Origin of the sequence: Pseudorhizobium tarimense (assembly GCF_022968135.1) — a bacterium.
GTDB classification, from domain to species: Bacteria; Pseudomonadota; Alphaproteobacteria; order Rhizobiales; family Rhizobiaceae; genus Neorhizobium; species Neorhizobium tarimense.
Genome location: NZ_JALJRA010000010.1, coordinates 1 through 216870 on the forward strand (window position 1 = coordinate 1; position 216870 = coordinate 216870).

The 216870-nt window shown below is 61.9% G+C and carries 190 protein-coding genes, 1 tRNA gene, 6 pseudogenes and 2 riboswitches; of the genes and pseudogenes, 104 read left to right on the forward strand and 93 right to left on the reverse strand.

Annotation, left to right across the window (positions count from 1 at the left end; genetic code table 11):
• Positions 1 to 221: 221 nt before the first annotated feature.
• From lhpI to MUU54_RS13215, 4 genes are all read left to right on the forward strand, one after another.
• A complete protein-coding gene (lhpI, locus tag MUU54_RS13200) occupies positions 222 to 1175 on the forward strand; it encodes a bifunctional Delta(1)-pyrroline-2-carboxylate/Delta(1)-piperideine-2-carboxylate reductase (RefSeq protein ID WP_247244490.1) in 954 nt (317 codons plus the stop codon).
• Positions 1176 to 1197: 22 nt separating this feature from the next.
• On the forward strand, positions 1198 to 3654 hold the full coding sequence (gene hrpB, locus MUU54_RS13205) for an ATP-dependent helicase HrpB (protein WP_247244654.1): 2457 nt from the start codon (positions 1198 to 1200) through the stop codon (positions 3652 to 3654).
• Between the two features lie 48 nt (positions 3655 to 3702).
• Entirely contained in the window at positions 3703 to 5046 is a 1344-nt protein-coding gene (locus tag MUU54_RS13210) for an ActS/PrrB/RegB family redox-sensitive histidine kinase (RefSeq protein ID WP_247244491.1), read from the forward strand.
• A 75-nt stretch (positions 5047 to 5121) separates the two neighbouring features.
• Complete coding sequence (locus MUU54_RS13215) at positions 5122 to 5697, forward strand: ActR/PrrA/RegA family redox response regulator transcription factor (RefSeq protein ID WP_247244492.1); 576 nt, start codon at positions 5122 to 5124, stop codon at positions 5695 to 5697.
• A gap of 6 nt (positions 5698 to 5703) precedes the next feature.
• Here the strand turns inward: MUU54_RS13215 and MUU54_RS13220 are convergent.
• A pseudogene (locus MUU54_RS13220) lies at positions 5704 to 6190 on the reverse strand (MmcB family DNA repair protein).
• 179 nt (positions 6191 to 6369) lie between these two features.
• On the opposite strand from MUU54_RS13220, the gene MUU54_RS13225 reads away from it, so the two are divergent.
• Positions 6370 to 7029 carry a L,D-transpeptidase gene (locus MUU54_RS13225; RefSeq protein WP_247244493.1) on the forward strand — a complete coding sequence of 220 codons (660 nt, stop codon included), beginning with the start codon at positions 6370 to 6372 and terminating at the stop codon, positions 7027 to 7029.
• 210 nt (positions 7030 to 7239) lie between these two features.
• Here the strand turns inward: MUU54_RS13225 and MUU54_RS13230 are convergent, their stop codons facing one another.
• From MUU54_RS13230 to hslV, 6 genes are all read right to left on the reverse strand, one after another.
• The gene (locus MUU54_RS13230) at positions 7240 to 9411 is read right to left on the reverse strand and encodes a malate synthase G (protein WP_247244494.1); all 2172 of its coding nucleotides are present in this window, start codon (positions 9409 to 9411) and stop codon (positions 7240 to 7242) included.
• A 90-nt stretch (positions 9412 to 9501) separates the two neighbouring features.
• Positions 9502 to 11502 carry a hydantoinase/oxoprolinase family protein gene (locus tag MUU54_RS13235; protein ID WP_247244495.1) on the reverse strand — a complete coding sequence of 667 codons (2001 nt, stop codon included), beginning with the start codon at positions 11500 to 11502 and terminating at the stop codon, positions 9502 to 9504.
• A 52-nt stretch (positions 11503 to 11554) separates the two neighbouring features.
• Positions 11555 to 12973: a cytochrome P450 gene (locus MUU54_RS13240; RefSeq protein ID WP_247244496.1), complete on the reverse strand. Its 1419-nt coding sequence runs from the start codon at positions 12971 to 12973 to the stop codon at positions 11555 to 11557.
• A 46-nt stretch (positions 12974 to 13019) separates the two neighbouring features.
• Positions 13020 to 13949 (reverse strand): DUF1402 family protein, encoded by a 930-nt coding sequence (locus MUU54_RS13245; protein ID WP_247244497.1) that lies wholly within the window; start codon positions 13947 to 13949, stop codon positions 13020 to 13022.
• A 179-nt stretch (positions 13950 to 14128) separates the two neighbouring features.
• Positions 14129 to 15436, reverse strand: coding sequence for an ATP-dependent protease ATPase subunit HslU (hslU, locus tag MUU54_RS13250; protein WP_247244498.1), 1308 nt, complete (start codon positions 15434 to 15436; stop codon positions 14129 to 14131).
• Positions 15437 to 15506: 70 nt separating this feature from the next.
• Complete coding sequence (gene hslV, locus MUU54_RS13255) at positions 15507 to 16031, reverse strand: ATP-dependent protease subunit HslV (RefSeq protein WP_239998194.1); 525 nt, start codon at positions 16029 to 16031, stop codon at positions 15507 to 15509.
• 186 nt (positions 16032 to 16217) lie between these two features.
• On the opposite strand from hslV, the gene hisB reads away from it, so the two are divergent.
• Genes hisB through coaA form a run of 7 tightly spaced genes read left to right on the forward strand, consistent with a single transcriptional unit; the run spans position 16218 to position 20803 of the window.
• A complete protein-coding gene (hisB, locus tag MUU54_RS13260; RefSeq protein ID WP_247244499.1) occupies positions 16218 to 16826 on the forward strand; it encodes an imidazoleglycerol-phosphate dehydratase HisB in 609 nt (202 codons plus the stop codon).
• A 9-nt stretch (positions 16827 to 16835) separates the two neighbouring features.
• Positions 16836 to 17315 carry a DUF2628 domain-containing protein gene (locus MUU54_RS13265; RefSeq protein WP_247244500.1) on the forward strand — a complete coding sequence of 160 codons (480 nt, stop codon included), beginning with the start codon at positions 16836 to 16838 and terminating at the stop codon, positions 17313 to 17315.
• Positions 17315 to 17965: an imidazole glycerol phosphate synthase subunit HisH gene (gene hisH / locus MUU54_RS13270; RefSeq protein WP_247244501.1), complete on the forward strand. Its 651-nt coding sequence runs from the start codon at positions 17315 to 17317 to the stop codon at positions 17963 to 17965. The genes MUU54_RS13265 and hisH overlap by 1 nt, the downstream gene beginning before the upstream one ends.
• Before the next feature lie 2 nt (positions 17966 to 17967).
• Positions 17968 to 18711 (forward strand): 1-(5-phosphoribosyl)-5-[(5-phosphoribosylamino)methylideneamino]imidazole-4-carboxamide isomerase, encoded by a 744-nt coding sequence (gene hisA, locus MUU54_RS13275; RefSeq protein ID WP_247244502.1) that lies wholly within the window; start codon positions 17968 to 17970, stop codon positions 18709 to 18711.
• The gene (gene hisF, locus MUU54_RS13280; RefSeq protein WP_247244503.1) at positions 18708 to 19484 is read left to right on the forward strand and encodes an imidazole glycerol phosphate synthase subunit HisF; all 777 of its coding nucleotides are present in this window, start codon (positions 18708 to 18710) and stop codon (positions 19482 to 19484) included. Before hisA ends, hisF begins: the two co-directional genes overlap by 4 nt.
• 18 nt (positions 19485 to 19502) lie before the next feature.
• Complete coding sequence (locus MUU54_RS13285; protein ID WP_247244504.1) at positions 19503 to 19823, forward strand: phosphoribosyl-ATP diphosphatase; 321 nt, start codon at positions 19503 to 19505, stop codon at positions 19821 to 19823.
• Positions 19820 to 20803 carry a type I pantothenate kinase gene (gene coaA / locus MUU54_RS13290; protein WP_247244505.1) on the forward strand — a complete coding sequence of 328 codons (984 nt, stop codon included), beginning with the start codon at positions 19820 to 19822 and terminating at the stop codon, positions 20801 to 20803. The genes MUU54_RS13285 and coaA overlap by 4 nt, the downstream gene beginning before the upstream one ends.
• 246 nt (positions 20804 to 21049) lie before the next feature.
• On the opposite strand, the pseudogene MUU54_RS25005 reads toward coaA, so the two are convergent.
• The 5 genes and pseudogenes from MUU54_RS25005 to MUU54_RS13310 form a co-directional block, all read right to left on the reverse strand.
• Positions 21050 to 21702: pseudogene (locus tag MUU54_RS25005) on the reverse strand (glycosyltransferase family 87 protein); the annotation flags it as partial.
• 9 nt (positions 21703 to 21711) lie between these two features.
• The gene (locus MUU54_RS13295) at positions 21712 to 21888 is read right to left on the reverse strand and encodes a hypothetical protein (protein ID WP_247244506.1); all 177 of its coding nucleotides are present in this window, start codon (positions 21886 to 21888) and stop codon (positions 21712 to 21714) included.
• Positions 21889 to 22009: 121 nt separating this feature from the next.
• A complete protein-coding gene (locus MUU54_RS13300) occupies positions 22010 to 22630 on the reverse strand; it encodes an alpha-ketoglutarate-dependent dioxygenase AlkB (protein WP_281433329.1) in 621 nt (206 codons plus the stop codon).
• Positions 22627 to 23061 (reverse strand): alternative ribosome rescue aminoacyl-tRNA hydrolase ArfB, encoded by a 435-nt coding sequence (gene arfB, locus MUU54_RS13305; RefSeq protein ID WP_247244508.1) that lies wholly within the window; start codon positions 23059 to 23061, stop codon positions 22627 to 22629. Before arfB ends, MUU54_RS13300 begins: the two co-directional genes overlap by 4 nt.
• A 95-nt stretch (positions 23062 to 23156) precedes the next feature.
• Positions 23157 to 24767, reverse strand: a complete 1611-nt coding sequence (locus MUU54_RS13310) for a phosphoenolpyruvate carboxykinase (protein ID WP_247244509.1) — start codon at positions 24765 to 24767, stop codon at positions 23157 to 23159.
• 330 nt (positions 24768 to 25097) lie between these two features.
• On the opposite strand from MUU54_RS13310, the gene chvI reads away from it, so the two are divergent.
• The 12 genes from chvI to trxA (MUU54_RS13370) all read left to right on the forward strand — a co-directional run bounded on the left by chvI (position 25098) and on the right by trxA (MUU54_RS13370) (position 42619).
• A complete protein-coding gene (gene chvI / locus MUU54_RS13315) occupies positions 25098 to 25823 on the forward strand; it encodes a two-component system response regulator ChvI (protein WP_247244655.1) in 726 nt (241 codons plus the stop codon).
• 88 nt (positions 25824 to 25911) lie between these two features.
• Positions 25912 to 27675 (forward strand): sensor histidine kinase, encoded by a 1764-nt coding sequence (locus MUU54_RS13320; protein WP_247244656.1) that lies wholly within the window; start codon positions 25912 to 25914, stop codon positions 27673 to 27675.
• A complete protein-coding gene (locus tag MUU54_RS13325; protein ID WP_247244510.1) occupies positions 27675 to 28133 on the forward strand; it encodes an HPr kinase/phosphorylase in 459 nt (152 codons plus the stop codon). Before MUU54_RS13320 ends, MUU54_RS13325 begins: the two co-directional genes overlap by 1 nt.
• A 120-nt stretch (positions 28134 to 28253) precedes the next feature.
• Positions 28254 to 28655, forward strand: coding sequence for a PTS sugar transporter subunit IIA (locus MUU54_RS13330; RefSeq protein ID WP_247244511.1), 402 nt, complete (start codon positions 28254 to 28256; stop codon positions 28653 to 28655).
• A 14-nt stretch (positions 28656 to 28669) separates the two neighbouring features.
• Positions 28670 to 28945 carry an HPr family phosphocarrier protein gene (locus MUU54_RS13335; RefSeq protein ID WP_247244512.1) on the forward strand — a complete coding sequence of 92 codons (276 nt, stop codon included), beginning with the start codon at positions 28670 to 28672 and terminating at the stop codon, positions 28943 to 28945.
• 134 nt (positions 28946 to 29079) lie between these two features.
• Complete coding sequence (gene ahcY, locus MUU54_RS13340; RefSeq protein ID WP_247244513.1) at positions 29080 to 30480, forward strand: adenosylhomocysteinase; 1401 nt, start codon at positions 29080 to 29082, stop codon at positions 30478 to 30480.
• Positions 30481 to 30670: 190 nt separating this feature from the next.
• The gene (locus MUU54_RS13345) at positions 30671 to 33244 is read left to right on the forward strand and encodes a PAS domain-containing sensor histidine kinase (protein ID WP_247244514.1); all 2574 of its coding nucleotides are present in this window, start codon (positions 30671 to 30673) and stop codon (positions 33242 to 33244) included.
• Positions 33241 to 34764, forward strand: a complete 1524-nt coding sequence (tsaE, locus tag MUU54_RS13350; RefSeq protein ID WP_247244515.1) for a tRNA (adenosine(37)-N6)-threonylcarbamoyltransferase complex ATPase subunit type 1 TsaE — start codon at positions 33241 to 33243, stop codon at positions 34762 to 34764. The genes MUU54_RS13345 and tsaE overlap by 4 nt, the downstream gene beginning before the upstream one ends.
• Before the next feature lie 10 nt (positions 34765 to 34774).
• Positions 34775 to 35503 (forward strand): nucleotidyltransferase family protein, encoded by a 729-nt coding sequence (locus MUU54_RS13355; protein WP_247244516.1) that lies wholly within the window; start codon positions 34775 to 34777, stop codon positions 35501 to 35503.
• A 2-nt stretch (positions 35504 to 35505) separates the two neighbouring features.
• Entirely contained in the window at positions 35506 to 38691 is a 3186-nt protein-coding gene (addB, locus tag MUU54_RS13360) for a double-strand break repair protein AddB (RefSeq protein WP_247244517.1), read from the forward strand.
• Positions 38684 to 42226 carry a double-strand break repair helicase AddA gene (gene addA, locus MUU54_RS13365; RefSeq protein ID WP_247244518.1) on the forward strand — a complete coding sequence of 1181 codons (3543 nt, stop codon included), beginning with the start codon at positions 38684 to 38686 and terminating at the stop codon, positions 42224 to 42226. Before addB ends, addA begins: the two co-directional genes overlap by 8 nt.
• Before the next feature lie 72 nt (positions 42227 to 42298).
• Positions 42299 to 42619, forward strand: coding sequence for a thioredoxin (trxA, locus tag MUU54_RS13370; RefSeq protein ID WP_239998175.1), 321 nt, complete (start codon positions 42299 to 42301; stop codon positions 42617 to 42619).
• 55 nt (positions 42620 to 42674) lie between these two features.
• Here trxA (MUU54_RS13370) and MUU54_RS13375 read toward each other — a convergent pair whose 3' ends face one another.
• From MUU54_RS13375 to MUU54_RS13415, 9 genes are all read right to left on the reverse strand, one after another.
• Complete coding sequence (locus MUU54_RS13375) at positions 42675 to 44027, reverse strand: bifunctional folylpolyglutamate synthase/dihydrofolate synthase (RefSeq protein WP_247244519.1); 1353 nt, start codon at positions 44025 to 44027, stop codon at positions 42675 to 42677.
• Positions 44028 to 44053: 26 nt separating this feature from the next.
• Positions 44054 to 44962 (reverse strand): acetyl-CoA carboxylase, carboxyltransferase subunit beta, encoded by a 909-nt coding sequence (gene accD / locus MUU54_RS13380; RefSeq protein ID WP_247244520.1) that lies wholly within the window; start codon positions 44960 to 44962, stop codon positions 44054 to 44056.
• A gap of 39 nt (positions 44963 to 45001) precedes the next feature.
• Complete coding sequence (gene trpA / locus MUU54_RS13385; protein WP_247244521.1) at positions 45002 to 45841, reverse strand: tryptophan synthase subunit alpha; 840 nt, start codon at positions 45839 to 45841, stop codon at positions 45002 to 45004.
• Position 45842: 1 nt separating this feature from the next.
• Complete coding sequence (gene trpB / locus MUU54_RS13390; protein WP_247244522.1) at positions 45843 to 47063, reverse strand: tryptophan synthase subunit beta; 1221 nt, start codon at positions 47061 to 47063, stop codon at positions 45843 to 45845.
• Positions 47064 to 47073: 10 nt separating this feature from the next.
• On the reverse strand, positions 47074 to 47730 hold the full coding sequence (locus tag MUU54_RS13395) for a phosphoribosylanthranilate isomerase (RefSeq protein ID WP_247244523.1): 657 nt from the start codon (positions 47728 to 47730) through the stop codon (positions 47074 to 47076).
• A 58-nt stretch (positions 47731 to 47788) separates the two neighbouring features.
• Positions 47789 to 48553: a M48 family metallopeptidase gene (locus MUU54_RS13400; RefSeq protein ID WP_247244524.1), complete on the reverse strand. Its 765-nt coding sequence runs from the start codon at positions 48551 to 48553 to the stop codon at positions 47789 to 47791.
• 86 nt (positions 48554 to 48639) lie between these two features.
• Positions 48640 to 49062: a DUF2852 domain-containing protein gene (locus MUU54_RS13405; protein ID WP_247244525.1), complete on the reverse strand. Its 423-nt coding sequence runs from the start codon at positions 49060 to 49062 to the stop codon at positions 48640 to 48642.
• Positions 49063 to 49199: 137 nt separating this feature from the next.
• Complete coding sequence (locus MUU54_RS13410; protein WP_247244526.1) at positions 49200 to 50486, reverse strand: polyhydroxyalkanoate depolymerase; 1287 nt, start codon at positions 50484 to 50486, stop codon at positions 49200 to 49202.
• A 203-nt stretch (positions 50487 to 50689) separates the two neighbouring features.
• Positions 50690 to 51532, reverse strand: a complete 843-nt coding sequence (locus tag MUU54_RS13415) for a fumarylacetoacetate hydrolase family protein (RefSeq protein ID WP_247244527.1) — start codon at positions 51530 to 51532, stop codon at positions 50690 to 50692.
• A gap of 141 nt (positions 51533 to 51673) precedes the next feature.
• Here MUU54_RS13415 and MUU54_RS13420 point away from each other — a divergent pair, with 141 nt between their 5' ends.
• A complete protein-coding gene (locus tag MUU54_RS13420; protein ID WP_247244528.1) occupies positions 51674 to 52273 on the forward strand; it encodes a nitroreductase family protein in 600 nt (199 codons plus the stop codon).
• Positions 52274 to 52321: 48 nt separating this feature from the next.
• On the opposite strand, the gene gyrB is transcribed toward MUU54_RS13420, so the two are convergent.
• From gyrB to MUU54_RS13445, 5 genes are all read right to left on the reverse strand, one after another.
• Entirely contained in the window at positions 52322 to 54757 is a 2436-nt protein-coding gene (gyrB, locus tag MUU54_RS13425; protein ID WP_247244529.1) for a DNA topoisomerase (ATP-hydrolyzing) subunit B, read from the reverse strand.
• Between the two features lie 145 nt (positions 54758 to 54902).
• On the reverse strand, positions 54903 to 55268 hold the full coding sequence (locus MUU54_RS13430) for a helix-turn-helix domain-containing protein (RefSeq protein ID WP_247244530.1): 366 nt from the start codon (positions 55266 to 55268) through the stop codon (positions 54903 to 54905).
• Positions 55265 to 55831, reverse strand: coding sequence for a Smr/MutS family protein (locus MUU54_RS13435; protein ID WP_247244531.1), 567 nt, complete (start codon positions 55829 to 55831; stop codon positions 55265 to 55267). The genes MUU54_RS13430 and MUU54_RS13435 overlap by 4 nt, the downstream gene beginning before the upstream one ends.
• Positions 55828 to 56949 carry a murein transglycosylase A gene (mltA, locus tag MUU54_RS13440; RefSeq protein ID WP_376742092.1) on the reverse strand — a complete coding sequence of 374 codons (1122 nt, stop codon included), beginning with the start codon at positions 56947 to 56949 and terminating at the stop codon, positions 55828 to 55830. The genes MUU54_RS13435 and mltA overlap by 4 nt, the downstream gene beginning before the upstream one ends.
• On the reverse strand, positions 56946 to 57641 hold the full coding sequence (locus tag MUU54_RS13445; protein WP_247244532.1) for a Tim44/TimA family putative adaptor protein: 696 nt from the start codon (positions 57639 to 57641) through the stop codon (positions 56946 to 56948). Before MUU54_RS13445 ends, mltA begins: the two co-directional genes overlap by 4 nt.
• A 108-nt stretch (positions 57642 to 57749) precedes the next feature.
• Between MUU54_RS13445 and MUU54_RS13450 the strand changes: the two genes are divergently transcribed.
• Complete coding sequence (locus tag MUU54_RS13450; RefSeq protein WP_247244533.1) at positions 57750 to 58262, forward strand: FxsA family protein; 513 nt, start codon at positions 57750 to 57752, stop codon at positions 58260 to 58262.
• Between the two features lie 85 nt (positions 58263 to 58347).
• Positions 58348 to 58827 carry a protein-export chaperone SecB gene (secB, locus tag MUU54_RS13455; protein WP_247244534.1) on the forward strand — a complete coding sequence of 160 codons (480 nt, stop codon included), beginning with the start codon at positions 58348 to 58350 and terminating at the stop codon, positions 58825 to 58827.
• 21 nt (positions 58828 to 58848) lie between these two features.
• Here the strand turns inward: secB and dnaQ are convergent, their stop codons facing one another.
• The 5 genes and pseudogenes from dnaQ to MUU54_RS13480 all read right to left on the reverse strand — a co-directional run bounded on the left by dnaQ (position 58849) and on the right by MUU54_RS13480 (position 62477).
• On the reverse strand, positions 58849 to 59577 hold the full coding sequence (gene dnaQ, locus MUU54_RS13460; RefSeq protein ID WP_247244535.1) for a DNA polymerase III subunit epsilon: 729 nt from the start codon (positions 59575 to 59577) through the stop codon (positions 58849 to 58851).
• Positions 59570 to 60178: a dephospho-CoA kinase gene (gene coaE / locus MUU54_RS13465; RefSeq protein ID WP_247244536.1), complete on the reverse strand. Its 609-nt coding sequence runs from the start codon at positions 60176 to 60178 to the stop codon at positions 59570 to 59572. The genes dnaQ and coaE overlap by 8 nt, the downstream gene beginning before the upstream one ends.
• The gene (locus MUU54_RS13470) at positions 60175 to 61032 is read right to left on the reverse strand and encodes a shikimate dehydrogenase (RefSeq protein WP_247244537.1); all 858 of its coding nucleotides are present in this window, start codon (positions 61030 to 61032) and stop codon (positions 60175 to 60177) included. Before MUU54_RS13470 ends, coaE begins: the two co-directional genes overlap by 4 nt.
• Positions 61025 to 61624, reverse strand: coding sequence for a Maf-like protein (locus MUU54_RS13475; RefSeq protein WP_247244538.1), 600 nt, complete (start codon positions 61622 to 61624; stop codon positions 61025 to 61027). Before MUU54_RS13475 ends, MUU54_RS13470 begins: the two co-directional genes overlap by 8 nt.
• A 30-nt stretch (positions 61625 to 61654) precedes the next feature.
• A pseudogene (locus MUU54_RS13480) lies at positions 61655 to 62477 on the reverse strand (pyruvate, water dikinase regulatory protein).
• Between the two features lie 399 nt (positions 62478 to 62876).
• On the opposite strand from MUU54_RS13480, the gene hemE reads away from it, so the two are divergent.
• From hemE to MUU54_RS13520, 8 genes are all read left to right on the forward strand, one after another.
• Positions 62877 to 63908, forward strand: coding sequence for a uroporphyrinogen decarboxylase (gene hemE / locus MUU54_RS13485; protein WP_247244539.1), 1032 nt, complete (start codon positions 62877 to 62879; stop codon positions 63906 to 63908).
• On the forward strand, positions 63908 to 64453 hold the full coding sequence (gene hemJ / locus MUU54_RS13490; RefSeq protein WP_247244540.1) for a protoporphyrinogen oxidase HemJ: 546 nt from the start codon (positions 63908 to 63910) through the stop codon (positions 64451 to 64453). The genes hemE and hemJ overlap by 1 nt, the downstream gene beginning before the upstream one ends.
• A 186-nt stretch (positions 64454 to 64639) precedes the next feature.
• Entirely contained in the window at positions 64640 to 65905 is a 1266-nt protein-coding gene (gene rho / locus MUU54_RS13495) for a transcription termination factor Rho (RefSeq protein ID WP_247244541.1), read from the forward strand.
• A gap of 78 nt (positions 65906 to 65983) precedes the next feature.
• Positions 65984 to 67291 carry a tRNA uridine-5-carboxymethylaminomethyl(34) synthesis GTPase MnmE gene (mnmE, locus tag MUU54_RS13500; protein WP_247244542.1) on the forward strand — a complete coding sequence of 436 codons (1308 nt, stop codon included), beginning with the start codon at positions 65984 to 65986 and terminating at the stop codon, positions 67289 to 67291.
• 34 nt (positions 67292 to 67325) lie between these two features.
• Positions 67326 to 69203 (forward strand): tRNA uridine-5-carboxymethylaminomethyl(34) synthesis enzyme MnmG, encoded by a 1878-nt coding sequence (gene mnmG / locus MUU54_RS13505; protein ID WP_247244543.1) that lies wholly within the window; start codon positions 67326 to 67328, stop codon positions 69201 to 69203.
• Positions 69203 to 69817: a 16S rRNA (guanine(527)-N(7))-methyltransferase RsmG gene (gene rsmG / locus MUU54_RS13510; protein WP_247244658.1), complete on the forward strand. Its 615-nt coding sequence runs from the start codon at positions 69203 to 69205 to the stop codon at positions 69815 to 69817. The genes mnmG and rsmG overlap by 1 nt, the downstream gene beginning before the upstream one ends.
• Before the next feature lie 19 nt (positions 69818 to 69836).
• Complete coding sequence (locus MUU54_RS13515; protein ID WP_247244544.1) at positions 69837 to 70628, forward strand: ParA family protein; 792 nt, start codon at positions 69837 to 69839, stop codon at positions 70626 to 70628.
• Between the two features lie 18 nt (positions 70629 to 70646).
• Positions 70647 to 71525, forward strand: coding sequence for a ParB/RepB/Spo0J family partition protein (locus tag MUU54_RS13520; protein WP_247244545.1), 879 nt, complete (start codon positions 70647 to 70649; stop codon positions 71523 to 71525).
• On the opposite strand, the gene holA is transcribed toward MUU54_RS13520, so the two are convergent.
• The 3 genes from holA to leuS are packed head-to-tail and all read right to left on the reverse strand — an operon-like array spanning position 71522 to position 75730.
• The gene (gene holA / locus MUU54_RS13525; protein ID WP_247244546.1) at positions 71522 to 72571 is read right to left on the reverse strand and encodes a DNA polymerase III subunit delta; all 1050 of its coding nucleotides are present in this window, start codon (positions 72569 to 72571) and stop codon (positions 71522 to 71524) included. The genes MUU54_RS13520 and holA overlap by 4 nt on opposite strands.
• Complete coding sequence (locus MUU54_RS13530; protein ID WP_247244659.1) at positions 72559 to 73062, reverse strand: hypothetical protein; 504 nt, start codon at positions 73060 to 73062, stop codon at positions 72559 to 72561. Before MUU54_RS13530 ends, holA begins: the two co-directional genes overlap by 13 nt.
• Before the next feature lie 37 nt (positions 73063 to 73099).
• The gene (gene leuS, locus MUU54_RS13535; RefSeq protein WP_247244547.1) at positions 73100 to 75730 is read right to left on the reverse strand and encodes a leucine--tRNA ligase; all 2631 of its coding nucleotides are present in this window, start codon (positions 75728 to 75730) and stop codon (positions 73100 to 73102) included.
• 175 nt (positions 75731 to 75905) lie between these two features.
• Here leuS and MUU54_RS13540 point away from each other — a divergent pair, with 175 nt between their 5' ends.
• Positions 75906 to 76565, forward strand: a complete 660-nt coding sequence (locus tag MUU54_RS13540) for a YggS family pyridoxal phosphate-dependent enzyme (RefSeq protein WP_247244548.1) — start codon at positions 75906 to 75908, stop codon at positions 76563 to 76565.
• An 88-nt stretch (positions 76566 to 76653) separates the two neighbouring features.
• Entirely contained in the window at positions 76654 to 78591 is a 1938-nt protein-coding gene (locus MUU54_RS13545; RefSeq protein WP_247244549.1) for a propionyl-CoA synthetase, read from the forward strand.
• Positions 78592 to 78641: 50 nt separating this feature from the next.
• On the opposite strand, the gene MUU54_RS13550 is transcribed toward MUU54_RS13545, so the two are convergent.
• Entirely contained in the window at positions 78642 to 79352 is a 711-nt protein-coding gene (locus MUU54_RS13550) for a DUF1013 domain-containing protein (RefSeq protein ID WP_247244550.1), read from the reverse strand.
• Between the two features lie 218 nt (positions 79353 to 79570).
• On the opposite strand from MUU54_RS13550, the gene acs reads away from it, so the two are divergent.
• The gene (gene acs, locus MUU54_RS13555; protein ID WP_247244551.1) at positions 79571 to 81523 is read left to right on the forward strand and encodes an acetate--CoA ligase; all 1953 of its coding nucleotides are present in this window, start codon (positions 79571 to 79573) and stop codon (positions 81521 to 81523) included.
• Positions 81524 to 81572: 49 nt separating this feature from the next.
• Here acs and MUU54_RS13560 read toward each other — a convergent pair whose 3' ends face one another.
• A complete protein-coding gene (locus tag MUU54_RS13560) occupies positions 81573 to 82055 on the reverse strand; it encodes a thermonuclease family protein (protein WP_247244552.1) in 483 nt (160 codons plus the stop codon).
• A 15-nt stretch (positions 82056 to 82070) separates the two neighbouring features.
• Positions 82071 to 82289 carry a DUF1674 domain-containing protein gene (locus MUU54_RS13565; protein WP_247244660.1) on the reverse strand — a complete coding sequence of 73 codons (219 nt, stop codon included), beginning with the start codon at positions 82287 to 82289 and terminating at the stop codon, positions 82071 to 82073.
• A gap of 95 nt (positions 82290 to 82384) precedes the next feature.
• Between MUU54_RS13565 and htpX the strand changes: the two genes are divergently transcribed.
• From htpX to purH, 4 genes are all read left to right on the forward strand, one after another.
• A complete protein-coding gene (gene htpX / locus MUU54_RS13570; RefSeq protein ID WP_247244661.1) occupies positions 82385 to 83344 on the forward strand; it encodes a zinc metalloprotease HtpX in 960 nt (319 codons plus the stop codon).
• The gene (locus tag MUU54_RS13575) at positions 83335 to 84741 is read left to right on the forward strand and encodes an RsmB/NOP family class I SAM-dependent RNA methyltransferase (protein WP_247244662.1); all 1407 of its coding nucleotides are present in this window, start codon (positions 83335 to 83337) and stop codon (positions 84739 to 84741) included. Before htpX ends, MUU54_RS13575 begins: the two co-directional genes overlap by 10 nt.
• Before the next feature lie 100 nt (positions 84742 to 84841).
• Positions 84842 to 86521, forward strand: a complete 1680-nt coding sequence (locus MUU54_RS13580; protein ID WP_247244663.1) for a heparinase II/III family protein — start codon at positions 84842 to 84844, stop codon at positions 86519 to 86521.
• Between the two features lie 72 nt (positions 86522 to 86593).
• A complete protein-coding gene (gene purH / locus MUU54_RS13585; RefSeq protein WP_247244553.1) occupies positions 86594 to 88210 on the forward strand; it encodes a bifunctional phosphoribosylaminoimidazolecarboxamide formyltransferase/IMP cyclohydrolase in 1617 nt (538 codons plus the stop codon).
• Here the strand turns inward: purH and MUU54_RS13590 are convergent.
• Positions 88207 to 89604 carry an MFS transporter gene (locus tag MUU54_RS13590; RefSeq protein ID WP_247244554.1) on the reverse strand — a complete coding sequence of 466 codons (1398 nt, stop codon included), beginning with the start codon at positions 89602 to 89604 and terminating at the stop codon, positions 88207 to 88209. The two genes, purH and MUU54_RS13590, sit on opposite strands and share 4 nt — an antisense overlap.
• Positions 89605 to 89623: 19 nt before the next feature.
• Positions 89624 to 94408 carry an NAD-glutamate dehydrogenase gene (locus MUU54_RS13595; RefSeq protein ID WP_446676982.1) on the reverse strand — a complete coding sequence of 1595 codons (4785 nt, stop codon included), beginning with the start codon at positions 94406 to 94408 and terminating at the stop codon, positions 89624 to 89626.
• Positions 94409 to 94578: 170 nt separating this feature from the next.
• Here MUU54_RS13595 and pdxY point away from each other — a divergent pair, with 170 nt between their 5' ends.
• Both pdxY and MUU54_RS13605 read left to right on the forward strand, forming a co-directional pair.
• Positions 94579 to 95448: a pyridoxal kinase PdxY gene (gene pdxY, locus MUU54_RS13600; RefSeq protein ID WP_247244556.1), complete on the forward strand. Its 870-nt coding sequence runs from the start codon at positions 94579 to 94581 to the stop codon at positions 95446 to 95448.
• 47 nt (positions 95449 to 95495) lie between these two features.
• Complete coding sequence (locus MUU54_RS13605; RefSeq protein ID WP_247244557.1) at positions 95496 to 96173, forward strand: carbonic anhydrase; 678 nt, start codon at positions 95496 to 95498, stop codon at positions 96171 to 96173.
• 12 nt (positions 96174 to 96185) lie between these two features.
• On the opposite strand, the gene MUU54_RS13610 is transcribed toward MUU54_RS13605, so the two are convergent.
• The 7 genes from MUU54_RS13610 to MUU54_RS13640 all read right to left on the reverse strand — a co-directional run bounded on the left by MUU54_RS13610 (position 96186) and on the right by MUU54_RS13640 (position 101143).
• Positions 96186 to 96998, reverse strand: coding sequence for a lytic murein transglycosylase (locus MUU54_RS13610; protein WP_376742093.1), 813 nt, complete (start codon positions 96996 to 96998; stop codon positions 96186 to 96188).
• Positions 96999 to 97160: 162 nt separating this feature from the next.
• The gene (locus MUU54_RS13615; protein WP_247244558.1) at positions 97161 to 98195 is read right to left on the reverse strand and encodes an aspartate-semialdehyde dehydrogenase; all 1035 of its coding nucleotides are present in this window, start codon (positions 98193 to 98195) and stop codon (positions 97161 to 97163) included.
• A 113-nt stretch (positions 98196 to 98308) separates the two neighbouring features.
• Positions 98309 to 98497 carry a hypothetical protein gene (locus MUU54_RS13620; protein ID WP_247244559.1) on the reverse strand — a complete coding sequence of 63 codons (189 nt, stop codon included), beginning with the start codon at positions 98495 to 98497 and terminating at the stop codon, positions 98309 to 98311.
• Positions 98498 to 98569: 72 nt separating this feature from the next.
• Positions 98570 to 99682 (reverse strand): 3-isopropylmalate dehydrogenase, encoded by a 1113-nt coding sequence (gene leuB, locus MUU54_RS13625; protein ID WP_247244560.1) that lies wholly within the window; start codon positions 99680 to 99682, stop codon positions 98570 to 98572.
• A gap of 99 nt (positions 99683 to 99781) precedes the next feature.
• Positions 99782 to 100171 (reverse strand): RidA family protein, encoded by a 390-nt coding sequence (locus MUU54_RS13630; protein WP_247244561.1) that lies wholly within the window; start codon positions 100169 to 100171, stop codon positions 99782 to 99784.
• A 15-nt stretch (positions 100172 to 100186) separates the two neighbouring features.
• On the reverse strand, positions 100187 to 100792 hold the full coding sequence (leuD, locus tag MUU54_RS13635; RefSeq protein ID WP_247244562.1) for a 3-isopropylmalate dehydratase small subunit: 606 nt from the start codon (positions 100790 to 100792) through the stop codon (positions 100187 to 100189).
• Positions 100793 to 100915: 123 nt separating this feature from the next.
• A complete protein-coding gene (locus MUU54_RS13640; protein ID WP_247244563.1) occupies positions 100916 to 101143 on the reverse strand; it encodes a hypothetical protein in 228 nt (75 codons plus the stop codon).
• 109 nt (positions 101144 to 101252) lie between these two features.
• Between MUU54_RS13640 and MUU54_RS13645 the strand changes: the two genes are divergently transcribed.
• Entirely contained in the window at positions 101253 to 102146 is an 894-nt protein-coding gene (locus MUU54_RS13645; protein WP_247244564.1) for an HpcH/HpaI aldolase/citrate lyase family protein, read from the forward strand.
• Complete coding sequence (locus MUU54_RS13650; protein ID WP_247244565.1) at positions 102143 to 102349, forward strand: DUF1737 domain-containing protein; 207 nt, start codon at positions 102143 to 102145, stop codon at positions 102347 to 102349. The genes MUU54_RS13645 and MUU54_RS13650 overlap by 4 nt, the downstream gene beginning before the upstream one ends.
• Before the next feature lie 15 nt (positions 102350 to 102364).
• Here the strand turns inward: MUU54_RS13650 and MUU54_RS13655 are convergent, their stop codons facing one another.
• Positions 102365 to 102802 (reverse strand): metallopeptidase family protein, encoded by a 438-nt coding sequence (locus tag MUU54_RS13655; protein WP_239998124.1) that lies wholly within the window; start codon positions 102800 to 102802, stop codon positions 102365 to 102367.
• A gap of 168 nt (positions 102803 to 102970) precedes the next feature.
• Here MUU54_RS13655 and MUU54_RS13660 point away from each other — a divergent pair, with 168 nt between their 5' ends.
• The 5 genes from MUU54_RS13660 to bfr all read left to right on the forward strand — a co-directional run bounded on the left by MUU54_RS13660 (position 102971) and on the right by bfr (position 109659).
• Positions 102971 to 103894, forward strand: coding sequence for an ImuA family protein (locus tag MUU54_RS13660; RefSeq protein ID WP_247244566.1), 924 nt, complete (start codon positions 102971 to 102973; stop codon positions 103892 to 103894).
• A gap of 40 nt (positions 103895 to 103934) precedes the next feature.
• Positions 103935 to 105350 carry a Y-family DNA polymerase gene (locus tag MUU54_RS13665; RefSeq protein WP_247244665.1) on the forward strand — a complete coding sequence of 472 codons (1416 nt, stop codon included), beginning with the start codon at positions 103935 to 103937 and terminating at the stop codon, positions 105348 to 105350.
• Positions 105350 to 108772 (forward strand): error-prone DNA polymerase, encoded by a 3423-nt coding sequence (locus MUU54_RS13670; protein ID WP_247244567.1) that lies wholly within the window; start codon positions 105350 to 105352, stop codon positions 108770 to 108772. The genes MUU54_RS13665 and MUU54_RS13670 overlap by 1 nt, the downstream gene beginning before the upstream one ends.
• A gap of 124 nt (positions 108773 to 108896) precedes the next feature.
• Complete coding sequence (locus tag MUU54_RS13675) at positions 108897 to 109208, forward strand: (2Fe-2S)-binding protein (protein ID WP_239998121.1); 312 nt, start codon at positions 108897 to 108899, stop codon at positions 109206 to 109208.
• Positions 109174 to 109659, forward strand: a complete 486-nt coding sequence (gene bfr / locus MUU54_RS13680) for a bacterioferritin (RefSeq protein WP_247244568.1) — start codon at positions 109174 to 109176, stop codon at positions 109657 to 109659. The genes MUU54_RS13675 and bfr overlap by 35 nt, the downstream gene beginning before the upstream one ends.
• Positions 109660 to 109754: 95 nt before the next feature.
• Here bfr and MUU54_RS13685 read toward each other — a convergent pair whose 3' ends face one another.
• The gene (locus tag MUU54_RS13685) at positions 109755 to 110222 is read right to left on the reverse strand and encodes an Lrp/AsnC family transcriptional regulator (protein ID WP_247244569.1); all 468 of its coding nucleotides are present in this window, start codon (positions 110220 to 110222) and stop codon (positions 109755 to 109757) included.
• Between the two features lie 123 nt (positions 110223 to 110345).
• Here MUU54_RS13685 and putA point away from each other — a divergent pair, with 123 nt between their 5' ends.
• Both putA and MUU54_RS13695 read left to right on the forward strand, forming a co-directional pair.
• Entirely contained in the window at positions 110346 to 114044 is a 3699-nt protein-coding gene (putA, locus tag MUU54_RS13690) for a trifunctional transcriptional regulator/proline dehydrogenase/L-glutamate gamma-semialdehyde dehydrogenase (RefSeq protein WP_247244570.1), read from the forward strand.
• Positions 114045 to 114133: 89 nt separating this feature from the next.
• Positions 114134 to 115294 carry an iron-containing alcohol dehydrogenase gene (locus MUU54_RS13695; RefSeq protein WP_247244571.1) on the forward strand — a complete coding sequence of 387 codons (1161 nt, stop codon included), beginning with the start codon at positions 114134 to 114136 and terminating at the stop codon, positions 115292 to 115294.
• 9 nt (positions 115295 to 115303) lie between these two features.
• Here MUU54_RS13695 and MUU54_RS13700 read toward each other — a convergent pair whose 3' ends face one another.
• From MUU54_RS13700 to MUU54_RS13710, 3 genes are all read right to left on the reverse strand, one after another.
• Positions 115304 to 115741, reverse strand: coding sequence for a YqaA family protein (locus MUU54_RS13700; RefSeq protein WP_247244572.1), 438 nt, complete (start codon positions 115739 to 115741; stop codon positions 115304 to 115306).
• A 76-nt stretch (positions 115742 to 115817) separates the two neighbouring features.
• Positions 115818 to 118358 carry a protein translocase subunit SecD gene (gene secD / locus MUU54_RS13705; protein WP_247244573.1) on the reverse strand — a complete coding sequence of 847 codons (2541 nt, stop codon included), beginning with the start codon at positions 118356 to 118358 and terminating at the stop codon, positions 115818 to 115820.
• 84 nt (positions 118359 to 118442) lie between these two features.
• A complete protein-coding gene (locus tag MUU54_RS13710; RefSeq protein ID WP_247244574.1) occupies positions 118443 to 118796 on the reverse strand; it encodes a hypothetical protein in 354 nt (117 codons plus the stop codon).
• A 251-nt stretch (positions 118797 to 119047) separates the two neighbouring features.
• Between MUU54_RS13710 and MUU54_RS13715 the strand changes: the two genes are divergently transcribed.
• Complete coding sequence (locus MUU54_RS13715; RefSeq protein WP_247244575.1) at positions 119048 to 120640, forward strand: gamma-glutamyltransferase family protein; 1593 nt, start codon at positions 119048 to 119050, stop codon at positions 120638 to 120640.
• A gap of 67 nt (positions 120641 to 120707) precedes the next feature.
• Here MUU54_RS13715 and MUU54_RS13720 read toward each other — a convergent pair whose 3' ends face one another.
• The 5 genes from MUU54_RS13720 to MUU54_RS13740 all read right to left on the reverse strand — a co-directional run bounded on the left by MUU54_RS13720 (position 120708) and on the right by MUU54_RS13740 (position 126104).
• Entirely contained in the window at positions 120708 to 121562 is an 855-nt protein-coding gene (locus tag MUU54_RS13720; RefSeq protein ID WP_247244576.1) for a dipeptide ABC transporter ATP-binding protein, read from the reverse strand.
• Entirely contained in the window at positions 121559 to 122413 is an 855-nt protein-coding gene (locus MUU54_RS13725) for an ABC transporter ATP-binding protein (protein WP_247244577.1), read from the reverse strand. The genes MUU54_RS13720 and MUU54_RS13725 overlap by 4 nt, the downstream gene beginning before the upstream one ends.
• A gap of 2 nt (positions 122414 to 122415) precedes the next feature.
• On the reverse strand, positions 122416 to 123339 hold the full coding sequence (locus MUU54_RS13730) for an ABC transporter permease subunit (protein ID WP_281433330.1): 924 nt from the start codon (positions 123337 to 123339) through the stop codon (positions 122416 to 122418).
• A 12-nt stretch (positions 123340 to 123351) separates the two neighbouring features.
• Positions 123352 to 124356 (reverse strand): ABC transporter permease subunit, encoded by a 1005-nt coding sequence (locus MUU54_RS13735; RefSeq protein WP_247244578.1) that lies wholly within the window; start codon positions 124354 to 124356, stop codon positions 123352 to 123354.
• A 152-nt stretch (positions 124357 to 124508) separates the two neighbouring features.
• On the reverse strand, positions 124509 to 126104 hold the full coding sequence (locus tag MUU54_RS13740; RefSeq protein ID WP_376742094.1) for an ABC transporter substrate-binding protein: 1596 nt from the start codon (positions 126102 to 126104) through the stop codon (positions 124509 to 124511).
• A gap of 496 nt (positions 126105 to 126600) precedes the next feature.
• Here MUU54_RS13740 and MUU54_RS13745 point away from each other — a divergent pair, with 496 nt between their 5' ends.
• The 7 genes from MUU54_RS13745 (at position 126601) to MUU54_RS13775 (ending at position 134707) form a co-directional block, all read left to right on the forward strand.
• Positions 126601 to 128034, forward strand: a complete 1434-nt coding sequence (locus MUU54_RS13745; RefSeq protein ID WP_247244579.1) for a M20 family metallopeptidase — start codon at positions 126601 to 126603, stop codon at positions 128032 to 128034.
• Positions 128035 to 128123: 89 nt separating this feature from the next.
• Positions 128124 to 129482, forward strand: coding sequence for an aspartate aminotransferase family protein (locus MUU54_RS13750; protein WP_247244580.1), 1359 nt, complete (start codon positions 128124 to 128126; stop codon positions 129480 to 129482).
• 73 nt (positions 129483 to 129555) lie between these two features.
• The gene (cls, locus tag MUU54_RS13755) at positions 129556 to 131013 is read left to right on the forward strand and encodes a cardiolipin synthase (RefSeq protein WP_247244668.1); all 1458 of its coding nucleotides are present in this window, start codon (positions 129556 to 129558) and stop codon (positions 131011 to 131013) included.
• 53 nt (positions 131014 to 131066) lie between these two features.
• Positions 131067 to 131906, forward strand: a complete 840-nt coding sequence (locus tag MUU54_RS13760; RefSeq protein ID WP_247244581.1) for an endonuclease/exonuclease/phosphatase family protein — start codon at positions 131067 to 131069, stop codon at positions 131904 to 131906.
• 69 nt (positions 131907 to 131975) lie between these two features.
• Positions 131976 to 133409 (forward strand): aldehyde dehydrogenase family protein, encoded by a 1434-nt coding sequence (locus MUU54_RS13765; protein WP_247244582.1) that lies wholly within the window; start codon positions 131976 to 131978, stop codon positions 133407 to 133409.
• Between the two features lie 41 nt (positions 133410 to 133450).
• A complete protein-coding gene (locus tag MUU54_RS13770; protein WP_247244583.1) occupies positions 133451 to 134422 on the forward strand; it encodes a threonine ammonia-lyase in 972 nt (323 codons plus the stop codon).
• Positions 134423 to 134566: 144 nt separating this feature from the next.
• Positions 134567 to 134707: a hypothetical protein gene (locus MUU54_RS13775; protein ID WP_247244584.1), complete on the forward strand. Its 141-nt coding sequence runs from the start codon at positions 134567 to 134569 to the stop codon at positions 134705 to 134707.
• A gap of 32 nt (positions 134708 to 134739) precedes the next feature.
• Here the strand turns inward: MUU54_RS13775 and MUU54_RS13780 are convergent, their stop codons facing one another.
• Positions 134740 to 135876, reverse strand: a complete 1137-nt coding sequence (locus MUU54_RS13780; RefSeq protein WP_247244669.1) for a M20 aminoacylase family protein — start codon at positions 135874 to 135876, stop codon at positions 134740 to 134742.
• Between the two features lie 349 nt (positions 135877 to 136225).
• Between MUU54_RS13780 and MUU54_RS13785 the strand changes: the two genes are divergently transcribed.
• Positions 136226 to 144748, forward strand: a complete 8523-nt coding sequence (locus MUU54_RS13785; protein WP_247244585.1) for a glycoside hydrolase family 94 protein — start codon at positions 136226 to 136228, stop codon at positions 144746 to 144748.
• A gap of 53 nt (positions 144749 to 144801) precedes the next feature.
• Here the strand turns inward: MUU54_RS13785 and MUU54_RS13790 are convergent, their stop codons facing one another.
• Positions 144802 to 146571, reverse strand: a complete 1770-nt coding sequence (locus MUU54_RS13790) for a glucan ABC transporter ATP-binding protein/ permease (RefSeq protein WP_247244586.1) — start codon at positions 146569 to 146571, stop codon at positions 144802 to 144804.
• 298 nt (positions 146572 to 146869) lie between these two features.
• On the opposite strand from MUU54_RS13790, the pseudogene MUU54_RS24800 reads away from it, so the two are divergent.
• From MUU54_RS24800 to MUU54_RS13815, 5 genes and pseudogenes are all read left to right on the forward strand, one after another.
• Positions 146870 to 147561, forward strand: a pseudogene (locus MUU54_RS24800) (helix-turn-helix transcriptional regulator).
• Positions 147562 to 147632: 71 nt separating this feature from the next.
• A complete protein-coding gene (gene pyc, locus MUU54_RS13800) occupies positions 147633 to 151094 on the forward strand; it encodes a pyruvate carboxylase (RefSeq protein ID WP_247244587.1) in 3462 nt (1153 codons plus the stop codon).
• A 114-nt stretch (positions 151095 to 151208) separates the two neighbouring features.
• A complete protein-coding gene (locus tag MUU54_RS13805; protein WP_247244588.1) occupies positions 151209 to 152396 on the forward strand; it encodes an MFS transporter in 1188 nt (395 codons plus the stop codon).
• 91 nt (positions 152397 to 152487) lie between these two features.
• A complete protein-coding gene (gene ispG / locus MUU54_RS13810) occupies positions 152488 to 153738 on the forward strand; it encodes a flavodoxin-dependent (E)-4-hydroxy-3-methylbut-2-enyl-diphosphate synthase (RefSeq protein WP_247244589.1) in 1251 nt (416 codons plus the stop codon).
• Positions 153739 to 153813: 75 nt separating this feature from the next.
• Positions 153814 to 154470: a YiaD family glycine zipper/OmpA-like lipoprotein gene (locus MUU54_RS13815; protein WP_247244590.1), complete on the forward strand. Its 657-nt coding sequence runs from the start codon at positions 153814 to 153816 to the stop codon at positions 154468 to 154470.
• A 21-nt stretch (positions 154471 to 154491) separates the two neighbouring features.
• On the opposite strand, the gene MUU54_RS13820 is transcribed toward MUU54_RS13815, so the two are convergent.
• The gene (locus MUU54_RS13820; protein WP_247244591.1) at positions 154492 to 155133 is read right to left on the reverse strand and encodes a LysE family translocator; all 642 of its coding nucleotides are present in this window, start codon (positions 155131 to 155133) and stop codon (positions 154492 to 154494) included.
• A 12-nt stretch (positions 155134 to 155145) separates the two neighbouring features.
• Positions 155146 to 156060 carry a polyprenyl synthetase family protein gene (locus MUU54_RS13825; protein ID WP_247244592.1) on the reverse strand — a complete coding sequence of 305 codons (915 nt, stop codon included), beginning with the start codon at positions 156058 to 156060 and terminating at the stop codon, positions 155146 to 155148.
• Positions 156061 to 156275: 215 nt separating this feature from the next.
• Here MUU54_RS13825 and mtgA point away from each other — a divergent pair, with 215 nt between their 5' ends.
• The 3 genes from mtgA to rpmF all read left to right on the forward strand — a co-directional run bounded on the left by mtgA (position 156276) and on the right by rpmF (position 157977).
• Positions 156276 to 156929, forward strand: a complete 654-nt coding sequence (gene mtgA / locus MUU54_RS13830; protein ID WP_247244670.1) for a monofunctional biosynthetic peptidoglycan transglycosylase — start codon at positions 156276 to 156278, stop codon at positions 156927 to 156929.
• Positions 156930 to 157001: 72 nt separating this feature from the next.
• Complete coding sequence (locus MUU54_RS13835) at positions 157002 to 157649, forward strand: glutathione S-transferase family protein (RefSeq protein ID WP_247244593.1); 648 nt, start codon at positions 157002 to 157004, stop codon at positions 157647 to 157649.
• 142 nt (positions 157650 to 157791) lie between these two features.
• Positions 157792 to 157977, forward strand: coding sequence for a 50S ribosomal protein L32 (rpmF, locus tag MUU54_RS13840; protein ID WP_027487079.1), 186 nt, complete (start codon positions 157792 to 157794; stop codon positions 157975 to 157977).
• 71 nt (positions 157978 to 158048) lie between these two features.
• Here the strand turns inward: rpmF and phaR are convergent, their stop codons facing one another.
• Positions 158049 to 158624, reverse strand: coding sequence for a polyhydroxyalkanoate synthesis repressor PhaR (gene phaR, locus MUU54_RS13845; RefSeq protein ID WP_247244594.1), 576 nt, complete (start codon positions 158622 to 158624; stop codon positions 158049 to 158051).
• 235 nt (positions 158625 to 158859) lie between these two features.
• On the opposite strand from phaR, the gene MUU54_RS13850 reads away from it, so the two are divergent.
• Together MUU54_RS13850 and MUU54_RS13855 are read left to right on the forward strand one after the other, a co-directional pair.
• Positions 158860 to 160041 (forward strand): acetyl-CoA C-acetyltransferase, encoded by a 1182-nt coding sequence (locus tag MUU54_RS13850; protein WP_247244595.1) that lies wholly within the window; start codon positions 158860 to 158862, stop codon positions 160039 to 160041.
• Positions 160042 to 160116: 75 nt separating this feature from the next.
• Positions 160117 to 160842, forward strand: coding sequence for a beta-ketoacyl-ACP reductase (locus MUU54_RS13855; protein WP_247244596.1), 726 nt, complete (start codon positions 160117 to 160119; stop codon positions 160840 to 160842).
• A 76-nt stretch (positions 160843 to 160918) separates the two neighbouring features.
• Here the strand turns inward: MUU54_RS13855 and MUU54_RS13860 are convergent, their stop codons facing one another.
• Both MUU54_RS13860 and MUU54_RS13865 read right to left on the reverse strand, forming a co-directional pair.
• Complete coding sequence (locus MUU54_RS13860) at positions 160919 to 161176, reverse strand: YMGG-like glycine zipper-containing protein (RefSeq protein WP_247244671.1); 258 nt, start codon at positions 161174 to 161176, stop codon at positions 160919 to 160921.
• Positions 161177 to 161208: 32 nt separating this feature from the next.
• Positions 161209 to 161364 carry a DUF3309 family protein gene (locus MUU54_RS13865; RefSeq protein ID WP_247244672.1) on the reverse strand — a complete coding sequence of 52 codons (156 nt, stop codon included), beginning with the start codon at positions 161362 to 161364 and terminating at the stop codon, positions 161209 to 161211.
• 367 nt (positions 161365 to 161731) lie between these two features.
• Here MUU54_RS13865 and MUU54_RS13870 point away from each other — a divergent pair, with 367 nt between their 5' ends.
• The 5 genes from MUU54_RS13870 (at position 161732) to MUU54_RS13890 (ending at position 167765) form a co-directional block, all read left to right on the forward strand.
• Positions 161732 to 164740 (forward strand): helicase-related protein, encoded by a 3009-nt coding sequence (locus tag MUU54_RS13870; protein ID WP_247244597.1) that lies wholly within the window; start codon positions 161732 to 161734, stop codon positions 164738 to 164740.
• 4 nt (positions 164741 to 164744) lie between these two features.
• Positions 164745 to 165086, forward strand: a complete 342-nt coding sequence (locus MUU54_RS13875) for an RNA-binding S4 domain-containing protein (protein ID WP_247244598.1) — start codon at positions 164745 to 164747, stop codon at positions 165084 to 165086.
• Positions 165087 to 165327: 241 nt separating this feature from the next.
• Positions 165328 to 165666 (forward strand): ferredoxin FdxA, encoded by a 339-nt coding sequence (gene fdxA, locus MUU54_RS13880; protein WP_247244599.1) that lies wholly within the window; start codon positions 165328 to 165330, stop codon positions 165664 to 165666.
• 376 nt (positions 165667 to 166042) lie between these two features.
• The gene (locus MUU54_RS13885) at positions 166043 to 166612 is read left to right on the forward strand and encodes a CarD family transcriptional regulator (RefSeq protein WP_247244600.1); all 570 of its coding nucleotides are present in this window, start codon (positions 166043 to 166045) and stop codon (positions 166610 to 166612) included.
• Positions 166613 to 166901: 289 nt separating this feature from the next.
• Entirely contained in the window at positions 166902 to 167765 is an 864-nt protein-coding gene (locus tag MUU54_RS13890; RefSeq protein WP_247244601.1) for an RNA polymerase factor sigma-32, read from the forward strand.
• 3 nt (positions 167766 to 167768) lie between these two features.
• On the opposite strand, the gene MUU54_RS13895 is transcribed toward MUU54_RS13890, so the two are convergent.
• The 7 genes from MUU54_RS13895 to MUU54_RS13925 form a co-directional block, all read right to left on the reverse strand.
• The gene (locus MUU54_RS13895; protein ID WP_247244602.1) at positions 167769 to 169307 is read right to left on the reverse strand and encodes a M48 family metalloprotease; all 1539 of its coding nucleotides are present in this window, start codon (positions 169305 to 169307) and stop codon (positions 167769 to 167771) included.
• Positions 169308 to 169495: 188 nt separating this feature from the next.
• Positions 169496 to 170218: a thiamine ABC transporter ATP-binding protein gene (locus tag MUU54_RS13900; RefSeq protein ID WP_247244603.1), complete on the reverse strand. Its 723-nt coding sequence runs from the start codon at positions 170216 to 170218 to the stop codon at positions 169496 to 169498.
• Positions 170205 to 171836: a thiamine/thiamine pyrophosphate ABC transporter permease ThiP gene (locus MUU54_RS13905; protein ID WP_247244604.1), complete on the reverse strand. Its 1632-nt coding sequence runs from the start codon at positions 171834 to 171836 to the stop codon at positions 170205 to 170207. Before MUU54_RS13905 ends, MUU54_RS13900 begins: the two co-directional genes overlap by 14 nt.
• 10 nt (positions 171837 to 171846) lie before the next feature.
• Complete coding sequence (thiB, locus tag MUU54_RS13910) at positions 171847 to 172848, reverse strand: thiamine ABC transporter substrate binding subunit (protein WP_247244605.1); 1002 nt, start codon at positions 172846 to 172848, stop codon at positions 171847 to 171849.
• A 38-nt stretch (positions 172849 to 172886) separates the two neighbouring features.
• Positions 172887 to 172987: riboswitch (TPP riboswitch) on the reverse strand.
• 50 nt (positions 172988 to 173037) lie between these two features.
• A complete protein-coding gene (locus MUU54_RS13915) occupies positions 173038 to 173487 on the reverse strand; it encodes a response regulator (RefSeq protein ID WP_247244606.1) in 450 nt (149 codons plus the stop codon).
• A 156-nt stretch (positions 173488 to 173643) separates the two neighbouring features.
• Positions 173644 to 175467 (reverse strand): ABC-F family ATP-binding cassette domain-containing protein, encoded by a 1824-nt coding sequence (locus tag MUU54_RS13920; protein ID WP_247244607.1) that lies wholly within the window; start codon positions 175465 to 175467, stop codon positions 173644 to 173646.
• 4 nt (positions 175468 to 175471) lie between these two features.
• Positions 175472 to 176125: a thiamine diphosphokinase gene (locus MUU54_RS13925; protein ID WP_247244608.1), complete on the reverse strand. Its 654-nt coding sequence runs from the start codon at positions 176123 to 176125 to the stop codon at positions 175472 to 175474.
• 97 nt (positions 176126 to 176222) lie between these two features.
• Positions 176223 to 176300: riboswitch (SAM riboswitch) on the forward strand.
• Between the two features lie 54 nt (positions 176301 to 176354).
• Here MUU54_RS13925 and metA point away from each other — a divergent pair.
• Both metA and MUU54_RS13935 read left to right on the forward strand, forming a co-directional pair.
• On the forward strand, positions 176355 to 177284 hold the full coding sequence (gene metA / locus MUU54_RS13930) for a homoserine O-acetyltransferase MetA (RefSeq protein WP_247244609.1): 930 nt from the start codon (positions 176355 to 176357) through the stop codon (positions 177282 to 177284).
• An 82-nt stretch (positions 177285 to 177366) separates the two neighbouring features.
• Entirely contained in the window at positions 177367 to 178380 is a 1014-nt protein-coding gene (locus MUU54_RS13935; protein ID WP_247244610.1) for an aldose epimerase family protein, read from the forward strand.
• 107 nt (positions 178381 to 178487) lie between these two features.
• Here the strand turns inward: MUU54_RS13935 and MUU54_RS13940 are convergent.
• Positions 178488 to 178562: transfer RNA gene (locus MUU54_RS13940), tRNA-Gly, on the reverse strand.
• Positions 178563 to 178843: 281 nt separating this feature from the next.
• On the opposite strand from MUU54_RS13940, the gene MUU54_RS13945 reads away from it, so the two are divergent.
• The 4 genes from MUU54_RS13945 (at position 178844) to MUU54_RS13960 (ending at position 181365) form a co-directional block, all read left to right on the forward strand.
• Complete coding sequence (locus tag MUU54_RS13945; protein ID WP_247244611.1) at positions 178844 to 179359, forward strand: prolyl-tRNA synthetase associated domain-containing protein; 516 nt, start codon at positions 178844 to 178846, stop codon at positions 179357 to 179359.
• A gap of 55 nt (positions 179360 to 179414) precedes the next feature.
• On the forward strand, positions 179415 to 180392 hold the full coding sequence (gene trxA, locus MUU54_RS13950) for a thioredoxin (RefSeq protein ID WP_247244612.1): 978 nt from the start codon (positions 179415 to 179417) through the stop codon (positions 180390 to 180392).
• A 100-nt stretch (positions 180393 to 180492) separates the two neighbouring features.
• Positions 180493 to 181170, forward strand: a complete 678-nt coding sequence (locus MUU54_RS13955) for an LON peptidase substrate-binding domain-containing protein (protein WP_247244613.1) — start codon at positions 180493 to 180495, stop codon at positions 181168 to 181170.
• 6 nt (positions 181171 to 181176) lie between these two features.
• On the forward strand, positions 181177 to 181365 hold the full coding sequence (locus MUU54_RS13960) for a Trm112 family protein (RefSeq protein ID WP_247244614.1): 189 nt from the start codon (positions 181177 to 181179) through the stop codon (positions 181363 to 181365).
• Between the two features lie 4 nt (positions 181366 to 181369).
• Here the strand turns inward: MUU54_RS13960 and MUU54_RS13965 are convergent, their stop codons facing one another.
• On the reverse strand, positions 181370 to 182605 hold the full coding sequence (locus MUU54_RS13965; RefSeq protein ID WP_376742095.1) for a ubiquinone biosynthesis hydroxylase: 1236 nt from the start codon (positions 182603 to 182605) through the stop codon (positions 181370 to 181372).
• A 66-nt stretch (positions 182606 to 182671) separates the two neighbouring features.
• Here MUU54_RS13965 and tesB point away from each other — a divergent pair, with 66 nt between their 5' ends.
• The 6 genes from tesB (at position 182672) to MUU54_RS13995 (ending at position 190024) form a co-directional block, all read left to right on the forward strand.
• Positions 182672 to 183556 carry an acyl-CoA thioesterase II gene (tesB, locus tag MUU54_RS13970; protein WP_247244616.1) on the forward strand — a complete coding sequence of 295 codons (885 nt, stop codon included), beginning with the start codon at positions 182672 to 182674 and terminating at the stop codon, positions 183554 to 183556.
• A 209-nt stretch (positions 183557 to 183765) separates the two neighbouring features.
• A complete protein-coding gene (locus MUU54_RS13975; RefSeq protein ID WP_281433332.1) occupies positions 183766 to 184116 on the forward strand; it encodes a P-II family nitrogen regulator in 351 nt (116 codons plus the stop codon).
• A gap of 25 nt (positions 184117 to 184141) precedes the next feature.
• Positions 184142 to 185503, forward strand: a complete 1362-nt coding sequence (locus tag MUU54_RS13980) for an ammonium transporter (RefSeq protein ID WP_247244617.1) — start codon at positions 184142 to 184144, stop codon at positions 185501 to 185503.
• Between the two features lie 239 nt (positions 185504 to 185742).
• Entirely contained in the window at positions 185743 to 188400 is a 2658-nt protein-coding gene (locus MUU54_RS13985) for an FtsK/SpoIIIE family DNA translocase (protein ID WP_247244618.1), read from the forward strand.
• Positions 188401 to 188471: 71 nt separating this feature from the next.
• Positions 188472 to 189125 (forward strand): outer membrane lipoprotein carrier protein LolA, encoded by a 654-nt coding sequence (locus tag MUU54_RS13990; protein ID WP_247244619.1) that lies wholly within the window; start codon positions 188472 to 188474, stop codon positions 189123 to 189125.
• A 95-nt stretch (positions 189126 to 189220) separates the two neighbouring features.
• A complete protein-coding gene (locus MUU54_RS13995; protein WP_247244620.1) occupies positions 189221 to 190024 on the forward strand; it encodes an exodeoxyribonuclease III in 804 nt (267 codons plus the stop codon).
• A 12-nt stretch (positions 190025 to 190036) separates the two neighbouring features.
• Here MUU54_RS13995 and MUU54_RS14000 read toward each other — a convergent pair whose 3' ends face one another.
• Together MUU54_RS14000 and MUU54_RS14005 are read right to left on the reverse strand one after the other, a co-directional pair.
• Positions 190037 to 190492 carry a cyclic nucleotide-binding domain-containing protein gene (locus tag MUU54_RS14000; protein ID WP_247244621.1) on the reverse strand — a complete coding sequence of 152 codons (456 nt, stop codon included), beginning with the start codon at positions 190490 to 190492 and terminating at the stop codon, positions 190037 to 190039.
• A 9-nt stretch (positions 190493 to 190501) separates the two neighbouring features.
• Positions 190502 to 191185: a response regulator transcription factor gene (locus MUU54_RS14005; RefSeq protein WP_247244622.1), complete on the reverse strand. Its 684-nt coding sequence runs from the start codon at positions 191183 to 191185 to the stop codon at positions 190502 to 190504.
• A 137-nt stretch (positions 191186 to 191322) separates the two neighbouring features.
• Between MUU54_RS14005 and MUU54_RS14010 the strand changes: the two genes are divergently transcribed.
• Positions 191323 to 191871, forward strand: a complete 549-nt coding sequence (locus MUU54_RS14010; RefSeq protein ID WP_247244623.1) for a L,D-transpeptidase family protein — start codon at positions 191323 to 191325, stop codon at positions 191869 to 191871.
• An 82-nt stretch (positions 191872 to 191953) separates the two neighbouring features.
• Positions 191954 to 193942 carry a PhoX family protein gene (locus MUU54_RS14015; protein WP_247244624.1) on the forward strand — a complete coding sequence of 663 codons (1989 nt, stop codon included), beginning with the start codon at positions 191954 to 191956 and terminating at the stop codon, positions 193940 to 193942.
• A gap of 48 nt (positions 193943 to 193990) precedes the next feature.
• On the opposite strand, the gene MUU54_RS14020 is transcribed toward MUU54_RS14015, so the two are convergent.
• Both MUU54_RS14020 and leuC read right to left on the reverse strand, forming a co-directional pair.
• The gene (locus MUU54_RS14020) at positions 193991 to 194539 is read right to left on the reverse strand and encodes a SixA phosphatase family protein (RefSeq protein WP_247244625.1); all 549 of its coding nucleotides are present in this window, start codon (positions 194537 to 194539) and stop codon (positions 193991 to 193993) included.
• A 151-nt stretch (positions 194540 to 194690) separates the two neighbouring features.
• Positions 194691 to 196100 carry a 3-isopropylmalate dehydratase large subunit gene (gene leuC, locus MUU54_RS14025; protein ID WP_247244626.1) on the reverse strand — a complete coding sequence of 470 codons (1410 nt, stop codon included), beginning with the start codon at positions 196098 to 196100 and terminating at the stop codon, positions 194691 to 194693.
• On the opposite strand from leuC, the gene MUU54_RS14030 reads away from it, so the two are divergent.
• Positions 196099 to 196332, forward strand: a complete 234-nt coding sequence (locus MUU54_RS14030) for a hypothetical protein (protein WP_247244673.1) — start codon at positions 196099 to 196101, stop codon at positions 196330 to 196332. The genes leuC and MUU54_RS14030 overlap by 2 nt on opposite strands.
• Before the next feature lie 17 nt (positions 196333 to 196349).
• On the opposite strand, the gene MUU54_RS14035 is transcribed toward MUU54_RS14030, so the two are convergent.
• The 5 genes and pseudogenes from MUU54_RS14035 to bufA1 all read right to left on the reverse strand — a co-directional run.
• Positions 196350 to 196820, reverse strand: coding sequence for a DoxX family protein (locus tag MUU54_RS14035; RefSeq protein ID WP_247244627.1), 471 nt, complete (start codon positions 196818 to 196820; stop codon positions 196350 to 196352).
• Positions 196817 to 197068, reverse strand: coding sequence for a hypothetical protein (locus MUU54_RS14040; RefSeq protein WP_247244628.1), 252 nt, complete (start codon positions 197066 to 197068; stop codon positions 196817 to 196819). Before MUU54_RS14040 ends, MUU54_RS14035 begins: the two co-directional genes overlap by 4 nt.
• Before the next feature lie 32 nt (positions 197069 to 197100).
• A complete protein-coding gene (locus MUU54_RS14045; RefSeq protein ID WP_247244629.1) occupies positions 197101 to 197586 on the reverse strand; it encodes an HvfC/BufC N-terminal domain-containing protein in 486 nt (161 codons plus the stop codon).
• Positions 197550 to 198236: pseudogene (locus tag MUU54_RS14050) on the reverse strand (MbnB/TglH/ChrH family RiPP precursor modification enzyme); the annotation flags it as partial. The gene MUU54_RS14045 and the pseudogene MUU54_RS14050, both read right to left, overlap by 37 nt.
• A gap of 23 nt (positions 198237 to 198259) precedes the next feature.
• A pseudogene (bufA1, locus tag MUU54_RS14055) lies at positions 198260 to 198457 on the reverse strand (BufA1 family periplasmic bufferin-type metallophore); the annotation flags it as partial.
• A gap of 204 nt (positions 198458 to 198661) precedes the next feature.
• On the opposite strand from bufA1, the gene MUU54_RS14060 reads away from it, so the two are divergent.
• Together MUU54_RS14060 and MUU54_RS14065 are read left to right on the forward strand one after the other, a co-directional pair.
• The gene (locus tag MUU54_RS14060) at positions 198662 to 199213 is read left to right on the forward strand and encodes a sigma-70 family RNA polymerase sigma factor (protein ID WP_247244630.1); all 552 of its coding nucleotides are present in this window, start codon (positions 198662 to 198664) and stop codon (positions 199211 to 199213) included.
• A 2-nt stretch (positions 199214 to 199215) separates the two neighbouring features.
• On the forward strand, positions 199216 to 199851 hold the full coding sequence (locus MUU54_RS14065) for an NrsF family protein (RefSeq protein WP_247244631.1): 636 nt from the start codon (positions 199216 to 199218) through the stop codon (positions 199849 to 199851).
• Between the two features lie 78 nt (positions 199852 to 199929).
• On the opposite strand, the gene rplS is transcribed toward MUU54_RS14065, so the two are convergent.
• A complete protein-coding gene (rplS, locus tag MUU54_RS14070; protein WP_247244632.1) occupies positions 199930 to 200463 on the reverse strand; it encodes a 50S ribosomal protein L19 in 534 nt (177 codons plus the stop codon).
• A 289-nt stretch (positions 200464 to 200752) separates the two neighbouring features.
• Here rplS and MUU54_RS14075 point away from each other — a divergent pair, with 289 nt between their 5' ends.
• Positions 200753 to 201496, forward strand: coding sequence for a sulfite exporter TauE/SafE family protein (locus MUU54_RS14075; protein WP_247244633.1), 744 nt, complete (start codon positions 200753 to 200755; stop codon positions 201494 to 201496).
• On the opposite strand, the gene MUU54_RS14080 is transcribed toward MUU54_RS14075, so the two are convergent.
• The 6 genes from MUU54_RS14080 to ffh all read right to left on the reverse strand — a co-directional run bounded on the left by MUU54_RS14080 (position 201486) and on the right by ffh (position 205557).
• Complete coding sequence (locus MUU54_RS14080; protein WP_247244634.1) at positions 201486 to 201848, reverse strand: DUF4260 domain-containing protein; 363 nt, start codon at positions 201846 to 201848, stop codon at positions 201486 to 201488. The genes MUU54_RS14075 and MUU54_RS14080 overlap by 11 nt on opposite strands.
• The gene (gene trmD, locus MUU54_RS14085) at positions 201845 to 202543 is read right to left on the reverse strand and encodes a tRNA (guanosine(37)-N1)-methyltransferase TrmD (protein WP_247244635.1); all 699 of its coding nucleotides are present in this window, start codon (positions 202541 to 202543) and stop codon (positions 201845 to 201847) included. Before trmD ends, MUU54_RS14080 begins: the two co-directional genes overlap by 4 nt.
• 6 nt (positions 202544 to 202549) lie before the next feature.
• Entirely contained in the window at positions 202550 to 203116 is a 567-nt protein-coding gene (gene rimM / locus MUU54_RS14090) for a ribosome maturation factor RimM (RefSeq protein WP_247244636.1), read from the reverse strand.
• A 119-nt stretch (positions 203117 to 203235) separates the two neighbouring features.
• Positions 203236 to 203610 carry a 30S ribosomal protein S16 gene (gene rpsP / locus MUU54_RS14095; protein ID WP_247244637.1) on the reverse strand — a complete coding sequence of 125 codons (375 nt, stop codon included), beginning with the start codon at positions 203608 to 203610 and terminating at the stop codon, positions 203236 to 203238.
• 51 nt (positions 203611 to 203661) lie between these two features.
• Positions 203662 to 203976: a chorismate mutase gene (locus MUU54_RS14100; RefSeq protein ID WP_247244638.1), complete on the reverse strand. Its 315-nt coding sequence runs from the start codon at positions 203974 to 203976 to the stop codon at positions 203662 to 203664.
• A gap of 12 nt (positions 203977 to 203988) precedes the next feature.
• Positions 203989 to 205557, reverse strand: coding sequence for a signal recognition particle protein (gene ffh / locus MUU54_RS14105; RefSeq protein ID WP_247244639.1), 1569 nt, complete (start codon positions 205555 to 205557; stop codon positions 203989 to 203991).
• 306 nt (positions 205558 to 205863) lie between these two features.
• Between ffh and MUU54_RS14110 the strand changes: the two genes are divergently transcribed.
• The 8 genes from MUU54_RS14110 (at position 205864) to MUU54_RS14145 (ending at position 213091) form a co-directional block, all read left to right on the forward strand.
• Positions 205864 to 206106: a type II toxin-antitoxin system VapB family antitoxin gene (locus MUU54_RS14110; protein WP_247244640.1), complete on the forward strand. Its 243-nt coding sequence runs from the start codon at positions 205864 to 205866 to the stop codon at positions 206104 to 206106.
• Positions 206106 to 206543, forward strand: a complete 438-nt coding sequence (locus tag MUU54_RS14115) for a type II toxin-antitoxin system VapC family toxin (RefSeq protein WP_247244641.1) — start codon at positions 206106 to 206108, stop codon at positions 206541 to 206543. The genes MUU54_RS14110 and MUU54_RS14115 overlap by 1 nt, the downstream gene beginning before the upstream one ends.
• 51 nt (positions 206544 to 206594) lie before the next feature.
• Positions 206595 to 207677, forward strand: a complete 1083-nt coding sequence (locus MUU54_RS14120; protein ID WP_247244642.1) for an MBL fold metallo-hydrolase — start codon at positions 206595 to 206597, stop codon at positions 207675 to 207677.
• Between the two features lie 549 nt (positions 207678 to 208226).
• A complete protein-coding gene (gene dapF / locus MUU54_RS14125) occupies positions 208227 to 209141 on the forward strand; it encodes a diaminopimelate epimerase (RefSeq protein ID WP_247244643.1) in 915 nt (304 codons plus the stop codon).
• Positions 209138 to 210412 carry a tRNA (N(6)-L-threonylcarbamoyladenosine(37)-C(2))-methylthiotransferase MtaB gene (gene mtaB / locus MUU54_RS14130; protein WP_247244644.1) on the forward strand — a complete coding sequence of 425 codons (1275 nt, stop codon included), beginning with the start codon at positions 209138 to 209140 and terminating at the stop codon, positions 210410 to 210412. The genes dapF and mtaB overlap by 4 nt, the downstream gene beginning before the upstream one ends.
• 9 nt (positions 210413 to 210421) lie before the next feature.
• On the forward strand, positions 210422 to 211804 hold the full coding sequence (ftsY, locus tag MUU54_RS14135) for a signal recognition particle-docking protein FtsY (protein WP_247244645.1): 1383 nt from the start codon (positions 210422 to 210424) through the stop codon (positions 211802 to 211804).
• 55 nt (positions 211805 to 211859) lie between these two features.
• Positions 211860 to 212507, forward strand: coding sequence for a septation protein A (locus MUU54_RS14140; protein WP_247244646.1), 648 nt, complete (start codon positions 211860 to 211862; stop codon positions 212505 to 212507).
• A complete protein-coding gene (locus tag MUU54_RS14145) occupies positions 212504 to 213091 on the forward strand; it encodes a DUF2585 domain-containing protein (protein WP_247244647.1) in 588 nt (195 codons plus the stop codon). The genes MUU54_RS14140 and MUU54_RS14145 overlap by 4 nt, the downstream gene beginning before the upstream one ends.
• A gap of 4 nt (positions 213092 to 213095) precedes the next feature.
• Here MUU54_RS14145 and MUU54_RS14150 read toward each other — a convergent pair whose 3' ends face one another.
• The 5 genes from MUU54_RS14150 to ccmA are packed head-to-tail and all read right to left on the reverse strand — an operon-like array spanning position 213096 to position 215967.
• Complete coding sequence (locus MUU54_RS14150; protein ID WP_247244648.1) at positions 213096 to 213695, reverse strand: DsbE family thiol:disulfide interchange protein; 600 nt, start codon at positions 213693 to 213695, stop codon at positions 213096 to 213098.
• Positions 213692 to 213865, reverse strand: coding sequence for a heme exporter protein CcmD (gene ccmD / locus MUU54_RS14155; protein WP_247244649.1), 174 nt, complete (start codon positions 213863 to 213865; stop codon positions 213692 to 213694). Before ccmD ends, MUU54_RS14150 begins: the two co-directional genes overlap by 4 nt.
• A 1-nt stretch (position 213866) precedes the next feature.
• Positions 213867 to 214625, reverse strand: coding sequence for a heme ABC transporter permease (locus MUU54_RS14160; RefSeq protein ID WP_247244650.1), 759 nt, complete (start codon positions 214623 to 214625; stop codon positions 213867 to 213869).
• Positions 214626 to 214669: 44 nt separating this feature from the next.
• Entirely contained in the window at positions 214670 to 215329 is a 660-nt protein-coding gene (gene ccmB, locus MUU54_RS14165) for a heme exporter protein CcmB (protein WP_247244651.1), read from the reverse strand.
• Positions 215326 to 215967, reverse strand: coding sequence for a heme ABC exporter ATP-binding protein CcmA (gene ccmA / locus MUU54_RS14170; RefSeq protein ID WP_247244652.1), 642 nt, complete (start codon positions 215965 to 215967; stop codon positions 215326 to 215328). Before ccmA ends, ccmB begins: the two co-directional genes overlap by 4 nt.
• A 262-nt stretch (positions 215968 to 216229) precedes the next feature.
• Here ccmA and MUU54_RS14175 point away from each other — a divergent pair.
• Positions 216230 to 216870: aconitase family protein (locus MUU54_RS14175; RefSeq protein ID WP_247244653.1), on the forward strand; the 641-nt coding region annotated here is incomplete at its 3' end.

Consider the following 216870-nt stretch of genomic DNA (forward strand, 5'->3'; position numbering starts at 1 on the left):
CGTCGCCAGCAGCGCCGCCGCCCTCGTTGGTGAGCGGTTTATAGATCCAACACACAAAACAAGTCAACACGGTTTTTTAAAAAACTGTCATTTTTCTCCAATGCCCCGCAGCGGCCGTGCTTCGCCCGTCGATCAGCCCTCCCTCGCCCCGAGGAAAAGCCGCTTTGAGCGGCGGCGGGCGGTTGATAGTGTGCCGCCCGATCTGACGACTGGAGCAGGACATGCTGGTACTGGACGAAAACCAAACGCGCGCAGCCCTTCCCTGGGAGCCGCTGATTGCGGCAATCGAGACGATGTTTACGGCCGAGTGCGTGACGCCGGTGCGGCATCACCACGAGGTGGAGGTCCCGGGCGAAGCAGCTGCAACCATGCTTCTGATGCCCGCCTGGGTGCCGGGGGAGCATATGGGGGTCAAGATCCTCAACCTCTTTCCGGACAACCACCGCCGCGCCCTGCCGACGATCATCGGGCGCTACCTGCTGTCTTCTGCGAGAACTGGGGAGATGCTGGCCATGGTGGAAGGCGGTGAGCTCACCGCCCGTCGAACGGCGGCGACCTCGGCGCTTGCGAGCCGCTATCTGTCCCGCCCGGGTGCCGAACACATGCTGATGGTCGGCGCCGGCCGGTTGGCGCTCAATCTGATGCAGGCGCATGCCTGCGTGCGGCCGCTGAAGCGCTTCACTGTCTGGGCCCGCAATGCGGACAAGGCGCAGGCCTGTGCGGCGGAGGCGCGTGCGGCGAGGCTGAGCGCCGTGGCGACCGCCGATCTCGCCGCGGCGGCCGGTGATGCCGACATCATATCCTGTGCCACGCTTTCCAGCGAGCCGCTGATTCGCGGCACTCGGTTGAAGCCTGGCACCCATCTCGATCTCGTGGGCGCCTTCAAGCCTGATACGCGCGAGAGCGATGACGCCTGCATCGAGCGCTCCTCCGTCTTCGTCGACACCCGCGCCGGTGCGTTAAAGGAAGGCGGTGACATCGTGCAGCCGATCCGAATCGGGCTCCTGAAGGAGGCGGGCGTATTGGCCGAGCTTGCGGAACTGGTCAGCGGCCAGCCTGCGGGCCGAGCGAACGAGAGCGAGATCACACTGTTCAAGTCCGTCGGTGCGGCGCTGGAGGATCTTGCCGGCGCGGTGCTGGCCTGCCGCCAGAGCAAGGCCGGAGCGACAGGCTGAGCCCGGAAGCCGTTCGTTGAAAATTCCCGTCTTGCCGGAGCTCCCCGTCTCCGCCGCCTTGCCGGAGATTTCCGCAGCGTTGTGCAACGGCACCCGTGCCGTTCTTTCCGCGCCTCCCGGTGCCGGCAAGACAACGCTCGTGCCACTCTCGCTTCTCCGCGAACCCTGGTGCAGCGGTAAGATCATCCTGCTCGAGCCGCGGCGGCTCGCGGCGAGAGCCGCGGCACGCCGAATGGCGGCGCTGCTCAGAGAGGCCGTCGGAGAAACGGTCGGGTACCGGATGCGGCTCGACAGCCGCATCTCGACGCGCACGCGGATCGAAGTCGTCACGGAGGGCGTCTTTGCCCGCATGGTGCTGGACGAGCCGGAGCTTGCGGGCGTGTCGGCGGTGCTGTTCGACGAATTCCACGAGCGCTCGCTCGACGCGGATTTCAGCCTGACGCTGGCGCTTGACGTGCAGGACGGGCTTCGGGATGATCTGAGGATCATGGTGATGTCGGCAACGCTCGACGTGGAGCGGGTTGCGACGCTCCTCGACCATCCGCCCGTGATCGTCAGCGAGGGACGAAGCTTTCCCGTCGACATCCGCCACCGGGACCGCCCGGCGGGGGAGCGGATCGAGGACAGCGTCGCGCAGGCCGTTATCGCCGCCCATGCTGCCGAAACGGGTTCGATTCTCGCCTTCCTGCCAGGACAGGGGGAGATCCTGCGCACGGCGGAGCGGCTGGCAGGCCGATTCGGCTCCGACACCGTCGTCGTGCCGCTCTACGGGAATCTCGGCCAGGCCGAGCAGGACCTGGCGATCCGCCCAAGCCTGGCCGGACAGCGCAAGATCGTGCTCTCGACCTCCATCGCCGAGACCTCGATCACCATCGACGGCGTGCGAATCGTGATCGACAGCGGGCTGCAGCGGCTGCCGGTATTCGAGCCGGCGACGGGTACGACGCGGCTGGAAACCGTCCGGGTTTCGCGCGCCTCCGCCGACCAGCGCGCCGGCCGCGCGGGTCGCACCGAGCCAGGTACGGCCATCCGGCTCTGGCACCCCGGCCAGACCGCTGCCCTTGCCGCCTTCACACCGCCGCAGATCCTGGCGACCGATCTTTCGCAGCTCGCCCTTGATCTTGCCCACTGGGGGGTCAAGGATCCGGCGAGCCTTCGTTTTCTCGATCCGCCGCCGGCACCAGCCCTTGCCGAGGCGCGCAGCCTGTTGATTGCGCTCGGGGCGCTCGACGAGAATTTCGCACTGGTGGACAAAGGCCGCCTGATGCGCCGGCTTTCGCTGCCGCCGCGGCTTGCGGCCATGGCGGTCGCGGCAGCGGAGGATGGTGCCGGTCGTGTTGCCTGCCAACTGGCGGTGCTCCTGACGGAGCAGGGCCTCGGAGGAGACGGGGTCGATCTGGACGATCGGTTGCGCCGGTTCCGTCATGAGCGCGGAAGCCGGGCAGAGGCGGCTCGCGCGCTTGCCGATAGGATCGCGCAGAGCCTGCCGAAACCACTCGCCGGACAGGGCGAGACGACGGCGGGGCGCCTGCTGCTCCATGCCTTCCCCGACCGGGTCGCGCTCCAGCGGGGTGGCCGGGGCCGGTTCCTCATGGCGAACGGCCGCGGCGCTGAACTGCCGGAAACGGAGCGGCTGGCCGCTTCGCGCATGCTGGTGATCGCCGATCTGACCGGTCGTGCTGCTCAGGCGCGCATTCTCGCCGCAGCCGAGGTGAGCCGGATGGAGGTGGAGGAGGCGCTTCCTGACGCAATCGCTCAGGCAGAGGAGTGCGTCTTCGACCGGAGCAGCCGCCAGGTCCGGGCGCGCAAGGTCGTGCGGCTCGGGGCTATCGTGCTGGACGAGTCGCCTCTGCCCAAGCCGCGTGGAGAACAGGCGGCGCGTGCGCTGGCGCAAGGGTTGCGGGAGCTGGGACTGGACGCGCTGCCCTTCTCCAAGGAGGCCCTGCACCTGCGCCAGCGGATCGGCTTCCTGCATCGCACGATGGGCGACCCATGGCCGGAGATGACCGACGAGGCGCTACTGGATCGGCTGGACGAGTGGTTCGTGCCGTTTCAGGGTGACGCCACGCGCCTCGACGGCATCTCGGCAGGCAGTCTCTCCGAAGGCCTTCGTTCGCTGGTGCCGCATGCGCTGCTGCGCGATCTCGACCGCCTGGCGCCGACCCATTTCGAAGCGCCGACCGGGCAGCGGCATCCGATCCGCTGGGACGGCGAGGAGCCGGTGCTGGCGATCCGTGTGCAGGAGCTTTTCGGACTGAAGACACATCCTTCGGTCGCCGGCGGGCGGCTGCCCCTGGTTCTGGAGCTGACGTCTCCGGCGCACCGTCCGATCCAGACGACACGGGACCTGCCGGGTTTCTGGGCCGGCTCCTGGAAGGATGTGCGCGCCGAGATGCGCGGGCGTTATCCGAAGCATCCGTGGCCGGACAATCCGGCTGACGCCGCGCCGACCACCCGTGCCAAACCGCGCGGGACGTGACAGAATGCCGCCTCGGGGACGCAAGCGAGGCGCTGTATGGACCAGGTGATGAGCCAGAAAGAGACCGGCGCAAGCCGCCCAAGCGAAGACGGTGACGCATCCTCCGTGCGGCATGCACAGTTCGGCCCGCCGAGCCGGCGCTTCCGGCTGCAGACGCTGGTGCGGCTGCGCTGGCTTGCGGTTGCCGGACAGACACTGACCGTCCTTGCCGTCGCCTTCCTTCTCCAATTCCCGCTGCCGCTGCTGCAGGCCGGCGTGCTGATCGCGGCACTTGCCGTTGCCAACATCATGCTGTCACTCTGGTTTCCGCCGACGCAGCGGCTGGGGCCCAAGGCAGCGCTGGCGCTTCTAAGCTTCGACCTGTTGCAGATGGCGGCGCTGCTGTTCATTACCGGCGGCCTTGCAAACCCGTTCGCGCCGCTGATCTGCGTGCCGGTGATCATCTCCTTTGCGTCACAGCCGCTGCGCCACTCGATCGTGCTCATCCTCCTGGCGCTGGTTTGCACCACGGCGCTCGCCTTTTCGCCCTATCCGCTTCCATGGTATCCGGAGGAAACACTGAGACTGCAGCCGGTAATGCAGCTCGGAATCTGGTTCGCCATCGCCTCGATGATGAGCTTTGCGGCCTTCTACGCCTATCAGGTTTCCAACGAGGCGACGCTGCTGGCCGATGCGCTGGCGGCAACGGAACTGGTGCTGGAGCGCGAAAAGCATCTTTCGCAGCTTGACGGTCTGGCGGCTGCGGCCGCCCACGAGCTCGGGACGCCGCTTGCCACGATCAGCGTCGTCGCCAAGGAGATGGAGCGGGAGTTCGGCGAGGACGAGCGCCTGCGCGAGGATGTCCAGCTCTTGCGCAGCCAGAGCGAACGCTGCCGGGACATCCTCAAGCGCCTGACGTCGCTTTCGGCGGCAAGCGAAGAGCACATGCGCCGGCTTCCCCTTTCTTCCATGGTCGAGGAGGTTGTGGCACCACATCGCCAGTTCGGCATCGAAATCGACCTCGTGCAGAACGGTGACCGCGCCAGTGAACCCGTCTGCACCCGTAACGCCGGCATTCTTTACGGGCTTGGAAATCTCGTCGAGAATGCTGTCGATTATGCGAAGAGCCGGGTCACGGTCACGACCGAGCACAGCCCGGAGCGGGTCGTCGTCGTCGTCGAGGATGATGGCGCCGGATATTCGGCAGATATTCTTTCGCGCATCGGCGAACCCTATATGACGAGGAGAGCCAAAGAGATGGAACGCGCAGGCGGCCTTGGCCTCGGCCTGTTCATCGCCAAGACGCTTCTGGAGCGGTCGGGCGCCAGGCTGCGCTTCGAGAACCGGTCCGGTGCCGCGGCAGGTGCGCGTATCCGCATTGAATGGCCTCGGGCAATGCTCGAGGATGGATAGCCGGCGCCACATGGTCCGCAGAGGGCTTGCCACCGTAGACCTCTGCAAAACCCGTGACGCTTCTGGAGAAGAGACATGGAAAACATGATGACTGCGGCCGATACCAGCGCCGACAACATGATCGGATCCGACCCGACCCTTCTGATCGTCGATGACGACGGCCCATTCCTGCGTCGGCTGGCGCGGGCCATGGAAGGACGCGGCTTTACGGTCGACGTCGCCGAATCGGTTGCCGAAGGTATCGCCAAGTCGAAGGCCAATCCGCCGAAATACGCGGTGGTAGACCTGCGTCTCGGCGACGGCAGCGGGCTCGACGTGATCGAGGCGATCCGACAGTTGCGCCAGGACACGAAGGCGATCGTGCTGACCGGCTACGGGAATATTGCAACCGCAGTGACGGCGGTGAAGCTGGGCGCGCTTGATTATCTTTCCAAGCCTGCCGATGCCGACGATATCTTCCACGCGCTGACGCAGCGGCCTGGGGAAAAGGCGGACGTCCCCGAAAACCCGATGTCTGCGGACCGCGTGCGTTGGGAGCACATCCAGCGCGTCTACGAGATGTGCGAACGCAATGTCTCGGAGACGGCGCGGCGGCTCAACATGCATCGCAGGACGCTGCAGCGGATTCTGGCCAAGCGGGCGCCGAAATAACCGCTCTTAAATTTCGTCGAAGCTCTTGCCTGTGGCCCATTGCGCCATGGTCAGCCGTTGCGCCGATGCCCGGGCAAAATTGAGCATTACTGATTTTCGGGTCGGGGCCGCCAGCCGGTGCTCCGGCGCATCGCGCATGACGTGGGCGCCGTAGCCGTCCGAAAGAAGCAGGCCGCACTCTTCCGAAGATATCGAGCGGTACGTCCTTATGGGTTGCGAAGAAAAGCCTGTCGCAATAGCCGCGATAATCTGGCCACTTTCGGTCCACGCGGAAGTCCTCGATCGAGGTCTTGATCTCGATGATCCAGATCTCGCCCTTCTCGGAGACGGTAATGAGATCGGCACGGCGGCCGTTGGCCAGCACGAGCTCCGGCAGCGTCGCGTGGCGCATCTCGTGGAGAAGGATCTGCAGGCCGCGGCGCACCATCATTGCCCGCGCGGACTGGCGGCCGTCGATCAGGGGGTTGCTGTTGGCGATGCTGAGGATGGCCATGCTTTAAGAGGTTCGTCCACGATTGGATGTTGCAAAAAAGGCAGTGCCGCAGTCATTCGTGCGGTGGCTGCACCATCCGGCGGTTCAGCGACTTGCCAATGACGTTCTAATCAAAAATAACGCGGTCATAAAGGCGGGAGCACCGCCTGCGTCGCTTTATCTATTTTCACGAGATTTCCATGCGCATCCGCACAAGCATGCTCGCCTTCGGCCTTCTGGCATCCGCCCTGGCCGGATGCTCCACCACGTCCGGGACCTCGGAAGTGGCCCGCGTCGAGACGACGAAGATCTTCACCGACTCTTATGGTCCTGTCACCGATGCCGGCTATGCGCTTCCGGCTATCCCGATCAGCCGGCTGGACAAGAAGTTCCACCGGCAGATTGTCGACTATGCGACCGAGGAAAAGCCCGGCACGATCGTCGTCAACACCCGCGAGCGCTTCCTCTATTACATCCTGCCGAACGGCAAGGCCGTGCGTTACGGGATCGGCGTCGGCAAGCAGGGATTCTCCTGGTCGGGCGAGGCCTACATCGCCTGGAAGCAGGCCTGGCCAACCTGGCATCCGCCAAAGGAAATGGCGGAGCGGAAGCCTGACGTTGCGCGCTATGTCGAGGGCGGCATGGGGCCGGGGCTGAGCAATCCCCTCGGTGCACGCGCCATGTACCTCTTCAACGAGAAGGGTCAGGACACGCTGTTTCGCTTGCATGGCACGCCCGAATGGGCGTCCATCGGCACTGCAGCATCCTCGGGCTGCATCCGCCTGATGAACCAGGATGTGATCGACCTCTACAGCCGCGTCCGGCCGGGCCGCAGCGCCAAGGTTGTCGTCGTTCAGTAGGGTCTCAGGACATTCGAAAAAGGCCGCTGGAACACCAGCGGCCTTCAGCTTGATGACAAACCCCCGCCCCACCTTCTCAAGGACCAAGATTCACGGAACGTCTCTGAATCGAAAAGAGAACGGATCGGAGTCGAAGTAGCGCCAGCAAAGGCAAAGAGGACTTTGTCAGCAGTCTGAAGGCCGCTGGAACACCAGCGGCCTTTCTTCTTTCTACCGCGCCTGCTGCGCCTTCAGTTCCAGACGCCGCCGATGCAGGACCGGCTCCGTATAGCCGTTCGGCTGCTCCCTGCCCTTCAGCACGAGATCGAGCGCCGCCTGGAAGGCGATCGACCGGTCGAAGTCCGGCGCCATCGGATGGTAGAGAGGATCTCCGGCGTTCTGGCCGTCGACGATTGCTGCCATCCGCTTCATCGTCTCGACGACCTGATCTTTGCTGACCAAGTTGTGGTGCAGCCAGTTCGCCATGTGCTGCGCTGAGATCCGGAGCGTCGCCCGGTCCTCCATCAGGCCGACATTGTTGATGTCGGGCACCTTCGAGCAGCCGACGCCCTGGTCGATCCAGCGGACCACGTAACCGAGAATGCCCTGCGCGTTGTTGTCCAGCTCCCGCTGGATTTCCTCTTCCGTCCAGTTCGGCCGCTGTGCGACGGGGACGGACAGGATGTCGGCGAGCTTGGCGCGCTGCCGGCTCTTCAGGCCCGCCTGCACCTCGGCGACATTCACCCGATGATAGTGCGTCGCATGGAGCGTAGCCGCCGTCGGCGACGGAACCCAGGCGGTGTTGGCGCCCGCCTTCGGGTGGCCGATCTTCTGTTCCAGCATCGCGGCCATCAGGTCGGGCATCGCCCACATGCCCTTGCCGATCTGGGCATGGCCGGACAATCCGCATTCGAGGCCGATATCGACGTTCCAGTTTTCGTAGGCCGAGATCCAGGCGGCCTGCTTCATGTCGCCCTTGCGGATCATCGGCCCGGCTTCCATCGAGGTGTGGATCTCGTCGCCAGTGCGATCAAGGAAGCCGGTGTTGATGAAGACGACGCGTTCACGGGCGGCGCGGATGCATTCCTTGAGGTTGACGGTGGTGCGACGCTCCTCGTCCATGATGCCCATCTTCATGCTGTTGGTCGGCATGCCGAGGGCTTCTTCCACTCGTGCGAAAATTTCGCAGGCGAAGGCCACTTCTTCCGGACCGTGCATCTTCGGTTTTACGACATACATGGAGCCGGTGCGCGAATTCATGCGGCGCCCGTTTGGGCCAATGTCATGGAGGGCGATGAGGGCGGTGACCATGGCATCCATGATGCCTTCTGGCACTTCCCGGCCCTCCTGGTCCAGAACCGCCGGGTTGGTCATCAGGTGCCCCACGTTGCGCACCAGCATCAATGACCGACCTTTCAAGCTCGCGGCCTTGCCGTAAGGCGCCACGTAATCAAGATCGGGCTCCAGCTTCCGAACGAAGGTCTTGCCGGCCTTCGTCACCTCCTCCCGGAGGTCGCCTTTCATCAGGCCGAGCCAGTTGCGGTAGACGAGCACCTTGTCCTCGGCATCGACGGCGGCAACGGAATCCTCGCAGTCCATGATCGTGGTGATTGCCGACTCCAGCCTCACGTCCGAAATCTTTGCCGGGTCGCTGCCGCCTATCGGCGTGGAGGCGTCGATCTCGACGGCGATGTGCAGCCCGTTGCGCTCGAGGATCAGGCTCGTCGGCTCCGAGGCCTCGCCGCGGTAGCCGGTAAACTGTGACGGATCTGCCAACTCGACCGTGCGGCTTTCCGGGCCGGCTGCCGCGAGGGACCCGGCGCTGACAACGAAGGACGTCACGTCGCTCCAGCTGGCGCCGGACAAGGGCACGGATTGATCGAGAAAATCCCTGACCCAGGCGATGACCTTCGCTCCACGAGCAGGATTGTAGACCTTGCCCTTCTCGGCGCCTCCCTCCTCAGGGATCGCATCGGTGCCGTACAGGGCATCGTAGAGGGAGCCCCAGCGAGCATTGGCGGCATTCAGCGCATAACGGGCGTTCATTACGGGCACGACAAGCTGCGGGCCAGCGATGACTGCAATCTCGGGATCCACGTTCTCCGTAGAGACCTGGAAGTCCGGACCGTCCGGAAGCAGGTAGTCAATCTCGCGCAGGAAGTTTTCGTAGGCGTTCAGATCGACGGGTGCGCCGTTGCGGCGGTACCAGGCGTCGAGCTTCTCCTGCATCTCGTCGCGCTTGGCAAGCAGCGCCCGGTTCTTCGGCGCCAGATCATGAACGATCTCAGCAAACTGCGAGAAGAAGCGCTCGGCATCCACTCCCGTCCCCGGGATCGCATTCTGCACGAGAAAATCGTGCAGCGCCTCATCGATTGCGAGGCCATTCTTGTCGATGCGTGCCATGGGCGTCCTCCTCCGTTGTTGATTATGGTTGCTGCCAATTTGCGCGGGGAGGCATCGCTGTCAATGCGCCAAAGGACTGAAACGGTTCTGCTAAGGCAGGGCGACGCGTGGGCGACCAACGGCTGTCGCCACCACGCGTGCTTCGAGCAGTCGAGCCGAGCCTTCCACCTCTGGCCGATCCAGTTCTTCCGAAAGCGTCACGACCGCCTGATCCGCGCCAGCGGCAGCCGCTTTCTCCAGAGCCGCCTTCCGCGCCCGCTCCCGTGCGAGAGCCAGTGCTTCCGCTTCATCCTCGACTGCCCAAGGCTCGCCCATTCCGGAAACCACATATCGCCCCTCGCCCGGAGCAGTCACCACCACCGTAACGACGGACCGCACCTGCCCGACCACCGCGCCAACCGCATTGGCGACGTCTGCATGCACAGGTATTACGGCCTCGGCACCCAGCATTTGGGCGACGCCCGGGTAATAGATCGGAGCGGAAGCACCCAGACCGATGAGCGGCCGGTCCAGCGCAATGGAAAACCTCACAACGCCCGGCGCCCGTTCGAGTGCATGACCGATCAATGGCGAGCGAGCGACCTCAACGCCGTTGCCGTTTTCGTCGAGGCAGGTCGCAAGGACCGCCTCCGCCGACTGTCGCGTCAGCCGCGCAACAACGGCGTCCGCCAGCATTTCTGCGGATTCAGCGATTGCACGCCCGGCGCCGTCCCTGTGCCGGGCGGCGAGGGCAAAGCCGAGTTGTGCTGCTTGCGCATTCCACTGGTCCTGCCGCTTCAGGACATGCAGCGCATCCGTGGGAGTGATGGCGCTCAGATGAACCAGTCCGCGCGTCACCAGCAGGTCGAGGGCTGCCTGCTGGGAGGCTGACTGCAGGATGACATTGAGCGGCTTTGGCTGTATGCCGATCTGCTCCAGAAGTGCACGCTCGTGCGGCTTGAGAGCGTGCGCGGCAATTCCGAGCTCCACGCCGGTTGCGACGGCGAAGCGACCGTCATGACGGCCTGATCGCGCCGCCTTCAGCTGCCGCTCCAGAGCGGGCAAGACGATGTCCGGATGGTCGTGCGCAATCAGACTGAGCGGCAGAACCCTCCTTGGTCCGAGGGTGATCTCTGCCTTCAGCCCGAGATCATCAATGCGCACCTCCGAATCGCCGCCTAGCCCAAATGTCTCCAATGCCACCGCCTCCACAAGGGTTCGATGGCCGCCGACGATCGCCCCCTCCTCCGCCAGCCGTGGCAGGCCATCCTCGAGAACCGCCACATCCGTTGTCGTTCCGCCAATGTCGGAGACAACCGCCTGGTGGAGGCCGGTAAGATGTCGGGCACCGACGAGGCTAGCGGCGGGGCCGGACAGGATGGTCTCGATCGGCCGGCTGCGCGCCTCCGAAGCCGAAATCAGCGCACCGTCCCCGCGGACCACCATCAAGGGCGCTTCTATCCCTGACGAACGAAGGAAGCCTTGGCACGCCTCTATCAGGCGGTCGATCACCGGCACAAGCCTAGCGTTGAGAAGGGTCGTGAGGGCTCGTCTGGGGCCGCCGAGCTTCGACGTCAGTTCGTGGCTGCAGGTGACCGGAAGTCCCGTCGCCTCGCGCAGGTGCTCACGGACGCGCAGTTCGTGGCTCGGATCGCGAACGGCAAAGTAGCCCGCCACGGCAAAGGCGGAGACGGAAGGGGCGAGCGCCACCACCTTTTCCAGCGCAGACAGATCGAGCGGCTGTTCATTCCCGTGAACATCATGGCCGCCTGGAACGTACACGACAGGGTCGCGGCCCAGAGCTTCCTTAAGACCTCCGCGCTCCAGATCAGCCTCGGTAAACCCGATCATGACAAGCGCGACGCTGCCGCCCTGCCCTTCCACAAGGGCGTTCGTCGCAAGCGTCGTCGACAGCGAGACCATTCCGATCTCTGCAGGTGAGACCCCGCTTTCTGCCAACACCCCCTCGACCGCGCCTGCGATGCCTTGGGACAGGTCATGGCGTGTGGTCAGAGACTTCGCCTTGGCGAGAACGCCCTCCGCTTCCCGGAAAAGAACCGCATCCGTGTAGGTTCCGCCGGTATCGATGCCGAGAAGGTAAGGTGAGGGCACGCGATCTTCCTGATGAGACGTCGCTCGATCAATATCGCATAGCCGGCAAAGATCAATTGACCCCAGACGGCTTCGGCGGCCTCAGGCTTACCTGCATAGGAAGCCCATCGCGCGGCTGGGTCGTAAGCTTCTGGACAGGCCAGGGATTGGTCTCGGCCGTCACATCGAACCGGTACCGGCGCATGAGTACCGCCAGCGCAATCACCGCCTCCTGCATGGCAAAGGTCGCACCGATGCAGACGCGCGGGCCCGCGCCAAAGGGAAGGTACTGGAAGCGGTCGATGCTGCCGCGATTTTCCGGCAGGAAGCGTTCCGGCATGAAGGCGCGTGGCTTGTCCCAGTAGAGCTCGTGCCGATGCAGCGTCCAGGGCATGATGAGGACCGTCACATCCTCGTCGATCCTGACCCTTTCACCATTCGGACTCACCCATTCATCGTCGGCGATTGCGGCGCGATTCAGCGAGGGAGCCGGCGGATAAAGGCGGAGGGTCTCCTCGAACGCGGCCCGCACCATCGGCATCTGATCGAGCCACTCCACCGGCTGGGTGCCCGAAGCCATCACCCGGTCGATCTCGTCTTCCATCCTTTCTCTTACCTGCGGCGACTTGGCAACGCAGTAAAGCGTCCAAGCAAGAGCGCGGGCCGTCGTTTCGTGACCGGCGCCGATGAAGGTCAGGATGTTGTCTTCGATCTCCTCCATCGTCAGACCGTCCGGTCCAGCAAGTTGGAGGAGAAGCGTCAGGAAATCCTGCGGCGCGGATGCGGGATCGATATGTAGTTTTCCCTGGCGAAGCGCCATGGTCTTCGCCACGATCCCGCGGAACTTGCCAAGCACGCGCTTGCCGCCGATACGGGTCAGCCGCGGCACCCATGGCGGCGCCCGCAGAAGGTCCATCGGATCGACGCGCCCCATGCGATGGAGCAGGCTGTCGACGTCATCGGAGAAGTCGTCGCTTTCGGTAACGATTTCACCGGAAAACAGCGTCTCCGATAGGATGTTGAAGGTGATTTCCGTCATGTCGACGGAGATGTCGAAGACCTGCCCCTCTGCGCCCACGCCTTCGTACTTTTCCGCATACTCCTTGGACTTGCGCAGCATCTGCCCTGCAAAGCTTTGTGCGTGCCGCGGCGTGAAGACGGGTGCCATCGCCTTTCGCGACCGCTTCCAGACCGGGCCTTCCGCCGTCAACAGACCGTCGCGAAGGATCGGCCGCAGGATCAGTTGCCGGATCTCCGACATCTTGTAGTTGCGGGCGTTGTCGACGAGGACGTGGCGGATGAGCCCAGGATCGTTGACGATCAGGGTGCGCTCCTTGAAGAACTTCGTCTCGATCCAGGGGAGCGTGTAAGAAGGGACGCCCCAGAGCTCCAGCGGATTGTTGAAGACGGTGCGGATGACTTCCAGCCGGGAGGGCGGCACCGTGCGGGGAACGGGCGCTGGCGGAGTGAACGGCTCGGGGCGCATGTCCATCGATGGCCCTCCTGTTGCTGGTTTCCTGAACCAGAGATATCAGGCTTCAGAGCAGCGATTTCAACTCGGCCAGCTTATCGTTGACGAGCCAGCCATAGTAGTTTTCTTCCGGGAGGCCACCACGCGCCTTCAGTGCTGCGGCGCGCTCTGCCGATCCGCCAGTATTGTAAAGCGTCGCCGTGATCCCAGGATTGCTGGAAATGTCCACGCCGGCGATACGCGCATAGTCGTCGATCGACTTGCGAATGGCGGCGGCCATGTAGGCGAGCGACTTGTCCGGATCCATGATCGCTTCATAAACGCCAGCCGCGTCGCCCGCGTCGAGTTCCGGATAACCCGAAGCCTTCGCCACCGTGTCCGACAGCGTCAGCGCGGTCAGCGGGTTCACCTGTCCGAGACCGAAGGTCTGCCCGGCGTAGAATGGTTGAAAGAAGACGGCGCTGAAGCGGTTGTCCGGATAGGAAACGCCGTCGACGCGCCGTCCCCTGAACGACTTCTCCCAGACGGCTTCCCGGCATGTCCAGAGCGTGTAGGAATCGGCCTCCGGATTGCACCGGGAAAATTCCGGACGGGCGACAAACTCGCCGATCGTCATGCCGTCGAACCCGAAGCGGAAGCGATCCCCGGCATAAGCAGCCGCCTTGATGTAATAGGACTGAAGACGGTCATAGGCGTCGACGTTGTAGGTGTGCTCCCCGACCATGGCGCCGATCATGTGGATCGGATCGATCCTGTAATCCGAAGCGATCGCCTTGATCTTGCGGATCAGCTCCTGGTCGGTAGCCAACAGATCTCGGATCTTGTCATACTTGTCGTCGAAGGTGGTCCGTCCAGCGCGGGTTCTACGGACGGAGGCGCCGGGGATCTTCGGCTGCTCCACATGGCGGTTCCCCTCCGGCACAGCACGAAGACCGGCAGCATCGGTCGCCGCGGCGCCGCTTAGCACCAGAAGAACTACCAGAAAAAGTCGTTTCAAGATGTGGAACCTGCGAAGTCGTGCGGAGATTTCAGCGGGCGGCGTGAACAAGAAACGTGCGCCGTACCCAATATACGCGAATGGATGCCTCACTTATGGAAAGTAAGGCATCCTGTCGAGGCGAATGACTTCAATTCGCCGTCAGCCGTGCTCGGAGGGATGAAGGCGTTGCTTCCACGCTACAGGATGTAGCGCGACAGATCCGTATCGGCCGCCAGATCGCCGACGTGCTCGCGAACGTAAGTTGCATCAATCATGGCCGTGCTCCCAGCGCGATCAGGCGCGTTGAAGGAGATCTCGTCCAGTACGCGTTCCATCACCGTCTGCAAACGACGGGCGCCGATGTTCTCCACCGACGAGTTGAGATGCACCGCCACATCGGCAAGCGCGTCGATCGCGTCTTCCGTGAAGTCTAGGCTCATCTGTTCGGTCTCCATCAGCGCCTTGTACTGGCGGATGAGGCTTGCTTCCGTTTCCGTCAGGATGCGGCGGAAGTCTTCCTTCGTCAGCGGGCGCAGCTCTACGCGGATGGGCAAGCGACCCTGCAACTCTGGCAGGAGATCCGACGGCTTGGCGACATGAAAGGCGCCGGAAGCGATGAACAGGATGTGGTCTGTCTTCACAGGCCCGTATTTCGTGGCGACGGTCGTGCCTTCCACCAATGGCAGCAGGTCGCGCTGCACGCCCTCGCGGGACACACCGGCGCCCATGCCTCCGTCGCGGGCCGCGATCTTATCGATCTCGTCGAGGAAGACGATGCCGTCATTCTCAACCGCACGCACGGCTTCGCGCTGGATGACCTCGTTGTCGATCAGCTTGTCGGATTCGTCGCGGATAAGCTCGCCATAGGATTTGGCGACCGTGGTACGCACCTTCTTCGTGCGGCCGCCCATTGCCTTGCCGAACATCTCGGACAGGTTCAGCACGCCGATATTCGCGCCGGGCATACCGGGGATCTCAAAGCCGGGCATGCCAGATCCCGTATCCGTCACCTCGATGTCGATCTCCTTGTCGTCCAGTTCGCCGTTGCGCAGCTTCTTGCGGAAGCTGTCGCGTGTCGCGGGCGATGCAGTTGCGCCGACCAATGCATCGAGCACCCGCTCTTCGGCGCTCATATGCGCCTTGGCCTCGACCTCGGCACGCTTCTTCTCGCGCACAAGACCGATCCCCACCTCGACGAGGTCGCGGATGATCTGTTCGACGTCGCGGCCGACATAGCCGACTTCGGTGAACTTGGTCGCTTCGACCTTGATGAACGGCGCTCCGGCTAGCTTTGCCAGGCGGCGGGAAATTTCCGTCTTACCGACGCCGGTCGGCCCGATCATCAGAATGTTCTTGGGCATCACCTCGTCGCGAAGGCTGTCGTCTAGCTGCTGGCGACGCCAACGGTTGCGGAGCGCGATCGCCACCGCGCGCTTCGCGTCGTGCTGGCCGATGATATGGCGGTCGAGCTCCGAGACGATCTCTCTGGGTGAAAATGTAGTCATGGTTTCCTCTTGGCACCCTGCCCGGCCGGCTCACAAGCCCGGCCCGGCGGACCCTCGTTTCAAGATGCTTTTATTCGGCGTCGAGCGTTTCGACGACCAGATTGTGATTGGTGTAGACGCAGATCTCGGCTGCAATATTGAGTGCGCTGCGGGCAATATCCTCGGCAGATTTCTCGCTGTCCATCATCGCGCGGGCGGCGGCATAGGCGTAGTTGCCGCCTGAGCCGATAGCGATCGTGCCATGTTCCGGCTCCAAAACGTCACCATTGCCGGTGACGGCAAGCGTGATGCTCTTATCGGCCACCAGCATCATCGCCTCGAGGTTGCGGAGGTATTTGTCGGTCCGCCAATCCTTGGCGAGCTCGACGGCCGCACGCATGAGCTGGCCAGGATATTGTTCGAGCTTCTTTTCTAGCCGATCGAGCAGCGTGAAGGCATCAGCGGTGGCACCGGCAAAGCCCGCAATGACCTCGCCCTTGCCGATGCGGCGCACCTTGCGCGCATTGCCCTTCATCACCGTCTGGCCGAGGCTCACCTGGCCATCCCCGGCCATGATCACCTTGCCGCCCTTCCGGACCGTAATAATCGTCGTCATCTTGCACCTGTTGGCCCGCTTCGGGGCGATGTTAGAAGGCGTTTTCGCCTTGGTTGATCCCTATGTAAGTGGGGGCAGGCCGATTGCAAACCGCCGGTTTCGGCTCCGCCGCCGGCAGGTGCCTTTTGCTGGATATTTGCCGGACCGCCTGTTATGGAGCGCAACATCGATCGCATGGAGCAGACAATGGCCAATACAGCCGCCGCGCGCACGGGCTCGGTATCCCGCAAGACGAACGAGACCTCGGTCTCCGTTACAGTCAATCTCGACGGGATCGGCACCGGCAAGATCTCCACCGGCATCGGCTTCTTCGACCATATGCTGGACCAGCTCTGCCGCCATTCGCTGGTCGACATGGAGATCGAGGTGCAGGGCGATCTCCACATTGATGATCACCATACCGTCGAAGACACCGGAATTGCTCTGGGCCAAGCCGTTTCCAAGGCACTCGGCGACCGCCGCGGCATCACCCGCTACGCGTCACTGGATCTCGCCATGGATGAAACGATGACGAAGGCGGCTGTCGACCTTTCCGGCCGGCCCTTCCTGGTCTGGAACGTCGAGTTCTCGTCGCCCAAGATCGGCAGCTTCGATACGGAGCTGGTGCGTGAGTTCTTCCAGGCTTTCGCCCAGAACGCCGGGGTGACGCTGCACATCTTCAATTACTACGGCGCCAACAACCACCATATCGCCGAGACCTGCTTCAAGGCCGTTGCCCGGTGCCTGCGCATCGCAACGGACATCGATCCGCGACAAGCGAACCGGGTCCCTTCCACCAAGGGCACGCTGGTCTGAGGACATGTCTTGAAAAGCTATCTCGTCCTGCTTGCGCCGGGAAATGACGATCGGGAGCACCGGAAGACCATCATCCTGCCCGACCGCTTCTCCTGGCTGGCGCTGTTCTTCCCGTGGATCTGGCTGCTGACCAAGCGGCTCTGGCTGGCCGCGATCATCGTTTTCCTGCTGCAGCTCGTCGCCGGGCAGCTTTCGCAGACAACGGACTTCGAGATCGCCGGGTTTCTTCTCGCGCTCTCGGTCAACCTGCTGGTTGCCTTGGAGGGCCGGCACTTCTATAGCGAAGCGCTCATCCGCCAGGGATGGAGACTTGACGCGGTGATCGCGGCACCCGATCTGGACGCGGCGGAAGAGGTCTACTTCTCCGCCCAGGAAACGGGCGACAAATCTGAGCTGCCTGCGGTTGCAAACTGGGGCAAGGACAAACGCGCCACTGCGGACTGGCCCCAAGGCGGGATCGGGCTCTTCGATCACCAAGGAGGACGCTGATGCGCGTCGCGATCATCGACTACGGATCCGGAAACCTTCGTTCAGCCACAAAGGCCTTCGAGCGTGCCGCGCATGAAGCCGGCCTCGACGCCACGATCGAGCTGACGGACAAGGCCGAAGTAGTGGCGAGCGCCGACCGCATCGTGCTGCCGGGCGTCGGTGCCTATGCCGATTGCCGCGCCGGCCTGAATGCGGTGTCGGGCATGACGCAAGCGCTTGTCGAAGCCGTCGAGCAGAAAGGGCGCCCCTTCTTCGGTATCTGTGTCGGCATGCAGCTGATGTCGTCGCGCGGGCTGGAGAAGACCATCACCGAAGGGCTCGGCTGGATCGAGGGCGATGTGAAGGAGATGGAGCCGGCCGATCCGGACCTGAAGATTCCCCAGATCGGCTGGAACACGCTGGAGCTGAAGCGCCCTCACCCGCTTTTTGACGGAATCCCAACGGGCCCGGATGGGCTGCACGCCTATTTCGTGCACTCCTATCACCTCGCGGCGAAGAACCCGCAGGACGTGATCGCCACCACGGACTACGGCGGGTCGATGACCGCCTTCGTAGGGCGCGACAACATGGCAGGGTCGCAGTTCCACCCGGAGAAGAGCCAGACGCTGGGTCTTGCCCTGATCGCCAATTTTCTGCGCTGGAAGCCGTAAGAATGATCCTCTTTCCCGCCATCGACCTCAAGGACGGCCAGTGCGTTCGCCTTAAACTCGGCGATATGGAGCAGGCGACCGTCTACAACCCCGATCCCGCCGCACAGGCAAAGGCGTTTGAGGACCAAGGCTTCGATTGGCTGCATGTGGTGGATCTCAACGGTGCCTTTGCCGGTGAAAGCGTCAACGGCGCCGCTGTGAATGCAATCGTGAAAGCAACGAAGAACCCGGTGCAGCTCGGCGGCGGCATTCGTACGCTGGAGCACATCGAGAACTGGCTGTCGCGCGGTCTGGCCCGCGTCATTCTGGGCACCGTCGCCGTGCGCGAGCCGGCTCTGGTCATCGAAGCCTGCCGGCGCTTTCCCGGCAAGATCGCCGTCGGCATCGACGCCAAGGGCGGCAAGGTTGCCGTCGAGGGTTGGGCGGAAGCCTCCGAGCTCGGCGTGATAGAACTGGCGAAGAAGTTCGAGGGCGTCGGCGTCTCGGCGATCATCTATACCGACATCGACCGCGACGGGATCCTTACCGGCATCAATTGGGAGTCGACGCTGGAGCTCGCGAACGCCGTTTCGATCCCCGTGATCGCTTCGGGGGGCCTTGCCTCCATGGACGACATCGAGCGGATGCTGCAGCCGGATGCCGCGCGCCTGGAAGGCGCCATTTCCGGCCGTGCCCTTTACGACGGCCGGATCGATCCGGCAGAAGCACTGGCGCTGATCCGCGCGCAAAAAGGAGCGGCAGCATGAGCCTCAAGGCACGCGTCATCCCCTGCCTCGACGTCAAGGACGGCCGTGTGGTCAAGGGCGTCAACTTCGTCGACCTGATCGACGCCGGCGATCCGGTCGAAGCCGCCAAGGCCTATGACGCTGCCGGCGCCGACGAGCTCTGCTTCCTCGACATCACCGCATCCTCCGACAATCGCGACACGATCTTCGACGTCGTGGCGCGGACGGCCGATCATTGCTTCATGCCGCTGACGGTCGGGGGCGGCGTGCGCGCAGTCGCCGACATCCGCAAGCTGCTTCTGGCGGGCGCCGATAAGGTTTCGATCAATTCCGCTGCCGTGAAGAACCCTGATTTCGTTGCTGAGGCCGCCGAAAAGTTCGGCAACCAGTGCATCGTCGTCTCGATCGACGCCAAGAAGGTTTCCGGCGCCGGCGAGACCGACCGCTGGGAGATCTTCACCCATGGCGGCCGCCAGCCGACGGGCATGGATGCGCTGGAATTTGCGGCCAAGGTGGTGGAGAAGGGCGCCGGCGAACTGCTGGTGACCTCCATGGACCGCGACGGTACGAAGAGCGGTTATGATCTGGCGCTAACGAGGGCGATCGCGGATGCCGTGCGCGTGCCGGTCGTGGCATCCGGCGGCGTCGGAACGCTGGACGACATGGTGGCAGGGATCCGCGAGGGGCATGCGACGGCCGTGCTTGCGGCCTCGATCTTCCACTTCGGCACCCATTCCGTGCAGGAAGCAAAGCGCTACATGGCGGGCCACGGCATCCCAATGCGGCTCCACTGACGCCCCGGAGGTACCGAGATGAGCGAATTCTCCCTGAGCGACCTCGAGCGGATCGTGGCAACGCGGGCGCAGGCAGCGCCTGAGGAGTCGTGGACGGCAAAACTTGTGGCAGGCGGCCAGGCCAAGGCGGCCAAGAAGCTTGGCGAGGAAGCGGTGGAGACTGTGATTGCTGCCATCTCCCAGGATCGGAAGGATCTTGTGGCGGAGAGTGCCGACCTCCTTTATCACCTGATGGTCGTATTGAACATTGCTGGCATTCCGCTCAAGGATGTGCTGGACGAACTCCAGCGGCGGACCGCGCAATCCGGTCTGCAGGAAAAGGCAAGCCGGCAGAGATGAGCTTGGCAACACAACCGGCGGACGGCCAGGACCAGGCGGTCACCGCCTACTCCCCCTATCACCTGTTCACCTCCGAACAATGGGCCCGCTTCCGCGCCGACACACCGATGACGCTGACGGCTGACGAGGTTGCGCGGCTTCGTTCCCTCGACGACCCGATCGACCTCAGCGAGGTTCGGCGGATCTACCTGTCGCTCTCACGGCTCCTGTCCGCCCATGTGGAGGCGTCGCAGCTGCTGTTCCAGCAGCGCAACCGCTTCCTCAGCATGTCGGATGTGGCCAAAACGCCGTTCGTGATCGGTATCGCCGGCTCCGTTGCGGTCGGCAAGTCGACCACTGCCCGTATCCTCAAGGAACTGCTCGCCCGCTGGCCGTCGAGCCCGAAGGTGGACCTCATCACCACCGACGGTTTTCTCCACCCAAACGCTATCCTGAGGCGCGAAAACCTCATGGAGCGCAAGGGTTTTCCGGAGAGCTACGACATCGGAGCATTGCTGCGTTTTCTGTCCGCCATCAAGGCCGGCGAGCCGAATGTGCAGGCGCCGCGCTATTCCCACCTCACCTACGATGTGCTGCCGAACGAGTACACGGTGGTGGACCGTCCCGACATCCTGATCTTCGAAGGCATCAACGTTCTCCAATCGCGTGATCTGCCGGCTGATGGCAAGATCGTGCCGATCGTCTCCGACTTCTTCGACTTCTCGATCTATATCGATGCCGACGAGGCTCTCATCCATAACTGGTATGTCGAGCGCTTCATGAAGCTCCGCCAGACCGCCTTCCGCGACCCGAACTCCTTCTTCCATCGCTATGCCGCTGTGGGCGAGGACGCCGCGCGCGCGATCGCCGAAGGTCTGTGGGAAAACATCAACCTCAAGAACCTGCGGCAGAACATCCTGCCGACCCGCCCCCGCGCCGACCTCATCCTGCGCAAGGGATCGAACCACCTCGTCGAGACGGTGTCGCTCAGAAAGCTTTGATGTTCCTCTCGGCAACGGGCATAGTTGCGCCAGGTTCTTTCGACAGATCCAAGCGCTTATTGAGGCAATGAGCGCAGGCGCGAGGATACCTAAGGACAGGTAAGACATCGCCACCACGTGATTCAGCAGAGGATACAGCCAACAAAGAGCCAGCAGGCTGACGGGCACCAATCGTTGCTTCCCCAGCACCAGCACAGCAACTGCGAGCGGAATCGCGTCATACGTGTAGCCGTAAGGCGTGACACACAAGGCGAGGAGTCCCGTAAACACGACCTTGACCTCCAGTTGCACCAGGTTGCGCTTCCTCCACAGCCAGAAGGCAGCAGTGATAGCCGCCGCGCCGAAGATCACTTGGACGAGGTAGGCCGTTGCGAGGCTTCCTTCCAGCGAACGAACAAGAGAGAAGAACGTCATCGCGTGCATCTGGTGGCCTTGAGGATAGGAGGCCTCCAAGATTGCACGCATCATCGGGCTGGTCTCCCTGAAGAACAGCAGCCAACTTTCCCAGCCGAAGAACATTCCAGTTGCGATGGCCGTCCTAGCCGTGGTGACTGCCGCCGACGCGATCGCCGATAGTTGCCCGCCACGATCAGGCAGAACGGGACAAGCAGACCGAGATGCGGCTTTACCGTCAGCAGGCCGAGAATGACCCCGCCGAGAAGAGGACGTGTCGGCGCCAGCAGCAACCCGCCGAGTAGAAGAGAACTCGTAAGAGCGCCATTTTGCCCAAACAGGATATTGAGCAGCACTGGTGGCGACATCAGCAAAAACAATTTTTCCCAGGCGTTTAGTCCGAGCCGGCCGCCTACCAGGAAAAGCAGTCCCAAAATCGCCACTGTCCAGAGCATGTAGGCCGGGAAAACCGCAAGCGTTGCCAGCGGCGCTCCGAACAAGAGCATTGAAGGCGGTTAGCTCCATTCCTGATCAAGCAGCCATGGAGAGAGGAGCGCCCTCAGTGCGGGACGATATGACTCGAGATCGGAAAGCTGGCCGACATGTCCCTCGAGCGCAATACGACCGCCGCCCCACAGATTGGTGAAATCCCAGTACGGCAGTCTCCCTGTCATAACGGACAGACCGTTCACGTCGACCGTCCAGGCGAGCCGCAGATAGTTCAGGCCAACTAGCGCCCCAACGAGCCACACCAGCAGCGAAGCGAATGAAGAGATTTTTTGACGACGTTGTGCGCATGGCCATTCCTTTTCGTCAGAGTAGAGTGACCCGCCTTAACGTCAGATTGATCCGGCCACCGTTCTTCAGGAGCGTTGAGGTGTCGGGATAGATCCGGTCGACGCCGTGGAAGCAGAGACGGCTTGCGCCACCCAGGACGACCACGTCACCGCTGGCTAGGCGGAAGGAGCGCGTCGGGTCCTTTCGGTTTAGGCCGCCGACGCGGAAAAGGCAGGTATTGCCGAGCGAGATGGAGACCACAGGCGCGGCAAAATTCTTCTCGTCCTTGTCCTGATGCAGCCCCATCCTTGCATCATCGGCATAGAAGTTGACCAAGCAGGCCTGGGGCGGTTCCGGATAGTTCGAGACCGTGTCCCACAGCGACAGGAGCGCCTCCGGGATCGCCGGCCAGGGCTTTCCCGTGACCGGATGCGTCGCCTGATAGCGGTAACCGCGCTCCTTGTCGGTCACCCAGCCGAGGGGGCCGAGGTTGGTCATCTGCACCGACATGGGCTTTCCCGTTCCCGGCATCACGGGCACGTAGAGCGGTGCGTCCGCCACCGCGTGGCGCACGAGGTCAACCAAGCCCTCCTGCGCCGGCCGGTCTAGATAGCCCGGCAGATATTTCAGCCCTTCCGGCAGATCTGCCACGTTCATTCTCCCGTAGGCTTGCCGCGCGTTTTCTTCACCTCCGAGCGTCCAGCCTTCGCCTTCAGACGCCGCTCGACCGAACCCTTGGTCGGCTTCGTAGCCTTGCGCGGCGGTGGTGGCGGCTCGGCGGCCTTCAGGATTAGCTCCTTCAGCCGCTCCCGCGCATCCTCGCGATTGCGATCCTGGCTGCGGAACCGGTTGGCCTCGATCATCAGGACGCCGTCCTTCGATATCCGTCGTCCGGCAATGCGCATGGCATTCGCCTTGATCCGCTCCGGCAGCGACGGCGAGTTCTGAAGATCGAAGAAAAGCTGAACGGCGGTGGAGACCTTGTTGACGTTCTGACCACCCGGACCGCCGGACAGCACGAATTGCTCGGTCAGTTCCCAGGCCTGGATCGTGATGCGGCTGTTGATATAAAGCGGACTGCTGGCCATTGATCGCCTCCGCCGCCTCTATCCCATAATCGCGAAGCGAAGAAAACCGCCGACGCGAGGCCGGCGGTTCTGGATGTTTCAACCAAGCAATATGGTTACTCGGCGGCCGTCAGCAGAACCGGCGCCGCCTCACGGACCTTGCTGTCAACGTGATCCTCGAACTTCGAGAAGTTCGCGATGAACATCGAGACCAGCATTTTTGCCTGCGCATCATAGGCGGCACCATCGGACCAAGTGGAGCGGGGATCGAGGATCGACTGCTCGACGCCCTCGACAGAGACCGGCACGGCAAAGCCGAAGTTTGGATCGGTCCGGAACTCCGCATTCTTCAGATCGCCCGTCAGCGCAGCCGTCAGTAGCGCACGGGTTGCTTTGATCGGCATCCGCTTGCCGACGCCGTAGGCGCCGCCGGTCCAGCCGGTGTTGACGAGCCAGCAGTCGACTTTGTGGCGGTCGATCAGGTCACGCAGCAGGTTGCCATACTCCGCCGGGTGGCGCGGCATAAACGGTGCTCCGAAGCAGGTCGAGAAGGTCGCCTCCGGCTCCGTCACGCCTTTTTCCGTTCCGGCAACCTTGGCAGTGTAGCCCGACAGGAAGTGGTACATGGCCTGTTCGGGCGTCAGCTTGGCGATCGGCGGCATGACACCGAAAGCGTCTGCCGTTAGCATGATGATCGTCTTCGGATGCGGCGCGATGCCGGTTGCCGATGCGTTGGGGATGAAGTGCAGCGGATAGGCGGAGCGCGTGTTCTCCGTCAGCGAGGCGTCGTCGAAGTCAGGGATCCGATCCTCGTCGAGAACGACGTTCTCCAGAACCGTGCCGAAGCGGCGTGTGGCCGCATAGATTTCCGGTTCGGCTTCGGCCGAAAGGCGGATCGCCTTGGCATAGCAGCCGCCTTCGAAGTTGAAGATGCCGTTCTCGCCCCAGCCATGCTCGTCGTCGCCGATCAACGTACGGCTCGGGTCGGCTGAAAGCGTGGTCTTGCCGGTGCCGGACAGGCCGAAGAAGACAGCCGCGTCACCCGCCGGGCCGACATTGGCGGAGCAGTGCATCGGCATCACGTGCTTGGCCGGCAGCAGGTAGTTCAGGACCGTGAAGACCGACTTCTTGTTTTCGCCGGCATAGGACGTACCTCCAATCAGAACGATACCACGCCGCAGGTCGCAGGCGATGACGGTTTCCGTCCGGCAGCCGTGGCGGGCGGGATCGGCCCGGAAGCTCGGCAGGTTGATGATGGTGAGCTTCTGGTTGAAGGTCTCGAGCGAAGCCCTCGTCGGGCGGATGAGCAGGTTGCGGATGAACAGGGCGTGCCAGGCAAGTTCGGTGATCACCCGCGTCGGCAGGGCGTTCTCTGGATCGGCACCGCCAATGAGGTCCTGGACGTAAAGCGTCTTGCCGGCCGAATGCGCCAGCATGTCCTTGTGAAGCACGTCGAAGCGCTCCGGCGACATCGGCTTGTTGTTGTCCCACCAGATGACGACTTCGGTGGTCTCGTCGCGGACGACGAACTTGTCCTTTGGCGAACGACCGGTGTGCTGACCGGTCACGGCACGCAATGCACCGTCGACAGTCAGTTCCGCCTCACCATTGCGGATCGCCTCTTCGTAGAGTTCCGTCTCCGAGAAGTTGTAGTTGGCGCGGGAGACGTCGGTGAAGCCGATGGTCGAGATCCCGTTGGACGGATTGTAAAGTCCGAGCTCCTGCATGCGCCTTCCTTCCCTTGGCGTTGATCTTTCGGACCAACTAGACCCGAGCATCGGAAAGAGCAAGAGCACGACGGGTCGAATGCGTAATGATATCAATATATTAATCGATTTAAAAAAATCTATTTCCGATTAAATCGGTTTAGGATCTTTTTTAATCTCTCCGCAACTGCACCTTTCTAGAAAAGGCTGGGGCGTTGCAATCGGTTCTGTAACCTCTATCTTTGCCACAATTTGTTCCAGCTTTATACTCACAACGCGCGTCGGCGTTCGCCATACCTGGCTGGGGTAAACAGCAGGAGACGCGCACAGATGGTGATGGAGACGGAGAGCATGCAGACAATCGCGCTCGTGGACGACGATCGCAACATTCTCACATCGGTGTCGATCGCGCTTGAGGCCGAAGGCTACAAGGTGGAGACCTATACCGATGGAGCGTCCGCCCTCGACGGACTCCTTGGGCGGCCGCCACAGCTTGCGATCTTCGATATCAAGATGCCGCGCATGGACGGCATGGAGCTGTTGCGCCGGCTGCGGCAGAAGTCGGACATTCCCGTGATCTTCCTGACGTCGAAGGACGAGGAGATCGACGAGCTCTTCGGCCTGAAGATGGGTGCCGACGACTTCATCACGAAGCCGTTCTCGCAGCGTCTCTTGGTGGAGCGTGTAAAGGCTATCCTTCGCCGCGCCAGCGCCCGGGAAACGGCTGGCGCCGGCGGCGCCGTCAAGACGGGATCCGACGCGCAGCAGGCACGCACGCTGGAGCGCGGGCAGCTCGCTATGGACCAGGAGCGGCATACCTGCACCTGGAAGGGCGAGCCGGTGACCTTGACGGTGACAGAGTTTCTCATCCTTCATTCGCTTGCCCAGCGCCCGGGCGTGGTGAAGAGCCGCGACGCGCTGATGGATGCAGCCTATGACGAGCAGGTCTATGTGGATGACCGCACGATCGACAGCCATATCAAGCGCCTGCGCAAGAAGTTCAAGCTGGTTGACGGCGACTTTGATATGATCGAAACGCTCTACGGCGTCGGCTATCGCTTCCGGGAAGCTGCATAAGCGCCCGGCATGAAGACGCGCCCCGAATGGGCGCAGAGCCGGTCCTGCGAAAGGACGTTTGGTGGCAGATCGACTGCTTGAAGAGGACATGGCGAACAGGGCCGATGCGGAGGAGAATGCCTCTTCCGCACGGCTCTGGTCGCACCCGTTCACCCTGATCCGTCGGGTCTTCGGGCACGCGGTGTTCTCCAGCCTTACTCGCCGCATCCTGTTCTTCAACATCGCAGCGACCGTCGTCCTCGTCGGCGGCATCCTTTATCTCAACCAGTTCCGCGAAGGCCTGATCGACGCGCGAGTCGAGAGCCTGCTGACGCAGGGCGAGATCATCGCAGGCGCAATCTCGGCCTCCGCCTCCGTCGATACCAACTCGATCACGATTGATCCCGAGAAGCTGCTGGAGCTGCAGGCCGGCCAGAGCATCACGCCGGTGCCGAATGACGAGGATCTCGACTTCCCGATCGATCCCGATCGTGTCGCCCCGGTTCTGCGGCGGCTCATCTCTCCGACCCGTACCCGTGCACGCCTGTTTGACGCCGACGCCAACCTTCTGCTCGATTCTCGGCATCTTTACTCACGTGGCCAGGTCCTGCGCTACGACCTGCCGCCGGTCGAGCAGGAGACGACCAGCTGGAGCGATTGGGTTGCAGGCCTCTTCAACCGAATGCTGCAGCAGCGCAACCTTCCAGTTTATAAGGAAGCACCGGGCGGCGACGGCTCCATTTACCCGGAAGTCATGAATGCCCTGACGGGTGTGCGCGGCGCCGTCGTCCGCATCAATGAGAGGGGCGAGCTGATCGTTTCCGTAGCCGTTCCCGTTCAACGTTTCCGCGCGGTGCTGGGGGTCCTCCTGCTCTCCACCCAGGCCGGCGACATCGACAAGATCGTGCATGCGGAGCGGCTGGCGATCATGCGCGTCTTCGGGGTTGCCACGCTCGTCAACATCCTTCTGTCGCTCCTGCTTTCCTCCACAATCGCCAATCCGCTCCGGCGGCTCTCAGCAGCCGCCATCCGCGTGCGGCGCGGCGCCAAGCAGCGGGAGGAAATTCCGGATTTCGCCTATCGCCAAGACGAGATCGGCAATCTTTCCATCGCACTTCGCGAAATGACCACGGCGCTCTACGACCGCATCGATGCTATCGAAAGCTTCGCCGCGGATGTTAGCCACGAGCTGAAGAATCCGCTGACCTCGCTGCGCAGTGCCGTGGAGACGCTGCCGCTGGCAAAATCGGAGGAATCCAAGCAACGGCTGACCGAGATCATCTTCCACGACGTGCGCCGCCTGGACCGTCTGATTAGCGATATTTCGGACGCCTCGAGGCTCGACGCAGAACTGGCGCGCAGTGATTCCACCCCCGTGAACATGCAGGTCCTGCTGCGCAATATGGTGGAGATCTCGCGCCAGATCCGCCAAGGGCGGAAGGTGGTCGAAATCGATCTGATCATCGACAGCAAGCCGGGCAACAAAGCACAGTTCACGGTCTATGGGCACGATCTGCGGCTCGGACAGATCATCACCAACCTCATAGAGAATGCGCGATCCTTTGTCCCCGATGACGGCGGTCGGATCATTATTCGCCTCTTCCGGTTGCGTGGACGTGTAACCGTGCAGGTGGACGACAACGGCCCCGGTATCCAGGCCGAGGACATCGACCGGATCTTCGAGCGATTCTACACGGACCGCCCGGAGGGCGAGAGCTTTGGCCAGAATTCTGGCCTCGGACTTTCAATCAGCCGCCAGATTGCGGAGGCACATGGTGGCTCGCTCAAGGCGGAAAACATCGTCGATCCGAAATCTGGAGAGCTGCTGGGCGCCCGCTTCATACTATCGCTCCCGGCCGGCGAGGCCGCCTGATGGCGCCCCGCAACATCCATGCAACTGCCATCGTTGTGGAAGATGTCGGCCTGCTCTTCGTCGGTCCTTCCGGCATCGGCAAGTCTGCCATGGCGCTTCAATGCCTTGCAGCGGCGAAGCGTTCGGGCTGGGGCGCCTCGCTGGTCGCAGATGATCAGATCTTCATTTCCCGACGGGGCGACCAGTTGATTGCTTCCCGTCCGGCGTCCATTGCCGGGCTTCTGGAGATCAGGGGCAGCGGCATTGCCCACGTGCAGAGCATCCCAGAGGCGGTGCTCCATCTTGCGGTGCTCCTGGTGGATCCACGTATCACGGATCGCCTGCCTGCTGCCGATGAGATATGCGAACTTGGCGAGATCGGCCTGCTGCCGCAGATCCGGCTGATGAACGACCATCGCGAGCCCTTGGCTGCAATCGCGGCGCTTCGTCCCGATCTCGGCATACCGACGACGTTGTGACCGCAAGTTTCGGATTTTTAACTTGAACTTCATTTCTACATGGCGAAGATGCCTTCCCACCGCTGGACGGCCCTTGTGCATTGCGATATGGGCCGCGAGTTTCCGTTGCAGGGGGAATTCATGATCGGAATAGTGCTTGTCACTCATGGCAAGCTGGCTGAGGAGTTTCGACATGCCGTCGAGCATGTCGTGGGACCGCAGAAATACATTGAAACGGTCTCTATCGGCCCGGAAGACGACATGGACCAGCGGCGTCAGGACATCCTCGACGCGGTGAAGCTCGCCGAGGACGGCAGCGGCGTCATCATCCTCACGGACATGTTCGGCGGCACGCCGTCAAACCTCGCTATCTCGGTCATGGACAGCGGTCGGGTAGAGGTGATTGCCGGGGTCAACCTGCCGATGCTGATCAAGCTCGCAGGCGTGCGCGGCGACAACGACATGGACCGGGCGTTGGCGGAAGCCTCCGAAGCCGGGCGCAAATATATAAACGTCGCCAGCCGCGTCCTGAGCGGCAAGTAAGTCCGAAAGCCTCCATGTCCTTCCTCACCCGCGAGCTCCTCATCATCAATAAGCGGGGGCTGCACGCCCGCGCCTCCGCCAAGTTCGTCCAAACCGTCGGCCAGTTCGATGCGCAGGTGACCGTCAGCCGCGACGGCATGACGGTCGGTGGCATGTCGATAATGGGACTGATGATGCTTGCCGCGAGCCCCGGCTGCAGTGTCGAGATCAGCGCTTCCGGCCCGCAAGCCGTGGAAGCCCTCGACGCGCTGGAGCGGCTAATTGCTGAAAAGTTTGGAGAAGAAGCTTAGTTCAAAAGACATAAACATATAAAGACCTCTTTATATCCCCGTTGCTTCCCCGCAGCATCCCTGCTAAACCGGCTCTGAATTGCGATAGGCGGTGCCTAACTCCCGGCACCCGGAACCTTCAGCTGGAGAGCTTTATGAGCACGGAAAAGGACTACATCGTCGCCGACATCGGGCTTGCTGCCTATGGCCGCAAGGAACTCGACATCGCCGAAACCGAAATGCCCGGCCTGATGGCTTGCCGCGAGGAATTTGGTCAGACGCAGCCGTTGAAGGGCGCACGCATCTCCGGCTCGCTGCACATGACGATCCAGACGGGCGTGCTGATTGAGACGCTGAAGGCCCTTGGTGCTGACGTTCGCTGGGCGTCCTGCAACATCTTCTCCACCCAGGATCATGCCGCAGCAGCCATCGCTGATGCGGGCATTCCGGTCTTTGCGGTCAAGGGTGAGTCCCTGACGGAATACTGGGAGTACACGGACAAGATCTTTCAGTGGGCCGATGGCGGCGTTTCCAACATGATCCTCGATGATGGCGGCGACGCCACCATGTACATCCTGCTCGGCGCCCGCGCCGAGGCCGGTGAGGACGTACTCTCCAATCCTGGCTCGGAAGAAGAAGAGATCCTGTTCGCGCAGATCAAGAAGCGCCTGCAGGCTTCGCCTGGCTGGTTCACCAAGCAGCGCGACGCGATCAGGGGCGTCACCGAGGAAACCACTACCGGTGTTCACCGCCTCTATGAACTCAGCAAGAAGGGCCTGCTGCCCTTCCCGGCCATCAACGTCAACGACTCCGTCACCAAGTCGAAGTTCGACAACAAGTACGGCTGCAAGGAATCGCTCGTCGACGGCATCCGCCGCGGTACCGACGTGATGATGGCCGGCAAGGTCGCCGTCGTCTGCGGTTACGGGGACGTCGGCAAGGGTTCGGCTGCTTCGCTTCGTGGCGCCGGCGCGCGCGTCAAGGTCACCGAAGTCGACCCGATCTGCGCCCTGCAGGCTGCCATGGACGGCTTTGAGGTTGTGATGCTTGAGGACGTCGTTTCGTCGGCCGACATCTTCATCACCACCACCGGCAACAAGGACGTCATCCGCATCGAGCACATGCGCGAGATGAAGGACATGGCGATCGTCGGCAACATCGGCCATTTCGATAACGAGATTCAGGTTGCCTCTCTACGGAACCTGAAGTGGACCAACATCAAGCCGCAGGTCGACATGATCGAGTTCCCTAAGGGCAACCGCATGATCCTGCTTTCGGAAGGCCGCCTGCTGAACCTCGGCAACGCCACCGGCCACCCGTCATTCGTGATGTCAGCCTCGTTCACCAACCAGGTGCTGGCCCAGATCGAGCTGTTCACGAAGCAGGGCGACTACAAGAACGACGTCTACATCCTGCCCAAGCACCTGGACGAAAAGGTTGCCCGCCTGCACCTGGGCAAGCTCGGCGCGAAGCTCACCGAGCTTTCGACAGAACAGGCATCCTATATCGGCGTCTCGCCGCAGGGTCCGTTCAAGGCTGAACACTACAGATACTAAATCTGGATCATCTATCCACAAGATATTGTAAGTCGCGGTCTTGACGAGGCCGCGACTTCTTTTTTGCCCGCGCACTTTTCGCCGATTCCCTAAGGAAGTATTGTTTCGGATGTCGATTCGCTCCTGCTTCGGGCAAGGGCGATGTGGGATGTCTTGTCGATGATGCGGCAAAGGACGGAGACAGACCGGGATGTCGGTGAACGAAAAGAACCTCCCTCAGGAGGCGGCTTCCTGTTGCCAGGCGGTAGCGGACCTGAGCAAGGGGAGCGGTGCTTCAAAGGCCTCTTCAGGTGTGCGCGGCCGCTTGCGGTCCTGCGCGTCGCTGCGCAGCCTTCTTGCCGGCAGTGCACTCGCCAGCTGTGCCACCGGTGCCCTTGCACAACAGGCTGGTTCTGCTGCGAAGCTCTTCACATCCACAGAGGTGGTGATTTCCTCAATGGTCGTCGGCGCGCTTGGCGCCACCTTGCTGTCAGTGCTCTGGCTGGTGCGCCAGCGCGGCAACATGGAAGCCGAGACGCAGGAAATGCGCAGCGCCCTGATTGATGCGCAGCAGCAGATTTCGAAATATCAGGCGCTGATCGCTGACAAGAACCGGCGGATCATCATCTGGGACGGCGCCGGTTCCAGCCCGGAATTCCTGGGCCAACTGCCGGTGGAAACCGGTGCGCCGCAGCAGGACCGTGAATTTCTTGCCTTCGGCCGCTGGCTTCGCCCGACGTCGGCAAGCGAACTCGACCGCGCGATCGAAACGCTGCGGGGCGATGCACACAGCTTCGACATGGTGGTCGAGACACATCGGGACGAGATCCTGGAAGTGCAGGGGCGCGTCTCGGGCGGCAAGGCTTTCGTGCGCTTCATCGCGCTCAACAACCTGCGGGCCGAGCTTGCCGAACTGAAGATCGAACGGGAGCGTCTGCAGGGCTCGATCACGCTGTTCCATTCGCTGCTCGACGCGATCGAGCAGCCCGTCTGGCGCCGCGACACGACCGGCCGCCTGACCTGGGTCAACCACGCCTATAGCGACGCCGTCGATGCAACGGCACCGGCGCAGGCGCTGGACGAGGGTCGCGAGTTCCTCGGCACCATTGCACGGGAAGAGATCCGGGCTGCGGTAACCCCGGCCTCTCCGTTTCATGACCGCATTTCAACCGTCGTTCACGGCAACCGAACGATCTACGACATCGTGGACGTGGTCGCGACCAGTGGCTCCGCCGGCATGGCCATCGACGTTTCGGAAGCAGAATCGGTACGCGAAGAGTTGAAGCGGACGCTTCGCAGCCACGCGGAAACCCTCGACCATCTCGCAACGCCAGTTGCCATCTTCGACCGCGACCGCCGCCTGCAGTTCTACAACCAGGCCTTCGTGACGCTTTGGGGGCTCGGTATCTCCTTCCTCGATTCGCGTCCCGACAACAATGAACTGCTTGACCGGCTGCGGGGCGAAAACAAGCTGCCGGAACAGCTCAACTGGCGCAGCTGGAAGGAAGACGCACTGTCGATCTATCAGGCGCTCGATACGAAGACGGACCTCTGGCACCTGCCAAACGGGCAGACGCTGCGGGTGATCGCTACCGCCCACCCGCAAGGGGGAGCAACCTGGGTCTTCGAGAACCTGACCGAACAGGTCGATCTCGAGACGCGCTACAACACTCTTCTGATGGTGCAGGGCGAGACCATCGACCACCTGTCCGAAGGTGTCGCGGTGTTTGGACCGGACGGTCGGCTGCGCCTCTCCAACCCGGCCTTCCGCGCCCTTTGGGGCGTCACGGCCGAGCAGGCGAAACCCGGCGAGCATATCCGCGCGATCGAGGACGCGTGCGCGCCATCCTACGACAGGGCCGATGGCTGGCGCCGCTTCGGCCAGATGATCACCAATTTCGACGATGAGCGGCCATCGTTGCAGGGTACGCTGGAGCTCTATTCCGGCCTCATCCTTGATTATGCCGTGACCCCGCTGCCGAACGCCCAGACCATGCTGACCTTCGTCGACATGACGGCGAGCGCACGCGCCGAACGAGCTTTGATGGAGAAGAACGAGGCGCTGCGGCGCGCCGACGAGATCAAGAACGATTTCGTCCAGCACGTGTCATACGAGCTGCGCTCGCCGCTGACCAATATCATCGGCTTCACCGATCTGCTGAAGACGCCGGGTATCGGGCCGCTCAACGAGCGGCAGGCGGAGTATGTCGACCATATCTCCACGTCGTCGTCGCTGCTTCTCACGATCGTCAACGACATCCTCGACCTTGCGACGGTGGATGCCGGCATCATGCAGCTCAACTACGAGGAGATCAGCATCGATGATCTTCTCGACGACGTGGCTATGCAGATCACAGATCGCCTGCATGAAAACCAGATTACGCTGGAGATCATGGCGCCAAAGGGGCTCGGCTCGATCATCGCCGATCCGCAGAGGCTGAAGCAGATCCTGCTGAAGCTTCTGACGAACGCCACCAATTTCGCGCCAGAAGGCAGCACCATCACACTGGCCTGCCGGCGCAATGGGGCTGACGTCTTCTTCGCCGTTTCCGATAGCGGCCCCGGGATTCCGGAGGAGATGCTGAGCAGCGTGTTCAACCGCTTCTCTTCGACCCCGCGCGGCGGCAAGCGTAGCGGAGCGGGGCTTGGTCTTTCGATTGTCGAAAGCTTCGTGCAACTACACAAAGGCGATATCACGATCGACAGCCGGCCGGGCAGCGGCACGACAGTCACCTGCCGCATTCCGAGCGCGGTCACCTTTCATACCATCGCCGCGGCCGAATGAGCGACAAAACAGCGATCGTTCTCGATCTACCGGACGAGGCATCGACACAGCGGCTGGGTGAAGATCTTGCGCTGGCTTTGCGGCCGGGCGACTGCCTCGCTCTTTCCGGCGAGCTGGGCACGGGCAAGTCGACGCTGGCACGCGCTCTCCTGCGGGCGGTTGCCGACGAGGACGAACTCGAGGTCCCCTCGCCCACCTTTACCCTCGTACAGAGCTATGACCTGCGCATCCCGGTCAGCCATTTCGATCTCTACCGGCTGGCCGATCCATCCGAACTGGACGAACTGGGGCTCGATGAGGCCTTGGCGACAGGCATCTGTCTGGTGGAGTGGCCGGAGATGGCCGAGGAGCTTCTGCCGGCAAACCGGCTGACGCTGCGGCTGGAGCACCGACAGGATGGGCGGCAGGCGCTGATAGCCGGACCCGGTGCGGTTTTGAGCCGCATCCGGCGATCGCTCGTCATCCGCCGTACGCTGGAAGGGTGGGGCTATATCGGCGCGAGACGCCGCTATCTGACGGGCGACGCCTCGGTCCGGGCCTACGAAACGGTGACGCCGCAACACGGAGCTAACCTCATACTGATGGATTGGCCGCGTCAGCCCGGCGGGCCGGCCGTGCTGGACGGAAAGCCTTACCCGAAAGTGGCGCATTTGGCCGAGGACGCCTACCCCTTCGTGGCGATCTCTCGCTACCTGAGGGATATCAACCTCGCCGCGCCGGATGTTCTGCGGGTCGATTACGAGCAGGGCATCCTCCTCCTCGAGAACCTCGGCAGCGAAGGCGTCCTCGACGATGAGGGCCACCCGATCGAGGAGCGCTACCGGGAGGCGGTCGTCTGCCTGGGATATCTACACAGCCATCCGATGCGGCAGGATCTCCCGCTGGATAACGGATACGTCCACCACATTGCAGATTTCGATCCGACCGCGATGAAGATGGAGGCGCGGCTGCTTGTCGACTGGCACCTGCCGTGGAAGCGGGCAAGCCAGCCGAGCGAGGAGGAACGGCAGGCCTATCTGGCGATCTGGGACGAGCTGATCGTCCAGCTGGCGGATGCCGAAAGGAACCTTCTCCTGCGGGATTTCCATTCGCCCAACATCATCTGGCGGGCGAACGAGTCGGGCGTGCGGCGAATTGGAATCATCGACTTTCAGGATGCGATGATCGGCCCGACCGCCTATGACTTCGCTTCTCTCGTCCAGGATGCGCGGGTGGATATTCCCCCTCGCCTCGCTGAGCAGATGATGCGCGACTATGTCGCTCTCCGCCGCTCCTTGGGCCAGTTCGACGAAGCGCGCTTCCGCAAGGCCTTCGCCATCATGTCGGCGCAGCGCAACTGCAAGCTCGCAGGGCTTTGGGTTCGGCTGATGCAGCGTGACAGCAAGCCACGCTACATGAAGCACATGCCGCGCACCCTTTCCTACCTCGCGCAGGCGCTGCAGCACGAGGCGCTGGCGCCGCTCCACGCCTGGTGCCTGAAGGCCGGAATAGAGCTACCCGAATCACCGCCCCTGCTTTAGAACGCAGGGCATGAAGATCACCCAGGCCATGGTCCTGGCAGCGGGTCTTGGCACCCGGCTGCGACCGATCACAGACAGCATCCCGAAGCCCCTGGTGCGCGTCGCCGGCAAGCCGATGATCGACTATGCGCTTGATGCCCTGGCGGATGCCGGCGTGAAGAAAGCGGCCGTCAACGTCCATCATTTCGCGGAGCAGATGGAGGCGCATCTTCGCCGCTACCCGCGCCTCGACGTCATGATTTCCGACGAGCGGGACCGGTTGATGAACTCCGGCGGCGGTCTCGCCAAGGGGATCAAGCTACTCGCCCCAGGCCCTCTTTTCGTGATGAATGCGGACCTGTTCTGGATATGCGAGAGGGCTGGCGAAGCCACCAATCTGCAGCGGTTAGCGGATTTCTTCGATCCGGCGACCATGGACATGGCGCTGCTGTGCGTGCCGCTTGAGCGCACCACCGGCCACAACGGCAAGAAGGACTTCCAACTGGACGGCGCCGGTCGGCTGACGCGCTACAGCGGTGGAGACCAGCCGCTCGTTTATGCTGGCGCCATCGCCATGCATTCCTCGCTTCTCGACGACGCGCCCGACGATGCCTTCAACCTCAATCTCTATTTCGACAAGGCGATCGAGCGCGGACGACTTTACGGGCTAGTGCTCCAGGGACACTGGCTGACGGTCGGGACGCCGGATGCGCTGGTCGAGGCGGAAGAGGTTCTGTCACGCCTCCACGCCGAGGCGTGACAATGGACGCCCGCCGGCAGAAGCGGATATTTACCATCCCGCCGGGGACGCCATTTCTCGCGACAGTCGCCGCAGCACTCTGCGACGGGCGCCTGAACGATGGCTTCCGGCACAACCCGGACGACCCGCTCTCGCTCGCCAACGTCACGATTTATGTTCCGACGCGACGCTCTGCCCGCGTGCTCCGGTCTGAATTCGTCGACCTGCTCGGCGGGCGCTCGGCCATCCTGCCGGTGATCAGGCCGCTGGGCGAAACCGACGACGACAGCGGCTATTTCGATCTGGCGACGCCGGAGGAGATGGATCTCGCCATGCCAATCGGCGGTGTGGCGCGCCTGCTGGAACTCGGCCAGTTGATCCTCGCCTGGCGCAATCGGCTGCCGCAGGTCGTCGTCGACATCCATTCCGACTCACCTCTGATCGCACCAGCCAGCCCGGCCGACGCCATATGGCTCGCCCGCTCGCTTGCCGAACTCATCGATTCGGTCGAGACGGAAGAGCGCGACTGGGCGGATCTGAAGAAACTGCAGACGGCGGAGCATGCGCTCTGGTGGCAGCTGACGGCAGACTTCCTCTCCATCGCCAGCGCCTTCTGGCCTGCACGCCTGGAAGAGCTCCGTCGATCATCGCCCGCGCGGCATCAGGCGGCCCTGTTGCGGGGAGAAGCACGCCGGATCCTGGAGCGTCCGCACAAGGGGCCGGTGATCGTCGCCGGCTCCACCGGCTCGGTCCCGGCCGCTGCCGACCTCATCGCGGCGATCTGGGATTTGCCGGAAGGCGCGGTCGTCCTGCCTGGCCTGGACCTCGACATGCCGGATGACCAGTGGGCTATGATCAGCCAGGAGGCGCCGGACGGCCGCATCGAGCCGTCGAGCCGCAGCCATCCCCAGTTCGGCCTATCTCGCCTGCTGCGAAAGCTGGGTGTCGCCCGCGAGGAGGTCGAGGTTCTGGATCCGCCCGCTGCCGACCTCCTGTTGCGGAACCGCACACTGTCGCAGGCGCTAGCGCCCTCGGCGGCAACGGACCAGTGGAGCATCTGGCGGGATGACTCGGAAAAAGGGGCTGCCAGAGCCGCGTTTGCGGACGTCGCCCTGATCGAGGCCTCCAACGAGCGCGAGGAGGCCGTAGCGATCGCCATCGCTCTTCGCCTGGCGCTGGACGCGCCGGGACAGGACGGACGTGAGTCGCAGGCGGCGCTGATTACACCTGACCGGGCGCTGGCCCGGCGGGTTACGGCCGAACTGGCCCGCTTCGGCATCACCGCGGACGATACGGCCGGAACACCGCTTTCCGCGACGCCGCAGGGCGCGCTAATCCAGCTTCTCCTGCAGGCGACGCTCCGGCCCGGCGATCCGGTGGCGGTGGCGGGGCTTCTCAAGCACCCGCTGATGCGACTCAGCATGGATCGCGACGCCCTGCGCAACGCTGCAGAGGCCCTGGAACTACTCGCCATGCGTGGCGGTCGGGGGGATATGGACATCTCCACGCTGGAGCCTCTGGTGGAGGAGCAGAGGGAGGCGCAGCGCGCGGACCGGCATCCGCCGCAGTGGCGGCTTTCCCTGCCGGAGGCGGCTTTCGATCAGGCACTGGATCTCGCCCGGCGCCTTGCCCGTGCCGTCGAACCCCTGGCCAGCGCCTTCCTGTCCCGCCGGACTGACGGGCGAGGGCTGACGGCGAAGCTCAGCTTGTCCGACTGGGCAACCCGCACCGGACGGGCGCTCGAAGCGGTGTGCGCAGACGAATGCAACGACCTGTCCCCGCTCTGGTCCGGCGAGGCGGGCGAGCGTCTCTCCTCGCTGCTCGGCGAAGTCATCGAGACCGATGGACAGATGGAAGCCGACGGGCCGCAATGGATCGACATCGTCCAGGCTCTCGCGACGGGCGAAGCGGTCAAGCCGCGCTCGCTGAGCCACCCGCGGGTCTTCATCTTCGGGACGCTGGAAGCACGGCTGCAGAACGTCGACACGATGATCCTCGGCGGCCTGAATGAGGGATCTTGGCCGAGCCAAACCGTCAACAATCCGTTCCTGTCGCGCACGATGAAGACCGACATGGGCCTTGAACCGCCGGAGCGGCGGATCGGGCAGTTGGCACATGACTTCATCATGGCGAGCGGCACACGTCGGCTCATCCTGTCGCGCTCGCTGCGACAGGGATCGACACCGACGGTTGCCTCTCGCTGGCTGCAGCGCCTGCTAGCACTCGGCGGCGAGGATCTGGCGCAGCAGCTGAAGAGCCGCGGCGAGCAGTATCGCCACTGGGCAAGTGCAATCGATGCCGGCGAGAACCAGGCACCCGCGAAGCGCCCGGCCCCTAAGCCGCCGGCGGATCTGCAGCCGACGAAATATTCCTTCAGCGAAGTCGGGCGGCTGCGGAGGGACCCCTATTCCATCTATGCCCGCCGCATCCTGAAGCTCCACCCGATCGCGCCTTTCGATGCCGATCCGGGTGCTAGCGAGCGCGGCACGCTCTATCACGCCATTATCGACCGCTACACCGGGGAAGGCCATCTGCCGGGCACGCCGGCATCGCAGGAGGCGATGCAGCGGATCATCGACGAGCTCTTCGACGCCGAGCGACTGCCGCCGCATATCGACCAGGTCTGGCGCCCGCGTTTCGTTGAAGTCGGCCGCGCCTTCTTACGCTGGGAGGCCAATCGCGCACCCTACATCAAGACGACCGTCACCGAAGCCGGCGCTGGGTGGGAGGTCCCCGAGGCAGGCATCCGGCTTACGGGGATCGCCGACCGGATCGACATCAAGGGTTCGGGAAGCGCCACCATTATCGACTACAAGACCGGATCAAGCCCCACGCCGTCGCAGGCCCGCTCGCTCCTTGACCCGCAGCTTGCTCTGGAGGCCGCGGCCCTGCGTGCCGGTGCCTTCAAGCCCATCGGCGCCCAAGACGTGGACGAGCTTCTTTATGTCCGGCTGAAGCCCGGCGAACGGTTCAAGGCAGAATGCGTCAACAACGAAGCGGCCAAGAACGGCAAGTCAGCGCTCGATCTAGCGGAGGAGTCGATTGGGCAGCTGACGAAATTCGTGGCGGTTCTGCGCAGCGGAGAGACCGGGTTTGCCTCGCGCCTCGTGCCCTTCATGCAGGGCGATTATGGCGGCGACTACGACCACCTCGCCCGTGTCGCCGAATGGGCAACAGCGGACGCCGAGGAGGGCGACGCCGATGAATGAAACGCTGCCGCAGGGCGACGACCCGAACCACTGGCTCGACTGGACGACGATGCAGCAGTCGCTGGCGTCGGATCCTGAAAGCTCTGCGTGGGTCTCCGCCAATGCCGGCTCGGGCAAGACCCATGTACTGACCCAGCGGGTGATCCGGCTGCTGCTGTCCGGCTGCCGTCCCTCCTCCATCCTCTGCCTCACCTATACCAAGGCAGCGGCCTCGGAGATGTCCAACCGAGTCTTCCAGCGCCTGGCCGAATGGGCGGTGCTGGACGACGAGGATCTCGCGCAGAAGATCAAATCCATAGAGGGTGCTGAGCCGGATTCGTTGAAGCGTGCCGAAGCGCGCCGACTTTTTGCCAAGGCGCTGGAAACGCCCGGTGGGCTGAAGATCCAGACGATCCACGCCTTTTGCGAGGCGCTGCTGCACCAGTTTCCGCTGGAGGCGAACGTCGCCGGACATTTCTCCGTGCTTGACGATCGCGCCGCCTCCGCCCTTCTTGCCGAAGCGCGGCGCTCGCTGTTGACTGCCACGTCGGCGGAAGATGACCCGGCGCTGGCGGATGCCTTCGCCCATGTGCTGGATCTCGGCGACGAGTTTGGGCTGGAAAACCTGCTGAGCGACATCATCGCCCGCCGCACCGCGATCCGGCAATTTCTTGCCTATGCCGGCACAGGCGGCGGCGTGGATCAGGTGTTGCGACAGGCGTGGGGGCTACCGCACGATGCGACGGAAGCCTCCATCGCGACGAGCTACTGGCCGTTGCCGGGCCTCTCCGGTGGGACGCTCGCCTCCTACCTGCAGCTTGCGGACGAGAAAGGCGGCTCGAAGGTGCTGGATGTCGCCTATGCCCTGCGCCTCTGCCAGAAGGAGAGCGATCCCTTCGTCCTCGCCCAGACGCTGGACGGGATCTTTCTGACGAAGGACGGCAAGCCGAAGGCCGACAGTTCGCTTGTGGCGAAGAAGATGCTCGATGCGGCACCCGCGCTGGCGGAGGCAGTCGATCGCGCCCGCGCCCATGTCCTCGAATGCCGCGACCAGCTGCGGGTGATGCGCATGCTCAATGCCACGAAGGCGGCGCTGACGCTCGCCGAGCGGCTGAACGACGACTACGAGGACCTGAAGAAGCAGCGTAGCATGCTCGACTTCGAGGACCTGATTGCGAAGACGGCAGACCTCCTGACCCGCGACGGCGTCGGCGCCTGGGTGCATTACAAGCTCGATCAGGGCATCGACCATATTCTCGTCGACGAGGCGCAGGACACGAGCCCGGTGCAGTGGACGGTCATCAAGTCGCTGGCGGAGGATTTCTACTCCGGCCGCAGCGCCCGCGACATCCGCCGAACGCTGTTTGCCGTGGGCGACGAAAAGCAGTCCATCTACTCCTTTCAGGGCGCGAAGCCGGAGCGCTTCGCTCAGGAGCGTATCCGGACGGAGCGGGATGTGTGCGCCAGCGACCAGCGCTTCAATTCGGTGCGCCTGCCCTTGTCCTTCCGCTCCACGGTCGATGTGCTGGCAGCGGTCGACCAGGTGTTTTCGCTGCAGGACAACGCCCGTGGTCTCACCTCTGAGGACGAACCAATCATCCACCGCTCCAACCGGATCGGCCATCCCGGTACCGTCGATCTGTGGGATGTCGTGGTGCCGGAGGTGGCGCATGCAGGAGAGGACTGGACGGCACCGTTCGATGCGACGCCGGACAAAGCTCCGTCGGCCATTCTCGCAGGCCGTATTGCGCATTCGATCGGGGAAATGATTGGTCGGGAGACGATCATCGAAAAGGGCTCCGAGCGGCCCATTGAGCCCGGCGACGTGCTGGTCCTGGTGCGCAAGCGAGACGCCTTCGTCAATGCACTGACGCGGGCGTTGAAACGGGGCGGCAACATCCCCGTGGCCGGCGCAGACCGGCTTCGGCTCACTAGCCATATCGCCGTGCAGGACCTTCTGGCGCTCGGGCGGTTCCTGGTACTGCCGCAGGATGATCTCTCGCTTTCGGCCCTGCTCAAGAGCCCGCTCTTCAACCTTTCCGAAGAAGACGTCTTCGAAGTTGCGGCGCTGCGACCGGAGGGCACAAGCGTCTGGCAGCAGCTCACTGTGCTGGCGGAAGAACAGCCCCTGCGCTTCGCGCCGGTCGCCGACCGGCTGCGGCAGCTCCTGTCCATGTCGCGGCAGATGAGCCCGCACGATCTCTATGCCCGCGTCCTCGGCCAGCTTGGCGGACGGCGCAAGTTTCTCGGGCGGTTGGGCACCGAGGCGAGCGACATCCTCGATGAGTTCCTGACCTTTGCGCTGGACCACGAGGGCAAGGGGCTGCCGGGCCTGCAGTCCTTCGTTTCGACGCTCGAAATCGAGTCGCCGGAGATCAAGCGCGAGCAGGACAGCGGCCGCAACGAGGTGCGGATCATGACGGTGCACGCCTCAAAGGGGCTTGAGGCACCGATTGTCTTCCTCGTCGACAGCGGCTCAAAGGCCTTCATTTCCTCTCATGTGCCGAAGCTGCGCCTGTTGCCGCAGGAGGAGGTGGAGATTCCTGCCTGGGTGCCATCCAAGACGCTCTCCAACTCGCTGACGGCGCTCGATGATGCGCGACTGAAGGATGCGACCGAAGAGGAATATCGCCGGCTCCTCTATGTCGGCATGACCCGCGCCGCTGACCGGCTGATCGTCTGCGGTTACCGCGGTGTGAGAGAAAATCCGGACACTTGGAACAGCATGATCGCCAACGCGCTCTGCAGCCACCCCGACCACTGCAGCGCCGCCCGATTTAGCGGCCCCGACGGCGAATGGGGCGGCTTTCGCTGGCGGCTTCCGGCGGCGGTCAAGACGGCGAAGCCACAAGAAGCAGGTGAAGAACGGCGGCATGAGGCACCTCCCCTGCCCTCGGCGCTGTCGCGGCGATTGCCGCCGCAGGTCTCGCTCCCGCGTCCCTTGAGCCCCTCCGGCGCCGGCACGGTCATCGACGACGAAGCAGACGATCTGGTGACCGGCTCTTCTTTGTTTGGCGATGCCGCCACAAGCAATCTCGCGCTTCAGAAGGGCCGCCTCGTCCACCGCATGCTGCAGGTCTTACCCGACCTCCCGGCGCAAGAGCGGTCTGCAGCGGCAGAACGCTATGCGGAGCGGGCGGCGCGTTCCTGGCCGCAGGCGGAGCGGGATTCGCTGGTGACCTGTGTCATGGCGATCCTCGACCAACTGGAACTACAGCCGGTGTTTTCCGGACATAGCCGCGCCGAAGTTTCCATCATGGGGACACTTGCCCTCGGCGGACAGGATTTCGCCATTTCGGGCCGCATCGACCGCATGGCAGTGGCTGACACCGAGGTGACGATCGTCGATTACAAGACCAATCGCACCGTACCGGCCAATGAAGGTCAGGTCCCGCTCGCTTATCGGGCGCAGCTGGCGCTTTATCGCGAGATCCTGCGCCCGCTCTATCCGCGCCACACCTTCCGTTGCCTGCTCGCCTATACGGAAAGCGGTCATGTCATTGCTCTCTCGGATGAGGTCCTCGACCGCTCGCTTGCGGAGCTCCGGCCAAAGTGAGATAGCGGTATTGAAAAGAGGTGGGCGCAGCCTCACATTGTGCACAACGGAATTCATGCAAGGAGAGCCCCGATGGCTACCGTGAAAGTCGACAACAGCAACTTCAAGGCTGAAGTCCTGGAATCCTCCCAGCCCGTCGTCGTTGATTTCTGGGCCGAATGGTGCGGGCCGTGCAAGATGATCGGCCCGAGCCTCGAGGAGATCTCCAACGAGCTCGACGGCAAGGTGAAGGTGGTCAAGCTCAATATCGACGAGAACCCGGAACTTGCGGCCCAGTTCGGTGTGCGCTCTATCCCGACGCTTGCGATGTTCAAGGGCGGCGAAGTGGCCGACATCAAGGTAGGCGCGGCCCCGAAGACAGCGCTTTCCGCCTGGATCTCCAGCGCCGCCTGATCCCCGCCTCGTACAAACTATTGAGAAGAGCCCGGCCTTAAGTGCCGGGCTTTTTTCATGTCGGCGGGGTGCCGTTGTCGGCCAGGACATTGCCGACGAGATAGAGGGAGCCGCCGATCAGGATCCTTGGCGGTACTGCATCGGGCATCTGACGGCTCGAGATCTCGGCCAGCGCCTCCTCCACCGAACCTGCGGGCTCGGCGATGAGCCCAGCGTCGAAGGCCGAATGCGCCAGCGCGACGGGGTCGAGGCCGACATCGCTGCCGCGGATCGGGACGGTGAAGACGTGCTCGGCAATATCGGTGAAGGCGCGGAAGTAGCCGACAGGGTCCTTCGTGTTGATCATGCCGGTGATCAGATAGAGGGGGCGGGCATGGCGTTCTTCGAAGGCAGCCATGGCTTCGGCGATCACTTCGCCAGCACCCGGATTGTGGCCGCCGTCCACCCAAATCTCGGCGCCTGCCGGTGCAGCCTGGAAGAGACGCCCTTCCGAGAGCCGCTGAAGGCGACCAGGCCATTCCACCGTCGCCATGGCCTTCTCGATCATGCTGTCCGTGAGGGTAAATCCGGCCGCCTTGACCGCCCGGATCGCCGCCGAAGCGTTGGCGATCTGATGACGCCCCGGCAGCCGCGGCAGAGGCAGGTCGGCAAGACCGAACTCGTCCTGATAGATCAACCGGCCGAATTCCTCGTGGCCGGAATAGTCCTGGCCATAGACCGACATGGGACATGAGAGCCGCTCGGCCGTCTCCACCAGGACGTCGAGCGACGCCTCGTATTCCTGCCGCCCGATGACAACGGGCAGGCCTCGCTTCATGATGCCCGCCTTCTCCGCTGCGATGAGTTCGACCCGGTCGCCGAGATAGGGCTGGTGGTCGAGCGAGATCGGCATGATGACGGAGACGGCAGGCGTGTCGATGACATTGGTGGCGTCGAAGCGGCCGCCGAGCCCCACCTCCAGCACGACGGCATCGGCCGGCTGCTCGGAGAAGAGGACGAAGGTGACGGCGGTCAGGATCTCGAAGACTGTGATCGTGCGTCCGGCATTGGCAGCAGCCACGCGGCGCAGTGCATCGGCGAAGAGTTCATCATCGACAATCTGTGAGCGGCCGCCCTTGACGCCAATGCGGTAGCGCTCGTGCCAGTTGACCAGATGAGGAGAGGTGTGGACGTGGACGGCAAGGCCCGCTGCTTCCAGCAGGGCGCGGCAGAAGGCGGTCGCCGAGCCCTTGCCGTTGGTGCCGGCGATGTGGATCACCGGGGGCAGCTTCTGATGCGGGTTTCCCAGCACCTCCAGAAGTCGCCTGATACGGTCCAGCGACAAATCGAAGCCCTTCGGGTGAAGGGCCATCAGCTTTTCGATCTCTTGTCCGGCCGCGCTGACGGCGGGCATGTTGGTTGCGCTCATCCCGCCGGTCCAGCGTCCCTGAAGGCTCAGGCCGTCGCTGCCGCAGGGGCGAGCGCCAGAACTTCGGCCGAATCATCGTTGGCGGCCGGCGCCTTCATCAGGATGTTCAGAAGCGTCGCCAGCGTGTCGGCCAGGTCGTGGCGCTTGACCACCATGTCGACCATGCCGTGCTCGAGAAGATATTCGGCAGTCTGGAAGCCCTCGGGGAGCTTTTCGCGCAGCGTCTGCTCGATGACGCGCTTGCCGGCAAAGCCGATTTCGGCGCCGGGTTCCGCGATATGGACGTCACCCAGCATCGCATAGGAAGCCGTGACGCCGCCGGTCGTCGGGTTGGTGAGCACCACGATGTAGGGAAGGCCGGCCTCCTTCAGCATGTCAACCGCAACAGTGGTGCGCGGCAGCTGCATCAGCGACAGGATACCTTCCTGCATGCGGGCTCCGCCCGAGGCGGGGAAGATCACCAGCGGACATTTTTCTGCAAGCGCCCGCTCGCAGGCCTTCACGATCGCCTCGCCGGCCGCAATGCCGAGCGAGCCGCCGATGAAGTTGAACTCGTGGACGACAGCGACGAGCTTGACGCCGCGTACGTTCCCAAGACCGGCGAGGATGGTGTCCTCCTGATCGGTCTTCAGGCGGCTGTCCTTCAGGCGGTCGATGTACTTCTTGGAATCGCGGAACTTCAGCGGATCCTGGGCGACCTTGGGCTGCGGCAGCGACTCGAAGACGCCGCCATCGAAGAGATCCGCAAGGCGCGCCTTGGCCGGCATCTTCATGTGATAGCCGGAGGTGGGAATGACCCACTTGTTTTCTTCCAGGTCCTTGTGGAAGACCATCTCGCCCGTTTCGGGGCACTTGATCCAGAGGTTCTCCGGAACCTCACGGCGGCCGAGCATGGAATTGATCCGAGGCCGAACGTAGTTGGTAATCCAGTTCACGTGGCGTACTCCTGATAAACTTCGCCCAATGTGGGGTAACTATTCGGCGGCAACAAGGCGGGCGGAGCGCACGCCGGTTGCAAGGCCCCGCACGAAGGTGGCCACCGACTGGACTGTATCGGCGGTTGCGCGGCCTTCCTTGTCCAGCGACGTGGCGACCTGGTTGACAATGGCCGTGCCTACGACGACGCCATCGGCAGAGGCACCGATCAGCCGTGCGTGCTCGGCAGTCTTGACGCCGAAGCCGACGCAGACAGGCAGGTCGGTTGACTTCTTGATGCGCTCGACGGCACCGGCAATCTTCGAGGGGTCCGGAAGCGCCGAACCGGTGATGCCGGTCATCGAGACGTAGTAGACGAAGCCCGAGGTGTTCGTCAGCACCTTGGGCAGACGCTTCTCGTCCGTCGTCGGCGTCGTCAGGCGGATGAAGTTGATATCCTTCCGGCGTGCCGGGATGCAGAGCTCGTCGTCCATCTCAGCCGGCAGGTCAACGACGATCAGCCCGTCGATGCCCGCCTCCAGCGCATCGTCGATGAAGCGGTCGACACCGTAGATGTAAATCGGGTTGTAATAGCCCATGATGACAATCGGCGTCGTATCGTCCGACTTGCGGAAGTCGCGCGCCATGTCGAGCGTCTTCTTCAACGAATGGCCGTTCTTCAACGCGCGCTGGCCGGCGAGCTGGATTGCCGGACCATCGGCCATCGGGTCGGAAAAGGGTGCGCCGAGTTCGATGACATCGGCGCCGGCTTCCGGCAGAGCCTTCATGATCGCCAGCGACGTGTCGTAGTCCGGGTCACCGCCCATGAAGTAGGTCACCAAGGCCGGACGACCTTCCGCCTTCAGCGCCGCGAATTTATTGTCCATGCGTGCGGTCATGTCAGAGGCCCATCCCGAGAATCTTGCCGACGGTGAAGATATCCTTGTCGCCGCGGCCACAGAGGTTCATCACGATGATCTGGTCCTTGTCCATCTTCGGCGCGCGCTTGATGACTTCGGCGAGCGCGTGGCTCGGCTCGAGCGCCGGGATGATGCCTTCCGTGCGGGTCAGCATCTGGAAGGCGGCGAGCGCCTCGTCATCCATGATCGGCACGTACTCGACGCGGCCGATATCCTTCAGCCATGAATGCTCCGGGCCGATGCCGGGGTAATCGAGGCCGGCGGAGATGGAATGGCCTTCCTTGATCTGACCGTCCCCGTCCTGCAGCAGATAGGTGCGGTTTCCGTGCAGAACGCCAGGCGAACCGGCGGTCAGAGAGGCGCAGTGCTCTTCGCCATCAAGGCCCTTGCCGCCCGCTTCGACGCCGACGATCCGGACCGACTCGTCATCGAGGAAGGGGTGGAAGAGGCCAATCGCGTTGGAGCCACCGCCGACGGCGGCGACCAGCATGTCCGGCAGGCGGCCTTCGGCTGCCATCATCTGCTCGCGCGTTTCTTTGCCGATCACCGACTGGAATTCGCGGACGAGTTCCGGATAGGGATGTGGGCCGGCAGCCGTGCCGATCAGGTAATAGGTGTCGTCGACATTGGTGACCCAGTCACGCAGCGCCTCGTTCATCGCATCCTTCAGTGTGCCGTGGCCGGTCGTTACCGGGCGGACTTCGGCGCCGAGAAGCTTCATGCGGAAGACATTGGGCGCCTGACGCTCGACGTCGGTCGCGCCCATGTAGACGACGCAGGGGAGACCGAAGCGGGCGGCGACGGTGGCCGACGCCACGCCGTGCTGGCCGGCACCGGTCTCAGCGATGATACGGGTCTTGCCCATGCGCTTGGCCAGCAGGATCTGCCCAAGGCAGTTGTTGATCTTATGGGAGCCGGTGTGGTTGAGCTCGTCGCGCTTGAAGTAGATCTTGGCGCCGCCGAGTTCGGCCGTCAGACGCTCGGCGAAGTAGAGCGGGCTGGGGCGGCCGGTGTAATGGGTGTTGAGGTGCTGCAGCTCCGCCTGGAATTCTGGATCCGTCTTCGCCTTTTCCCATTCCGCCTGCAGATCGAGGATCAGCGGCATCAGGGTTTCAGCGACGAACCGGCCACCGAAGATGCCGAAGCGGCCATCCTCATCGGGTCCGGAGCGGAAGGAATTCGGTTTCGGCGTCTGGTTCACTCTTCACTCCTCAGGCGCGGACGGTGCCGGCCTCTGCGATAGCGTCAAAGAAGGCGTCGATCATGTCCGGGTCCTTGACCCCCGGCGCGCTTTCCACTCCCGATGAAACGTCTACACCACGAGCGCGGGTGGAGGCGAGCGCGAGACCGACATTGTCTTTGTTCAGGCCTCCGGAAAGCATGTAGTCAATATCGGCGTCAAGCGCGTCCATGATCTGCCAATCGAAGGAAACCCCGTTGCCGCCGGGCAGTGCCGAGCCGGCCGGCGCCTTTGCGTCGAACAGGAAGCGATCAGCGACACCGATATAGGGATCAACGCGATCGAGATCTGCAGCGTCTCGGATGGAGAAGGCCTTCATGACCGGCAGGCCATAAAGTGCCTTGACCTGGAGGATGCGCGCGGGCGACTCATGGCCGTGCATCTGGATGATATCCGGCTTCAACAGGTGGACGATGTCATCCAGTTCCTCGTCATTCGCGTCGACCGTGACCGCGACGATCTGCAGCTTACCGCGCACCGGATGTGCCAAGTCTGCCGCCACTTCGGGCGGCACATTGCGCGGGCTCTTGGGAAAGAAGATGAAGCCGATATGGGTGGCACCGCGGGCGAGCGCTCGCTCCACTGCTTCCGGGGTCTTCAATCCGCAAATCTTGATGTCCGGTTTCATGCTCCGCGAGTTCGCATGAAATCACGGCAGAGTCGAGACAAAAGCGCCCTTCAGGCGTTCAGTCGAAGTCGACGGCGTGTAATTGCGAGCCGTGGCGTTTCAGCCAGGCCTTTGCCTCATCGGTGCGCGGGCAAAGCCGGCGGCAGAGGGACCAGAATTGGGGGCCATGGTTCATCTGATCGAGATGCGCCACTTCATGGGCGGCGAGGTAATCGATGACAAAGGGTGGCGCCATGACGATGCGCCAGGAAAAGCTGAGGTTACCCTCCCAGGAGCAGGAGCCCCAGCGACTGCGGGTATCCTTCATCGCGATCGACTTCACGGACTTCCTAGCGCCTTGGGCATGAAGCCGAACGGCTGCCTCGAGATCCTTACGGGCCTCCTTCTTCAGAAAGGCGGCAACGCGCCGGCCGGCATGCTCCGGTAAGCCGCTGACGCGCAAGACTGCCCTACCCTCCTTGACCAGCGCTTCGGTAACGCCGCGCAGGCTGCCACTGTGCTCCAACACGTGTGGGACCCCGCGAAACATGATGGAGGATCCAGGGCCGAGAGAAGTTGCCGCCTGCGGAAAGCGGGCAAGTTTCGTCAGCAGCCAGCCCTGGTGCCGCTCGAGAAAATCATCGATCTCCGACTTTCTCAGTCCGAGCGGGACCGTCAGGCTCAGGCCCTTGGCGCCTGGATCGATGCGAAGTGTGATGCGGGTTGAGCGCGGGTGCTCGCGGATCTTCAGCGGCAAGGCCCTATTGCCGACCTCAAGCGTCCGCTTCTGCGGAGCCTGCGGCTTGCGGCGCGAACGAACCGGTTTCTTGAGGAGCGCGAACATCGGATCCTATCTAGCCGATTCGCCAGAAATCAGAGACAGGAAAACCGGCGCCCAGAAGCGCCGGTTGGAATGTTTCACGTGAATCCTCAGAGGTCGACGACGCCGCCTTGACCTGAAGATCCTTTGTTGCGTTCGCGCATAAAGCGGTCGAACTCTTCCTGGTCCTTGGCGCGGCGCAGTTCTCGCACATAACTGTCGAACTCTTCGCGCATTTCTTCAAGCTTGCGGCGCTCTTCCTCTATCCGGTCGAGTTCAGCTTTGCGCCAATCGTCGAAAGCGACGTTGCCGGTGGAAAAATGCGTGCTGTAGCGCGACTTAGCCTTGCGGCAGCCAGCAAATATGCCGTCCGCCTTGCGGTTGGCATCGCGCTTTAAGCCCTGCAGCCTTTCCCCGAAGAGGATATAGGCAAGCATGGCAAGGCCGAGCGGCCAGAAGACCACGAAACCGAGCACCATCAGGGCGATGGTGGCCGGCGTCCAATCCGGACGAATCATTGCAGACTGGTTCATCGGTGACACCCTTCGTTATTCCGGGCAGCCACATGCCAGCCCGTCATGAATCGATTTGGGATGACCAAAGTTTCGGTTCAAGAAGCGCGTCGACGATTTCGGGGAAGCGCCTGAATAGGTTTAGGGAAATCTAATCTTCAGGCGCCCTTGCCGCCTTTGACTACCCGCTTGACCGGCCCACTGCCCTCGCCTGACGAACCGCCATGCTTGGCAGCAAAGGCCAAGATTCGGGGAGCAATCTCCTTGCTGAAACGAGAACCGTTGAAGACGCCGTAATGGCCGACATCCGGCTGCATGTAGTGCATGCGCTTGTCGTCCGGGATGTTGGGCGAGATCGTATGGGCGGCACGGGTCTGGCCGAGGCCGGAGATATCGTCCTTTTCGCCCTCGACGGTGAGAAGCGCGGTCTTGCGGATCTTCTTCGTATCGACGGGGACGCCGCGATGCATCATCTCGCCCTTCGGCAGCGCGTGCTTGATGAAGACGGTGTCCACAGTCTGGAGATAAAATTCCTCCGTCAGATCCATTACCGCAAGGTATTCATCATAGAAGTCGCGGTGGCGCTCAGCCGAGTCGCCGTCATTCTTGACGAGGTGCTCGAAGAACTCCTTGTGCGCCGCGATGTGGCGGTCGAGGTTCATCGACATGAAGCCGGAGAGCTGCAGGAACCCAGGATAGACGGGGCGCATGAAGCCCGGATGCGGCCACGGCACGTTCATGATGACGTTGTCGCGGAACCAATCCAGCGGCTTTTCCTGTGCCAGGTTGTTGACCGCCGTCGGATTTTCGCGCGTGTCGATCGGGCCGCCCATAAGCACCATGGAGGCCGGCGTAAACGGATCTTCTGCCGCTTCCATCAGCCCGACAGCTGCCAGCACCGGTACCGAAGGCTGGCAAACACCGATCACATGGGTGTTCGGCCCGATCTGATGGATCATCTCGATCAGGTAGTCGATATAATCGTCGAGATCGAAGCGGCCCTCGGCCAGGGGCACCATGCGCGCGTCAATCCAATCGGTGATGTAGATGTCTGCATTCGGCAGGAGTGTCTCTACCGTTCCACGCAGCAGCGTGGCATAGTGGCCGGACATCGGCGCGACAAGAAGCAGCTTCTGGTCCGTTGCGCGGCCCGCCGGGAGATGACGGCGGAAGTGGATCAGGTCGCAGAAGGGCTTCGACCAGATGATGTCCTCTGTGACCTTGACTGTCTGGCCATCGACGGAGGTGGTCGAGAGGCCAAAGGCCGGCTTGTCGTAACGGCGGGTCATGCGCTCGAAGAGCTCGAGGCCTGCGGCCATCGCGCGAGCCGCCGCAGTATAGGACCAGGGATTAAGCGGATTGGTGTGGGCGAGCTTCACTGCATCCGCCGCAGCGCGGAAAGGTGCGATTGTGGCGTGGCTCATCTCGTAAAGCTGGTAGATCATCGATGTGCCGCCTTTGGTAAGACCTGAAGCCATTCCGCTCAAAGAAGCGGGACAATCGAGTTCAGGAGCAGAGGGAGAGGCTACCATGTTTGGAATGCGGTGCAACATCAGGCAGGGACCGATACAGAAAACAGAAATGTCAGGCACAGCGCCTGACATCTCAATTGCATGAGACGGATTAAGGTTCCGTCCTCTTCTGCTGGTTAACGATCCGCCACAAAGGTCTGGCGCTGCTCTCCCAGTCCCTCGATGCCAAGTTCGACCACGTCGCCGGCCGTGAGATATTGCGGCGGCTTCATGCCCATGCCGACGCCCGGAGGGGTGCCGGTGGAGATGACGTCACCCGGCTGCAGCGACATGAACTGGCTGAGATAGGAGACGACGAAGGCGACGCCGTAAACCATGGTTTTCGACGAGCCGTCCTGCATGATCTCGCCGTTGACTTTCAGCCACATTCCGAGGTTCTGCGGGTCTGCAACCTCATCCTTGGTGACGAGCCAGGGGCCGATCGGACCGAAGGTGTCGCAGGACTTGCCCTTGGTCCACTGACCGGCCCGTTCCGTCTGGAAGCCGCGCTCGGAGACGTCGTGGGAGACGCAGTAGCCGGCAACATAATCCATTGCCTCGGCTTCCGAGACATATTTGGCCGTCTTACCGATCACCACGCCAAGCTCGACCTCCCAGTCCGTCTTTTCCGAGCCGCGCGGGATGATCACGTTATCGTTGGGTCCGCAAATCGCGGACGTTGCCTTCATGAAGATCACGGGCTCAGGCGGGACGGTCGCGCCGGTTTCGGCAGCGTGGTCGGAGAAGTTGAGGCCGATGCAGATGAACTTGCCCGTACCTGCGACGCAGGCGCCGATACGGTCCACGGAGACTTCAGGCAGGGTCTTCGGGTCAAGTTCCGCGATCTTGGCCAGCCCTTCCGGCGTGATGGCCGCGCCGCCGATGTCTGCGACATGCTGGGAGAGGTCCCTCACCTTTCCGTCCGCATCGAGAATTGCCGGCTTTTCCTGGCCCGGCTGGCCAACACGCATGAGTTTCACGACTATGCCTCCACTTGTCTGACAACCGCCTTATGCCGGATGGGCGGCGCGTTGTCATCCCCTTGAGTGCAGTGGGCATGGCGACGTCTGCCCGTGCACCCTATCTTCCGCTGGACCCTCATTCCGTGGAGCAGGAGCCTGATGACCGACAGCAACAACCGCCATTCCAAGCATCCGATCGACGCCTTCTTTCTCGACAGATGGTCGCCGCGCGCTTTCACCGGCGAAGCGATTGTCAAGGAGACGCTGCTGACCATACTGGACGCCGGGCACTGGGCCCCCTCCTCCGGCAACAATCAACCGTGGCGCTTCATCTATGCCTTGCGCGATACTGAACACTGGCCGGTTCTGCTAGACATCCTGTCTCCGGGAAACCGACGGTGGGCGAGCAACGCCGCGGCATTAATCATCTTCGCTTCGCGGACCTACAGGCTTTCGAAGGACGGAGAGAAAAAGCCGGCCTACACCCACTCCTTCGATACCGGATCTTCCTGGTTTTCCATCGCGGCCCAGGCGATGAAGCTCGGCTACCATGCTCACGGCATGGAGGGGATGGACCGGGAGAAGGCGGTCGAGGTGCTGCGGATTCCGGACGGGTTTAGGGTGGAGGCCGCCTGCGCGATCGGCAAGATGGCTCCGAAAGAGACACTGCCGGACGATTTGCGGGCGCGCGAAATCCAGAGTCAGCGCAAGCCGCTTGCCGAGGTGGCGTTCGAGGGGCGCTTCGCCGGCGAGGAATAACGTTTCACGTGAATCACCGTTAACGGCGATTCACGTGAAAACGGTTGTTCAAATGTCGAGGTTGGCGACGCTCAAGGCGTTGTCCTGAATGAACTCACGGCGGGGTTCCACCTCGTCGCCCATCAGGCGGGAGAAGAGACCGTCGGCATCGGTCGCATCATTGACCTTGACCTGCAGCAGAGAGCGGACGTTCGGATCGAGCGTGGTTTCCCACAACTGCTCGGCGTTCATCTCGCCAAGACCCTTATAGCGCTGCATCGAGATGCCCTTGCGACCGGCGGCGAAGATAGCATCCAGCAGAGCAAGGGGACCGGCGATCTCGTAATCGTCTTCCTTACGGCGGAGGACCGGCGGGGTGCCATAGACTTCATTGAGGCGCACCGTCATCTGGTCGATGTGGCGTGCATCGGCTGACCCGATCAGCGCCACATCGAGAACGGCGACTTCCTTGACGCCGCGCACCATGCGCTCGAAGCGCAGCCCGCCTTCTTCGGTGACGTGGCCGCTCCAACCCCGTTCGGTTTCCTCGGCAATGACGTCAAGACGTCGCGCAACCTCAGAGGCCGTTTGCTGCGCCCGCTCCGGATTGTCGGTCAGGTCCGGGTTGAGCGCGCCGGCGATCGCCGCCTGCTCTACGACCGTGCGATTGTAGCGGGAGTGCAAGCCGTCAAGCAGGTTGCGTACGCGGGTGGCGTCGTGGATCACTTCGCGCAGATCCTGCCCGGTGCGGACTTCGCCGGAGCCGAGCGTGAGGCTCGTTTCCTCAAGGCCGCTGGTGATAAGATATTCCTCAAAGGCCTTCTGGTCCTTCAGGTACTGAACGGACTTGCCGCGCGTAACCTTATAGAGCGGAGGCTGCGCGATATAGATGTGGCCGCGTTCGATCAGTTCCGGCATCTGACGGAAGAAGAACGTCAGCAGCAGTGTGCGGATGTGGGCGCCGTCAACATCGGCGTCCGTCATGATGATGATCTTGTGGTAACGCAGCTTCTCGACGTTGAACTCGTCCTTGCCGATCGAGGTGCCGAGTGCAGTGATGAGCGTGCCGATCTCCTGGCTTGACAGCATCTTGTCGAAGCGGGCGCGTTCGACATTGAGGATCTTGCCGCGCAGCGGCAGGATCGCCTGAGTCTCACGCGAACGACCCTGCTTGGCGGATCCTCCGGCGGAATCGCCCTCGACGAGGAAGAGCTCCGACTTGGTCGGATCGCGCTCCGAGCAATCGGCGAGTTTGCCAGGGAGAGAGGCGATGTCGAGCGCGCCCTTGCGGCGGGTGAGTTCGCGCGCCCGGCGAGCTGCCTCGCGGGCGACAGCCGCTTCGACAACTTTGCCGACGAGGACCTTGGCTTCTGTCGGATGTTCCTCGAACCAGGTGCTGAGCGCTTCGTTGACGAGGCTTTCAACAACAGGGCGGACTTCCGAGGAGACCAGCTTGTCCTTCGTTTGGGACGAGAACTTGGGGTCTGGCACCTTCACCGACAGGACGGCGGTCAAACCTTCACGGCAGTCCTCTCCCGTCAGGGTCACCTTCTCCTTCTTAGTAATGCCGGAGCTGTCGGCATAGGAGGTGACCTGACGCGTCAGCGCGCCGCGGAACCCTGCCATGTGGGTGCCGCCGTCGCGCTGCGGGATGTTGTTGGTAAAGCAGAGGACATTCTCGTGATAGCTGTCGTTCCACCACAGAGCGACTTCGACGGTAATGCCGTCCTTCTCGCCGCGGATCGCCACCGGCTTGTCCACCAGCGGCTTCTTGGAACGGTCGAGGTACCGGACGAAGGCTTCGAGGCCGCCGTCATAGATCATCTCTTCCTCACGTACGTCCGGCTTACGCTTGTCCGTTAGCCGGATTCTGACGCCGGAATTTAGGAAGGCCAGTTCGCGAAGGCGGTGCTCGAGCGTGTTGTAGTCGAACTCCGTCATGGTGAAGGTTTCGGGGCTGGCGAGGAAGGTGACCTCGGTCCCGGAGCGGCCTTCATAATCTCCCACCACCTTAAGCGGCGCATCGGCAACGCCGTGGGTGAAGGAAATCTCGTGGACCTTGCCGTTGCGGCGGATGCGCAGCTTCAGCCAGACAGATAGCGCGTTGACGACGGAGACGCCGACGCCATGCAGGCCGCCGGAGACCTTGTAGGAATTCTGGTCGAACTTACCGCCAGCATGCAGCTGCGTCATGATGACTTCCGCTGCCGAGACACCCTCACCCGTGTGAATATCGGTTGGAATACCGCGACCGTTATCGGTGACTGTGACGGATCCATCCGGATTGAGCGTCACCGTGACGATGTCGGCATGACCGGCGAGCGCTTCGTCGATTGCGTTGTCGACAACCTCATAGACCATGTGATGAAGACCGGAGCCGTCATCGGTGTCTCCGATGTACATGCCCGGCCGCTTGCGCACTGCATCCAGTCCCTTCAGGACCTTGATGGAGTCTGCGCCATATTCTGCACTCGCGCCGTTTTCGCTCACGGGTGTGTCGGTCATCAATGATCTTTCCAGTTGTCCGCCGGCGGGTAAGAGCACGTCATGCGAATCACCCGCGTGTCCGCTTCCAGATATAGGAAATTTGGGGCGGTTTCTAAAGCTCCAGCCTCACCGCGTCGCCTGAAAACCGGGGATTTCCCGCTATTCAGGCCTGATGACGAGCTTTATCGAGCAGTTCATCGATTGCTTGTACCATATCGGGCGACAAAGAGCGAATCTGGCGCGCCATCCGGTTGGCCAGCGCGGTGTAGCCCGCGGGCAAACCCGATGTGTCGAGAACCACGCGTGGATGCGAGGCCTCTGCCGTCATAAAAAGATCGTCCGCCTCGTCCCAGATGATGTTGAAATAGCCGGCAATCCGCTGCAGCAGGTCAAAGCTCGGTCTTCCCCGCTTGCCATGCTCCAGGGCAGACAGATAGGCGGGTGAGACACCGATGGCGTGGGCAAGATCGCGCTGCGTCACGCCCTTCCGGTCGCGCAGCTCGCGAAGCGCCTGGCCGAACGGTGTCATTCTTGCCTCCTCGGCCTACTCAGGCGCACATAAAGCGCACCCTCCCCTCCGTGGTGGCGGGCCGCCCATTCATAGGAAGAGATCAGGAAGCGGAACTCGGGCTTTGAAAACCAGAGCGGCACGGCACGGCGTAGCGCTCCTTCGCTGCCCATCGAACTGCCCTTTCCGGTGATTACCAGAACGTGGCGCAGGCCCCAGTCGTGGGCGCGAAAGAGGAAGTCTAGAAGAAGATCGTGCGCCTCGGCCTGATAGAGCCCGTGGAGATCAAGGCGTGCCTCGATTGCCAGCCGGCCTTTCGCAAGCTTGCGGTGGACGGGCTTCTCCAAAGGCTGGTGGCTGCCCGCCGGACGCCGAGGCTTCGCTGGCGCCGGCACTTCCAAGGCCTCTTGCTTCTCGGACCGTGCCGGCGTCTGCAGTGCGGCATCTTCCGCCGCCATCATCGCGGCGATCTCCTCTTCCAGCTGACGGGCTTCGTCCGCTCGCCCCGGGAGTGCCCGGGTGGACTTGGCAACCTTTCCCCAGAGAATGCGCTCCTCGGAGCTCAGCTTGCGCCCGCCCGTCATCTGCCGAACCTCACAGAAACGGCTTTGGGTATCAGGATAAAGAAATCCGCGTCATGCCGGATGGTACCCGCCTGATCTCCGGCGTGGGCTCCGGAGCCGGTGAAGATGTCGCCCCGCGCGGGACCTACGATGGCACTGCCGGTGTCGAGCGCGAGAAGGGTGCGTGCGAACGGACGCCCGTCGTCCAGATGCGTCAAAGTCGGCGCGTGAACAAAGAAGGGGAAGCCGAAGGTGTGGATCAGCCGGTCCACGGCCAGGGAGCGTCCCGGCAGCAGCGGGACCTTGGCTGCGGCTATTGGGCCGAGCTCCGTGTCCGCCACCTCCGCCTCGCGGAAGAAGATGTAGGACCGGTTGTGCCACAGGACCCCGTCAACCTTAGCCGGATTCTGCGTCAGCCAGGCGCGAATGGATTGCATCGATACGGTCGCAGGATCAATCTCTCGACGATCGATGAGCAGTCTGCCAATGGCGGAAAACGGATGGCCAGCCTTGGCGGCATAGGTGATGCGCTTCAGAGATCCATCCGGATAACGCAGACGCGCGGCACCCTGGACATGGGCGAAGAAGACATCAACTTTCGATCGTGCCCAGGCGATCTCAAGCCCACGCCCTTGAAGATAGCCGCAATCAATGTCTTTTCGATCTGGATAAGGCCCGATCTCATCTTCGCGGAGCCGGCCAAACGCGTAAGACGGCTCCATCGACGAAGGCCTGTTCGCCTCGTCAAGATCGACGAGATCTTTCGGACGGCGATAGAATGGGTAAGGAAACGCCTCTGACTTGCGAGTGTCGACGTCGACCTCTGGCTCATAGAAGCCTGTGACGAAACCCCGACTTCCATCATCCCTGCAGATCTGAAACGGCTGAAAATGTGCCTCGAAGAACTGCCTGGCTTCCTGAGCGTCGGCAAAGTCTCGGCTCTCGACTGATTTGTAAATCGGGAGGATATCGTCTGTGGCTAGGCCCAAGGCTCCAGAACGATAGGGTTTGATAGTGCGGACATGTTGTAGGCAGGTGCGCATACCGGCAACGAGATCGGCCGGATCATCGCTTGTCCAGTGAGGCAGATGCTGAAAATCCGCCCGCTTGAGCGAAAAACCCGGCCGATTCCCAATCATTGCTCAGATTCGGTAGCGATGAGCTTCCAGTTCGGATCTCGTGACCGTGCATCGCGGGCGAAAGTCCAGATGTCGGTGACATCGGCCACATTCTCCTGGTCGCCCTCCACCAAGGTGCCTTCCTTGTCGAAGGTGGCAGAGATCAACTGGCTGACAATCCGCACGGTCACCTGCTCTTCCGTGCCATTGACGTTGGCGTGGGTAATATCCGCCTTGTCGATGCCGACGAAGGTCGACTTCACCACTTCGCCACGTGCTTCACGCTCCGTGATGGCAGCATCGAAGCCCTCATAGACTTCCTTGGAGAGAAGGTTCTTCAGGGTCTTCCGATCGCCATCGGCAAAGGCCATGACGATCATCTCGTAGGCCATCCGCGCGCCGTTGAGGAATTCCTTCGGCTTGAAGGTCGGATCGAGCTTGAGCAACTGCCGCAACGACTCGTTCAGCGACGTGCCGGGCTTTGACATGCCGTCGATCTCGGAAAACTTTTCCTCGTCCGTCATTTCCCGCCGCGGCAGGGTCACCACCTTGCCGTCATCGGCGGCGGGTGCTTTTGCGGCTTCCCTTGCGCTATAGGGATCGAAAGGCTGCTTCTCGTTGCCCGTCCGACGTCCCAGGACACTGCGCAATTGCAGGAAGATCAGGACCGCCGCGACGAGAAAGAACAGAGTAATGAAGTCGTTGGATCCCATCTTTGCCCGCAATGCCGTTTAATTCGTTGCTGTACATTCTCATATAGTCCGCAACGTGACATCATTCAAATAGCGAAGGCGAGAGGCCTTCTGCCACAGGTAACGATTATGCGTGCGCCCTGGATCTTCATTCTCATCTTACTCATGCCGCTGGCAGAGATCGCCGGCTTTGTCCTTGTCGGGAGGGCGCTCGGTGTGTGGAGCACACTCGGCCTCGTCATCCTGACCAGCGTCGTCGGCATCTTCCTTTTGCGGGCGCAGGGCTTCCAGATGCTGCGCCAACTATCCGCCGAGGGGCGAGAAGGCCGCGTTCCCGGAGACACCATTGTTCATGGGGCCATGATCGTGGTCGCGGCATTCCTGCTCCTCGTTCCGGGTTTCATTACCGACATCATCGGTCTCGCCCTCTTCATTCCGGCCGTCCGTCGCCTCATCTGGTCGGCAATCGGCCGCCGTGTTGTGGTACACTCAACAGCCTATAGCCGCAGCTACCGGTACGAAGCGGGCTTTGACCCGCAGGCCGGCAAGGGTGGACCGGTGGTCGATCTCGAGGACGAGGATTTCCAGCGCGAACCAAATCCTTCCTCGCCCTGGAATGACCGGCGCTTGAAGGACGACTAGGCCGACAGTGCCAGCGCCGAGGGTTGTAAGGCCGGGGGTGAAGTGTTAGACGCCCGTCAATCCAACTATTTTTCGAGGACACCGCATGGCCGACGAGAACACACAGGGTGCAACGAGTCCATCGCTCAACATCCTTGCGCAGTACACGAAGGACCTCTCCTTCGAAAACCCAGGTGCACCTCGGTCGCTGCAGGCCCGCGACAAGGCTCCGGCGATCAACATCAATGTCAACGTGAACGCCAATCCACTGTCCGAAACGGATTTCGATGTGGTGCTCTCGCTCAATGTTGAAGCCAAGGACGGCGACAAGGTCGTGTTCGCGGCTGAACTGGTCTATGGCGGCGTCTTCCGCATTACCGGATTCCCGCAGGAGCACATGCTGCCGGTTCTGTTCATCGAATGCCCGCGGCTGCTTTTCCCCTTCGCGCGCCAGATCGTTGCCGACGTTACCCGCAATGGCGGCTTCCCGCCGCTGATGATCGACCCGATCGATTTTGCACAGATGTTCACGCAGCGCATGGCGCAGGAAAAGGCGAAGGCACAGGTTCAGACGCTGAACAGCTAAGCCGCCAACGAAGACCGTCTATCACGAAGCCCGGACCTGAACGTCCGGGCATTTTTCTTGGTAGAGGTTCCACACCGCCTTCTCGCCCAGTCTTGCCACAAGGGTGGCATGGGCCTGCTGCTCCGTCACGCTCAGGCGATTCGGCAGCGGACGGGGACGACGGGACACGCCGACTACATGTTCATCGATCTCGATAATGGTGGTCGAGGTTTCGATGCCGACGAGACCGAGGGCTGCCTGCCGCCCGCCAGTCATCTCAATGTAGACTTCTGCCAGAAGCTCGGAGTCGAGCAACGCACCGTGCTTGGTGCGGTGAGCATTGTCGATGCCGTAGCGACGGCAAAGGGCATCCAGCGAGTTCGGACCCATCGGATGCTTGCGGCGGGCCAAGGCCAGCGTATCGACAACCTGATCCGTCGGCACCGGCGGAAGGCCCAGGCGCTCGAATTCCGCATTGATGAAGCCGATATCGAAATTGGCGTTGTGGGCGATCCATTTTGCGCCCTCGAAGAACTCAACGATCTCTCCGGCGACTTCGGCAAAACCAGGCTTGTCCTTCAGGAAATCATCGCTAATTCCATGAACGGCAAGCGCATCCGGATGGACTTTACGGTCGCCCGGATTGATGTAGAGATGCAGAGCGCGGCCGGTCGGAAAGTTGTTGATCAGCTCGATGCCGCCGATCTCGATGATGCGGTCGAGCTTCGTCTCGAGGCCGGTGGTTTCCGTATCGAAGATGATCTCACGCATCTGACTTCTCGCTTCTCATGCCCGACCGCAGTGCGACGATGATCTGGTGGACGCGCTCCCGCGCCGCCTCAAGCCCCTGCCCCGTGTCTATCAGAAAATCGGCCTTATTGCGTTTTTCCTGATCCGGAATCTGGCGGGATCGAATCAGTTCGAACTTTTCCATGGTCATGCCCGGCCGTGCAAGCACCCTGTCCTGCTGGACCTGTGGATCGCAGGTCACGACAACGATGACGTCGACACGATTTTCCACCCCAACCTCGAACAGCAAGGGGATGTCGAGGAGGACGATGTCATCGCCGGCGGACTGATGTTTCTTCACGAACGCGGTTTCTCGGGCGCGCACCAGTGGGTGGACGATCGCCTCCAGCTCCGGGAAACGGGATGGTTCGGCGGCAAGCTGCCGGGAGAGTTCCTGCCGGTCGACCTGGCCATCGACCACCGTGCCGGGGAAGGCCTTGCCGATCGGCGCCACAGCCTCTGCCCGGTAAAGATCATGAACAACCGCATCGGCATCGTTCACCGGGATACCGGCTTCGGCAAACATGCGGGCGGTCGTCGATTTGCCCATGCCGATGGATCCGGTCAGCCCGACGACGATCATCTGTGAGCGTCCATGTCTTCGATCACCAGTTCCCTCAGGGTATCGTCAACCCTCGGGCGGACTCCGAACCATTTCTCGAAGCCCGGCACCGCCTGGTGCAGGAGCATGCCAAGCCCATCGACCGTCTTCATGCCTTGTGCGTTGGCCTGACGGAGGATCGGCGTTTCAAGAGGGACGTAAACGATATCGGTGACGAGACCTTCCGCCGCCATGGACGAGAAATCAATCTGCGGGACATCGCTGCCATCCATGCCGAGAGACGTCGTGTTGACGAAGAGGCCGGCACCCTGTGTCACTTCCGCGAGGGCTTCCATGGGATGGGCGTGAATCCGGGCGCCGAAACGATCGGCGAGCTCGCGGGCACGGAACACCGTGCGATTGACCACGTGGATCTCGCCGATGCCACGCTCGCGCAGCGCGTAGATGACTGCGCGGCTGGCGCCGCCGGCCCCTAAGACAACTGCCTTATCTACCCGTTGCCATCCCGGATGGCGTTCGTTCAGATTGGCGGCGAAGCCGTATACATCGGTGTTGGTCGCATGGAGCCGGTGCTCCTGGAGCCAAAGCGTGTTGGCTGCACCCAGCTCTTCAGCGATCGGACCTACCTCATCCGCAAGGCGAAAGGCGCTCTCCTTGTGCGGGATGGTGACATTGCCGCCGACATAGGGAGATGAGGCGTCCTTCAGCATCTCAATAAAGGCGGGGAAACCCTCCGCAGTGACGGGCTCGGCACGATACTCGCCTGCGATTCGATGCTGCTTCAGCCAATGGCCGTGGATCAGGGGAGACCGCGAATGCTTGATTGGCCATCCCGTTACGAAAGCCTTAACCATTGTTTCACGTGAATCAGCCATCGATTGCGGCAAGCTCCCTCAATTTAGCGAGCAGGGGCAGCATAGGCAGCCCGAGGATCGTGAAATAATCCCCTTGGATCTCGGAGAAGAGGTGGATGCCCTCCCCTTCCAGCTGATAGGCGCCGACGCTTCCGAGGAGGCTTTCGCCACAGCGCTGGACATAGCGGTCAACGAAGGCTTCAGAAAGGTCTCGGACTGTCAGCTGCGCATGCGAAACATGGTCCCACAGGATCTCCCCGTTCTGAGCGAGCGCAATGGCGCTGTTCAGCCGGTGGGTCTTTCCTGATAAAGACAGGATGTGACGCCGCGCGTCTTCCAGGTCCTTCGGCTTGTGATAAACCCGCTCCCCGAGCGACATCGTCTGGTCTGATCCGAGAACCAGCGCCTCCGTCAGATGGCGGCTGACGTCGAGAGCCTTGGCCTTTGCCAATTCAACAGCCACGTCGTCGGGGTCTGCTTGACCCGCCTCCAGGTCCGCCTCGATTGCGCGTTCATCGATCTCGGCAGCTCTCGCTTCAAACGCGAGGCCAGCATTGGTCATCAGCATGCGCCGGAAGGGGCTGGACGACGCGAGCACGAGCAATGGCTTCAAGGGCTTGTTCTCCTGGGTTTCAGAGGCGAATTATCTCAGCTTGTTGCGTAGCGCAACGATGGCGGCGGCCGCCTCTTCGATGGACCGGCGCGTGACGTCGATCACCTGCCAGCCATGGTGTGCACAGAGTGCCCGCGCATGTTTGAGTTCCTCCTGGATACTTGCGCGGTCGGTATGATAATCCCGATCGAGGCCCTGGGTTGAGCCCGATTCCCTGTTCTCCCGAACCTGCGAGATGCGCTCCGTCGTCGCAACAAGACCAACCACGAGGGGTCGCTTCGCCTGGATAAGACTTGGCGGCAGCTCCGCGCCGACCACGATTGGAAGGTTAGCGGTCTTGATACCGCGGTTGGCGAGATAGATACTGGTCGGCGTCTTGGAGGTGCGGCTGATGCCGACGAGCACGACATCGGCCTGATCATAATCCTCCGGCAGCTGGCCGTCGTCATGGTCCATCGTGAAGTTCAGAGCATCCATGCGGGCAAAGTAGGTGGCATCGAGATCGTGCTGAGCGCCGACCCGCCGCCTGGAGGGGGAGCCGAGGTAGCGCTGGAAGGTCGCAATGACCGGCTTCCAGGACATTGACGCTTGGCGTGCCGAGCTCGTTGCAGCGCATCTCGACCAGCGCTGCCAGCTCCTGATCAATGAGCGTGTAAAGAACGATGCCCGGCTGGCGATCGATTGCCTCCAGCACGGCGAGTAGCTGCTTGCGGTTTCGGATCAGCGGATAAACATGCTCAATCGGCGCGGAACCAAAGAACTGAGCCGATACCGCCCGACCGGCCGAGATCAGGGTTTCACCGGTCGAGTCAGAAACGAGGTGCAGGTGAAAGAAGTTTTTCCGGTTCTCCACGCTGTTCTTTACCCTTTGTTGATAACTCGGGAGAACCGCAAGCCGGTTCATGACGAGGTCCATCTGGAGGGGAAAACCGCCGAGTTGTCCACATTCGGTCGATGGACCTGCTGAGATCAGCAGCACTTGTGGATAGTGGTGAGGAGTTTGGATCCTTGCTTCTAGATTCACATGTTTTCCACAACATCCTCTCTCTTGTGGACTAAGCCACCCCGTTGATGTTGCATCAGGATCTCTTCTTATCCCTTCAAGTGTGAAATCGCCCCGAAACAAGCCGCGCTGTCTTCTTCGACGTGGCGGATCGCCGCGCTTCACGTGGACAGCGTTTAATCCTTGATACCCACCGACTCTAAGAAATAGAAAGCCTTTTAAAATAGATTCCTATTTAGGAGGAAAACCTTGACCGGCCCATTCCGGAAGATCGTGGCGGTGCTCGAAGGGCAGACCGTGTCACCTCCCCCCATCTGGCTGATGAGACAGGCAGGGCGCTACCTCCCGGAATATCGCGAGACGCGTGCGGAGGCCGGAAGCTTCCTCGATCTCTGTTATTCGCCGAAGCATGCGGTGGAAGTGACGCTACAGCCGATCAGACGCTATGGCTTTGATGCGGCGATCCTGTTCTCCGACATTCTGGTGATCCCGGATGCGCTGAAGCGCAATGTGCGCTTCGTGCAGGGCGAGGGTCCGCAAATGGATCCGATCGACGTGGCCGAGATTGCCGGTCTCAGCCCTGAAGGGGTGATGGATCATCTGGCGCCGGTGATCGAAACCGTGCGTCGCCTGCGCCAGGAGCTTCCGGAGGAAACGACGCTTCTCGGCTTCTGCGGCGCGCCATGGACGGTTGCGACCTACATGATCGCCGGCCACGGGACGTCCGATCAGGCGCCGGCCCGGCTCTTTTCGTACCGCAACCCGCAGGCCTTTCCACGTCTCCTGGACATTCTTGCCGACATTTCCGCCGAGTATCTGATTGCGCAGCTGGATGCCGGTGCCGATGCGGTGCAGATCTTCGATTCCTGGGCGGGTGTTCTGGGCGAAGAGGAATTCCAACGCTACGCCGTGGGGCCGGTGTCGCGCATCATCGGGAAGGTCCGGGCCGCACGACCCGGCGCGCGGATAATCGCCTTTGCCAAAGGTGCCGGCATGAACCTGAAGTCATACCGCCAAGGCACCGACGCAAATGCGATCGGGCTGGACTGGACGGTGCCGCTTTCCTTTGCGGCGGAGCTGCAGAAGGACGGACCTGTGCAAGGCAACCTCGATCCGATGCGGGTGGTGGCTGGCGGGGCTGCTCTGGAAGAGGGTGTCGACGCAATCCTGCAGAAGCTCGGAAACGGTCCGCTGATCTTCAATCTAGGTCATGGGATCACCCCGGAGGCAGACCCCGCCCATGTGAGTGATCTGGTCCGGCGTGTGCGGGGAGCCATGTGATGACTGAGACGGAAAAGCAGGTTTCCAGTTCAGCCGGACGACGGGCGGGAACACGCGCCTATATTGCTCTCGCGATCTTTGTGGCGATCATCATCGGCCTCTATGTTGTCCAGCCGGACAGCTTCTCGCGCTGGATGACGGCGCTGCATGTGATCGCCGTGATTTCATGGATGGCGGGGCTTCTCTACATGCCGCGGCTGTTCATCTACCACAGCGACGCTGCGCCGGGTTCGGAGCAGTCGGAAACCTTCAAGGTGATGGAGCAGCGGCTGCTGAAGGTCATCATGAACCCGGCGATGATGATCACCTGGATCCTGGGGCTCTATCTCGCCTGGGATGTCTTCCGCTTCCAGGGCGGGTGGCTGCACGCCAAGATCACCCTCGTCGTCGTCTTGACCATCGTGCATGTGCTGTTCAGCCGGACGGTGCGCAGGTTTGCAGCAGACGGCCCGCGCAAGTCACCGCGCTACTGGCGGATGATGAACGAGGCCCCGACCCTGCTGATGATCGCCATCGTGATCCTGGTTATCGTCAAGCCGTTCTGATTCCGGCTCGCCTTTCGGCGAAGTTTTGTGCAGAACCCCTTGCGAGGTTTCGCCAGACTCGCTATTTTCGCGCCATCTCATCTCGTGGCATGCGTGTAATCACTCATACTCCCCGGAGAACCTCCGCGGTCGAGGGTTTCACCGGCACGCCTTTTTCCCCTTCTACGCTCAACGTGGTCCCCCTTCATGGCTGAAATGAAGCTTCAAGAACTCAAAAGCAAATCCCCTACCGATTTGCTGACCTTTGCCGAATCGCTCGAGGTCGAAAACGCCAGCACGATGCGCAAGCAGGAGCTGATGTTCGCGATCCTCAAGGTTCTGGCGAGCCAGGACGTCGAGATCATCGGTGAGGGTGTGGTGGAAGTTCTGCAGGATGGCTTCGGCTTCCTGCGCTCGGCCAATGCCAACTACCTGCCGGGCCCGGATGACATCTACATCTCTCCTTCGCAGATCCGTCGTTTCTCGCTGAAGACCGGCGATACGGTAGAAGGTCCGATCCGCGGTCCAAAGGAAGGCGAACGCTATTTCGCGCTGCTGAAGGTCAACACGATCAACTTCGATGATCCGGAGAAGATCCGCCACAAGGTCCACTTTGACAATCTGACGCCGCTCTATCCGAACGAGCGGTTCAAGATGGAACTGGATGTTCCGACCTCAAAGGATCTCTCTTCCCGCGTGATCGATCTGGTTGCGCCGCTGGGCAAGGGCCAGCGTGGACTGATCGTGGCGCCGCCCCGCACAGGTAAGACGGTTCTGTTGCAGAACATTGCCCACTCGATCACCAACAATCATCCGGAATGCTACCTGATCGTGCTGCTGATCGACGAGCGGCCGGAAGAAGTGACCGACATGCAGCGCTCGGTTCGTGGCGAAGTGGTTTCGTCGACCTTCGATGAGCCTGCGGTTCGCCACGTTCAGGTTGCCGAAATGGTGATCGAAAAGGCAAAGCGCCTGGTCGAGCATGGCCGCGACGTCGTCATCCTGCTTGATTCCATCACCCGCCTCGGCCGCGCCTACAACACCGTTGTCCCCTCATCAGGCAAGGTATTGACCGGTGGTGTAGACGCCAATGCTCTGCAGCGCCCGAAGCGCTTCTTCGGCGCAGCCCGCAACATCGAAGAAGGCGGCTCGCTGACGATCATCGCAACGGCTCTCATCGATACCGGCAGCCGCATGGACGAAGTGATCTTCGAAGAGTTCAAGGGCACCGGCAACTCGGAAGTTGTGCTCGACCGCAAGGTCGCAGACAAGCGCATCTTCCCGGCAATGGACATCCTTAAGTCCGGCACCCGCAAGGAAGACTTGCTTGTGCCGCGCCAGGATCTTCAGAAGATCTTCGTGCTGCGTCGGATTCTTGCGCCGATGGGAACGACGGACGCCATCGAGTTTCTGATCGACAAGCTCAAGCAGACGAAGAACAATGGCGATTTCTTCGACTCGATGAACACCTAGGAGTTCATTAGCCGGATTCTCGGTTTTCCGCCCGGCATCCGTGCCGGGCGTTCGTGTTTGGAGCGTCAGGTGCTGCACATGAAACCTCCCGCTGATACGATCTTCGCCTTGTCAAGCGGCGCTCTTCCCGCCGGTGTTGCTGTTGTGCGGCTGAGCGGCCCGCGCGCTTTCCGTGCCTTGGAAGCGCTGACGCAAAAGCCCTTGCTGGAAGCGAGGCAAGCCGCGCTGCGGAAGATCGTTGGCCGCAGTGGTCTGATGTTGGATAAGGCGCTGGTGCTGACCTTCCAGGCGCCCCACTCTTTCACCGGTGAGGACGTCGTCGAACTTCATCTGCACGGAAGCCGGGCAGTCGTTCACGCTGTCCTGGGAGAATTGGGTGAAATGATCGGCCTAAGGCAGGCGGAGGCGGGCGAATTTTCCCGTCGCGCGTTCGAGAATGGGCGGTTGGACCTTATTGAAGCAGAGGGCTTGGCAGAACTCATCTCCGCAGAAACGGAGATGCAAAGGCGCTTGGCTGTCGAGCAAAGCTTCGGTGGCCAGTCGGCACTTTACGAGGGTTGGGCGCAACGATTGACCTATGCTCGGGCGATGATCGAGGCCGAGCTTGACTTCGCTGACGAGGATGATGTGCCAGGCTCTGTGGCCGACAAGATGGTGCAGGACATCAGGAAGCTTCAAGACGAGCTCGGCCGGCACCTAACGTACGCACGGGCCGGCGAGATCATCCGCGATGGTTACAAGATTGCGATCATCGGTGCGCCGAATGCGGGGAAATCAAGCCTGCTCAACGCTCTTGCGAGCAGAGACATCGCGATCGTTACGGAGGTTGCCGGTACTACCCGAGACATCATCCATGTGGATCTGGACCTTGATGGATATCTGGTGAAGCTGTTCGACACTGCCGGGCTGCGGGATAGCGAGGATCTGGTGGAACAGGAAGGCATCCGTCGGGCTTGGATGGCGATTGAGGAGGCGGACCTCGTCATTCACCTCGAGGAGATTGATTCGCGGGCCGAACGACCTGAACTTCCGCGTCACAAGGAGATACTTTGGGTCGGAAGCAAGAGCGATCTCCACCAGACATCCCTGAACTATGATCTTTGCCTGTCGGCAAAAACAGGCGAGGGAATCCCTGGGTTGCGTGCCTTCATCGTTGAGAAAATACAAGGCGTCTGGGCCGGAGGCTCTGTGCCGACACGCCAGCGGCAACTGGACCTGCTCAAAATCGCTTCCAATTCCATACGAGACGCGCTAAATGCGCGGGAGCTTGAGTTCCGTGCTGAGCATCTACGTTCTGCAGCAGCCGCGCTTGGTCGAATCACGGGACGCGTTGATGTCGAGCAACTTCTCGACGTCATCTTTTCGCAGTTTTGCATCGGCAAGTGATTCACGTGAAACACGTGGAGCATGGAAGGTCACTATGACAGTTTCTTACGACGTCATCGTCATCGGCGGGGGGCATGCCGGCTGCGAGGCCGCCAGTGCTTCGGCGCGCATGGGCGCCAGAACCGCCCTCATTACTCACAAGCGCGAAACTATTGGCGTGATGTCGTGCAATCCTGCGATAGGTGGCCTCGGTAAAGGGCATCTGGTGCGCGAGGTCGATGCGCTGGATGGCTTGATGGGGCGTGTGGCCGATGCTGCGGGCATTCAGTTTCGCATGCTCAATCGCCGAAAGGGACCGGCGGTCAGAGGTCCGCGGACACAGGCGGATCGAAAGCTTTATCGCCTAGCCATGCAGCAGGCGATTGAGGATCATCCTAATCTGGTGGTTATCGAAGGCGATGCGCACGACATTATGACACGCGAAGGATGTGTCTCTGGTGTAGCCATGGCTGATGGACGCATGTTTACTGCGCCCTCGGTCGTTCTGACGACGGGAACCTTCCTTCGGGGTCTTATTCATATCGGCACCGAAAGGATTCCAGCCGGACGTGTCGGTGAGGCGCCGTCTCAAGGATTGTCTGCTACACTTGCCCGTCATGGCGTTGCACTAGGTCGCCTCAAGACGGGTACGCCAGCAAGGCTTGATGGAAGCACGATCGACTGGTCAGTCGTTGGCAGACAGACAGCCGACGATGAAGCCGTCCCCTTCTCCTTCATGACGGGACGCATTACCAACCCTCAGATAGAGTGTGGCGTCACGCGCACAACCGATGCAACGCACAAGATCATTGCGGACAACATCCACCTCTCTGCCATGTATTCTGGACAGATCGAAGGTGTTGGGCCGCGATACTGCCCGTCGATTGAGGACAAGATCGTCCGGTTCGGAGAGCGGAACGGCCATCAGATCTTTCTTGAACCGGAAGGTCTCGACGATACCACCGTTTACCCAAATGGGATTTCAACTTCTCTCCCGGCGGCTGTGCAGGAGATGTTCATCCGCACGATCCCTGGGCTGGATAAGGTGCGGATCGTTCAGCCAGGTTACGCCATCGAATACGATCACGTTGACCCGCGAGAGCTCGACATGTCACTAGAGCTTAGGAAGCTGCCGGGCCTCTTCCTAGCTGGCCAGATCAACGGGACGACCGGATATGAAGAGGCAGCCGCGCAGGGCTTAGCTGCAGGGCTCAATGCCGCGCTCAAGGCAGGTGGCCACGATGATCCTTATCACTTCAGCCGGTCAAGTTCCTATCTAGGCGTGATGCTCGACGACCTCACCTCCCGCGGCGTAACTGAACCTTATCGGATGTTCACATCCCGTGCGGAATACAGGCTTTCGCTGCGTGTCGACAATGCCGATGCGCGGCTAACGCCCGAAGGCATTAAACTTGGGCTTGTGGGGTCTGCGCGCGCTGAGCATTATCAAGCCTTCGAGGAAGCAGTGACGCGGTGGCGGTTGCGGCTAAAGACGCTATCCCTAACACCCAATGAGGCCGCGTCCCATGGTCTCAGGATCAACCAGGATGGTCAACGCCGTAGCGCCTTCGACCTGCTGAGTTATCAGGATGTTACCGTCGCCTCGCTCCGCAGCATATGGGGAGAACTGAATGATGTCCCCAAGCGCGTGGCGGAAGCTCTCGATATCGAGGGTGGATATGCGGTCTATCTGGAGCGGCAGGAAAGCGACATTGCCGTTCTGCGTCGCGATGAAAGCCTTCGGATTCCCGAGGACTTCGACTACGCCGGGTTGTCGGGCCTGTCAAATGAGCTGAAGCAGAAGTTGTCACAGCAAAGGCCCAGCTCACTCGCTCAGGCCGCCCGTATGGAAGGAATGACACCGGCGGCGTCTGCCCTGTTACTCGCGATGCTGAGAAAACAGCCGCTGGATCGCGTGATGAGAGTCTCGTGATGCAGCTGAACCGCAAGCGTGTTTCACGTGAAACGCAAGAGCGGCTTGAGCATTTTGCAGATCTGTTTCGTAAGTGGTCTGCGCGCATCAACCTTGTGGCACCCTCGACGCTCGCAGAGCTGTGGGATCGACACATCGCCGATAGTGCGCAGATTTTTCAGCTTCGCCCTCAAGCCGCCACTTGGGTGGATCTGGGATCCGGTGGGGGATTTCCTGGTATAATTACGGCTATTCTGATGCATGAGGCTGAAGGTGGCTGGGTTCATCTGGTGGAAAGCAACCAGAAAAAGGCCTCGTTTCTGCGTATTGCGCTCTTGGAAACGCAGGCTAAGGGCGAGGTTCATCCTGTTCGCATCGAAGAGGCCGTCAAGAAAATTAAGTCTTGCGAGTTTGTTTCCGCCCGTGCGCTGGCGGACCTGAACCTACTCTGTCAATACTCGGCACCATGGCTGATGGACGGAAAGGCAAGTGGTTTCTTCCACAAAGGCCGGGATTACCGGTTCGAAGTGGATAAAGCGCGTGGTGAATGGCAGTTTGATCTGGTAGAACATCAGAGTGCCGTAGAGATCGACTCGGTCATCCTTGAGGTGAGTGGTCTCCGGCCAAGGGATTGATAGCCTCCTCAGGTGCGGTATGAGCCATAACAATCGCATTATCACCATAGCGAATCAGAAAGGCGGCGTCGGCAAGACGACCACCGCCATCAATTTGGCTACCGCCCTCGCGGCGATCGGTGAGCATGTTCTGATCGTTGATCTTGACCCGCAAGGGAACGCAAGCACGGGGCTTGGCATCGACCGGCGTGACCGCGCGGTTTCTTCGTATGATCTTTTGATGGGGACGCGTTCGGTGGATCAGACGGTCCTGCCGACTGCGGTGCCGAACCTTTCGATCGTACCGTCCACCATGGATCTTCTCGGCTTCGAGATGGAGATCGCGCAGCAGCCGGATCGGGTCTTCCGGCTCAAGCGTGCACTGCAGGAGATCGCCCTTCCCTATTCCTATATCATCCTGGACTGCCCGCCCTCGTTCAATCTGCTGACGATGAATGCGATGGCTGCCGCGCAGTCGGTTCTCGTCCCGCTGCAATGCGAGTTCTTTGCGCTTGAAGGGTTGAGTCAGCTTCTGGAAACGGTCAATCAGGTGCGGCAGACTGTGAACCCTAGCCTGGACATCCAAGGTATCGTGCTGACGATGTTCGATGCCCGCAACAATCTTGCCCAGCAGGTGGTGAGCGATGTCAGGACCTATCTTGGCGATAAGGTCTACCACACGCTGATCCCGCGGAATGTTCGCGTCTCGGAGGCTCCGTCTTACGGCAAGCCGGCAATCCTCTACGATCTAAAATGTGCAGGCAGCCAAGCCTATCTGCAGCTGGCATCGGAAGTGATTCAGCGGGAGCGGCGTCGCAAGGCAGCAGCCTGATAGACTGGTGGTGAAGACATGAGCGATGATCTCTCTAAGCGCCGTCTGGGGCGCGGGCTGGCAGCGCTGATCGGTGAGATGGATCAGCCTCTTCAAGTGGACGAGCCACCCAAGCCGATCAATCCGGACCGGATGGTGCCGATCGAACATGTCGGTCGCAACCCCCGCAATCCGCGCCGCCAGTTCGATGAGGCGGATCTCCAGGATCTTGCAAGCTCAATCCGTCAGCATGGCATCGTGCAGCCGGTGGTTGTGCGTACGGTTGGTGATCGACTGGAGATCATCGCTGGCGAGCGGCGCTGGCGAGCTGCGCAGCTGGCGGGTCTTCACGAGATCCCCGTTATCATCCGCGATGTCGACGACCGCACTGCGCTCGAAATCGCGATCGTCGAGAACGTTCAGCGCGCTGATCTCAATCCGCTGGAAGAGGCCATGGGATATGATCAGCTGATCGCTGACTACGGCTATACTCAGAACGATCTTGGCGGCATCATCGGCAAGAGCCGCAGCCATGTGGCCAACAGCTTACGGCTTCTGAAGCTGCCGGATCCGGTGCGCGACATGCTGGCTAGCGGAGATCTGTCCGCTGGCCATGCGCGCGCTTTGATCACGACATCGGATCCCGTGTCCCTGGCCAGAATCATCGTCGCCAAGGGCATGTCCGTCCGTGACGCGGAGCGGCTCGCGCAGAACGACATTAAGCAACAGTCCCAGCCGGCTGCCGTGGCAAAAGCGGATCAGAAGGATTCTGATACGTTAGCACTTGAGCGGTCGCTGTCAGATGCGCTTGGTCTCGAGGTCAAGATCAATCATAAGGGTGGTGCAGGACAGATGCGGATCTCCTACCGCACGCTGGAACAGCTTGAAGATGTCTGCCGTCTTCTGGAGCGCCGCTAGGCCGTCTGCCGCTGACTGCGCGCTGACTGTAGCGCGATCGCCATCAGAGTCTGGAAAGCGATGCTCTCCTCCAAGCTCTGCTTTTGCCGGGTCTGCAGGATAGCGGTCTGGATCCGCTGGGTTTCCCTTGATAGGGCAGCCGGCGTCCAATTGCGTAGCGCCTTTTCGATGATCGGCTTCCGCTTGAAGTGAATGTGGCGTCCAAGCGTCATCATCACCTGACCGATCTGCAGGTTCTTTTCTTCCATCTCCGCGCGCATCAGGTCCATCATCTGGAACTGCTTGAGGCAGGACTGCAGGACGAGGAAGATCGGTGTCTTTGACGTGCCAACCTTGTGCAGCGAATGGCGCAGCGCCGGCAGGTTTCCCGTCAGGATAGCGTCGACGGCTTCGTCCGTGGAGACGCTGCTGGCATCTCCTATGATGGCGGAGACGTCTTCCTCCTCCACTGTGCCCCTACCTCTGCAATAGAGGGAAAGTTTACGGATCTCGTTACGAGAGGCAACGCGATCGCCGCCCAAGAGGTCAAGGAGAAGCTTGCGTGCTGCCGGTGTGATGGTGAGCCCATCCTGACCAAGCTCCGCATCTATTAAGGCGTTCAAGGCCTTTGCGTCGTCGGCGTAACAGGGAATGACCGCAATGGTATTCGCCGGTTCCGCGATCTTGCGCAGTCCGCTCCCCTTCTTAAGATCGCCTGCCTCGACTATCAGAATGTTGGCGGGATCTGGCCCGGCGGCAAGCACGGACATAGCGTCGAGCAATGGCTTCTCATTGGATGCGCCACGAAGCCATATGAGCTTCTCTCCGCCAAACAGGCCAAGCGCATTGACCTCGTCGAGGAGTCGCCCGGGATCATTGTGAAGGTCAGAGACATCAAGCTTCAGCATGGCGAAGGGATCGTCCTGCGCCACCCCCGACTTCTTTGCCAGAAGCGCTGCACGTTCCGAGACGAGGCCCCGGTCAGGCCCGTAGATCACGAAGATCCGATAGCCGCCCGTTCCGCGCCCGGCGAAGCGGTCGAACTCGTGAGACTTTACTTCTGCCATGTCACCTGGGGCTGTGGTTCCTCGGCGAGCGCAATCGCCAGGTCCGCGCGGATGAACTCGGCAAGCTCCCGCCCTGCCCGCTCTTCCGCATCGCGCACGGCACGCAGTTCGGCGAACTCCTGGCTTGATACGTCGAGCAGCGCAGTGACCCGGCGAGAACCCGTCTTCAGGACCGACGCGTCCTTGATCCGCGTGAGCGTATAGGTGCCTGTGACGACGACGCGGCCGGGCTGCAGACCCACCGCATCCTCGTCATCCAAGATGTCGCTGTAGGCGGCGACGACATTCAGCGCCACCTGATATTGCGGGAGCCTTGGCTCTCCTTCCCCGCCTGATGTCAGGAAGATCAACCGATTGCGAACCACCTGCTCGACACGGTCGTCGGCCGGGGTGAAGGCGATGTCCGCGAGCTTCGCGCCGGTACCTGCAGCCTCCGAATAAAGAGGCCGTACCTGACAGGCACTCAGTAGGGCGGCGGCGCCCACCATCATCACCAGTTTTGGGAGCAGCGAGGGGCGACGGAAGAATTCAGACGACAATGTTCACGATCCTCTGTGGGACGACGATAATCTTCTTCGGTGCCCGTCCGTTCAGTGCAGACCGTACGGCGTCCATCTCAAGGACCGCAGCCTCGACGTCACTTTGCGATGCGTCGCGCGCGATTGTCAATTCGGCGCGCTTCTTGCCGTTGATCTGAACCGGCAGCATAACGTTGTTCTCGACGACCAGTCCCGGATCGAAAGTCGGCCAGCTCGCTTCGGCGAGGAGGCTATCGTTCCCGAGTGCCTTCCAGCATTCTTCCGAAAGGTGGGGCGTCATCGGTGCCACGATCTGGACGGCGATCTCCGCAGCATTGCGAACGGCAGCAAGAAAGGCAGCGTCACCTTCTCCCGCGGCAACACGCGTCAGGGGCCCTGCCAGCGCATTGACCAACTCGTATATGCGTGCCACCGCCTTGTTGAAGGCAAGGCGATCATAGTCATCCTGCACCGCCTTCAGCGTCTTGTGGGCGATCTGCGAGATCCCGAGTGCCTCACCTTCCTTAGCCGGCGTCGCCTGCACGGCAGCAAGCTGGTCCGCCGCCTCCGAAATCAGGCGCCAGAGGCGCTGCGTGAAACGATGCGCTCCTTCTACACCAGCTTCCGACCAGATGACGTCACGGTCCGGAGGCGAGTCGGAGAGGACGAAGAACCGCGCGGTATCCGCGCCATAGGAGGCGATGATGTCGTCTGGGTCCACCACGTTCTTCTTCGACTTCGACATCTTCTCGATCGAGCCGATGGCGATTTCCTCGCCGGAGCTGAGCAGGGTTGCACGGCGCTTGCCGTCGATCTCCTCGATGCGGATATCGGTCGGAGACACCCACTCGCTGCTCGCACCGCTGCCGCGGCGATAGGTTTCGTGGACGACCATGCCCTGCGTGAAGAGGCCCTTGAAGGGCTCCTTCACGTCAACATGCCCGGTCTCCTTCATGGCGCGGGTGAAGAAGCGGGAGTAGAGGAGGTGCAGGATGGCGTGCTCGATGCCGCCGATATACTGATCGACCGGCAGCCAATGATTGGCGGCCTTCGGATCCGTGGGGTCTTCCGCCCAAGGTGCCGTGAACCGGGTGAAATACCAGCTGGAGTCCACGAAGGTATCCATGGTGTCGGTTTCACGCCGGGCCTGCCCGCCACACTGTGGGCAGCTCACGTGGCGCCAGCTGGCGTGTCGGTCAAGCGGATTGCCGGGCTGGTCGAAGGTTACGTCGTCCGGCAGCTTGACAGGCAGGTCCTTCTTCGGGACCGGCACCACGCCGCAGATTTCGCAGTGGATCACAGGGATGGGGCAGCCCCAGTAACGCTGGCGCGAGATACCCCAGTCGCGCAGACGGAAGTTCACCTTCCGCTCGCCTTGCGGCATGTTCCCTAGAAGCGTGCTGGAGAGACGATCGGCGACGGTCGCGAATGCTTCCTCAGTAGACTTGCCGTCCAGGAAGCGGGAATTTATCATCAGGCCGTCACCGTCGTAGGCGGTATCGCCGATCACGAAGCTCTGTGCATCTGCGTCGGCCGGCATCACCACCGGAACCACCGGCAGGTCATACTTACGTGCGAAATCAAGATCGCGCTGGTCGCCCGAAGGGCAGCCGAAAATGGCACCGGTGCCGTAGTCCATCAGCACGAAGTTCGCCACATAGACCGGCAGCTCCCAGTCCGGATCGAGCGGGTGGCGGACTCGGATACCGGTGTCGATGCCCTTCTTCTCCGCCGTCTCGAGGGCGGCAAGCGAGGTGCCGTGATGTCGGCATTCCTCGCAGAAAGCATCGACTTCCGGGTTCTTCGCGGCGGCTTCCTTTGCCAGCGGATGGTCCGCAGCAATGGCCAGGAAGGAGGCGCCGAAGAGCGTGTCCGGACGCGTCGTATAGACCGTCACCTCGCTTTGGCCTGTCGGCGCAGTCTCAGCTACGATCTCCCAGCGGATCGTCATGCCCTCGGAACGGCCGATCCAGTTCTTCTGCATGAGCCGGACTTTTTCCGGCCACTGGTCGAGCGTGTCCAGCGAATCGAGCAGGTCCTGGCTGAAGTCAGTGATCTTGAAGAACCACTGCACAAGGTCGCGCTGTTCCACCAAGGCGCCGGAGCGCCAGCCGCGGCCATCGATTACCTGCTCGTTCGCCAGAACCGTCTGGTCCACCGGGTCCCAGTTAACCTTGGACTGCTTGCGGTAGACAAGGCCCTTTTCCATCATGTCGAGGAAGAGGTGCTGCTGCCGGTGGTAATAGTCGACATCACAGGTGGCGAACTCGCGCGACCAGTCGAGTGATAAACCCATCGCCTTCAGCTGCGCCTTCATCGAGGCAATGTTCTGGTAGGTCCACTCCTTGGGATGGACCTTGTTGTCGCGGGCAGCATTTTCCGCCGGCATGCCGAATGCGTCCCAACCCATGGGGTGAAGGACGTTAAAGCCACGGGCGCGCTTGTAGCGCGCCACAACATCGCCCATCGCATAGTTGCGAACGTGGCCCATGTGGATGCGACCGGACGGATAGGGGAACATCTCGAGGACGTAGTACTTCTCCCGCGGATCGGAGTTGTCCGTTTCGAAGGCCTTGGCTTCCGCCCATCTTTGCTGCCAGCGTGGCTCGACCTCGCGCGGATTGTAACGTTCACTCGCCATTTGAAAAATATCCGGAAAAGCTTCAGAAAGATTGGGCAGACCTTCATCATGAAAGGCTTCAAGCGTCAAGTTTTAGAGGCTGAAGACGGCAATGTCGCGCCACGCGGCACGCCACCCTTGGCAGGCGGCGGCTGGGCAGGTAATCGGTCCGTACAAGTGCAAGGAAGGGTAGCAGATGAGCGTCGAAGTCCGGCTGGCGGAGATTAAGGAACGGATCGCAACAGCAGAGCGGCGTGTGAGGCGTGCCGCCGGTTCTGTCACGCTGGTTGCGGTTTCGAAAACCTTTGACGCCGACGCCGTCCGCCCGGTTCTTGAGGCGGGGCAGCGGGTTTTCGGCGAAAACCGCGTTCAGGAGAGCCAGGGCAAGTGGCCGGAGCTGAAGGGCGACTTTCCGGATATGGAGCTGCATCTGATCGGTCCGCTGCAATCAAACAAGGCGGCCGATGCGGTCGCTCTTTTCGACGTAATTGAGACGGTGGACCGGGAAAAGATCGCCCGTGCGCTTGCGGAGGAGATGCACAAGCAGGGGCGGACGCCACGGCTTTATGTGCAGGTGAACACAGGGCTTGAGCCGCAGAAAGCAGGCATCCCACCAAAAGAAACGCCCGCATTTGTCGCTAAGTGCCGGGAGGAACTGTGTCTTTCGATCGAAGGGCTGATGTGCATTCCGCCCGCAGAAGAAAATCCGGGACCGCATTTCGCCCTTCTGGCGAAGCTCGCGAAGGAATGCGACGTGGAGAAGTTGTCGATGGGCATGTCCGGCGACTTCGAGACGGCGATCGAGTTCGGCGCCACGAGCGTCCGCGTGGGCTCCGCCATCTTTGGCAATCGTTAGGTCGCTTAGCCCTTAAGTCTGGCTTTCCAGGCTCATCTGCCTCATCCTACATGCGTTCCATGACTGCGCTGGGACTTGGGAGGAGCAGATGCAGAGCAAGTATTTCGACATCTATGCCAATTGGCAGGCAGATCCTGATGCCTTTTGGCGCGCTGCCGCGGAGAAGCTCGACTGGTACAAGCCGTTCGACACGGTGTTTGACGCAGATCAGGGCGTCTATGGACGATGGTTCGTCGGGGGAGAGACGAACACCTGCTTCAACTGCCTCGATCGCCATGTCCACCAAGGGCGTGGCAGCGAGACGTCCCTGATCTTCGACAGCGCCATGAATGGCGCGAGAGCGCGGTTCACCTTCGAAGAGGCCGTGTCTGAAGTTCAGGCCATTGCTGCCGTTCTGCGCAACCATGGCGTCGGCAAGGGCGACCGGGTAGTCATCTACATGCCCATGATCCCTGAAGCGGTCTTTTCGATGCTCGCCTGCGCCCGGCTGGGTGCGGTCCACTCTGTGGTCTTCGGCGGTTTCGCAGCCCATGAACTGGCAACGCGCATCGACGACTGCGGCGCCAAGGTAGTGATCAGCGCCAGCTGCGGGCTCGAGCCGGGGCGGGTGGTGCCCTACAAGCCGCTGCTCGACCATGCGGTCGACATGGCAAAAACGAAACCCGAGATCTGTCTGATCCTGCAGCGGGACGAGTTGCATGCGCCGCTGCGCTACGAACATGGCGACGTCGACTTCCGCCATGCGGTCGAAGTCGAGAAGGTCAATGGGACCGTGGTCGACTGTGTGCCGGTGGCGGCGACCGATCCGCTTTACATTCTTTATACTTCCGGCACCACAGGGCAGCCGAAGGGTGTCGTTCGGGACAATGGCGGCCACATGGTCGCGCTGCACTGGACGATGGAAAACGTCTATGGCGTCAAGCCCGGCGACGTCTTCTGGGCGGCTTCCGACATCGGCTGGGTCGTCGGCCATTCCTACATTGTCTACGCACCTCTTCTTGCCGGCAATGCGACGGTGCTCTTCGAAGGCAAGCCGGTTGGTACTCCCGATGCCGGCACCTTCTGGCGGGTGATTTCGGACTACGATGTGAAGGTCCTGTTCACGGCGCCGACGGCCTTCCGTGCGATTCGGCGCGACGAGCCGGAGGGCGATCTGGTTCGCGATTACGATCTCTCGGGACTTCAGGCCCTTTTCCTTGCGGGAGAGAGGGCTGATCCGGAGACATTAAAGTGGGCCGAGCGGGTACTGCAGGTGCCGGTGATCGATCACTGGTGGCAAACGGAAACCGGCTGGCCGATGGTCGCCAATCCGTTTGGTCTCGGTCTTTTGCCGTTTAAAGACGGCTCGACGACGCAGCCGATGCCAGGCTATGCGGTGGAGGTCCTCAACGACGAGGGGCATCCGGTGCCGCGGGGGACGCTGGGCAACATCGTTGTAAAGCTACCGCTCCCACCGGGATGCCTCGTCAGCTTCTGGAACGCCGACGAACGCTTCCGGCAGGCCTGCCTTACGGAGTTTCCGGGCTACTACAAGACCGCGGATGCCGGCGTGATGGACGAGGAGGGTTATATCTCGGTGATGGCCCGGACCGACGACATTATCAACTGCGCCGGCCACCGCCTCTCCACCGGAGCGATGGAGGAAGTCTGTGCCATGCATCCGGATGTCGCCGAATGCGCTGTCATCGGTGTGGCCGACCCTTTAAAGGGCCAGGTCCCGTGCGGGTTCGTAGTGCTGAAAAATCGTGTGTCCCGCGATGAGGCGGCGATAGAGCGCGAAGTGGTGGATCTCGTGCGCAGCGAGATCGGTCCCGTGGCAGCTTTCCGGACGGTGATGGTGGTGAAGCGCCTGCCGAAGACACGCTCAGGCAAGATCCTGCGCGGAACGATGCAAAAGATCGCCGACGGGATGCCGTGGACAATGCCGGCGACGATTGACGATCCAGCGATCCTTGACGAGATCTCATCCATCCTGCAGCAGCGCGGTTATGCCCGTGCGCCGGGCGGCATCAAAGAAAGCGCCTGAAACGAAAAACCCCGGCTTTAGCCGGGGTCGAACTTTCGAGTTTCGGCAGCTCAGTAGCGGCCGTCATCCTCGTCTTCATCGCGCGGTGCCGACTTCAGCGAGCTCAGCTTGGCGAAGACGGCGTCGGCGTCGATTTCCTTCTCGTCCTCGCGCTCGTTGCGGTAGTCGTAACCGAGGTTCTCGGTCTCGGACGCGGACTGGAGCGTGGCGCCCGCTTCTTCCATGGTCGGTAGCGGACGCCCCTTGGAGGCCTTCTCGACTTCCAGATCCAGGTCGATCTGACTGCACAGGCCAAGTGTCACCGGATCCATCGGAGTCAGGTTGGCCGAATTCCAGTGGGTCCGATCGCGGATCTGCTCGATTGTCGACTTCGTGGTGCCGACGAGACGAGAAATCTGCGCGTCCTTCAGTTCCGGATGGTTACGGACAAGCCAGAGGATGGCGTTCGGACGGTCCTGGCGCTTGGAGACCGGCGTGTAGCGCGGGCCGCGGCGCTTGGATTCCGGCACGCGAACCTTTGGCTCCTGCAGTTTCAGCTTGTAATTGACGTCCTTCTCGCCGCGCTGGATCTCGTCGCGGGAAAGCTGGCCCGTGGCGATCGGGTCGAGGCCCTTGATGCCCTGCGCCGCTTCGCCATCGGCGATCGCCTTCACCTCAAGCGGATGCAGCTTGCAGAACTGCGCGATCTGGTCGAAGGAGAGCGCCGTGTTGTCGACCAGCCAGACAGCCGTCGCCTTCGGCATGAGCAATTGTTGAGCCATGGATATAGTTCCTCTGTCCGTCCGCGCCGGTGTCGCGGGCCGTGGGTATCAACCACAATTTCCGGGAATTCGAAGGGTCTATAACCGGAATGCGGTGGAATTGCAAATATCGCGCAACATGAACCGTTTGTCTAATTGATGAGCCGGTTTCACCTGATATGAATGCAGCATCATCCGGATCGTATCGTCCGGTTTCGCGACGCAATGGGGAGGAGACCATGTCCGAAAAGGTGTATCCCGTATCACGCGCTACCAAGGCCATGGCGCTGATCGATAAGGACAAATACCAGAAGTGGTACGAGGAGAGCGTCGAGGATCCGGACAAGTTCTGGGGCAAGCACGGCAAGCGGATCGACTGGTTCAAGCCTTACACGAAGGTCAAGAACACCTCCTTCAAGGGCAAGGTCTCGATCAAGTGGTTCGAGGACGGACTCACCAACGTTTCCTACAACTGCATCGATCGCCATCTGAAAACCCATGGCGAGCACACCGCGCTAATCTGGGAAGGCGACAACCCCTATATCGACAAGAAGATCACCTATAACCAGCTCTATGACCAGGTCTGCCGGCTGGCCAACGTGCTGAAGAAGCACGGGGTCAAGAAGGGCGACCGCGTCACGATCTACATGCCGATGATCCCCGAGGCCGCTTACGCAATGCTCGCCTGCGCCCGTATCGGCGCGGTGCATTCGGTCGTCTTCGGAGGCTTCTCGCCGGAAGCCTTGGCAGGCCGTATCGTCGACTGCCAGTCCTGTTTCGTCATCACCTGTGACGAAGGCGTGCGCGGCGGCAAGCCGGTGCCGCTCAAGGAGAACACCGACAAGGCGATCCACATCGCCGCGCGCCAGTATGCGACCGTCAATAATGTGCTGGTCGTGCGGCGCACCGGCGGCAAGGTGAACTGGGCGCCTGGCCGCGACCTCTGGTATCACCAGGAGATTGCCAGCGTTAAGGGCCATTGCGAACCGGTGAAGATGAAGGCGGAGGATCCGCTGTTCATTCTCTACACCTCGGGGTCCACGGGCAAACCGAAGGGCGTGCTGCACACGACGGGTGGCTACCTCGTCTACGCAGCGATGACCCATGAATATGTTTTCGACTATCACGATGGGGACGTCTACTGGTGTACCGCCGATGTCGGCTGGGTGACCGGACACTCCTATATCGTCTATGGCCCGCTGGCGAACTGTGCAACGTCGCTGATGTTCGAAGGCGTGCCGAACTTCCCGGACCAGGGGCGTTTCTGGGAGGTGATCGACAAGCACAAGGTCAACATCTTCTACACAGCACCGACAGCGATCCGCTCGCTGATGGGGGCTGGCGACGAATTCGTGAAGCGCTCGTCGCGCTCCAGCTTGCGGCTGCTCGGCACCGTTGGTGAGCCGATCAATCCGGAAGCCTGGGAATGGTATTACAAGGTGGTGGGCGACAGCCGCTGCCCGGTGATCGACACTTGGTGGCAGACGGAGACCGGCGGCCACATGATCACACCGCTGCCAGGAGCAACCGACCTGAAGCCGGGTTCGGCAACCGTGCCCTTCTTCGGGGTCAAGCCGCAGCTGGTCGACAATGATGGGAACGTGCTGGAAGGGCCGGCCGACGGCAACCTCTGCATCACCGACAGCTGGCCAGGGCAGATGCGGACGGTCTATGGCGACCACGAGCGCTTCATCCAGACCTATTTCTCCACCTACAAGGGCAAATACTTCACCGGCGACGGCTGCCGACGCGACGAAGACGGCTATTACTGGATCACCGGTCGCGTGGATGACGTGCTCAATGTTTCGGGTCACCGGCTCGGCACGGCGGAAGTCGAATCGGCGCTCGTCTCGCACGACCTGGTCTCCGAAGCCGCCGTCGTCGGCTACCCGCACAACGTCAAGGGACAGGGCATCTACTGCTACGTGACGCTGATGTCTGGAAACGAGGGCGACGACGCGCTTCGCCAGGAGCTGATCAAGCACGTCCGAAGCGAGATCGGCCCGATCGCGACGCCCGACAAGATCCAGTTCGCGCCGGGCCTGCCGAAGACCCGCTCAGGTAAGATCATGCGACGCATCCTGCGCAAGATTGCCGAAGACGATTTTGGGGCGCTGGGTGACATCTCGACGCTCGCCGATCCAGGCGTCGTCGACGACTTGATCGAGAACCGGCAGAACAAGGCTGGTTGACCGACCTCTGGGGCCGCTTTCGAAAGTTAGCGGCCTCAATCTCTTCAAGCTATTTGCAGTCCTGCTTAGCCTTCCGTCCGCCGTCATAGCTCACGGCCAATCCCGCCAGCAGAAGATGCTCGGCCGGCTGCTTTCCGCCGGCTAGCGTGACATCGGCCACGACGCGGTCGAAATACTTGTCTCCGCTGATCCGGCTGAGCTCCACGGTGGATGATGAAGCTGCCAGCAGCTCAAGCGCCTGACGCGCCGCCTCCGCCGCCTCCGCCTGGCGTTCGCTTGCGCAGGAAGATCGTATCTCAGGCGTATCGATGCCGCGGATGCGGACATAGACCTCCACCTTCTGCTGCGGCCATGGCCGCGCCTCCACGAGTAGCGTGTCGCCGTCTATGACACGAAGGATCTTCGCCTCCACAGGTCCTGCGATCTCGTCACGCGCGACGGCCTGCGCAGCGGCGGTGGTACTCAGGAACAGGGCAAGGATGACCGTGATACGCAGACAAAGGAATAAATTCCTTTGTCTGCGCCGAGTCAATAGGATTATCAGCCTCTAGAAGTCGATGGCCCGGCCATTGATCTCCCAGTCACCGAAGCGGGCGGGGTCGGCGCCGCCGCGGCCGCCGATCTCGGTCGGCATCTCTTGCTGCTTCTCGGCCTGGCGACGCTGATCGGCTTCCTCGAGAGCGCGTTTGGCGGCCGGCGAGAGCGTCCTATTTGCGGCAGTGTCGTCCTGGGCGATGTCAGTGTTGTCGTTGTCGGGGTTCTGCATCATTCACTCCGCCGTGCGAATATTGAAAAGGAATGGGCGGTAAACCACATCATAAGGCGTTCAACCCCGGCAATAAAGCCGTTTGGAGACCGATGATGAACACAGTTCGTACCGCCATGCTTCTTGCTTTCATGACGGCCCTGTTCATGGGTGTCGGCTTCCTGATCGGCGGCCGAGCCGGCGTGATGATCGCCTTCCTCTTCGCCGCTGGCATGAACCTCTTTTCCTACTGGAATTCCGACAAGATGGTGTTGTCCGCCTATCGCGCCAAGCCGGTGGACGAGGGCAATGCCCCGGAGCTCTACCAGATGATGCGCCAGCTTTCCGCCAATGCCGGGCTGCCGATGCCGAAGGTCTATGTCTATGACAACCCGCAGCCCAATGCGTTTGCCACGGGCCGCAACCCGCAGAACGCGGCCGTAGCAGCCTCCACCGGACTTCTCCAGCGCCTAACGCCGGAGGAAGTGGCGGGCGTCATGGCGCACGAGCTTGCCCATATCCAGAACCGCGACACGCTGACGATGACGATCACGGCGACGCTCGCCGGGGCGATCTCCATGCTCGGCAACTTTGCCTTCTTTTTCGGCGGCAATCGCGATAACAACAATCCGCTCGGCTTTGTTGGGGTGCTTGTCGCGATGATCGTTGCGCCGCTGGCCGCCATGCTCGTGCAGATGGCGATAAGCCGGACGCGTGAATATTCCGCCGACCGGCGCGGTGCGGAAATCTGTGGCAATCCGATGTGGCTTGCTTCCGCCCTCGGCAAGATCGCCGGTGCCGCCAAGGTGATCCATAACGACGATGCCGAGCGCAATCCGGCGACGGCCCACATGTTCATCATCAATCCCCTGTCCGGCGAACGGATGGACAACCTGTTCTCGACCCATCCGAATACGGAGAACCGCATTGCCGCCTTGCAGCAGATGGCGGGCGAGTTCGGCGGTGGGTCGACGCCGGGCTTCCGTGCTGCTAGAGCCACGCGCACCGCGCGCTCCGTTCCAGATACCGGCTGGGGCCGCGGCACATCCGAGCCGCGCAAGGGACCCTGGTCTTGAACCAAGAGAAAAAGAACAAGAAGCCGTTCAAGCATACCGCATCCGCCAAGCCACCCAAGGGCCCTGCCCTGCTCAATCATGAGGACAAAGCCGGGCTCGAGGTTCGCGCCACTGCGGCCAAGCTCTTGGCGGCGGTGGTTGACAAGAAGATCTCGCTGGACGGTATCCTGGATCCGGTTCACGGCAATCCGGCTTACAAGCAGCTGAACGACCAGGATCGTGCGCTCACTCGCGCGATTCTGCTCAGTGTGTTGCGACACCTGCCGCGGGTCGAGGCTGCTCTCGCATCGCTCCTGGAATCGCCGCTGCCGCAGGGCGCGCGCCCGCTTCACCATGTTCTCTGCGTGGCCGCGGGGCAGATCCTCTATCTCGACATTCCGTCGCATGCGGCCGTCGACCTGGCGGTCGAGCAGGCAAACCGCGATCCGCGAAACCGGCGGTTTGCCAAGCTGGTCAACGCCGTGCTGCGCCGGCTGGTAAGGGAAAAGGAGGCGGTTCTTCAGCAAATCGCTCAGGTTTCTCCGGTCCCAGACTGGTACATGGAGCGTCTGTCGGCCGGCTACGGCGCGGATAGTGCACGAGGTATCGCAGAAGCGCAGCTCGCCCCGCCACCGATCGACCTGACGACAAAAGGCGACCCAGAGCCTTGGGCCGAGGCGCTGGGGGCACGGCGTCTGCCGACGGGCAGCCTTCGCCTGCCCTCTTTCGAGGGATCTGTCGCGTCCCTGCCTGGTTTCGACGAGGGTGCATGGTGGGTCCAGGACGTCGCGGCCAGCATCCCGGCAAAGCTGTTCGGCGATATCAAGGACAAGCGGATTGCCGATCTTTGCGCTGCACCCGGCGGCAAGACGGCACAGCTGATTGCGGCGGGCGCCGAGGTAATCGCCGTCGAGCAGTCCGCAAACCGCATGGCGCGCCTACGGGAAAATCTCGAACGGCTCGGCTTGAAGGCGGACCTTGTGCAGGGAGATCTCTTCGACTTTTCTCCCAACACGGCACTCGATGGCGTACTGCTCGATGCGCCCTGTTCGTCCACCGGCACGACAAGGCGACATCCGGATGTCCTCTGGACCAAGGGGCCGGAGGACATCGCCAAGCTTGCAGCGCTGCAGGCCAAGATGCTGCGGCATGCGGCGACGCTGGTGAAATCCGGGGGGCTGATCGTTTTCTCCAACTGTTCGCTCGATCCGCTGGAGGGCGAGGATCTGGTGGCAGATCTTCTGCGGGAGGATCCAACCCTTGAACGGGTGCCGGTCGATGTGGCGCTCTGGCCTGGGCTCGAACAGGCCATCACGGCGCGGGGCGAATTCCGGACGACGCCAGCCATGCTGTTGCCGAGCGAAGGATTCTCCGGCGGCATGGACGGCTTCTTTGCCTGCGTGCTCCGGCGCCGCTAAGAATTTCTTTACCCTGACAACCGATTGTATTCGAATTGGCTAAAGGGTGAGCCCGCTCGTGGGGCGGTTGTTCGATCCCGCGGAGTGTCCCATATTGGCAATGCAGCTCGCGGATCGCCGAAGACTGATGTCGTTCGGCTTGCGGGAGGTCTGCCGCCGCTTCTACCGGCGGACGGCCGGCCTTCGGCTTTCGCTGACTCCGTTCTCCTCCCACGTGCCTGATCGGCTTCTGGTTGCCCCGTCTGACCTGCGGGCGGTTGATCCGTTCGTTGCCGAAGAAATCAGCTTCGGCCGCTTCCCGCTTGCCGGCACCTCCCTGGATACGGAAGGCCTGTCGCCGTTCGCTGTAGAGCACCCCTCGAAAGCCTTTTCCGAGCGGTTGAATTCCTTCGCCTGGCTCCGTCATATCCGGGCGCAGCGCACGGAGCCCGCCTGTGCCCGTTGCCGCTCTATCGTTGCGAGCTGGATCGCGCTGCATGGACGCCATCCCCGCGGAATCGCGTGGGAGCCGAATGTCGTTGCCGAGCGGGTGATCGCGTGGCTCTCCCACTCCACCGTGGTGCTGCAGGGTGCGGAAGGCGGCTTCTACAGGCGCTTCATGAAAAGCCTGAGTTACCAGGTGCGTTATCTTCGAGGGATTGCACGCGGGCTGCCGGAGGACGAGACGCGGTTGCGGATCCGTATCGCCCTTGCCATGGCCTCGGTCTCCATGCCTACCCGCAACGCCTTCATCAAGCGCGAGGGAAGGCGACTGGATCGCGAATTGGAGCGGCAGATCCTGGCCGACGGAGCGCATGTGTCGCGAAATCCGCGTGCCATCCTCGAGCTCTTGCTGGACCTTCTGCCGCTTCGACAGACCTACATCAATTTGGGGCATGACGTGCCGTCGAAGCTCATCCCGACGATCGACCGGATGTATCCCGCCCTGCGCTTCTTCCGCCATCAGGACGGGGATCTGGCGCTCTTCAACGGCGCGACGTCGACGCCGGCTAGCGAACTGATGTCGGTGCTGCGGTATGACGAGACCGGCGGAAAGCCGTTCAAATCGCTCCCCCATGCGCACTACCATCGGCTTTCCGCCAACGGCACGACGATCATCGTCGATACCGGGGTTCCGCTGAAAGCCGAGCTTTCGCAGCGCGCCCATGCCGGCTGCCTATCCTTCGAGATGTCGTCCGGCCGCAATCGCTTCATCGTCAACAGCGGGGCGCCGAAGTTTGCCGGCCGTGAATTCCGTCGCGTGGCGCGGTCCACGGCGGCACATTCGACCGTTACGGTTGCCGAGACATCCTCCAGCCGGATGATCCGCTCGTATTTCTGCCGCGCCAGCATCCTCGCCGGCGCCAGGGTCACTGATCTCGAGCGGTCGAACGACCAGCACGGCAACGACTGGCTGCGGTTGGCGCATGACGGTTACCTGAACGGCTTCGGCTATGTCCACGAACGCGAAATCGGCCTCAGCAGCAGCGGCAACAAGATCAAGGGTCATGATAAGCTCTCGTCCCCCGACGGAGCGCGCACGCAGGATGGCACAGAGGCGGTGGCGCGGTTTCACGTCCACCCTTCGATCACCCTCTCGAGGCAAGACGAGGAAACGGTGCTGATGGTTGCGCCTGATGGTGAAGCCTGGGCCTTTAGCGCGCCAGGACTGAAGCCTTCGATCGAGGAGGACATCTTCTTTGCCGACGCTTCCGGCTTCCGATCCAGCCAGCAGATCGTCATTGCCTTCTCACCTCCGGAGCTTGCGGAAATACGCTGGATGCTGAAGCGGATGGAATAGGCGTTCCTTCCTTAAGGAAGCTGTGCTAACGCGGCGCCAACGCCCCTGCCGCACAGTCCCGAGGAGCATCCGATGGCCGTCGTTTCCAAGAAGATCCCCGCCCCCGACCAGATCAAGATCCGTACCGCGCTGCTTTCCGTTTCCGACAAGACCGGTATCGTCGAACTGGCACAGGCCCTCTCGGCGCAGGGCGTCCGGCTTCTGTCGACCGGGGGAACGCACAAGGCGATCGCTGCCGCAGGTCTCGACGTCACGGACGTCTCGGAGGTTACTGGCTTCCCCGAGATCATGGATGGCCGCGTCAAGACGCTGCATCCGAACGTCCATGGCGGTCTGCTGGCCATTCGCGATGATGCCGACCACGTGGAGGCAATGAAGACGCATGGCATCGAGGGGATCGATCTTGCCGTCATCAATCTCTACCCCTTCGAGGAAGTGCGCTCCGCCGGTGGCGATTATCCCACTACGGTGGAAAACATCGACATCGGCGGTCCGGCAATGATCCGTGCGTCGGCCAAGAACCACGCCTATGTGACGGTGGTTGTCGATCCTGCGGATTACCCGGCGCTGATCGAAGCCCTTAGAGCGAATGACGGGCAGACGGCCTATGCCTTCAGACAGAAACTCGCCGCCAAGGCCTACGCACGCACGGCGGCTTACGACGCCGCGATTTCAAACTGGTTCGCCGAGGCGCTCGATATCGAGATCCCGCGATACCGCACGATTGGCGGCATCCTCAAGGAAGAGATGCGCTACGGCGAAAACCCGCATCAGAGCGCCGGCTTCTACGTCACCGGCGAGAACCGGCCGGGCGTCGCAACAGCAAAGCTCCTGCAGGGCAAGCAGCTTTCCTACAACAACATCAACGACACGGACGGAGCGTTCGAACTGATCGGCGAGTTCTCGGCGGACCAAGGCCCTGCCTGCGCCATCATCAAGCACGCCAACCCTTGCGGCGTAGCGACCGGGCCAACGCTGAAGGAGGCGTATCTGCGGGCGCTCGCCTGTGACTCCACCTCGGCCTTCGGCGGCATCATTGCGCTCAATCAGATTCTCGATGCGGAGACGGCGGAAGAGATCGTCAAGCTCTTCACCGAAGTGATCATCGCGCCGCAGGTCTCGGAAGAGGCGAAGGCCGTAATCGCCAAGAAGCCGAACCTGCGCCTGCTCGAAACTGGTGGGCTGCCTGACCCGCGCTCGCGCGGCATCACAGCCAAGACGGTTGCCGGCGGGCTTCTGGTGCAGACACGCGACAACGGCATGGTCGAGGATATTGATCTGCGGGTGGTCACGGCGCGCGCGCCGACGGATCGCGAACTTGAAGACATGAAATTTGCCTACAAGGTGGCCAAGCACGTCAAGTCGAACGCAATCGTCTATGCCAAGGATGGCCAGACCGCCGGTATCGGTGCCGGACAGATGAGCCGGATCGATTCTGCCCGCATTGCTGCCATCAAGGCGGAGGAGGCGGCCAAGGCGATGCGCTGGTCCGAGCCGATGACCAAAGGTTCGGCCGTCGCGTCCGAAGCCTTTTTCCCCTTCGCCGACGGGCTTCTCTCAGCCATTGCTGCAGGTGCCACCGCAGTCATTCAGCCGGGTGGCTCCATGCGCGACCAAGAGGTGATAGACGCCGCGAACGAACATGGCGTGGCCATGGTATTTACGGGCATGCGGCACTTCCGCCACTAGGTCCTGGCTGGCGGAGGGTTGGCTGGGTAGGGCGTTCGCAGCAGAAGCAGGAAGCCGCTCAGCAGGAAGATGATGAGCGTCGCCATGCCGAAGCGGGCAGAGCCGCTGGCGTACGTCATGAGCGAAAACAGCAGTGTCGCCATGAAGCTCGTCGCCCGGCCGGACATGGCATAGATCCCGAAGTACCGGCCGGCGTCAGCAAGGCTGACGCTGCGCGCGAGGTACGAGCGTGACGAGGCCTGGACAGGACCGAAGGCGATGCCGATCAGCACGCCGAACAGGACATAGGCCTTTTCGGCAGCCGTTCCGAACAGGCCGCCACCGTCTTCCAGCCCAAGCGGCAGGAGACCGAAGAAGACGAAGCCGGGGCCCGTGGAGATGATCCCTACTGTTGCCGTCAGGAGCAGGATCAGGCTGATCAGCACGACGGTCTTCGACCCCAGCCTCACGTCGAGGCGGCCGGCGACAAAGCACCCGAAGATGGCGACGACGTTGAGCAGAATGCCGTAGACGCCGATCTCGATCGTCGCCCAGCCGAACATGCCGGCCGCAAAGGCGCCACCCAGGATCAGTAGGCCGTTGACGCCATCCTGATAGAGCATGCGCGCAATCAGGAATTTCAAGATTCCCCGGCGCTGTCTGAGGTCGCCAAGGGTTCCGCGAAGCTCGGTCAGACCGGAACGCACTGCCTTCGCCATCGGCAGGCCCTTGGCCGCATCCGGCGTGAAGAAGAACATCGGCAGGATGAACAGGAAGTACCATCCGGCGGCAATGGGGCCGGCGATGCGGGCGTCTTCACCGCGCGCCGGGTTAAGGCCGAAGAGAGGTTCTATGCCGAGCAGGGTAAGGCCGGTTTCCGGGCTGCCGGCCAGAAGCGTCACCACCAGGATCAACACCAGCATACCGCCGAGATAGCCCAGGCCCCAGGCAGTGTTCGAGACCTTGCCGACTTCATCGGGGCCAATTAGGCGCGGCATCATCGAATCGTTGAAGACGATGGAGAACTCCGCGGCGATCGAAGCAAAGATCATCAGTAGGAGCGGCCAGATCATCGGCGATCCAGGAGCGGCCAGCCAGAGCAGAGACAGGCAGACGATCTTCACGGCGGCAAAGCTGGCGATCCAGGGTTTACGAGGGCCGGACTGATCGGCGATCGAACCAAGCACCGGTGACAAAAGCGCAATGATGATCGACGAGATCGTCGCCATATTGCCCCAGGCTGCCTGAGCGGAAACCGGGTCTTCGGTCAGGCGGGCGACGAAGTAGGGACCAAAGACGAAGGTCACCACGACGGTGAAGAAGGGCTGCGCCGCCCAGTCAAACAGCATCCAACCCCAGATGCCACGCCGCGAGGCGACCACCGGCGAGGCATCTGGTGTGGTCGAAATCGTCAACGGCGCATCCCCCTGCGGATCATGGCGCAGATGTCTGAGGCACCGGCGCCGCCAGATCCTCGAGAAGGCCCGCGGCAACGGAAAGCTTCGCGAGGTTGAAGTCGGTAGAGTCGCTGAGGACGAGGAGTTCGTTGACGAGGCGATTCACATGCTGGCGCTTGGCTCCGTACCACGCTTCCAAGGGCTTCTTTTCCCTGGCGTGCGAAGTGAGTGCCGAGCAAACAATGTCGCGGCGTGCGGAGGAGATCTGAGCGAGATTGCGATCGAGAGCAACGCTCTCGTAATGGTCCGCCGGACTGATCGCTTCGCCGAGCGCAAGTAGGCGGTCGATGCGGAAGGTGTCGGTCGCTGCAAAATAGGTCTGCGCGACATGGCCGAGGTCGCAGCCCGTGCGCTCGGCAATCATCAGCAGTTCCGGCACGAGGACCAGTGTCGGCAGGCGGCTCACCTCTGCCGCGAGATCGGCGGGGACGCCTGTCGCTTGAAGCTCCATGGAACGCTCGCGGACGTCCGAGCCGAGGCCGAGGGATGCGATCGCGCTTCTGAGCTTCTTGCTCCCCGCTTTCAGCGCCTTGGTGCTGATCTCGATCGATGCAGCACCGGTATGGGTTCTCAACACTAGGCGCGTGGCGTCGGCGAAGATGTCGCCGATCCTGGCATAGAGGTCGTTCTGTGTTCGGCCGGAGATCTTGCCATCGAGGCCGTCGGTCATCGACCAGAGATGCGGCAGCTCGAAGCCATCGCGGGCGATATAGGCTGCTTTCACGACGTCCGCCGGTGATGCTCCGGTCGCGTCAATCATCGCCTGGACAAAGCCGGGCCCTCCCCGATTGATCACTTCGTTCGCCAGCACGGTGGCGACGATCTCACGGTGCAGCGGGTGTCCCTCGATATCCGCTGCGAAAGACTTCTGCATCTTGGCGGGGAAGTAGTTCTTCAGGACGTCGGCAAAATAAGGGTCGTCCGGCAGGCTACTGTCCAAGATCTCGTCGAACAGCGTGATCTTTGCATAGGAGAGCAGTACGCCGATCTCTGGACGGGTCAATGGCTTGCCCGCCTGGTAGCGCTCCGCAAGCTCGACGTCGTTCGGTAAAGTCTCGACCGTCCGGTTCAAGTGGCCTTGAGCTTCCAGCACCGACATGACCCGCGACAATTCCTCCCGATTTGCGACTCCTTCCCGCTCCGTCAGTGAAATCGCCAGCGTCTGGAGATAGTTGTTGCGGAGAACGAGGGCGGCAACTTCGTCGGTCATCGATGAAAGAAGCTGGTTTCGCTTCTCGCGAGTGAGGCGGCCGGAGCGCATTGCTGAACTGAAGGCGATCTTGATGTTCACCTCGACGTCGGACGAATTGACGCCGGCCGAATTGTCGATGGCATCCGAGTTGAGACGCCCGCCCGTCAGCGCATAGGCGATGCGTCCCTTCTGTGTGACACCCAGATTGGCACCCTCGCCAATGACCTTGGCACGAACGTCCTTGGCGAGGACCCGGATCGGGTCGTTCGCCCGGTCGCCGACCTCCGCGTCGGTCTCGGATGCGGACTTGATATAGGTCCCGATGCCACCGAACCAGAGGAGGTCAACCGGGCTCTTCAGGATTGCCGTCATGATTTCGAACGGCGTTGCCACGTCCTTGTCGATATCGATCGCGGCCCTCGCCTGCGGCGTCAGTTTTACCGATTTCTTCGTGCGTGAGATGATCATCCCGCCGTCAGACAGGCAGCTGCGGTCATAGTCCTGCCAGCTGGAGCGCGGCATGCCGAAGAGCCTCTCGCGTTCGGCAAACGAATGGGCCGTCTCGGGATCCGGGTCGATGAAGATGTCGCGATGGTCGAAGGCTGCCAGGAGGCGGATGTGCGGCGACAGCAGCATTCCGTTGCCGAAGACGTCGCCGGACATGTCGCCGACGCCCGCAACGGTGAACGGCGTTGTCTGGATGTCGATGTCCATCTCGCGGAAGTGCCGCTTGACGGCTTCCCAAGCACCGCGGGCAGTGATGCCCATCTTCTTGTGATCGTAGCCGGCGGAGCCGCCTGAGGCGAAGGCGTCGTCGAGCCAGAAATCCGCCTCCTGTGCCAGGGCGTTGGCGGTGTCCGAGAAGGTGGCGGTACCTTTGTCGGCCGCGACGACGAAGTATGGATCGTCGCCGTCGACGCGAAGCGTGTTCTCCGGGCCGACGACTTCGCCGTCCACGATATTGTCTGTGATCGAGAGCAGGGTACGGATGAAGGTCTTGTAGGCTTCCCTGCCCGCGGTGAAAATCTCCTCACGTGAGCCGCCTTCCGGCAAGGCTTTCGGCACGAAGCCGCCCTTGGCGCCAACTGGCACAATCACCGCGTTCTTGACCTGCTGGGCCTTTACCAGGCCAAGCACTTCGGTGCGGTAGTCTTCCGCACGGTCCGACCAGCGAAGACCGCCTCGCGCCACCTTGCCGAAGCGCAGGTGGACGCCCTCCACCTCGGTGCCGTAGACGAAGATTTCCCGGAAGGGGCGCGGCTGGGGCAGGCCCTCGAGGAGCTTCGGATCGAACTTGAACGCGAGGTTGGCCCGTGGCAGGCCGTCTTCGGTTCGTTGGAAATAGTTGGTGCGAAGCGTGGCATCCACGGCATTGATGTAGCGGCGGAAGATCCGGTCGTCGTCGAGGCTCGGGACGCCGGCCAGTGCTTTCTCCAACTCTTCGTGCCGGCCGGAAATCTTCTTTGCCCGTGCCTTGTCTCCCAGCAACGGATTGAAGCTCTCCTGGAACAGCTGGAAGATCGCGCGCGATATGGCTGGATACCTGGCGAGGGTGTCGGAGATCAGCGCCTGTGAATAAACGATGCCGGCCTGCCTGAGATAGCGGGCATAGGCGCGCAGCACCGTCGTTTCACGCGTGGTAAGGCCCGAGAGAAGGACGAGCCTGTTGAAAGAGTCGTTGTCGGCAAGGCCATTGAAGGCGGCGAGGAAAGCTTCTTCCAGCCGCGCAGCATCGCTCTCGAGCGTGAATGGCGACTGGTGCCGCAACTGGAGCTCCATGTCGTGCAGCACGACGGAATTCAGATCCTCGCCTTCAATCTCGATATCGAAGGTCTGTTCGCTGACGACCCGGAAACCGAGGTTTTCCAGCAAAGGCACGCGGTGCGACAGCGAGAGGTGTTCTGGCTGATGGAAGATCTTCAGGCGCAGGGTGTCCGCCGCGTCTTCCGGCCTTGTATAGAAAGCGATCCGGATGGATTCGCCATTTGCGCAGGCGGTGATATTTTGCAAGTCTGCATAGGCCTCCTCCGGTGCGAAGGCTTCCTGGAAGGCCTTGTTGACGGAGAGCTTGATCTGCTCGTCCGCTAGAGCCGCGAAACTCTGCTCCCACGGCGTGGAGATGGCGCGGATCGCTTCCTCAAGTTTCGCCTGGGGAATGCGCGGCGTTCGGCCGCCGCGACGACCGATGATGATATGAACCCGCGCGACACCGCCCTCGGGAAATGCCGGGTAATAGGCGGAGAGGTGGCCCTCATAAACGTGTGCCAGGTAATCGCTCACCTTCTCGCGCACCTGCGAATTGTAATCCTCGCGCGGCACATAGACGATGACGGAGACGAAGCGGTCGAAGTGATCGATGCGAGGCAGCGCACGCACGCGCGGACGCTCGCTGAGCTCCATGATCTGCTCGCAGAAGCGCGCCAGCGTCGGGACGTCGATCTGGAAGAGGTCGTCGCGGGGGTATGATTCCAGCGTGTTGGCGAGCATGCGGCCCGAATGACTGTTCGGGTCGAAGTCGAACTGCTCCTCCACCCGCTGTGTCTTCGCCCGCAGCAGCGGAATGTCGGTGACGGAGTGGGTATAGGCAGTGGCGGTGAAGAGGCCTACGATGCGCAGCTCCCCGGTCACCTTCCCGTCAGCGTCCAAGCGCTTGATGCCGACATAATCCATATAGGCGCGGCGGTGGACCACGGACTTCACGTTAGCCTTCGTAACGATGAGGAAATCCGGGCCGTCCAGGAACTCCAGAATCTCGGGAGTCGTGGTCACTGCGTCCTTACCCTGGCGCAGGACCAGAACGTCCGGATCCGACAGGATGCCGAGACCCCTGCCCTTGCTACGCTCGACCGTGGCGTCCGCTCCCTTGCCGGAATAAACGTATTCGCGCATGCCGAGGAAGGTGAAGTTGTCGTCTCGCAGCCAATCGAGGAAGGCGAGCGCTTCGTCGCGGTCGCTCTTCCTTCTGCTGGCGGAGTAGGTCCGAAGCTGGTCGGCCGCGCCTTGGAGGAGATCCAGCATCGGGCGCCAATCGGTGATCGCAAGATGCACCTGGTCAAGCACATAGTGGACGCGCGCTACTAGATTATCGGCTTCGCTCGCCGAAAGCGGAGGTAGGTGGATCTGGATCAGGCTGACGTGATGGGACGGATCACCCGGATGATCACCGGTGCGCAGGACGGGCTCCTGCCCCGGCTCGAGGAGCAGGATCGGGTGGACAGCCAAGGTCAGGTCGCGGTGGTTGGCCGTAACCTCCCCCATGACGGAATCGAAGAGGAACGGCATGTTGCGGTCGACCACCGTCAGGACATGCACCGCAACGCCTTCTGGCTCCACGCCTTCCACCGGCTCTAGGGTCACGGAGGAGCGAATGCGCGTCCACTCGTCCAGGCATCTTCTGGCATGGGTTGCGGCAGACGCCAGCATTTCCGGCGTGTAGTTCTCCAGGTCATCGCTGCTTGCTCGGCCAAACAGCACCGAGGGATCGAGGAAAGGTTTCAAGCTCTGGGCCGCAACCTTACGCGCGTTTTCGATCTGCTTGTCTCGCTTGGGGTTCTGCCTGGCCATGTCCATCTCCGTGCTTCGGCGACAACATGATGTCGCCGGGATCGATACGTCAACTGTCGCGTCATCATGCAAATGCCTGGCACCGGAACCCGTTGCTTCGGCTATCCATGTGGAGCAGGGTTATTGACAAGCGACCGTGAAAAAACCATCAAGCGGGCCGAAACGGAAACGCAGACATGGACACTCCCGGCGCCGTCATCGTCATCTCCAGTCACGTCGTTCGTGGCTCCGTTGGCAATCGCGCCGCTGTCTTCGCACTGGAGACACTTGGCTTTCCGGTCTGGGCGCTGCCGACGGTCGTTCTTCCCTGGCATCCAGGGCACGGTCCCTCTACCCGCCTCACCTTCGCCGCCGAGGGATTCGACAAAGTTATCGACGACCTGATCCGGGCCCGCTGGGGCGCAGAAGTGAAGGCGATACTGACCGGCTATTTCGGCAACGAGAGGCAGCCGAAGGCGGTGGCCAGGCTGGTGCGGGCGCTCAAGGAGCGCAATCCTGATCTTCTTTACGTCTGCGATCCGGTGATGGGTGATCTGGGCGGGCTCTACATTCCCCCGGTGACCGCGGAAGCGATCCGGGACGAATTGATACCCCTCGCCAATATCGCGACACCAAACCGCTACGAGCTTGCCTGGCTCGCCGGGGGTGAACTGGAAAGCAACACCGCGATCATGGAAGCCGCACTTGCGCTTGGGCCGTCGCGGATGCTGGTGACCTCCGCCGTGCCGATGATGGCAGGGGGGACCGGCAACCTCTATCTCAGCGGGACGCACGCGCTGCTTGCAGAGCACAGGCTGATCGACAACCCGCCAAACGGCCTGGGCGACCTTTTTTCGGCGCTCTTCCTGGCGCGATTGATGACCGGCGCTGACGAGGAGCGGGCACTTCAGCTTGCCACCGCCAGCGTCTATGAAATCCTTGCCCGCACGGCAAAGCGCGGAAGCGACGAACTTACGCTCGAGACGGATGCGAGCAGCCTGACGACCCCGATGGCGATGGTGCATATGCGCCGCCTCATCCATCCGCTACAGCGTGTGCGACGATAGCCCGCCCCGCCTTTCAAGGGTGCTATAACGAAGGACAGAATTAGACCATGCGACAGTTTCCAGAGCGCCTCCTGAACGGGTACAACAACTTCATGAGCGGCCGCTATGCGGATGAGCGTGACCGTTACCGAACGCTGGCAGAGGCAGGGCAAAGCCCGCACACGCTGGTCGTCGCCTGTTGTGATTCCCGTGCTGCGCCGGAAACCATCTTTGACTGCGGTCCGGGAGAGCTCTTTGTCGTGCGGAACGTGGCAAACATGGTTCCGCCATACGAGCCGGACAACCAGTACCATGCGACGTCGGCTGCAATCGAGTTTGCGGTCCAGGCGCTGAAGATTGCCAATATCGTAATCATGGGCCACGGACGTTGCGGTGGCATCAAGGCTGCTCTCGATCCGAACATGGAGCCATTGTCACCGGGAGACTTCATCGGCAAGTGGATGAGCCTTGTTCGTCCCGCCGCCGACCAGATCCAGAGCAATGACCTGATGACGCAAGGCGAGCGTCAGACGGCGCTGGAGAGGGTCTCGATCCGCAACTCGATCAGCAACCTGCGGACCTTTCCCTACGTCAAAGCACTGGAAGAGCAGGGGAAACTGCAGCTTCACGGCGCTTGGTTCGACATCTCGACGGGCGAACTCTGGGTGATGGACGCCATGACCGGCGACTTCATGCGTCCGTCCGATCTTGCCACTGCGGCGGCAGATTCCGAACCTGCCGCCTGACGCAGAAAGGCCTCATCCGCCGTCGATTTCGGCGCCAATATGCGCGATCGCCTGCTGGTAGACTGTGGCCGCGTTCCAGCCCTGGATCGCAACATAATTGGGTTCGCCCGGCTGGTATCCGGCGCCCGGCTGCCAGCCGTGACCCACGAGGAAGTTGGCGGTCGATGCGAGAGCATCCGCACGCGAACCCACCAGATCCACGTGGCCATCGCCATCGCCATCGACGCCATAGCGAACGACATTCGCGGGCAGGAACTGCGTCTGGCCGATCTCTCCATGGGCGGCACCGCGTGCTGCGGGACTGAGGTCGCCGCGTTGGACAAGGGTCAGAGCTGCGTGCAGCTGTTCTTTGAAATAGTCCGAGCGGCGGCAGTCATAGGCCAACGTCGCGACGGCGGACAGCGTGTGCTGATTGCCGAGGAAGCTGCCGAAGCCGGTTTCCATTCCCCAGATTGCGAGCAGCGGCCCGGCCGGGACGCCATACTGGCGCTCGATCGCCGCAAATAGCTGAGGATTGTTGTTCTTCATCTTCTTGCCGCGGGCGATGATCGTCGGGCCGCCGCGCTTCTCCATGAACTGGTCGAAAGACAACTTGAAGCTCTTCTGCCCGCGGTCGGCGCGGATCGTGTCGCGATTATAGGAAACGTTGGCGAAGGCCTGCTCCACCACCTGCGGGTGGATGCCGCTCGCCACAGCCTGAGGTTTGAAGGCCTCCACCCAGTTTGTAAATCCGGAGCTGTCGTTGCCGCATTGAGCGGCCGCAACCGGCGCGGTCATGGAGATAATGACTGCAACGAATGTGGTTGCACGCAAGGTGTTCAGCATAAATCGATCCGCTTCTAAGGGCTATCTGCCCCGTTTCTGGTTGAATGAAGCTTTATGGGACTCGCAATGAGCGCTTCAACTCATCAATACTGAATTATTCGTGATTTTGCCGGAGGGGCTGGTCGGCGCAACCGTGGCGCCGACCTTCGCTGCAAGAAGGGGTCAGGCGGCAAGCTTGCGTGGCTTGATGAGCCCACGGTTGATGAGAAGCTCGGCGATCTGAACGGCGTTCAGAGCAGCCCCCTTGCGAAGATTGTCCGAGACGACCCACATGTTGAGGCCATTCTCCACGGTTGCATCCTCGCGAATGCGCGAGATGTAGGTGGCGTCTTCGCCGGCGCATTCGACCGGGGTGACGTAGCCGCCATCTTCGTGCTTGTCGATGACGAGGCATCCCGGCGCGTCGCGGAGAATGTCGCGCGCCTGGTCGGCGCTGATCTCGTTTTCGAACTCGATATTGACGGACTCTGAGTGACCGATGAAGACGGGAACCCGGACTGCGGTGCAGGTTACCTTGATCTTCGGGTCGAGCATCTTCTTCGTTTCGGCCAGCACCTTCCACTCTTCCTTGGTGTAGCCATCTTCCATGAAGCTATCGATATGGGGGATGACGTTGAAGGCGATGCGCTTGGTGAACTTCTTCGATTCAACCGGATCGGCGACGAAGACCGCACGTGTCTGGGTGAAGAGCTCGTCCATGCCGTCCTTGCCGGCGCCGGAAACGGACTGATAGGTCGACACGACGACGCGCTTGATCTTTGCCACGTCGTGGAGCGGCTTCAGCGCGACGACGAGCTGCGCAGTCGAGCAGTTGGGGTTGGCGATGATGTTCTTCTTGCGGAAGCCCTCGACCGCATCCGCATTGACCTCCGGAACGATCAGCGGAACTTCGGCATCATACCGCCAGGCAGAGGAGTTATCGATGACGACGCAGCCCTGTGCGCCGATTTTCGGCGACCACTTCTGCGAAATTGTCCCGCCGGCCGACATGAGGCAGATGTCGGTGTCGGAGAAGTCGTAATTCTCAAGGTTCTGGACCTTCAGAACCTTGTCGCCGAAGGACACTTCGGTGCCTTGCGAGCGGGCCGAGGCCAGCGCCACGACCTCGTCAGCCGGGAAGCCGCGCTCCGACAGGATATTGAGCATCTCGCGCCCGACATTGCCGGTCGCACCGACAACTGCAATCTTAAAACCCATGATCTTTGCTCTCTTTTCTGTCTCTCCTCGATCGGTGAGGGGGAAGCCCGCGGACAGACCGCAGTTTTCCTTGTCCCCGGCCTAACCGGGGAGAGAGCGGTGGGCCAGAGACGTCAGACGGTTTTCGTCTTCGTTTTGGCCGTGGTTTTGTTGGAGGCGGCAAAGCATTGGCTTAGCCCGGCAAGACCTGCCGGCTGGAAATCAGCAGCGATGTTGAACTCGCGGCGGTTCATAGGATGCTTTCCCGTTTGTCCGTGGTGTTTAGAAGATTCTGATTTGGAGTCAAGGCCGGTGCTTTGCATCACCGGCCTCCGGCGAAAATCTGCCGTGTCTTAGCTGCATGCAAGGCTTTTGCCTCACCGCAGGGTGGGATCTCATTGCGCCGAGAGCGAGGCGAACTCCTCCAGGATCGCATCACCCATTTCGACCGTCCCCACCTGTCGGCAGCCATCGGCCATGATGTCGCCGGTGCGGATGCCCTTGTCGAGCACGTTTGCGATGGCCTTTTCCAGGCGGTCGGCTTCCGCGACCATGTTAAAGGAATAGCGCAGGCACATGGCGAAGGAGGCGATCATCGCAATTGGATTGGCGACGCCCTTCCCGGCGATGTCCGGTGCTGAACCGTGAACCGGCTCATAGAGCGCCTTACGCTTGCCGGTCTTGCCGTCCGGCGCCCCAAGCGAGGCTGACGGCAGCATGCCGAGCGAGCCGGTCAACATAGCCGCGACGTCGGAAAGCATGTCCCCGAAGAGGTTATCCGTCACGATGACATCGAACTGCTTGGGTGCGCGGACAAGCTGCATACCACCGGCGTCGGCCAGCATGTGCTCGAGCTGCACGTCGGAGAAGGAGCGCTTGTGGGTTTCCGTCACCACCTGGTTCCAGAGGACTCCTGACTTCATCACGTTGCGCTTTTCCATCGAGCAGACGCGGTTCTTGCGGGTGCGGGCGAGCTCGAAGGCGACGCTGGCGATCCGCTCGATCTCGTAGGTGTCATAGACCTGGGTGTCGACGCCGCGCTTCTGGCCGTTGCCGAGGTCGATGATCTCCTTCGGCTCGCCGAAATAGACACCGCCGGTCAGTTCGCGAACGATCAGGATGTCGAGGCCCTCTACCAGTTCCGGCTTGAGCGAGGAGGCGTCGGCGAGTGCCGGATAGCAGATGGCCGGGCGAAGGTTGGCGAAGAGCTCGAGGTCCTTGCGCAGACGCAGCAGGCCTGCTTCCGGACGCACTTCATAAGGAACGGCATCCCACTTCGGCCCGCCGACGGCGCCGAAAAGGACAGCGTCTGCGGCCATGGCCTTTGACATGTCGCTCTCCGAGATTGCCTGGCCGTGCGCGTCATAGGCGCTGCCGCCGACGAGGCCTTCGCCGGTAATGAAGCCGCCATCCTGCTTTTCATTCATATAGGCGATGATCTTGCGAACCTCGGCCATGGCCTCGGGGCCGATGCCGTCGCCGGGAAGCAGGAAGAGAGACTTGGTCATTTTAGTATTCCTCTCGGTGACAGGCTCACCCTCCGCACGATCGCGTGCCGTCATGACCTCCTCCGAGCCTGCCGAAAGGAGAAGGCCAATTAAGAACTTTTAGGATGAACCGGCGCCGATGCGAGCGGTGACTTCGATTTCCACCTTCATCTCGGGCGCGGTCAGGCCGCAGACGATCATCGTGGCGGCGGGCCGGATTCCAGAGAATGTCTCACCCAAGACGCCCACGATGGCATCATAGTCAGCCATGTCGGTGATGTAGTAGTGGACGCGAAGCACGTCCTTCAGGCTGCTGCCGGCCTCTCGCAAGGCATTGACGATGGTGGCCAGGGCATTGCGGGTCTGGTCTGCCACGTCCTCTGGCATTTCCATCCTAGCATAGTCATAGCCGGTGGTCCCGGAGACATAGACCATCTCGCGATCGACCACTGCACGCGAATACCCGATGCGCGTTTCAAATGGGGAGCCGGAGGAGATGCGCTGGACCATCGATAGCGCGCCCGCTCAGAGCCAGGGCCGTTCAGAGCTGATCTTCTGTTCGAAGCTGCCGATCACGGCCTCGCTCTTCAGCGTGCTGGCAATGTCGTCGAGCCCCTCCAGCAGGATGTGGCGGCGCGCGGGGTCGATATCGAACTTGATGGAGCCGCCATCCGGACCAGTAATCTCCTGGGCCTCCAGGTCGACCGTCAGCACGGCGTTGGAGCCGCGCGAGGCATCATCCATCAGCTTGTCGAGATCGTCTTGGGCGACCACGATCGGCAGGATGCCGTTCTTGAAACAGTTGTTGTAGAAGATATCGGCGAAGCTTGTGGAGATCACGCAGCGGATGCCGAAGTCCACAAGTGCCCAGGGAGCATGCTCGCGGGACGAACCGCAGCCGAAGTTGTCGCCGGCGACAAGGATCTTGGCATTGCGATAGGCAGGCTTGTTCAGCACGAAATCCGGGTTTTCAGACCCATCTTCCTGGTAGCGGGCTTCGGCAAAAAGCCCCTTGCCTAGGCCGGTCCGCTTGATCGTCTTGAGGTAGTCCTTGGGGATGATCATGTCCGTGTCGACGTTGACGACCGGAAGCGGCGCTGCAACGCCGGTGAGCTTGGTGAATTTTTCCATGATCTGCCTCCGCTGGAGTTGTGCGGAAGCACTTAAAGCAAATCTCGACCGATTTGAAGGACCGTTTTGGCCCAGGGCGGTACGCTTGAGGCCGGAAACAGAGCCTTTCGGCGTAGCGCTGGATCAAAGGTCGATGATCGTGCCGCGGCCGTCGTTCCAGACGTGCATTTCGTCCTTCCGCACCTTAGCCTGCACCGGGACCGGTTTCAGCTTAGCCGACAGAAGGCGGCCGGCAGCAAGTGCGCCGAGAACCCCGATGAAGGCAACAGTGAGCGAAGCCGTCAGCAACGCCGCCAGCGCAAAAAGCGCAAGCCCGGTGGTGAAGAAGAAGAACGAACGGATGTTTTGCATGGCACAACCCTTTCTGTGACACGAATGTGGTCCCTACGGGTATGGCTTGCAAGGCTCTTCATGCTCTTGCGATATTGCGCCGCGCCGAAAACCTTGTCACAAAATCGCGATGACGACCGTAAGTTCCCCAACGAGCCATTCTGCCCGCATCCGCCGCTCCTGTCTCAGCGTCCCTGCCATCAATCAGCGGGCCCTAGACAAGACGCACGGTCTCGATTGCGACGTGGTCATCTTTGACCTGGAGGATTCTGTCTTTCCCGAGAAGAAGGGTGAGGCACGGGACAATCTTCGACGTTTCTTTCGGCAGACGCCGCTTGAGGGTCGAGAAGCGGTCATCCGCACCAACGCAATCGGCTCCGAATTCCAAAGGGCCGACATCGATCTGGTCCTGGAGCTCGCGCCGGATGCCGTGCTGCTTCCCAAGGTGGATGGCCCGCAGGATATTCGAGAGGCTGCGGATCTTGCCGCAGCGTCACCTGGCGTAAGGCTCTGGGCGATGATGGAGACGGCAAAGGGTGTGCTCAACGCCGCGGCGATTGCCGCGGCCGATGCGCGGCTGGACTGCCTTGTGCTCGGCCTCAACGACCTGCGCAAGGACACTGGCGTGCCATCCGAGCATGGTCGGACCTATCTGGTGCCCTGGATCATGCAGGTGGTGCTGGCGGCCCGTGCCCATGGCCTCGACGTCATCGACAGTGTCTTCAACGACTTCTGGGATACAGACGGATTTGCAGCCGAGTGCTCCCAGGGCCGCGCCATGGGATTTGACGGCAAGATGCTGATCCATCCCGCACAGATCGAGGGCGCCAATCAAGCCTTCAGCCCGTCTGCCGAGGCAATTGCTGAAGCGGAGGCGATCGTCACTGCTTTTGCCGATCCGGCGGCACGTGATCTCAACGTCATCAACATGAACGGCCAGATGGTCGAGCGGCTTCACCTGGAGCAGGCGGAGCGGCTCCTTGCCAAGACCCGGCATCTTACCAACAGAAAGACGACAGCATGAAAGTTTACCGCTTTATCACCGGCCCCGACGACTCCTCCTTCTGCCATCGCGTTACCGATGCGCTGAACAAGGGCTGGGAACTGCACGGTTCGCCAAGCCACAGCTTCAATGCTGCGGAGAACAAGATGTATTGTGGCCAGGCGGTGGTGAAGACCGTGCATGGCAAGGATTACGATCCCAGCATGAAGCTCGGCGAGCAGTAAGGGGCGCAGAACGGATCAACGATCCGTCGCCTCTTCGGCGCTCGCCTCGATCCGCTCCATATCGTCATCGCTCAGGCCGAAATGGTGGCCAATCTCGTGGATGAGGACATGGGTGATGATGTCGCCCAAGGTCTCTTCGTTTTCGGCCCAGTAATCCAGGATCGGGCGGCGGTAGAGCCGGATGCGGTTCGGCAATTCGCCCGTTTCCATGGAAAAGCGCTCGGAAATGCCGCGGCCTTCAAACAGGCCGAGCAGATCGAAAGGCGTTTCCAGCGCCATGTCCTCGAAGATTTCGTCGTCCGGGAAATCCTCGATCTCGATGGTCAGGTTGGTGGTCAGTGCCCGGAATTCTTCCGGCAGATTGCCATAGGCTTCGATGGCCAACGATTCAAAGGCGCTGATGGTCGGCGCGTGGCGATCCCGCCAATCGTCGGTTTGGTCTATACGGGCCATAGATGCTCCTTGTTGGGCCTCATATAAGCTATTCCAGAAAATTTTCGAGAGGATTCATAGGCCTTCGGGAGAAGCCGGTCTCTCCGCTCAGAATCTCGGTTGACTCTTCGAATGACCTCTGGAATCCATTAGAACATAGAGTGAACATATCGGAATGGAGCTGACGCCATGGCCAAGCACGCCACGGCGCAGGAGAGACTTTTTGCCCTGCGTGAGACGATTGCCAAACTGGAAGGCAAGACACCGACGCTAGTGGCCGAAGAGCAGCCGCAGGGCGAGAGAATGGCTGCAACGGGAAAGGACAGCCGGCGCATTGCCCTTGGAGTCGACGAGCTGGATGCTGCCCTGGAAGGGGGGCTTCCGCTGGACGGGATGACGGAAATCCGCACCTGTGCCATGCGTAACTCCGGTGCAGGCAGTGGTTTTGTTTTGGCCTTGGCAGCTCTGATCCAGCGACAAGCCAAGGCTTCCGCCCTTTTGTGGATCAGCGACAGGTTCTCCAATGTCGAGGCGGGCCGGCCCTATCCGATTGGTCTTGCCCAATATGGCCTCCAGGTCAGGCACTTCCTCCACGCGCTTCCCAGGAAGCTGGAGGATGCCTTGTGGCTTGCGGAAGCCGCTGCGGCGAGTGATGCCCTGGCTGCGACCATTCTTGAGATTAGAGGAAACCCTTCCGCCTTCGGTCTGTCCGAAAGCCGGAGGCTTAGTCTGAGAGCAAAAGCGGCGAGGCGGCCGATTTTGCTTCTGCGGCATGCAAGCGAGGAGGAGGCCAGCAGCGCCGTCTTCCGTTTCCATGCCGAACCCGGACCCGCTGCCGAGCGGGTCCTTCCCAACGGGACCATGCTTGGCGGCAGCATCGGTTCTCCCGTTTTCCGTCTTACCCTGGAGAAGAGCCGCAATCCGGCTCCGCTCTCCTTTCTTCTGGAGTGGAATTCCCGTGACCGTCAATTTTGCCTCGCCCGACAAACAGAGCCGTCTCGCCTTTCCGGGGATGCAACAGCGCATTCTGGCACTCGTCTTCCCGCATCTGCCGACGGACCGGATTGCGCGGCGGCTCTGGGGCGTCTCATGGCGTTTGACCGGGCGTCCTGACCATCCGCCGCTGCTTTGCTCCGGCCGGCGCGACAATGGTATGCGTCTGACGGCGCTGGACGAAGTAGCGGCCGGGCTGGGACTGCGGCACGGGCAGGGTCTGGCCGAAGCGCGTGCCATGTATCCGGCCATCGATGTCGCTGAAGAGGATCCGGCCGCCGACAGGGCGCTTCTGGAAGCGATCGCCGACTGGTGCGACCGTTATACGCCGCTGGTGGCGCTCGATGGCAGCGACGGGCTGTTTCTCGATATCACCGGCTGCACGCATCTGTTCGGCGGGGAACAGGCCCTGCTCGACGACATTCTGCTGCGCCTGCTCCAGATGGGGTTCAAGGTTCAGGGAGCAATTTCCGGCTCGCCCGGTCTCTCCTGGGCCATGTGCCGTTTCGGCCAAGGCGGCGTGATCGAGGATGGCGGGGGTGAGGAGATGCTTGCGTCTCTCCCTGTCGCCTGCCTGCGCATTGGCGGGGAAACCATTGCAGCGTTAAACAAGCTCGGGCTCAAACAGGTGGGGGACCTGCTTGCGATGCCGCGCGCCGGCTTGGCGCGACGCTTTGGCGGCCACCTCCTTCTCCGGCTCGATCAGGCATTGGGTCACGAGGAGGAGCCGATCTCGCCGCGCCGTCCCGTAGCCTTGCTTTCGATCGAAAGGAAGTTGGCTGAAGCTATCCAGGCGGAGGAGGAAATCCTGGAGCTGGCGGCGCGCATGGCGCTTTCCTTGCGGGCCAGCCTGGAGGCGCGCGGTGTGGGCGGGCGGGTTTTTGAACTCGTGCTGTTCCGTGTGGACGGCCGCGTCTTTCGGATTTCTGCCGGCGCCTCCCGCCCTTTGCGGGATCCGCAGAAGATCGCCGAATTGTTTACCGAGCGGCTGAAGTCGGTTCATGACGAACTGGATGCAGGTTTCGGCTTCGAGCTTTTCCGGCTCAACGTGCTCCAGCATGATCCTTGCGAGGCGAGCCAGGACAACCTTCTGGGAAAAGCGGAGGGTGGGGCGCCGCTGGCCGATCTCATCGATCGTGTTTCGGCAAGGCTGGGTGAAGACGTGCTACAGGCATTCCAGCTCCGCGAAAGTCATATCCCGGAACGCGCCATTTTCGCGCACCCAGCCCTGAGACATGAGGCGGAGACAGAAGGCAAACCAAACCCGGCAGCCATGACGGAACGAGAAAGGCCGCTGCGCCTCCTTGCACGGCCGGAGCCTGTGGAGGCTTTTGCCGCAATCGTTCCGGATGGCCCCCCGAGCCGCTTCCGCTGGCGCCGTGTTCTTCATGATGTTGCGCGGGCGGAAGGGCCGGAGCGGATTTCGCCGGAATGGTGGCTGGATCAGGAAACCGCGCAGGAGCGGGATTATTTCCGCCTGGAAGTAGCGTCCGGCCATCGCTTCTGGGTGTACCGGCAAGGCCATTATGCGGATGATTACCGACCCACCTGGCACATGCATGGGATCTTCGCGTGATGGCGGATCCTGCTTTCTTCGAGATCGGCGCCCGGACGAATTTTTCGTTTCTGGAGGGTGCATCGAAGCCGGAGGAGATGGTGCTGGCCGCCTCCCTTCTCGGGCTCTCGGGGCTTGGCATTGCAGACCGCAACTCCGTGGCTGGAGTGGTGCGTGCCCATGCCCATGTGCGGGATCTTGCCGAACGACATCAGCGAGGAAAGGACGGGTATGAAGAGGAGAAGGATGTTCCTTCCCCTTGCCGTATGCAACCCGGTGCCCGACTCGTCTTCGCCGACGGAACCCCGGATGTCCTTGCCTATCCCATAAACCGGAAGGGATGGGCCAATCTCTGCCGCCTCCTCAGCCGGGGAAACCTACGGACGGAAAAGGGCGGCTGCATTCTGGAGGAATGGGATCTTCTGGAATGGGGGCAGGAGATGATGCTGGCCGTGACGCCCGATCCTGCCCGTGCTTCCGATGAAGCCTATCTGCAAAAACTCGGCGAGCTTCTGAAGCTGCTTCGGGAGAGGTTCGGCAGGGGCGTCTACCTGACGCTTTCTCCCAGCTATGACGGGCAGGACAGGTTTGTCTTCGCAACCTTCGCGGATGTTGGCGCGATGCACCGCATCCCGCTTATGGCCAGCAATCAACCGCTTTTTCATCTCCCGGAACGGCGGTCGCTATCGGATGTGGTGGTCGCGATCCGCGAGCACGTGCAGATCGCTGAGGCTGGCTTCAGGTTGGCGGCGAACGGGGAGCGGCACCTGAAGATAGGGCGGGAGATGAGCCGCCTTTTTGCAGATTTTCCGGAAACCGTGACGAATACGGGAAAATTCTTTAGCCGGCTCCATTTTTCTCTGGACGAGCTGCAGCACAATTACCCGGATGAGAGCGTTCCCGGTGAAACGATGGCGCAGACGCTTGAGCGCCTGACTTGGGAGGGAGCGCGAGAGCGTTATGCTTCCGACGTGCCGGAGAAGGTTGCCCAACTGATCCGCTACGAACTCGATCTCATCCAGGAGATGCAATACGAGCCCTATTTCCTCACCGTGCGCCACATCGTCTGGCACGCTCGCAACGAGTTGAAGATCCTTTGCCAGGGGCGGGGGTCGGCTGCCAATTCCGCCGTCTGCTACTGTCTCGGGATTACGGAGGTCGATCCTGTCCACAGTACGCTCCTGTTCGAGCGCTTCATTTCCACCGAAAGAAACGAGCCGCCGGACATCGATGTGGATTTCGAGCACGAGCGGCGCGAAGAGATCATCCAGTACATCTATCGGCATTACGGCTTTCGCCATGCGGGGCTGACGGCGGCGGTGACCAGCTATCGCACCCGGATGGCGGGCCGGGAAGTGGCCAAGGCCTTCGGCCTGTCCGAAGATGTGCAGGCGGCGCTGGCAAGCACCGTCTGGGGATGGTCGGAGGAAGGGCTTTCGGAGCGCGAAGCCAAGGTGGCCGGTCTCGATCTTGCCCATCCCACGACCCAGAAGGTGATCGCTCACGCCAAGGAGTTGATGGGCTTTCCGCGCCACCTCACCCAGCATGTCGGCGGCTTCCTGATCACACGCGACCGGCTCGACGAAGTGGTGCCGATCATGAAGACCGCCATGCCCGGTCGCTACATGATCGAATGGGACAAGGACGATCTCGATACGCTGAAGCTCCTCAAGATCGATGTTCTGGCGCTTGGTATGTTGAGCTGTATGAGACGCGCCCTGGCGCTCCTAGAGGATCATTACAAGCAGCCGGAAACGCTGGCGAGCCTGATGGCAAAAGGTGACGATCCGAACGTCTTCGACATGATCTGCCGTGCCGATACGATCGGTGTCTTCCAGATCGAAAGCCGAGCGCAGATGAGCATGCTGCCGCGCCTGAAGCCGCGGCGTTTCTACGACCTCGTCATCGAGGTGGCGATCGTCCGGCCCGGGCCGATCCAGGGCAACATGGTGCACCCTTATCTGAAGCGTAGAGAGAAAGCGCTCAAGGGCGAGGAAATTCATTACGAGAAGCCGGAGCTCAAAGTGGTTCTGGAGCGAACACTCGGCGTCCCGCTCTTTCAGGAGCAGGTGATGCAGATTGCCATCACCGCGGCAGGATTCAAGCCATCTGAGGCCGACAAACTGCGCCGTTCGATGGCAACCTTCAAGCGGTCGGGGCGGGTGGTGGAGTTCAAGAAGGCGCTCGTCTCCGGCATGGTCAAGAATGGCTACAGCCGGGAATTTGCCGAGCGCTGCTTCAGCCAGATCGAGGGCTTTGCCGAATACGGATTTCCGGAAAGCCATGCCGCCTCATTTGCCCTCCTGGTCTACACCTCCTGCTGGATCAAGACTTATTATCCCGACGTGTTCTGCGCCGCGATCTTGAACTCGCAACCCATGGGGTTCTATGCGCCGGCCCAGCTGGTGCGTGACGCAAGGGAACATGGAGTCGAGATCCGGCCGGTGGACGTCAATCTCTCGAGCTGGGACAGCAGCCTGGAAGAAGCGGAGTTTCGTCCGAACCGTGTGGATCCGCGGCACCGGGAGATGCAGAGCGTCATCCGCAGCCGCCATGCCGTACGGTTGGGTTTTCGCCAGATCAAGGGAATGGCGGAGAGGGAGGTACTGGAAAAGCTGATTGCCAACAGGGGCGACGGCTATCACTCCATCCATGACCTCTGGAGGCGATCGGGGCTGGATCGAGGCGCTCTGGAGCGCCTGGCGGATGCGGATGCCTTCGGCTCCATCGGGCTCAGCCGCCGGCAAGCCCTCTGGGCCGTGCGGGGGCTTGATCAAGTGAAGCCTCAGAAAAACCTGCCGCTGTTCGAGGTGGCAGGAAACGCAGACTTGAGGCCGGAGCAGCAGGTTGTGCTGCCGTCGATGCTTCCGGGAGAAGAGGTCATCGAGGACTACCGCCACCTCACCCTTTCCCTGAAGGCTCATCCGACCTCCTTCATCCGAGAGGATTTTGCCCGCATGGGTGTTACGCGGAGCGTCGACCTTCTTTCGGTGCCGAACGGCCGCAAGGTCACCATTGCCGGGCTGGTTCTCGTACGCCAGCGCCCGGGCTCGGCGAGTGGCGTGATCTTCATGACGCTTGAAGACGAGACGGGAGTGGCGAACGCCATTGTCTGGCCGAAGGTGTTCGAGCAGTACCGGCCCGTGGTGATGGGTGCGCGCATGGTGAAGATCTGTGGCCGGCTGCAGAGCGCGCATGGTGTCATCCATACGGTGGTGGAGCAGATTCAGGACATCACGCCTATGCTGGGTCTGCTCCAGAAGGAGGTTCGCCGCTTTGGCGCGCCCCGCCCAGGCGCCGACGAAGCGTTGGGTTCAGGATGCGGCAGCTATCGCAAAAGGAAGGTGGACGGAGAAACCCGCCCCTCCGACCCGAACGAGCCGCAGCTTCCGCTCGGAAGCCGACCGGAGGAGGTCATGCCGAAGGGGCGCAATTTCCATTGAGCGCATCGCCTAGGGCAGGAATCACAAGGGTGTGCTAATAAAGCCCCGCATTTTTTCTTGACAGAAGCCGTCCTCTTTAGCAAAAAGCGGATGTTACTGGTCATGTTTGACGGGTTGACCGAGAATGCTAGTCTGCAGCTGCAACTACATCACCGACAAGGAAATTCGCGACGTCATCGTCGAGCTCCTGGATCAGGACTGCTGGCAGCTGATCGTTCCTGCGAAAGTCTACCACGCGATGAGCAAGCGTGGCCGCTGCTGCGGTTGCTTCCCCAACGTCGTCGACATCATCATCAAGACAACCGAGGAATATCACGCGCAGCGGCACTCGACGACCGCTGACGTTATCGATTATATGTCCCGCCTGAAACAGTTCCACGAGGAAAACAGGAGAGCGGACATTGAAAGGCGACAGCAGCGTCATCGAGCGGCTTAACGAGGCATTGTTCCTCGAACTTGGCGCCGTCAACCAGTACTGGCTTCACTACCGTCTGCTATCGGACTGGGGTTATTCCAAGCTCGCTAAGAAGGAGCGTGAGGAATCCATCGAGGAGATGCATCACGCCGACAAGCTGATCGACCGCATCATCTTTCTCGAAGGTCATCCCAACCTCCAGACTCTGGCGCCGTTGCGCATCGGCCAGAACGTCAAGGAAGTTCTCGAAGCCGATCTCGCCGGCGAATATGATGCCCGCACTGCCTACAAGGCATCCCGCGACGTCTGTCACGCCGCCGGAGACTATGTCTCCATGAAGCTGTTCGAAGAACTGCTGGCGGATGAGGAAGGTCACATCGACTTCCTCGAAACCCAGCTCGAGCTCCTCGGCAAGATCGGCGAAGAACGCTATGGCCAGCTGAACGCAGAATCTGCCGACTCTGCCGAGTAACTGCTTTCCCGGCTCCGGTGGCTTTACCTCCGGAGCCTACTCCCGGAGCACAAGGCGATACCGTCGCCTGGCTGTGCTACAGCCTTGCTGCCAGTCTACTTCTCCTTCACCGACTGCATTGCCACCGACGTCGACGTGCTTGCGACATGTGGCAGGCTTGAGATCTTCTCCCCTAAGACTTCCCGGTAGCGCCGAATGTTGGACGTTCGGACCTTCAGCAGATAGTCAAAGCGGCCGGCGATCATGTGGCACTCCTCCACCTCCCGAATCTTGCCGACGGCCTTGTTGAACTCCGCAAGAGCCGATTCCCGCGTGTCGGACAGCGTGACCTCTGCAAAAGCGACGTGGTCGAGGCCCAGCTTCTGCGGGTTGAGAACGGCGCGGAAGCCTTCGATATAGCCATCGTCGACAAGCCGTTTCAGTCGCGCGGCGCAAGGCGTCTTGGACAAGCCAATCCGACTGGCAAGCTCCGTCACCGGCATGCGCCCATCAGCCCCAAGTAGCTCAAGGATCTTTCGGTCATATCCGTCGATCTGGCTAATTTTATCATCTTTCGCAGGCATAATGGTCCAAACGCAGCTCGATAAAAGGTAGATCAGCCTGAGATAGGCCCGAGAAAAAGTCCAGCAAAAATCCGGCGGTAAAGTAAGCTGTTTCGCAGCCAATATCGCTCCGGATCACGACAGATGAACAGCCAGCCAGAACATGCAACGCCTGCTGCAGCGGCCCGTCCACCGTTTGCCGATTTCGCGCCGCTCGTGCGGCCACAGAATTCGCTGCGGAAGCAGATCACGTCGGCCTACCGCTTGCCGGAGACCGCCTGCGTGGAGCCGCTGCTCCTTTCAGCGACGCTTCCGGGCGAAACGCGCAGCAAGATCAGAAACACCGCCCGCGGCTTGATCGAGGCGTTGCGCCGCAAGCAGCGCGGCTCCGGCATTGAAGGTCTGGTGCACGAGTATTCGCTGTCGAGCCAGGAGGGCGTCGCTTTGATGTGTCTGGCAGAGGCACTGTTGCGCATTCCGGATGCGGCCACGCGCGATGCGCTTATCCGCGACAAGATCTCGGCAGGCGACTGGAAGTCTCATGTCGGCGGTGGCCGGTCGCTGTTCGTCAATGCCGCCACCTGGGGTCTCGTCGTCACGGGCAAGCTGACATCGACAGTCAACGACCGCAGTCTGGCCGCGGCACTGACCCGCCTTATCGCCCGTTGCGGCGAGCCGGTGATCCGGCGTGGCGTCGACATGGCGATGCGCATGATGGGTGAGCAATTCGTTACCGGCGAGACGATCGACGAGGCGCTGAAGCGTGCCCGGCCGCTTGAAGAGCGCGGCTTCCGCTACTCCTATGACATGCTGGGCGAAGCTGCGACGACTGCGGCGGACGCTGCACGCTACTACCATGACTACGAGGCGGCGATCCATGCCATCGGCAAGGCCTCTGCCGGCCGCGGCGTGTATAACGGTCCCGGCATCTCCATCAAGCTCTCTGCGCTTCATCCGCGCTACAGCCGTTCGCAGGCGGAGCGGGTGATGGACGAGCTTTTGCCGAAGGTGAAGGCGTTGGCGCTAATCGCCAAGGCCTACAATATCGGCCTCAACATCGATGCAGAAGAAGCCGACCGACTGGAGCTGTCGCTCGACCTGCTTGAGGCGCTTTGCCTCGATCCCGCGCTGGCGGACTGGGACGGGATCGGCTTCGTCGTGCAGGCCTATGGCAAGCGCTGCCCCTTCGTCCTGGACTTCATCATCGACCTTGCCCGCCGTTCCGGCCACAGGATCATGGTTCGCCTGGTGAAAGGCGCCTACTGGGACGCTGAAATCAAGCGAGCCCAGCTCGAAGGTCTTGAGGATTTCCCCGTCTTCACGCGCAAGGTTCACACGGACCTTTCCTACATTGCCTGCGCCAAGAAGCTGCTCGCTGCGACGGATGCGGTTTTCCCTCAGTTCGCTACCCACAATGCGCAGACGCTTGCAACGATCTATCATCTGGCGGGTGCCGAGTTCCAGGTCGGCAAGTACGAGTTCCAGTGCCTGCACGGTATGGGTGAACCGCTTTATGACGAAGTCGTGGGCAAGGAGAAGCTTGATCGACCCTGCCGCATCTATGCGCCGGTCGGAACCCATGAGACACTGCTCGCCTACCTCGTGCGGCGCCTTCTCGAAAACGGCGCGAACTCCTCCTTCGTCAACCGAATTGCCGATCCGTCGGTCTCAGTCAACGAGCTGATCGCGGATCCCGCGGATATTGTTCGCGCCATGCCTGTCCCGGGCGCTCCCCATGATCAGATCGCGCTGCCCAGGAACATCCTTGGTGCGGGGCGGACCAACTCTGCAGGTCTTGATCTCTCTAGTGAGACCGTTCTGGCACAGCTGACGGAAGAGCTGCAGCGGAGTGCGACGATGGATTGGCGAGCAGAGCCGATCATCAAGGGTGTGCAACCGAAGGGAAATTCGCATCCGGTCGCCAACCCTGCGGATCATCTGGACATCGTTGGCTATGTCGCCGAAGCGACGGAAGAGGAAGCAAAGGCCGCGGTCGAGCGCGCTCGTGAATATGCTGCGAAGTGGGAGGCTGTCGCGCCCGCCGATCGAGCCGCCCGGCTTGAGAGGGCAGCCGACCTTATGGAATCATGCATGCCGGTCCTGCTTGGACTGATCATGCGCGAAGCCGGCAAGTCGCTTCCCAACGCGATAGCGGAAGTGCGTGAGGCGGTCGATTTTCTGCGCTATTACGCCGAACAGGCGCGGCGTACGCTGGGGCCGGCGCACAAGGCGCTTGGGCCTGTCGTCTGTATCAGCCCGTGGAACTTCCCGCTCGCGATCTTTACCGGGCAGGTCGCTGCGGCACTCGTTGCGGGCAACCCGGTACTGGCGAAGCCGGCCGAGGAGACGCCCCTGATTGCGGCGGAAGCGGTTCGGATACTGCATGAGGCTGGCGTTCCTCTCGGCGCCCTCCAATACGTCCCCGGAGAGGGCCGCATAGGAGCGGCGCTGGTGGCAGCGCCGGAGACATGCGGCTTGATGTTCACCGGTTCGACCGAAGTGGCGCGGCTGATCCAGAAGCAGCTTTCCGACCGGCTTCTGCCAACTGGAAAGCCAATACCGTTGATTGCGGAAACCGGTGGGCAGAACGCGATGATCGTCGACTCGTCGGCCTTAGCGGAGCAGGTGGTGGGCGACGTGATCGCATCCGCCTTTGACAGCGCAGGCCAGCGCTGCTCCGCACTTCGCGTTCTCTGCTTGCAGGAGGAGATCGCCGACCGGACGCTGACAATGCTGAAGGGCGCGCTGAAGGAGCTCTCGATCGGTCGCACAGACAGGCTGAGCGTCGACATCGGACCCGTCATCACACCCGAGGCGAAGGGGAACATCGAGGCGCACGTCGAGAAGATGCAGGCGATGGGCCGGAAGGTCGAGCAGATCGCGATGCCGCAGGAGACCGCTGCCGGGACCTTCGTAGCACCGACCATCATCGAGCTCGACACGCTGAAGGATCTGGAGCGCGAGGTCTTTGGCCCGGTCCTGCACGTCATCCGGTATCGCCGCAACGAGCTCGACCGGCTGATCAACGATATTAATGGCACGGGCTATGGCCTGACATTCGGCCTGCATACAAGGCTGGATGAGACGATCGCGCACGTCACGAGCCGCATTCGTGCCGGCAATCTCTATGTCAACCGCAACATCATCGGTGCAGTCGTCGGCGTGCAGCCGTTCGGCGGCCGTGGCCTTTCGGGAACAGGGCCGAAGGCGGGAGGGCCCCTCTATCTCGGCCGGCTTATTCAGTCGGCGCCGGTCCCACCGCAGCACAGCTCGGTGCACACGGACCCGGCGCTTTTCGACTTCGTGCGCTGGCTGCAGACGAATGGAACTGCCGAAGAGGCCGACATGGCGGCTGCGCTGGGAAGCGCCTCCACACGAGGCCTGCACATGCAGCTCCCAGGGCCCGTGGGGGAGAATAACTTCTACTCGCTGCATCCCCGAGGGCAGATCCTGTTAGTGCCGGAAACGAAGGCGGGGCTCCGTCACCAGTTGGCAGCGGTGCTGGCGACTGGCAACTCGGCCGTGATTAATCGCGTCGAGGACCTTCAGGATTCGCTGACAAATCTGCCTACCTCCGTCGAAGCCAGAGTCCGCTGGTCTGCCGACTGGGCAGCTGACGGACCCTTCTCCGGTGCCCTTGTCGAAGGTGAGGCTGAGCGGGTCCGGTCCGTGACGCAGCGCATTGCGAAGCTTCCTGGGCCTCTGGTGTTGACGCAGGCGGCTAACACGCGTGAGCTCTCTAGCCCCGATGCCTATTGCCTGAGCTGGCTGCTGGAGGAGGTATCTACCTCGATCAACACCGCTGCCGCGGGCGGCAATGCGAGCCTGATGGCGATCGGTTAAGTCTCTCCTGCACTTGCAGCCCGCCCTGTCATGCGTCTTGATGGCGCGTGGCCGGCAGGCTGCCTCTGCTGGTCGGAGGGAGGAAACGCATGCAGCCGTTCGTATTCAACACGACCCCGCAGATCGTCTTCAAGCCTGGTGCCGCGGCAGAGGTTGCCGATGTCGCCGGTAAAGCCTTGGGCGAACGCGTTCTTTTCGTAACGGATCCGGGCATCCGGAGCCTCGGCCTTTGCGACGCAGCGCTCTCAAGCCTGGCGCAGGCGGGGATCGCCGTCTCGGTTTTCGATCAGGTCGAGGCGGACCCATCGCTTGGAACCGTTCAGAAGGCGGTTGAGGCGGGAAGGGTGCAGGACGTCTCAAACGTCATCGGCTTCGGGGGCGGTTCGTCACTTGATGTGGCCAAGGTTGCGGCGCTGCTTCTTGGCTCCGATCAGGAGGTGGAGAGCGCTTGGGGCGTCGGCAATGCAGTTGGCCCGCGTCTGCCGCTGGTGCTTGTGCCAACGACGGCGGGGACGGGTTCGGAGGTGACGCCGGTTTCGATCATATCCGTGGGCGGTTTGGAAAAGCGCGGCATATCTTCTTCCATCCTGCTGCCGGATGTCGCGATCCTCGACCCCGACCTAACCCTAGGGCTTCCGCCGCACATCACCGCCGCCACCGGCATTGATGCGATGGTTCATGCTATCGAGGCCTTCGCGTCGAAGAGCGCGAACAACAACCCGCTGTCAAAAATGCTGGCGCGACAGGCACTGCGTTTGCTGGGTGCAAATATCGAAGTTGCTGTGTCTGACGGAGCGAACCGCGAGGCTCGAGCAGCCATGCTGCTCGGCTCAACGCTTGCCGGTCAGGCTTTCGCCAACTCTCCGGTCGCAGCGGTTCATGCGCTTGCCTATCCCATCGGCGGTCGCTTCCATGTGCCTCATGGATTGTCGAACGCGCTTGTTCTGCCGCATGTGCTTCGTTTCAATGCCACAGACGCGGCGTTGGCCTATGCAGAGATTGCAGCCGACGCATTTCCTGACCTCACTGCGGAGGAGGAGCTTGAGGCCCGCTGCGATGGCTTTATTGAGCGGCTTGCGGGGCTGTCCGTGAAACTTCAGCTGCCGTCACGGCTACGGGATGTGGGGATTACGCAAGGTGATCTAGCGTTGATGGCGCAGGATGCGATGAAGCAGACGCGCCTGCTCGTCAACAATCCGCGTGAGATGACTGAAGCGGACGCCTATGCCATCTACCGTGCGGCGTGGTGACCGCTGAAGTCACAGCAGGCCGTGGGTGGCAGCGGCCAGAACGACATAGCGTGCGGCCTTGCCAGCGAGCACGAGCAGGACGAAGGTCGCCAGTGGCTCCCTTAAGACCCCTGCGACGACGGTCAATGCATCGCCGCCGATCGGCAGCCAGCTCAACAGAAGCGACCATCTGCCGAACCTGTGGTACCAGCGCTCTGCCCTTTCCAGTTGCTGTTCGGAAACCGGAAACCAGCGATGGTGCCTGAAGCGCTCGATCCCGCGCCCCAAGGCCCAGTTCACGACGGCGCCTAGCATGTTGCCGAAGGAGGCGGTCAGGACCAGCGCCCAGACCGGCTGGTTACCAGCCAGGATTAAGGAGACCAGGATTGCCTCCGACTGCATCGGCAGGATCGTCGCAGCAAGGAAAGCTGCGGCAAACAGGCCGCCATAGATCCCGATGTCCAGCAAGAGGGTCCTCCGCAGATGCAAGAAGGGGCGGAACCGGGCCGCCCCTTCTTCTTTGCATTTCAGATAAGCCCGGACTTCAGGCCTGGCGCACTTCTTCCCGGTCGTCGGTAGCCGCCTCGTCCGATGCCGCTGCGGCTGCCTTGGCGCGGCGCGTGCGCCAATCGCCGAGGAAGAGCAGGATGGGGGCCGCGATGAAGATCGACGAGGAGGTTGCGATGACGATGCCGAACACCATCGGGATCGCAAAGCTCGACACGGCGCTGCCGCCCCAGATTGCCATGGGAAGCATGGCAAGGAAGGTGGTGGCGGACGTGTAGAGGCTTCGAGCCAAGGTTTCGTTGATCGACAGGTCGATCAACTCGCGCAGGGACATCTTCTTGTAGAGCCGCATGTTTTCGCGCATGCGGTCATAGACGACAACCTTGTCGTTGACTGAGTAGCCGACCAGTGTCAGCACCGCGGCGATTGCGGTCAGGTTGAAGTCGAGGCCGGTGATGGCGAAAAAGCCGATCGTCTTCGTCACGTCGAGCACCAGCGTGGCGATCGCGCCCACGGCGAAGGGCCACTCGAACCGTACCCAAATGTAGATCAGCATGGCGAGCGATGCGAGGACGACCGAAAGGATGCCGGCGGTCGCGAGCTCGCCGCTCACCTTCGGACCGACGACTTCCGTGCGCTCGACCTCAGCGGTCGTATCGACCTCCACGACAGCGGCACGCAGGCGCTCGACTGCTGCGGTCTGTGCCTCTTCACCCCCCTGCTGCCGCTCGACGCGGACAAGCAGATGATTGGGGCTGCCGAATTCCTGGAGCGTAACGTCGCCGAGGCCAAGCCCATCGAGCTGGCTGCGGAAGGCCGCGATGTCCGCAGGCCCTTCCGTGACCACTTCCATCTGGATGCCGCCCCTGAAATCAACGCCGTAGTTGAGGCCCGGCGTGAAGAACAGGATGATGGACGCCACAGACAGGAAGAGCGAAACGCCGATGCCGAAGAAGCGGGCCTTCATGAAGCGGATCCGCGTGCCGTCCGGAACGAGACCGATCGGCAGAAGCGGCCGGATTTCGATCTTCTTCAGCTTCATGCGCGCAGTCAGCCATACCATCGCGACACGCACGATGGCCACGGCCGTGAACATCGAGATCACGATGCCGAGGCCCATGGTCACTGCAAAGCCGCGAACCGGACCGGAACCGAACCAGAAGAGCAGGACGGTTGCGATCAGAGTTGTTACGTTACTGTCGACGATGGTGGAGTAGGCGCGCTTGAAGCCTGCATCGATGGCGGCGAAAGCACTGCGACCTTTGCGGGTTTCTTCCTTGACGCGCTCGTTGATCAGAACGTTCGCGTCCACCGCGATCCCGATGCCGAGAACGATACCGGCAATACCTGGTAACGTTAGCGTTGCACCGATCATCGTCAGCGCGGCAAAGGTCAGGATAATGTTGATGAAGAGCGCGATGTTCGCAACCACACCCCAGCCGCCATAAAGCAGGATCAGGAAGCCGACAACGAGCAGGAAGCCGATGAAGCCGGTGAAGACGCCCATCTCGATGGCATCGGAGCCCAGATCGGCACCCACGGTACGTTCTTCGATGACGGTGAGCTTGGCGGGCAGAGCACCGGCGCGCAGGAGAGCGGAAAGCGTATTGGCTTCCTCGACGGTAAACCCGCCCGAGATCTGACCAGAGCCGCCTGTGATCGGCTGACGGATGACCGGCGCACTCAGCACCTTGTTGTCGAGCACGATGGCGAAGGGACGTCCGACATTGGCTTGAGTGATCTGGGCGAACCGATTTGCGCCGGCGGTGTCGAAGCGGAAGTTGACCACCGGTTCGTTGGTTTGCTGGTCGAAGGCTGCACGGGCATCGGTCAGACGGTCGCCGGAAAGCTCGACGCGATCGAGGACGGGATACTGCTGGCCCTGCTGGTCCGGCAGCATGGTCACGCCCGGCTCCCCCTGGTTGCCGAGCAGATGGAAGCTCATCTTCGCCGTTGAGCCGAGAAGCTGGCGGAGACGCGAGGGATCCTGTTCTCCCGGCAGCTGTACCAGAACGCGGTCGGAGCCGACGCGCTGGATCGTCGGTTCGGCAACGCCAACCTGATCGACGCGCTGGCGTATGATCTCGAGGCTCTGCTCGACCGCTGCACTCGCATGAGACTCGATGCCGGCCTCGGTATAGGCAAGCGTGATGGTGTTTGGGGACGGGGTCTCGATGTCTAGGTCGGACTGGCCAACGCTTGTGCCAAAGCCGACGGGGTTCGCCAGCGTCTCGAGCTGGTCAACCGCCTGGCTCTGCTGGGCCGGATCGCGCAGGGTGACAGTCACAACATCGCCGCTCCGCCGAACGCCGGACGGCTCGATGCCGTTATCACGTAGAACGCGGCGGCTGTCCTGCAAAAGGTTCTGAAGGCGTTCGTTTGTCAGATCTGCACGATCGACTTCGAGCACGAGATGTGAGCCGCCGCGAAGATCAAGACCGAGCGAGACGCGGCTGTGCGGCAGCCAGCTCGGCATCCGGTCGAGCGTCGACTGCGGAAGCACGTTCGGCAAGGCGATAATTATGCCGATGAAGATGATGAAGGCGTAGCTCGTCACCACCCAAGGGGAATTTCTCATATGTCTGTTCCTGCTGAGCCCGGCGGTATGGGGTCCTAGCCGGGGCACTCAATTATTGGCGCTACGGACGACGAAGCGTCGTGTTCAGGCGCTGAGTGGGGGAGCTCTGGAGCGGTATGCGGCAACCGGGGTGCCGGCATGGCGGGCGGATCCGGTTGTCCCGAAGCGCTCGTTTGAGCTGAAGAGGATGGCGGCCCCGGCGGCCATTGCAGGCAAGAAACCGTCTGCGCCGGACCAGCCGGTGGTGGAAGTGCCGTCGCGACGGATGTCCGTCGTCAGGAAGCGCAAGGGTTCGCGTTTGGACAGGTGCGGGACGTCCGAGCCGCTTTCGGCAGCCAGCACGCCGCTCCTCAGCCTGACGTCACGCGTCGCGTCCGTGATCAGACCAAGGAAGGCCAATAGAAATACGCCGAGCGCGAGCCATGGCAGGAGCGGCATTTCAAGCCTCCTGCTCCCGGCGGTCATCCGCAATGTCGGCGGAAAAGGCGCCATCCGCTGCAACTCCGGAGCATCTATGCCCTGATCGTGCCAAGGCCGGATGGCGCGTTCTACTGGAGAGCGCACCAAGGGTCAACGATTAGGGCGATCGCTCGTGCTTTCACGGAAACGGCGACTCCGCATTGACCGTCGGTTCGTGCCGTCACAGACTGCATTTTCCCTTTCAGCATCCCCCTCAGGAGATCACGATAATGAGAGATTTTTCCCTGCCGGGCCGTTCGCTCGCCGTCGGCCGAAAAGGGATGGCCGCCACGTCTCATCCGGCTTCTACATTAACGGCCATCGATATCCTCAGGCAGGGTGGCAATGCGATCGATGCCGCAGTTGCGGCCTGCGCGGTCCAGTGCGTCGTCGAAGCAGGCTCCACCGGCGTTGGCGGCGATTGCTTTGCCCTGCTCTCCATCGGGGGCAGTGACAAGATCCTTGCGTATAACGGCTCCGGACGGGCGCCGGCGGCGGCATCTGCGGAACACCTGCGCTCCCAAGGCCTGACGACGATCGAGCGCTGGTCACCCCATGCGGTGACCGTCCCCGGCGCTGTCGATGCATGGACGCGGCTTGTTTCTGACCACGGACGACTGGGCATGGCGGAGGTCCTTGCGCCGGCCATCGAACTTGCACGTGGCGGCTATCCCGTCTCACCGCGGGTTGCACACGATCTGGCGGCACAGCATGCAACCGTCGAGAAGGACGCTTCGACACGCGCGACCTTTCTTGTTGACGGTGAGGCGCCCGAAGTTGGGACCATCCACTATCAGCCGCGCCTTGCGGAGACGCTGGAGGCGATCGCCCGCGATGGGCGCAACGGCTTCTATCGAGGCTGGGTGGCGGAGGACATGGTGGAGCGCCTTGAGGCGGCCGGAGGCATGCATTCGCCGGACGATTTCGCGGAAGCTGAAGGGGAGTACGTCGAGACCATCAAGACGAGCTTCCGCGGCTATGACATTCACGAGTGCCCGCCCAACGGTCAGGGCATGATCGCCTTGATCATCCTTAACATCCTGTCTCATTTCCCAGGCTCTGGCGATCCGCTGGACGTCAATCGCCTTCACGTCGAGGTCGAAGCGACAAGGCTTGCCTATGCCGCCCGGCAACAGCTCCTTGCGGATCCGGCGAAGGTCGATGTGCCTGTCGACTACCTGCTGTCCGATAGGCTTGCGAAGGAACTGGCGGCGCAGATTGATCTCGACCGTGCCATCGAAGATCTCCCGCGGTTCAACGAGATGGCGCACACGGACACGGTCTACATCTGCATCGTCGACGAAGACCGGAACGCCGTGAGCTTCATCAACTCGATCTTCTCGCCCTACGGCAGTGGCATCATGGCGCCGAAGAGCGGCGTCCTTTTCCACAACCGCGGCCAGAGCTTTTCGCTCGAGGCAGGGCATCCGAACGAACTGGCACCGGGCAAGCGGCCGATGCATACGATCATTCCGGGGATGGTGACACGGGGTGGTCGGGCGGTCATGCCGTTTGGTGTCATGGGCGGCCATTACCAGGCGATGGGTCACGCCCATCTGCTGTCGAAGATCTTTGACTACGGTCTTGATCTTCAGACCGCGATCGAGTTGCCGCGGCTCTTTCCGCTGCCGGGTACGAATCAGATCGATATCGAGGGGCGGCTGCGCGACAGAGTCGGCGAGGAGCTGGTGCGCCGGGGTTTCGAGCTGCGCACGCCTGAATCGGCGATGGGCGGCGCGCAGGCAATATGGATCGATTGGGGGAGGGGCGTTCTGCTGGGCGGCTCCGATACGCGCAAGGACGGCCTGGCGCTCGGAATCTGATCTCAGGGGATTGGCAACCAGGTGTCTTGCAGGCCGGCGACAGGGGTCGCCGGCTTGCAATCATCTATCAAGCAGCGCTTGCCGCCTTCTTGCGAGCCACGCGGGCACGGATGGATTCAACATCCGCCCGTGGCGTCGCTGCAAACAGGGAACGCGTGTATTCGTGCTTGGGGTCGGAGAAGACCTCGTCGCGCGTGCCGTACTCTACGGCCTCGCCGAAGTACATAACCATGACTTCGTCGGCGATGTAGCGGACGACGGAAAGATCGTGGCTGATGAAGACATAGGTCAGGCCGAACTCGTCCTGCAGGTCTGCAAGCAGGTTCAGGACCTGTGCCTGGACCGAAAGGTCGAGGGCAGAGACCGGCTCGTCGAGGACCAGAAGCTTCGGGTTCATCATCAGGGCGCGCGCGATCGCGATGCGCTGACGCTGGCCGCCCGAGAACATGTGCGGGTAGCGGTTGTAGTGCTCCGGGCCCAGCCCGACCTTTACCAGCATCTCGTTGGCGCGCTCGCGGCGTTCCGCAGCCGAGATCTTGGTGTTGATCAAGAGCGGCTCGCCGAGAACGTCGCCGATCTTCTGGCGCGGGTTGAGCGAACCGTATGGGTTCTGGAAGACGATCTGAACCTTCTGGCGCATCTCGGGCGTCAGATGGCCGGGGCGGGTGTCGGTCTTCTCACCGTCGATGATGAGATCACCAGAGGTCGGCTCATCGATGAACGTGAGCATACGCGCAAGGGTTGACTTGCCGCAGCCGGATTCGCCCACGATCGCGAGCGTTTTGCCGCGTTCGAGCGAGAAAGACACGCCCTTGACCGCATGGATGATCTTCTTCGGCTTGAACAGCCCGCCGGGAAGCTCGTAGTCGCGCTTGATGTCGCGCACTTCAAGCATGGTGTTGCTTTTCTTGATCTCGGTCATGCGCTTGTTCCCGCAGGTTCGGGGGTGCCATCGAAATACTGAGAGACCGTCGTGAGGCGGTCACCGGTCGCATTTTCGGGCAGCGCCGCAAGCAGGGCCTTGGTGTAATTGCTCTTGGGGTTCTCAAAGAGGGAAAGCACGTCGGCCTCTTCCATCTTCTTGCCCTTGTACTGCACGACCACGCGATCGGCGGTCTCCGCCACCACGCCCATATCATGGGTGATCATGATGAGGCCCATGCCGTTCTTGGCCTGCAGCGACATCAGAAGGTCGAGGATCTGCTTCTGGATCGTCACGTCAAGCGCCGTGGTCGGCTCGTCGGCAATCAGAAGCTTCGGGTCGCAGGCGATCGCGATGGCGATCATGACGCGCTGGCACTGGCCGCCGGACATCTGGTGCGGGAAGTGGTTGAGCCGCTCTTCCGGATTGGGAAGACCGACCTGGCGGAACAGCTCGATTGCCCGTTCGCGCCGTGCCTTCTTGTCCAGCCCGAGGTGGATGCGCAGCACCTCCTCGATCTGGAAGCCGACAGTAAAGCAGGGGTTGAGGCTTGCGATCGGCTCCTGGAAGATCATCGCGATGTCCTTGCCGATCAGCTTGCGCCGTTCGGACGCGCCGATGTTCTGGATGTCACGACCTTCAAACAGCATGCGGTCTGCGGTGATCTTCGCGGTCCAGGGCAAGAGACCCATGACGGCTAGCATGGCGACCGACTTGCCGGAGCCGGATTCGCCGACGATCGCCAGCACTTCGCCGGAATTGACCGACATGGAGACGCCGTCCACGGCGCGGAACCAGCCGGATGCCGTCTCGAACTCGACGGTGAGGTTATCGATTTGCAGAAGCGCCATGATCAGGACCTCTTCAGTTTCGGGTCGAGCGCATCGCGCAGGCCGTCGCCCATCAGGTTGATAGCCAGAACCGTGATCAGGATCGCAAGACCGGGGAAGGTCACCACCCACCAGGCGCGCAGGATGAACTCGCGCGCTTCGGCGAGCATGGTGCCCCATTCTGGTGCTGGCGGCTGGGCGCCCATGCCGAGGAAGCCGAGGGCGGCTGCGTCGAGGATGGCGTTGGAGAAGGAGAGCGTCGCCTGGACGATCAGCGGTGCCGTGCAGTTCGGCAGGATCGTGCGGAACATCAGGCGAAGCGGGCCGGCACCGGCAAGGCGGGAGGCTGTGACGTAATCGCGGGTCTTTTCCGTCATGACGGCAGCACGCGTCAGGCGCACGAAGTGCGGCTGCAGCACGAGGGCGATTGCGATCATGCCGTTGATCAGGCCGGGGCCGAGGATAGCAACGAGCACCAGCGCCAGAAGCAGCGATGGAAAGGCGAGGATGATGTCCATCAGGCGCATGATCGCCGTATCCAGCCAGCCGCGGTAGTAACCTGCGATCACGCCGATCAGGATGCCGCTCGTCAGCGAGAGCGTGGTGACGAAGACGCCGATGAACAACGAATACTGCGCGCCGTAGATCAGGCGAGACAGGATATCGCGGCCGACTGGATCGGTGCCCAGGAGATAGCTGATATTGCCGCCCTCCAGCCACGCCGGCGGGAGGAGGACCGCATCGCGATACTGCTCGAAGGGCGAGTGCGGGGCGACGAGCGGCGCGAAGATCGCAATCAGCACCAGTGCGACGAAGACATAGAGCCCGATCACCGCGCCGCGATTTTCGGAGAAGTAGAACCAGAACTCCCTGAGCATCTTGCGGCGTAGTGCTGCGCTCGACAGTGCTTCCGGGGAGTTGTCGATATCGGTGATAGTATCGGCCATGGGATTATCCTCTTAGTGGCGGATACGCGGGTTGATCAGGCCGTAGAGCAGATCAACGATGAGGTTGACGAACATGATGATCGCCGCGATCAGCAGCAGGCCGCCCTGGATGACCGGATAGTCGCGCCGGAAAACGCTGTCGACCATCCACTTGCCGATGCCCGGCCAGGAGAAGATCGTTTCCGTCAGGATGGCGCCGGCGAGCATTACTCCGATCTGCAGACCGATCGTGGTGATGACCGGGATCATGGCGTTGCGCAGCGCGTGAATGCCGACGACGCGGAACGGCGAGAGGCCCTTAGCGCGTGCGGTGCGCACGTAATCTTCCGACAGCACTTCAAGCATGGCCGAGCGCGTCTGGCGGGCGATCACCGCGAGCGGGATCGTCGCCAGGACGATGGACGGCAGCGCGAGGTGGCTGAGCGCAGACATGAAGGCGCCCTTCTGGCCGGACAGAAGCGAGTCGATCAGCATAAAGCCGGTTACCGGCGGGAAGAAGAACATCAGCGAGATGCGGCCGGAGACCGGTGTCCACTGAAGGATGCCGGAAAACAGGATGATCAGCAGCAATCCCCACCAGAAGATCGGCATGGAATAGCCGACAAGGGCAATGCCCATCAGGGACTGGTCGAAGATTGATCCGCGCTTAATCGCAGCGATCACACCCGCCGGGATGCCGATCAGGACGGCAAGGATGATGGCGCAGAGGGACAATTCCACGGTGGCCGGAAACAGTGCCAGGAACTGGTCGAGGATCGGCGTCTTGGAAACGATCGAGGAGCCAAAGTCACCAGTCACGACACCGCCGAGGTAGTCGAAATACTGGATGACCAGAGGTCGGTCGAGCCCAAGCTGGGCGCTGATCTGCGCATGACGCTCTGGCGACATGACACGTTCGCCAGAAAGCAGCGCGACGGGATCGCCGGGGAGAAGGCGGATAAAGGAGAAAGAGATGATCGAGACCCCGATAAAAGTCGGGATCAGAACGGCGAAACGCCGCAGGAGAAAGCCGAACATAGGAAACCTTTTTGTCCCTTGAGCCAAGGCAGGCTTTGGACCCCGCTCATGGCGCTTGAAGTGGTTTCACTTCATTTTTTTCTGGCGCTCATAAAGCAAATGCCGCGGGAAACGCAATGTATCCCGCGGCAGATTTTATCGGTCAGGTGCCGTTACTCGGAGATATCGACGTTCTCGAACGTGAAATCGCCGAGCGGGCTCTGCACGAAGCCGGTGACTTCCTTGCGCATCGGAACGATCGACAGCGAGTGGTCGAGTGTCGCCCAAGGAGCTTCACGCTTGAACACGACCTGGGCCTGTTCATAGAGTTCGGCACGCTCTTCCTGGTCGGAAACCGTCTTCGCCTTCGTCACGAGCTCGTTGAACTCCTCGTTGCACCACTGCGCGCGGTTGTTGCCGCCGACGGCGTTGCAGCCGAGCAGGGTGTCGAGGAAGTTGTCCGGGTCGCCGTTGTCGCCGGTCCAGCCGAGCATGACGGCACCGTCGCGGTCCTTCGCCTTCGAGCGGTCGAGGTATTCGGCCCATTCGTAGGAGACGATCTCGACGTCGACGCCGATCTTGGCGAAGTCGTCCTGGATGATTTCGGCAGCGCGACGTGCGTTCAGCATGTACGGACGCGAAACCGGCATCGCCCAGATCTTCATCGACAGGTTTTCGACGCCTGCGTCCTGAAGCATCTTCTTGGCGGCTTCGAGGTCGTACTCATCTTCCTCGACGGCGTCATTGTAGGACCACATGGTCGGCGGGATCGGGTTCTTCGCCGGCGTTGCCATGCCTTGGAAAACGGCATCAACGATTGCCTGCTTGTTGATCGCCTTGTTGAGCGCCTTGCGGACCTCAACCTTGTCGAACGGAGCCTGGGTCGTGTTGTAAGCGAGGTAGGCAACGTTCAGGCCTTCCTGCTCCATAACGGTCAGGCTGTCGTCGGAACGCATGGACTCAACGTCGGCTGCGTTCGGATACGGCATCAGGTGGCATTCGCCAGCCTTCAGCTTCTGGTAACGAACGGCGGCGTCCGTGGTGATGGCGAAGACGAGGTCATCGATCTTCGGCGCGCCACCCCAGTAGTCGGCGTTCTTGGCGTAACGGATGACGGCATCCTGCTGGTAGCCGACGAAGGAGAACGGACCGGTGCCGAGCGGCATCTGGTTCAGTTGCTCCATCTTGCCCTCAGCCTGCAGCTTGTCTGCATATTCCTTCGACATGATCGAAGCGAACGGCATCGCCAAGTTGGCGAGGAAAGGAGCTTCCGGACGGTTGAGGACAAACTTCACCGTCATGTCGTCAACCTTTTCGATCGACTTGATGAGGTCCGGGAAGCCCATGCCGGCGGCATATTCCCAGGAAGTGCCCGGAACGTACTGGTTCCACGGGTTTTCTGCATTGATCTGGCGGTCGATGGAGAAGACCACGTCGTCAGCGTTCATCTCGCGGGTCGGCGTGAAGAAGTCCGTGGTGTGGAACTTGACACCCGGGCGCAGCTTGAACGTGTATTCGGTGCCATCGTCGGACACGGTCCAGCTTTCGGCAAGGCCGGCAACCGGCTTGGTCGTACCCGGCTCGAACTCGAGCAGGCGGCTGTAGACTGGATGGGCGGATGCATCGAAGGTGGTGCCGGCGGTGTAGAGGCCGGGGTCGAAACCTTCCGGAGAGCCTTCGGAGCAATATACGAAGGTCTTGGCGCTCGCCGCACTTGCGAAGAACGTCGCCGACAGTAGGGCTGCGGCTAGAACAAGTTTGTTTTTCACGGGCTTTCTCCCAGTTAGGCGGTCTGGATGTTACCTGACCGACCGGTACTACGCCGATACGTGCCAAGGCCCGTACCGTTTGTCGTTCGGCGTCTCGTTGGCCGCGGCAGGATACCGCCGCTCACCGAGCAGCCGTCTCAGGGCAGGTTGCGGACGTGCCGTCTCCGACCCCGGATCAGCATTTCCGACCGCGCACAGTCGGACATTTTACCTGTGCTATGCATCTTAGAAGAAAAACCTCAGGATGCTTCTCAATTCTCTGAAATTTTGTCGCGGGGACATGATTTCGCGAAAATTGTGCGTAGGCAGCGGCGGCGGAGCATAACGATTAGATCGGACTTGTCGAGATGCCTTGAGAGCGGCGGACGGGAAGGGTAACCGGTTTGCTAGCGCGGCTTTGCGCATTCTCGTACTTCCAGAAATAGGCGCTTTGCGGAGCAACGCGAATGCAAGTACGTTCCTCGCGTCGATGCAATGCAGCAAAGGGAGTGACTTCATGGCGATTAGCAACTCCAACCACCCTCCGGTCTGGGACCTGGTTGATGCGAAGAAGGAGGACTTCTTCGCGTTGAGCAACCGGGTGTGGGAAACGCCTGAGACCTGCTACATGGAAACGCAGTCTGCGGCTGCGCATCGCGAGATGCTGGAGGCGCAAGCCTTTCGGATCACGGAGAATGTGGCCGGTATCCCCACGGCGTTGATCGGCGAGGCGGGGGAGGGCGGACCGGTCATCGCGTTCCTCGGAGAATACGATGCGCTTGCGGGTCTCAGCCAGAAGGCTGGTGAGACACGACATAAGCCGCTCGTTGCGGGGGCAAACGGCCATGGATGTGGCCACAATCTCCTCGGTTCAGCTTCGCTCCTCGCTGCGACGGCGGTGAAGGACTGGCTGGAACAGACGGGCACTCCCGGACGCGTCCGCTATTACGGATGCCCGGCCGAGGAGGGGGGCGCAGCCAAGGCCTTCATGGTGCGCGCCGGAGCCTTCGATAGCGTCGACATCGCAATCAGCTGGCACCCGAGCAATTTTGCCGGCGTCCAGCGCGAAACCTCGCTTGCGAACTGCCGCATCGACTTCGAGTTCACGGGGCGTGCGGCCCATGCCGCGGCGGTGCCGGAACTAGGGCGCAGCGCACTCGATGCCGTCGAACTGATGAGCGTTGGGGTCAACTACATGCGCGAACACATGCCGTCGGAGTGCCGGATCCACAATGCCATTCTCGATACGGGGGGCATCTCGCCAAACGTCGTGCAGGCCTATGCCAAGGTGCGTTATGTCGTCCGCTCCCCCGATCTCGCCGGCCTGCTGACGCTGATCGAGCGGGTGAAGAAGGTGGCCGAAGGTGCAGCCCTGATGACGGAGACAAGCGTCAAGAGCACGATCCTTGCGGGCGTTTCAAACCTCGTCGTCAACACGCCGCTGATGGACGTCATGCAAGGCATCTGGGAAAGCCTCGGCCCACCGGCCTTCGATCAGGCTGATATTGAGTTCGCCGAAGAGATCCGCGCCACCCTTATGCCTGAGGACATTGCTGCGAGCTGGAACCAGGAGCGGCTGGAGCCGAGGGACATCCCGCTCGCCGACTTCATCCTGCCGCCGCACAACGAGATCCGCCAGATGGGCGGATCCACGGATGTCGGCGACGTCAGCTGGGTCGTTCCAACCGTCCAGGCTTATGGTCCGACGCTGGCGGTCGGCACGCAGCTGCATACCTGGCAGGTCGTGGCTCAGGGCCAGAGCGCGCTGGCGCATAAGGGTATGGCTGCAACAGCCAAGGTGATGGCGGCTACAGGGATCGCTGCCTTACAGAGCCCGGAGCTTCGGGAAGCAGCGTGGGCTGATCTGAAGCGGCGCCACAAGGGCCAGGTCTATCGAAGCCCCATTCCTGAGGGAGCCGAGCCTCCCGTTGCCGCGATGACCTCGAAGTAACAGCAAGAATATCTTCCGCCGCAAACGGAAGCTGACGCCGGGCGTGCGTCCGGCTATGACTGTGCAGCGCATTCCAGAAGGAGACCACCGTGACCGTTCAGCCCAATTCCGTCGAGGCTCGTGACCAGGCCTATCAGCTGCACTCCTACACCAATGCCCGCGCACTGGAGCGCGATGGGGCGCTGGTGATCGAGCGAGGCGAAGGGGTTCACGTATACGACAACAACGGCAAGCAATATATTGAAGCGATGTCGGGGCTCTGGAGCGTAGCGGTCGGTTTCGGCGAACAGCGGCTTGTTGATGCCGCGACGCGTCAGATGGCGAAGCTTCCCTACTACCACACCTTCACCGGCCGCACCCATGGCCCCTCCGTCGATCTTGCCGAAAAGCTGATCCAGATGGCGCCGGTGCCGATGTCGAAGGTCTATTTCACCAATTCCGGTTCTGAGGGCAACGATACCGCCCTTAAGATGGTGTGGTACCGGTCGAACGCCCTCGGCAAGCCGGAGAAGAAGAAGGTGATCTCGCGGGTAAAGGGCTATCACGGCGTAACCATTGCCAGCGCCAGCCTCACCGGCTTGCCGAACAACCACCGCTCATTCGATCTGCCGCTCTCCAACATCCTGCACACGACCTGCCCGCATTATCGTGCATTCAAGCAGGAGGGGGAAACGGAGGAAGCTTTTGTCGCCCGCTGTGCGCAGGAGCTGGAGGAGCTGATTCTTGCCGAAGGGCCGGAGACGGTTGCCGCTTTCATCGGCGAGCCAGTAATGGGTGCCGGCGGTGTCATTGTCCCGCCTGCAGGCTATTGGGATGCGATCCAGGTGGTGCTGCGCAAATACGACGTCCTGCTGATCGCCGACGAGGTGATCTGCGGGTTCGGGCGCACCGGGGAGATGTTCGGCACGACGACCTTCGGCCTGCAGCCGGACATCATGACGGTGTCGAAGCAGCTGTCGTCATCCTACCAGCCGATCTCGGCGCTGCTGATCAACGAGCGCGTCTACGGACCGCTGGCTGACGAGTCGAACAGGATCGGCACCTTTGGGCACGGCTACACCGCCAGCGGCCATCCGGTGGCTGCTGCCGTCGCGCTTGAGAACCTTGCGATCATCGAGGAGCGGGATCTTGTCGGCAATGTCAGAAATCTCAGTCCGCTGTTCATGAAGCGGCTGAAGGCGCTCGAGGAGCATCCTTTGGCGATCGAGGCGCGCGGTATCGGCCTCATCGGCGCTCTGGAATTGAAGCCACGCGACGGTTTCGCCGCCGGTCAGCTCGGCCCGAAGTTTGCGGCGCTGATGCTGGACAAGGGCGTGATCGGGCGTGCGATCGGCGACAGCATCGCGCTTTGCCCGCCGCTGATTGTCACCGAGCAGCAGATCAACACGATCTTCGATACATTCGAAGCGTCGCTGGATGCATTTCAGGCTCAGCTAAGCCAGGCCTGAAATTCGCGACATTGGCTGCGGGATCGCCCGCGGCCAATTGTTGGCGGTAACTCAGGGCCTATATCTTGGCGCCATGCTGATGTTGATCGAGCCATATTGGCCCCATGTTCTCTTCGTGCTTTCGCTCCTGCTCGGGGCGACGGCGGCTATTCACGCCGCCATGACCAAGGAGGAGGTGCGCTCTGCCATCGGCTGGGTCGGCATCATCATCCTGTCTCCGATTATCGGAGCGCTCCTCTACTTCATTGCGGGAATCAATCGCATCCGCAGGAGCGCCATCAGCGACCGGCGCTTCATGCTGGGCCATGTGCGCGATCACTTCGAGGCATATGATGCGACGAATGGGATGGTCGCGGAGCGTTTCGGCGAGCGCTATGCAGCGATGAAGGTTCTGGGCGACCGCGTTACGGAACACGACATCACCACCGGCAACAGCATCGATCTGCTGACGACCGGCGACGACGCCTACCGGGCAATGCTGACGGCGATCGATGAGGCCGAACGGTCGATCCTGCTCGAAACTTATATCTTCGATCGCGACCGGGTAGGGCAGCGTTTCGTGGAGGCCTTGACGGGGGCCGCGCGGCGCGGAGTAGCAGTGCGCGTTTTAGTCGACGCCGTGGGTGCGCGCTATTCCGTGCCGAGTGTGCTGGGCATGCTGCGCGACGGAGGCGTCACGGTGGATGTTTTCAACGGGAAGGTGATCATGGGGCTGCGGCTGCCCTACGCCAATCTGCGCACCCACCGAAAGATTCTGGTCGTCGATGGCCGCACGGCCTTTACCGGCGGCATCAACATTCGCGAAGGTTTCTCCGGCGAGCTGTTTGGCACCGACTGCGCCGTCGACACACATTTCCGGATCAGGGGGCCGATAATCGCGAATCTTTTCGCCATTGCGGCCGCGGACTGGCGATTCACCACCGGAGAGGATCTGCTGGGGGAACCATGGCAGATCGTGCCTCCTGCGAGCGAGCCGGGCGAGCCTGTAGCAATTCGTGCCGTCGCCTCCGGGCCGGACCGAAGCGTTGAGACCAATCATAAGATGCTGATGGGCGCCTTTTCCGTCGCCGGCCGCTCCATCCGCATCATGTCGCCCTACTTCCTGCCCGACCGCGAATTGATCACCGCGCTGATCACGGCCGCTCGGCGGGGGGTAGAGGTCGACGTGGTCGTGCCGGAGGCGAACAACCTGACGCTGGTCGATCGGGCGATGACGGGGCAGTTCGATCAGCTGCTGAAGAACTACTGCCGGATTTGGCGGGCGCCAGGCGCCTTCAACCATTCAAAACTGATGGCGATTGACGGCCGTTGGGCCTTTGTCGGCTCCTCCAACCTGGACCCGCGGTCGCTGCGGCTCAATTTTGAGGTCGATCTGGAGGTGATGGACGTTTCTTTCGCAAAGGAACTGGAACGAAGAATCGATATCGCCATTTCCTCCTCAACGCAGGTCACGCTGGAGCGCCTGCAGCAACGGCCGTTCCCGGCCCGACTTCTCGACCGTGTGCTCTGGCTCGGCTCGCCCTATCTTTGATCAGGATCAGGGCAGGTTCCTGCCACGCTTTCTAGAACTGCTGCCAGAGGACCATGAGGACAAAACGCGACAAACTCTCGGCCAGCATCATCGCATCCATTCGCGAACACAGAAGACGTGGCGGTGCAGCCGGCGGCGTGCCTTCGGAGGAGCCTGAGAAAGGCTTCCTCATTGCCTCCTACAACGTCCACAAGTGCGTCGGGGTTGACGGGAAGTTCGACCCCTACCGGACGAAGGAAGTCATTCGTGAGATAGGCGCGGACGTGCTTGCGCTACAGGAGGCCGACACGCGTTTTGGCGAGCGCCGTGGTCTACTTGACCTCGAATGGCTGCAGCGTGAAACCGGGCTTTCGCCGGTGCCGATCGCCGGGCTTACGAAGGCCCACGGCTGGCACGGAAACGTAATTCTCTTTCGTGAAGGTCTGGTGAGGGACGTCCATCAGGTCAAGCTACCCGGGCTGGAGCCTCGGGGCGCTCTGATCTCCGAACTCGAATTGAAAGGCGGTGGCGTGCTTCGAGTCATCGCGGCCCATCTCGGGCTGCTGCATCGGTCGCGCCACCAGCAGGCGCGGATGATCATCGATCTGCTTCGATCGCGCGCGGATCAACCGACTGTTCTGCTCGGCGACCTGAACGAGTGGCGGCTGGGCGATCGCTCCTCGCTCAACACGCTGACTTCTGTCTTCGGTTTGCCGACCGCGGTGGCGAGTTTCCCGTCCCGCCTGCCGGTGCTGGCGCTCGATCGGATCATGTCGAACCGGCCGGAGATCCTGGGGCCGGTCGCGGTGCATGATTCTGCCTTGGCACGGCTGGCCTCCGACCATCTGCCGATCAAGGCGCGCGTGCGCCTCGACGTGACAGCTGGCGTCGGCGATCCGGACCAAGATATTTAATCATACTATTGAACCGGGCTGCCCGACGTCGTAAGGCATGCCCCGACCGAACACAAAGAGGAGCTCACCATGACCATCTACCAAAACCTCATCGCCGGAGAATGGGTGGGTAGCGACGCCTCCAACAATATCAACCCATCCGACACCAATGACGTCGTGGGTTCTTACGCACAGGGCAGCGCTGACGACGCCAAGCAGGCAATCGCCGCTGCCAAGGCCGCATTTCCTGCCTGGTCGCACTCGGGCATCATGGAGCGCCACGGGATCCTGAAGAAGGCTGCCGACGAGATCGTGGCGCGCAAGGAAGAGCTAGGTAAGCTTCTCGCCCGCGAGGAGGGCAAGACCCTTCCGGAAGCAATCGGCGAAACGCTGCGCGCCGCGCAGATCTTCGATTTCTTTGCCGGCGAAGCACTTCGGCTCACAGGCGAGGTCGTGCCGTCTGCGCGCCCCGGCATCGGCGTGGAGATTACCCGTGAGCCGCTTGGCGTGATCGGCATCATCACCCCGTGGAACTTCCCGATCGCCATCCCGGCCTGGAAGATTGCGCCGGCCCTTTGCTACGGCAACACCGTGGTCTTCAAGCCGGCGGATCTCGTCCCGGGCTGCGCCTGGGCGATCGTCGACATCCTGCACCGGGCTGGCCTGCCGAAGGGCGTGCTGAACCTCGTCATGGGGCGCGGCTCTGTGGTCGGGCAGGCGATGCTGGATAGCCCGGATCTGGCCGGCATTACCTTCACCGGTTCCACCGGCACCGGCAAGCGGGTGGCACTCGCCTCGGTCGAGCATAACCGCAAGTTCCAGCTGGAGATGGGCGGCAAGAACCCGATGGTCGTGCTCGACGATGCGGATCTGAATGTCGCCGTCGAAGCAGCTGCCAACTCCGGTTTCTTCTCCACCGGCCAGCGCTGCACGGCGTCCTCGCGTCTGATTGTCACTGAAGGGATCCATGACAAGTTTGTTGCTGCCCTCACCGAAAAGCTGAAGACGCTGACGGTAGACAACGCACTAAAGCAGGGCACGCATATCGGTCCGGTCGTGGACGATAAGCAGCTCCAGCAGGACATGGACTATATCGAGATCGGCAAGAAGGAAGGTGCCAAGCTCGCCTTTGGTGGCGAGCGGATAGAGCGGGAGACGCCCGGTTTCTACCTGCAGCCGACGCTGTTTACTGAAGCAACAAACCAGATGCGGATTTCTCGCGAAGAAATATTCGGCCCTGTGGCAAGCGTGATCCGAGTAAAGGATTACGACGAGGCCCTGGCGGTCGCAAACGACACACCGTTCGGTCTCTCCGCGGGTATCGCCACCACCAGCCTCAAGTATGCGACCCACTTCAAGCGCAACTCCGAAGCCGGCATGGTCATGGTCAACCTGCCGACGGCCGGTGTGGACTTCCACGTGCCCTTCGGCGGCCGCAAGGCGTCTTCCTTCGGCCCGCGTGAGCAGGGGAAATATGCAGCTGAATTCTTCACTGTGGTGAAGACTGCCTATACGTTGCCGTAAACGAGAGGCGGCGGTCGTCGGCGCCTGACAAGGGATGCCCGATGGCCACGATTGAAATGATCGAAGCCGCACGCGACCGCTTGGCCGGTCGGGTGCGGCGAACTCCGCTACTTTCTTCGCCTTTTCTGAACGAGATCGCAGGGCGAAGGGTCCTCGTAAAGCCGGAATGCCTACAGCATACCGGCTCCTTCAAGTTTCGTGGCGCTTGGTCGGCCATTTCCCATCTTGCGCCGGACGTTCGCGCCCGTGGCGTTATCGCCTTCTCTTCGGGCAATCACGCACAGGGCGTAGCGCTTGCCGCGAAGCTTCACGGCATTCCCAGCGTCATCGTGATGCCTTCGGATGCTCCGCGCATCAAGATCGAGAACACCCGCGCCTACCGGGCAGACGTCGTGCTCTACGACCGAGCGACGGAAGATCGCGATGCGATCGGAGCCCAAATCTCGCAAGAGCGCGGACTGACCCTCATCCGGCCCTTCGACGATCCGCTGGTAATTGCCGGCCAAGGTACCGCCGGGCTGGAGATCGCCGAACAGGCTGCCGAAGAGGGGCTCGACGCAGCCGACGTTCTCGTGCCGACGGGCGGCGGCGGTTTTGCCTCCGGCATCGCCCTGGCGCTCGAGGCAAAAGTTCCAAGACTTCGGGTGCGAACATGCGAGCCGGAAGGCTTCGACGATGTTGCACGGTCCATCGCTGCAGGGCGGATTGAGCGGAATGCCAGCCATGCGGGCTCGGTCTGCGACGCCATTGTCACGCCGCAACCCGGCAACCTTACCTTTCCGATCCTCTCCCGCCTCTGCGGTCCGGGCATGGTCGTCACCGACCAGGAGGCTCTTCGAGCCGTCGCGCTTGCATTCCAGAGACTGAAGATCGTCGTTGAACCGGGCGGCGCCGTCGCGCTTGCTGCTGCGCTTTTTCACGGTGAGACGCTGGGTGATACGGTCATAGCCGTGGTGTCTGGAGGGAATGTCGACAGCAATGTTTTTGAAGACGCGCTGCGCCAGAAACCCTAACACGCTGGTGTTCAACCTTTCCGTCAGCGTTTACCTTTTGGTAGGATTTTTCACCGCCGGCGGCACCGGAGGATGGTTATCTCTACCAACTTAATAGAGATCAGCTAGATTCAAAGCCGAGATGTTGTTGCTCAGGAGGAAAGCATGCGGCTCAGCCTATCCGGTCAGCGGGTGTCCCTCCCACGGTCTGCTGCTTCCCGCCGGCTAGCGTTCGCCGGCCAGGCCGCACTCGTTGCGCTTGCCTTCGTCTTCCTCGCAGCCGTGACGTTCGGCCTGCTCGGATAATTTTCGCAGGCCGCCCGTCCGCCCCTAGGCTTTCACTGCGGAAGCCAAGCTTCGGCCAGTTCCACCCAAAGACTTACGCCAATCGGCAGCGCATCGTCGTTGAAATCAAAGCGCGGGTGGTGAAGCGGCGGGTCGCGATCCGATTTCCGAGTGCCCAGATAGAAGTAGCTGCCCGGCCGTTCCGCCAGCATGTAGGCGAAGTCCTCGCTTCCCATCATCGGCCGGGGCAGGTCGCGAACCTTATCTTCACCCACGATGCGTGCCGCGACCTCCCGGACGAAGTCCGTTTCGGCCCCGTGATTGACCGTGGGTTCGTAACCGCGTTCGTAGTCGATGGTGACGGACATCCCGTAGCTTGCAGCCTGCCCTTCTACCAGTGCGCGTAACCGCTTCTCCAGGAGGTCGCGGACGTCTGGATCGAAAGAGCGGATCGTCAGCAGCATCTCGGCTCGTTCCGGAATCACGTTGCTGGCTTGCCCGGCGTGGAATGCGCCGACGGTGACGACGGCGGAATCCACTGGATGCAGATTTCGCGAGACGACGGTCTGTAGCGCCATGATGATGCTCGCGCCGGCAACGACCGGGTCAGCCGTCTCCTGCGGCTCGGCACCGTGGCCGCCGCGCCCATTGACGGTGATGCGGCATTCGTCGACGGCCGCCATAACCGGCCCTTCCCGGACATAGATTTCTCCGAACGGCAGGCCCGGGTCGTTGTGAAGAGCGAAGACGGCGTCGCAGGGGAAGCGTTCAAACAGCCCATCCTCGATCATCAGCCGCGCGCCGCCGAAGTTCTCCTCCGCCGGCTGAAAGATCAGGTGGATCGTGCCGTCGAAGTTGCGGCGCTCCGCCAGAAGCTTCGCCGCCCCCAGCAGCATGGTCGTGTGGCCGTCGTGGCCGCAGGCATGCATGAGCCCCGGCGTCTGGCTCGCGTAGGCGGCGCCACTTTCCTCTTGGATGGGCAGGGCATCCATATCTGCGCGAATTCCGATCGACCGCTCGCCCGTGCCGTTGCGAAGGGTGGCGACGAGGCCTGTCTTCCCCAAGCCGCGCGTCACATCGTAGCCCATCGCCTCAAGCTTCTCCGCCACGAAGTCCGACGTCTTCAGCTCCGAAAGACCCAGTTCCGGATGCTGGTGGAGGTGGTGACGGATCGCCGTCAGCTCGGGCATATGGTTGGAGATCTGTACAGTCAACTGGTGCACCTCTTGGTGAACGGCTCTTGCGAAGGTTCTCTCACCCATAGCAACCCAGGCCGCAGGACGTAAGGCCGTTGCCGGCCGGAAATGTGCGAATCCGTTCAGCTGTCATTCAGAGTCGACAGGATAGGCGCAACGGTGGCATTTTCCGTCATCGCGTGGGCGCCAATTATTTGCAAAATTCGTACTTCCCTCTACTTCATCTTGTCGCGAAGGTCCTGCCGGCCTCTTAACGTCTGAATCAGCACAAGGATGAACGGGCTGGTCCTGAAGAGATCGCCTAAGCCAGCCCCGACGCCAGTCCAAGCCAGAAGCTGAACCCATGTCATTTCACAACACTCCGTCCACCCAGCCCCGTGATCCAGAAAGCAAGCAGGTCGACCATAACGACACGATCCGGGCGAGCTATCTTGCCAATGAGGAGTTGAGGGAGCTTGGGCTTAAGTTCGGGCGCGATGGGCTGCAGAGCCTCCCCGAATTCGCCGAATTCGAATTCTTTGCCCGGCACCGTTCCAACGACAAGGAAATCCTTCGGGTCTACCGGGCGGTCGCGGCAGACGTCGATGCAGGTGCGGCAATCACGCCGGCTGCGGAGTGGCTTCTGGACAACCATTACATCATCGAAGAGGCGATTCAGGAAGTGCGTCGCGACTTTCCGCGGCGTTTCTATCGGCAACTGCCTTGGGTGAAGGTCGGTAGCCATTCTATGCCGCGGGTCATGGCGCTGGCCTGGCTATATGTGGCGCATACCCACAGCACGATCTCGAAGGAATCCCTCGCCGCCATGGTAGAAGGCTTCCAGGAGACTGATCCGCTCCAAATCGGTGAGCTCTGGGCGCTGCCGTCCATCCTGCGGTTTGTCCTGATCGAGAACCTGCGGCGAATTGCAGTGCGCGTGGACCGGTCCCGCCGCATGCGCATCAAAGCAAACGATCTCGCCGATACGATCATCCGCCTCAACGACGAAACGGCAAGCGCAGGCGTTCTGAAGGATATGGAGCCGCTCGCCGCGGATCCGACTTTCACGACCCAGTTCTTCTACAGGCTGCGCAACGCGTCCCAGTCGTCAAATTTTGCCGTGGCATGGCTCGAGGAGCGCCTGGAGAAGGCAGGCACCGACGCCGAAGAGGTGATGATGGCGGAGCACAACCGCCTCGCCTCCGGCAATGTCACCGTGGGCAATATCATCAAGAGCCTGCGTGAGATCGATGACACGGAGTGGAGCGTCTGGTTCGAGGATGTGTCCCACGTCGACCGGATCCTGCGCGAGCACTCGGACTATGCTGAGCTCGATTTCGGTTCGCGCAACAGCTATCGCAGCCGGATAGAGCAGCTGGCCCGCCACTCTTCGAAGACGGAGATCGAGGTGGCGCGCAGGGCAATTGCGCTCGCTGCAGGCGCGCCAGAAGGTGAAGAAGATACCGGACGAAGCGATATTGGCGCATTCCTCGTCGGTCGTCGGCGCAGAGAGCTTGAAGCCGAGGTCGGATACAACCCGCCGTTCCTGCAGCGCTCGATCCGCCAGGTGCGGCGCCTCCAGTGGATGGCGATCGCAGGACCTGTGATCCTCCTTACGCTGCTTGCGATGGCAGTCGTCGGCTGGTTCCTTTCAGAAGCCGGCATGGGGGGGGCGCTTCTCGTCCTGTTCCTGTTCTTGTTCGCCCTGCCGGCGTCCGAGGGAGCAACTGGCCTTTTCAACACGCTCGTCACGTATTTCGTCAAACCTGCGCGACTCGTGGGTTATGAGTTCAAGGAAGGTATCCCCGACGACGCGCGCACGCTGCTGGTCGTGCCCTGCATGATCACCAGCAGAGACGTGGTTGACGAGCTTGTCCGGAACCTCGAGGTCCACTACCTCGCCAATCCCCGTGGCGAGATCTATTTTGCTCTGCTCAGCGACTGGAAGGACAGCTCGAGCGAGGAGACCGCCGCCGACCTCGATGTGCTCGAGTATGCCAAGTCCGAGGTTGCGGCTCTTAGCGCGAAGTATGCTTTCGACGACAAGCAGCGGTTCTACCTCCTTCATCGCCGCCGCCAGTTCAATCCGGGCGAAGGTGTGTGGATGGGCTGGGAACGCAAGCGGGGGAAGCTGCATGAGCTGAACCTTCTTCTGCGCGGTGACCAGGACACTAGCTATCTGCCCGGCGCAAATGCGGTGCCGGAAGGTGTCCAGTATGTAATGACGCTCGATTCCGACACGCGCCTGATGCGCGATGCGGTGACGAAGCTAGTGGGGAAGCTGCACCACCCGATCAACAGGCCGGTCCACGATGAGGATAGCGGCCGCGTGGTGGAGGGCTATGGCATCCTACAGCCGCGGGTGACGCCTTCCCTGACAACGGGTAAGGATGCCTCGGTCTTTCAGCGCGTCTTTTCGGTTGGTCGCGGCCTGGACCCCTATGTCTTCACCGTTTCCGATGTCTACCAAGACCTGACGGGGGAGGGCACGTTTACGGGCAAGGGCCTTTACCATGTCGACGCGTTCGAGCGCTCGATCAAGGGCAGGATCGACGAGAACTCGGTCCTCAGCCACGACCTGCTCGAAGGGTCTTTTGCCCGCTGTGCGCTAGTGACGGATGTTGAACTCGTGGAAGACTTCCCAACCCGTTACGAGGTGGAAGTGTCGCGCCAGCACCGATGGGCGCGGGGAGACTGGCAGCTCCTCCCTTATATCTTCGACCCTGCACGCGGTGTCACCGCACTTGGCCGGTGGAAGATGATCGACAATCTCCGCCGGTCTCTGACGCCGATCACCTGGTTCTTTGCGTCCGTGCTCGGCTGGTACTTCTTCGAGCCCCTTGGCGCTCTCGTATGGCAGATCTTCCTGATCTTCCTGCTGTTTGTCGCGCCGACCATGTCGCTTGTCACCGGCATCTTCCCGCGCAGCACTGATATCGTGCCCCGCGCCCACATCTACTCCGTCTGGTCCGAGATGCAGTCAGCCAATGCACAGGTGGCCCTGCGGATCGTCTTCATCGCCGACATGGCCTGCCTGATGACCGACGCCATCGGCCGCTCGATCTACCGCCTCTTCGTCAGCCGAAAGCAGATGTTGGAGTGGAAGACAGCAGCGAGCATCCAGTCCAGCGCGCAGGGGAGCCCATCGGATTATTATCGTCAGATGTGGCACGCGCCGGTCATCGCGATCTTCAGCCTGATCTTCGCTTCCATTCCCGGGGACAATGCCTTCCTCGTCGGCGTCCCTTTTGCGCTTCTGTGGGTCTTGTCGCCGCTCGTTGCGTGGTACGTCAGCCAGTCGGCCGAAACAGAGGATCGCCTGTTCGTTCCGGACGAGGTAGCAACCGAACTGCGGACGATCTCGCGTCGCACCTGGCGCTATTTCGACACCTTCGTTACCCCAGAAGACAATCACCTGCCGCCGGATAACTTCCAGGAGCAACCGGAGCCCGTGCTGGCGCGGCGGACTTCGCCGACGAATATCGGCGTCTATCTTCTGTCGATCATCTCTGCTCGTCAGTTCGGCTGGATAAGCTTTGCCGATACGATTGAGCGGCTGGAAAACACCATTGCGACAATCGACAAGATGGAGAAGTATCACGGCCATCTGCTCAACTGGTACCACACGGACACCCTTGCGCCGCTCGGGCCGCGATACATCTCCGCCGTCGACAGCGGCAACCTTGCGGGCCACCTGATCGCCATCTCCTCGGCGTGCCGATTGTGGGCGGAAGCGCCTTCGGCGCATCTGCAGGCGAGCCTCGACGGTATAGGCGATGTCGTCAGCATCCTGTCGGAGGCCATGGACAAACTGCCGGATGACCGGAAGATCGTTCGGCCACTTCGGCGCCGGTTGGTCGAGCGGATTGCCGGCTTCGGCAACGCTCTTGCCGCGGTCAAGCGGGAACATGAATTTGCGTCCATCCGAATCATCAACCTTGCGGTTCTGGCGCGGGACATCCAGAAGCTCGTCAACAATCTGAATTATGAAACAAAGTCTGCCCTCAGCGAAGAACTGACCTACTGGGCCGCTGAACTAGCCGAGGTTTGCGAAGCGCATATCTCCGACAGCGTCTTCGACCATTCCAATATCGAGCCCCTGCGTAAACGCCTCGTGGCGCTTGGAAACCGCGCCCGCGACATCGCCTTCTCGATGGATTTCACCTTCCTGTTGCGCAAGGATCGGCGGCTGCTCTCCATCGGCTACCGGGTGGACAGCAACGAACTCGACGAAGCCTGCTACGACCTGCTCGCCTCCGAATGCCGCCTGACGAGCCTATTCGCGATCGCGAAGGGGGATCTCCCGAACGAGCACTGGTACCGTCTCGGCCGGCAGGTGGTGCCGATCGGGGCTCAGGGTGCCCTCGTCTCCTGGTCAGGATCGATGTTCGAATATCTGATGCCGCCGCTTGTCATGCAGGAGCGTCAGGGGGGCATTCTGAACCAGACCAACAATCTTGTCGTCAAGGAGCAGATCAATCATGGTCGCCGGCTCGGTACACCCTGGGGGATATCGGAAGCCGCGTTCAATGCTCGCGATCACCTGCTGAACTACCAGTACACCAACTTTGGCGTCCCGACGCTCGGCCTCAAGCGCGGGCTTGGCCAGAATGCGGTGATCGCGCCTTATGCCTCCATCCTCGCCAGCCAGTATGACCCACTGGCCGCGATTGAGAATCTGGAGAAGCTGGAAGCGCTCGGCGCGTTGGGCCGTTACGGCTTCCACGACGCCGTCGACTTCACACCGACGCGCGTTCCCGCTGGCTCCCGCTGCGCGGTGGTCTACAATTACTACGCCCATCACCATGGCATGTCGATCGCGGCCCTTGCCAACGTGGTGTTCAACGGCTACCTGCGCGAACTCTTCCACGCCGACCCAGTGATCGAGGCTGCTGAGCTGCTTTTGCAGGAAAAGGCACCGCGCGACGTGCCGGTGATGAGTGCGAAGCATGAGGAGACGCCGGGCAAGGGCCAGTCGGAGCTGCTCCGGGCGGAGGTCCGGACCAGCGACAACCCTGCCTATAGGGACCGCGAGATCGCCCTCCTCTCGAACGGACACTACTCCGTGATGCTGACGGCGACCGGTGCCGGCTATTCGCGCTGGAACGGTCTGGTGGTCTCGCGGTGGAAGCCGGATGTGACGGAGGATCGGTGGGGCCAGTTCATCTTCCTGCGTGACACCGCAACCGGCGACTGGTGGTCGGCGACAGCCGAGCCACGACGGGCCCCGAGCGAGGTCAGCAAGACCCTCTTTGGCGACGACAAGGTCGAATTCCACAAGACCGTCGGCGATCTGTCGAGCGTGGTGGAGTGCCTGGTCGCGACGGAACATGACGCCGAAGGCCGTCGCGTGACGCTCCTCAACATGGGCAGCGAGGACCGGTTCGTCGAAATCACGTCTTATCTTGAGCCGGTCCTGGCGCTGGAAGATGACGACAATGCCCATCCGCTCTTCTCGCGGATGTTCATCCACACCGAGATCGGTCGCCGCGGCGACGTCATCCGAGCCTGGCGCAACAAGCGCAACCCGAGCGAGCCGGACATGATGGTGGCGCATCTTGCTGCCGATAACGCCGGCTCGGCGCGGCCGACTGAATTCGAGACCGACCGACGCAAATTCCTCGGCCGCGGACGCAGCCTGTGGGAAGCGGCAGCATTCGATCCCGAGGCGACGCTGTCCGGCACCGACGGCTTCACGCTTGATCCAATCATGGCGTTGAGACGCGTGGTGCGTGTGCCTGCAGGCAAGAAGGTCAGCGTGATCTTCTGGACGATTGCAGCACCAAGGCGGGAAGAACTCGATAAGGCGATCGAGCGGTATCGCCATGCAGACGCGTTTGCTCATGAGCTGGTTCAGGTCTGGACACGGACTCAGGTCCAGATGCGGCATCTCGGGATCACATCGCAGCAGGCGGCTGCCTTCCAGCATCTGGCGCGCTACCTGATCTATCCGGACATGCACCTTCGGGCTGATCCGGAGACGCTGCAGGCGGGGCTCCAGCCGCAATCCAACCTCTGGCCGATGTCGATCTCCGGTGATTTCCCAATTTTCGTCTTGCGGATCAACGACGAGATGGATCTGGGTGTCGCAAAGGAGGCTCTCAGTGCGCAGGAGTACCTCCGCTCGCGCGGCGTGACTGCCGATCTTGTGATCATCAACGAGAAATCGTCGTCATATGCGCAGGAGCTGCAGCATACGCTTGAGGGCCTCTGCGAGAAGCTGCGACGGAGTGGACAGGCAGAATCGGGGCGGCCACATGTGTTCGTCTTGCGCCGTGATTTGATGGAAGATGTCACTTTCGAAACGGTCATTGCTGCCGCGCGAGTGGTACTTCATGCCCGTAACGGCAAGCTCATCGATCAGATCAACCGCGCGGTTTCGCTGTTCTCCGTGTCGATTGGCAGCTCTGCCTATCAACGCCCGCTCCTCAGCTCCGGGCACTTTACCGGTGGAGATGAGATTGAAAGTTCAAACCTGGCGTTCTGGAACGGGTATGGTGGCTTTGACCGGGAGGGGGCGGAGTATGTTGTTCGACTACGTGGCGGACAGTGTACGCCTCAGCCCTGGATTAACGTGATCGCCAATGAGCGCTTCGGCTTCCACGTCGCGGCTGAAGGCGGTGGATACACCTGGGCGCAGAATTCGCGGGACTATCAGCTAACTCCTTGGAGCAACGACCCGGTCATCAACCGCCCGGTCGAAGCTTTCTATGTCGTGGACGCAACTTCAGGTGAAGTCGTGACGCCATTTGCGGCACTCTCTCCTGCCTCGCAGGCGATCTTCGAGGCCCGGCACGGGCTAGGTTACTCGCTCTTTTCGACCAGTGATGCAGGCTTGGCAGTCTCGCTGACGCAGACGGTGGATCGACAACGGCCCGTCAAGGTGTCAATCCTGAAGGTGCGAAACGGCGGCGACCAGCCCAGGCAGTTGCGCATCTATGGCTATGCGGAACTGCTGCTCGGCAACAATGCCAATCGCTCTCTTCCCTACATCATCACCAGCCATGACGAGGAGACGGGCGCGGTCCTGGCGAGCAACCGTTACAGCACCAGTCACCGACGGACTGCCTTCCTTGCCGCAAGCGAGCCAGCGTCAAGCTGTACCGCCAGCCGGCGTGATTTCATCGGTCGCTTCGGCTCGATCGCGACCCCTTCCGCGATTGCCGGAGGCGCAAGTCTGGCAGGGACTACCGGACTTGACGGCGACCCCTGCGCAGCACTCGCCTGTGATATCGAACTCGCGCCGGGCGAGGAAAAGCTCGTGACCTTCTTCCTGGGCGATGCTGCGGACGATGATCAGGCAGTTGGTCTGGTAAACGCTCTCAGGTCGGAAGACCCCGAGGCTATCCTTGAGGAGACCAAAGGCTATTGGCGTGCGGCGACCAACCGGTTGAAGGTGCAAACTCCAGATGCGAGCCTGAACTACCTGGTCAACCATTGGCTCCCCTATCAGGCTCTGGCCTGCCGGATCACCGCCCGGAGTGCTTTCTATCAGGCAAGCGGTGCCTATGGCTTCCGGGATCAGCTGCAGGACACGCTTGCGTTTCTGGCGCAAGACCCATCGCTGGCGCGCCGACAGATTTTGAACGCCGCAGCACGCCAGTTTCCGGAAGGTGATGTCCAGCATTGGTGGTTGCCGGAGACCGGTGCTGGTGTACGCACGAGAATATCGGACGACATCGTCTGGCTGGCGCACGCGGCGCACGAGTACGTCCGGGTCACGGGCGATGAGGCTCTGCTGGACGAAGAGCTGCCCTTCATCCTTGGGCATGCGCTTGAGGCCAAGCAGCACGACGCGTTTTTCGAGCCGCAGATCTCGGAGGAAACCGCAAGTCTGTACGAGCATGCCGCCAGGGCTCTCGATCTGGCGATCGAGCGGACGGGCCACCAGGGCCTGCCCCTGATGCTCGGCGGCGACTGGAACGATGGAATGAACCGCGTTGGCATCGGCGGCCGTGGATCGAGCGTCTGGCTGGGATGGTTCCTGGCTGGCACTCTGGAGGAGTTCAAGCGTTACGCGATCGCACGCGGCGACCAGACGCGTCTCGACCGTTGGTCGACGCATGTCGAGAAGTTCAAGCAGGCATTGGAAAGTGCTGGCTGGGACGGCGGCTATTACCGCCGCGGCTATTTTGATGATGGCTCACCGCTCGGTTCTGCGCAGAGCAAGGAGTGCCGGATCGATTCCCTGTCGCAGTCGTGGAGCGTGCTCTCCGGCGTCGGTAGCGAGGGGCGATCTAATGAGGCGATGGATGCCGTCCTTGCACAACTGGTGGATGAGAAGGAGCATATCATCCGCCTCTTCACGCCGCCCTTCTCAAGCACGCCTCTGGATCCTGGTTACATAAAGGCTTACCCGCCTGGGGTTCGGGAAAATGGTGGCCAATACACCCATGCTGCGACATGGGTTGTCTTGGCATTGGCGCAGCTCGGACGCGCCGAAGAGGCTTGGCGCTGTTTTCAGATGCTTAACCCGATCAATCATAGCCTGGATGCCGATGCTGCCGAACGTTACCGGGTGGAACCCTACGTGGTTGCCGCGGACGTCTATGGAGCGGGCAGCCTGACCGGACGCGGCGGCTGGACCTGGTATACTGGCTCGGCCGGATGGCTCTATCGCACTGCCGTGGAAGGCATTCTGGGCATCCGCAAGGAAGGCAACCGGCTGATGTTGAATCCTGCCCTGCCGGCTGAGTGGGCGGGTTTCTCGGCGGAGATCGCGATCGATAGCGTGCACTACGCGATCGAAGTGACGAGAAATGCCAACGGTGACCCCGTCGCAAGTGTTGACGGGCATGTTGTCGGGCCTGAGGGTATCGCGATGCAATCCGCTTCGCTCTCTCCAGTTCTGGAACCGCTGAGGTCTGACTACGGCGCGTTATGTTGAACAGCAAAAAAGGCCCGCTTCTTGGCGAGGCCTTTTTGCTGCGGTCACGCAAGTCATCCGGACACGGCCTCGGGCGTCTTGTCCGTGGGTGCATCATCCTCCTGCAGGATGCCGCTTGCCTTCAGCAGCGAGGTGAAGCGTCCGCCGCTTATGCTCAATTCGTCGAATGTGCCCATCTCGATGATGCGCCCGTTGTCGAGGAAGATCACCTTGTCCGCGTCGCGGATCGTCGACAGCCGATGCGCAATGATGAAGGTTGTGCGGTTCTGGCGCAGACGGTCGATCGCGGCTTTCACGCGTGCCTCCGTTTCCACGTCGAGCGCGCTCGTGGCTTCGTCAAGCACGAGGATGGGTGCGTTCTTCAGGATGGCGCGGGCAATCGCGATGCGTTGGCGTTCGCCGCCCGACAGCTGGTTGCCGCGATCACCTACCGTGGTGTCGTAGCCCGTCAGCCGGCTTTCAATGAAATCCGTGGCAGCGGCGGCCTCTGCTGCGCTGATGATCTCCTCCTCGGTAGCATTCTCGCGACCCAGGCGAATGTTCTCGCTGATCGAGCGGTTCAACAGGCCCGCGTCTTGGAATACGGTAGCAATGGAGTGGCGAAGCGAGCGACGCGAGACTTTCGAAATGTCCGTGGCGTCGACCAGAATCTGACCCTCTCTTGGGTCGTAGACCCGCTGCAGCAGGTTCACCAACGTTGTCTTGCCGGCGCCGGTGGGCCCAACGATCGCGACCGTTTCGCCGGCGGCGGCGCGGAAGGAGATGTCATGAACCCCCTGTGACGTGGTCGCGAAGTCGAAGGACACATTCCGGAATTCGACGTCCCCCTTGACGTTCTGGAGCTCGGCGATGCCTGCGGGTTCTTCGCGTTCCTGCACCGCATCCTCAAGCATGTAGAAATCTTCGAGCTTCGCGCGGGCTTCGAAGATTTGCGTGACGAACTGCCGCATCTGGTCGAGGCGACCGATCAGGAGATTTGCAAAGCCGATGAAGGCGATCACGTCTCCGACCCTGAGTTCACCCTGCTGTACGAGGATGGTGCCGATGACAAGAATGACGAGCAGCGAGACGGTGGAGGCGGTGCGGTTAAGAGCACTCGCCAGCGCCCACCAGTCCAACACAGGATACTGCACCTTCAGCAGGTTTTTCGTGTAGTTCTTCAGCGCAAGCGTCTCCGCCTCGATCCGATTGTAGCTGTGCAGGACGGAGACATTGCTGATCGAATCGCTGACGTGTGAGAAGACGGTGTGGTAGTGACCTTCTACCGAGGCCTGCCCCTCTTTGGTCCTCTTCATCACCATCTTGCCGATGAACCAGTAGGCAACGCTCAGTGCTACCAGAACGGCGCTGAGGCGTACGTCCATCGAGAATGCCGTGGGGATAAGCAGAAGTAGTGCGACGGCCGTGGCGAGATGCGTGCGCATGAATTCCAGCCATAGGCCGAAGAGCGTCTCGGCAGCGCGCAACAGCGTGTGAAGTGCGTTGGATGTACCTCGCTGGTGATGCCAGGCAAGTGGCATCGAAATGATACGCCCGAAGGCTTCCGTAAGAAGGGACGCACGGCGCCCGTGCGCCAGACGATCCGCCTCCCGGGCGACGAGCACATAGGCGACGGTGTTAAAGACGCCGAAGCCTGCCCATAGCATCAGCACCGAGGCAACGTCCCCGTCGGAGGAGATTGCGTCGATGATACGACCGAACAGAATCGGTTCGGCAATGGTGATGACCGCCAGAATGATGTTGGCGACGACGACCACGCCCACGCGGAAACGCCTTTCGGACAGATAGCCGAGGGCTCTTGTATAGACTTGGAACAGCGTCACCTGGAGGAACCTTCTTAGTTTCTTCTGCAACCTGCTGCCTCAAGGCTGCAGGTTCGTCAACGGCTTCTAGGCATCTAAGCAAGCTAAACAATGGCGCGACCGGCGCAAAGTTGCCTGCTGCGGCCTGCTTGGGAGAGGCGGCACCTTCCGCGTGCCCCCGGCATTTAACCTTAGTGCCTATGGCAAGATTTAGTGATGCAACCTCAACTAGTGATAACCAAGAACGCAAGGTTCTCGATCCAGGCGGGAGGTCTTCTGCCGGGAGGTAGCGGATTTTTATTTGCAGGCGGGGGCAGTTGTGGGCGTTCATCTGATTGTTCAACTGCTGGTTCTTGCAGGCGAGACCAAGGACGCAGACGGATTGGCCCGTCAGTTGGAAGATCTGCTGGGCCATTACGGTTTCGCCTTCTATCGCCTCGTTCTCCGGCCGAGGGTGCTTCATGCGGAGAAAGAGGTGGTGCTTGCCTCGGCGCAGCGCCCCTATCGGCTGCGCCAGGGGATCTTTGCGCTACGCAACGATCCGCACAGAACGCGCATGCAGCGGATGATGCAGGACGCCGCCCGAACCGGCATGACCGATGGATATGTCGTTCCCGTTCACGGACGAATTGGCCTCATCGGGAGTCTGTTGGTAAGTAGCCGCTCGGTGGACCTTTCGCCGTCCGAACTGGCCTTGTTCGACGCGGCAGCGCGCAGGACGCTCTGGCGCCACCTCGAGTTTCGTGGCTGGCAGCGGAACTGGAGAAAATCGGCCCAGCCGAGGTACGCCTGACGAAGCGGGAGATCGAGGTGGTCAGTCATCTTGCGGAAGGAATGACGTCCAACGAGATCGCGCGCGAGTTGAAGATCTCTAACCACACCGTCGACTGGTACATCAACGGACTTCAGAACAAGATGAAGGCAAGGAACCGGCAGCATGTGGTTGCGATCGCCTTTCGCCGCGGATTGTCTCGTAGCTGCAAGCAGCACGTTCAACGACGGAGAAATTGACTTCGTCTTCCAAGACGGTAGGTTCGCCTTGCAGTGCAGCATTCGGCTGTGGTTGATGGAGGAGATCTACCTTGCCCATATCGAAGATACTTGTCGCCAACAGGTCCGAAATCGCCATCCGCGTGTTCCGCGCGGCCAACGAGTTGGGCATCAAAACGGTGGCGATATGGGCGGAAGAGGACAAGCTGTCGCTGCACCGCTTCAAAGCGGACGAAAGTTACCAGGTCGGGCGGGGACCTCATTTGGAGCGGGATCTGGGGCCGGTTGAGAGCTATCTCTCCATCCCGGAAGTCATCCGGGTCGCCAAGCTATCCGGTGCCGATGCAATTCATCCCGGATACGGCCTTCTCTCCGAAAGCCCGGAGTTTGTCGAGGCCTGTAACGATGCAGGTATCAACTTCATCGGCCCAACCGCAGATACGATGCGCCAGCTCGGCAACAAGGTGGCTGCGCGTAATCTGGCCGTCTCCGTCGGCGTGCCGGTGGTGCCGGCAACCGAGCCTTTGCCGGACGACATGGGGCAAGTCGCCAAAATGGCAGCCGAGGTGGGATACCCGGTGATGCTGAAGGCGTCCTGGGGTGGGGGTGGTCGCGGCATGCGCGTCATCCGCTCGGAGGCCGATCTTGCCAAGGAAGTGACGGAGGCGAAGCGCGAGGCGAAGGCGGCCTTCGGCAAGGACGAAGTCTACCTTGAAAAGCTCGTCGAGCGGGCCCGGCACGTGGAAAGCCAAATCCTTGGCGATACGCACGGCAACGTCGTTCACCTGTTCGAGCGCGACTGCTCGATCCAGCGGCGCAACCAGAAGGTCGTGGAACGCGCTCCTGCCCCGTATCTTAGCGAAGGCCAGCGTCAGGAACTAGCAGAGTATTCGCTGAAGATCGCAAGGGCAACCAACTATGTTGGTGCCGGCACCGTCGAATATCTGATGGATGCAGACACCGGCAGGTTCTACTTCATCGAGGTCAATCCGCGCATCCAGGTCGAGCACACGGTGACCGAAGTCGTCACCGGAATCGACATCGTGAAGGCGCAGATTCATATTCTTGAGGGTGCCGCGATCGGCACGGCTGAAGCCGTTGTGCCGCGGCAGGAGGACATCCGCCTCAACGGCCATGCCCTGCAATGCCGAATCACCACGGAGGACCCGGAGCAGAACTTCATTCCTGACTACGGCCGCATCACTGCCTATCGCTCGGCCGCCGGCTTCGGCATTCGCCTGGACGGCGGCACGGCCTATACCGGCGCGATCATTACCCGCTACTACGATCCCTTGCTGGTCAAGGTGACGGCCTCCGGCAGCACGCCGCAGGAAGCGATCAGCCGCATGGACCGCGCGCTGCGCGAGTTCCGCATCCGTGGCGTTGCGACCAATCTCACCTTCCTCGAGGCGATCATCGGGCACCCGATGTTCCGCGACAATTCCTACACCACCAAGTTCATCGACACGACGCCGGAGCTCTTCACCCAGGTGAAGCGTCAGGACCGGGCGACCAAGCTTCTTACCTATCTCGCCGATGTCAGCGTCAACGGTCATCCGGAGGTGAAGGGAAGGCCGCTTCCCTCGCCGCAGGCTGCCAAGCCGGTCGTCCCTTACATCAATGGTCCCGTGCCAGACGGGACAAAGCAGATGCTCGATCAGCTTGGGGCACGCAAGTTCGCCGAATGGATCCGCGGCGAAAGCCGTGTGCTAATGACCGATACAACGATGCGCGACGGCCATCAGTCACTGCTTGCAACTCGGATGCGTACTCATGACATCGCGCGAATTGCCGGCGTCTATGCTCGTGCCCTGCCGAACCTGTTCTCGCTGGAATGCTGGGGTGGCGCCACATTCGATGTCTCCATGCGCTTCCTGATGGAAGATCCCTGGGAGCGGCTTGCGCTGGTGCGCGAGGGCGCCCCGAACCTGCTGCTGCAGATGCTGCTGCGGGGGGCGAACGGCGTCGGCTACAAGAACTATCCCGACAACGTGGTGAAGTACTTCGTCCGTCAGGCGGCACGCGGCGGCATTGACGTCTTCCGCGTCTTCGACTGCCTCAACTGGGTCGAAAACATGCGGGTCTCGATGGATGCCGTGCAGGAGGAGAACCGGATCTGCGAGGCGGCGATCTGCTACACCGGCGATCTCCTCAATAGCGCGCGACCGAAATACGACCTCAAGTATTATGTCTCGCTGGCGGAAGAGCTGGAGCGGGTAGGGGCGCATATCATTGCCGTGAAGGACATGGCGGGCCTGCTGAAACCCGCTGCGGCTCGCGTCTTGTTCAAGGCGCTGCGTGAAGCGACCGATCTCCCGATCCATTTCCACACCCACGACACCTCCGGCATATCAGCCGCTACCGTTCTTGCCGCGGTCGACGCGGGAGTGGATATTGTCGATGCCGCGATGGACGCCTTCTCCGGGACCACGTCGCAGCCATGCCTCGGCTCGATCGTCGAGGCGCTGACAGGCTCTGAGCGAAATCCGGGGCTGGATCCCGAGTGGATCCGCCGCATCTCCTTCTATTGGGAAGCGGTGCGCAATCAGTACGCCGCCTTCGAGAGCGACCTGAAGGGGCCGGCATCGGAAGTGTATCTCCACGAAATGCCGGGTGGCCAGTTCACCAATCTCAAGGAGCAGGCGCGTTCCCTGGGGCTTGAGAACCGCTGGCACCGGGTGGCGCAGACCTATGCCGATGCCAACCAGATGTTCGGCGATATCGTCAAGGTCACCCCTTCCTCCAAGGTCGTCGGCGACATGGCACTGATGATGGTGAGCCAGGACCTGACCGTCGCTGATGTGGAGAACCCGGAGAAGGACATCGCCTTTCCTGATTCCGTCGTCTCGATGCTGAAGGGCGATCTGGGCCAGCCACCCGGTGGCTGGCCGGAGGCGCTGCAGAAGAAGGCGCTGAAAGGCGAGAAGCCCTACACCGATCGCCCGGGCGCCTTGCTGCCGGAGGCTGATCTCGATGCGGAACGCCAGGCGATCGAAGCGAAACTTGAGCGATCGGTCACCGATTTTGAGTTCGCGTCTTATCTGATGTACCCGAAGGTCTTCACGGATTTCGCGCAGGCGATCGACACCTATGGTCCGGTCTCCGTCCTCCCCACGCACGCCTACTTCTATGGCCTTGCGGATGGCGAAGAGCTGTTCGCCGACATTGAGCAGGGGAAGACGCTCGTCATTGTCAATCAGGCCACCAGCGGAACCGACCAAAAGGGCATGGTGACCGTCTTCTTCGAGCTCAACGGCCAGCCGCGCCGCATCAAGGTGGCGGATCGCGCGCACGGAGCTGGGGGCGCTGCGGTGCGGCGCAAGGCGGATCTTGGTAATGTCAACCATCTCGGTGCGCCGATGCCGGGTGTCATTTCCACCGTTGCCGTCGCTGCAGGGCAGCCGGTCAAGGCTGGCGATGTCCTGCTGTCGATCGAGGCGATGAAGATGGAGACGGCCCTTCACGCCGAGCGTGACGGCGGGGTGGCGGAGGTGCTTGTCGCCGCTGGCGATCAGATCGATGCAAAGGATCTCCTTGTAGTCTTTTCCGAATAGCCAAATTCACGTCGCAAACGGCGCTATAACAAATCGTGACGCCGCACCTTCGGGTGCGGCTTGCCATTTTAATCGATTGAATTAATTCTCGCCCCCATCAACGAGGATGCAGAAATGGACATGTCCCAACGGCCGGCGGCTGCTCCGAAAGCTTCGATGGTCACGCGCGAGCGTGCGGCGGTTGCGCTGCTGTTTCTGATGAACGGTTTTTTCGTCGGCGCATGGGCGCCGAAGATCCCGGAGTTCGCGAGCCGTCTGGAGCTCACGGAAAGTGCGCTCGGCATTATGATCCTGGTATTTGGTCTAGGATCGCTCGTCATGATGCCGATCGCCGGCAGCCAGATCGCTCGCTTCGGCTCCAGCGCCGTTTCCCGGGTTGCGGCCGTCCTCGCCGTCCCGACGCTGCTTCTGCTGACCTGGGTTGGGAGCATCTGGTCCGCGGCCATCGCGATCTTTCTCTTCGGTGGCCTGATCGGTGCCATGGATGTTGCCATGAATGCCAATGCGGTTGCGATAGAGAAGCACATGCGCCGGGCTATCATGTCGTCCTGCCATGCCTTCTGGAGCCTCGGCGGCCTGTTGGGTGCGGCGAGCGGCGGCTTTCTGATCGAGCGGATGGGTGTCTCTGGACATGCCATCCTGGTGACCGTCCTTGCTGCTTTGATGTTGGCATTCGCCTGGCCAATGGTCCTGCGCGATGCGCCCCATCCGGAAGAGGTGCACGAGCGGTCGCGGCTGCCGCGGACAGCGGTTCCTTGGCTGATCGGGGTGATGGCTCTGTTCTGCATGATCCCGGAAGGGGCTGTGATCGATTGGAGCGCGCTCTATCTCCGCCAGGAACTCGGCGCCTCCGTCACCGCGTCCGGTTTCGCCTTCGCGGCATTCTCGCTCACTATGGCGGTTATGCGCTTTGCCGGTGATCTGGTGCGAGACCGATTCGGCGCCGTCAAAACTCTGCGTGTCTGCGCAGTCATCTCCGTCACGGGTCTCCTGACGGTAGGGTTCGCGTCGAGTGATATCATGGCGATCCTCGGCTTTGCCCTTGCTGGGATCGGCATCTCGAACCTCGTGCCGATCGTCTTTTCGGCTGCCGGAAACCTGCCGGGTCTTCGGCCGGGCGTGGGGCTCTCCGTCGTGACCACCATGGGCTATTCGGGCATCCTGCTCGCTCCGTCGGCCATCGGCTTCATCGCCGAGTATAGCGGCCTTGCGCTGATCTTTGCCGCGCTATCGGTGTTGCATCTGGCCGTGCTGGTGTTGTCGCCGTTGGCGCGGCACGCGGACGGCGTTCGGCACGACTAACCTGCAAGGCTCGCCGATGTGAAGCGGCGTAAGGTTGACATTGGCAAGGTCATCATCCACCTGAAGACAGGTTTTCAGCTGCGAGAGCTCCATGTCCACACCGCTTGAATATGATCCGAAGCCGCGCCGGGCAACGGTGGCCGTCGATGTCGGCGGCGTCATCGTCGGCGGCGGTGCCCCCGTCGTCGTGCAGTCGATGACGAATACGGATACGGCTGACATCGATGCGACGGTGGCGCAGGTGGCGGCGCTCTACAAGGCCGGCTCTGAGATCGTCCGCATCACAGTCGATCGCGACGAGAGTGCGGCAGCGGTGCCGAAGATCCGCGAGCGCCTGTTGCGGCTCGGCATGGACGTGCCGCTGGTCGGCGACTTCCACTATATCGGCCATAAGCTACTTTCCGATCATCCGGCCTGTGCCGAAGCGCTTGCGAAGTACCGCATCAACCCGGGCAATGTCGGGTTCAAGGACAAGAAGGACAAGCAATTCGCCGACATCATCGAGATGGCGATCCGCTACGACAAGCCGGTGCGCATCGGCGTCAACTGGGGCTCGCTCGACCAGGATTTGCTGACGACGCTGATGGATCGCAATGCCGCCGAAAGCTCGCCGATGTCTGCGCGCCAGGTCATGCACGAGGCGATCGTGCAGTCGGCGCTGATCTCTGCCGAACTTGCGGAGAACATCGGCCTGCCGCGCAACCGCATCATCCTGTCGGCGAAGGTCAGCCAGGTGCAGGACCTAATCGCGGTCTACTCCATGCTCGCCGAACGCTCCAACCACGCCCTACATCTGGGGCTGACGGAAGCAGGCATGGGGTCCAAGGGCATCGTCGCCTCGTCGGCTGCCATGGGATACGTCCTGCAGCACGGCATCGGCGACACAATCCGGGTGTCGCTGACACCGGAACCAAACGGCGACCGCACCCGCGAGGTGCAGGTGGCGCAGGAACTGCTTCAGGTCATGGGCTTCCGGCAGTTCGTGCCGGTGGTCGCTGCCTGCCCCGGCTGCGGGCGCACGACCTCCACCGTCTTCCAGGAACTCGCCCAGCGGATCCAGGACGACCTGCGCAAGAACATGTCCGTCTGGCGCGAAAAATATCCCGGCGTCGAGGCGCTGAACGTCGCGGTGATGGGCTGCATCGTCAACGGTCCCGGTGAGAGCAAACATGCAGATATCGGCATCTCCTTGCCCGGTACCGGCGAAACGCCTGCTGCTCCCGTCTTCATCGACGGCAAGAAGGCGATGACCCTGCGTGGTCCCGATATTGCCTCGGATTTCGAGAAGCTGGTGATCGATTACATCGAGCAGCGCTTCGGCCAGCGCAGCGCAGCGGAATGAGCGCAATCCGTCCCTGTATTGCCGCATTTTATGGTAAATGACCGTCCATCAATGACGACGGGGACTTCGATTCGCATGATCAAGAGATTCGCACTCGTTGCGCTTGCCGCAACCTATCTTTCCGCCTGCACCACCACCGACCCTTACACGGGCCAGCAGAAGGTTTCCAACACTGCCGGAGGCGCTGCGATCGGTGCCGGCCTCGGTGCTCTGGGTGGTCTTGTCATCGGCGGCGGCGACAAGGGTCGCAACGCGCTGATCGGCGCTGCCATCGGCGGCCTGGCCGGCGGTGCGATCGGCAACTACATGGACCAGCAGGAAGCTGAGCTTCGGGCGCAACTGCAGGGAACCGGCGTTTCCGTTACCCGCGTGGGTGACCGGATCGTGCTCAACATGCCGTCCAACGTGACCTTCGCAACGGACCAAGATCAGGTGATCCCGCCGTTCTACCCGACTCTCGATTCCGTTGCGATCGTGCTGAACAAGTTCAACAAGACGCTCATCGACGTGAACGGCCACACGGATTCCACCGGAAGCCTTGCACACAATCAAGGTCTCTCCGAACGTCGCGCGGCGTCTGTCGCCAACTATCTGGCAAGCCGCGGCGTCGATCAGCGCCGCATGTCGACGCTCGGCTTCGGCCCGTCGCAGCCGATCGCATCCAATGCGACGCCAGAAGGCCGGGCGCAGAACCGCCGCGTCGAAGTTATGATCGCGCCGATCTCGCAGTGATCCAGGACCTGACGGGCCGTCTCAGAGGCGGCTCGTCAGGAGCTTGAGGCCGGCAAAGCAGTAAAAGGCGGACATCGCGCCTTCGATCCGCCGGCGGGCAAACTGGTAAATGCGGAGCGCGCGTGGCGCCGAGAAGAGAAGCGCGTAGCCCGAAAAGATCAGCAGCCCCGACGTCAGGCACAGGCCAATGATGGCCGCAATGGCAGACGCAGGTGCCGCCTCCGGAAGTCCCAGTGAAATAATCGCCAACCACGCGAAGATCGCCTTCGGGTTCGTGACATGGATCGCATATCCCCGCAGCAGAAGTCGGCGAGCCGTGGACGTGGCGTCCCTTTGCGCCAGCGGAAGATCGGCGTCTTTCATGCGTGCCGAGCGAAAAGCCTTCCAGCCGAGATAAAGAAGATAAAGCCCGCCCGCGATCTTCAGGATCTCGAGTGCGAAGGCGTGGTGGCGAAGGATGGCTGCCACGCCGAGTGCCGCGGCAGTCGCCCAGGTGGCCGAGCCGCCAAAGATCCCGAGTGCGATGATCAATCCAGCCCTGCGCCCCTGTGACATCGCGGTGCCGATGATCGCGAAGATCGCCGGCCCGGGACTGATCACGGCGACGAGATAGGCGACGTAAGCGGGCCACATGGCCGGGAGGTAGTCGAAGATCTCCGTCACGGCCGCTCCTGTTCAGCTTTTCCTGTCGGCGATGAAAAGCGCTGTGGCTTCCAGCGTGGCTGCCTGTTCCCCATAGGGGGCGAGGATTTCCATGGCTTCGTTGGCAAGGGCGGCAAGTCTCGCTTCTGTCCATTCAATGCCGTGCAGGGCAACCAACGTGCCCTTGCCGCGCGCGGCGTCCTTGCCAGTCGCCTTGCCCATCGTCTCGGCATCTGCCTTGACGTCCAGAAGGTCGTCTGCGAGCTGGAAGGCAAGGCCGATGATCTCGCCGAACCGCCGCAGTCGCGCGCGGTCATCCGCCGTCGCATTGGCGATAATCGCACCGACTTCGCAGGCAAAGCGGAGTAGCGCGCCGGTCTTCATGGCCTGCAGCGTCAGGATACCTGCTTCATCCGGGGGAGAAGTTTCGGCCGCAAGATCAAGCGCCTGGCCGCCTGCCATTCCGCCAAGACCCGATGCCCGGGCAAGCGCCAGCACCAGCTCGTTCTTCTGCCGGTGGGAAAGGTCGGTTTCCGGTGCGGCGATGATGTCGAAGGCATAGGTGAGCAGGCTGTCGCCGGCGAGGATTGCAGAAGCTTCGTCAAAGGCCTTGTGGACCGTCGGCCTGCCACGCCGCACATCGTCGTCGTCCATCGCGGGAAGATCGTCGTGGATCAGCGAATAACAATGCACGCATTCCAGTGCAGCAGCGATCCTCGCCGCGGCCTCGGGAGGGCCGCCGAGCATGGCGGCGCTCTCCTGCACGAGGAACGGCCGCAGCCGCTTTCCGCCGTTGAGCGTCCCATGGCGCATGGCGGCCAGCAGGCTTGTCGGGCGGCTGATCTCGTCCGGCTGGCGTTCGTCGGTCAAAAGAGAGGAAAGCAGCAGCTCGGTTGCGCGAGCGCGTTCCGTCAGGCGGTGTTCAAAGTCGTGGATGGGCCCTGTCATGGCGGCTGTTTGGCACGGCCCGAAAGCGCGCGCAATGGTTTCGGAGTGCGCCCACCTTTTGTTCGGCTCCACTGGTCATCATGGGCATCTGCGGTTAAGAAGCGGACGACGAGGAAAGGGCAAAAGTGGAAGCCGAACGGGACGACATCGCTGGTGAGGAGAGTGCCTCCGTGCGCCGTGGAAGACGCGGACCTGTTGCCAGATTCCTCCGCCGCATGGTGCTTCTGGCGCTCGCCCTGCTCGTCGCGCCCTACCTGCTGATCCTTCTCTACACCCTGCCGGTCATTCATCCCGTCTCAACGCTGATGCTGGCGGATCTCGCCCTGTTCAGAGGCTATGAGCGCCAATGGGTTTCTCTCGATGACATCTCGCCCAACCTGGTGCAATCGGTGATGATGTCGGAAGACGGTCAGTTCTGCCGCCATGGCGGGGTGGACTGGGGTGAAATGAAAGTGGTGGTGGAAGAGGCGCTCGACGGTGAAACAACGCGTGGTGCCAGCACCATCCCGATGCAGACCGCGAAGAACCTGTTCCTCTGGAATGGCCGCTCGTTTGTGCGCAAGGCCCTTGAACTGCCGCTTGCAATGGCGGCGGATTTCGTCTGGTTGAAACGGCGGACGATGGAGATCTATCTCAACGTGGCCGAATGGGGACCGGGCATCTATGGCGCGGAGGCGGCCGCCCAGTATCATTTCGGCGTTTCTGCGAGCGATCTGACGCGCAGGCAGGCGGCGCTCCTAGCCGTTGCCCTGCCCAATCCGATCACGCGGGTCGCCGGCAAGCCGGGCAACGGCATGCAGCGGCTGGCGCGCGTGGTGGAGAGAAGGGCACGAAACTCGGGCGAATACATCACCTGCATTTATGGCTGACGTTCAGCCTTTTCATTGGTCGCTCTTCATCAAGGCCGCTATGCCGGTATCGTCACAAGACGGGAGACGTGCATGGACAGTTTGACGCTCTATATCGGTAACAAAAATTATTCTTCCTGGTCTTTCCGACCGTGGCTGGCAATGACTGCAGCAGGCATCCCTTTCGAAGAAGATCTGATCCCGTTCGACTTTCCGGCAGGCAATCCGCGATTCAAGGAGATCTCGCCGACTGGCCGCGTTCCGGTGCTCCACCACGGGAACCTGCGTGTGTGGGAGTCGCTTGCGATCATCGAGTATGCGGCGGAGATCTTCCCGGACCACCCGGTGTGGCCAGAATCGGCGAAAGACCGGGCGGTCGCCCGCTCGATCTCGATGGAGATGCTCTCCGGCTTCCGCGCGCTACGCAATGCATGCCCCATGAACATGCGCCGGTCAAAGGGCCGGATCAAGCTTCTCGACGGCGTAGCCGGGGACGTTGAGCGGATCTCGTCGATCTGGAAGGAATGCCTCGACCGGTCTGGCGGCCCCTTTCTCTTCGGAGGGTTTTCTGCGGCCGACGCCATGTTCGCGCCGGTCGTCAACCGGTTCGAGATCTATGAGCTGGTGGAGGAGCCGCAAGTGCTGGCCTACATGACGGCGGTCAAGAACCACTCGGCCTGGCTGAAGTGGCAGGAGGCGGCGCTGGCGGAGACATGGATCGTCCCGGAAGACGAAGCCTAGCGCCACGCGGAATTTTTGCTGCAGGGACTGGTCAAGCGCCCGATCAGCATGTATAAGCCGCCCAAATTTCCGATATTAAGGCTTGTCCAGTTCGGCTAATTGCGCCGGGGATGACCCTTTGCACGAAAGTGGAGTAACGAAAATGGCTGTACCGAAGAGAAAAACGAGCCCGTCCAAACGCGGTATGCGCCGTTCGGCTGACGCTCTGAAGAACCCGACCTATGTCGAAGACAAGAACTCCGGCGAACTGCGCCGTCCGCATCACATCGACCTTAAGACGGGCATGTATCGCGGTCGTCAGGTTCTGACGCCGAAGGAAAGCGCATAAGCGCCTTCGTCAAGTAATGAACAAAAAAGGCCGGATTTCCGGCCTTTTTTGTTGTTTGCCTGTTGGTCGTCTCAGAGATTGTCGATGCGGCTCTGCAAGGTGCGCAACTGCTCCTTGAGCTCATCGAGGTCCTTGGGATCGCTTTTCTTTGCAGTCGGTGCGCCGGCTTGTGCTCCGAAAGGCGAAAACATCTGCATAGCCTGCCGGAACATTTCGGTGTTGCGCCGCACCTGCTCCTCCATCAGTTGCATCGGCGCCTGCAGGTTCTTGGTTAGCTGCGTATCTCCGAAAGCCTTCGTCATCTGCTCGCGCATCTGCACCTGCTGCTCGGCAAAGGCTTGCATCGAGTGCTCCAGGAAGGTCGGCACGACCATCTGCATCTGGTCCCCGTAGTAGGAGATCAGCTGGCGCAGGAAGGAGATCGGCAGGAGCGTGTTGCCGGTCTTCGATTCCTGCTCGAAGATGATCTGCGTCAGCACGGAGTGGGTGATGTCCTCCCCGGTCTTGGCGTCCTGGACGACGAATTCCTCGCCCTTCTTCACCATCTTGGCGAGATCTTCCAGCGTCACATACGTGCTCGTGCCCGTATTGTAGAGGCGCCGGTTGGCGTATTTCTTGATGACTGTTTCGCCTTCATTCTTGGCCATGTCTGCCTCCTCCGCCCGTCCATTCGTTGGGAACGGGGTTCTCCCGTACCGACTCTATGCTCAAATACGCGGCAGTGACAATGGCATTTTGTGCATCGCGGGGTAGACCGATGCTGCGCAACAAATGCGCAAACATGCTCACGATCTACGTCTTCTTCCACCGTCAGACGCGTTTGACTTCACCTTCAAGCTTTGTCAGTCTTTCAAGATAAAATGAAATACGAGGAAGCCGCCCGTGAGCCAGTCATCCATCGTTATTGCAGCCGCAGCCCGTACGGCCGTCGGCTCATTCAATGGTGCCTTCGCCAACATCCCTGCACACGAACTCGGAGCCGCCGCCGTCAAGGGCGCGCTCGACCGGGCGAACGTCGAGGCGGGAGAGGTGGATGAAGTCATTCTCGGTCAGGTCCTGCCCGCAGGGGAGGGGCAGAACCCGGCAAGGCAGGCGGCGATGAAGGCGGGCGTGCCGCAGGAAGCAACCGCCTGGGGTGTCAATCAGCTGTGTGGCTCCGGCCTTCGCGCAGTGGCGCTCGGAATGCAGCAGATCGCGCTGAGAGACGCCAAGATCGTCGTCGCCGGCGGCCAGGAGTCCATGTCGATGGCGCCGCACTGCGCGCATCTGCGCAACGGCGTGAAGATGGGCGACATGAAGATGATCGACACCATGATCAAGGACGGGCTGACGGACGCCTTCTACGGCTATCACATGGGCATCACCGCGGAAAACATCGCTCGCCAGTGGCAGCTTTCGCGCGACGAGCAGGATGGTTTTGCCGTCTCCTCACAGAACAAGGCGGAAGCGGCGCAGGCTGCCGGCCGGTTCAAGGACGAAATCGTGCCTTTCGTGGTGAAGACGAGGAAGGGCGACGTGACGGTCGATGCCGACGAATATATCCGCATCGGCGCCACGTTAGAAAACATGGCAAAGTTGCGCCCTGCCTTCGACAAGGAAGGTACCGTCACCGCCGGGAACGCCTCGGGGATCAACGATGGGGCGGGAGCCGCCGTGCTGATGACGGAGGAGGAGGCATCGCGCCGCGGTATTACGCCGCTCGTGCGTATAGTCTCCTGGGCAACTGCCGGCGTCGATCCGCAGATCATGGGCACGGGGCCGATTCCCGCATCGCGCAAGGCGCTGGAGAAAGCCGGCTGGAAGGCGAGCGATCTTGATCTCGTCGAAGCCAACGAGGCATTCGCGGCCCAGGCCTGTGCGGTCAACAAGGAACTCGGCTGGGACCCGGCGATTGTCAACGTCAACGGTGGCGCCATTGCCATCGGGCATCCGATTGGCGCCTCCGGTGCTCGCATCCTCAATACGCTCGTCTTCGAAATGAAGCGCCGCGGCGCCAAGAAAGGTCTGGCAACGCTGTGCATTGGTGGCGGCATGGGTGTCGCCATGTGCCTCGAAGCCATGTGAACTCGGTTTGGTCCGGGGGTGAATGCTGTTTAGGCCTCGAAGAAGGCCAATGGAATGCCTGAGGAGGGGAGGCCGGTGAGCAGAGTAGCATTGGTGACGGGCGGCACGCGAGGCATCGGCGCCGCAATCTGTGTGGCGTTGAGCGCGGCGGGCTACCGGGTTGCAGCCAACTACGCCGGCAACGAGGAAAAAGCTCGGATGTTTGGAGAGGAGACCGGAATCCCGGTCTTCAAGTGGGACGTTTCGGACTACAACTCTTGTTCCGAAGGCCTCAGCCGCGTCACGGAGGAGCTGGGGCCGGTCGATGTGCTGGTCAACAATGCCGGGATCACCCGCGACGGCATGTTCCACAAGATGACACCCGAGCAGTGGAACGAGGTCATCGGCACCAATCTTACCGGCCTTTTCAACATGACGCACCAGGTCTGGGGCGGCATGCGGGAAAGGGGCTTTGGGCGCATCATCAACATCTCGTCGATCAACGGCCAGAAGGGCCAGATGGGACAGGTCAACTATTCCGCAGCCAAGGCAGGAGACCTTGGGTTCACCAAGGCGTTGGCTCAGGAAGGTGCGGCGAAGAAAATCACGGTGAATGCCATCTGCCCCGGCTATATTGCAACGGAGATGGTGCGAGCCATTCCCGAAGCGGTGTTGAAGGAGAAGATCCTGCCGCACATTCCCGTGGGACGCTTGGGTGAGCCGGAAGAGATTGCCCGCTGTGTCGTCTTTTTGGCGTCAGACGACTCCGGCTTCATCACCGGCTCGACCCTGACTGCCAATGGCGGCCAGTACTTCTGCTAGGCTCCATGCCCTTGAACCTTGAAAATGAAAAAAAGGCGCCGGTCGAGCGGCGCCTTTTTCAGTGGAAAGCTGATGATTAGCGGCAACGTGCTTCGTACGTACGGCCGTAGCGGTCGCGATAGACGCAGTAGCCCTGACGTTCCTGTGAGGCGCCAACCAGCGCGCCGACAGCGCCGCCTGCAACCGCGCCAACGGCTGCGCCACCCCAGCTGTTCGTGGCAACGCCACCGATAACAGCGCCTGTACCGGCGCCAATTGCCGTGCCGCGCTCGGTGGAGGTGCAGGATGCGAGCGAACCGATGAGTGCGCCTGCGAGCAAGATCTTTTTCATGATGGTTTTCCTTCCCGTTTTGATGAACGCTTTACTTAGATCCTGCCCATGAGCAGGAGGACGATCACGATGACGAGGACCAGTCCGAGCCCTCCAGATGGTCCATAACCCCAGCCGCGGCTGTAGCCCCAGTTCGGCAGCGCGCCGATCAGAAGCAGGATGAGGATCACCAGCAACACCGTTCCGAGCATGTCGTACTTTCTCCGATCCCTGTTCTTCAGGATGCGGGAACAAACGCATCTTCTACCGTTTTGTTCCAAGGCGGCAATATGGATCAGACTTGGGGGAGTTCGTAGGAGCTGGTAAGTTTGTGGAAGTGGCCCTAGCTATCCGCTTGATTGGGAGAACAAAGGCAGACTCGCCAGAGTCAGCGATTCGTCGCCGATTCGTTCCGCTTTGTTCTAACGCGCGGAATAGATCGTGCAATCCTTGAGGAGAATCGATAGCCTCACTTGCCAAGGCGCCGCCAGATCGCCATCTCTCGCCCATGGCGATCTGCTCAGGCGGCAGGGGGCGCCAGATGTTTGTGATACGGACCCCGTTTTGAACTTTCAGCCCATGATGCTTAGCGGGCGCGGCGTCACCGCCGTGCTCGGACCCACCAATACCGGCAAGACGCACTATGCCATCGAACGGATGGTGGCGCATGGCAGCGGCGTGATCGGTTTACCACTGCGGCTCCTTGCTCGCGAGGTGTACACCCGCGTCGCCGAAAGGGTGGGAGCGTCAGCGGTTGCTCTGATCACAGGTGAAGAGAAGATCACACCGCCCGGCGCACGCTTTTCGGTCTGTACCGTCGAGGCCATGCCGCGGGAAACCAAGGCTGCCTTCGTCGCCATCGACGAAGTGCAGCTCGCAGCCGATCTTGAGCGCGGCCATATCTTCACCGACCGTATCATGCATCTGCGTGGACGCGAAGAAACGCTGCTGCTGGGCGCCGGTACCATGCGGAGGATCCTGGAAAGGCTGCTGCCTGGCATCAACGTCATCGAGCGGCCGCGCATGTCGCAGCTCTTCTATGCAGGCCAGAAGAAGATTACGCGCCTACCGCAGCGCACGGCGATCGTCGCGTTTTCGGCCGACGAAGTCTACGCCATTGCCGAACTGATCCGCCGCCAGCGCGGCGGTGCCGCGGTGGTGCTAGGCGCACTCAGCCCCCGAACACGCAATGCGCAGGTCGGGCTCTACCAGGAAGGCGACGTCGAATATCTGGTCGCGACCGATGCGATCGGCATGGGCCTGAACCTCGACGTCGACCACGTCGCCTTCGCGCAGGACCGTAAGTTTGACGGCTTCCAGTTCCGCAACCTGACGCCGGCGGAGATGGGACAGATAGCAGGGCGCGCCGGTCGTCACGTTCGGGACGGGACCTTTGGGGTCACGGGACAGGTCCAGCCGCTCGACGAAGAACTGGTGGAGCGCATCGAGACCCATGAGTTTGACGAGGTGAAGGTGCTGCAGTGGCGGTCGAAGGCCCTGGACTTCTCCTCGATCCGCGATCTGCGTGCGAGCCTCGATGTGGCGCCGACGGTGACGGGCCTTACTCGCGCACTTCCTGCCACCGACAGCCAGGCGCTGGACTACCTTTCCCGCTATCCGGAGATCATCGACACGGCGACGACGCCAGACCGGGTGGAGAAGCTGTGGGAGGCCTGTGCCCTCCCCGACTATCGCCGCATCGCGCCTGCTCAGCATGCGGACCTGATTTCGACGCTTTTTTCCGATCTGGTCCGCTTCGGTACGGTAAACGAACAATTCATGGCCGAGCAGGTTCGGCGGGCGGATCGGACGGATGGCGAGATCGACACGCTTTCGGCGCGGATCGCCCAGATCCGTACCTGGACCTATGTGTCGAACCGTCCCGGCTGGCTTGCCGATCCGACACACTGGCAGGAAAAGACAAGAGAAATTGAGGACAGGCTGTCCGACGCCTTACATGAAAGGTTGACGAAACGGTTCGTTGACCGCAGGACATCTGTGCTCATGAAGCGCCTGAGAGAGAATGCGATGCTGGAAGCTGAAATCAGTGTGAATGGTGATGTCTTCGTGGAAGGCCATCACGTCGGGCAATTGGCCGGATTCCGGTTCACGCCGATCGCCGGTGCCGAAGGGCCAGATGCGAAGGCTGTCCAAGGTGCGGCACAAAAGGCTCTGGCGCTCGAGTTCGAAGCCCGTGCGGCACGCCTATACGCCTCCGGCAACGGCGATCTTTCGATCGGGTCGGATGGCTTCGTTCGCTGGCTGGGCGATCCGGTCGCGCGGCTTGCCGCGAGCGACCACGTCATGCGTCCGCGTGTAATCCTGCTGGCCGACGATCAACTCACCGGCAATGCTCGTGAGCATGTGGTTGCCCGCATCGAGCGCTTCGTGAACCATCACATCGCGACAGCATTGAAGCCGCTCGACGATCTTTCCCGCGCAGAGGACCTTCAGGGGCTTGCCAAGGGACTGGCCTTCCAGCTGGTCGAGAATCTCGGCGTGCTGTTCCGTCGCGACGTCGCCGAGGATGTGAAGTCGTTGGACCAGGACGGGCGCGCCTCGATGCGCCGCTACGGCATTCGTTTCGGCGCCTACCACATCTTCATGCCGGCGCTGCTGAAGCCCGCTCCGGCGGAACTCATCACGCTGCTCTGGGCGCTGAAGAACGACGGCCTCGACAAGCCAGGTTACGGTGAACTCATCCCTGCGCTTGCCGCGGGTCGCACCTCGGTCGTTGCCGATCCAGGCTTCGAGCGGATGTTCTACAAGCTCGCAGGCTTCCGTTTCCTCGGCAAGCGCGCTGTCCGCATCGATATCCTCGAGCGTCTCGCCGATCTGATCCGTCCGCTTCTGCAGTGGAAGCCAGGCACCACGCCGCGTCCGGAGGGCGCCTACGACGGACGTCGCTTCACCGCGACAACGTCAATGCTCTCAATCCTTGGTGCAACGCCCGACGACATGGAGGAGATCCTGAAGGGTCTCGGGTATCGTGCCGACGAAGTTACTGCGGAAGAAGCGGCTGCTTTCCTGTCAGCGCAGGAGCCGGCGGAGACAAAGGCCGATGCGGCACAAGATGCGCAGGCATCTGAGGCGGCAGTTGCCGAGCCGGCGGCAGAGTCTGCCGAGGCCCTGAGTGATAACGACACAGCGGCCCAAGCTGACGCTGAAGCCAGTGAAGGCACTGAGGTGGCTGCCGCGGAAGGCAAGGGGGCATCCGGTGAAGCGCCCACTGAGGCTGCTGAAACGGAAGCGCCGAAGCCGGTTCTCCTGTGGCGCCCAGGTGGACGCAATGAAAATCAGCGCAGCGGTCGGCCTCAACAGGGTGAACGGCGTCCCGGGCCCCGCGGCGAAGGCCGTGGAGAGGGTGAACGCGGTCCACGTCAGGGTGGTCGTCCGAACCGTGAGAACCGCCGACAGGATGGCAAGCCGGAGCGGTCAGGCCGTGGCGACAGGAGTGAGCGGCAGGACCGCGGCAAACCGCCGCAGTCAGCACGATTCGAGTCCAAGCCGCCTCGCAAGGAGAAGCCGGTCGATCCGGATTCACCCTTTGCGAAGCTCGCCGCCCTCAAGGAGCAGATGAAGAAGTAAGGCCATGGCCGATGAGCAGCCACAGGGCGGATCGCAGCAACGGATCGACAAGTGGCTTTTCTTTGCCCGGCTGATCAAGTCACGCTCGCTCGCGCAGGCGCTTATCGCAGCCGGTGGCGTCACGGCCAATGCAAAGCCCGTTCTTCATTCGAGCCAGCTTGTGCGCCCTGGAGACCGAATCGAGTTGCGTCTGGAGCATCGGGACGTGGATCTCGTTGTGCGGGTGTGTGGATCGCGGCGCGGGCCGCCGAACGAGGCAAGGCTTCTCTATGAGGAACTTCCTCAGAACGGCGAGCCGAAGCGGCTGACGCTATTCGAACGCGCCCAACGTAGCATCCGTCCTTAGAGCGTGGCCCCTTGTGGGGTGGCCAGAGCTCACCCAAGATCAACAGGTGCGTCACTGAGGAATATTGCTTCCGATAGAGGCGTTACCGTAGAAGCTTTGTCCTTGCTAAGCGCCGGGAAAGGTTTTACGTCACGGTCAAAACAGGGGCGGTGTCGGTCCAAGGATTCTGTCGCGAGCCCCTGCCGGCCCTTCGTCTCCTCCCGCGCCTGAGCCGGCCTGATCGTGATCTCTGGAGTGCCGCATGACCTACGTCGTTACCGACAACTGTGTTCGATGCAAGTACACGGACTGCGTGGAAGTCTGCCCCGTTGACTGCTTCTATGAAGGCGAGAACTTCCTCGTCATTCATCCGGACGAATGCATCGACTGCGGCGTCTGCGAGCCGGAATGCCCAGCGGAGGCGATTAAGCCTGATACGGAGCCGGGGCTCGACAAGTGGCTGAAGGTCAACGCCGACTATGCGCAGATCTGGCCGAATATTACCGTCAAGAAGGAACCTCTCCCGGAGGCGAAGGAAATGGACGGCGTGGCCGACAAGTTCGACCAGTTCTTTTCCGCGGAGCCGGGCAAGGGAGACTGACGAGCGCCTCGAGCTGCGGAGCAAAGCGGCGGAACAAAGCCATGTGCTGTTTGTTTGAGCGGATTGGCACTTGTGCCGATTTGCCACATGCAAAAGCAAATTATTGATTTCGGCACTTTTTTGTGGTAGACAGGAGAGACTGTTCCACAAGGCGGCACTCGCGTGCCCAAAAAACATCACGAAAGCAACAGATCACCCATACGCGGTTTCCGTGACATCATATGATCATGTGTCGTCGCCCCCGCGATGGAGTTGTTTTTTCGCGCACGTTAGTCGGACCAGTATCGAGTGACCCGACGGTTTCCCCCGTCTCATCCGGGCCTGCCTGACCCGGCCCCGGTCTTACCGGGTGCGTAACAGGGAGTTTGTGAAACGAATGACGACCCAGCAGAAAAAATCTTCGGCGCGCCAGGGCTTCAAGACCGGCGAAGCGATCGTGTATCCGGCCCATGGCGTCGGAATGATCACGGCCATCGAAGAGCAGGAAGTGGCGGGCATGAAGCTCGAACTCTTCGTGATCGATTTCGAGAAGGATAAGATGCGGCTTAAGGTGCCTGTCGGCAAGGCCGTCAGCATCGGCATGCGCAAGCTTTCCGAGACGGATTTCGTCGAGCGTGCTCTTAAAGTGGTCCAGGGCAAGGCGCGCGTGAAGCGCACCATGTGGTCCCGTCGCGCCCAAGAATATGATGCGAAGATCAATTCTGGCGACCTCATCTCTATCGCAGAGGTCGTGCGCGACCTGTACCGCGCAGAAAATCAGCCTGAGCAATCCTATTCCGAGCGCCAGCTTTATGAAGCTGCTCTCGATCGGATGGCGCGCGAAATCGCTGCAGTGAACAAGATGTCCGACACGGAAGCCGTTCGGCTGGTCGAGACCAACCTTGCCAAAGGTCCTAAGCGCGGCAAGGCCGTTGAAGAAGACGATGCGCAGGACGAGGCCGCGTAAGCGACTTCCATTCCTTTCCTCTCCAAAAACCCGGCCATCGCGCCGGGTTTTTCTTTGGAACCTTTTTCTCCGCCCAACGTTAACCCGCCGGAACGGCGAACCTATGACCTGATCAAAGGGCATGGTTCGGCAGGTTTCAATGGAACTAGAGGGCAACTTGCGATCGGCAAGGGCTCGGGGAACGAAACAGGGAGGCAAGTCTCACGATCTGCATCGCGTCTGCTGCATCAGTGGGACGCATGAGCATCGCGTTCACTTTGCCAGTTTGCCAAACCTAACGGAGAAGACGATGAAAGCCATGTCAGCGGACCGCAATATGATCAAGATCGCCATGTCTGCTCCGTATCTCGCCCGTGAGGAGGAGCGGAATCTCGCCGTCCGCTGGAAAGATGACCAGGACCAGGACGCGCGCAACCAGATTGCGCTCGCGCATATGCGTCTTGTTATCGCCATGGCATCCAAGTTTCGTGGTTTCGGACTGCCGATGAGCGACCTCGTACAAGAAGGCTATGTGGGGCTGCTCGAGGCGGCGGCAAGATTTGAACCGGCGCGGGACGTGCGGTTCTCAACCTATGCCAGCTGGTGGATCCGTGCCTCTATGCAGGACTACATCCTGCGCAATTGGTCGATTGTGCGTGGGGGCACGAGCTCGGCCCAGAAGGCGCTGTTCTTCAACCTTCGGCGTCTGCGCGCCAAGCTCGCGCGCGGCGACAGCAACCTGACGTCGCGGGCCATTCATGAAGAGATTGCCGCCGCGCTCGGAGTAAGCGTCGCTGATGTTCAGACTATGGACGCTCGTCTTTCGGGGAACGACGCTTCCCTTCAGGCGCCGACCATCGCCGGCGACGCCGACAGCGGAGAGCGCCTTGATCTTCTGGCGAGCGGCGAGCCACTGCCGGATGAACAGGTATCGGGCATGATCGACGGCGAGCGGCGCCTGCGCTGGTTGCAGGGCGCGCTGACGAAGCTCAATGACCGCGAAAAGAAGATCATCCGCGCAAGACGCCTCACCGACGACGGCGCAACGCTGGAAGCGCTCGGCGCCGAGCTTGGCATTTCAAAGGAGCGCGTGCGGCAGATCGAAAGCCGCGCAATCGAGAAGCTCAAGTCGGCGCTTGTGTCTGCCAACCCGCAGATGGCGGCGGTCTGTTGAGCCTCATTCCGAGATGATCTTCACCCGTTGACCCGGCGCAAGCGAAGCGCCGGCGGGCATGGCGTTGATCAGCTTGAAGAGGTCAAGCTTGCGATCCGTGCCCATCATGCGTGCTGCCATCGTCGCGAGAGAATCTCTCGGTCCGACGGTGATAACGCGCACGCGCAGCGGCTTCAGCGAGGCGATCTCCTGCGGCGTCATTTTGCGGAAGCTCGTCTTCAGCACTGTTGAAACCTGTTCAAGGCGCGGGCTGCCTTTCGGCACAGCCGTCAGGAACCGGAAGATCTGGTTGTTCAGGCGAACCACTGTCACATCGAAGTCCCAGCGCTCTGCCGTTGCGCGCGCCGTCGCAGCGGAAAGACCATTTACCGTCGTCTCCTGCACTGTCTCCGGCTTCAGGCCCGCCACCCAGCCGCTAGTCAGGTAGTTGGTGAGGCTGTCGGTATCGCCGGCATCCACGCCATCGAAACGGATGGCCGTATCTTCCGGCCCGGTAGCAAGGACGGCATCGACCTTATTGTCGATGCGGAAGTCGGCCGGAACGTCAAACCGGATGCCCAGTTTTCCGTGCAGAAAGGTCTGGCCCCTGACGAAGCCTTCCTCGGGGCTGTCGCCGTAAAGCAGGCCGTCGATGCCGGCCAGATAGTACTCCCTTCCGCGATCGCCGACTTTGCCTTCGATCCCTTGTGCACGTGCATGCCGTCGCGCAAGCTCGACGCGTTGCGGCGCATTAGGATGGCTGGACAGGAAGTCCAGGCTTTGGTCCGTGTCGGGATCGACGGAAGAGAAGCGAGCGTACGCTGCCATAGAATCCAGGAATCGCGGAGCAGCATAGGGATCGTAGCCGGCTTCGCCCAGCATGCGGATGCCGATGACGTCCGCCTGCAGTTCCTGCTGCCGTGAGAAGGCCGCAAGACGGAGCTTGCCGCGGGCGAGCGCCTGCTTACCGGCGAGGTCACTGGACAGAACCTCCGCCACGACCCGGCTGGCGATTACCTCGGCCTCTTCCCGTTTCTGCCGCTCAATCCCATGATTGGCGGTGACATGCGCCATCTCGTGAGACAGCACGGCTGCAACTTCCGAGGCATCGTTGGCGAGAGCCAATAGGCCGCGGGTAACGTAGAGATAGCCGCCCGGGAGGGCGAAGGCATTGATGGCCGGCGAATTGAGGATGGTGATCCGGTAGGACTGCGTCGGATTCTCGGAAACCGCCGTCAGCGCGCCAGCGATGCGCGCGACCAGTCTTTCCGTTTTCTGGTCGTGATATTCGCCGCCGTAGCTCGCGACGATGCGCGGGTGCTCGCGAGCGCCCATCTGCGCACGCGGGTCGTTTTTCTGTACCTCATCGACGATCTGCGGTGAATCGGAGGGAGCCACGTTCGGCTGGTAGGCCTGTTCCAGGATCGATTGACAGCCCGACAGAGCAAGAGCTGCAGCGACAACCACCGCGCCCGCCCTGGTTAGCGGCAGGGTCGAAGGACGGGCTGCAGCAGCCCGCAGCCGCCGCAGCGGTCTCATGGTCCTGTTCGGATGTGTCATCATCAAGATCCGCTATCCGATCCGAGCTGAGCTCAACGCCGTCACGGCAGCGAGCACCTGCATTTTTCCCGACTTAGCGATTCCGGCGCCGCGATCACAGAGCTTCTCTTCTAAATAGGGGTCCCCAACGCAACCGAAAAGGTGCTGTTGCTGCGATGCCACTGTCGCACGTCCAAAATGTGGCAGCGCAGCTATGTGCGGAGAAATCGCCCTACCGCAAAAATCTCACGGTGCTCGCCCAGATCGCTCACCGACGTCTCGAGCATGATCCGGCCGCCCTCGACGAACATTACCCTCTGGGACAGGCGCTCAACCTCGTCTGGATCGTGCGTGACCATCAGCACCGTGCTGCCGGTCTCTCGGTGAAGCTCGACGAGTAAGGCTGCCATGTCCGAGCGCAGGCCAGGATCAAGCGCCGCAAACGGCTCGTCCATCAGCAGTACCGGCTTGTGCCGCACCAGCGCCCGGGCAAAGGCCGCTCTTTGCTTTTCTCCGCCGGAAAGCGTTGCGGGCTTGCGTTGCTCCATTCCGGCCAGTCCCACGCGTGCGAGCGCGGTCGAAACCTGGCGTCGGTCTTCTGCGGAAAGCTTGAGTGACGGGTGAATGCCGAGCCCAACATTGGTGAAGAGGTCGAGATGGCCGAACAGGTTGTGATCCTGGAAGATCAGCGACACCGGGCGATGTGACGGATGTTTCTTCGTGACCTCCTCGGTGCCGAAGACAATCTTGCCCGATTGCGGAGCGTCGAAACCCGCGATCAGGTTGAGCAGTGTCGATTTGCCGGAGCCTGAGGGGCCGATGAGAGCCGTGATGCACCCGCCTTGCACTGTACCGACGAAGTGGAAGCGGGTCTCGCCCAATCTCAGTCGCACGTCCCGGAGGTGAATGTCTGGGCCTTGTTTATCCTGCTGCATGCCCGCTCCTTTCGGTCGGCCGCTCGAACGTCCCGGCGATCGTCAAAAGAAGGCAGAGCACTCCGAGGATCAGCGCCAGTCCATCTGCGTCTGCGGTGCGGTAGCTCGACAGACGACTGTAGAGAAGCCAGGGCAAAGTAACGAAGTCATTGGAGCCGAACAGGGCGACGGCGCCAAGGTCCCCGAGGGAAAGCGCCATGGCGAAGGAAAGTGCCAGAAGGGCCGGCTTCAGGAGGACTGGTCGGTCGATATGCCAGAGCTTCCAGACGCCGGAAATGCCGAGTCCGGCAACCAGCCGACTCGTCCGGTCATGGTGTGTCTGCATTGACGGTTCCAGAACGCGCATCACGAAGGGAAGCGCCATCAGAGCGTTGATGATCGAGACAAGGAACGGCGCGATGCAGGAGACGTCTCCAACAGGTCGCAGCAGCAGGAACCAACCGGTGCCGAGTACGACAGGCGGAACCAGGAGGACCAGAGAGGAGGAAGCGCCGAGGAGTCCACGATAGGTCCGACCGGCTTTTCCTGCGTCACGGAGATCGGTGACCGCAAGCCGCCCCTTTATGATGCAGATCGAGACGAACGATGCCAGAAGTGTTGACGCCACCGCAATGGCGGCACTGGTCGCGGCAGCTTGCATGAACGCACTGCTCGTCAGCAGCCGCCCCAGATCTGCCCTTAGGCCGCTCATGAAAACGGCCAGCAGCGGCAGCAGGAGAAAGAGAACCGCCATCGCTATCGTCACAACGTCCCAGACCAGTGCTGTGCCCGTCCATCCGTCGAAGCGCCGGCTTGGCGCGGCCAGCGTCGTTCCGTTTTCTTCTGCACGTTTGACAAGACCAAGCAGCGCCAGCACCAGGCCGGTAAGCGCGATCTGCAGCAGTGAGAGCGCAATCGCTCGGGGCGGGTCGAAGTCGAAGCGCAGCGACTGGTAGATTGCCACTTCCAGTGTCGTTGCTGCAGGTCCGCCGCCGAGCACGAGAACGATGGTGAAGCTGGTGGCGCAAAGCATAAAGATCAGCCCAGCGATGCCGGGCAGAACCTGCCGCAGCGCAGGCCACTCAATGAAGCGGAAGAGCGAGAGCGGCGTCAGACGGAGGCTCGCCGCGAGCTTCCAGTATTCCCCAGGCAGCCGCTCCAGCGAAGCCACCATCAGCCGGCATGCGAGCGGAAGGTTGAAGAAGATGTGTGCCAGCAGGATGCCGCTCAGCCCATAGATGCTGATCGGCTCGCTCAGCCCTAGCGTCAGCAGGAGATCGTTCGCAATTCCCTGTCGCCCCCAGACGGCGATCAGGCCCAGCGAGACCACGAGGACCGGCAACCCCATCGGCAGGGCCATCAGCCGGAGAATCCAAATACGCCCGAAAAAGTGGGGCCGGCGCGCCAGTGACAGCGCCACCGGGATCGCCAATCCCGTCGCAAGCGCCGTCGAAAGCGCCGCCTGCAGGAGGGTGAAGCGCAGCACGTTCCAGGTATAGCTCGTAAAGATCGCGCCACCGGATGAGGCCGGCTGGAAAAGAAGAAGCGCCAGCACGGCCGCGGCGATGAAGACCAGGATCGCCCCGAGCGCGACGGCGCTGCCGCCGATCCCTGTCCACCGCTCGCGTACCGTCAGCATTATCTTGCTATTACCGCTCGCTCATCGCGGTGAGCCATTCATCGATCCACGCCTGTCGGTTGGCTGCGACCTCTTTTGGATCCATCAGGAAGGTCTTCTGCGGCTTCACCAGTCTTGAAAAGGCGTCTGGCAGTGGTTCGGATGTCGCTGCGGCAGGCATCATCCAGTTGGTGGTCGGGATGATGTTCTGAAAGGCGGGTGACATCATGAACACAAGGAACTGCTGTGCCAGTTCCTTGTGTTCCGATGTCTTCACACGGCCCGCAATTTCGATCTGGATATAGTGACCTTCGGAGAAGGGCGCTGCCTGGTATCGATCAGTGCCTTCGGCCACCATGTGATAGGCTGGCGAAGTGGTATAGGAAAGCACCATCGGCACCTCGCCTTTGGTGAACAGCCCGTAGGCTTCGGACCAGCCCGGCGTCACCGTCAGCACGCGCTGGCGCAGCTTCTCCCATGCCGCCGGCGCGTCCTCCCTGTAAACCGACTTCACCCAAAGAAGCAGACCGAGGCCGGGCGTCGACGTGCGTGGATCCTGGATCGCGATCTTCTGGGCCGGGTCGCCCTCCACCAGCTCTGTCAGGCTCTTCGGCGGGTTCTGCATCGTCTGGGTGTCATAGACGACGGCGAAATGGCCGTAGTTATAGGGTATGAAGACGTCGTCGCTGTAGCCGCCCGGCACGTCGACTGCCGGAGTTGTGAGGCCGTGTGCCTCAAACAGGCCGGTCGCCTTGGCCTCGGCGGCGAGATTGGTGTCGAGCCCGAGCACCAGATCTGCTTCGGTGTTCTCACGTTCGAGCTTCAACCGCGACAGCAACGCCACGCCATCGGCGACGCTGACGAAGTTGACCGTACAGGCACAGGTCTTTTCGAACCCTTCCTTGACCTTCGGACCCGGACCCCACTCGGCGGTGAAGCTTTCATAAGTGTAGATGGTCAGCGTCTTCTCCTGCGCCATTGCGGCAGGCGCCAGATTGATCGCTAAGAGGAGAGAAAGGGTCAGTCTGCGCATCGGCGCCTCCTCGTTCGTTTGAAAGGGGAATAGGCGCCGATAGGAAGCCGTCTAATCCCTCCGCCGGTGTTAACCGGATCAGGTTCCGCGGGTTGGCACTGCCTCTCAGCCGCGTTCAGCGGCACCCCGTTAGATCGTCTTGTTGTGTAGCGAGCGGACGGCATGTTGGCAAGCCGGCCGCATGATGCTTTAGTGAGCGTGAGAAAAGACGCGCAGTTCGCGTGGAACGGCAGCGATGGTGCCTTTGCGGCTTGCGACGGCATAGTCGATCGACTGCTCGACGACGTGCGGCATGACCGGCTTGGTCAGCACGCCCAACGGGCCGGTATCGATGCGTTCCACTTCTTCCGGGTTCGCCGTCATGTAGATGACGGTAACGCCATATTCCTCTGCAAGCTGGCGGCCAAGCTCGGGGCCGGTCCGCCCATCGGCAAGATTGACATCGACGAACGCGATGTCGGCTGTCTGAGCCAGTTCCAGTGCATGGCTGCGTCCGGTGGCAAGGCCAGCGACCTGCAGGCCCATCGCCTCCACCGTATCGGCGACATCAAGCGCGATCAGGAATTCGTCTTCAACAATCAGGACGCGCTGGTCCGGCGTTTGCGGGGACAGCCGACGACTCGTTACATTTGCCAGCATTGGAGTTCTCCTGCGGGTTTTTCGGTGCCTGCTCCGTGCCGCCTTCACCTGTATCAGATCGGCACTGGTCACCGAACGACGTCCTAGAAACATTGTTCCGGATCGGCCGCTGAACCCCCGTTCAAGCCTTTGGTATGGATAACGGAGGGTTAATGGTTAGCCCTCAAGCTCCTCGCGCAGCATTTCCAGCTCTAGCCATTCCTCTTCCTTCCGGGTCAGGCTGTCGCGCAGCTTTTCGAGATCAGCGGCAATCCGATTGAACTCGGCCGGGTTCTTGCTAAAAAGGCTAGGATCGGCCATCTTGGCTTCCAGCGCCGCGATCTCGGCCTCCGCCTTCGCCATCTCCTTGGGCAGGCTTTCCAGAGCGAACTTCTGCTTGAAGGTAAGCTTTCCCTTGCCCTTGTTGCCTCCGGATGATGGCGACGCCGCTTCGCCTTTCGACTTGTCCTGCTTTTCCGCGCGCCGGCGCTCCTCCTGTGCTCCCTTCCGCTGGGCAAGCATGTCCGTATAGCCGCCGGCATATTCGATCCATCGACCGTCCGGCGCATCCGGCGTGGCAGGGGCAATCGTCGACGTCACGGTGCGATCGAGGAAGTCGCGGTCGTGGCTGACAAGGATGACGGTGCCGTTGAAGGCGGCGACAATCTCCTGCAGCAGGTCCAGCGTCTCTATGTCCAGATCGTTGGTTGGCTCATCGAGGATCAAGAGGTTGGAGGCCTTGGCCATGATGCGGGCGAGCATCAAGCGCGCCCGCTCGCCGCCGGACAGGTTCTTGATCGGCGTACGGATCTGCTCCGGCTGGAACAGGAAGTCCTTCATGTATCCCGCCACGTGGCGCTGTTCGCCGTTGACCAGCAACGTCTCGCCGCGACCGTCCGTCAGGTAGCGCGAGAGCGTGTCTTCAGGGTCGAGGTCCTCGCGCTTCTGGTCCAGCGTTGCGATCTCGAGATTGGTGCCGAGCTTCACCGTCCCCGCGTCCGGCTGAAGCTGCCCGGTCAGCATCTTCAGGAGCGTCGTCTTGCCGGCGCCGTTGGGACCGACGAGGCCGATCCGGTCCCCTCGATGAACCCGGATGGAGAAGGGAGCGACGATAGCCCGGCCCTCATAGTTCTTGGTGATGGCCTCTGCCTCGATCACTAGCTTGCCTGATTCGCGGCCCTCCGATACCTGCGCCTGCACCGTGCCCTGTGGCCCCTTGTGACCACGATAGGCGGCGCGCATGGTCTGTAGCTCACCGAGCCTGCGCATGTTGCGCTTGCGGCGTGCCGTCACACCGTAGCGTAGCCAGTGCTCCTCGCGCTCGATTGCCTTGCCGAGCTTGTGCTGTTCCAGCTCCTCCGCCTGCAGCACCTCGTCTCGCCAGGCCTCGAAATGGGCAAAGCCGCGGTCCAGCCGACGCGAGGTGCCGCGGTCCAGCCATACGGTCGCGGTCGAGACCTTCTCCAGGAAACGACGGTCGTGGGAGATCAGCACGAGAGCACTGCGGGTCTTGCGCAGTTCGTCTTCCAGCCACTCGATCGTCGGCAGGTCCAGGTGGTTGGTCGGCTCGTCCAGCATCAGGATGTCCGGTTCCGGCGCCATGACGCGGGCAAGGGCGGCACGCCTCGCTTCCCCGCCCGACAGCCGCACGGGATCTTCCTCGCCGGTCAGGCCCAGATGCTCCAGCAGATAGGTCACGCGGTAGGCGTCGTCGCCGGGTGCAAGGCCTGCCTCAGCATAGGCCTGGACCTTCACGTAACCGGCAAAGTCCGGTGCCTGCTCAAGGTATCGGATAGTGGCGGAGGGATGGCGGAAGACCTCGCCCGATTGCGGCTCCACCATTCCCGCGGCGATCTTCATCAGCGTCGACTTGCCGGATCCGTTGCGGCCGACAAGGCAGATGCGGTCGCCCGGCTCCACCTGCAGGCCGGCGCCGGCAAGAAGCGGCGTCCCGCCAAAGCTCAATTGGATATCGTCGAGTTTCAGGATCGGCGGCGCCAAGGTTTCAGGCTCCAGTCATGTCATAGGGGCGGGCAAGAATGATCGCCCTGCCGTGGTCAACGGAAAAGCGCACCGACCCTTCCGCAACATTGGATATGGTACGCGATGAGCCGAAGGGCAAAGCAAAGGCATTGAGCGGGTAGCGTGCATCGGTGATCGTCAGGCCGCTCAGGTCCGACAAGCCGGCAACGGAAAAGAGCGAACCTTGCGGCAGGTCGAGGGTTGTCGGCGTTTTCGGCGTCAACGGCACGCATTCTTCTCGGCCGGAGGTCAGAAGCACATCGAAGCCGCGTTCCGCAAGGCTCATGGCATGGAGAAAGTGCTGAAGCGCATGATCGCTTCGTTCGCCGCCAAGTGCTCCCGCGAGGATCAGCCGCTGCGCACCTCGGGCGATCGCTTCCGCCGTTGCGATCTCGCCGTCCGTCTCGTTCTTCGCGGCAGGATAGGGCTGGCGCACCACCTGCGGCCAGGCTTCAATCAGCGCCTGCGGCGTGGAGTCGAAGTCGCCGACCCAGAGTTCCGGCTCGATGCCCAAGGCCGCCGCGTGCCGCATCCCCCCGTCCGCCGCAATGAACCGGCTCCCAGCCACCGCCTTCTCCAGGCGGTCGGTCACGACGAGTTCGCCGCCAAGCAGGACGGTAAAGGTGGATGTGCTCATGCCGATGCCCTTAGCGGAAAGCAGCGGCTAGGCAAAGCCTCAGCAAATCTCGGCCAGCGGCAAAAGATTGACGCTCACGGAAGAAGAGCCTATGAAGTGGCTTCTTCGTGGTGATTTGGCCGGCCGGCTTGCAGCCACGTTAAACAAGTCGCTAAAGGGCCGCGCCAAGTTCACTTTGACGCGCCGGTTGCGATTTGTCGCGGCCGGCTTTTTGTTTTGTGAGTGTGCGATGCCGATCAAGATTCCCGATACGCTTCCCGCCTTCGGAACCCTCGTTCAAGAGGGTGTGCGGGTGATGACCGAAACGGTTGCGGTGCGCCAGGACATCCGTCCGCTGCAGATCGGGCTCCTCAACCTCATGCCGAACAAGATCAAGACCGAGCTGCAGATGGCGCGCCTAGTTGGCGCATCGCCGCTGCAGGTGGAGCTGTCGCTCGTGCGCATCGGCGGCCACAAGGCAAAGAATACCTCGGAAGAGCATCTCCTCTCCTTCTACGAGACCTGGGAAGAGGTGAAGCACCGCAAGTTCGACGGCTTCATCATCACCGGCGCACCGGTGGAGACGCTGCCGTTCGAAAGCGTCACCTATTGGGACGAGATGCAGCAGATCCTCGACTGGACGACCACCAACGTCCATTCCACGATGAACGTCTGCTGGGGCGCCATGGCAGCGATCTATCATTTCCACGGCGTGCCGAAGCACGAGCTCAAGGAAAAGGCCTTCGGCGTCTACCGCCACCGCAATCTCTGCCCGTCCTCCGTCTTCCTCACCGGCTTTTCGGATGATTTTCAGGTTCCGGTTTCCCGCTGGACGGAAGTGCGGCGCCAGGACATCGAGAAGGTGCCGGATCTGAAGATCCTGATGGAATCGGAAGAGATGGGCGTGTGTCTGGTGGAGGAGAAGAAGGGGCGGCGGCTCTATATGTTCAACCACGTGGAATATGACTCCACTTCGCTGGCGGATGAGTATTTTCGCGATGTGGATGCGGGCGTGGCGATCGATCTGCCGCACAACTACTTCCCGCAGGACGACGTTAAGCTCCCGCCGCAGAACCGCTGGCGCAGCCATGCGCACCTCCTGTTCGGCAACTGGATCAACGAGATCTATCAGACAACTCCTTATGATCTAGAGCAGATCGGAACGGTGGAAGCGGCCTGAGCGTACGCCTCCATGAACCTTTGCCGTTGCGCCGACGGCGCAAATCATCCACGTTCGGCCCGCTCGATTTTGGGGAGTTGCAATGGCTGAGCGTGAAGTGTTCGGAACGACGGCAAAGGGTGAAACCGTTTACCGGGTGAAGATTTCCGGTGGCGGTCTGACGGCTCATGTCATGACCTGGGGCGCCGTAATCCAGGACCTGAGGCTCGAGGGCCACCAGCCGCCCCTGGTTCTCGGCTTCGAGCGCTTTGAGGATTATCCCGAACATTCGTCCTACTTCGGTGCCACGCCCGGTCGCTGCGCAAACCGGATCACGGGCGGACGCTTCGAGCTCGACGGCAAGCAGTATCAGCTGGAACTGAACGAGAAGGGCGTCACGCATCTTCACGGCGGCAGCGATGGGATGGCCAAGCGCAATTGGGAGATCGTCGAACTTGCCGATGACCGGGTGGTACTGCAGATCGTCGATCCGGATGGGCGTGCCGGTTACCCCGGCAACTGCACCGTCACCGCGACCTATCATCTTGCCGGCGATGGTGTGCTGACCGTTCTCTACGAGTCGAGTGCGGATCAGCCGACGCCCTGCAACATCTGCCAGCACACCTATTTCAACCTGGATGGCAGCGAGACCGCGCTTGGCCACGACATCCAGATTTCCGCTGACCGCATCACGGCCGTCGATGTGCGCCAGTGCCCCACCGGCGTTCTCCTTCCCGTCGAGGATACCGCCTTCGACCTGCGCGACATGGGCCCGATGGATCGGCAGGAAAACGGCGAGCGGGTGCTGTTCGACCACAACTTCTGCCTTTCCGACCAGCGGGTCGAAAAGCGGCGGGTGGTAACTGCCCGCAGCAACCGCTCCGGCGTGTCGCTGGAAGTGCACACGACGGAGCCCGGGGTACAGTTCTATTCCGGCTACAAGCTCAACGTCGCCGTACCGGGCCACGGCGGTCGTCACTACGGTCTTTTCGCCGGCTTCTGCCTGGAAACGCAGATCTGGCCGGACGCCATCAACCACAAGAACTTCCCCGACGCCGTGCTGCGCCCCGGCGAAGTGCTGCGCCAGGAAACCGACTACGTCTTCAGGAAGAGCTAAGGATATAGAAAGAGGCGCTTCGGCTTTGGCCGCAGCGCCCACCAATGGGCTACGGCAGTCGCCGAGGCGCTGGCGTGGAAACTAAAATCTTTATCGCCGGGAGAAATTGGAGCGGGTGAAGCGATTCGAACGCTCGACCCCAACCTTGGCAAGGTTGTGCTCTACCCCTGAGCTACACCCGCTCATATCCGCGATCCGGGGGTAGTCGGTGGATCGTGGGTCGTCCGCGTCGCGGCGACGGGCGGTATATGGCCCAACTGATTTTCGAATGCAACAGAGAAATGAAGGGCGGAAAAGAAAAATTACGATGGCCCGCTCTTCCCCTCACCGCGCCCAAATCGCTGCCTCTGGTTGGTATGCCGGCACGCTTCTTGCGCCGCTTCTGTGGCTTGCGGAGGCGTTTGCTGCGCGCTAAGCCTCGACCAGACACGGTGCGGCCGCATCCCTTCGATGAAGCGAGCTCATGAACGAACTCTCCTCCACGCCAAGAACAGCCGACGACTTCCATGCCCTCCTAGACGGGCTTGGCATCGCCTACACGACGCACCGCCACGAACCAGTCTTCACCGTGGCGGAATCCGTCAGCCTGCGCGACGAGATCCCCGGCGGGCATACCAAGAACCTTTTCGTCAAGGACAAGAAGGATCGCTATTTTGTCCTGACGGTCGAGGAGAATGCGGTGGTCGACCTGAAGACCGTCCACAAAGTCATTGGAGCGGCCAGCCGAGTGTCGTTCGGCAGGCCGGAGAAGATGCTGGAATATCTCGGCGTCGCTCCGGGCTCCGTCACCGTCTTCGGCGCGATCAACGACACCGGCGGCAATGTTACCTTCGTTCTCGACGAAGAGCTGATGCGCCACGAGATCATCAATGGGCACCCGCTGTCCAACGATGCGACCACATCCATTGGGCGCGATGACCTCCTGCGCTTCCTCGAAGCGACGGGGCACACGCCGCTTGTCTTGAAAGTGACCGACTGACATACGATGTTCCACGCCAGTTGAATCGGTCAGCACCAGAACCGGGAGAGAAATCATGAGCGGCTCAGACAATCCCTATGGCGGCGGCACCTATGGCGGCCAGATGACCGGTTCGGCACAGTTTGGCGGCGCGGCGCAGGCAGCCGCTCCTGCGGGCGGATACATCAAGGACACGAGCACGGCAGCCTTCGCGGCGGACGTCATCGACGAAAGCCGGCGCCAGCCGGTGCTCGTCGATTTCTGGGCGCCCTGGTGCGGTCCGTGCAAGCAGCTGACGCCGGTTCTGGAAAAGGTGGTCAACGAGGCGCAGGGCCGGGTGAAGCTGGTCAAGCTCAATATCGATGACCATCCGGCGATCCCGGGGCAGATGGGCATCCAGTCGATTCCCGCGGTAGTCGCCTTCGTCGATGGCCGGCCGGTGGACGGTTTCATGGGCGCGGTGCCTGAGACACAATTGCGTCAGTTCATCGACAAGGTCGCCGGGCCTGCCGGTTCCGATCAGGCCGCCGAGATCGAAGCAGCACTGGGCGAGGCCGACGGCCTTTTGGCCAATGGTGACGTGCAGACGGCGGCGCAGCTCTACGGCGCCGTTCTGCAGGCCGATCCCGAGAACGCAAAGGCCGCGGCCGGCATGATGCGCTGCCTGATCGAGCTTGGCGACATAGCTCGCGCCTCGCAGATGCTGCAATCGCTGCCGCCGGAACTTGCCGGCGATCCGGCGGTGCAGGCAGTGGCGAAGAAGCTGGAGCAGTTCGAGGAGGCGCGCAAGCTCGGCGATCCCGCAGCACTCGAGCATCAGCTTTCGCTTGATCCCGACGATCATGCGGCCCGCATGAAGCTTGCCAAGATCCGCAACGCGGAAGGCAAGCGCGAGGAAGCGGCCGAGCATCTCCTGATGATCATGCGCAAGGACCGGGAATTCGAGGAGGATGGCGCGCGCCGTCAGCTTCTCGAATTCTTCGAAGCCTGGGGAGCCAAAGATCCTGCCACCATCGCTGCCCGCCGACGGATGTCGTCGATCCTTTTCTCCTGATCGCAACCCTCAAAACCGGTCTTGCGATCCTGGTCAGCTGCCCCACATAATCGCTAGCGGCGGCGCTTGGCGCGGCTGCGGTCCTGGAGGTTTGGGCCTTATGATTGTGGGAAATGCCAGATATGTGAAGCGCGAGGATCTGCCGGATACGGCGCGGGTCTTCCCCTTGACGGGAGCGCTTCTTCTGCCGGGCGGCCAATTGCCGCTCAACATCTTCGAGCCGCGCTACCTCGCCATGTTCGATGCGGCCCTCGGCGGCGACCGCCTGATCGGGATCGTGCAGCCGGCGCTGACGGAGCCTGCGAATGCAGCGGACATCGCAAGGCCGACTCTCAGCAATGTCGGCTGCATCGGCCGCATCACGTCCTTCGCGGAAACCGGGGACGGACGATACATAACGTCGCTCAGCGGGGTTTGCCGCTTTCGTCTGCTGGACGAGGTCGGGGCAGGGCATCCCTACCGCAGCTTCAGGATCGCACCGCTTCTCGCAGATCTTTCTGCCGAGGATGATGAAGGCACGGTGGATCGGGCGGAGCTTCTGCGTGTCTTTCGCGCCTATCTCGATGCCAACAAGCTTGAAGCGGACTGGGAAAGCGTGGAGCGTGCCGGCAACCGGACACTCGTCAACTCTCTTTCGATGATGTCGCCATTCGGGCCGGCCGAGAAGCAGGCTCTTCTGGAGGCGCCGGACCTCAAGACCCGTGCCGAAACGCTGATTGCGATCACGGAAATCCTGCTGGCGCGGGGTGCGGGCGATTCCGACACGGTGCTGCAGTAGGCCGTCATGGACGAAAACCTCCGCAAGGTCGACCCGAAACTCCTCGAGCTCTTGGTCTGCCCGCTGTGTAAGGGTCGGCTGACCTTCAATCGCGAGACGAACGAGCTCGTCTCGGAGAAGGCGAAGCTCGCCTATCCGATCCGCGACGGGGTGCCAATCATGCTCGTCTCCGAGGCGAGACGCCTCGAGGACTAGCAGATCAGATCGCTTGTCCAGCGAGCAGCTTCGGCCGATCGGCGCCTGTTGTGCCGGCAGCCTGGCCGATGAAATAGGATTTCAGCCCAGGCATGCGGTCGACCAGCCCCAGGCCAAAGTCGCGGGCGATGCGAACCGGCGTGATGTCGTTGGAGAAGAGCCGGTTGAGAACGTCGGTGCTTACGCCCATCCGGAAGGTATCGAAGCGGCGCCAGGACTGGTAACGCTCCAGAACGTTTAGTGCCCCGATATCCAGCCCCAGACGATCGGCATCGACAATGGTTTCGGCCAACGCCGCTACGTCCTTGAAGCCGAGGTTCAGCCCCTGGCCGGAGATCGGGTGGATGCCGTGTGCGGCGTCGCCTGCAAGCGCGAGCCGGGGTGCCACGAAAGCGCGTGAGAGCGTCAGCCCGAGCGGGAAGGCCTTGCGGCTGCCGGCGACCCTGATCTCGCCGAGCTTGTGCCCGAAGCGGCGCTGAAGCTCGGCTTCAAAAACCAGGTCATCCGAATGAACGAGACGATCTGCGTCGGCCGTCCGCTCTGTCCAAACAAGCGAGGAGCGGTTGCCGGTCAGCGGCAGGATGGCAAAAGGCCCGGACGGCAGGAAGTGTTCTTCCGCCGTGCCTTCGTGCGGGCGTTCATGGCCAACCGTCGTGACGATACCGGACTGGCCATAGCTCCAGGTGACGGTCTTGATGCCTGCCATATCGCGCAGCTTGGAGCGGACGCCATCACAGGCGACGAGCAGACGGGTGTCGATCGTGCTTCCGTCCGCCAGCGTGATGGTGGTCTTGCTGCCCGTCGTATTGAAGCCGGTGGCGGAGAGACCGTGGCGGATGGTGACGCCAAGCCGTTCGCAGGCGCCCCGCAATGCGCGCACCATCGCGACGTTGGGGATCATGTGGGCAAAGGGCTGCCCCTCCTCGACTGCGCCATCGAAGGTGAGGAAGATGGGACGCACGGGATCGGCAGTACGGGAGTCGGTTACGATCATCCGGTTGATCGGCTGCGCTTCGGGCAAGATCTCGTCCCAGACCTTCAGTACCTGAAGCATCTTGCTCGCCGCGGCGATGATCGCAGAGGCCCGTTCGTCCTTCTCCCACACGCGCTCCGGTGCGGCCTCGATCACCTCGATGTTGAGATGCGGAGCAGACTGCTTGACTGCCACGGCTACCGAAAGTCCGACATACCCGCCGCCGACTACCAAGATATCAAGCATTTCCATGCACTCCCGTCTCACTTGAGAAGATGACACCGTCCATATAGATCATCCGGCATCTGCTTCCTATTGCCGGAGTCCGCCATAATGTCGCGCCCGCCCGAATCCCAAGCCGCCATGGACCAGTTGCTGTCGACGCTCGACCTCGAAAAGCTCGAGGAGAACCTCTTTCGCGGCGTCAGCCCCCAGGTGGGCTGGCAACGCGTCTTCGGCGGCCAGGTGATCGCCCAGGCGCTGATGGCGGCGCAGCGAACTGTCGATGGCGACTGCTTCGTCCATTCCCTGCACGCCTACTTCATCCGCCCGGGTGATCCGGCGGTGCCGATCGTCTATCAGGTGGAGCGGATCCGCGACGGATCAAGCTTTGCAACCCGCTGGATTGTTGCGATCCAGCACGGCCGCCCCATCTTCTCGATGTCCGCCTCGTTTCAGGTGGAGGAGCAGGGTCTCGATCATCAGGTCGGCATGCCACCGGTGACGCAGCCGGACAAGCTGATGGGCGAGAAGGAGTTCAAGGAGCTCTTCCTGGCTCAGGCGCCGGCCGCAGTGCGAAAGTACTGGAACCAGGATCGGCCGATCGAGGTGCGGCCGGTGTCGCTGGTGCATTATCTGACCAAGGAGAAGCTGGAGCCGCGCCAGGACATCTGGGTGAGGGCCGTCGGCGAGGTGCCGCCAGACCGGCACTACCAGGCCTGCGTGCTGGCCTATCTGTCCGACATGACGCTGCTGGACACGTCGCTCTATCCGCACGGAACTTCGATCTTTGATCCGAAGCTGCAGGTCGCAAGCCTCGATCACGCTATGTGGTTCCACCGCTCCTGTGCGCTGGACGACTGGCTGCTCTACACCCAGGACAGCCCCAGTTCCTCCGGCGCCCGCGGGATGACAAGAGGCAGTCTCTATACCCGCTCCGGCACCCTCATCGCTTCGGTTGCGCAGGAAGGTCTGATTCGTAAACGGGCAGATGAATAGATATTCGGCAAATTCCGTAAATTGCCCAATATTTAATCTGCTGTGGTATTTTCCAGTGCCTCTGCTTTAGGCGCAGCCACAAAAACATATTTAGATTGGCTATTTAGAGCTCCGTCTCCAGTCTGGCACGGCCTTTGTATGTAGAGTCCCAGTCGCCTCACTTTAAGAGATGCGATGAGGGATGTCGGCTCCGGCCGAGCAAACAAAGGATGGGAAGCCAGATGAAAATCGTGATGGCCATTATCAAGCCGTTCAAGCTGGACGAGGTGCGTGAAGCCCTCACGGCCGTCGGTATCCAGGGCCTCACCGTAACCGAGGTCAAGGGCTACGGGCGGCAAAAGGGGCATACCGAGATCTACCGCGGCACCGAATATGCGGTGAGTTTTCTGCCAAAGCTGAAGATCGAGATCGCGGTCGCCGCGGACCTCGTCGAGAAGGCCGTCGATGCGATCGCCTCCGCCGCCAAGACCGGTCAGATCGGTGATGGCAAGATCTTCGTCTATTCGATCGAGCAGGCCGTGCGCATCCGGACCGGCGAGACCAGCACAGAAGCGCTTTGATAAACGGCTGATTGGGGAGCTACCAATGCAATTTTCCAGAATTTCGACCTCGCTCGGACGTTTCGGCGCTGCCGCTGCAGCCCTGCTTTCGCCCGTCGTCGCCTTCGCGCAGGAGGCAGCCGCGCCCGCTGCCGAGGCTGCCGCAGCGGCACCCGTGCCGGACAAGGGTGACACCGCCTTCATGTTCCTGTGCACCCTGCTCGTGCTCTTCATGCTGATGCCGGGCCTCGGCCTGTTCTACGGCGGCCTTGTGCGCGCCAAGAACATGCTGTCCGTGCTGATGCAGTGCACGGTGGTCGGCGCGGCCATGATGCTCGTCTGGGTTATCTACGGCTATTCCTTCGCCTTCGGCGGCTCGGAGAACGCCTATTTCGGCGGCACGGCCAAACTCTTCCTGTCCGGCATCACGATGGATTCCACTGCCGCGACCTTCTCGGATGCTGTCATCCCGGAATACATCTTCATGCTGTTCCAGATGACGTTTGCGGCGCTGACGCCAGCTCTCATCGTCGGCGCCTTTGCCGAACGCATCAAGTTCTCCGCGGCGATCTTGTTCTGCATCCTGTGGGCCACCTTCGTCTATTTCCCGGTCGCTCACATGGTCTGGGATGCCAACGGCCTGCTGTTCGGCATGGGCGCGCTTGACTTTGCCGGTGGTACGGTCGTGCACATCAACGCCGGCGTGGCCGGCCTAATCGGCGCGATGATGGTCGGCAAGCGGACCGGCTATGGCAAGGACATGATGGCTCCGCATTCGATGACGCTGACGCTCGTCGGTGCGGCCATGCTCTGGATCGGCTGGTTCGGCTTCAACGCCGGCTCCAACCTGGAAGCCTCCGGTGGTGCAATGCTTGCGACGGTTAACACCTTCATCGCAACCGCAGCTGCCATCGTCTCCTGGTGCATCGTGGAAAGCTTCGCTCGCGGCAAGGCTTCCATGCTGGGTGCCGCGTCCGGCATGATCGCTGGTCTCGTCGCCATCACGCCGGCTGCCGGTATTGCCGGACCGATGGGTGCGATCGTCATGGGTCTGCTCGTTTCGCCGATCTGCTACTTCTTCATCGCCGTGATCAAGAACAAGTTCGGCTATGACGACACGGCTGATGTCTTCGGCGTCCATGGCGTCGGCGGCTTCTTTGGCGCGCTTGCCACCGGCATCTTCGCCTCCTCGTCGCTCGGTGGCATCGGCTATGCCGAAGGCGTCACCATGGGCGGCCAGTTCATGACGCAGTTGACGGCCGTCGTCATCACCATCGTCTGGTGCGGCATCGTCTCGGCGATCCTCTACAAGGTGGTGGATGTGATAGTCGGTCTGCGGGTCACCGTCGAAGCGGAACGCGAAGGTCTCGACCTCGCGAGCCACGGCGAAGCGGCGTACCACTCCTAAGCAATCAACTAGCTTTCGGCGGCAGTGCATTGTCGCCGAAAGACCTCCCGTCGCGGTTGCCTTATGGGCACCGCACGTTGCCCGGGCTCTGGCCCGGGCTTTTTGTGCCTGATCACCACAGGCGCCGTCCATCGTGGTTAAAGCCGCGTTAACCAGCCTCGCGCTACCTTCCGGCCACCATGGCGGATTCTGTCTTTACGAATCCGCCACCTCGGAATCAGTTGGAACGGGCAGAAGAGATGGGCAGAAGCACTTCGGCAACGATGGGCCACGGATCGGCGAAGGCGATGCTGACCGCCTTCGTCCTGCGGCAGGCGATGGCTCTGGCGGGCTTTGCCATCTTCATCGGCCTCGCGCTCGCGGTCGTGGCACTCGCGACCTGGAACGTCGCGGATCCGAGCTTCTCCTATGCCACTGACAACGAGCCCACCAACCTGCTCGGCTATGGTGGTGCCGCCTTCGCCGACCTGATGATGCAGTTCCTCGGGCTGGCAAGCCTCGTCGCCCTGCTGCCTGCCCTTGCGCTGGCGCTTGCACTGATCTCCGGCCGCGACTTCAACCGCATTCCCGCTCGTCTTGCCGCCTGGGGCGGCGGCACGCTACTCGCATCCGCCTCGCTCGGTTGCTTTCCCGCACCCTTCACCTGGCCGATCCCCAACGGCATTGGCGGGGTGATCGGTGACATGATCCTGCGCTTCCCGGCCCTCTTCGTCGGCGCCTATCCGACCGGCATGCTGGCGTCGATCCTGGGCGTCGTCTGTGCAGTTCCAGCTGCGTGGCTGCTGCTCTTCGCTTCTGGCCTCGTCGGCGATGCCTTCGACGATCACGACGAAGACGATCTGCCGGACAAGCCGGCTGTCCGTCGCCGCGAGGCGATCGACGAGGAGGATGAAGAGGACGAGGGAGGCTTTGCCGGCTTCCTGGCAGTCGGCGCTCTGGCGCATTACTGGTATACCACGCAGGCGCGCGTGCGCCGGCTGTTCGGCATCAAGCCATCAGCGCGCACGTCCTTCGACCAGCCTTACGATTTCAACGACGACGAATTCGGCGCGCTCAACGAGCCGTCGCGGCCAAAGGCGGTTGCCGCCGGGCAGCGTGTCGAACCGTCGCTTGACGGCCCTGCGGAAGGCTTCAGCCGGCGCTCCATCACAGCGCCGCCCATGGTGCACGACGATGAGGACGAGGCTGACGACAGTCCGGTCGCGCGCCCCGCCGGCATACTCGCCGATGATGATGACGACGTCCCCTTCGCCGTCTCCCGTGCACCGGCAGCAGCGGGTGCGCCGGCACGGCCACGGGTGGTGGCGCCGCCTCCACCGCCGAAGCCGAGCGCCCGCGTCGCTCGGGAGGCACAGGCCTCCTTCATCGATGCCGACGGGTTCCAGCTGCCCTCCGTCCACCTCTTGGCCGAACCGAAGGCCGTTGCCCGCGATGCCACCCTTTCCGCCGACGCGCTGGAGCAGAACGCACGCATGCTGGAAGGCGTGCTGGAGGACTTCGGCGTCAAGGGCGAGATCATTCACGTCCGCCCCGGCCCGGTCGTGACCCTTTACGAGCTGGAGCCGGCACCAGGGATCAAGTCGTCCCGCGTTATCGGGCTCGCAGACGATATCGCCCGCTCCATGAGCGCGATTGCCGCGCGTGTCGCCGTCGTTCCCGGCCGCAACGCGATCGGCATCGAACTGCCGAACCGGACCCGCGAAACCGTCTATCTGCGCGAGATGATCGGCTCGAAGGACTTCGAGGCGAGCAAGGCGAAACTTGCGATGGCGCTCGGCAAGACCATCGGCGGGGAGCCGGTGGTGGCTGATCTTGCGAAGATGCCGCATCTGCTGGTTGCCGGTACCACCGGCTCCGGTAAGTCGGTCGCCATCAACACGATGATCCTGTCGCTTCTCTACCGCTATACGCCGGAGAAGTGCCGCCTGATCATGATCGACCCGAAGATGCTCGAACTTTCGGTCTACGACGGCATCCCGCATCTCCTTTCGCCTGTCGTGACGGATCCGAAGAAGGCCGTCGTCGCGCTCAAGTGGACGGTGCGCGAGATGGAGGAGCGCTACAAGAAGATGTCGAAGATCGGTGTGCGCAACATCGACGGCTTCAACAGCCGGGTGGAGCAGGCGCTTGCCAAGGGCGAGGTCCTGACGCGCACGGTGCAGACCGGCTTCGACCGCCAAACCGGCGAGGCGATGTACGAGACGGAGGAGTTCGATCTCCAGCCGATGCCCTATATCGTCGTCATCATCGACGAAATGGCCGACCTGATGATGGTGGCCGGCAAGGATATCGAAGGCGCCGTCCAGCGCCTGGCACAGATGGCACGTGCGGCCGGCATCCATGTGATCATGGCCACGCAGCGCCCATCGGTCGACGTCATCACGGGTACCATCAAGGCGAACTTCCCGACACGCATCTCCTTCCAGGTCACGTCGAAGATCGACAGCCGCACCATCCTCGGCGAGCAGGGTGCCGAGCAGCTGCTCGGCATGGGCGACATGCTCTACATGGCCGGTGGCGGACGCATCCAGCGCGTCCACGGTCCTTTCGTTTCCGACAACGAGGTGGAAGAGATCGTCGCCTACTTGAAAACGCAAGGGGCGCCTCAATATCTGGAGGCAATCACGGCCGACGATGACGAGGAGAACGACGGTGGCGGCCCGGCTGGCACCTCCAACCTGTCCGATTCCGAAGATCCCTACGATCAGGCGGTGGCGATCGTGCTGCGTGACGGCAAGGCGTCCACCTCCTATATCCAGCGGCGGCTCGGCATCGGCTACAACCGCGCTGCCTCGCTGATCGAGCGGATGGAGAAGGAGGGTCTGATTGGCCCCGCCAACCACGCCGGAAAGCGGGAGATCCTCGTGCCCACCGAGAGCGACATCCTGGAACGCTGAGCCGGCGTTTTGCGTTGGCCATCAAGCCGCCGCCTTTTATGCGCAGAAAGCGGTGGAAGGAGACCCGAAGAATGACGAAAAAGACTGCCAACTCCCTGCTTACTGGCACCATCAGCCGCCGTGGCTTTGCCTTTGGTCTTGTTGGCCTCGGAGCCGCTGCGGCTCTCCCGCTGTCGGCAATCGCGCAGGGCGCGGGCGGATCGGCTGCGGCGCAGAAGATTGCCGACCACTTCTCGTCTGTGAAGACGATGATGGGCGAGTTCGTGCAGTTCGGCCCGCGCGGCGAGCAGACGGGAGGCAAGTTCTTCATCGAACGTCCAGGCAAGCTGCGTTTCAACTTTGAGGATCCCTCGCCCATCCGCGTCATCGCGGATGGTGCCAATGTCGTCATCGGCAACATGAAGCTGAAGACCTGGGACCTTTACCCGCTGTCGAAGACGCCGCTCAGCTTGCTTCTGGCGGAGCGCATAGATCTTTCCGACCAGATGGTCCGCGGCGTCCGCGAGGAGCCGGATCTGACGACGATCGTGCTCGGCAACCGCACTGTCTTCGGCGATTCGACGATCACGATGATGTTCGATTCGAGTACCTACGAACTGCGCCAGTGGACGATCACGGACGCGCAGAACAAGGACACGACGGTGATGATCTACAACGTCAAGAACGGCGTTGCCTTCGACGACCGCGTCTTCCGCATCCCCTACGACGAGGTCCGCAAGATCTAGTGGAGATGAAGCCCACGGGAGCCACAAGGCTCCCTTTTTGCTTCACCCCTGCAGAAGAATCTCCTAAACCTCCGGCACCCGCCTGAGGACCTGGAATGACCTTCTCCATCACCACCTGGAACATCAATTCGGTGCGGCTGCGCATGCCGATCGTCAAGCAGTTCATCGTGCGCCACCAGCCCGATATCCTGTGCCTGCAGGAGATCAAGTGCCAGGAGCACGAGTTTCCGCTGCAGCCGCTGAAGGATCTCGGCTACCAGCACATCATCATTCATGGCCAGAAGGCCTATCATGGCGTCGCAATCGCCTCCCGCGTGCCGTTGACGGAAGACCACCGGCAGAACTATTGCGGGGTCGGAGACGCCCGCCATATTTCGGCGCTCTTCGAGCGCGGCTCGCGTCGCATCCGGCTGCATAATTTCTACGTTCCGGCGGGCGGCGACGAGCCCGACCGCACGGTCAACCCGAAATTCGGCCACAAGCTGGACTTCGTCGAGGAGATGAAGTGCCTCAAGGCCGATCCCATGCCGGGGATTTCTTCCGTCCTGGTGGGCGACCTCAACATCGCACCGCTCGAGCACGACGTCTGGTCGCACAAGCAGATGCTGAAGATCGTCAGCCATACGCCGGTGGAGACCGACGGCCTGCTCGAGGTGATGGAGAAGGGCAACTGGCTCGACCTGATGCGCCAGCACGTGCCGCATGAGGAGAAGCTCTATACCTGGTGGAGCTATCGCGCCAAGGACTGGGCGGCGGCCGATCGCGGTCGGCGGCTCGACCATATCTGGTCGTCCCACGACCTCGGTCCCTTCCTCGATCGGATCGAGGTCCTAAAGGAAGCGCGCGGCTGGAATCAACCCTCCGACCATGTGCCGGTCACGGCGGTTTTCAAGTTCTAGGAACCAGACCATCTAGCTGAAGCGGCTCTGCAATCCTGCAGCGGCCGTTGCGAGCGCTGTGATGTTGTCGCGAATGCGTGCCTCGACCATCCGTCCGACCTGCGGATATTCCTCCAGCAACCGGTGAAAGAGGGTGCGGCTGATGCGCAGCACTTCGGAATCTTCCGCAGCCACCGCGGTGAACTTCCGCTCGACCATGGTTACCAGCGCCAGCTCCGAGAGCAGCGTCCCGGGCGTGGCGACCACTTCGAGCCTAGCCGAGCCGCCACGCTGGAAGGCCAGCAGTTCGAGTTTTCCTTTCGAAACGACGTACGCCGCTTCCGCCGGCGATCCTTCGCGAAACAGCTCCTGCCCCGCCGCGACCGCCCGACGCTCCGCACCGAAGGCCAGCAGCCGCAGTTGGTCTCCATCCAGCCCGGCAAAAAGAGGCACTTGCGAGAACAGGGCGATGTCGGTCGCGAGAGACATCCGTCAGCCTCAGGGTACGATCTTGTAGCCGCCGTTCTCGGTCACGAGAATTGCAGCATTAGACGGGTCACGCTCGATCTTCTGTCGCAGCCGGTAGACATGGGTTTCGAGCGTGTGGGTCGTCACGCCCGAATTGTAACCCCAGACCTCCTCCAGCAGCACATCGCGGGTCACCACCTTCTGGTCGGCGCGGTAGAGATAGCGGATGATTGCCGCTTCCTTTTCCGTCAGGCGGATTTTCTTGCCGTCCTCGGTCGTCAGCAGTTTCTGGCTCGGCTTGAAGATATAGGGGCCAACGGTGAAGGTTGCGTCCTCGCTCTGCTCGTATTGGCGAAGCTGCGCACGAATACGGGCCAGGAGTACGGCGAAGCGGAACGGCTTAGTGACATAGTCGTTGGCGCCAGCCTCCAGGCCGAGGATCGTGTCGGAATCGGTGTCGTGGCCCGTGAGCATGATGATTGGCGCCTTGAACCCGTTCTTGCGCAACAGCTTCACGGCCTCGCGGCCATCCATGTCCGGAAGACCGACATCCATGATGAGAAGATCCACCTGCGTGGACTTCGCCGTCTGCATCGCCTTGGTGGCGTTGGCTTCCTGCAGAAGCGAGAACTCGTCATAGAGCGACAGCTGCTCGATCAGCATTTCGCGCAGGTCGTCGTCGTCATCCACCAGCAATATCGTGCGAGCTGCCATTCTTCCTGCCTCTGGTTTATCGCGCCCTTGTCTCAGTTACGGTCGGAGAGGGCAATTGGTTCAGGCACTTGATCTAAGTTGCATCGTGCTATGAATTCAAACCAAATCATCTTCAAAGCAATAACTCGTGAGGGAAAATGGCTGTTTTGTGTAGGCGAAAGGCTCCTCCGGCCCTCGTCGTTACTGTGCAGCCTGCCCCCGGCGACCCGCGACGCGGGTTCGTGAGCTTCGGTGGCCTTACCGTTCCGGCAGCGCTTGGCCGCTCCGGTCGGACCGTCTTCAAGCGCGAGGGCGACGGCGCAACGCCAATTGCGGCCATGCGCCTGCTCTACGGGTTCTACCGCGGCGACCGCGCCCTCGGGCTGCACACGGCCCTGCCGATGCGGCGGATCCGCAAGGACATGCTCTGGTGCGATCAGCCTGACCATCCGAGCTATAACAGGCTGGTACGGGCGCCGTTCTGCCCCAGCCACGAAGAGATGATGCGCCGGGACGGCCTCTACGACATCTGCCTCGTGCTCGACTGGAACGTCACCTCGCGCCGGCGTCACCGCGGCTCGGCCATCTTCTTTCATCTCATCAAGCCGGGTTATCAGCCGACAGCTGGCTGTGTCGCCATCAGCCTCAAGGACATGCGGCGATTGCTTCCCCACTTGCGTCGCGGAACGGTGGTCCGGGTGCTGTGATGGCCTCTCTTTGTCGCACAACCGTAATGGAGGAACCCTAGTCTCGCCCGGGTAGACTTCACCCCGTCAGCAGGAGACTGTCATGACCGAAGAACTCTGTCCGAAGATGTTCCCCACCACCCAGCTTGAAGAGGCCGATGGCGAAGGTCATAACGCCAGCGCCAATCCGACCATGGGCGAGATCATCAGCCGGCGTTTTTCCCGCCGCAACTTCCTTCAGGGATCGCTTGCCGTCTCCGCCATCGCAGCGACCGTCAGCCCTGTCGCCCTGATAACGGCCGAGAAGGCGAGAGCCGCGACCGGCTCGGCCTTCTCCTTCCCGGAAGTCGAAGCCGGCGTCGACGCCAATCACCACGTAGCGGAAGGCTATGACGCCGATGTACTGCTCCGGTGGGGGGATGCGGTGTTTGCCGATTCTCCGGAATTCGATCCGGCAAACCAGACCGCCGAGGCGCAGTCCAAACAGTTCGGTTACAACAACGACTATGTCGGCTTCATCCCGATCGATGGCGCCGCCGATCACGGTTACCTCGTCGTCAACCACGAATACACCAATCCGCACCTGATGTTCCCGGGCCTGGTGACGGTGGTCGACGGCAAGGTGGAGCAGGGGCCGCTCAGCAAGGAGCAGGTCGACGTCGAGATGGCAGCCCATGGCGGCACCATCGTCGAGATCCGTCGCGTAGACGGCAAGTGGCAGGTAGTGCGCGATGGAGTCAACAATCGCCGCATCACGGTCAACACCGAAATGCAGCTGACCGGCCCCGCGGCCGGCCATGACCGTCTGAAGACCTCAGCCGACGAAAGCGGCACGAAGGTCATCGGCACCGTGAACAACTGCGCCGGCGGCGTCACGCCCTGGGGCACCTACATCATGGCCGAGGAAAACTTCCACGGCTACTTCATGGGCGGCCTGCCGGCGGACCATCCGGAGGCGGCGAACTACGAGCGCTACGGCGTGCCGGAAGGCAGCTATGAATGGGGCCGTTTCTACGACCGCTTCGATCTGTCTAAAGAACCTAATGAGCCGAACCGCTTCGGCTGGGTTGTCGAAGTCGACGTGATGGATCCGAGCTCGACGCCGAAGAAGCGCACCGCGCTTGGCCGTACCAAGCACGAGGGCGCGGAATCGATTGTCGCCGACAATGGCAAGGTCGTCTTCTACCTCGGCGACGACGAGCGTTTCGACTATGTCTACAAGTTCGTGACCGACGGCACCTACAACCCGGATGACCGTGCCGCCAACATGGACCTGCTCGACGCCGGCACGCTCTATGTCGCAAAGTTCGAGGAAGACGGCACCATGGAATGGCTGCCGCTCGTCCACGGACAGGGGCCGCTGACGGAAGAGAACGGCTTCGCCAGCCAGGCGGATGTGCTGATCGAGACCCGCCGCGCCGGCGATGTTCTCGGCGCCACAAAGATGGACCGTCCGGAAGACATCCAGCCGAACAGTGTCAACGGCAAGGTCTACGTGATGCTGACCAACAACACGAAGCGCACGCCGGATCAGGTCAACGCGGCAAACCCGCGGGCGGAGAACGCCTTCGGCCACATCATCGAGATCTCGGAAGCCGATGGTGACTTCTCCGCAACCAAGGGCAAATGGGAAGTCATGCTGAAGTGCGGTGATCCTTCGGTGGCGGAAGTCGGCGCAACCTTCTCGACGGAAACGACGAAGAACGGCTGGTTCGGCATGCCGGACAACTGTGCCGTCGATTCCGCCGGCCGTCTTTGGGTTGCCACTGACGGCAACAGCAACAAGGCCACCGGCCGCACCGATGGTCTCTGGGCCGTCGACACGGAAGGCGATGCACGGGCAACGTCGAAGCTCTTCTTCCGCGTCCCGGTCGGGGCGGAAATGTGCGGCCCGCTCTTTGCGCCGGATGACGAGACGGCGTTCCTCGCCGTCCAGCATCCGGGCGATGGTGGCGAGGACTGGGAAGGCCATGGCCGCCCGTCCTATTACGAGGACCTGTCCACCCGCTGGCCGGACTTCAAAGACGACATGCCGGTCCGCCCGTCGGTGCTCGCGATCACCAAGATCGGCGGCGGCAAGATTGCCGTCTGACGCTGTTGATCTGACGATGGAAGCTCCGCCCGCCAGGCGGGGCTTCTTCTATTTGAGAGAGCGTGGCGTCACGAACTGCGCAAGATAGCCGGAGCCGGGCTCGATGTCCTTCCAGTCGAAGGCGGGGAAATCGATCACCGCCAAAGCGCCCGTCGGATATTTTTCCACCATGGCGGCGCGCGCACTGGCCTTGCCGTCACCGACCAGGAGCAGCGCCACTTCCTGTAGACCGGGATTGTGCCCGACTATGACAAGGGTATCGGCGATCGCTTCAGCCCGGCGCAACACCTGGAGCATGTCTGCCGCGGATGCATCATAAAGCTCAGGTATGATCCGTGTCTCGATCTCCCCCGGCAGCCGTTTCCGCACCAGCTCCCAGGTCTCCTGGGTCCGCGTCGCATCGGAGACGAGCGCCAGGTCGGGGACGAGATGCTCGCGCGCCATGTGGTTGCCCATGGCCGGGGCTGCCTTCAGCCCGCGCTCCGCCAGCGGCCTCTCGTGGTCCTCCACGCCTTCTGGCCAAGCGGATTTCGCATGGCGCAGGAGAAGCAGCCGGCGCTGCCGGGGGAAAGGCTCATTCGCTCGGTGTTCAGGCATTGCTTCCCCTCCCGGTATCCTTGCTTCCCTCATTATGGGGTGCAAGGGCCTGCAGGACTAGTCGCTCTTCCAGCGCGTTGGTCAGCAGAAAGAAAGATGCCGCCGAGAAACCCCGGCGGCACCCTTGGACTGAATCGATCAAACAGAAGGCTTACTGCCACTCGCGAATGTCGACGAAGTGGCCGGCGACGGCCGCAGCCGCAGCCATGGCGGGCGAGACCAGATGCGTACGGCCCTTGTAGCCCTGGCGACCTTCGAAGTTTCGGTTCGAGGTCGAGGCGCAACGCTCGCCGGGCTTCAGCCGGTCGTCGTTCATCGCCAGGCACATCGAGCAGCCCGGCTCGCGCCATTCGAAGCCTGCCTCCTTGAAGATCTTGTCGAGACCCTCGGCTTCTGCCTGTTCCTTCACGAGACCCGAGCCCGGCACGATCATCGCAGACACGGTGGGCGCGACGGTGCGGCCCTCGACCACCTTGGCGGCCGCTCGCAGATCCTCGATGCGGCCATTGGTGCAGGAGCCGATGAAGACGCGGTCGACGGCGATGTCGGTGATCTTGGTGCCGGGCTTCAGGCCCATGTAGTCGAGCGCGCGCCACTTGGAGGTCCGCTTCGTCTCGTCCTTGATGTCGTCCGGGTTTGGAACCACGCCCTGCACCGAGATGACGTCTTCGGGAGAAGATCCCCAGGAGACGATCGGCGGCAGGTTCGCCGCGTCGAGCACGATCACCTTGTCGAAATGCGCACCCTCGTCGGAATGCAGCGTCTTCCAGTAGTCGAGCGCCATATCCCAGGCAGCACCCTTGGGCGCGCGCGGCTTGTCCTTGATGTAGGCGAAGGTCGTCTCGTCGGGCGCAATCAGGCCGGCGCGGGCGCCGCCTTCGATCGTCATGTTGCAGATCGTCATGCGGCCTTCCATCGACAGCGAACGGATTGCCTCGCCGGCGAACTCGATGACATGGCCGGTGCCGCCCGCGGTGCCGATCTCGCCGATGATGGCGAGGATGATGTCCTTGGCGGTGACGCCGACGGGAAGCTTTCCGTCGACGCGCACCAGCATGTTCTTCGCCTTCTTCTGCACCAGCGTCTGCGTGGCCAGAACATGCTCGACCTCGGACGTGCCGATCCCGTGCGCAAGCGCCCCGAAAGCGCCGTGGGTCGAGGTGTGGCTGTCGCCGCAGACGATCGTCATGCCCGGCAGGGTGAATCCCTGCTCCGGCCCGACGATGTGGACGATGCCCTGGCGCTTGTCCTTTTCGGAATAGTATTCGACGCCAAAGTCGTGGGCGTTCTGTGCCAGCGCCTCGACCTGGATGCGGCTTTCCTCGTTCTTGATGCCGATATGACGGTCGGGCGTCGTTGGGACGTTGTGGTCGACCACGGCCAGCGTCTTCTGCGGTGCGCGGACCTTGCGGCCTGCCAGGCGCAGGCCCTCGAAGGCCTGCGGGCTCGTCACCTCATGCACGAGGTGACGGTCGATGTAGAGAAGACAGGTGCCGGTCTCGTCGGTGGAGACGACGTGGTCGTCCCAGATCTTGTCGTACAGGGTGCGGGGTGCGCTCATGGCTGCCATCCATTGGGTAGGTCTGAAAAGGAAGATTGCCGGCTGGTATCGCGGCCGGTGCGACTGGATCGGCTTAGCTAAGTCGGCTGTTCAGAGCGCCGGAGACGCGCGCGAAGAAGCGTGCCGGCAGACGCTTATGGTCCTGCAGCACGATGAACTGGTTCGCGAGGCATCCGAATTTCGATCCCATGGCGTCGTATTTATCAGTTTTGCGAAGCTCGTTCAACAATGATGGATGGGACGCGCTTGTCAACGACTGAGCCGGGCCGCGACCACATGATCCAGCGACAGTCGCCCGGGGCCCCGTGCGATGATGATCAGCAAACAGGCGGCCCATGTGCTGTGCGTCGGCCAGGCGCCGGGGTAGACGAAGATCTGGATCACCAGCGTCATGGCGAGCAGCCCGAGTGCGGCAAGCCGGCTGCCGAGGCCAAGCACCAGCAGGAGGGGGAAGAGATGCTCCGCCAGCGCTGCCAGATGGGCGGCGATCACCGGCCTGATCAGCGGCAGGGCGTATTCGTGCTCGAACAGGTAGACGGCGTTTTCCGACACCTGCCAGCCTTCCAGCTTCGTCTGCCCCGACTGCCAGAAGACGGCGGCAATCGACAGGCGCGCGACAACCGCGATCAGGTCGTGCGGAATGCGCTCGAACAGCCTGACACCCTCCCGCAGGCGGCGCGACAGGCCGTGATCTGTGGAAACGACGGCGGGGCTGCTCATGGCTGCTCTCCTTGTTGGGTCAGGATGGTTGAGAAGGCACCGCCGCTCAAGGCACAGGCGAGAGTGGCGGTGAGGTCGAAATCAGGATGCGCCGCTGCGGCGGCCCCGGCTGCGTCTGCCAAGGTTCCACCCGCCGCCAATGCGTCGAGGAAGACAGCGCCGCCTGGGGGCAAGCGCAGGACCTCCACCGTCAGATGCGGGCGGGTCACCAGCGCGTCCTCCGGCGTCCAGTCGCTGATCGGTGCCACAGGCGCCTCGCCGGCATTCATCGCCCAGATGGTCACGAACGGGAAGGCGGAGCGCAGGTCGCGGTGGCGGGATGGAGGGTGAAGCGCACCGCCGCCAGATCGTCCGGTGCCACTGCCGCAAGCCTTGCGGGATCAAGCGGCGCGACGTCGGCTGCGTGATAGGCGCGGCCACGGGCAATTTCCAGCCGCACGTTGGCAAGGAAAGCAACGGATTGCGCGGGCGGGAAGGTTTCGGCGAAATCGGGAAAACTGTCGCCGAAGAGAAAGAGCAGCGGAGAGCGCGGCGGGTGTTCGCGGATGAAGATGCCCGCCATCGCAGCGAAGAAGCCTTCGCCCACGATCCGTTCGGCAGCCGGAAAGCGGCTGGCGAGTGCGCGGCGCAGGCTGACCATAACGTTGTTGCGGTAGACATCGTAGCGCGCCTTCGGCTGCCGGCAGTTCCACGATGTCAGGCCCTCCGGCAGCGCACTGTCCGGCTTCATCAGGCCCGCCGGAAATCTCTGCTGCGTCGTCGACATCGCCGCCTCCTATGCCGCAAGTGCCGAGCGCCGGAGGATGGTTGCGCCGCCTGGGCTTCCGCCCGCAGCACCGGCCAGTCCGGCACGTCGTTATCCCATTCGATCAGCGTCGCCACCGGCCCGATGCGCCGAACCACGTTGGCATAAAGCGCCGACACCGGATCGCGCACCGGCGTGTCGTGCGAGTCTATCAGCAGCGTTGCGCCAAGGTCATCTTCCGTCTCCGAATGGCCGCCGAGGTGGATCTCGCACACGTGTCGGACGGGAAAGCGTGCGAGGTAGCTGGCCGGATCGGTGTTGTGGTTGGTGGAGGCGACGAAGACGTTGTTGACGTCGAGCAGAAGGCCGCAGCCGCTGCGCTTCACCACCTCGTCAAGGAAGTCAGTCTCTTCGTAGGTACTTTCTTCGAACAGCAGATAGGTTGCCGGGTTCTCCAGCAGCATCTGTCGTCCCAGCGCCGTCTGCACGTGGTCGATATGCCGGCACACCTGCGCAAGCGTCTCCTTCGTGTAGCGCAGGGGGAGCAGGTCGTTCAGAAAGGTCGTGTCATGGGTGGACCAGGCGAGATGCTCCGAAAAGCTCTCCGGCTGGTAGTGATCACAGACCTGCTTCAGCCGCTGCAGGTGATCCTGGTTAAGCGGCTGCATGGAACGCCGGCGGGCACGAGCTTCTAGGCGTTCTGCTGGTAGTCGACGGTTGAGGTTCCGGCGCAGGTGGTGCCGGGGCCGGCGGCGCAATCCTTCTGGCCCTTCAGCGCTACGCCGTAGCATTTTTCCTTGCCATCCTGCTGGGCAAGGGCTGGCGATGCGATGGCGGCAAGAGCCGAGGTGACGGAAGCCGCGACGGCAAGAGAAATGATGCTGGTCTTCATGTTCAATCTCCCTGGTGAGCAAGCCCTCTTGGTTCGCATGGAGACCTACGCCGGGCGACGGGGCGGCGTTACAGCCGCGGCCGAGAATCTTTCGCAGGCGGCTGTCCCAGGCGGTATGGTCTACGGGATGCGCGAGATGCGGCGCCGTGGAAATCCAAAAACACGCGTAACGATGAAGCCAACCTCTGCGTAGGGCTCTACAGAATGAGTGATCTGGCGCGCGAAGAGCAATGGTCCGCATGGATGCGGGCGGCGATCGGCGGTGATGCGCAGGCGTATCAACGTTTTCTGACGTCGGTCACGCCCCATCTGCGGACCATGGCGCGCCGGCGTTGTGCCCAGTTCGGTGCGCCTGCGAGTGAAGCGGAGGACGTCGTGCAGGAAGTCTTGCTGTCGATCCACCTGAAGCGCGGCACCTGGGATCCGTCCCGCCCGATTGCACCTTGGATCTCCACCATGATCCGCAACAAGCTGATCGACAGCCTGCGCCGGCGCGGAAGCCATGTGGACGTGCCGCTCGAGGATGTGATGGCGGTGCTGCAGATCGACGATCAGGCGCAGACGCAGGAGCGCCTCGACGTCGACCGGGTCCTGAAGACGCTGAAAGAGCCGCAGCGGACGATCGTGCAGGCTATTTCGGTGGAAGGCAGCAGCGTTCGCGAAACGGCGGGACGTGTGAACATGACCGAGGGAGCGGTGCGGGTCGCGCTGCATCGCGCCCTCAAGGCGCTAAGCCTCACCTATCGGAGCCAATAAACGTGAAGACCGACGAACTTATCAACATGCTGTCCGAGGATTCTATCGTCCGCTTCCGGCTCAGCCATGCACTGACACTGGCCTTCGTCGCCGCCATCCTGCTGGCGGGCACGCTGTTCTTCACCGTGATGGGCTTCCGGCCGGACATCGAGGCAGCCCTTACAAGCCTGCGCTTTGTGTTCAAGCTGGTGGTGACGGCCGTTCTCTTCCTGGTGGCAGCGAACCTGATGGTGCGTATCGGCCGTCCTGGCGCTTGGGTTCTTCCATGGGAGCTGGCGCTGCTGCTGGTGCCTGTCCTGATGGCCGTCTCGGTACTTGCGGAACTGGTGGTGCTCCCGGCAGGCGACTGGGCGGCACAGATGATCGGGCACAATGCGCACGAATGCCTGTCGCTGATCCCGCTTCTGTCGATCGGACCGCTGGCCGCCTTCATCCTTGCACTTCGCCAAGGTGCGCCGGAGAACCCAGGCCGCGCCGGCGCAGTGGCGGGGCTTGCGGCGGGCGGCATCGCCGCTGCCTTCTATGCCTCCAACTGCACGGATGACAGCCCGCTCTTCGTGGCCCTCTGGTACACAATGGCGATCGTGATTGTTACCGGTGCCGGCTATCTTGCCGGCCGTCGCTGGCTCGCCTGGTAGGCCAGCCTGCACACAAGAAACTGCAGGCAACAAAAAAGGCGGCTCGAGGGCCGCCTTTCGATGTTCCTGTAAGGAAACTTATTCTGCCGAACCCTCGGCAGCCTTTGCTTCTTCCGCGGCCTTTGCCTCAGCGGCTTCGGCTGCTGCCTTTTCGGCGGCGAGCGCCTGAGCTGCTGCGACCTTCTCAGCCTCAAGACGTGCCTTTTCCTCGGCGATCGCGGCGCGCTCTGCTTCGTTCAGCTTGCGGGCGCGGGTGCCGGTGTTCTCGACGATACGAGCCGACTTACCGCGACGGTCACGCAGGTAGTAAAGCTTTGCACGGCGAACCTTACCGCGGCGAACGACTTCGACGCTCTCGACAAGCGGGGAGTAGACCGGGAAAACGCGCTCGACGCCTTCGCCGTAGGAGATCTTGCGAACGGTGAAGCTCTCGTTGATGCCGCCACCCGAACGGGCGATGCAAACGCCTTCATAGGCCTGGACGCGGGTACGGGCGCCTTCACGGACGCGAACGTTGACACGAACGGTGTCGCCGGCTTCGAACTCGGGGAGCTTGCGCTGGGCTTCGATCTTAGCGGCCTGTTCGGCTTCCAACTGCTGAATGATGTTCATGGTCAAACCTCTATATTCTTCTGAAACAGCCAGAGCGCTCGTGTCTGTCCTTCGGTCGTGGCTTTGGGCCATGCCTCTGGAGTCTGACCCATCGGGCCAAGAGCGGGTTCGCCATTCTTTGCTTGCTGGTCGACGGGGATCTCCCCATGTCCGGGTGCGCCAATACACCAAAGAAACTGCTTTGTCATCCCGTTCCGCCTGATTTTCTGGCGTACCGGAGTGCAATGGACCGTCCTTGTCGACCGTGCGCCATCCCGCTATGTGCACTGCGTCGTCACGGAGGATGTCAATGACCGTTGCTACCATGCTGATGCTGTTTGTCTCGGCCTTTCTCGCCGGTGCGGTCAATGCCATTGCCGGCGGCGGCACGTTTCTGACCTTCGGTGCGCTCACCGTCGCCGGTCTGCCGCCGATCACCGCCAACGCGACCTCCTCCATCACCCAGTTCCCCGGCTACATCACGTCGACGCTTGCTTACCGAGACGAGATCGCCAAGAGCTGGAAGAGCGCGATTGCTCTGTCGATCGTCTCGATTGTCGGCGCGCTTGGCGGATCCTTGCTGCTCCTCTCCCTCGACAACCCGTCCTTCCGCCAGATCGTCCCATGGCTGCTGGCGGCCGCCACGATCATCTTCGCGGCGGGGCCATGGCTCAAGCCGAAGGCCTCGGCGGAGCGGCCGGTTAATTCGCCGCTCAGCGTCATCGCGCAGTTCTTCACCTCGATCTATGGCGGCTTCTTCGGTGCCGGCATGGGCATCATGATGCTGGCCGTCCTCGGCATCACCTCCGGCGGCACCTATCATCACCTCAATGCGCTAAAGAACCTGCTGTCGATCCTGATCGCTGCCGTCGCCATCGTGATCTTCGTCTCCGGCGGCGTCGTCGCCTGGCCGCAGGCCCTGGTGATGATTCCGGGCGTCGCGCTCGGCGGCTATGCCGGCGTCTGGATGGCGCGCCGCGTGTCGCAGACGGTGATGCGGGTCATCGTCGTCGGCGTCGGGGCCGCCTTGACCGCCTACTACTTCATCTATTGAGCGACCTGCCGATGCGCCCGAGGTGCGTGTCGGCAAAGCCGGTTTCGTACTTCAGGCCGTAGCCCAGCGCCCTGTCCAGGGCGATGTGGAAGGTCCAGATGAGGGCGATGGGAACGGCGAGGCTCCAGCCTGCGGCATAGCCCGCCGCCAACAGCAGGCCGACGCCGATGAGGCTGTGGAGTGTGTTGTAGCCGATCGCTCCTACCCTCGGGCCAAAGACATAGGCCAGCATCGAGATATCGGGCGCCAGGACGAGCAGCAGGAACAATCCCCAGCCGCCGCCCCACTGCCAGTAGGCGCCTAGGGCCAGGAGCGCGATCGCAAGGTTCTCGAGCCGGAGCAGCAGCGTCACGGCGTCTTGCCCGCGGTCTGGTTCAGCAAGTCCGGGCGGCGCTCTTTTGTCAGCTTCAGCGCTTGCTCGCGCCGCCATTTGTCGATCTCGCCATGATTTCCGGACGTCAGCACGGCCGGAATCTCGCGGCCTTCGAAGACCTGCGGTCGCGTGTAATGCGGATACTCAAGCAGCCCGTCCTCGAAGCTTTCGTGGGTGCCCGAAAGTGCATTTCCCATCACGCCCGGCAGGATGCGCACGACGGCATCGAGCAGCGTCAATGCTGCCGGTTCTCCGCCCGAAAGGATGTAGTCGCCCATCGAGACCTCTTCGAGTTGGCGTGCCTCGATCACGCGCTGATCCACCCCCTCGAAGCGGCCGCAGACGATCACCACGCCCTCGCTTGTGGCGAGCTCGCGCACCCGCTTCTGCGTAAGCGGCCTGCCCCGCGGGCTCATCAGGAGCCGCGGCCGATGATCGTCAGCCGAGACATGATCGATCGCCTTGGCCAGGATGTCCGGCTTCAGCACCATGCCCGCGCCGCCGCCGGCCGGCGTGTCGTCCACCGTGCGATGGCGATCCTCGGCAAAGTCGCGGATCTGCACGGGCTCGATTGCCCATTGGCCCCGCTCCAGTGCCTTTCCGGCAAGCGAATGGCCAAGGTGGCCCGGAAACATCTCCGGATAGAGGGTCAGGATGGTGGCGCGAAAGGTCATCTCGAACTACCGGCCGCGGCCCTTGGGCGGGGTGCCGTCCCCCTTCTCGGCGGGGTCGTCTACCAGTCCCGCCGCGCGCGGGTCGATGAGGATTCGCCCGCCTTCGAGGTCGATCTCCAGAACGGCCGCTTCGGAGAATGGAATGAGCGTCGGTCGACGGCCCGGACCCTTGAGCTCCAGAAGGTCACCGGCGCCGAAGTCGTAGACGCCGCTCACCGTCCCGTAGCTCTTGCCCGTCTCGTCGACAGCCTCGAGCCCCTCAAGGTCGGCGTAATAGAACTCGTCGTCATCCAGCTCGTCATCGGGCAGGTTCTCGCGCTCGATGAAGAGCTCCAACCCGTTCAGTGCTTCGGCCGCGTTCCGATCGTTGATGCCGCGGAAGCGGACGATCACGATGTTCTTCGCCTCGCGGATCTCCAGGATCTCGAACATGCGGCCGTCTTCGCTGTGGAGCTTTCCGTAGTCGCCGAGGGCCATCGGGTCGGCCGTGTAGGAGCGCACACGGACTTCGCCGCGAAGTCCTTGCGCGGCGCCGATGGTCGCCATCAGGATCGGATTCTGGAGCTTGCCCATGGATGCCTCGTACCGGAACATTATGTGGCGCTTCTAACGGCGGTGCAGCCAAATGAAAACACAAAACGGGCGGCACGTCGCCGTGCCGCCCGTCGTCCGCTGCAAAAGCGGATGAAGAATTATTCTGCAGCAGCTTCTGCTGCAGAAGCCTTGGCGTCTTCTTCGCGCTGCGCACGCTCGGCGGCGCGCTCCTGCGCCTTCTTGCCGGGCTTTGCCTTTTCCGGGTTGTTGCGGGCTTCGCGCTGGGCAACGCCGGCTTCGGCGAGGAAGCGCAGAACGCGGTCCGTCGGCTGTGCGCCCTTGGCGATCCATTCCTGGATACGCTCGAGGTTCAGCTCGACGCGCTTTTCGTTGTCCTTCGGCAGCATCGGGTTCCAGGAACCGAGCTTTTCCAGGAAGCGGCCGTCGCGCGGGGCGCGGGCGTCGGCCAGAACGACGTGGTAGTAGGGGCGCTTCTTGGAGCCGCCGCGGGCGAGACGAATCTTCAGGGACATGTTCTTACTCCTTGGTTTTCTTGAGGCCGCCGTCCGGCGGGCTGTCTGGTATCAAGCGGGTTGTTTCGTACCGCCGTGTTCGGCGGCAATGGCTTCATGATGCCGGATGACTTCCTTTATGACGAAGTTGAGGAACTTCTCGGCGAAATCCGGATCCAGATGAGCATCCTTCGCCAGGCGGCGGAGGCGTTCGATCTGGTATTCTTCGCGCGCCGGGTCGGCCGGCGGCAAATCGTACTGGGCCTTCAGGAGGCCGACTTCCTTGGTGCAGCGGAAGCGTTCGGCGAGCATGTGCACCAGCGCCGCGTCGATGTTGTCGATCGACTGGCGATAGCTCGCGAGCTTCTGCTTGACGTCCTCGGCCATGGTTCCCCCTCCTTACTTCTTCTTCGGCAGGCCGGGCAGGCCCGGGAAGCTGCCGCCGCCGAGGCCCGGCAATCCACCCATGCCGCCACCCATGCCCGGCATCGAGCCTGGCTTGAAGCCTGCGGCTTCGGCCTGCTTCTGCAGCGCTTCGAGCTGCTTCGGATCGAGCTTGGATAGGTCGGGCATGCCGCCCATTCCCCCCATGCCGCCACCCATGCCACCAAGGCCCATCTTGCCGGCAAGGCCGCCCATCATCTGCTTCATCATGCCGCCGCCTTTGCCCTTGCCGCCCATGGCCTTCATCATGTCGGCCATCTGGCGATGCATCTTCAAAAGCTTGTTGATCTCGGCAGCGTCGGTGCCGGAACCGGCGGCGATGCGCTTCTTGCGGGAGTGCTTCAGAATATCCGGGTTGGCGCGTTCCGCCTTGGTCATCGAGGAGATGATGGCGATCTGGCGGTCGAACACCTTGTCGCTCATGCCGGATGCGGCGAGCTTGTCCTTCATGCCGGCCATGCCGGGCATCATGCCCATGATGCCGCCCATGCCGCCGAGCGACTTCATCTGGCGCAACTGGTCGGCCAGATCGTTCAGGTCGAACTTGCCCTTGGCCATCTTCTCGGCCATGGCACGCGCCTTTTCGGCGTCGATGTTCTGCGAGGCCTTTTCAACCAGCGAAACGATGTCGCCCATGCCGAGGATGCGGTCGGCGATGCGGCGGGGGTGGAATTCCTCCACCTCCGACATCTTCTCGCCGGTGCCGATCAGCTTGATGGGCTTGCCGGTCACGGCGCGCATGGAAAGGGCGGCGCCGCCACGGCCATCGCCGTCCATGCGAGTCAGGACGAGGCCGGTGATGCCGACGCGTTCGTCGAAATTGCGGGCAAGGTTGACGGCATCCTGGCCGGTCAGCGCATCGGCGACCAGCAGGATCTCGTGCGGGTTGGCGCGCCGCTTGATCTCCGCCATCTCGACCATGAGCGGCTCGTCGATATGGGTACGGCCGGCGGTGTCGAGGATCACCACATCATGGCCGCCGAGCTTGGCCGCCTGCACGGCGCGCGCGGCAATATCAGTGGGCGACTGGCCGGCGATGATCGGCAGCGTGTCGACACCCGTCTGCACGCCGACCTGGCGAAGCTGCTCCTGGGCGGCCGGACGGCGCGTGTCGAGCGACGCCATCAGCACCTTTTTCTTGTCGCGGTCGGTCAGCCGCTTGGCAATCTTGCCGGTGGTCGTCGTCTTGCCCGACCCCTGCAGACCGACCATCATGATGACGACGGGAGCGGGCGCATGCAGGTCGATGCCGACCCCTTCCGCACCCAGCATCTCGACCAGTTCGTCATGGACGATCTTGACGACCATCTGGCCGGGCTTGATCGACTTCAGCACTTCCGCGCCGACCGCCTTTTCGCGCACGCGGTCGGTGAAGGAGCGGACGACCTCAAGCGCCACGTCTGCTTCCAGTAGCGCACGGCGAACCTCGCGCAGCGCTGCGGAGACATCCGCCTCGGAGAGCGCGCCACGGCCGGTCAGTCCATTCAGGATGGAGCCAAGACGGTCCTGGAGGTTTTCAAACATCGTATCTTCCTTCTTCGCTTCCGGGGGATACCGGAAACGTCGTCATCCCGACCGGCAAAAGCAAGACGCCCCAATACGGACAAAGCCAAAAAGCACCCGAGGGCGCGTCGCGCTGTCGGGTGTTGACCTCCGGGCTCAGTATCATCGGCCCCGGTCGGCGGCTCCAAGTCTTGTCACTTGTCAGCAGATGCGGGCGATAAACAGGAAACGGACGGGAAAGTCAAGGGATGAGGGTCTCGCCAGAGGTTGCATGAATATTCCATATGTCTATATTGAATATTCTCCGGTGTGGAAGGCAGTGATGCGATGTCCCTTTATATTCGCGATCCTAAGGTAAACGAGCTCGCGGATGAGCTGATGCACCGGCTTGGCACAAAGACAAAGACGGAAGCCGTGCGGGTGGCGCTCGAGAACGAACTCAAACGCTCTGGCCAGGAGTTGACGCTGGAAGAGCGGGTGCGAAAGATCCAGGATCGTTATGCGGCGCTCGGGCCGAACGATCCCAATTTCGACGAGAAGGCTTTCATGGACGAGATGTGGGAGATCTGATGTTCATCGATGCATCAGCAATCGTCGCCATCATCGGTCAGGAAGAAGCTGGAAGCTCTCTTCTTCGAAAGATCGAGCAGGCAGAGCCTCCGGTCTACTTCTCTTCGACAGTGGTCTTTGAAGCGGTAATCGCCTTAGCCCGCAAGAAGAAGATCTCCATTTATGGGGATCATGCGCCCACGCCTGCGAGCCTGATTGAGGAAACGCAGGATCTCGTCCGAAGCTTCCTTGACCAAGTCGACGCAGTTGAAGTGACCTTGCCCGCAGGCCTTCACAAAACCGCTCTTGAAGCCGCCCGCACCTACGGCCGCTTTGTCGGCCACCCTGCCCGTCTCAACTTTGGAGACTGCTTCTCCTATGCCGCGGCAAAGGCCTTGAAGCTGCCGCTCCTCTTCGTCGGCGATGATTTCGGCAAGACCGATATCAAGATCGCGTAATCGGACGGGCGCAGTCTCCCGCTCAGGAGCGCAGCCTGCTACGGAAGTAGAATGAATCGTCGAAACTTCCTCAAATGGTCCGGTCTCGCAGCCCTCGCCGCGCTTGCCGGCGGTGTCACGGCAAGGAGCGCCATGGCTGGCAACAAATACTATTCCGGGCCCGTCAGTGACCATTTCGACGGCAAGCTCTTCTTCAACCCGAACGGTGAAGAGCCGAGCGGTTTCCTGAATTTGATCCGCTGGAAGCTCGGCAATGGTAACAAGGCCTGGCCGGAAAGCTTCCCCAGTCCCTTTCCGCAGGCGGTGCCGGAAGAGCGTGTCTCCGGTGACCGGCTCGTGGCCACCATGGTCGGCCACGCCTCCTTCCTGATCCAGGTCGCGGGCCTCAACATCCTGACTGATCCGGTGTGGGACGAGCGTGCGAGCCCCGTGCGGTTCGCCGGCCCGAAGCGGGTCAACCAGCCCGGCATCAACATGGGCGACCTGCCGCCCATCGATCTCGTCATCGTCACCCACAACCACTACGACCACATGGATCTGGAAACGCTCTGGGTCCTCCAGGGCCGCGACAAGCCGCATTTCGTCACGCCGCTCGGCAATGACGATATCATCCGCGATCGCGTCACCGATGCCCGCATCGATGTGATGGATTGGGGCGGGCGTCTTGATCTCGGCCGCGGCATCACCCTGCATTGCGAGCCGTGCCATCACTGGTCGGCCCGTGGGCTCGGCGATCGCCGGATGGCGCTATGGGCAGCCTTCGTCATCGAAACGCCGGCCGGCAAGATCTACCACATCGGCGATACCGGTTTTCACAGCGGCATCAACTACCGCGCCGCGCGGGAGAAGCACGGCGGTTTCCGTCTCGCTAACCTGCCTTTCGGTGCGTATGAGCCGCAGTGGTTCATGAAGGCGCAGCACCAGAACCCCGACGAGGCGGTGGAGGGCATGCTTCTCTGCAATGCTGCCCATGTTGCCGGGCATCACTGGGGCACCTTCAAGCTGACGGACGAGGGCATCGAGGAGCCGGTGGAGGCATTGCACGCGGCACTCGACAAGCGCAGCCTGCCACGCGATCGCTTCCGGCCGATGCGACCCGGCGAGGTGTTCGAGGTGCCTGCGGCAACAGCGTGATCCCGGGATACCATACCTGGGTTCTGCACACCTGCCTCAACCGGATCAGACACTTAGGCCAATTCAGATTCACCCATCTCGAACTAGAGCGAAAATGCTCCCGCTTCCGTCGCCGGAGTGTTTCGCGAGACGTTCGCGGGCAGGCGGGAGCCGGCGCTCTGTCTCGATGCCGTAACGTGCGGTGAGAGGCAGGGAGGCGGAAGTCATGGCGGTGCTGTCGCAAGATGCCGCTGCCTATCAAGTCTCCCCCGGGCCGCCAGGTTCCGGTTCGGTTTAGCCGTGCAAGTGCGAGCGCTGCTCGCACGCAGCGAGACGAGATGACTGCCTGTAGGGACCGGAAGTCCCGAAAGAACGCCGAAGGCCACGCACATGCGGAGCCACACAGATTACTTTGAGAGGTTTCGCATGTGCGTGGGCTCTCCTTGGAACGTATTTGCAACCGCGCCGGCGTCCGGTGGCGGCGGCTCGGCATGTCCAAGCACTGGTAATTATCCGTGGTTTCCGCCATATACGGCGGCAAGCGGCAAAGGCCGAACGGGATCGAAGGCGATGGCAGATCAGGTCGAATTTGCAAGGATGAACGGGCTTGGCAACAAGATCCTCGTCGTCGACATGCGCGGCCGGGCGGACAAGGTCACGCCTCAAGCTGCGATTGCCTTGAATGCCGATCCTGCCACGCAGTTCGACCAGATCATGGCCATCCATGATCCAAAGGCCGAAGGCACGGATGCCTGGATCGACATCCTGAATTCGGATGGCTCCAAGGCGCAAGCCTGCGGCAACGGCACACGCTGCGTCGTGCAGGCGCTCGCCGCTGAAACGGGCCGCAAGTCCTTCACCTTCCAGACGGTTGCCGGCATCCTGAACGCGAAAGAGCACGACGACGGCTCGATCTCCGTCGACATGGGCAAGCCGGTGTTTGCCTGGAACCGCATCCCGCTGTCGGAGGAGTTCGACACGAGCCGCATCGAGCTGCAGATCGGCCCGATCGATGCGCCGATCCTCCACTCGCCCTCCGCCATGTCGATGGGTAATCCCCATGCCGTCTTCTGGGTGGACAAGGACCCGATGGACTTCGACCTGGAACGTTTCGGCCCGCTGCTCGAAAACCATCCGATGTTCCCGGAAAAGGCGAACATCACGCTGGCGCAGGTGACGTCGGACCAGTCGCTGCGGACGCGGACGTGGGAGCGTGGCGCCGGCCTGACGCTGGCCTGCGGCTCTGCGGCCTGCGCCGCCGCCGTCTCCGCCGCCCGCACCGGCCGTACCGGTCGCAGGGTGGAGATCGACGTCGCCTCCAGCCCTATCCGTCAGCCGCTGGTGATCGAGTGGCGCGAGGACGATCATGTCATCATGACCGGCCCGGCAGAGTGGGAATGGTCGGGCAAGGTCGATCCCGCCACCGGCAGCTTCAGCCGTGATCTGGAGGCGGAAAACCACGGGCAGGGGGCTCAGGCGCATTGAGCGGCGTCGAGGTCATCACCTTCGGCTGCCGGCTGAACACCTACGAGTCGGAAGTGATGCGGGCCGAGGCGGAGAAGGCCGGGCTCAACAATGCCGTGCTCGTCAACACCTGCGCAGTGACAAGCGAGGCGGTACGCCAGGCACGCCAGGCCATCCGCCGCGCACGGCGCGAGAATCCACACGCCCGCATCATCGTCACCGGCTGCGCGGCGCAAACCGAAAAGCAGACCTTTGCCGAGATGGTCGAGGTGGATGCGGTGCTCGGAAACGAGGAGAAGCTGACCGCCACGTCCTACCGCGCCCTGCCGGATTTCGGCGTCTCGGCGGAAGAGAAAGTGCGCGTCAACGACATCATGAGCGTCAAGGCGACCGCGCCGCAGATGGTGAAGCATATCGACGGGCATGTGCGCGCCTTCATCCAGGTGCAGAACGGCTGCGATCATCGCTGCACCTTCTGCATCATTCCCTATGGCCGCGGCAATTCCCGTTCGGTGCCCATGGGTGCGGTCGTCGATCAGGCGCGCAAACTAGTACAGAGCGGCTATCGCGAGATCGTGCTGACCGGCGTGGATGCCACTAGCTACGGCGCCGATCTTCCGGGGGAACCGACGCTGGGGCTCCTTGCCAAGACCTTGCTGAAGCAGGTGCCGGACATCCGGCGGCTGCGCCTGTCCTCGATCGACAGCATCGAGGCGGACAGCCATCTGTGGGACCTCATCGCCGATGAACCGCGCTTCATGCCGCATCTGCACCTGTCGCTGCAGCACGGCGACGACCTGATCCTGAAGCGGATGAAGCGCCGGCACAGCCGCGCGGATGCACTGGCCTTCGTGGAGCAGGCACGGCGGTTGCGGCCCGAAATCACCTTCGGCGCCGATATGATTGCCGGCTTCCCGACGGAGACAGAGGAGATGTTCGAAGGCGCCGCAAGCCTTGCGGAAGAAGCAGACATTTCCTTCCTGCACGTCTTCCCCTATAGCCCCCGGCCCGGCACGCCGGCGGCGCGGATGCCACAGCTCGACCGGAAGCTGGTGAAGGAACGGGCAGCGCGGCTTCGTGCCTGCGGCGAGGCACTTCTGAGCCGGCACCTTGACCGGATGGTTGGAACGCAACAGATGATCCTGGTGGAGAACAACGGTTTCGCTCACACCGAGAACTTCGCGCTCGTAGCAGCCCCTGGCCTGTCACCGCGCGAGTTCAGGCAGGCGACGATCACCGGCCACAACGGCAGACATCTCGAGATGCGGCTTGCAGAAGCGCAGGCGGCGTAAGGAAAGCAAATGGCGCTCGGCTTCATCAAAAAGGTCTTCACCTTCGGCAAGGACAAGCCGGTCGAGGAGCAGCAGGTGCCGGAAGAGCACCTGACGCCGACAGAGGCTGCCGCGCTTGAGGCGGAAAGCGAGCCGCATTCCCGCGAGGAGGATCTGCCGGTTTCTCCGGTCGATCCCGTTGCAACCGTGGAGATGGAAACCGCTGGCGGGCCGGCTGCCGACGATTTTGCCGAGCTGTCCGATCGCGAGATGGAGTCCGAGGTTGAGGCAGAGCCCGAGGCCGTCGAGGAGGACCTGCCTCCCATCCTCCCCGGCGCCGAAGAGAATACCGAAATCGGCCTTGTGCCGCTGTCGCTGCTGAAGGCGGAAAGCGAAGCCGGGACCGAAGCCTCCCCTGTCGCCGAGCCGGTTCTGCCGAAGGGATTCGCCACGCGCGCCGAAGTCGTTGCGGAGCCTGAAGTGCCCGCGCCGCGGCTCAGCTGGTATCAGCGCCTGCGCGCCGGGCTTGCCCGCACCTCGTCGCAGCTCACCGGCCAGATCTCGGCGCTGTTCACCAAGCGCAAGCTGGACGACCAGACGCTGGAGGACCTTGAGGATCTGCTGATCCAGTCGGATCTCGGCGTGGAAACTGCCATGCGCATTACCGGGGCCTTGTCCTCGGAGCGCTACGGCAAGGATGTGACCGGCGAAGACGTTTCCCGCATCATGGCGGCCGAGATCAGCAAGGTGCTGACGCCGGTCGCAAAGCCACTGCAGCTGGACCTCAACCACAAGCCGCACGTCATCCTGGTGGTCGGCGTCAACGGCACGGGCAAGACAACGACGATCGGCAAGCTTGCCGCAAAGCTCTCAGGCTCGGGGCTGAAGGTCATGCTGGCGGCCGGCGACACATTCCGCGCTGCCGCCATCGAGCAGCTGAAGATCTGGGCCGACCGCACCGGTTCCGAATTCATCGGGACGAAGCTCGGCGCCGATGCCGCAGGCCTCGCCTACGATGCCTTCGAACAGGCGCGGGCGAAGAAATCGGATGTTTTGATCATCGATACAGCGGGCCGGCTGCAAAACAAGGCGGAGCTTATGGCGGAACTGGAGAAGATCGTCCGCGTGCTGGGCAAGCTCGATCCGGATGCGCCGCACACCGTGCTGCAGACGCTCGATGCCACCACCGGCCAGAATGCCTTGCAGCAGGTGGAGATCTTCCGCAACGTTGCCGGCGTCAGCGGCCTGATCATGACCAAGCTTGACGGCACGGCGCGCGGCGGCATCCTGGTCGGCATCGCGGCCAAGCACAAGCTGCCGGTCTATTTCATCGGTGTCGGTGAAGGCGTCGACGATCTGGAGCCGTTCGAAGCAGATGATTTTGCCAAGGCCATTGCCGGGCTGACGCATTGATGCCACAGAAACCCGGTTTGCAGCCGCCACAGCCAGTCAGCAGAAGTTGAGATCGATGCAGGTCGAAAGCGATACCAAGGCCACCTCGGAAGAAAAGCATCACCCGATGCTGAAGTTCGCGCTCGAGATCGGGCCGCTTCTCGTCTTCTTCTTCGGCAATATCCGGGGCGAATGGCTGGCGGAAACCTTCCCGGCTTTGAACATCGTCGGCGGGCCGCTCTTGATTGCAACGGCGCTGTTCATGGTGGCGACCGTGATCTCGCTGATCGTGTCGAAGATCGTCTTCAAGCACCTGCCGGTCATGCCCTTCGTGTCCGGGGTGGTGGTCATGGTCTTCGGCACCCTGTCGATCTGGTTGCAGGACGAAACCTTCATCAAGATGAAGCCGACGATCGTGAACACGCTCTTTGGGGTGGTCCTGCTCGGCGGCCTGTTCTTCAGCAAGTCGCTGCTCGGCTACGTCTTCAACGCCGCCTTCAATCTCGATGAGATGGGCTGGAAGAAGCTGACCTTCCGCTGGGGCGTCTTCTTCCTCTTCCTCGCCGTGCTGAACGAAGTGGTCTGGCGCAACTTCTCCGACGACTTTTGGGTCAACTTCAAGGTCTGGGGCACGATGCCGATCACGCTCGCCTTCACATTCTCCCAGCTGCCGCTGATCATGCGCCACACGATTCCTGAGGCGGCGGCGGAAGCCGAGAAGTGAGCTCCCTCACGGCGCCTTCTCCATCGTCCTCGCGGCACTGGCTTGCGGCGGCGCTCGCGCTGTTCCTGCTGCAGATCGTCGTGCTCTACGCCATGGGCCGACTGCCGATCTGCGAGTGCGGCTACGTCAAGCTCTGGGAAGGCGGGGTGAATTCCAGCGGTAATTCACAGCATCTGTCGGACTGGTACACCCCGTCCCACATCATCCATGGCTTCCTGTTCTACGGCCTTGCCTGGCTGCTGTTCCGCCGCGCGCCGCTGACGGCGCGGCTTTCCTTCCCCGTCCTGATCGAGGCGGCGTGGGAGGTGCTGGAAAACACGCCGATCGTGATTGACCGCTACCGCACCGCCACCATGGCGCTCGGCTATAGTGGCGACAGCATCCTAAATTCTGCGATGGACACGATCTTCATGGCTGTCGGTTTTTTTGCGGCGGCCCGTCTGCCGATCTGGCTGACGGTTGCGATTGCCATCGGCTTCGAGCTCCTGACCGGCTGGATCATTCGCGACAACCTGACACTGAATGTGCTGATGCTGCTGTGGCCGGTCGATGCGGTGCGCGACTGGCAGGCAGCCCTGGGCTGACCGTTCAGGTCCCGGCGGCGGCTTTCTCGATGGCCGGCAGGAGTTCCTGCGTCAGGCTGCGTTCGTCGAACGGGCCGACCTTCTTGTAGAGTATGGTCCCGTCCGTCCCGACAAGATAGCTTTCCGGGATGCCGTAGACGCCCCAGTCGATCGCGGCCTTGCCGTTCGGATCGACGCCGATCGCATCATAGGGATTGCCGAGCTCGCCGAGGAAGCGCAGTGCGTTGTCGTTGCGGTCCTTGTAGTTGATGCCGACCACCGTCAGCCGCTCGTCCTTTGCCAGTTCCTTCAGGAAGGGATGCTCCTGCCGGCAGGGGACGCACCAGGAGGCGAAGACGTTGACGAGGGTCAGCTTCCTGGCGATCGCCGCGTCGGTGAGCGCCGGCGTGTTCGAGCCTTCCAGTTCCGGCAGCGCCAGCGACGGCGCCTTCTGGCCGATCAGGGCCGAAGGGATGGCAGAGATGTCGCGGCCGTTGACGTCCTGGTCATAGAGCATCTTGCCGGCGACGAGGGCAAAAGCTGCGAAGATCAAGAGCGGCAGGAGGGCGAGCAGGTAGCGCCCGTATCCGCGTCGGCGCGTTGGTGTGTCAGCGTCGCTGGTCATGCGGCATTGTCCTTGGGCGTTGCCGTCGAACGGCGGCGGATGCCGGAGCCTTCCAGTTCCGCGAGTTCACGCCGGCGGGCGCGTCCGTCCCACCAGACCCAGGCGATCAGGAGGGCGACGATCAGCGCGGAGATGCCGTAGGAAAGGGCGATGTAGAAGCCGTGGCTCATGTCAGGTACCCCTGCCGGCCATGCGGGCGGCCATGCGGCGTTGCGCGCCAACCCGGCGGCGCCAGATCTCGTTGCGCATCGCCATCAGATGCAGCGTGAAGAAGAGGAAGGTGAAGGCAACCGCCATGACCAGCAGCGGGATCAGGAATTCCGGGTCGATCGTCGGTCCGTCCAGGCGCACGACGCTTGCCGGCTGGTGCAGCGTGTTCCACCATTCCACGGAAAACTTGATGATCGGGATGTTGACGAAGCCGACGAGAATGAGGACGGCGCTCAGCCGGGCAGCCTTGGACGGATCGTCCATCGCGCGGTTCAGCGCGATCAGGCCGAGATACATCAGGAACAGCACGAAGACCGAGGTCAGGCGCGCGTCCCAGACCCACCAGGTGCCCCACATCGGCTTGCCCCAGAGCGAACCGGTGGCAAGCGCGATCAGCGTGAAGGCCGCACCCAGCGGGGCGGCTGCCTTGTGGCTGACATCTGCGAGAGGATGGCGCCAGACCAGCGTTCCAATCGCCGAAAGCGCCATCACCGTGTAGCACATCATCGACAGCCAGGCGGCCGGGACGTGGACGTACATGATACGGACCGTCTCGCCCTGCTGGTAATCACCCTCGGTGGTGAAGCTCAGGTAGAGGCCAATCGCGAAGAGACAGAGGGTCAGGCCGGCAAGCCATGGAATGATGCGGCCGGCCAGCGAAAGGAAACGCGTCGGATTGGCGAGATCGCTGAACCTGGTGATGGCAAGGCTTTCGGTCATGGCGTCTTTCTAGGCGAGCGCGACGTCTGCAGGCTTGATTCTAGTCAATCACCGCCGTTCCGCAACGCCAAGGCCGCGCCGAGCGGGCCGAGAACGGCAAAAAACAACGTGATGGCGGACAATATCAGAAAAGGCGGCATAAACGGGGCGGGATCTTCGACGGCGGCATAGGAGGCGCTGACGCCGAAGATCAGGACCGGGATCGCCAGCGGCAGGACGAGGATGGAAACGAGGAGCCCGCCACGCGGGAGGGCAACGGCGACCGCCGCGCCGACCGCGCCGATGAAGGTGAGTGCCGGCGAGCCAACGAGCAAAGTCAGGGCCACCGCGCCGATTGCCACTTCGCTCATGTTCATGAAAAGGCCGAGCAGCGGCGAGGCGATCACCAGCGGCAGGCAGTTGGCGATCCAGTGCGCCAGGCATTTGACCAGCACGGTCAGAACCAGCGGATGCTCCTGCATGAGGATCAGGTCAAGCGAGCCATCCTCGCGCTCCGTCTGAAACAGACGGTCGAGCCCGAGCAAGGCGGACAGGAGCGCGCCGATCCAGACAATGGCGGGTCCGATGCGGGACAGAAGGTTGAGATCCGGACCGACGCCGAAGGGAATGACCGCAACCACGGTCATGAAGAACAGCACGCCGATCAGGGCACCGCCGCCGGCGCGGACGGAAAGCTTCAGGTCGCGAACCAGAAGCGTCATCATTGGAGGGCATCTTGCGGAAATGCCGAAAACCCCTTCATCCGCAGCTCCTGCGCATTGTCGAGACCAAGCGGCTGGTGGGTTGCCGCCAGAAGCAGCCCCCCCGCTTGAAGATGGCGCTGGATGAGGTCGGTGAACGTTTCTTCGGCCCGAGCGTCGAGGGCTGCCATGGGTTCGTCGAGGATCCAGACGGGGCGATAAGCGACGAGCAGTTTCGCGAACGCCATCCGCCGCTGCTGCCCGGCCGACAGATAACCGAAAGGTAGATGGGCGATGCCGCCCAGGCCGACCAATTCGGTCGCTTCGGCTATGGATACGCCTCTCCCTCGGGCGGTGTCGCCGAGGAAGGTCTTCCAGAAGGAAAGGTTCTCCGACACCGTCATTTCCGGCTTCATCGCATTGCGATGGCCAAGGTAGTGGCAGGCTTCGCTGGCGCGGCTGGACTCCCCCGGTCCGGACCACGTCACGCGCCCGGCCTCGGCCGGCAGGAGGCCCGCGACAACGCGCAGCAGCGTCGACTTTCCGGAGCCATTGTGGCCGGTCAGAATGAGCGCGTCTCCGCCGCCCAGATCAAAGGAAATATCCGAGAAAAGCAGGTCTTCGCCGCGCCGTGCGGCCAGCCCTTCGGCCTTCAGCCGCATGCTCGATGCCTTCGTTAAGATTTTAATCACCGGACTGAAAAATTTTCGCAATTGCCACTTTAGCAGTCTGGAACCCTTCTTAGAAATTATCTATAAGCTTCGCAACCACGCCAGCGGCCGGCGTGATTATCATCTTGCGCCGAACCTGAAGGCAATGTCTTCTCGTGCGGACAGCGGAAATGGTCGTACCCGCATCCTGATGTGCAGTAGTGCATAGGCGTCCGCACGCGCGTGTTGGCTCTTAATATCAGCGGGGTTTTCCGTGACCAAATCTCTCGACAGCTTCAATTGTCGCTCCGTCCTTACCGTCGACGGCAAGGACTATGTCTACTACAGCCTTCCAAAGGCGGAAGCCAACGGTCTCCCCGGCGTCTCGAAACTGCCGTTCTCGATGAAGGTTCTGCTCGAGAATCTGCTGCGTCATGAAGACGGCCGCTCGGTTACCAAGGAGCAGATCCTGACGGTTGCCGAATGGCTGAACAACAAGGGCGCCGTCGAAAGCGAGATCGCTTATCGTCCCGCCCGCGTGCTGATGCAGGACTTCACCGGCGTTCCGGCCGTGGTTGACCTTGCGGCCATGCGCGACGGCATCAAGGCCCTCGGCGGCGATCCGGAAAAGATCAACCCACTCGTTCCTGTCGATCTCGTCATCGACCACTCGGTCATCGTCGACGAATTCGGCACCCCCACCTCGTTTGCCCGCAACGTGGAGCTGGAATACCAGCGTAACGGCGAGCGCTACCGCTTCCTGAAATGGGGCCAGCAGGCGTTCAAGAACTTCCGCGTCGTGCCGCCCGGCACCGGCATCTGTCACCAGGTCAACCTGGAATACCTCGGCCAAACTGTCTGGACAAAGGACGAGGACGGCGAGACGGTAGCTTATCCCGACACCTGCGTCGGCAC

What these genes read in the sequence shown, in the direction of transcription:
- MUU54_RS13745 (WP_247244579.1), top strand. Translation starts at nt 126,601, where the DNA reads ATGGCGATTAGCAACTCCAACCACCCTCCGGTCTGGGACCTGGTTGAT.
- hemJ (WP_247244540.1), top strand. Translation starts at nt 63,908, where the DNA reads ATGACTGAGACGGAAAAGCAGGTTTCCAGTTCAGCCGGACGACGGGCG.
- ccmD (WP_247244649.1), bottom strand. Translation starts at nt 213,865, where the DNA reads ATGAGCCACGGCTTCTACATCGCCCTTTCCTACGGCATCTCCGCGCTG.
- MUU54_RS13320 (WP_247244656.1), top strand. Translation starts at nt 25,912, where the DNA reads ATGGCGAACAGGGCCGATGCGGAGGAGAATGCCTCTTCCGCACGGCTC.
- MUU54_RS13870 (WP_247244597.1), top strand. Translation starts at nt 161,732, where the DNA reads ATGATGCTTAGCGGGCGCGGCGTCACCGCCGTGCTCGGACCCACCAAT.
- MUU54_RS14100 (WP_247244638.1), bottom strand. Translation starts at nt 203,976, where the DNA reads ATGGCCGAGGACGTCAAGCAGAAGCTCGCGAGCTATCGCCAGTCGATC.
- MUU54_RS13925 (WP_247244608.1), bottom strand. Translation starts at nt 176,125, where the DNA reads ATGAGCACATCCACCTTTACCGTCCTGCTTGGCGGCGAACTCGTCGTG.
- MUU54_RS13550 (WP_247244550.1), bottom strand. Translation starts at nt 79,352, where the DNA reads ATGGCTCAACAATTGCTCATGCCGAAGGCGACGGCTGTCTGGCTGGTC.
- MUU54_RS13710 (WP_247244574.1), bottom strand. Translation starts at nt 118,796, where the DNA reads ATGCCGCTCCTGCCATGGCTCGCGCTCGGCGTATTTCTATTGGCCTTC.
- MUU54_RS13345 (WP_247244514.1), top strand. Translation starts at nt 30,671, where the DNA reads ATGTCGGTGAACGAAAAGAACCTCCCTCAGGAGGCGGCTTCCTGTTGC.
- phaR (WP_247244594.1), bottom strand. Translation starts at nt 158,624, where the DNA reads ATGGCCAAGAATGAAGGCGAAACAGTCATCAAGAAATACGCCAACCGG.
- MUU54_RS13515 (WP_247244544.1), top strand. Translation starts at nt 69,837, where the DNA reads ATGAGCCATAACAATCGCATTATCACCATAGCGAATCAGAAAGGCGGC.
- MUU54_RS13435 (WP_247244531.1), bottom strand. Translation starts at nt 55,831, where the DNA reads ATGACGGGCGGGCGCAAGCTGAGCTCCGAGGAGCGCATTCTCTGGGGA.
- MUU54_RS13695 (WP_247244571.1), top strand. Translation starts at nt 114,134, where the DNA reads ATGCAGCCGTTCGTATTCAACACGACCCCGCAGATCGTCTTCAAGCCT.
- MUU54_RS13330 (WP_247244511.1), top strand. Translation starts at nt 28,254, where the DNA reads ATGATCGGAATAGTGCTTGTCACTCATGGCAAGCTGGCTGAGGAGTTT.
- MUU54_RS13285 (WP_247244504.1), top strand. Translation starts at nt 19,503, where the DNA reads ATGAGCGAATTCTCCCTGAGCGACCTCGAGCGGATCGTGGCAACGCGG.
- arfB (WP_247244508.1), bottom strand. Translation starts at nt 23,061, where the DNA reads ATGGCCAGCAGTCCGCTTTATATCAACAGCCGCATCACGATCCAGGCC.
- MUU54_RS13430 (WP_247244530.1), bottom strand. Translation starts at nt 55,268, where the DNA reads ATGACACCGTTCGGCCAGGCGCTTCGCGAGCTGCGCGACCGGAAGGGC.
- MUU54_RS13895 (WP_247244602.1), bottom strand. Translation starts at nt 169,307, where the DNA reads ATGATGACACATCCGAACAGGACCATGAGACCGCTGCGGCGGCTGCGG.
- MUU54_RS13520 (WP_247244545.1), top strand. Translation starts at nt 70,647, where the DNA reads ATGAGCGATGATCTCTCTAAGCGCCGTCTGGGGCGCGGGCTGGCAGCG.
- MUU54_RS13835 (WP_247244593.1), top strand. Translation starts at nt 157,002, where the DNA reads ATGGACAGTTTGACGCTCTATATCGGTAACAAAAATTATTCTTCCTGG.
- MUU54_RS13890 (WP_247244601.1), top strand. Translation starts at nt 166,902, where the DNA reads ATGAAAGCCATGTCAGCGGACCGCAATATGATCAAGATCGCCATGTCT.
- MUU54_RS13355 (WP_247244516.1), top strand. Translation starts at nt 34,775, where the DNA reads ATGAAGATCACCCAGGCCATGGTCCTGGCAGCGGGTCTTGGCACCCGG.
- MUU54_RS13715 (WP_247244575.1), top strand. Translation starts at nt 119,048, where the DNA reads ATGAGAGATTTTTCCCTGCCGGGCCGTTCGCTCGCCGTCGGCCGAAAA.
- MUU54_RS14045 (WP_247244629.1), bottom strand. Translation starts at nt 197,586, where the DNA reads ATGTCGACGACGCAGCAGAGATTTCCGGCGGGCCTGATGAAGCCGGAC.
- MUU54_RS13655 (WP_239998124.1), bottom strand. Translation starts at nt 102,802, where the DNA reads ATGGCCCGTATAGACCAAACCGACGATTGGCGGGATCGCCACGCGCCG.
- MUU54_RS14110 (WP_247244640.1), top strand. Translation starts at nt 205,864, where the DNA reads ATGTCCCTTTATATTCGCGATCCTAAGGTAAACGAGCTCGCGGATGAG.
- MUU54_RS13530 (WP_247244659.1), bottom strand. Translation starts at nt 73,062, where the DNA reads ATGATGGTGGGCGCCGCCGCCCTACTGAGTGCCTGTCAGGTACGGCCT.
- rpsP (WP_247244637.1), bottom strand. Translation starts at nt 203,610, where the DNA reads ATGTCCCTGAAGATTCGTCTCGCCCGCGGCGGCTCCAAGAAGCGCCCC.
- MUU54_RS14150 (WP_247244648.1), bottom strand. Translation starts at nt 213,695, where the DNA reads ATGACCAGCGACGCTGACACACCAACGCGCCGACGCGGATACGGGCGC.
- pdxY (WP_247244556.1), top strand. Translation starts at nt 94,579, where the DNA reads ATGGACACTCCCGGCGCCGTCATCGTCATCTCCAGTCACGTCGTTCGT.
- leuS (WP_247244547.1), bottom strand. Translation starts at nt 75,730, where the DNA reads ATGGCGAGTGAACGTTACAATCCGCGCGAGGTCGAGCCACGCTGGCAG.
- MUU54_RS13375 (WP_247244519.1), bottom strand. Translation starts at nt 44,027, where the DNA reads ATGAGCGCAACCAACATGCCCGCCGTCAGCGCGGCCGGACAAGAGATC.
- mnmE (WP_247244542.1), top strand. Translation starts at nt 65,984, where the DNA reads ATGAAACCTCCCGCTGATACGATCTTCGCCTTGTCAAGCGGCGCTCTT.
- MUU54_RS13825 (WP_247244592.1), bottom strand. Translation starts at nt 156,060, where the DNA reads ATGACAGGGCCCATCCACGACTTTGAACACCGCCTGACGGAACGCGCT.
- MUU54_RS13900 (WP_247244603.1), bottom strand. Translation starts at nt 170,218, where the DNA reads ATGCAGCAGGATAAACAAGGCCCAGACATTCACCTCCGGGACGTGCGA.
- MUU54_RS13735 (WP_247244578.1), bottom strand. Translation starts at nt 124,356, where the DNA reads ATGTTCGGCTTTCTCCTGCGGCGTTTCGCCGTTCTGATCCCGACTTTT.
- MUU54_RS13640 (WP_247244563.1), bottom strand. Translation starts at nt 101,143, where the DNA reads ATGCAAAACATCCGTTCGTTCTTCTTCTTCACCACCGGGCTTGCGCTT.
- chvI (WP_247244655.1), top strand. Translation starts at nt 25,098, where the DNA reads ATGCAGACAATCGCGCTCGTGGACGACGATCGCAACATTCTCACATCG.
- addA (WP_247244518.1), top strand. Translation starts at nt 38,684, where the DNA reads ATGAATGAAACGCTGCCGCAGGGCGACGACCCGAACCACTGGCTCGAC.
- trpA (WP_247244521.1), bottom strand. Translation starts at nt 45,841, where the DNA reads ATGACCGCACGCATGGACAATAAATTCGCGGCGCTGAAGGCGGAAGGT.
- MUU54_RS13645 (WP_247244564.1), top strand. Translation starts at nt 101,253, where the DNA reads ATGACGACCGTAAGTTCCCCAACGAGCCATTCTGCCCGCATCCGCCGC.
- MUU54_RS13215 (WP_247244492.1), top strand. Translation starts at nt 5,122, where the DNA reads ATGGAAAACATGATGACTGCGGCCGATACCAGCGCCGACAACATGATC.
- MUU54_RS13580 (WP_247244663.1), top strand. Translation starts at nt 84,842, where the DNA reads ATGCAGCTCGCGGATCGCCGAAGACTGATGTCGTTCGGCTTGCGGGAG.
- MUU54_RS13540 (WP_247244548.1), top strand. Translation starts at nt 75,906, where the DNA reads ATGAGCGTCGAAGTCCGGCTGGCGGAGATTAAGGAACGGATCGCAACA.
- MUU54_RS13775 (WP_247244584.1), top strand. Translation starts at nt 134,567, where the DNA reads ATGCGGCTCAGCCTATCCGGTCAGCGGGTGTCCCTCCCACGGTCTGCT.
- coaA (WP_247244505.1), top strand. Translation starts at nt 19,820, where the DNA reads ATGAGCTTGGCAACACAACCGGCGGACGGCCAGGACCAGGCGGTCACC.
- MUU54_RS13760 (WP_247244581.1), top strand. Translation starts at nt 131,067, where the DNA reads ATGAGGACAAAACGCGACAAACTCTCGGCCAGCATCATCGCATCCATT.
- MUU54_RS13240 (WP_247244496.1), bottom strand. Translation starts at nt 12,973, where the DNA reads ATGGACATGCGCCCCGAGCCGTTCACTCCGCCAGCGCCCGTTCCCCGC.
- leuD (WP_247244562.1), bottom strand. Translation starts at nt 100,792, where the DNA reads ATGGAAAAATTCACCAAGCTCACCGGCGTTGCAGCGCCGCTTCCGGTC.
- MUU54_RS13445 (WP_247244532.1), bottom strand. Translation starts at nt 57,641, where the DNA reads ATGGGATCCAACGACTTCATTACTCTGTTCTTTCTCGTCGCGGCGGTC.
- dapF (WP_247244643.1), top strand. Translation starts at nt 208,227, where the DNA reads ATGGCAGATCAGGTCGAATTTGCAAGGATGAACGGGCTTGGCAACAAG.
- MUU54_RS13620 (WP_247244559.1), bottom strand. Translation starts at nt 98,497, where the DNA reads ATGCAAAGCACCGGCCTTGACTCCAAATCAGAATCTTCTAAACACCAC.
- addB (WP_247244517.1), top strand. Translation starts at nt 35,506, where the DNA reads ATGGACGCCCGCCGGCAGAAGCGGATATTTACCATCCCGCCGGGGACG.
- ffh (WP_247244639.1), bottom strand. Translation starts at nt 205,557, where the DNA reads ATGTTTGAAAACCTCCAGGACCGTCTTGGCTCCATCCTGAATGGACTG.
- ispG (WP_247244589.1), top strand. Translation starts at nt 152,488, where the DNA reads ATGTCCACACCGCTTGAATATGATCCGAAGCCGCGCCGGGCAACGGTG.
- MUU54_RS14160 (WP_247244650.1), bottom strand. Translation starts at nt 214,625, where the DNA reads ATGACCGAAAGCCTTGCCATCACCAGGTTCAGCGATCTCGCCAATCCG.
- MUU54_RS14075 (WP_247244633.1), top strand. Translation starts at nt 200,753, where the DNA reads ATGACCGTTGCTACCATGCTGATGCTGTTTGTCTCGGCCTTTCTCGCC.
- MUU54_RS13545 (WP_247244549.1), top strand. Translation starts at nt 76,654, where the DNA reads ATGCAGAGCAAGTATTTCGACATCTATGCCAATTGGCAGGCAGATCCT.
- hisB (WP_247244499.1), top strand. Translation starts at nt 16,218, where the DNA reads ATGGCCAATACAGCCGCCGCGCGCACGGGCTCGGTATCCCGCAAGACG.
- MUU54_RS13720 (WP_247244576.1), bottom strand. Translation starts at nt 121,562, where the DNA reads ATGACCGAGATCAAGAAAAGCAACACCATGCTTGAAGTGCGCGACATC.
- MUU54_RS13595 (WP_446676982.1), bottom strand. Translation starts at nt 94,408, where the DNA reads ATGGACATGGCCAGGCAGAACCCCAAGCGAGACAAGCAGATCGAAAAC.
- secB (WP_247244534.1), top strand. Translation starts at nt 58,348, where the DNA reads ATGGCCGACGAGAACACACAGGGTGCAACGAGTCCATCGCTCAACATC.
- MUU54_RS14010 (WP_247244623.1), top strand. Translation starts at nt 191,323, where the DNA reads ATGGCTGTTTTGTGTAGGCGAAAGGCTCCTCCGGCCCTCGTCGTTACT.
- ahcY (WP_247244513.1), top strand. Translation starts at nt 29,080, where the DNA reads ATGAGCACGGAAAAGGACTACATCGTCGCCGACATCGGGCTTGCTGCC.
- leuB (WP_247244560.1), bottom strand. Translation starts at nt 99,682, where the DNA reads ATGACCAAGTCTCTCTTCCTGCTTCCCGGCGACGGCATCGGCCCCGAG.
- tesB (WP_247244616.1), top strand. Translation starts at nt 182,672, where the DNA reads ATGTCGCGCCCGCCCGAATCCCAAGCCGCCATGGACCAGTTGCTGTCG.
- MUU54_RS13670 (WP_247244567.1), top strand. Translation starts at nt 105,350, where the DNA reads ATGGCGGATCCTGCTTTCTTCGAGATCGGCGCCCGGACGAATTTTTCG.
- MUU54_RS13605 (WP_247244557.1), top strand. Translation starts at nt 95,496, where the DNA reads ATGCGACAGTTTCCAGAGCGCCTCCTGAACGGGTACAACAACTTCATG.
- MUU54_RS14035 (WP_247244627.1), bottom strand. Translation starts at nt 196,820, where the DNA reads ATGAGCAGCCCCGCCGTCGTTTCCACAGATCACGGCCTGTCGCGCCGC.
- ccmB (WP_247244651.1), bottom strand. Translation starts at nt 215,329, where the DNA reads ATGATGACGCTTCTGGTTCGCGACCTGAAGCTTTCCGTCCGCGCCGGC.
- MUU54_RS13765 (WP_247244582.1), top strand. Translation starts at nt 131,976, where the DNA reads ATGACCATCTACCAAAACCTCATCGCCGGAGAATGGGTGGGTAGCGAC.
- MUU54_RS13400 (WP_247244524.1), bottom strand. Translation starts at nt 48,553, where the DNA reads ATGTTCGCGCTCCTCAAGAAACCGGTTCGTTCGCGCCGCAAGCCGCAG.
- hslU (WP_247244498.1), bottom strand. Translation starts at nt 15,436, where the DNA reads ATGACTACATTTTCACCCAGAGAGATCGTCTCGGAGCTCGACCGCCAT.
- MUU54_RS14060 (WP_247244630.1), top strand. Translation starts at nt 198,662, where the DNA reads ATGAGTGATCTGGCGCGCGAAGAGCAATGGTCCGCATGGATGCGGGCG.
- MUU54_RS13675 (WP_239998121.1), top strand. Translation starts at nt 108,897, where the DNA reads ATGCTAGTCTGCAGCTGCAACTACATCACCGACAAGGAAATTCGCGAC.
- trxA (WP_239998175.1), top strand. Translation starts at nt 42,299, where the DNA reads ATGGCTACCGTGAAAGTCGACAACAGCAACTTCAAGGCTGAAGTCCTG.
- MUU54_RS13335 (WP_247244512.1), top strand. Translation starts at nt 28,670, where the DNA reads ATGTCCTTCCTCACCCGCGAGCTCCTCATCATCAATAAGCGGGGGCTG.
- MUU54_RS13325 (WP_247244510.1), top strand. Translation starts at nt 27,675, where the DNA reads ATGGCGCCCCGCAACATCCATGCAACTGCCATCGTTGTGGAAGATGTC.
- MUU54_RS13955 (WP_247244613.1), top strand. Translation starts at nt 180,493, where the DNA reads ATGATTGTGGGAAATGCCAGATATGTGAAGCGCGAGGATCTGCCGGAT.
- acs (WP_247244551.1), top strand. Translation starts at nt 79,571, where the DNA reads ATGTCCGAAAAGGTGTATCCCGTATCACGCGCTACCAAGGCCATGGCG.
- MUU54_RS13610 (WP_376742093.1), bottom strand. Translation starts at nt 96,998, where the DNA reads ATGCTGAACACCTTGCGTGCAACCACATTCGTTGCAGTCATTATCTCC.
- MUU54_RS13310 (WP_247244509.1), bottom strand. Translation starts at nt 24,767, where the DNA reads ATGCAGGAGCTCGGACTTTACAATCCGTCCAACGGGATCTCGACCATC.
- MUU54_RS13985 (WP_247244618.1), top strand. Translation starts at nt 185,743, where the DNA reads ATGGGCAGAAGCACTTCGGCAACGATGGGCCACGGATCGGCGAAGGCG.
- MUU54_RS13420 (WP_247244528.1), top strand. Translation starts at nt 51,674, where the DNA reads ATGACCGACAGCAACAACCGCCATTCCAAGCATCCGATCGACGCCTTC.
- MUU54_RS13815 (WP_247244590.1), top strand. Translation starts at nt 153,814, where the DNA reads ATGATCAAGAGATTCGCACTCGTTGCGCTTGCCGCAACCTATCTTTCC.
- MUU54_RS13630 (WP_247244561.1), bottom strand. Translation starts at nt 100,171, where the DNA reads ATGGTCCAGCGCATCTCCTCCGGCTCCCCATTTGAAACGCGCATCGGG.
- MUU54_RS13980 (WP_247244617.1), top strand. Translation starts at nt 184,142, where the DNA reads ATGCAATTTTCCAGAATTTCGACCTCGCTCGGACGTTTCGGCGCTGCC.
- MUU54_RS13785 (WP_247244585.1), top strand. Translation starts at nt 136,226, where the DNA reads ATGTCATTTCACAACACTCCGTCCACCCAGCCCCGTGATCCAGAAAGC.
- MUU54_RS13230 (WP_247244494.1), bottom strand. Translation starts at nt 9,411, where the DNA reads ATGGCACGCATCGACAAGAATGGCCTCGCAATCGATGAGGCGCTGCAC.
- hisF (WP_247244503.1), top strand. Translation starts at nt 18,708, where the DNA reads ATGAGCCTCAAGGCACGCGTCATCCCCTGCCTCGACGTCAAGGACGGC.
- mtgA (WP_247244670.1), top strand. Translation starts at nt 156,276, where the DNA reads ATGGTGCTTCTGGCGCTCGCCCTGCTCGTCGCGCCCTACCTGCTGATC.
- rplS (WP_247244632.1), bottom strand. Translation starts at nt 200,463, where the DNA reads ATGAACATCATTCAGCAGTTGGAAGCCGAACAGGCCGCTAAGATCGAA.
- rho (WP_247244541.1), top strand. Translation starts at nt 64,640, where the DNA reads ATGGCTGAAATGAAGCTTCAAGAACTCAAAAGCAAATCCCCTACCGAT.
- MUU54_RS13410 (WP_247244526.1), bottom strand. Translation starts at nt 50,486, where the DNA reads ATGATCTACCAGCTTTACGAGATGAGCCACGCCACAATCGCACCTTTC.
- holA (WP_247244546.1), bottom strand. Translation starts at nt 72,571, where the DNA reads ATGGCAGAAGTAAAGTCTCACGAGTTCGACCGCTTCGCCGGGCGCGGA.
- MUU54_RS13685 (WP_247244569.1), bottom strand. Translation starts at nt 110,222, where the DNA reads ATGCCTGCGAAAGATGATAAAATTAGCCAGATCGACGGATATGACCGA.
- MUU54_RS13395 (WP_247244523.1), bottom strand. Translation starts at nt 47,730, where the DNA reads ATGAAACCGGACATCAAGATTTGCGGATTGAAGACCCCGGAAGCAGTG.
- MUU54_RS13660 (WP_247244566.1), top strand. Translation starts at nt 102,971, where the DNA reads ATGGCCAAGCACGCCACGGCGCAGGAGAGACTTTTTGCCCTGCGTGAG.
- trxA (WP_247244612.1), top strand. Translation starts at nt 179,415, where the DNA reads ATGAGCGGCTCAGACAATCCCTATGGCGGCGGCACCTATGGCGGCCAG.
- MUU54_RS13805 (WP_247244588.1), top strand. Translation starts at nt 151,209, where the DNA reads ATGGACATGTCCCAACGGCCGGCGGCTGCTCCGAAAGCTTCGATGGTC.
- dnaQ (WP_247244535.1), bottom strand. Translation starts at nt 59,577, where the DNA reads ATGCGTGAGATCATCTTCGATACGGAAACCACCGGCCTCGAGACGAAG.
- cls (WP_247244668.1), top strand. Translation starts at nt 129,556, where the DNA reads ATGCTGATGTTGATCGAGCCATATTGGCCCCATGTTCTCTTCGTGCTT.
- MUU54_RS13300 (WP_281433329.1), bottom strand. Translation starts at nt 22,630, where the DNA reads ATGAACGTGGCAGATCTGCCGGAAGGGCTGAAATATCTGCCGGGCTAT.
- secD (WP_247244573.1), bottom strand. Translation starts at nt 118,358, where the DNA reads ATGAGAAATTCCCCTTGGGTGGTGACGAGCTACGCCTTCATCATCTTC.
- MUU54_RS13565 (WP_247244660.1), bottom strand. Translation starts at nt 82,289, where the DNA reads ATGCAGAACCCCGACAACGACAACACTGACATCGCCCAGGACGACACT.
- MUU54_RS13995 (WP_247244620.1), top strand. Translation starts at nt 189,221, where the DNA reads ATGACCTTCTCCATCACCACCTGGAACATCAATTCGGTGCGGCTGCGC.
- rimM (WP_247244636.1), bottom strand. Translation starts at nt 203,116, where the DNA reads ATGGGCAAGCTCCAGAATCCGATCCTGATGGCGACCATCGGCGCCGCG.
- MUU54_RS13665 (WP_247244665.1), top strand. Translation starts at nt 103,935, where the DNA reads ATGCGTCTGACGGCGCTGGACGAAGTAGCGGCCGGGCTGGGACTGCGG.
- MUU54_RS13470 (WP_247244537.1), bottom strand. Translation starts at nt 61,032, where the DNA reads ATGGCTGATTCACGTGAAACAATGGTTAAGGCTTTCGTAACGGGATGG.
- MUU54_RS13615 (WP_247244558.1), bottom strand. Translation starts at nt 98,195, where the DNA reads ATGGGTTTTAAGATTGCAGTTGTCGGTGCGACCGGCAATGTCGGGCGC.
- MUU54_RS13865 (WP_247244672.1), bottom strand. Translation starts at nt 161,364, where the DNA reads ATGCTCGGAACGGTGTTGCTGGTGATCCTCATCCTGCTTCTGATCGGC.
- rpmF (WP_027487079.1), top strand. Translation starts at nt 157,792, where the DNA reads ATGGCTGTACCGAAGAGAAAAACGAGCCCGTCCAAACGCGGTATGCGC.
- MUU54_RS14020 (WP_247244625.1), bottom strand. Translation starts at nt 194,539, where the DNA reads ATGCCTGAACACCGAGCGAATGAGCCTTTCCCCCGGCAGCGCCGGCTG.
- htpX (WP_247244661.1), top strand. Translation starts at nt 82,385, where the DNA reads ATGAACACAGTTCGTACCGCCATGCTTCTTGCTTTCATGACGGCCCTG.
- MUU54_RS13225 (WP_247244493.1), top strand. Translation starts at nt 6,370, where the DNA reads ATGCGCATCCGCACAAGCATGCTCGCCTTCGGCCTTCTGGCATCCGCC.
- MUU54_RS13730 (WP_281433330.1), bottom strand. Translation starts at nt 123,339, where the DNA reads ATGGCCGATACTATCACCGATATCGACAACTCCCCGGAAGCACTGTCG.
- tsaE (WP_247244515.1), top strand. Translation starts at nt 33,241, where the DNA reads ATGAGCGACAAAACAGCGATCGTTCTCGATCTACCGGACGAGGCATCG.
- thiB (WP_247244605.1), bottom strand. Translation starts at nt 172,848, where the DNA reads ATGCGCAGACTGACCCTTTCTCTCCTCTTAGCGATCAATCTGGCGCCT.
- MUU54_RS14015 (WP_247244624.1), top strand. Translation starts at nt 191,954, where the DNA reads ATGACCGAAGAACTCTGTCCGAAGATGTTCCCCACCACCCAGCTTGAA.
- MUU54_RS13450 (WP_247244533.1), top strand. Translation starts at nt 57,750, where the DNA reads ATGCGTGCGCCCTGGATCTTCATTCTCATCTTACTCATGCCGCTGGCA.
- MUU54_RS13210 (WP_247244491.1), top strand. Translation starts at nt 3,703, where the DNA reads ATGAGCCAGAAAGAGACCGGCGCAAGCCGCCCAAGCGAAGACGGTGAC.
- MUU54_RS13885 (WP_247244600.1), top strand. Translation starts at nt 166,043, where the DNA reads ATGACGACCCAGCAGAAAAAATCTTCGGCGCGCCAGGGCTTCAAGACC.
- MUU54_RS14120 (WP_247244642.1), top strand. Translation starts at nt 206,595, where the DNA reads ATGAATCGTCGAAACTTCCTCAAATGGTCCGGTCTCGCAGCCCTCGCC.
- ftsY (WP_247244645.1), top strand. Translation starts at nt 210,422, where the DNA reads ATGGCGCTCGGCTTCATCAAAAAGGTCTTCACCTTCGGCAAGGACAAG.
- MUU54_RS13725 (WP_247244577.1), bottom strand. Translation starts at nt 122,413, where the DNA reads ATGGCGCTTCTGCAAATCGATAACCTCACCGTCGAGTTCGAGACGGCA.
- mnmG (WP_247244543.1), top strand. Translation starts at nt 67,326, where the DNA reads ATGACAGTTTCTTACGACGTCATCGTCATCGGCGGGGGGCATGCCGGC.
- hisH (WP_247244501.1), top strand. Translation starts at nt 17,315, where the DNA reads ATGCGCGTCGCGATCATCGACTACGGATCCGGAAACCTTCGTTCAGCC.
- ccmA (WP_247244652.1), bottom strand. Translation starts at nt 215,967, where the DNA reads ATGCGGCTGAAGGCCGAAGGGCTGGCCGCACGGCGCGGCGAAGACCTG.
- leuC (WP_247244626.1), bottom strand. Translation starts at nt 196,100, where the DNA reads ATGAGCGCACCCCGCACCCTGTACGACAAGATCTGGGACGACCACGTC.
- MUU54_RS13945 (WP_247244611.1), top strand. Translation starts at nt 178,844, where the DNA reads ATGAACGAACTCTCCTCCACGCCAAGAACAGCCGACGACTTCCATGCC.
- MUU54_RS14115 (WP_247244641.1), top strand. Translation starts at nt 206,106, where the DNA reads ATGTTCATCGATGCATCAGCAATCGTCGCCATCATCGGTCAGGAAGAA.
- MUU54_RS14005 (WP_247244622.1), bottom strand. Translation starts at nt 191,185, where the DNA reads ATGGCAGCTCGCACGATATTGCTGGTGGATGACGACGACGACCTGCGC.
- MUU54_RS13915 (WP_247244606.1), bottom strand. Translation starts at nt 173,487, where the DNA reads ATGCTGGCAAATGTAACGAGTCGTCGGCTGTCCCCGCAAACGCCGGAC.
- MUU54_RS13905 (WP_247244604.1), bottom strand. Translation starts at nt 171,836, where the DNA reads ATGCTGACGGTACGCGAGCGGTGGACAGGGATCGGCGGCAGCGCCGTC.
- fdxA (WP_247244599.1), top strand. Translation starts at nt 165,328, where the DNA reads ATGACCTACGTCGTTACCGACAACTGTGTTCGATGCAAGTACACGGAC.
- MUU54_RS14000 (WP_247244621.1), bottom strand. Translation starts at nt 190,492, where the DNA reads ATGTCTCTCGCGACCGACATCGCCCTGTTCTCGCAAGTGCCTCTTTTT.
- MUU54_RS13960 (WP_247244614.1), top strand. Translation starts at nt 181,177, where the DNA reads ATGGACGAAAACCTCCGCAAGGTCGACCCGAAACTCCTCGAGCTCTTG.
- MUU54_RS13780 (WP_247244669.1), bottom strand. Translation starts at nt 135,876, where the DNA reads ATGCCCGAGCTGACGGCGATCCGTCACCACCTCCACCAGCATCCGGAA.
- hslV (WP_239998194.1), bottom strand. Translation starts at nt 16,031, where the DNA reads ATGACGACGATTATTACGGTCCGGAAGGGCGGCAAGGTGATCATGGCC.
- hisA (WP_247244502.1), top strand. Translation starts at nt 17,968, where the DNA reads ATGATCCTCTTTCCCGCCATCGACCTCAAGGACGGCCAGTGCGTTCGC.
- mltA (WP_376742092.1), bottom strand. Translation starts at nt 56,949, where the DNA reads ATGATTGGGAATCGGCCGGGTTTTTCGCTCAAGCGGGCGGATTTTCAG.
- gyrB (WP_247244529.1), bottom strand. Translation starts at nt 54,757, where the DNA reads ATGACCGACACACCCGTGAGCGAAAACGGCGCGAGTGCAGAATATGGC.
- lhpI (WP_247244490.1), top strand. Translation starts at nt 222, where the DNA reads ATGCTGGTACTGGACGAAAACCAAACGCGCGCAGCCCTTCCCTGGGAG.
- MUU54_RS13650 (WP_247244565.1), top strand. Translation starts at nt 102,143, where the DNA reads ATGAAAGTTTACCGCTTTATCACCGGCCCCGACGACTCCTCCTTCTGC.
- rsmG (WP_247244658.1), top strand. Translation starts at nt 69,203, where the DNA reads ATGCAGCTGAACCGCAAGCGTGTTTCACGTGAAACGCAAGAGCGGCTT.
- purH (WP_247244553.1), top strand. Translation starts at nt 86,594, where the DNA reads ATGGCCGTCGTTTCCAAGAAGATCCCCGCCCCCGACCAGATCAAGATC.
- MUU54_RS13405 (WP_247244525.1), bottom strand. Translation starts at nt 49,062, where the DNA reads ATGAACCAGTCTGCAATGATTCGTCCGGATTGGACGCCGGCCACCATC.
- MUU54_RS13875 (WP_247244598.1), top strand. Translation starts at nt 164,745, where the DNA reads ATGGCCGATGAGCAGCCACAGGGCGGATCGCAGCAACGGATCGACAAG.
- metA (WP_247244609.1), top strand. Translation starts at nt 176,355, where the DNA reads ATGCCGATCAAGATTCCCGATACGCTTCCCGCCTTCGGAACCCTCGTT.
- trmD (WP_247244635.1), bottom strand. Translation starts at nt 202,543, where the DNA reads ATGACCTTTCGCGCCACCATCCTGACCCTCTATCCGGAGATGTTTCCG.
- MUU54_RS14140 (WP_247244646.1), top strand. Translation starts at nt 211,860, where the DNA reads ATGCAGGTCGAAAGCGATACCAAGGCCACCTCGGAAGAAAAGCATCAC.
- MUU54_RS13935 (WP_247244610.1), top strand. Translation starts at nt 177,367, where the DNA reads ATGGCTGAGCGTGAAGTGTTCGGAACGACGGCAAAGGGTGAAACCGTT.
- MUU54_RS13975 (WP_281433332.1), top strand. Translation starts at nt 183,766, where the DNA reads ATGGGAAGCCAGATGAAAATCGTGATGGCCATTATCAAGCCGTTCAAG.
- coaE (WP_247244536.1), bottom strand. Translation starts at nt 60,178, where the DNA reads ATGATCGTCGTCGGGCTGACCGGATCCATCGGCATGGGCAAATCGACG.
- MUU54_RS13990 (WP_247244619.1), top strand. Translation starts at nt 188,472, where the DNA reads ATGACGAAAAAGACTGCCAACTCCCTGCTTACTGGCACCATCAGCCGC.
- MUU54_RS14030 (WP_247244673.1), top strand. Translation starts at nt 196,099, where the DNA reads ATGGCTGCCATCCATTGGGTAGGTCTGAAAAGGAAGATTGCCGGCTGG.
- MUU54_RS13770 (WP_247244583.1), top strand. Translation starts at nt 133,451, where the DNA reads ATGGCCACGATTGAAATGATCGAAGCCGCACGCGACCGCTTGGCCGGT.
- putA (WP_247244570.1), top strand. Translation starts at nt 110,346, where the DNA reads ATGAACAGCCAGCCAGAACATGCAACGCCTGCTGCAGCGGCCCGTCCA.